This window comes from Sphingobacterium puteale (genome assembly GCF_003627955.1).
GTDB lineage: Bacteria > Bacteroidota > Bacteroidia > Sphingobacteriales > Sphingobacteriaceae > Sphingobacterium > Sphingobacterium puteale.
This window is the reverse complement of sequence record NZ_RBWS01000005.1, coordinates 230,685-432,692: the sequence shown is the minus strand read 5'-3', so window position 1 is coordinate 432,692 and position 202,008 is coordinate 230,685. Positions and strand designations below refer to the sequence as shown.

General features: G+C 41.7%; 166 protein-coding genes and 1 pseudogene (1 of these 167 cut by a window edge). 115 read left to right on the top strand and 52 right to left on the bottom strand.

Going from position 1 to position 202,008, the window contains the following annotated elements; genetic code table 11:
- The 5 genes from D7322_RS07350 to D7322_RS07325 form a co-directional block, all read left to right on the top strand.
- A partial coding sequence (locus D7322_RS07350; RefSeq protein ID WP_147430323.1) for an IS3 family transposase occupies nucleotides 1–231 on the top strand: 231 nt, incomplete at its 5' end.
- Nucleotides 232–296: 65 nt separating this feature from the next.
- Nucleotides 297–689 (top strand): hypothetical protein, encoded by a 393-nt coding sequence (locus tag D7322_RS07345; RefSeq protein ID WP_121122748.1) that lies wholly within the window; start codon nucleotides 297–299, stop codon nucleotides 687–689.
- 212 nt (nucleotides 690–901) lie between these two features.
- On the top strand, nucleotides 902–1,348 hold the full coding sequence (locus tag D7322_RS07340) for a nuclear transport factor 2 family protein (RefSeq protein WP_121122746.1): 447 nt from the start codon (nucleotides 902–904) through the stop codon (nucleotides 1,346–1,348).
- Nucleotides 1,349–1,523: 175 nt separating this feature from the next.
- On the top strand, nucleotides 1,524–2,597 hold the full coding sequence (locus D7322_RS07335) for a S41 family peptidase (RefSeq protein ID WP_121122744.1): 1,074 nt from the start codon (nucleotides 1,524–1,526) through the stop codon (nucleotides 2,595–2,597).
- Nucleotides 2,598–2,986: 389 nt separating this feature from the next.
- Nucleotides 2,987–3,433, top strand: a complete 447-nt coding sequence (locus D7322_RS07325) for a nuclear transport factor 2 family protein (RefSeq protein ID WP_121122740.1) — start codon at nucleotides 2,987–2,989, stop codon at nucleotides 3,431–3,433.
- Between the two features lie 134 nt (nucleotides 3,434–3,567).
- On the opposite strand, the gene D7322_RS07320 is transcribed toward D7322_RS07325, so the two are convergent.
- Together D7322_RS07320 and D7322_RS07315 are read right to left on the bottom strand one after the other, a co-directional pair.
- Complete coding sequence (locus D7322_RS07320) at nucleotides 3,568–4,023, bottom strand: macro domain-containing protein (protein ID WP_121122738.1); 456 nt, start codon at nucleotides 4,021–4,023, stop codon at nucleotides 3,568–3,570.
- Between the two features lie 51 nt (nucleotides 4,024–4,074).
- Nucleotides 4,075–5,337: a hypothetical protein gene (locus D7322_RS07315; protein WP_121122736.1), complete on the bottom strand. Its 1,263-nt coding sequence runs from the start codon at nucleotides 5,335–5,337 to the stop codon at nucleotides 4,075–4,077.
- 236 nt (nucleotides 5,338–5,573) lie between these two features.
- Here D7322_RS07315 and D7322_RS07310 point away from each other — a divergent pair, with 236 nt between their 5' ends.
- On the top strand, nucleotides 5,574–6,020 hold the full coding sequence (locus D7322_RS07310) for a nuclear transport factor 2 family protein (protein WP_121122734.1): 447 nt from the start codon (nucleotides 5,574–5,576) through the stop codon (nucleotides 6,018–6,020).
- Nucleotides 6,021–6,165: 145 nt separating this feature from the next.
- Here the strand turns inward: D7322_RS07310 and D7322_RS07305 are convergent, their stop codons facing one another.
- From D7322_RS07305 to D7322_RS07290, 4 genes are read right to left on the bottom strand one after another with little or no spacing between them, the layout of a single operon-like run.
- Entirely contained in the window at nucleotides 6,166–7,842 is a 1,677-nt protein-coding gene (locus tag D7322_RS07305; protein ID WP_121122732.1) for a hypothetical protein, read from the bottom strand.
- A gap of 9 nt (nucleotides 7,843–7,851) precedes the next feature.
- Entirely contained in the window at nucleotides 7,852–9,558 is a 1,707-nt protein-coding gene (locus D7322_RS07300) for an IPT/TIG domain-containing protein (protein WP_121122730.1), read from the bottom strand.
- A gap of 10 nt (nucleotides 9,559–9,568) precedes the next feature.
- Nucleotides 9,569–11,311 (bottom strand): hypothetical protein, encoded by a 1,743-nt coding sequence (locus tag D7322_RS07295; protein WP_121122728.1) that lies wholly within the window; start codon nucleotides 11,309–11,311, stop codon nucleotides 9,569–9,571.
- Nucleotides 11,312–11,322: 11 nt separating this feature from the next.
- Entirely contained in the window at nucleotides 11,323–13,035 is a 1,713-nt protein-coding gene (locus D7322_RS07290) for a hypothetical protein (RefSeq protein ID WP_121122726.1), read from the bottom strand.
- A 192-nt stretch (nucleotides 13,036–13,227) separates the two neighbouring features.
- Here D7322_RS07290 and D7322_RS07285 point away from each other — a divergent pair, with 192 nt between their 5' ends.
- Both D7322_RS07285 and D7322_RS07280 read left to right on the top strand, forming a co-directional pair.
- Entirely contained in the window at nucleotides 13,228–13,671 is a 444-nt protein-coding gene (locus D7322_RS07285; RefSeq protein ID WP_121122724.1) for a nuclear transport factor 2 family protein, read from the top strand.
- A 468-nt stretch (nucleotides 13,672–14,139) separates the two neighbouring features.
- Complete coding sequence (locus D7322_RS07280) at nucleotides 14,140–14,526, top strand: nuclear transport factor 2 family protein (RefSeq protein ID WP_121122722.1); 387 nt, start codon at nucleotides 14,140–14,142, stop codon at nucleotides 14,524–14,526.
- Nucleotides 14,527–14,845: 319 nt separating this feature from the next.
- On the opposite strand, the gene D7322_RS07275 is transcribed toward D7322_RS07280, so the two are convergent.
- The 3 genes and pseudogenes from D7322_RS07275 to D7322_RS29235 all read right to left on the bottom strand — a co-directional run bounded on the left by D7322_RS07275 (nucleotide 14,846) and on the right by D7322_RS29235 (nucleotide 17,805).
- Nucleotides 14,846–15,298, bottom strand: a complete 453-nt coding sequence (locus D7322_RS07275; RefSeq protein ID WP_121122720.1) for a hypothetical protein — start codon at nucleotides 15,296–15,298, stop codon at nucleotides 14,846–14,848.
- A 183-nt stretch (nucleotides 15,299–15,481) separates the two neighbouring features.
- The gene (locus D7322_RS07270; RefSeq protein ID WP_183078631.1) at nucleotides 15,482–16,786 is read right to left on the bottom strand and encodes a TlpA family protein disulfide reductase; all 1,305 of its coding nucleotides are present in this window, start codon (nucleotides 16,784–16,786) and stop codon (nucleotides 15,482–15,484) included.
- Between the two features lie 675 nt (nucleotides 16,787–17,461).
- Nucleotides 17,462–17,805 (bottom strand): annotated as a pseudogene (locus tag D7322_RS29235) (integrase core domain-containing protein).
- Between the two features lie 178 nt (nucleotides 17,806–17,983).
- Between D7322_RS29235 and D7322_RS07250 the strand changes: the two are divergent.
- Nucleotides 17,984–18,421, top strand: coding sequence for a nuclear transport factor 2 family protein (locus D7322_RS07250; protein WP_121122711.1), 438 nt, complete (start codon nucleotides 17,984–17,986; stop codon nucleotides 18,419–18,421).
- A gap of 92 nt (nucleotides 18,422–18,513) precedes the next feature.
- On the opposite strand, the gene D7322_RS07245 is transcribed toward D7322_RS07250, so the two are convergent.
- The gene (locus D7322_RS07245) at nucleotides 18,514–19,500 is read right to left on the bottom strand and encodes a thioredoxin domain-containing protein (RefSeq protein ID WP_121122709.1); all 987 of its coding nucleotides are present in this window, start codon (nucleotides 19,498–19,500) and stop codon (nucleotides 18,514–18,516) included.
- A gap of 424 nt (nucleotides 19,501–19,924) precedes the next feature.
- Here D7322_RS07245 and D7322_RS07240 point away from each other — a divergent pair, with 424 nt between their 5' ends.
- From D7322_RS07240 to D7322_RS07190, 9 genes are all read left to right on the top strand, one after another.
- The gene (locus D7322_RS07240; RefSeq protein WP_147430322.1) at nucleotides 19,925–20,413 is read left to right on the top strand and encodes a hypothetical protein; all 489 of its coding nucleotides are present in this window, start codon (nucleotides 19,925–19,927) and stop codon (nucleotides 20,411–20,413) included.
- The gene (locus D7322_RS07235; protein ID WP_121122705.1) at nucleotides 20,414–21,712 is read left to right on the top strand and encodes a hypothetical protein; all 1,299 of its coding nucleotides are present in this window, start codon (nucleotides 20,414–20,416) and stop codon (nucleotides 21,710–21,712) included.
- Between the two features lie 2 nt (nucleotides 21,713–21,714).
- Nucleotides 21,715–22,953, top strand: a complete 1,239-nt coding sequence (locus D7322_RS07230; protein ID WP_121122703.1) for a hypothetical protein — start codon at nucleotides 21,715–21,717, stop codon at nucleotides 22,951–22,953.
- Between the two features lie 812 nt (nucleotides 22,954–23,765).
- Entirely contained in the window at nucleotides 23,766–24,770 is a 1,005-nt protein-coding gene (locus D7322_RS07220; RefSeq protein ID WP_108635546.1) for a hypothetical protein, read from the top strand.
- Nucleotides 24,771–25,283: 513 nt separating this feature from the next.
- Nucleotides 25,284–25,559 (top strand): hypothetical protein, encoded by a 276-nt coding sequence (locus D7322_RS07215; RefSeq protein ID WP_147430320.1) that lies wholly within the window; start codon nucleotides 25,284–25,286, stop codon nucleotides 25,557–25,559.
- Nucleotides 25,560–25,886: 327 nt separating this feature from the next.
- Nucleotides 25,887–26,639: a carboxypeptidase-like regulatory domain-containing protein gene (locus D7322_RS07210; RefSeq protein WP_181390625.1), complete on the top strand. Its 753-nt coding sequence runs from the start codon at nucleotides 25,887–25,889 to the stop codon at nucleotides 26,637–26,639.
- A gap of 436 nt (nucleotides 26,640–27,075) precedes the next feature.
- On the top strand, nucleotides 27,076–27,522 hold the full coding sequence (locus tag D7322_RS07200) for a nuclear transport factor 2 family protein (protein ID WP_147430318.1): 447 nt from the start codon (nucleotides 27,076–27,078) through the stop codon (nucleotides 27,520–27,522).
- Nucleotides 27,523–28,022: 500 nt separating this feature from the next.
- Nucleotides 28,023–28,640, top strand: a complete 618-nt coding sequence (locus tag D7322_RS07195) for a hypothetical protein (protein ID WP_121122697.1) — start codon at nucleotides 28,023–28,025, stop codon at nucleotides 28,638–28,640.
- Nucleotides 28,641–29,072: 432 nt separating this feature from the next.
- Nucleotides 29,073–29,519: a nuclear transport factor 2 family protein gene (locus D7322_RS07190; protein WP_121122695.1), complete on the top strand. Its 447-nt coding sequence runs from the start codon at nucleotides 29,073–29,075 to the stop codon at nucleotides 29,517–29,519.
- Between the two features lie 288 nt (nucleotides 29,520–29,807).
- Here D7322_RS07190 and D7322_RS07185 read toward each other — a convergent pair whose 3' ends face one another.
- The 3 genes from D7322_RS07185 to D7322_RS07175 all read right to left on the bottom strand — a co-directional run bounded on the left by D7322_RS07185 (nucleotide 29,808) and on the right by D7322_RS07175 (nucleotide 31,844).
- Nucleotides 29,808–30,185 carry a cyclic-phosphate processing receiver domain-containing protein gene (locus D7322_RS07185; protein ID WP_220700029.1) on the bottom strand — a complete coding sequence of 126 codons (378 nt, stop codon included), beginning with the start codon at nucleotides 30,183–30,185 and terminating at the stop codon, nucleotides 29,808–29,810.
- Between the two features lie 180 nt (nucleotides 30,186–30,365).
- Nucleotides 30,366–30,932: a metallophosphoesterase family protein gene (locus D7322_RS07180; RefSeq protein ID WP_121122693.1), complete on the bottom strand. Its 567-nt coding sequence runs from the start codon at nucleotides 30,930–30,932 to the stop codon at nucleotides 30,366–30,368.
- A gap of 12 nt (nucleotides 30,933–30,944) precedes the next feature.
- Nucleotides 30,945–31,844 carry a helix-turn-helix transcriptional regulator gene (locus tag D7322_RS07175; RefSeq protein ID WP_121122691.1) on the bottom strand — a complete coding sequence of 300 codons (900 nt, stop codon included), beginning with the start codon at nucleotides 31,842–31,844 and terminating at the stop codon, nucleotides 30,945–30,947.
- Nucleotides 31,845–31,986: 142 nt separating this feature from the next.
- Here D7322_RS07175 and D7322_RS07170 point away from each other — a divergent pair, with 142 nt between their 5' ends.
- The 20 genes from D7322_RS07170 to D7322_RS07075 all read left to right on the top strand — a co-directional run bounded on the left by D7322_RS07170 (nucleotide 31,987) and on the right by D7322_RS07075 (nucleotide 58,804).
- Entirely contained in the window at nucleotides 31,987–32,349 is a 363-nt protein-coding gene (locus tag D7322_RS07170) for a hypothetical protein (protein WP_121122689.1), read from the top strand.
- The gene (locus D7322_RS07165; protein WP_121122687.1) at nucleotides 32,339–32,992 is read left to right on the top strand and encodes a hypothetical protein; all 654 of its coding nucleotides are present in this window, start codon (nucleotides 32,339–32,341) and stop codon (nucleotides 32,990–32,992) included. Before D7322_RS07170 ends, D7322_RS07165 begins: the two co-directional genes overlap by 11 nt.
- Nucleotides 32,993–33,131: 139 nt before the next feature.
- Nucleotides 33,132–33,353 (top strand): DUF6140 family protein, encoded by a 222-nt coding sequence (locus D7322_RS07160; protein ID WP_108635557.1) that lies wholly within the window; start codon nucleotides 33,132–33,134, stop codon nucleotides 33,351–33,353.
- A 160-nt stretch (nucleotides 33,354–33,513) separates the two neighbouring features.
- Nucleotides 33,514–35,346 (top strand): DUF262 domain-containing protein, encoded by a 1,833-nt coding sequence (locus D7322_RS07155; protein WP_121122685.1) that lies wholly within the window; start codon nucleotides 33,514–33,516, stop codon nucleotides 35,344–35,346.
- Nucleotides 35,339–37,720, top strand: a complete 2,382-nt coding sequence (locus D7322_RS07150; RefSeq protein ID WP_121122683.1) for a GmrSD restriction endonuclease domain-containing protein — start codon at nucleotides 35,339–35,341, stop codon at nucleotides 37,718–37,720. Before D7322_RS07155 ends, D7322_RS07150 begins: the two co-directional genes overlap by 8 nt.
- A 259-nt stretch (nucleotides 37,721–37,979) precedes the next feature.
- Nucleotides 37,980–38,573, top strand: a complete 594-nt coding sequence (locus tag D7322_RS07145) for a vWA domain-containing protein (RefSeq protein WP_121122681.1) — start codon at nucleotides 37,980–37,982, stop codon at nucleotides 38,571–38,573.
- A gap of 186 nt (nucleotides 38,574–38,759) precedes the next feature.
- Nucleotides 38,760–41,267 (top strand): N-6 DNA methylase, encoded by a 2,508-nt coding sequence (locus tag D7322_RS07140; RefSeq protein ID WP_121122679.1) that lies wholly within the window; start codon nucleotides 38,760–38,762, stop codon nucleotides 41,265–41,267.
- A gap of 21 nt (nucleotides 41,268–41,288) precedes the next feature.
- Nucleotides 41,289–42,407: a hypothetical protein gene (locus D7322_RS07135; protein ID WP_121122677.1), complete on the top strand. Its 1,119-nt coding sequence runs from the start codon at nucleotides 41,289–41,291 to the stop codon at nucleotides 42,405–42,407.
- A gap of 201 nt (nucleotides 42,408–42,608) precedes the next feature.
- Nucleotides 42,609–43,772, top strand: coding sequence for a toxin-antitoxin system YwqK family antitoxin (locus D7322_RS07130; RefSeq protein ID WP_121122675.1), 1,164 nt, complete (start codon nucleotides 42,609–42,611; stop codon nucleotides 43,770–43,772).
- 285 nt (nucleotides 43,773–44,057) lie between these two features.
- Nucleotides 44,058–44,915 carry a TauD/TfdA dioxygenase family protein gene (locus tag D7322_RS07125; RefSeq protein ID WP_121122673.1) on the top strand — a complete coding sequence of 286 codons (858 nt, stop codon included), beginning with the start codon at nucleotides 44,058–44,060 and terminating at the stop codon, nucleotides 44,913–44,915.
- An 82-nt stretch (nucleotides 44,916–44,997) separates the two neighbouring features.
- Nucleotides 44,998–46,488 (top strand): Gfo/Idh/MocA family oxidoreductase, encoded by a 1,491-nt coding sequence (locus D7322_RS07120; RefSeq protein WP_121122671.1) that lies wholly within the window; start codon nucleotides 44,998–45,000, stop codon nucleotides 46,486–46,488.
- 24 nt (nucleotides 46,489–46,512) lie between these two features.
- Entirely contained in the window at nucleotides 46,513–47,700 is a 1,188-nt protein-coding gene (locus D7322_RS07115; protein ID WP_121122669.1) for a glycosyltransferase family protein, read from the top strand.
- Entirely contained in the window at nucleotides 47,697–48,428 is a 732-nt protein-coding gene (locus D7322_RS07110) for a polysaccharide deacetylase family protein (RefSeq protein ID WP_121122667.1), read from the top strand. Before D7322_RS07115 ends, D7322_RS07110 begins: the two co-directional genes overlap by 4 nt.
- On the top strand, nucleotides 48,400–49,155 hold the full coding sequence (locus tag D7322_RS07105) for a radical SAM/SPASM domain-containing protein (RefSeq protein WP_121122665.1): 756 nt from the start codon (nucleotides 48,400–48,402) through the stop codon (nucleotides 49,153–49,155). The genes D7322_RS07110 and D7322_RS07105 overlap by 29 nt, the downstream gene beginning before the upstream one ends.
- Nucleotides 49,156–49,181: 26 nt before the next feature.
- Nucleotides 49,182–50,078 carry a class I SAM-dependent methyltransferase gene (locus tag D7322_RS07100; protein ID WP_121122663.1) on the top strand — a complete coding sequence of 299 codons (897 nt, stop codon included), beginning with the start codon at nucleotides 49,182–49,184 and terminating at the stop codon, nucleotides 50,076–50,078.
- Nucleotides 50,079–50,091: 13 nt separating this feature from the next.
- Nucleotides 50,092–51,099, top strand: coding sequence for a helix-turn-helix transcriptional regulator (locus D7322_RS07095; RefSeq protein ID WP_121122661.1), 1,008 nt, complete (start codon nucleotides 50,092–50,094; stop codon nucleotides 51,097–51,099).
- A gap of 12 nt (nucleotides 51,100–51,111) precedes the next feature.
- Nucleotides 51,112–51,543: a hypothetical protein gene (locus D7322_RS07090; protein ID WP_147430313.1), complete on the top strand. Its 432-nt coding sequence runs from the start codon at nucleotides 51,112–51,114 to the stop codon at nucleotides 51,541–51,543.
- A 97-nt stretch (nucleotides 51,544–51,640) separates the two neighbouring features.
- Nucleotides 51,641–55,525 (top strand): sacsin N-terminal ATP-binding-like domain-containing protein, encoded by a 3,885-nt coding sequence (locus tag D7322_RS07085; RefSeq protein ID WP_121122657.1) that lies wholly within the window; start codon nucleotides 51,641–51,643, stop codon nucleotides 55,523–55,525.
- Nucleotides 55,526–55,566: 41 nt separating this feature from the next.
- Nucleotides 55,567–57,846: an ATP-binding cassette domain-containing protein gene (locus tag D7322_RS07080; protein WP_121122655.1), complete on the top strand. Its 2,280-nt coding sequence runs from the start codon at nucleotides 55,567–55,569 to the stop codon at nucleotides 57,844–57,846.
- Between the two features lie 178 nt (nucleotides 57,847–58,024).
- Nucleotides 58,025–58,804 (top strand): HNH endonuclease family protein, encoded by a 780-nt coding sequence (locus D7322_RS07075; protein ID WP_183078630.1) that lies wholly within the window; start codon nucleotides 58,025–58,027, stop codon nucleotides 58,802–58,804.
- Nucleotides 58,805–58,905: 101 nt separating this feature from the next.
- Here the strand turns inward: D7322_RS07075 and D7322_RS07070 are convergent, their stop codons facing one another.
- From D7322_RS07070 to D7322_RS07040, 7 genes are all read right to left on the bottom strand, one after another.
- Nucleotides 58,906–60,414: an Eco57I restriction-modification methylase domain-containing protein gene (locus D7322_RS07070; protein ID WP_121122651.1), complete on the bottom strand. Its 1,509-nt coding sequence runs from the start codon at nucleotides 60,412–60,414 to the stop codon at nucleotides 58,906–58,908.
- On the bottom strand, nucleotides 60,414–61,328 hold the full coding sequence (locus tag D7322_RS07065) for a hypothetical protein (protein ID WP_121122649.1): 915 nt from the start codon (nucleotides 61,326–61,328) through the stop codon (nucleotides 60,414–60,416). The genes D7322_RS07070 and D7322_RS07065 overlap by 1 nt, the downstream gene beginning before the upstream one ends.
- 365 nt (nucleotides 61,329–61,693) lie before the next feature.
- Entirely contained in the window at nucleotides 61,694–63,442 is a 1,749-nt protein-coding gene (locus tag D7322_RS07060; protein ID WP_121122647.1) for a UvrD-helicase domain-containing protein, read from the bottom strand.
- 4 nt (nucleotides 63,443–63,446) lie between these two features.
- The gene (locus D7322_RS07055) at nucleotides 63,447–65,576 is read right to left on the bottom strand and encodes an ATP-dependent nuclease (protein ID WP_121122645.1); all 2,130 of its coding nucleotides are present in this window, start codon (nucleotides 65,574–65,576) and stop codon (nucleotides 63,447–63,449) included.
- Between the two features lie 81 nt (nucleotides 65,577–65,657).
- Nucleotides 65,658–66,032, bottom strand: coding sequence for a hypothetical protein (locus D7322_RS07050; protein WP_121122643.1), 375 nt, complete (start codon nucleotides 66,030–66,032; stop codon nucleotides 65,658–65,660).
- A gap of 17 nt (nucleotides 66,033–66,049) precedes the next feature.
- Nucleotides 66,050–66,505 carry a helix-turn-helix domain-containing protein gene (locus tag D7322_RS07045; protein WP_121122641.1) on the bottom strand — a complete coding sequence of 152 codons (456 nt, stop codon included), beginning with the start codon at nucleotides 66,503–66,505 and terminating at the stop codon, nucleotides 66,050–66,052.
- A gap of 3 nt (nucleotides 66,506–66,508) precedes the next feature.
- Nucleotides 66,509–66,754 carry a helix-turn-helix domain-containing protein gene (locus tag D7322_RS07040; RefSeq protein WP_121122639.1) on the bottom strand — a complete coding sequence of 82 codons (246 nt, stop codon included), beginning with the start codon at nucleotides 66,752–66,754 and terminating at the stop codon, nucleotides 66,509–66,511.
- Between the two features lie 931 nt (nucleotides 66,755–67,685).
- Between D7322_RS07040 and D7322_RS07035 the strand changes: the two genes are divergently transcribed.
- The 4 genes from D7322_RS07035 to D7322_RS07020 are packed head-to-tail and all read left to right on the top strand — an operon-like array spanning nucleotide 67,686 to nucleotide 74,059.
- On the top strand, nucleotides 67,686–68,069 hold the full coding sequence (locus D7322_RS07035) for a hypothetical protein (RefSeq protein WP_147430312.1): 384 nt from the start codon (nucleotides 67,686–67,688) through the stop codon (nucleotides 68,067–68,069).
- 10 nt (nucleotides 68,070–68,079) lie between these two features.
- Nucleotides 68,080–69,453: a TlpA family protein disulfide reductase gene (locus tag D7322_RS07030; protein WP_121122635.1), complete on the top strand. Its 1,374-nt coding sequence runs from the start codon at nucleotides 68,080–68,082 to the stop codon at nucleotides 69,451–69,453.
- Nucleotides 69,454–69,455: 2 nt separating this feature from the next.
- Nucleotides 69,456–72,674: a SusC/RagA family TonB-linked outer membrane protein gene (locus D7322_RS07025; RefSeq protein ID WP_121122632.1), complete on the top strand. Its 3,219-nt coding sequence runs from the start codon at nucleotides 69,456–69,458 to the stop codon at nucleotides 72,672–72,674.
- Nucleotides 72,671–74,059 (top strand): RagB/SusD family nutrient uptake outer membrane protein, encoded by a 1,389-nt coding sequence (locus D7322_RS07020; protein WP_183078629.1) that lies wholly within the window; start codon nucleotides 72,671–72,673, stop codon nucleotides 74,057–74,059. Before D7322_RS07025 ends, D7322_RS07020 begins: the two co-directional genes overlap by 4 nt.
- A 58-nt stretch (nucleotides 74,060–74,117) precedes the next feature.
- Here D7322_RS07020 and D7322_RS07015 read toward each other — a convergent pair whose 3' ends face one another.
- Complete coding sequence (locus tag D7322_RS07015) at nucleotides 74,118–74,498, bottom strand: hypothetical protein (protein ID WP_121122628.1); 381 nt, start codon at nucleotides 74,496–74,498, stop codon at nucleotides 74,118–74,120.
- 108 nt (nucleotides 74,499–74,606) lie between these two features.
- Nucleotides 74,607–75,230 carry a cyclic nucleotide-binding domain-containing protein gene (locus D7322_RS07010; RefSeq protein ID WP_121122626.1) on the bottom strand — a complete coding sequence of 208 codons (624 nt, stop codon included), beginning with the start codon at nucleotides 75,228–75,230 and terminating at the stop codon, nucleotides 74,607–74,609.
- 515 nt (nucleotides 75,231–75,745) lie between these two features.
- Between D7322_RS07010 and D7322_RS07005 the strand changes: the two genes are divergently transcribed.
- From D7322_RS07005 to D7322_RS06960, 10 genes are all read left to right on the top strand, one after another.
- Nucleotides 75,746–76,654 (top strand): hypothetical protein, encoded by a 909-nt coding sequence (locus tag D7322_RS07005; RefSeq protein WP_121122624.1) that lies wholly within the window; start codon nucleotides 75,746–75,748, stop codon nucleotides 76,652–76,654.
- 94 nt (nucleotides 76,655–76,748) lie between these two features.
- Entirely contained in the window at nucleotides 76,749–77,558 is an 810-nt protein-coding gene (locus D7322_RS07000; RefSeq protein ID WP_121122622.1) for a sensor histidine kinase, read from the top strand.
- A complete protein-coding gene (locus tag D7322_RS28295) occupies nucleotides 77,482–77,805 on the top strand; it encodes a LytS family sensor histidine kinase (protein ID WP_147430311.1) in 324 nt (107 codons plus the stop codon). Before D7322_RS07000 ends, D7322_RS28295 begins: the two co-directional genes overlap by 77 nt.
- A gap of 31 nt (nucleotides 77,806–77,836) precedes the next feature.
- Nucleotides 77,837–78,589 carry a LytR/AlgR family response regulator transcription factor gene (locus D7322_RS06990; protein WP_183078628.1) on the top strand — a complete coding sequence of 251 codons (753 nt, stop codon included), beginning with the start codon at nucleotides 77,837–77,839 and terminating at the stop codon, nucleotides 78,587–78,589.
- A gap of 32 nt (nucleotides 78,590–78,621) precedes the next feature.
- Nucleotides 78,622–78,930, top strand: a complete 309-nt coding sequence (locus tag D7322_RS06985) for a helix-turn-helix domain-containing protein (RefSeq protein ID WP_121122616.1) — start codon at nucleotides 78,622–78,624, stop codon at nucleotides 78,928–78,930.
- Between the two features lie 595 nt (nucleotides 78,931–79,525).
- Nucleotides 79,526–80,170 (top strand): DUF6266 family protein, encoded by a 645-nt coding sequence (locus tag D7322_RS06980; protein ID WP_147430310.1) that lies wholly within the window; start codon nucleotides 79,526–79,528, stop codon nucleotides 80,168–80,170.
- A gap of 103 nt (nucleotides 80,171–80,273) precedes the next feature.
- A complete protein-coding gene (locus D7322_RS06975; protein WP_121122612.1) occupies nucleotides 80,274–80,813 on the top strand; it encodes a DUF6266 family protein in 540 nt (179 codons plus the stop codon).
- Nucleotides 80,814–80,851: 38 nt separating this feature from the next.
- Entirely contained in the window at nucleotides 80,852–81,238 is a 387-nt protein-coding gene (locus D7322_RS06970) for a hypothetical protein (RefSeq protein WP_121122610.1), read from the top strand.
- Entirely contained in the window at nucleotides 81,157–81,762 is a 606-nt protein-coding gene (locus D7322_RS06965; RefSeq protein ID WP_121122608.1) for a CHAP domain-containing protein, read from the top strand. The genes D7322_RS06970 and D7322_RS06965 overlap by 82 nt, the downstream gene beginning before the upstream one ends.
- A 72-nt stretch (nucleotides 81,763–81,834) precedes the next feature.
- A complete protein-coding gene (locus D7322_RS06960; RefSeq protein WP_121122606.1) occupies nucleotides 81,835–82,275 on the top strand; it encodes a hypothetical protein in 441 nt (146 codons plus the stop codon).
- 144 nt (nucleotides 82,276–82,419) lie between these two features.
- Here D7322_RS06960 and D7322_RS06955 read toward each other — a convergent pair whose 3' ends face one another.
- Complete coding sequence (locus D7322_RS06955; protein WP_121122604.1) at nucleotides 82,420–82,770, bottom strand: DUF3024 domain-containing protein; 351 nt, start codon at nucleotides 82,768–82,770, stop codon at nucleotides 82,420–82,422.
- A gap of 198 nt (nucleotides 82,771–82,968) precedes the next feature.
- Here D7322_RS06955 and D7322_RS06950 point away from each other — a divergent pair, with 198 nt between their 5' ends.
- The 8 genes from D7322_RS06950 to D7322_RS06915 all read left to right on the top strand — a co-directional run bounded on the left by D7322_RS06950 (nucleotide 82,969) and on the right by D7322_RS06915 (nucleotide 89,090).
- Nucleotides 82,969–83,523: a TetR/AcrR family transcriptional regulator gene (locus D7322_RS06950; protein ID WP_183078627.1), complete on the top strand. Its 555-nt coding sequence runs from the start codon at nucleotides 82,969–82,971 to the stop codon at nucleotides 83,521–83,523.
- Between the two features lie 70 nt (nucleotides 83,524–83,593).
- Nucleotides 83,594–84,349 (top strand): SDR family oxidoreductase, encoded by a 756-nt coding sequence (locus D7322_RS06945; RefSeq protein WP_121122600.1) that lies wholly within the window; start codon nucleotides 83,594–83,596, stop codon nucleotides 84,347–84,349.
- Between the two features lie 92 nt (nucleotides 84,350–84,441).
- Complete coding sequence (locus tag D7322_RS06940; RefSeq protein ID WP_121122599.1) at nucleotides 84,442–84,792, top strand: DoxX family protein; 351 nt, start codon at nucleotides 84,442–84,444, stop codon at nucleotides 84,790–84,792.
- Nucleotides 84,793–84,794: 2 nt separating this feature from the next.
- A complete protein-coding gene (locus tag D7322_RS06935) occupies nucleotides 84,795–85,226 on the top strand; it encodes a nuclear transport factor 2-like protein (protein ID WP_245971276.1) in 432 nt (143 codons plus the stop codon).
- Nucleotides 85,227–85,245: 19 nt separating this feature from the next.
- Nucleotides 85,246–86,619 carry an aldehyde dehydrogenase family protein gene (locus D7322_RS06930; RefSeq protein WP_121122597.1) on the top strand — a complete coding sequence of 458 codons (1,374 nt, stop codon included), beginning with the start codon at nucleotides 85,246–85,248 and terminating at the stop codon, nucleotides 86,617–86,619.
- A 35-nt stretch (nucleotides 86,620–86,654) separates the two neighbouring features.
- Nucleotides 86,655–87,314 (top strand): potassium channel family protein, encoded by a 660-nt coding sequence (locus D7322_RS06925; protein ID WP_121122787.1) that lies wholly within the window; start codon nucleotides 86,655–86,657, stop codon nucleotides 87,312–87,314.
- 7 nt (nucleotides 87,315–87,321) lie between these two features.
- Nucleotides 87,322–88,338 carry a bestrophin family protein gene (locus D7322_RS06920; protein ID WP_121122595.1) on the top strand — a complete coding sequence of 339 codons (1,017 nt, stop codon included), beginning with the start codon at nucleotides 87,322–87,324 and terminating at the stop codon, nucleotides 88,336–88,338.
- Between the two features lie 14 nt (nucleotides 88,339–88,352).
- On the top strand, nucleotides 88,353–89,090 hold the full coding sequence (locus D7322_RS06915) for a hypothetical protein (protein ID WP_121122592.1): 738 nt from the start codon (nucleotides 88,353–88,355) through the stop codon (nucleotides 89,088–89,090).
- 45 nt (nucleotides 89,091–89,135) lie between these two features.
- Here the strand turns inward: D7322_RS06915 and D7322_RS06910 are convergent, their stop codons facing one another.
- Complete coding sequence (locus D7322_RS06910) at nucleotides 89,136–90,299, bottom strand: PepSY-associated TM helix domain-containing protein (protein ID WP_121122590.1); 1,164 nt, start codon at nucleotides 90,297–90,299, stop codon at nucleotides 89,136–89,138.
- Nucleotides 90,300–90,301: 2 nt separating this feature from the next.
- Nucleotides 90,302–92,770, bottom strand: a complete 2,469-nt coding sequence (locus tag D7322_RS06905) for a TonB-dependent receptor (RefSeq protein WP_121122588.1) — start codon at nucleotides 92,768–92,770, stop codon at nucleotides 90,302–90,304.
- Nucleotides 92,771–92,868: 98 nt separating this feature from the next.
- On the opposite strand from D7322_RS06905, the gene D7322_RS06900 reads away from it, so the two are divergent.
- Nucleotides 92,869–93,930: a helix-turn-helix transcriptional regulator gene (locus D7322_RS06900; protein ID WP_121122586.1), complete on the top strand. Its 1,062-nt coding sequence runs from the start codon at nucleotides 92,869–92,871 to the stop codon at nucleotides 93,928–93,930.
- On the opposite strand, the gene D7322_RS29230 is transcribed toward D7322_RS06900, so the two are convergent.
- Entirely contained in the window at nucleotides 93,843–94,034 is a 192-nt protein-coding gene (locus D7322_RS29230; protein ID WP_121122583.1) for a DUF3024 domain-containing protein, read from the bottom strand. The genes D7322_RS06900 and D7322_RS29230 overlap by 88 nt on opposite strands.
- Nucleotides 94,035–94,175: 141 nt before the next feature.
- Between D7322_RS29230 and D7322_RS06890 the strand changes: the two genes are divergently transcribed.
- From D7322_RS06890 to D7322_RS06865, 6 genes are all read left to right on the top strand, one after another.
- Nucleotides 94,176–95,039, top strand: a complete 864-nt coding sequence (locus tag D7322_RS06890) for an AraC family transcriptional regulator (protein WP_121122581.1) — start codon at nucleotides 94,176–94,178, stop codon at nucleotides 95,037–95,039.
- Nucleotides 95,040–95,434: 395 nt separating this feature from the next.
- Nucleotides 95,435–98,593 (top strand): SusC/RagA family TonB-linked outer membrane protein, encoded by a 3,159-nt coding sequence (locus tag D7322_RS06885; RefSeq protein WP_183078626.1) that lies wholly within the window; start codon nucleotides 95,435–95,437, stop codon nucleotides 98,591–98,593.
- 45 nt (nucleotides 98,594–98,638) lie between these two features.
- Complete coding sequence (locus D7322_RS06880) at nucleotides 98,639–100,114, top strand: RagB/SusD family nutrient uptake outer membrane protein (RefSeq protein ID WP_121122577.1); 1,476 nt, start codon at nucleotides 98,639–98,641, stop codon at nucleotides 100,112–100,114.
- A 19-nt stretch (nucleotides 100,115–100,133) separates the two neighbouring features.
- Nucleotides 100,134–101,276 carry a DUF4859 domain-containing protein gene (locus tag D7322_RS06875; RefSeq protein WP_121122575.1) on the top strand — a complete coding sequence of 381 codons (1,143 nt, stop codon included), beginning with the start codon at nucleotides 100,134–100,136 and terminating at the stop codon, nucleotides 101,274–101,276.
- Nucleotides 101,277–101,356: 80 nt separating this feature from the next.
- A complete protein-coding gene (locus tag D7322_RS06870; RefSeq protein ID WP_121122573.1) occupies nucleotides 101,357–102,325 on the top strand; it encodes a hypothetical protein in 969 nt (322 codons plus the stop codon).
- A gap of 22 nt (nucleotides 102,326–102,347) precedes the next feature.
- On the top strand, nucleotides 102,348–104,207 hold the full coding sequence (locus D7322_RS06865) for a DUF4859 domain-containing protein (RefSeq protein ID WP_245971275.1): 1,860 nt from the start codon (nucleotides 102,348–102,350) through the stop codon (nucleotides 104,205–104,207).
- Nucleotides 104,208–104,299: 92 nt separating this feature from the next.
- Here D7322_RS06865 and D7322_RS06860 read toward each other — a convergent pair whose 3' ends face one another.
- Nucleotides 104,300–104,620, bottom strand: a complete 321-nt coding sequence (locus tag D7322_RS06860) for an alpha-L-fucosidase (protein WP_121122569.1) — start codon at nucleotides 104,618–104,620, stop codon at nucleotides 104,300–104,302.
- 18 nt (nucleotides 104,621–104,638) lie between these two features.
- Nucleotides 104,639–104,815 (bottom strand): hypothetical protein, encoded by a 177-nt coding sequence (locus tag D7322_RS28405; RefSeq protein ID WP_183078625.1) that lies wholly within the window; start codon nucleotides 104,813–104,815, stop codon nucleotides 104,639–104,641.
- 172 nt (nucleotides 104,816–104,987) lie between these two features.
- Here D7322_RS28405 and D7322_RS06855 point away from each other — a divergent pair, with 172 nt between their 5' ends.
- From D7322_RS06855 to D7322_RS06845, 3 genes are read left to right on the top strand one after another with little or no spacing between them, the layout of a single operon-like run.
- A complete protein-coding gene (locus D7322_RS06855; protein WP_121122567.1) occupies nucleotides 104,988–107,213 on the top strand; it encodes a TonB-dependent receptor domain-containing protein in 2,226 nt (741 codons plus the stop codon).
- Nucleotides 107,214–107,217: 4 nt separating this feature from the next.
- Complete coding sequence (locus D7322_RS06850; protein ID WP_183078624.1) at nucleotides 107,218–108,288, top strand: sensor histidine kinase; 1,071 nt, start codon at nucleotides 107,218–107,220, stop codon at nucleotides 108,286–108,288.
- Nucleotides 108,289–108,293: 5 nt separating this feature from the next.
- Nucleotides 108,294–109,007, top strand: a complete 714-nt coding sequence (locus D7322_RS06845) for a LytR/AlgR family response regulator transcription factor (protein ID WP_220700028.1) — start codon at nucleotides 108,294–108,296, stop codon at nucleotides 109,005–109,007.
- A gap of 186 nt (nucleotides 109,008–109,193) precedes the next feature.
- On the opposite strand, the gene D7322_RS06840 is transcribed toward D7322_RS06845, so the two are convergent.
- Both D7322_RS06840 and D7322_RS06835 read right to left on the bottom strand, forming a co-directional pair.
- Nucleotides 109,194–109,931: a hypothetical protein gene (locus D7322_RS06840; RefSeq protein ID WP_147430309.1), complete on the bottom strand. Its 738-nt coding sequence runs from the start codon at nucleotides 109,929–109,931 to the stop codon at nucleotides 109,194–109,196.
- Nucleotides 109,932–110,015: 84 nt separating this feature from the next.
- Nucleotides 110,016–111,050 carry a leucine-rich repeat domain-containing protein gene (locus D7322_RS06835; protein ID WP_121122562.1) on the bottom strand — a complete coding sequence of 345 codons (1,035 nt, stop codon included), beginning with the start codon at nucleotides 111,048–111,050 and terminating at the stop codon, nucleotides 110,016–110,018.
- 390 nt (nucleotides 111,051–111,440) lie between these two features.
- On the opposite strand from D7322_RS06835, the gene D7322_RS06830 reads away from it, so the two are divergent.
- From D7322_RS06830 to D7322_RS06810, 5 genes are all read left to right on the top strand, one after another.
- Nucleotides 111,441–111,977: a hypothetical protein gene (locus D7322_RS06830; RefSeq protein WP_121122560.1), complete on the top strand. Its 537-nt coding sequence runs from the start codon at nucleotides 111,441–111,443 to the stop codon at nucleotides 111,975–111,977.
- Between the two features lie 221 nt (nucleotides 111,978–112,198).
- Nucleotides 112,199–112,621, top strand: a complete 423-nt coding sequence (locus D7322_RS06825; protein WP_121122558.1) for a hypothetical protein — start codon at nucleotides 112,199–112,201, stop codon at nucleotides 112,619–112,621.
- A 107-nt stretch (nucleotides 112,622–112,728) separates the two neighbouring features.
- Nucleotides 112,729–113,808 carry an efflux RND transporter periplasmic adaptor subunit gene (locus D7322_RS06820; RefSeq protein ID WP_121122783.1) on the top strand — a complete coding sequence of 360 codons (1,080 nt, stop codon included), beginning with the start codon at nucleotides 112,729–112,731 and terminating at the stop codon, nucleotides 113,806–113,808.
- A gap of 15 nt (nucleotides 113,809–113,823) precedes the next feature.
- A complete protein-coding gene (locus D7322_RS06815; RefSeq protein ID WP_121122556.1) occupies nucleotides 113,824–116,985 on the top strand; it encodes an efflux RND transporter permease subunit in 3,162 nt (1,053 codons plus the stop codon).
- A complete protein-coding gene (locus D7322_RS06810) occupies nucleotides 116,978–118,417 on the top strand; it encodes a TolC family protein (protein WP_121122554.1) in 1,440 nt (479 codons plus the stop codon). Before D7322_RS06815 ends, D7322_RS06810 begins: the two co-directional genes overlap by 8 nt.
- Before the next feature lie 64 nt (nucleotides 118,418–118,481).
- Here D7322_RS06810 and D7322_RS06805 read toward each other — a convergent pair whose 3' ends face one another.
- Nucleotides 118,482–118,946, bottom strand: coding sequence for a PepSY-like domain-containing protein (locus D7322_RS06805; protein WP_147430308.1), 465 nt, complete (start codon nucleotides 118,944–118,946; stop codon nucleotides 118,482–118,484).
- 217 nt (nucleotides 118,947–119,163) lie between these two features.
- On the opposite strand from D7322_RS06805, the gene D7322_RS06800 reads away from it, so the two are divergent.
- From D7322_RS06800 to D7322_RS06770, 7 genes are all read left to right on the top strand, one after another.
- The gene (locus tag D7322_RS06800) at nucleotides 119,164–119,556 is read left to right on the top strand and encodes a DoxX family protein (RefSeq protein WP_121122550.1); all 393 of its coding nucleotides are present in this window, start codon (nucleotides 119,164–119,166) and stop codon (nucleotides 119,554–119,556) included.
- Nucleotides 119,557–119,569: 13 nt separating this feature from the next.
- Entirely contained in the window at nucleotides 119,570–120,067 is a 498-nt protein-coding gene (locus tag D7322_RS06795; protein WP_121122548.1) for a DinB family protein, read from the top strand.
- A gap of 233 nt (nucleotides 120,068–120,300) precedes the next feature.
- Nucleotides 120,301–120,981, top strand: coding sequence for a response regulator transcription factor (locus D7322_RS06790; protein ID WP_121122546.1), 681 nt, complete (start codon nucleotides 120,301–120,303; stop codon nucleotides 120,979–120,981).
- Between the two features lie 2 nt (nucleotides 120,982–120,983).
- The gene (locus tag D7322_RS06785) at nucleotides 120,984–122,330 is read left to right on the top strand and encodes a sensor histidine kinase (protein WP_121122544.1); all 1,347 of its coding nucleotides are present in this window, start codon (nucleotides 120,984–120,986) and stop codon (nucleotides 122,328–122,330) included.
- 90 nt (nucleotides 122,331–122,420) lie between these two features.
- The gene (locus tag D7322_RS06780; RefSeq protein WP_147430307.1) at nucleotides 122,421–123,695 is read left to right on the top strand and encodes a TolC family protein; all 1,275 of its coding nucleotides are present in this window, start codon (nucleotides 122,421–122,423) and stop codon (nucleotides 123,693–123,695) included.
- Nucleotides 123,692–124,798 carry an efflux RND transporter periplasmic adaptor subunit gene (locus D7322_RS06775; RefSeq protein ID WP_121122540.1) on the top strand — a complete coding sequence of 369 codons (1,107 nt, stop codon included), beginning with the start codon at nucleotides 123,692–123,694 and terminating at the stop codon, nucleotides 124,796–124,798. The genes D7322_RS06780 and D7322_RS06775 overlap by 4 nt, the downstream gene beginning before the upstream one ends.
- 1 nt (nucleotide 124,799) lies before the next feature.
- Nucleotides 124,800–127,895: an efflux RND transporter permease subunit gene (locus D7322_RS06770; protein ID WP_121122538.1), complete on the top strand. Its 3,096-nt coding sequence runs from the start codon at nucleotides 124,800–124,802 to the stop codon at nucleotides 127,893–127,895.
- A gap of 142 nt (nucleotides 127,896–128,037) precedes the next feature.
- Here D7322_RS06770 and D7322_RS06765 read toward each other — a convergent pair whose 3' ends face one another.
- The 5 genes from D7322_RS06765 to D7322_RS06745 form a co-directional block, all read right to left on the bottom strand.
- A complete protein-coding gene (locus tag D7322_RS06765) occupies nucleotides 128,038–129,030 on the bottom strand; it encodes an ABC transporter permease (RefSeq protein WP_121122536.1) in 993 nt (330 codons plus the stop codon).
- Complete coding sequence (locus D7322_RS06760) at nucleotides 128,993–129,988, bottom strand: ABC transporter ATP-binding protein (RefSeq protein ID WP_121122534.1); 996 nt, start codon at nucleotides 129,986–129,988, stop codon at nucleotides 128,993–128,995. Before D7322_RS06760 ends, D7322_RS06765 begins: the two co-directional genes overlap by 38 nt.
- A gap of 24 nt (nucleotides 129,989–130,012) precedes the next feature.
- Nucleotides 130,013–130,867: a COG1470 family protein gene (locus tag D7322_RS06755; protein WP_121122532.1), complete on the bottom strand. Its 855-nt coding sequence runs from the start codon at nucleotides 130,865–130,867 to the stop codon at nucleotides 130,013–130,015.
- A gap of 211 nt (nucleotides 130,868–131,078) precedes the next feature.
- On the bottom strand, nucleotides 131,079–131,369 hold the full coding sequence (locus D7322_RS06750; protein WP_121122530.1) for a hypothetical protein: 291 nt from the start codon (nucleotides 131,367–131,369) through the stop codon (nucleotides 131,079–131,081).
- Nucleotides 131,370–131,444: 75 nt separating this feature from the next.
- Nucleotides 131,445–131,891, bottom strand: coding sequence for an Hsp20/alpha crystallin family protein (locus D7322_RS06745; RefSeq protein WP_121122528.1), 447 nt, complete (start codon nucleotides 131,889–131,891; stop codon nucleotides 131,445–131,447).
- Nucleotides 131,892–132,319: 428 nt separating this feature from the next.
- Here D7322_RS06745 and D7322_RS06740 point away from each other — a divergent pair, with 428 nt between their 5' ends.
- From D7322_RS06740 to D7322_RS06730, 3 genes are all read left to right on the top strand, one after another.
- A complete protein-coding gene (locus D7322_RS06740) occupies nucleotides 132,320–132,916 on the top strand; it encodes a hypothetical protein (protein WP_121122526.1) in 597 nt (198 codons plus the stop codon).
- 410 nt (nucleotides 132,917–133,326) lie between these two features.
- On the top strand, nucleotides 133,327–134,334 hold the full coding sequence (locus tag D7322_RS06735; RefSeq protein ID WP_121122524.1) for a hypothetical protein: 1,008 nt from the start codon (nucleotides 133,327–133,329) through the stop codon (nucleotides 134,332–134,334).
- Nucleotides 134,335–134,428: 94 nt separating this feature from the next.
- A complete protein-coding gene (locus tag D7322_RS06730) occupies nucleotides 134,429–134,743 on the top strand; it encodes a hypothetical protein (protein WP_147430306.1) in 315 nt (104 codons plus the stop codon).
- 92 nt (nucleotides 134,744–134,835) lie between these two features.
- On the opposite strand, the gene cobA is transcribed toward D7322_RS06730, so the two are convergent.
- A complete protein-coding gene (gene cobA, locus D7322_RS06725) occupies nucleotides 134,836–135,597 on the bottom strand; it encodes a uroporphyrinogen-III C-methyltransferase (protein WP_121122520.1) in 762 nt (253 codons plus the stop codon).
- Nucleotides 135,598–135,797: 200 nt separating this feature from the next.
- Between cobA and nirB the strand changes: the two genes are divergently transcribed.
- From nirB to D7322_RS06705, 4 genes are read left to right on the top strand one after another with little or no spacing between them, the layout of a single operon-like run.
- Nucleotides 135,798–138,314 (top strand): nitrite reductase large subunit NirB, encoded by a 2,517-nt coding sequence (nirB, locus tag D7322_RS06720; RefSeq protein ID WP_121122518.1) that lies wholly within the window; start codon nucleotides 135,798–135,800, stop codon nucleotides 138,312–138,314.
- 34 nt (nucleotides 138,315–138,348) lie between these two features.
- Entirely contained in the window at nucleotides 138,349–138,696 is a 348-nt protein-coding gene (nirD, locus tag D7322_RS06715; protein WP_245971274.1) for a nitrite reductase small subunit NirD, read from the top strand.
- Nucleotides 138,697–138,742: 46 nt separating this feature from the next.
- Nucleotides 138,743–139,555, top strand: a complete 813-nt coding sequence (locus D7322_RS06710) for a formate/nitrite transporter family protein (RefSeq protein ID WP_121122516.1) — start codon at nucleotides 138,743–138,745, stop codon at nucleotides 139,553–139,555.
- 14 nt (nucleotides 139,556–139,569) lie between these two features.
- Nucleotides 139,570–139,962 carry a hypothetical protein gene (locus tag D7322_RS06705; RefSeq protein ID WP_245971273.1) on the top strand — a complete coding sequence of 131 codons (393 nt, stop codon included), beginning with the start codon at nucleotides 139,570–139,572 and terminating at the stop codon, nucleotides 139,960–139,962.
- Between the two features lie 71 nt (nucleotides 139,963–140,033).
- On the opposite strand, the gene D7322_RS06700 is transcribed toward D7322_RS06705, so the two are convergent.
- Nucleotides 140,034–140,732 carry a Crp/Fnr family transcriptional regulator gene (locus D7322_RS06700; protein ID WP_121122514.1) on the bottom strand — a complete coding sequence of 233 codons (699 nt, stop codon included), beginning with the start codon at nucleotides 140,730–140,732 and terminating at the stop codon, nucleotides 140,034–140,036.
- 274 nt (nucleotides 140,733–141,006) lie between these two features.
- On the opposite strand from D7322_RS06700, the gene D7322_RS06695 reads away from it, so the two are divergent.
- The 14 genes from D7322_RS06695 to D7322_RS06630 all read left to right on the top strand — a co-directional run bounded on the left by D7322_RS06695 (nucleotide 141,007) and on the right by D7322_RS06630 (nucleotide 166,890).
- The gene (locus tag D7322_RS06695; protein ID WP_147430305.1) at nucleotides 141,007–141,498 is read left to right on the top strand and encodes a hypothetical protein; all 492 of its coding nucleotides are present in this window, start codon (nucleotides 141,007–141,009) and stop codon (nucleotides 141,496–141,498) included.
- Nucleotides 141,499–141,566: 68 nt separating this feature from the next.
- The gene (locus D7322_RS06690; protein WP_121122510.1) at nucleotides 141,567–142,088 is read left to right on the top strand and encodes a hypothetical protein; all 522 of its coding nucleotides are present in this window, start codon (nucleotides 141,567–141,569) and stop codon (nucleotides 142,086–142,088) included.
- A 263-nt stretch (nucleotides 142,089–142,351) separates the two neighbouring features.
- Complete coding sequence (locus D7322_RS06685) at nucleotides 142,352–143,971, top strand: DUF6377 domain-containing protein (protein ID WP_121122777.1); 1,620 nt, start codon at nucleotides 142,352–142,354, stop codon at nucleotides 143,969–143,971.
- Between the two features lie 225 nt (nucleotides 143,972–144,196).
- The gene (locus D7322_RS06680) at nucleotides 144,197–145,606 is read left to right on the top strand and encodes an SGNH/GDSL hydrolase family protein (RefSeq protein WP_121122508.1); all 1,410 of its coding nucleotides are present in this window, start codon (nucleotides 144,197–144,199) and stop codon (nucleotides 145,604–145,606) included.
- A 4-nt stretch (nucleotides 145,607–145,610) separates the two neighbouring features.
- Entirely contained in the window at nucleotides 145,611–148,184 is a 2,574-nt protein-coding gene (locus D7322_RS06675) for a glycoside hydrolase family 38 N-terminal domain-containing protein (RefSeq protein ID WP_121122506.1), read from the top strand.
- 23 nt (nucleotides 148,185–148,207) lie between these two features.
- Nucleotides 148,208–150,547, top strand: a complete 2,340-nt coding sequence (locus tag D7322_RS06670) for a GH92 family glycosyl hydrolase (protein ID WP_121122504.1) — start codon at nucleotides 148,208–148,210, stop codon at nucleotides 150,545–150,547.
- Entirely contained in the window at nucleotides 150,544–153,237 is a 2,694-nt protein-coding gene (locus D7322_RS06665; protein WP_121122502.1) for a glycoside hydrolase family 2 protein, read from the top strand. Before D7322_RS06670 ends, D7322_RS06665 begins: the two co-directional genes overlap by 4 nt.
- A 27-nt stretch (nucleotides 153,238–153,264) precedes the next feature.
- Nucleotides 153,265–155,541 (top strand): GH92 family glycosyl hydrolase, encoded by a 2,277-nt coding sequence (locus D7322_RS06660; RefSeq protein WP_121122501.1) that lies wholly within the window; start codon nucleotides 153,265–153,267, stop codon nucleotides 155,539–155,541.
- Between the two features lie 86 nt (nucleotides 155,542–155,627).
- Nucleotides 155,628–157,355: a RagB/SusD family nutrient uptake outer membrane protein gene (locus tag D7322_RS06655; RefSeq protein WP_121122499.1), complete on the top strand. Its 1,728-nt coding sequence runs from the start codon at nucleotides 155,628–155,630 to the stop codon at nucleotides 157,353–157,355.
- Nucleotides 157,356–157,370: 15 nt separating this feature from the next.
- The gene (locus D7322_RS06650; protein WP_121122497.1) at nucleotides 157,371–157,823 is read left to right on the top strand and encodes a DUF5004 domain-containing protein; all 453 of its coding nucleotides are present in this window, start codon (nucleotides 157,371–157,373) and stop codon (nucleotides 157,821–157,823) included.
- On the top strand, nucleotides 157,820–158,809 hold the full coding sequence (locus tag D7322_RS06645) for a DUF4961 domain-containing protein (protein ID WP_121122495.1): 990 nt from the start codon (nucleotides 157,820–157,822) through the stop codon (nucleotides 158,807–158,809). The genes D7322_RS06650 and D7322_RS06645 overlap by 4 nt, the downstream gene beginning before the upstream one ends.
- Before the next feature lie 26 nt (nucleotides 158,810–158,835).
- Nucleotides 158,836–161,943, top strand: a complete 3,108-nt coding sequence (locus D7322_RS06640; RefSeq protein ID WP_121122493.1) for a SusC/RagA family TonB-linked outer membrane protein — start codon at nucleotides 158,836–158,838, stop codon at nucleotides 161,941–161,943.
- A gap of 16 nt (nucleotides 161,944–161,959) precedes the next feature.
- Nucleotides 161,960–163,774, top strand: a complete 1,815-nt coding sequence (locus D7322_RS06635) for a RagB/SusD family nutrient uptake outer membrane protein (protein ID WP_245971272.1) — start codon at nucleotides 161,960–161,962, stop codon at nucleotides 163,772–163,774.
- 71 nt (nucleotides 163,775–163,845) lie between these two features.
- Complete coding sequence (locus D7322_RS06630; RefSeq protein WP_121122491.1) at nucleotides 163,846–166,890, top strand: SusC/RagA family TonB-linked outer membrane protein; 3,045 nt, start codon at nucleotides 163,846–163,848, stop codon at nucleotides 166,888–166,890.
- Between the two features lie 138 nt (nucleotides 166,891–167,028).
- Here the strand turns inward: D7322_RS06630 and D7322_RS06625 are convergent, their stop codons facing one another.
- A complete protein-coding gene (locus D7322_RS06625; RefSeq protein ID WP_121122489.1) occupies nucleotides 167,029–169,626 on the bottom strand; it encodes a family 78 glycoside hydrolase catalytic domain in 2,598 nt (865 codons plus the stop codon).
- Between the two features lie 336 nt (nucleotides 169,627–169,962).
- On the opposite strand from D7322_RS06625, the gene D7322_RS06620 reads away from it, so the two are divergent.
- Nucleotides 169,963–170,487 carry a hypothetical protein gene (locus tag D7322_RS06620; RefSeq protein WP_147430304.1) on the top strand — a complete coding sequence of 175 codons (525 nt, stop codon included), beginning with the start codon at nucleotides 169,963–169,965 and terminating at the stop codon, nucleotides 170,485–170,487.
- A 137-nt stretch (nucleotides 170,488–170,624) separates the two neighbouring features.
- Here D7322_RS06620 and D7322_RS06615 read toward each other — a convergent pair whose 3' ends face one another.
- Nucleotides 170,625–171,539: a helix-turn-helix domain-containing protein gene (locus D7322_RS06615; RefSeq protein ID WP_121122485.1), complete on the bottom strand. Its 915-nt coding sequence runs from the start codon at nucleotides 171,537–171,539 to the stop codon at nucleotides 170,625–170,627.
- A 70-nt stretch (nucleotides 171,540–171,609) separates the two neighbouring features.
- Entirely contained in the window at nucleotides 171,610–172,461 is an 852-nt protein-coding gene (locus tag D7322_RS06610; protein ID WP_121122483.1) for an SDR family NAD(P)-dependent oxidoreductase, read from the bottom strand.
- A gap of 226 nt (nucleotides 172,462–172,687) precedes the next feature.
- Here D7322_RS06610 and D7322_RS06605 point away from each other — a divergent pair, with 226 nt between their 5' ends.
- The 4 genes from D7322_RS06605 (at nucleotide 172,688) to D7322_RS06590 (ending at nucleotide 175,459) form a co-directional block, all read left to right on the top strand.
- Complete coding sequence (locus D7322_RS06605; RefSeq protein WP_121122481.1) at nucleotides 172,688–173,239, top strand: antibiotic biosynthesis monooxygenase; 552 nt, start codon at nucleotides 172,688–172,690, stop codon at nucleotides 173,237–173,239.
- A 193-nt stretch (nucleotides 173,240–173,432) separates the two neighbouring features.
- A complete protein-coding gene (locus D7322_RS06600; protein ID WP_121122479.1) occupies nucleotides 173,433–173,888 on the top strand; it encodes a redoxin domain-containing protein in 456 nt (151 codons plus the stop codon).
- Between the two features lie 6 nt (nucleotides 173,889–173,894).
- Nucleotides 173,895–174,404: a DsbA family protein gene (locus tag D7322_RS06595; protein WP_121122477.1), complete on the top strand. Its 510-nt coding sequence runs from the start codon at nucleotides 173,895–173,897 to the stop codon at nucleotides 174,402–174,404.
- A gap of 233 nt (nucleotides 174,405–174,637) precedes the next feature.
- Nucleotides 174,638–175,459, top strand: a complete 822-nt coding sequence (locus D7322_RS06590) for an alpha/beta fold hydrolase (RefSeq protein WP_121122475.1) — start codon at nucleotides 174,638–174,640, stop codon at nucleotides 175,457–175,459.
- 72 nt (nucleotides 175,460–175,531) lie between these two features.
- Here D7322_RS06590 and D7322_RS06585 read toward each other — a convergent pair whose 3' ends face one another.
- The 10 genes from D7322_RS06585 to D7322_RS06540 all read right to left on the bottom strand — a co-directional run bounded on the left by D7322_RS06585 (nucleotide 175,532) and on the right by D7322_RS06540 (nucleotide 187,187).
- Nucleotides 175,532–177,127, bottom strand: coding sequence for a sigma-54 interaction domain-containing protein (locus D7322_RS06585; protein WP_121122473.1), 1,596 nt, complete (start codon nucleotides 177,125–177,127; stop codon nucleotides 175,532–175,534).
- 38 nt (nucleotides 177,128–177,165) lie between these two features.
- Nucleotides 177,166–178,542 (bottom strand): sigma-54-dependent transcriptional regulator, encoded by a 1,377-nt coding sequence (locus tag D7322_RS06580; protein WP_121122774.1) that lies wholly within the window; start codon nucleotides 178,540–178,542, stop codon nucleotides 177,166–177,168.
- A 10-nt stretch (nucleotides 178,543–178,552) separates the two neighbouring features.
- On the bottom strand, nucleotides 178,553–180,778 hold the full coding sequence (locus D7322_RS06575) for a tetratricopeptide repeat-containing sensor histidine kinase (RefSeq protein ID WP_121122471.1): 2,226 nt from the start codon (nucleotides 180,776–180,778) through the stop codon (nucleotides 178,553–178,555).
- Between the two features lie 77 nt (nucleotides 180,779–180,855).
- Nucleotides 180,856–181,521, bottom strand: coding sequence for a YoaK family protein (locus D7322_RS06570; protein ID WP_121122469.1), 666 nt, complete (start codon nucleotides 181,519–181,521; stop codon nucleotides 180,856–180,858).
- Nucleotides 181,522–181,525: 4 nt separating this feature from the next.
- A complete protein-coding gene (locus D7322_RS06565) occupies nucleotides 181,526–181,999 on the bottom strand; it encodes a Dps family protein (protein WP_121122467.1) in 474 nt (157 codons plus the stop codon).
- A gap of 4 nt (nucleotides 182,000–182,003) precedes the next feature.
- Nucleotides 182,004–182,447 (bottom strand): DoxX family protein, encoded by a 444-nt coding sequence (locus D7322_RS06560; RefSeq protein ID WP_121122772.1) that lies wholly within the window; start codon nucleotides 182,445–182,447, stop codon nucleotides 182,004–182,006.
- Between the two features lie 11 nt (nucleotides 182,448–182,458).
- Nucleotides 182,459–184,342, bottom strand: a complete 1,884-nt coding sequence (locus D7322_RS06555; protein WP_121122465.1) for an amidohydrolase — start codon at nucleotides 184,340–184,342, stop codon at nucleotides 182,459–182,461.
- A gap of 11 nt (nucleotides 184,343–184,353) precedes the next feature.
- Nucleotides 184,354–185,115 carry a M17 family peptidase N-terminal domain-containing protein gene (locus tag D7322_RS06550; protein ID WP_121122462.1) on the bottom strand — a complete coding sequence of 254 codons (762 nt, stop codon included), beginning with the start codon at nucleotides 185,113–185,115 and terminating at the stop codon, nucleotides 184,354–184,356.
- 4 nt (nucleotides 185,116–185,119) lie between these two features.
- A complete protein-coding gene (locus D7322_RS06545) occupies nucleotides 185,120–186,514 on the bottom strand; it encodes an alginate export family protein (RefSeq protein WP_245971271.1) in 1,395 nt (464 codons plus the stop codon).
- Between the two features lie 37 nt (nucleotides 186,515–186,551).
- Entirely contained in the window at nucleotides 186,552–187,187 is a 636-nt protein-coding gene (locus D7322_RS06540) for a hydrolase (protein WP_121122458.1), read from the bottom strand.
- 559 nt (nucleotides 187,188–187,746) lie between these two features.
- Here D7322_RS06540 and D7322_RS06535 point away from each other — a divergent pair.
- The 4 genes from D7322_RS06535 (at nucleotide 187,747) to D7322_RS06520 (ending at nucleotide 197,772) form a co-directional block, all read left to right on the top strand.
- A complete protein-coding gene (locus tag D7322_RS06535; RefSeq protein ID WP_121122456.1) occupies nucleotides 187,747–190,983 on the top strand; it encodes a SusC/RagA family TonB-linked outer membrane protein in 3,237 nt (1,078 codons plus the stop codon).
- An 11-nt stretch (nucleotides 190,984–190,994) separates the two neighbouring features.
- Nucleotides 190,995–192,758: a RagB/SusD family nutrient uptake outer membrane protein gene (locus D7322_RS06530; RefSeq protein WP_121122454.1), complete on the top strand. Its 1,764-nt coding sequence runs from the start codon at nucleotides 190,995–190,997 to the stop codon at nucleotides 192,756–192,758.
- A 243-nt stretch (nucleotides 192,759–193,001) separates the two neighbouring features.
- Nucleotides 193,002–196,115, top strand: coding sequence for a SusC/RagA family TonB-linked outer membrane protein (locus D7322_RS06525; protein WP_121122452.1), 3,114 nt, complete (start codon nucleotides 193,002–193,004; stop codon nucleotides 196,113–196,115).
- A gap of 46 nt (nucleotides 196,116–196,161) precedes the next feature.
- Nucleotides 196,162–197,772 (top strand): RagB/SusD family nutrient uptake outer membrane protein, encoded by a 1,611-nt coding sequence (locus D7322_RS06520; RefSeq protein ID WP_183078623.1) that lies wholly within the window; start codon nucleotides 196,162–196,164, stop codon nucleotides 197,770–197,772.
- A 90-nt stretch (nucleotides 197,773–197,862) separates the two neighbouring features.
- Here the strand turns inward: D7322_RS06520 and D7322_RS06515 are convergent, their stop codons facing one another.
- Nucleotides 197,863–199,272, bottom strand: a complete 1,410-nt coding sequence (locus D7322_RS06515; RefSeq protein WP_121122448.1) for an alpha-L-fucosidase — start codon at nucleotides 199,270–199,272, stop codon at nucleotides 197,863–197,865.
- A 130-nt stretch (nucleotides 199,273–199,402) separates the two neighbouring features.
- Here D7322_RS06515 and D7322_RS06510 point away from each other — a divergent pair, with 130 nt between their 5' ends.
- The 3 genes in view from D7322_RS06510 to D7322_RS06500 are tightly spaced (each overlapping or abutting the next) and all read left to right on the top strand, a layout consistent with a single transcriptional unit that may run on beyond the window.
- On the top strand, nucleotides 199,403–200,821 hold the full coding sequence (locus D7322_RS06510; RefSeq protein WP_121122446.1) for a sensor histidine kinase: 1,419 nt from the start codon (nucleotides 199,403–199,405) through the stop codon (nucleotides 200,819–200,821).
- Nucleotides 200,790–201,506 carry a response regulator transcription factor gene (locus D7322_RS06505; RefSeq protein ID WP_121122444.1) on the top strand — a complete coding sequence of 239 codons (717 nt, stop codon included), beginning with the start codon at nucleotides 200,790–200,792 and terminating at the stop codon, nucleotides 201,504–201,506. The genes D7322_RS06510 and D7322_RS06505 overlap by 32 nt, the downstream gene beginning before the upstream one ends.
- Nucleotides 201,493–202,008 carry the 5' portion of a Crp/Fnr family transcriptional regulator gene (locus D7322_RS06500; RefSeq protein WP_245971270.1) on the top strand. It continues 99 nt past the right edge of the window, so only the first 516 of its 615 coding nucleotides appear in the window; it begins with the start codon at nucleotides 201,493–201,495; the stop codon falls past the right edge of the window. Before D7322_RS06505 ends, D7322_RS06500 begins: the two co-directional genes overlap by 14 nt.

Sequence of the window (202,008 nt, the reverse complement as noted above, 5' to 3'; positions counted from 1 at the left end):
ATGAGTAGAAAAGGTAATTGCTGGGATAATGCAGTAGCAGAAAGCTTCTTCAAAACGCTAAAATCCGAGCAGATTTACGGTAATAAGTTGATTACCAGGGATCAGATGAAAGCAGAACTATTCGAATACATAGAAATCTGGTATAATCGAGAACGTCGTCACTCCACATTGGGAAATCTTACAATTGAGCAATTTAATAACAAAGAGCAAAAAATTAAAAAAGCTGCTTAACTAGCACTGCCGATTTTATTTGCAAGTCCAACTCAGAGAATATGTTTATTCTAAAAAAGCTATAAATGGAAGAGGCTAATCTAAAAGCGAGGATAAAAAGGAATATGTTAGATATCCTGTCCGGAAAATCGTTTAGAGACGAAACTAGTGAAATCATTAAACATCTAAATAAAAGCGATGCAAATGCATTCGTTGGCATTCAAAGAGAAGATGGGATCTATACAATTATTGGTGCCGAAAAAATTTATTATATGACGCCTTTAATGACTAAAGGTGATATGCCAATCGGTGAATTTCTAAGTGTTTTAACAAAAAATGCAATGACGCTCGGCAAAACTTCAACCTATGAGTTTGTCAAAATTAGTGAAAACAATACTGTTTGGGTTATGAATGCCGAAACGATGAATGCTTTATGGAATACGATGCTTTTGCTGGATTGCGTGAGTAAATCATGTTGAAATCTCCTGCTTCCAGTTTTGCAGATCCTATAATTTTATCAAGTGAATAGATGACAGCAGTTGGATGTCCCGCCTTTTCACCTCCCCATTCCCGCCATTCACCGAGTTTTCCTGATCGTTGGTCTAAAGCCCATAGGCTAGGGACCTATTGTGTTGTAGTTTTGAATCAACAAATAAGAAATAAAAAACTAACAATATAAAATAAAGACATTATGAAAGCATTAGTAAAAACATTCGCAGCAGCAGCCTTAATCGCAGTATCCACTTTCGCTATGGCCGCTGAAGGACCAGGTTCCAAATCAGCAAAAACAAACGTTAACTTTTCTACAGCAGACTTTGCCTTGGAGCACTATGTTGCGGTAACGACACAGGGTGAATCAGTAGGAGTAGAGCAATTGTTCGCCGAAGATTTCAACCAAAAGATCCAATCTTCCAAGGCACAAAATCACAGCCGTAGTGCCGTAGTTAAATTATTGAAAAAGCAAAAAGGAGAGAAGCTCAACTGTGTAGTAAGCACCGATATTCTTGAAGAATCAGCTGACTATATGATAGCCAGAGTAACCTTGAAATTTGAGAGCTTCACCAAGACTGACCTGGTTACCTTAGTACATGAAGGGGACAGCTGGAAAGTATCCAATTCAATCAATTCGTATAAATAGTATCTAACTAACTAGTGATCTGCCAAGCCCGGTACAAGGCAGATCACTAGTGAATCATATGTTTATTTTAAGGCCACGTCGTGAGATGTGGTTTTTTTAGTATATTATTTCTGCAAACGTTAAATAGAATTGCCGTTCTTTTTTTTATTTTTGATATATTATTAATCTTTAATTTATGAACAAACTCTTTTTTTTTATAGCTTGTTTTTTCATTTTAAATATTTGCCATGCTCAAAATATTGAGGTAATCAAATTAGCAAATCAATTTATCGATACGTTGGAAGCCCATTCTTTTATGCGGAGCAAGATTGACTTTGACCGATTACGTACAGAGACCAATAGAAAGGTTAAGAATTTAAATAAGACAGATTCATTATTGTCAACGTTTAAAGAAATAGTTTCCGGATTAAAGGACCATCATTCCAGTGTCGCTCGTGTTAAAGATACAACTGATAATTTGGCATTCATTAAAATGATCGCAAGTACGACGTATGAGAAAGAAGGAATGTCTCCGCTCAATTTTCAACATCGTCTAATTGAAGATAAATATGCATATATCAATGTACCTGGTGTACTTTTGGAGCATAGACGCTACATTGATACTTTACAAAAACAGTTGTTTGAACTAGATGGAAGGCATCCGAAAGCCTGGATTATTGATTTAACTGAAAATGATGGGGGCGCTTTTGTACCAATGGTTACTCCCTTTCATAGCTTAATTGATACGACTCAAACTTTTTCTTATTTTGATGGAACCTTAGATAAAGATGGCAAGGAGGTTTTAATAGATAAATTTCAGATTCCCCAAAATGGTTTATATATTGACGATAGCATTGAAGCTAAATATTGTAAATTCGATACCGTCCAAGCCCAACCGCTTAAATATAATCAGATACCCATTATTGTTCTGGTCTCTAATATCACTGCAAGTTCGGGCGAAATTGCAGCGAGCCACTTCTTAGGACAAAAGAACGTCACTTTAATCGGGGCAAAGACGAATGGTTTAACTTCGAGCAATGAACTTTATTATGTGGATAAGGGTTATTCCGTTAATTTAATGACAGCGTTGTTGCATGATCGGAAAGGGAAGTCTTATCATGTTGGAGAAGGTATAAGTCCAGATATCATCGTTGATTTTGATTATCCGGAAAACATCAGAACTTTTAAAGAACGCTATCGATTTACGCTGGAAAAAAAATCAGTATTTATCAATAAAGCGATTGAGTTTTTGAGAGCAAAGGGGATTTAACTTCGAATAATGAAATTGCAGTTGATAAAGTAAAAGACAGATGGACGAAAAGAAACTATTTGATTTGTTTTTTTCAAAACAAATTAGTGTGGGCAATTTATCGAAGCGTATTTTACGGGTATATCATCTTCTTATGAATATATCTTGGTCAAGATTACTAAAAGAAGGTAAAAGATATTTTGTGAATACAATTGCTGTATGCATTGCCGTATTTTTTGTTGCTATTTTATATATCTATTAGTAAGTTCCATTAACCTCCCCATTCCCGCCATTCACCGAGTTTTCCTGATCGTTGGTCTAAAGCCCATGGGCTAGCGGCGTATTGTGTTGTAGTTTTGAGTCAACAAATAAGAACAGATAAAAAACTAACACAGTAAAATAAAGACATTATGAAAGCATTAGTAAAAACATTCGCAGCAGCAGCCTTAATCGCAGTATCAACATTCGCTATGGCCGCTGAAGGACCAGGTTCAAAAGCAGCAAAAGCAAACGTTAACCTTTCTACAGCAGACTTTGCCGTTGACCATTATGTTGCGGTAACAACCGAAGGCGAGTCGGCAGGAGTAGAACAATTGTTTGCTGAAGACTTCAGCCAAAAAATCCAAGCTTTCAATGCACAATCTCATAGCCGTGAAGCAGTGGTTAAATCCCTGAAAAAACAAAAAGGTGAAAAGCTAAATTGCACAGTAACTACTGACATCATTGAAGAGTCAGCAGATTATATGGTGGCTAAAGTGACTATGAGATTCGAAAATTTCACCAAGAACGACCTCGTGACTTTGGTGCGTGAAGGTAATATGTGGAAAGTATCCAAATCAATCAATTCGTATAAGTAGTATCTCATCACTGGTGGTTTGCCAGTCATAGAAAGGCAAACCACTAGTGAATCATATGTTTATTACATTTAAGGCCACGTCGTGAGATGTGGCTTTTTCTGTTTGTCTACTTGCGAACAATTGTCAATTGTTTTTTAAATATCTCTATAATTTTCTACAACAATAAGATCAATATCTTCATAATCTTTGGCAACGCTGTTAATGATAACCTTTACATCATCCCAAACTAAACCACCCAAACCAGCACCTATTTTTGGTAGCGCGATTTTGTCAATTCTATTTTGGTGCGCATATAAAAGCATCTTTTGAAAGGACTCTTCAATAGCATCGAGTTCTGCTTTGGTTTTCCAGCTTTTTTGGGTGCCAAGATTGAAAACAGTACCTTCACCATAGTTATAAGCGAAAACGTCACCTAGGTTGAAACCACCACTTTTACAAAGATTTTTATATTCCAGATACATTTGTCCATATTTTTCCTTGAATTGTAAGGCGATTCCTTTCCCCATTGCTCCGGCACAATTACAGCCATGGGCATAATTTTTTACAACAGATAAATTGAATATATTTCCGAATTCCAGATAGGTAACCATTTTTTTTAGTTTTTATTCCGTTATATAAGTCATTTTTAAGATATTGTCTTTTTACCATTTCAAGGGTTGAGATTCCTCTTTCCAGATCAGCAGTCTGAATTCCTCGTAATGGTTTCCGTCACCGATCGTGTGTTTATCGCGGTGTCCTTTACCCAACAAAAGTTTATGGATCATACCACTACAAGAGGCTACCCATAAAGTAAGACCATCATCTGATACAGTGATTCCACTTATTGTCGAACCTAAAAAGTGTTGCCAGCGTTTTTTTCCGTTTTTATCAAAGGCTTTAATATAACCATAAGCATCCCCGAGAATATAATAGTCGTCAATTGCTACGCCAACATATACCCGCATGTTGTCATCGATCACGTTGTATTGATCGCTTTCGGTGTATGGTTCAATATTCGCTCCCTTTAGTTTATCAGCATCTATACCGATTGTTATACCATTATAGAAATGGCACGAATTGGTGATCAGTTGGCCATCATCATGAGAAAAAAGACAGAAATGGGGATAAGAAGACTGCGGGCCAATATTTCCTAAAGTATTTCCCTCCGCATCCATAATAGCGTGGTCATAACATTGGTCACCTGCAACAATAAATGTGTTGTCATTAGACAATGTTGCATTTTCCATATCTATATTGGGAGACCAATCCTCATCATTACTTTCATTAAGAGGATGGATAAGTTTTTCTGCATCTTTGTCAACTAGATAGATTCCTTCAGAAGTGACGAGGAGAATTTTTCTACCATCGTTAAATGGGATAAGCTCGGTGATACCAAATTTAGCGGTTTCGTTCAGCATGAATTCGGCAATCAATGTGCCTTCCCAGCCGTTATAAGTAGAGATTTTCCCTGGTACCGCTATCGCAAAGATATTATTGCGTTTGGATTTGCCAATTGCAGTGATATTATCTTCTAGTTCCAGTATTATATCATTGTCCAGTATATAGGCCTGTCTTTTCTGATATGATGTGCCGGTCAGGAAAACAATCTTTTGGTTGTCAATGAAATGAAGCATTTCTATACTTTGCCCTTGTTTTTCCAAAAAGGGTATGAATGGTTCGTGAGCAGGTGGAAAGCTTTCCCGGAATAAGTCAGTTTTTTGCTCTCGATTTGCAGTTCTAAGGAGATTAAGGATTTCATTCGCTAGATGGTTTCTATTGTCCTGAGGTTCTTCTCCTTTCCAGTTTTCCCAACCATTTTTTTCTCCAAATTCCACCATTTTATTTATTGCAGTGGCATATTGCTCGCCCTTAGAATTCCACTCTTCCTGAATATTGGGCTTATTTTTTTTAAAAAAATTAAACATGCTTATTATTTAAAATGTCGTATAGAAGTCCAGTCATCCACTTCACACTTGGATTTTTCGGAGAATGAATATGGGCAAAATTATTCTGAAATGCAACTCGTTTTACCTCCCCATTCCCGCCATTCACCGAGTTTTCCTGATCGTTAGTCTAAAGTCCACAGGCTAGGGGCCTATTGTGTTGTAGTTTTGAGTCAACAAATAAGAACTAAAAACTAACAATATAAAATAAAGACATTATGAAATCACTAGTAAAAACATTCGCAGCAGCAACCTTAATCGCAGTATCCACTTTCGCTATGGCAGCTGAAGGACCAGGCTTCAAATCAGCAAAAGCAAACATTAACCTTTCTACAGCAGACTTGGCACTGGATCACTACGTTGCGGTCACTACCGAAGGCGAATCAGCTGGAGTAGAGCAATTGTTCGCTGAAGATTTCAACCAAAAGATCCAATCTTCCAATGCACAATCTCATAGCCGTGATGCAGTGGTCAAAGCCTTAAAAAAGCAAAAAGGCGAGAAATTGAACTGCACAGTAACTACAAACATTATCGAAGAGTCAGTAGATTATATGATTGCCAAAGTAATTTTGAAATTTGAAGATTTTACCAAGACTGACTTAGTTACGTTGGAGCGTGTGGGGAATGAATGGAAAGTCTCCAAATCAATCAATTCGTATAAATAGTTCCTTATCACTGGTGGTTTGCCAGAAGCAGGAGACAAACCACTAGTGAGTCATATGTTTAATTAAGGCCATGTCGTGAGACGTGGCTTTTTTACATCAGGCCCTTTTTCCTAAGGTTACACTGCATCGTAGTTTTTAAGCGGGTTTATATAATTTCAAAATATTCGCTTGATTCGAAAACTTGGTTGTCAATCAATATTTTTATTTTTGTCTTTCCCTTTTTGTTGACCGTAGGAACCATAAATTCCATTTCTCCAAGTTTGACAGATATTGGGCTAACCTCCATTTCTCCGATCCCGATTCTGTAATAATTTGTATTTGCACCCCGTACTTTTAATTTGACAATATCTCCCGGAGCGCCTTTGGTCGGATAGAAGCTATCTATGCTTAACCCATTTACCTTGATGACTTTACGATCAGCCTCAAAAAAATTGCCACCATACTTTGCATAGCCTATTTTTATATTGTTATCCCCTTTTAAAAGGGTAAAAGGACATGGGAATACAAGTTCGCCATTCTTAGGAAAGCCAAAATATACCTCGAAGTCACCCAATTTGATAACATATTCTTGATTGGGGAGGAAATTCCCTTTTATACGTATCGGGTCTTCATAATAACCCGTCCCAGCGTCTACAGCAGTAATACGAAGGTTTTGAACGATCAATTGGTCATTGATTTTAAGATCGCCGTATACGTTGCTATTGATGGCTATAGGATATTTTCCTTCCGGAATGTCCCCAATATGTACCGGAATGTCCTTTTCAAAATCAATCATAGCAAGATCTCCCTCATACTTCCCTATTGCTAATTTATACTTGCTATTGACAAGATATTTGAAAAAATCGAGTCCTTCAAGTGCTGTATGTCCAAAAGGGTGCACTATTTTATACTTTAGTGCTGCGGTTTTCATATCGGGAACCTCGAGATTCCATGTTTCTTTGAGGTAAATTGTATCCTGCCCCCAGATGTAGCCTAATTTATAGGAATGTCCATTAAGTGGGAGGTAAGGGGCATAATAATTATCTTCATAGCGCAGTACTTTGTCACCTAAAATAATTTTGAAGTCGTGATATAAGTGATCAGATAGCCCAATAGCCTTCAGCTTGATTGGGTCTGTATAATAATGTGTGCCTGGATCTGGCGGTAATAACCGGGCTGCAATTTTATAACTCAATAGATATTGTCGAACATCCTGATAATTTATTTTTTTTGATAACACCACACGAACGTTGGCCCCATGGTATAAATTTTTATTTGGCATCGTAAAAGTTAGCGATTCTTTGTCTTTGTCCAGTGTAAAAGGGATTTCACTATTCTCGCCGTAGTAATTTCCGACAGAGAGTTTAAACAAATCATCTACCTGTTTAAATCGGCCCTTGATCGTGATGATATCACCGGGACTAGCATATTGTATTTTGGAGTTGTCTACCCAAATATCATTTACCGTAAAAAATACAGGTCTTCCTTCATATGTATTTTGATCAGTCTTTACATAAAAAATATATTGATAAATTTCACCAAGTTTGAAAGTCGATTGGAGGTCATAACTTACTATACCCACTTTTGCTTGTTTTCCTAAAGAGATCGTTCTGAAGGTTGTTTCTTCCCTTAATGCAATCTTAAAGCCATAGTCAAGTATCTGTTCATCGTTTAGATAATGGATTTCACCATATAAAATGGCATGATTGTTTTTGAGATCCCCAGCCTCTAAAGTACCTACTGTTATTGGTGTTTTATCAATTACCTGTTCATCCTTTTTGCATGAACCAAAAACGAAAAATAAAAGAATTATGTAAGTGAATTTGATAATGTGCTGCTTCATGGTCTTTGATTATCGGATTTCTAACAATGTTTTTGCTTCAATTTTTCCATAGGTAGTATCCATCCATACCTTATACTTACCCGGCTTTATTCCTTGAGGAATGTTGATTATTCGTTCATTTTCATTTAAAGTATATGCATATACCTCTTGCCCCCCAATGTAAAATTTAAACTCATTGGACAAGCCTTTACCTTCCAAAATGATTGCGTATTCGCTTGTGATTGTATGTGGGCTGAAATCCGAAATAATAGGCATTTTTATTTCGATGGTTTTCTCTTCGGGGGCATAATACTTTTTGCTATCATAGTATCCATGGTAATAGGTCTTGATTTTATACTGGCCTGGTCTTAGCTGCGGTATTTTGAAGCTCACGAGATTATTTTTCAATTCACTGTTATATACAGCATTTCCGCCGGAAAATTCTAGGTTGTAACCTACTGTATTGTAAAAGTTTCCTGTTAGTTGGGCCGTATCTCCCGAAAAAAATATATTTTGATTGATAGCATCCCAATGTAATTTCTTCACTTCAACTTTCTTTTTGCTGGTGACAGTGGATAATCCGCTTGTCAGTGTAATAGGATATTTTCCGTCTTGGAGATTATCCGGAATAGTCAAATAGGTGCTGTTGCCGCCATTGCCGATATATCCTGTTGCCGCCGAATTGCCCACAAGTATTTTGGAGAATTCATCACCAAAATATTTATAAAAATCAATTCCTTCAGCCTTGATCATGTAGCCTGGATGGGTTGGTGTCATTGCTAATGTAATATTATCTGCTGAAGGTTGTTCGAGTAGGATTTCTTTATCAAAATAAATGCTATCGCGGCCATTGGCATATCCTAGTCGGAAAGTCCCTGTTTTGAGGTTTGCTATTTGTTTGAATAGTAGTTGATTTACAAAGGGAATGCGTTGATCATTGACCAGAAGGAACAGGTTCTGCGCATAATCTTGAGGCAATCCAATACCATTGATCTGGATAACCTCATTAAAAGCAAAACTGTATTTACTCGGCTCGCTGATTTTAGCGACTATTTGTGTTTCGATTAGCTGTTTTGAACTTACATTTTCAACTCCGTTAAGCGGTTTTTGAAGCGTAATCGCCAATTTGTTTCCATGGTAATATCCGGTTTTTGGCAGGGTTACGGCTAAAGTTGTTTTGTTATCTTTTAGCGTAAAAGCTAATCTTTGGTCATCATTTCTGCCGACAGTTAAGTAATAATTTTCCTTAAATTGCTTAAAATTTCCTTTCAACAATAACGTCTCACCAAGATAGGCCAATACAAGCTTGTTGTCTGTGACTTTAATATTGTCCACGTTGAAATGGACAGGTTGACTTTTGTAAAAACCTTTGGCCGTCTTGACATAGAATACATATTGATAGATTAAATCCAGATCAAAAGGTTCTTTTAGGGTCAAAGTAAAGTCCACTGACTTGCCGTTGACCAATTTTTGTTTGCCAGCGGAGATCTCCTGTAAGATAGTACTTCCACCATATTTAGTCTCGGATAAAATGAAGCCTACGTCTAAAATTTCTTCCTTATTTGTAGATTCTATTTCGCCATGCATGGTGACTTGGGAATCTTTCACTTCCGAAGGTGCCATAGCAACTACCGTCATTGGCGTGTTAATAACGACGACTTCCTCTGTTTTCTTACAGGCCGATAGCGCTGCAATGATGGAAACGCCAATTTGTATGTGTCGAATGGTTCTTTTCATAATAACTTTTCTATTGAACTTCGAAATAGTCTGGTGATAACAGAATTGTATTTCCCCAGGCCGCGGCTGAAATCCGCACTTTTCCTTTTGTCTGAAAAGCAGGAATGGTAATCGTGACCTCGTCTACATTTTTTATGAGCGGGTATACTTGCGTATCGCCAACCCGGATCATATGCGCCAGGCCGATTCCCTTTCCTTTGAGCTGTACAACCGTTCCTGGTAGCCCGGTTTTTGGCGATAAACTGTCGAAAGTCATACCTAAGCTTTTAAATGGCAATGCTTTCGGATGCATATACAGGCGCCATCCGGTTTCCGTAAATTCGTTGTACACAATATGGAGTGACTCACTTTCTTGAAAGAATGTCTGGACCTGGAATGTTAATTTACCGTCCCCGCTACATACCACCGGCATTTTAAAGAAATCATCCCCATAAATCGTGTACTCAAATCCTTTGATGAAATTTCCAGTGAGCGTTAGGTAGTCGCCCACATAGCCCTCGCTTTTATCAATAGACGTCCAGTCAAACTTTTTGATCTGTATCGTCTTTGTACTTTCGATATTAAAAAATCCGTTGTCCAGACGTAATTTATATTGCCCTTCCGGAATATTCTTGATCGGTATCGAAATGGTTTCCGTTGGATAATCCCCATTTACCTCCATCTCATTAACCTGATATTTGCCAAAAAAATATTTTGTTTGGTACATATCAAAGAATGAATAGAATGAAAAACCATTGACAATAGCGTGCGTATTGGGGTGCGCTACTGCATTGACAAAATATATATCTGCAGCATTGGGGGACCGGATGATATAATCAGCCGAAAATAATACGTTGTCTCTGCCATTTTTATAGCCAATTTTAAAGCTTTTTCCCACTAGCCCTTTCAGGTCTTTGATAGCAATTTCCCGTGTATAAGGAATAGTAATGTTTCCTATGATTATCTGAAAAGACTTGTCATTATCCCCAGAGTATGGTAAACAGGAACCATAGAATCGTATCAGGTCAGTAAAACCATAGGTCAGTATGGTAGGCGGAACGAGTTTACCTAGTAAACTGATTTGAACCAATTGTCTGTTGAAAGAACCATTTGCTGAATTTTTCTGTAAGTCTATTCTCAGCTTTTTACCATGTTGAGAGCCTTCAACATCCGGGATCTTAAAGGTTAGGCTCTTACCGTCTGGTGCAATTTGATAATCAATTTGTTGGGTTTTATCTAATCTACCATACAATTTGTAGCTACCATCCAGCATTGAAAAACGACCTTTGAGATGCACTACTTCACCTGGCATTCCCAAGATCTCCGAGGGTGATTCTACCTGCATACCGTCCATCTGAAATGAATTCAATGAGCCTTTGAAGAAGCCATTTTTAGTCTTGACATAAAAAGCGTAGGAATAGACTATATTCATGTCAAAATTTTCTTCAGGTTTATAGATGAAAACAACATCTTTATCTGCCATTTTCTTACCTACCGGAATTTCCAACTCAGGCCTGGCATATCCGCTGTTCTCTTTGATACTCAATATAAAACCATATTCTATAATATTGGGAAGCATAGCCATTTCAGCCACCGTTCCATGCAGGACGATAGACGATTCCGTCATTTTTTCAAAGCTTCCGGTGACTGCACTTATTTGGGTGTTCGTGGGAGGCTCCGTCTTATTTTCTTTCTTGCAGGCCGTCAAGATGCAGCATAATATTGCTATTAACTGCACAAATTTTATTGTCCCCGCTTTAGCGTACATTTTCATAAATTTTTTGGTTATAATAATTCAAATGCCTCTTTGCATTCAATCCAATCCGTTTTGTATTGTGCACTGATGCGCACCTTTCCTTTGAAGAAGACATCCCTGGGTATAAATACTTGCGGTTGGTCTATTGTTCCACCCACTGAGATCAAGCGGACACCACCCATAAAAATCGCGCAGTAGCCTAGCCCTTTTCCCTTTAATGTGATAACATCACCAGGCTTAGCCGATTTTGGATATAAATCATCAAAGATAGGAGCGAGGACTTCAACTTGATGTTCGGTGGGGAATACATGCTGTTTGCCATGATCGTCATTGTACATCACCGTAATTTTTACTTTTCCAGGTTTAATGTTGGGGATATCGAGCGTAGCGCTACCATTGGAAACCTGCAAGCTCTCATCTCCCTGGTCCCCTAATCTGGCATAGTAGTGATCTCCCGCAATGAAATTACCCGGAATTTTTATCTGTGCACCATAATATCCTTTTGATGAGCTTGCTCCGGTTATTTTTAGGGACTTTACGACAATTTTTTCTTTACTTTCAAATCTGGCGAAAGGTCCCTCCATAATAAATGGATAGTTTCCATCCGGAAGATCACTGATCGTTATTTTATCATCGCCGTTCCACGTTGGATAGTAACTGGCAGTTTTACCGCCCACACTCATCGTAGGCATAAAACTATAGTTATACGGAATAATACCTGTGACAGGAATCGATCGCCCTGGATGAACAAAAGATCGACGGATAACCAAATCTGTAGATTTTGGGGTATTGAGGGTAATCTTTTTGTCGAAAATAACGGTATCCCGTCCATTATAGTACCCGATTCTGTAGGCCATTTTGGGCTGATCATAGATCATGTCACTCAGTAATAACTCTTGATAATAAGGGAACAGCTTATCACCAATTATGACATAAAATGACGAAGCCCGATCTGGGGGGAGCCCAACTCCCGACAGGCGCAGGTAATCATTGTAATTATAATTATATTGCGTGGGTGGGGTGAGTGTTCCCAATATGCTAACCGATGCTAGACCGATATCGCTATTTAAATTTGTTACGCCTTGGATTGGACTTAGATAGAAACTGAGATTTACGCCATGACGATACCCACCTGGTACCGTAAATGTTATTTTCTTCTTTGTGGCGTCGATGTTATAATCTATTTCTATTGGGCTGTTGTAATCACAACGAAGCTTATAGTTTTCCTTTTTTACATCTTTGAAGTCACCGCTTACTGTGATTGTCTCCCCAGCGGTAGCCAATAGGCCGGTTTGATAGTCTATAAAAACATTTGATAGCTGAAACTTGACGGTTTCTCCATAATAGGTACTTTTGTCCGTTTCGATATAAAATCTATATTCTCCCCGACCAGTTTCGAGGACTTCCGCTGGCGGTTCAATTTTCTTCAGTACTTTACCAATCTGAATGGTAGTTCCCAATGAATATTTTTTTTCTACATCAGAGGTTCCAAAACCAGATTTCAATACGAACCCATGATCCTTTATTTTTTCACTATTGAGATACAATACACGGCCCGCAAACACGATACTCTTCCTGTTGGCAGCATCAACGCCTATAGTTTCTAATTTTAGGGGCTGATTTTCTACTGGAGTGGGTTGTTCGCTCTTTTTGCAACTATAGCAAATCATTAAAATTAAAAAATAGAGAACAAGTGTTTTCCCTTGGGATTTATTCACCTTTCTAGGAGGAGTACTTTTCATTTTTTTTATTTGGCTAAATAAGTAGTCAAAGATATAATTATTTTTTTACCTACAGTATCTTACCTTCCCATTTCCACCATTCACCGAGTTTTCCTGTTCGTTAGTCTAAAGCTGGTAGGCTAGGAGGGTATTGTGTTGTAGTTTTGAGTCAACAAATAAGAACTAAAAACTAACAATCTAAATAAAGACATTATGAAAACGCTAGTAAAAACATTCGCCGCAGCAGTTTTAATTGCAGTATCCACTTTCGCTATGGCCGCAGAGGGACCAGGTTCAAAATCAGCAAAAGCAAATGTTAACCTTTCAACTGCAGACTTCGCCCTTGAGCATTATGTTGCGGTAACAACAGAAGGAGAGTCAGCAGGTGTGGAGCAGTTATTCGCAGAAGATTTTAATCAAAAGATCCAAGCTTCCGATGCACAGTCTAACAGTCGTAGTGAAGTGGTTAAATCCTTGAAAAAACAAAAAGGCGAAAAGCTAAACTGTGTAGTAAGCACGGATATCATCGAGGAATCGGCAGACTATATGGTCGCTAAAGTGACTTTGAAATTTGAGGGCTTCAGCAAGACCGACCTGGTTACCTTTGTACATGAAGGTGACCACTGGAAAGTATCAAGCTCAGTTAACACTTATTAAGTATTTTTTCAAAGTTAGCGGTCAGCCCAATTAGCGCAGGCTGACCGCTAGTGAATCATATGTTTATTTAAGGCCACCTCGTGAGATGTGGCTTTTATTTTTTCGTATTATTGTGAGTTGATAGGTATGCCTACGGAAAAGAGTGTATATAAATAATTGAGATGAAAAAAAATAAAATGCTATGGATTATTATAAAGTATTGTTTGTTTTTATTTTCCCTTTATACTCTTGTAAATCTTTTTACAGGTAAAATTGAGTTTTCTGAAATTCCATCATATGTACTAAGCCTTATAATACGACTTTTTGTTTGCATTTTTATTGCCTTTATTATCCATTTTATTCTCGTTAAACTATTTCGATTTAAATAGATTTTGAGTTGAGTAATATGGCACAATACGATATTAAATGGCTAAATATACCCGCTAGAATAATGGCTTTTGGAAGAAGGTTAGATGATCCACTTTCGCTATGGCAGCTGAAGGACCAGGCTTCAAATCAGCAAAAGCAAACATTAACCTTTCTACAGCAGAATTGGCACTGGATCACTACGTTGCGGTCACTACCGAAGGCGAATCAGCTGGAGTAGAGCAATTGTTCGCTGAAGATTTCAACCAAAAGATCCAATCTTCCAATGCACAATCTCATAGCCGTGATGCAGTGGTTAAATCTCTGAAAAAACAAAAAGGTGAACGTTTGAACTGTGCAGTAAGCACCGATATCATAGAAGAGTCTGCCGATTATATGGTGGCTAAAGTAACATTGAAATTTGAAAACTTCACAAAGGCTGATCTGGTTACCTTAGAGCGCGAAGGCAATAAATGGAAAGTCTCCAAATCAATCAATTCGTATAAATAGTTCCTTATCACTGGTGGTTTGCCGGAAGCAGGAGACAAACCACTAGTGAGTCATATGTTTAATTAAGGCCATGTCGTGAGACGTGGCTTTGTTACGTCAAAAGGGCCTGATTCTCATCAGACCCTTTCTCTTAGCGTTTATCTGTACAGTAATTTTTATGTTTCCTATCGTTTCCTCTTTTTTGTTTCGTTATCCAATGTTTTAAAGACAATTGGATTTTCACTGTACGACGCCAATTTTTATGTTGGTCCTTTCTTTTGAAAGGTAGCTAATAGCCATTTGGTATAGTGAGAACAGCCGCTGATTTAAAATAGTTTTATTACTCCTCCAATTCTTTATACATTGCTGATGAATCTGACTTTAATTTTTTTCTCCGCAATGCCAGTACATAGCCGATTAAGCCTAAAACATTCGCGATAATTGCTGCTAAAATGATCACAAAAATCCACCCAATTATTCCAAGCTTATAAATATCTTTCTCAAATCCGCCAACGTTAGCCTCAAGTAAAAGCGATAATATAAACCCTATAGTTGCATCATAGAGCGCTAATTTGGTGACTGATGACAACGTTGTTTTTAGATTCTGTTTGCGTGCAATTAAATATGACATACCAATATATACAGTTACTGATGGAATTGAGAACCATCCATAGTCAATATTGAGCCATCGCGAGAGCAATGAACCTATTACATCTAATAATGTGACAATAAATATCCCTTGTTCTAAAATTTTTTTATGAGATTTTTCTATTTGTATTTCGGGGCTTTCCATTAAGATTAATAATTAGTAAAGCAAAGATAACAAATTTCGATGTGTCGTATATATTCACTTTTTCAAATCAAAAGTTGTAATGAATTTGTTCTAATTTATTGGATTGGCAGGCGAACAGTGCAACTGAAAATAGGATATATAGTTATATTTCTGATCATTATATGTGTTTTAAACAAAATGTGTTTACTCTGATAAATTTTTTAATATTTCATAAATAGTGGATGAGCTTGGGCTTGGCGCATTACTGTTAATAATTTCGCCGTCCTTACCAATGATTAAGTACCTGGGAATACCCTGGATATTGAACTTAGCTGCTATTAAATTATATTGGTCCTTTGACAGCAAGATATGCTTCCCTTTCAATCCTAATCTATCTATTGTTGATTTCCATGTACCTTCCTGTGTATTAACAGCCAAAAATAAAAAGGTTATATTTTTAGCATCCAATTTTACCTGGAGTTCTTTCGAAAAAGGCATTTCATTTAAACAGGGTTCACACCAAGGGGCCCATAGGTCTATGTATATAATATTTCCCTTATACTTTTGAATAATATCGTTGAAACTTGTTTCGGACTCAATCTGCTCAATATCGCCTTTCTCTTTTGGGACGGTCGCTTTATTGGTCTCCATAAGGTTTTTAAGTATATTTCTTAAAAGTGGTGTTTTCACTCTTTGATCAGAATATATTTTATTAAAATCTTCTGGCATCGTGCGGAATAGATCCGTAAAAAATTTAGTATACAAATAATCTTTGATTAACCCCGGTGTTGTACTTTCGAAAAGTTCAGAATATATTTTGAATAAGCCCTGGATTCCATTCTGTTCGTAAGCTTGCATAGCATTTTCAGTCCATGATTCTGATTGGGAACGAAGAAGAAAATTTGCATATTCTTCCAGGTACATCGTGAAATAGAGAGAAAATATCTGTGGGTTTTTGTGGTTAAATGTATTGATACTATTGATATACTCTTCTGGGATATTAAATGTTTTCAAATTTATATTATTTTTGGTGGGATGGTACCAAGTATAATACAAAAGATCATGAGATGATTCATATGATATGTAATTATATGCCCATTCATTAAAAGTCTGATTATAAGTGTTGTTTTTGATGAAACTTTCAAGAAACTCGCGATATTTACCCTCTCGATACTTAATATAGTCTAAGTAATCTTTGGGTTCTTTCTGGACAAGATTTTTGTAGTAATTATCATACTGAAATTCTTTTGCTGGGAGCTGATTGAAGAATTTTATAACCAATTCATTTGTTTCCTTTTGAAATGGTGAAATTACTTTTACAAAGTATTCATTGTTATCCCTTATTTTCTTTTTGTCAGTCAAAATTCCACCGGCAATTTCTATTTCAAATTGTTTTTCAGGTATACATAACAATGTCGCTATTTCACCGTACTCTACGGTAAAGTTTTGGGTATAGCTAATAGGTAATTTGAAATGAAATTTACCTTTAGAGTCAATTGGGACAGTCACTTTTCCAATTTCATTAAAAAAGCCAGGAAAGTTAAAGGTAATTGTGCGTTGTTCGTTATCGTAATTTTTAATTGTACCCGAGAAATTAGTTTCGTTTATATTTTTTTTAAATCCATAAGAAGTTTGGCAAAAAAAAAGTAGAATTAATAAAAATACCGATTTACTATTTAATATATTAAGAAGCATAAGGTTAAATAACTGGTTTCTTTTCAATTTTTATTATAGATTTGAGATACTCACTGGAAAGTTCCGGTATCTCTTTACTAGGTAAAAATACATTATTTAATTCGAATTTATTGTCTAGTGTGAAAAAGTAAGGGAAGTGATATGTTTCGATAGGTATATTAAGTGCGCCTTCGTCAATAACATAGATATTCTCATTAATTTTATATTCATCCAAAAAGATTCTCAAAGAGCGTGTATCCTGATAACTGGCTAACATGAAAACAGGAGAATTATATTTTTTCAGTAATTTTAGCTGTTCAATAATACATTGTTTACATGAAAACTCAGAAAACCTAATTTTGTCGCACTATTCTTCAAAAGATCTTTCAATATAATTTTATCTCCGGTGATTGTTTCCAATTGAATATTTTGATTTATGGGTTTCCCTGTGTTCTGTACCTGAATTGTAAGTACCCCATTTTCCGACGGCTGGGATTGGACTTTTCTAATTTACGTTACTAATTGATTTATTTGTTGTTGGTGTCTAATATTTTTTGATAATTCTGTTGGTGTAAGATTCCCAAGACCTTCATGGGGTCTTTTGTTATTATATTCATCCATCCATGCCTGGGTATGTTCTCTTACTTCTGACAAGTTGAAAAATAAATAAGCATCCAAATTTCTTTGCGATAACTTCGGTTGAACCGTTCGATGTAACCGTTCTGCATAGGCTTACCGGGCTGGATAAATTGAATAGCGATGCCTTGGTCCTTACACCAGAGCTCAAAATGATGACTGGTGAATTCAGGACCATTATCTACGCGTAGACAGAGCGGTTTGCCCCGCCAGTCTATGATTTGTTCAAATATTCATTTGTTAAGCTGTAAAGCACAAACTTCACCTCCCCATTTCCGCCATTCACCGAGTTTTCCTGATCGTTGGTCTAAAGCCCATAGGCTATGGGCGTATTGTGTTGTAGTTTTGAATCAACAAATAAGAACAAAACAACTAACACAATAAAATAAAGACATTATGAAAGCATTAGTAAAAACATTCGCAGCAGCAGCCTTGATCGCAGTATCTACATTCACTATGGCCGCTGAAGGATCAGGTTCCAAATCAGTAAAAGCAAACGTTAACCTTTCCACAGCAGACTTCGCACTAGACCATTATGTTGCGATAACAACCGAAGGCGAGTCAGCAGGAGTAGAGCAATTATTTGCTAAAGATTTTAGTCAGAAGGCAAATGCAACTACCAATAGCCGTTATGAGATTATCAAATTCTTTAAAAAGCAAAAAGGCGAGAAGCTGAACTGTGCTGTAAGTACCGATATTATCGAAGAGTCTGCAGATTATATGATTGCCAAAGTAACTTTAAAATTTGAAAACTTTACCAAGACCGATCTTGTGACGTTGGTCCGCGAAGGTAATGACTGGAAGGTGTCGAAATCAATCAATTCCTATAAATAACATTCAATAACTAGTGGTCAGCTAGGTCATTCCAAAAGCTGACCACTAGTGAATCATATATTTATTTAAGGCCACGTCGTAAGATGTGGCTTTTACTCTAAAAATTTATCAAGTGTGTTTTTAGTAATATTCTCACTTAATGATTTCAGAATTTTACCTGTTTCATCTAGCATAACGAAATATGGCGTTTTTTTTGAATGTGTATAATAAGCTTGGATATTTCGGTTTTTGGCGCCTCGATTGTCAGCGTTTTTTACAAAATTTGAATCTTGTTGCAGTTCCTTTGTGGTCAGTTTACTTCGGTCGTCAATAAGGATGGCTTTAAAAACAAATTTACTGCGGATATAATTTATCATTTTATCATCACTTAGATACATTAGTTCAGCCTCCAGCCTCCTGCTTGTGATATCGGTCCAACCGGAAAAATAGAGAATGACCCTCTTATTTTGTTCTTTAGCTTTCTGTATCACCTCCGAAAGAGTGCTGTCCTGGTTATCATCCCAAAGTATTTTTTTATGTTGTTTTGGAGGAGCCATTAGCTTTTGCTGGTTTTTAAAAATGGCCCAAGCTTGGTAATAAGTTATCTCGCCGATTTTATTTTCCTTCATAAACCTATAAAAGGCATCCAGTTCCCCTTTGTCGATTGCTGATTTGTCCGTTTCAAAAATATCAAGAAATAATAAACTGTCCTTTGACCATTCTTTCAGATTAACCGGACGTGATCTTAATGCCTTGTTGGCAATATGGAATTTCAATAAGGTAGGGTATTCAGGTGACACTTTGAACTCTTTTATTTTATTGAATACCTCGCTATAAGTAATCAGCTTGTTTGGGTCTTGCATTGAAGGAGTTATCAATGTATTAAATACTCCGGGCAAAGATGTTGCAATTTCTAGTGCGACAGAGTCGAGTCCGCATGCTGTGAGCTTGGAGAAATCTTTGATTAAGCTGTCTAATTCAGCCGGAGAATAACTTTGATTCCCAAATTTTTTCTTTAATAGTGACGCACATTTAATCTGAGCTGTACCATAATTGAACGATAAGAAGCTGATTATGATCAAAAGGAATAATTTTAACATGGCTTAATTTATGGTTTAGTCTCCGTTTTTAATAGCATTTATTATCTCAAACAGATTTACCTCTTAATGAATATACACCTATTATTGCTTAATTCATAATCTGATTCAAGCTATATTTTCATAATTCATTGGAGGACACGATTGTTTGGTGAAAACAAAGACTGCTAGGGGCTGCTATAATTTTTGTCGGAAAATAAAGCTTTTCGGCCTAGACAGTATTAATCTGCTTACAAAGTTTAATGGCAACACCAGTCATCGCAATCTGTTATCTGTTTTTGTTTAATTAATTAAATTTTCCTATCTTAAAATTATAAACAGTTCGGTCAGATCATTGACTGATCATTAAGCTATATTTTTTGATTATAAACTGATGATATCTTGCAGCAGCGCTGTAGGAATCATTAGCTATTTAACCGTTATCCATATGAACCTAGAGTCAACAGATCAACATTCCGTGTTACAGGTATTTCTCAGTGATACACCAGAGGCTCCAAAACCAAATGCTAAATTTAATTTATCAGATCAGGGCACCATTGTGCATTTTCAAGAACATATTTTTGGCGATTCTACCGTCAAATGTCATTACCTCTATGGCAAAAATATTACCGGTTGCTTCTCCGGCTGTTTTATCGTAAATGAAAAAGAAATCTACACTATTCCCGCACAGCCCATTGTTACTTTTCATATCCAAGTGTCTGGTAGCTGCGTTGCTAGATTTGCCAATGAGCAGGAGCAGAGCCCTTTTGCTGAGAGGCAATGTCGTCTATTTTGGCAGAATGGTCACATCATGGCCTATGAGCCAGCAGAGACAGAGTCGGATTATTTAGACTTTTATATCCGGCCCAGCCATTTGCGGGATATGGCAGACCGTTACCCGATATTGAGGAAATTTGCAATGGATGTTGCTACATAAATGCAAAGTTCGCTGGATTTTTTTGTTGGGAATGTTGATGGACAATTATTGAACTCCATTGATGATCTCTTGTTTGAAGTTAAGAACTATCAGGTAAGTGACCAGCGTTTTACCCATCTGTGCGAATGTCTCCTGCTCCAATGCCTGGATATTCCCGTTAGCGTACAACCTCCACCCGCAGATGCAATCAAACGGACTTTTGATAGCGCTTTCGCTCATTTGGAAGATGATGTATTTTCAGAGGAACAAAAAAATTGCTTAAGGATCATTGCGCGCTGTTACAATAGAAATCAGCTGATAGAAAATTTTTACGAGGCCAAACGAGAATATCTACGTCTCAAGCAGAGCCGTGCCAAGAGTAAAGCACTTGAGAAGGAAGTCAGAGCATGTTATCATCGGGTTATGGGCGAATCGGCGGATCGGCTGGCCGAGGCCTACTTTTGGATGGCAGAGCAGCTGGATGAGCAGATGAAAAGATTTAGCCTGGCCGAAGGTGAGAAACAAACCGTGGCCGAGGCGATTATTACGGTCTGCGATCAATCCTTTGAGCTGTGTACGCCCGGTGCAGCTCAGCTCGAGTTTTATACCAGTTATACCAATCAGCCCTATGCCGGAGATCTGGGACTGGAGGAATTTGGCCGGATACTGAATATGGTCGTCCCCAATCTGGATCTACCCCTGGACAAACTGGACGAAAGTAAAGAGGGAGGGGCGATCATGGACCAATACCTACAAGACCATCTCGGGTTTACACCCTTATCGCATTTTACAGAAAAGGGCGAAAGGGACAAACCTCCAAAAGTGGTTGAGCTTTATCATACGCTTATGCAGCGTATGACCGATGAGCTTACGATTACCGATACCGGTGATATCCAAAAGAGCGATCTAATCCGCATTCTGGATCATGCTTATCAGCAGAACGATGTGAATATGCTGTTGATGTTTGAGATCGACCACCTCACAGATCAGGAGGATTACGTTAAAAGTCAAAAGTTTAATAAAATATGTGTATGGCTGATGATGCTGGATGAAGCCAACGAAAACTGGTATGATGAGTCCTACAGCGGCAGGCAGGATGAGCTATTCGGCTATTTAACGCATGTTTATATGCGTTCAGGCAATAATATAAATGCTGTGGAGCATAAAGTCAGGAAAACCAAGGACATCTATGACAGGATGGTGCCGGCACTTCTGGAGGTTGGCTATGCCATGGAATCTGATAGCAAGAACATGTTTATGCTGTTGGCAGAATCATTGATTGTCGCCGCTCAAGATCCTTTTGAGGAGGGGGAGATGTAAATATGAAAAGAAAAAAGAAAACCAAAGCTCCAGTCAATTCCAGTAAAGAGACACGAGAAAGATATCAGGCCTCTACAAAGTCGATGAAGCTACTTTTCGAAAAAATGGTCGGTCCGGGTTATTTTGAGATGCTTCCCCCAAAGCTATTGGCACAGTTTTTTGAAAAACGCTATCCGGCGCTAAAGATTATCGTTGATGAAGACGTTATTGCGGACGCTCAGACTAGGGACGGTTACCGGGCAAGTATAACCAGCTTTATAAAAAAATACACGTTGACCCTACCAACGGGCGAAGAGATCTCCATTCCAACTTTTTTCACGGATTTGGCGCTAATTGTTCATTTTGTGCAGTTCGTTTCTAACCACTGTATTAAAGAACATGTCAAGATGAGGGCTGCTTTTGCGCCCTACTTCACCTCCGGAGACTGGCTGTTACAGACGAAGAACCATATTTTCAATGTCTTGAGTTTTACGAATGAGCAGTTTTACGATCCCGTTAAAGGTACCTTGCAGTTTGATGTATCCGACCTGGCACTGACTAAGCCCGGCGGGAGAAATCAGATCCGTTTGCGGCGGCTGAAAAACAAATTAGATAAGCAGGAGATCGATGGTATCACTCGACCAATTGTGGCCATCGGCGACGCCTCGGTTTTCGTAGGCGACTGGACGCAATGGATACAGTTCGATCCGGCGCGGTTCGGTATCACCCATATTTCCGATACAGAAGCCAAACCACTCTATATACAGCACCATGCACTCAATCGTTTTGAGGAGCGCAGCTATAGTCCCAAAGGCTACGTACAGGTTTATCTTGCTAAGACTTTTATTCACGGTAAACCGGAGGTAATTGTCTATCGTGGACAGGTACTCATCGCCTGTTATTGTGCCAGGCACAAGATCGGCTATTTTCTGGTGAGCTATCACGGTGATAAATGGGTGATACGTACCTTTCTTTTTCTGACGAATGAAGGTACTCCCGAAGGCACAAAGCTCAAAGAGCTCGTGGGCTTGGAAAAAGAAGACGCAAAATATCTAATGATAGACCGTGTCACTGCATTTTTGGATTATGATATTGAGCATGATCAACGACTCCGTACGCTGTTTGAAACTGCCGGCTGCGGTTCCCTTTTCGGGTATATCAAGCTTTTTGTACGACCGGAAGACAATGTGAAAAACAGTGCATCCATCGCTAATTATCTTTTTGGTAAAGCAGATGATTTCGACGAGTTTATACAGATTTGATAAGAAGAAAGCTATATTTCTAAAAAAAATCTCAGGAATTTGATTTTGAGCGAGGAAAAGATCCTACAATCTGAAATTTACTGTATTTTCAATTAGAAAAGGAATGTTTAGTTAAGGAAAATCAAAACAGCTTAAAGAATTAGTGTCAGCTCATGAAGATTTGGTCGATCTCAATATTGCATTTGATGCATTGCCATTTTTGACAATGCATCAATATTTAAAAAAGCTGGTATTTTACCTGAAATACAAGGCGTATTTGATAAATTTATTGAGATTAGTCCGCTATATACAAATAACTTTCAATAAAGAGAGATATCTGATATTAAAAGATCATGTATTCCGTTATAAGCCCTATCAGAAAACAAAAAAGCGGGGATAATGTTATCCACGCTTCCGGAGTATATGCTTGCCTATTCCCCTGACATCTTTTCTTTCTTAACATTTTGCCCCGTGAGGCATCAGTTCTATGATCTTTTTGAACGGTAATAACTCCGCCGGCCACTCGTCGGTGACCTAAATCCTGGGCTCGTTGAATAAACGACTAACAATAGATTTATTACTTCTGATTGCGTCGAAACCAATGTTGGAGTTGAAGACCTGCGTACAGGACCTTTAAAAACCAATATATAATTTTCAAAAAGCCTAAAATTGAAATAGACATTTGATGCAAAGATAGTTTTTTATTGTATTAAAATAAAAACTTTGTTTGATTATTAACACATTGGTAGATAATATTCCTATTCGAAAAATACCCTAAATGGGGTATTGAATAGCGATGTAAAAATGGTTTTATTTGATTAAAAATATTGGCCATGAAAACATTGAAAATAATCATATTACTGTTAGCTTACGTATTTAATACGACAATAACAAATGGACAGTCGGCAATGACCACTGCGAAGGAGAGTTTGAAAACTTGGTACTCATTGTTGAAGAGCGGAAATGTCCAAACAATTGACGGGAAATATAATTTACAACGGTATTCGATTTCATTGGACAGCGTCGCCACTCTGACAGGGAAGAATGCTGATTTTGAAACAGCCAAATCTGTTTTTAAAATTCAAGGGAAAATAAAATATAAACTTAATCAGGGTTATTATGAATTTTCAGGAGATGGAATAGAAGCGGTAACTAGTGAGCAATCTGGAAAAACGACAAAGTCAACTATTCTCTTCCGAATTGGTAATTTCACGAAGGTTAAAGCCGACAGCCTAGTGTTTTTATTCGATAAAATCACGAAAGATTTGAAACTGGCTGACGCGGAAGCTAAAGAGATGGAGGCTCAAAAAGAACGTAATGAAATTAAAAGCAAAGCCGACAAAAAAGTATTTTATGATAAAGTCAAAGCGGTTGATATCAACAGATACTTTTTTAATTTAACATTGCCGAACACCAAGGATAAAAGTTTTGCAACGTATACATTTTATGAAAACCCACTGATGGTTGGAGATGCCTATTACTCAGGTTTTAAGTTTACACCTACAATTGATGGATATCTCTATTGGTATTTCCATACCTTTGAAAAGGGAGAAGACAGTTTTTATCTGCTAGATAGTGATAGAAATGTTGACGATATAGACGTTTCCTACTTTAATAAAATGGCTCTTTTCAAAGATGAGGATAATAAATCATCGTGGGTGATTCAAAAATCTGCAGAGAAGTTAAAAAAAGGTAAAACCTATGTGCTTTGGTTCAAAGCAAAGTCCAAGATACCACCACATAAGAAGAAGATATTTGCTGCGATTGAAGCTTCCAATAGTGCTATGCTAAGTGAATATTTCAACGCTCAATTTGATGAAATTGTAGGTGATTTTTAATAGATCTAAAGTATAAAAAAGACAATTTCAAAATATCCTAAATGAGGTATTTTCCAAGGTTTGTAAGATTAGGGAAGTGCCTTTCCAATAAATTAGATATCCAGGTATTCTTCCTGTGTAAAAGCTAGCCTTAAATGAAAATTTTGATTTTATCAATTACGAAAATTTGTTATTCGGGGATGAGTTTAAATAACTTTTGTTGGGGTTGTGTTCGTACCTCCTTCGGAAAGCCTTCTGGGCGGAACAAGTATGGATCTATTGTTGCACAGTCTCTGGACAGTTTTTCCCTGTTCAAAGACTGGTCAGGGTCTGTATGTCGCCTGTACATCATTTGTTGATGATTCGAACGTGGTACGAATCTGATACGAACCAGGCTCACCTCCCCATTCCCACCATTCACCGAGTTTTCCTGTCCGTTAGTCTAAAGTCGATAGGCTAGGAGCGTATTGTGTTGTAGTTTTGAGTCAACAAATAAGAACAGATAAAAAACTAACACAATAAAATAAAGACATTATGAAAACTCTAGTAAAAACATTCGCAGCAGCAGCCTTAATCGCAGTATCCACTTTCGCTATGGCAGCTGAAGGACCAGGCTTCAAATCAGCAAAAGCAAACATTAACTTTTCTACCGCAGATTTCGCCCTTGAACACTATGTTGCGGTCACAACCGAAGGAGAATCGGCAGGCGTAGAGCAGCTGTTTGCTGAAGATTTCAGCCAGAAGGCTAATGAAGCTGCCAATGGACGTAGCGCGGTTGTTAAATTCTTTAAAAAACAAAAAGGAGAGTAGCTGGACTGTAAAGTGACCACCGATATCATCGAAGAGTCGGCCGACTACATGGTCGCTAAAGTGACTATGAGGTTCGAAAATTTCACCAAGACCGACCTCGTGACTTTGGTGCGCGAAGGCGACAGCTGGGAAGTGTCCAAGTCGATCCATTCCTATAAATAACTGAGCCTTTAGTCAAATATATAAATGTTGTAGAGCCACATCGCGAGATGTGGCTTTTTATTTGGATAGCCGGTGGTTATTATCAAAGCAGCATGCGTTAAAAACAGTTAATCACCTTGCTAAATGTTTAGTTTTATAATATTTTTATTTTAAAACTAATTGAAAGTGAGTAGACTAAGGTTGTTGTTGCTATTGCTCTTTATCGCAAATTTATCTTCTGCACAAGATCTGAAAGGCACGATTAAAGATAGGCATTCGGGTGATATTCTTATAGGTGTTTCGATCAAATTAGCTTCGCGCAATATCTATTCCGATGCCTATGGCAAATTTATATTGTCAGACATTAAGCTTGGAGATACAATCACCTTTTCTTCAATCGGATATCGCGAGGAAAAATATATAGTTGGTAATAGCAACCTTGATAATTTGGTTATATATATGGAGCGAACAACAATTTTGTTGGATGAAGTCAAGATCAATCCTTTAAGAAATTATAAGGCTGATTCCTTAAAGTTTCGGGAAGAATTTGCCAAGACCTTCAATTATAGCAAGCCCAAATTTAAAGACATTTTCATCACCAAAAGCTATTCTTCAAATGTCCCGAGACACCCTAATCAAGCTAGCAATAGTACGGCCTCGCTGATTAGTGTTGATGTGCTTTCTGTAATTTCTATGTTAGGAAAAAAACGTAATCCCCAATCCAAGCTACAACAGAAATTAATAAAGGAAGAAGAAGAGCAATATCTTGATAACACCTTTTCAAAGCGTATGGTTCAAAATTTGACGGGCCTTAAAGGTGACTCCCTACAAACTTTCATGCAGTTGTACCGTCCGAATATTGACACAGTAAAATACATGTCCGACTATGATATTATCCTGTACATCAAAAAGAGTTATCAAGAATATATCAAGCCTTAAGTAGCCTTATCGTCTGAACTACTCTTTTTTTGTTTTGATAATGTCATGACTACTATTGCTATTTGGGATATGAGCATAATTGAAAGCCCACGAGTAAAAGAATCAGCGCCTCCATTTATACAGCGAAAAAATATCCATGATACCTCAAAAACCATTAGGCAGCACATTAGTTTTCTAAAGATTGATTCCATGATTTTTCGAATTGGCAACTTTTTCCTACAAATCTCTCTTATACCAATTTAAGCAAATAAATACTGTATTGCAAAATTTAAAAAAGAGAACTTTGCCATGAGTGGTCCATTAACCTCCCCATTCCCGTCATTCACCGAGTTTTCCTGATCGTTGATCTAAAGCCCATAGGCTAGGGGCCTATTGTGTTGTAGTTTTGAATCAACAAATAAGAACAAAAAAACTAACACAACAAAATAAAGACATTATGAAAACACTAGTAAAAACATTCGCAGCAGCAGCATTAATCGCAGTATCAACATTCGCTATGGCCGCTAACGGACCAGGATCAAAAGCAGCAAAAGCAAGCGTAAACCTTACTACAGCAGATTTCGCACTGGACCATTATGTAGCGGTCACTACTGAGGGCGAATCGGCGGGAGTAGAGCAGTTATTCGCCGAAGATTTCAACCAAAAGATCCAAGCTTTCAATGCACAAAACCATAGCCGTGAAGAAGTCATCAAATCCTTAAAAAAACAAAAAGGTGAGAAACTAAACTGTACAGTAAGCACAGACATCATAGAAGAATCAGCAGACTACATGGTGGCTAAGGTGACTCTAAAATTTGAGAACTTCACCAAGACAGATGTGGTTACCTTAGCGCGCGAGGGCAATGACTGGAAAGTGTCCAAATCAATCAACTCATATAAATAAGAGCCATCTCAAATAAATATATAAATGTTGTAAAGCCACATCGAGAGATGTGGCTTTTTTACGTCAAAAGGGCCTGATTCTCATCAGACCCTTTCTCTTAGCGTTTATCTGTACAGTAATTTTTATGTTTCTTATCGTTTCCTCTTTTTTGTTTCGTCATCCAATGTTTTTAAAGACAATTGGATTTTCACTGCACTACGCCAATTTTTATGTTGATCCTTTCTCTAGAAAGGTAACTAATAGCCGTTTTATATAGTAAGAACAATAGTCAATTTGAAATAGTTTTATTGGAGTAAATTATTTTTGATAACTTGAATTGGCTTATTAAATGGACAATGACTTATATCATCAAAAACTTTTGGTACTACTTTCGGCATGTCCTGCTTTGAAGGTAAATTTGCCGTCGAACTGCATATTTTCCGGTGAGCAATGAGACGATCATTAATAGTCATTGTAAATATCGTTATAACAAGGGTAACTAATTTAAGTACTGGAAAATTATGGTAAATAAAAGTGTGATCAAAAAGCTTTCAGACAACGAACTCGAAAAGTATATAAAACCAGGTAGTAGGTCAGTAGCGGATGCTGTTCAATATGCTTATGAGATTCTTAAAGATAGGGGGCGAGATTTTGCTCCAGCTGAATCAGAGCAGATCGAAGCGCTGATTAATCAGAAGCGAGAAGCAGAGTTTGCGGAGGAGAATTCTTGGGATGAGGGAGCTACAACTGATGAAGATGCTATCAAACTATATAAAAATAGCGCGATATTATTTTTTTGCCTGTTTTTTGGAGTTATTTTCGGCGCTGTGCTCCAAGCTTTAAATTTCCTAAGAATAAAAGATATCAAGGGGGCTGTTGTCTCTTTGTTATTTGCAATAGGCTACACTCTGTTACAGATTTATATTATCGATTATATAGGTGGAAACTATATGGACATCACTGATAGTAGTTTTTATATCAGGCTGTTTTTTTCAGGTATTGGAGTAGTCGGCTTATCTCTTATTCGCGGGCTTATGTTTCCGAAAGATCTTAAATATAGAAGCAGGTCTACAGTAGTCCCGGTCGTGGTATCATTTTTAATATTGGCTACTATTTTTATAATGTACACAACAGGCTGATCTTAGTGAAAAGTAAACATGCAAATGAAATCAATTCCATACGATAAGAACGGAATGATTGGAGGCTTCCTGACAAACTGATGGCTTTCAATCCCGCCCTACTTAGAAATATAAAGGGCATGATAAATGACCAAAATATTATGGCGACAATAAATTGATAATCTGTATTTTGGTTCGCTTGAAGTGCCAAAATAAATCTTGGTACACAAATTATGATAATTAGAAATAAACCAAACTTCCAGTTGAAATTGAGAAAACTTTTCCCAAAGCTTCTTAAAATAAAATTGCATTCTTTCACCTCCCCATTCCCACCATTCACCGAGTTTTCCTGTCCGTTAGTCTAAAGTCGATAGGCTAGGAGCGTATTGTGTTGTAGTTTTGAATCAACAAATAAGAACAGATAAAAAACTAACACAATAAAATAAAGACATTATGAAAGCATTAGTAAAAACATTCGCAGCAGCAGCTTTAATCGCAGTATCCACTTTCGCTATGGCCGCTGAAGGACTAGGTTCCAAATCAGCAAAAGCAAACGTTAACCTTTCTACAGCAGACTTTGCCCTTGACCATTATGTTGCGGTCACAACTGCAGGTGAATCAACAGGAGTAGAGCAACTATTTGCAGAAGATTTCAATCAAAACGTTCAAGCTTCCAATACAAAGACCAACAGCCGTGGTGAAGTCGTTAAATACTTGAAAAAGCAAAAAGGCGAAAAGCTGAACTGTACAGTAACTACCGATATCATCGAGGAGTCAGCAGACTATATGGTGGCTAAAGTGACCTTGAAATTTGAGAGCTTTACCAAGACTGACTTGGTTACGTTGGAGCGTGTGGGGAATGAATGGAAAGTCTCCAAATCAATCAATTCGTATAAATAAGAGCCATCCCTTACAAATATATAAGTTGTGAAGCCACGTCGAGAGATGTGGCTTTTTGTTTATTTTAAATAGGATATAGATATGTCCTTCCTCAAGGGTTCTTTATAAAATGTATGTTGGCGGGCGAACAGCATAAGGCATTCCATACAGTTTGCAAGTGTTTTTACAGACGAAGCAATTGTCTCTACACTGTGGAGAGAATTGCAAAGCGGATACGGCGCGACGTTTTCCGAGAAAAGTCTGCGAAGGATAATGCAGGTGCTATCTATTTGAGCTCTAAAAGTTTGGTTAACCTTTATCAATGCGTTTAATAAAATTGTTCCAGTAGGATAAGATGTTTGTTTTGCCTACAGGGTTTTGAGAGTGACATAATACCTGGGGCAAAACCGGATGTTCCTGCTCAAGAATAAAATCCGCGATATACTTCACAGCATCATAACCCGACTCTGCTTCTGTGTTGTCAAGATTTACTCCCAGGTCATGATCAAAAGAGATAATTGAGGGAATCCCGTTCTGGGATATATAAGCCACAAAATCCTGATAACTACGAATAACGGTCCAATCGGTTAGAAGATATTGGTCTATTTCTTCCTTCGATATATAGTAAGTCAGATCCGATGGTATTCTTATATCATCCAAAAATACACCTTTCGTATTATGCCCCATTGATTTCCGTAATTTCCTATTTAAATATAACTTATTTGAAGCGTTATTTCGAATGATAGCTTTCTAAAACTATGTTCGTTTATTTGTTTCACCCGTGTCTTGGATATACCCCTAAATAGTGCAGGCCTATGAGAAAGATTAGTAAAAAAGTAATAGCAAGAGCTAAAATAGCCATGCTAATCACAGCTTTCCTTTCAACAGCTCATACAAGGACGCGTTGATAAATTGAATAGCCTTAACTTTCTTCTTACCGTAGTCCGCATGATTATGACCAAAAACATGGTACTTTGGTGATCTTTCCAATACAAACTCACGGATTTCCGTGCTGCCATAGCCATTGTCCAAGATACCCGATGGCGGATAGTGCGAAACCATAATATCAATTTGTACCTCTGATTCCATGTGGTGAAAAAAAGGGAAGCCACTTATGCCCATGAGCTGGATATCATTTATCCTTATCGAACTGTCGTTTAGCCAGTGGATTCCTTCGGGTACCAATTTTTTGCTTCGTAGCGGTTCCAGTTCAAAGGGTAGGTCATGATTTCCATGCACAAATATTTTGTGCGGTATGGGAAGTCCTGCATACCACACAAAAAAATCCGATAGCTGATCCATATCACCCGCGTCGCAGATATCGCCACAATGGATGACAATATCGATCCCCACAGCAATATCCAGCTGACGATGCATCCCATGCGTGTCCGACAACAAGAGTACGTTTTGCCCTTTTAACTTAATGATATGCATATTGACCGAAATTTAGGATTGTCGATGTAATGATTTACGATATTCCTCTTTCATCCTGTCAGCCAGACTTTGAGGAGCAATGACACTGACTTCGGCACCTACCGAAAGCAGCTCCATCACAAAATCATGCGTGATGTAGATGTTGAGCTTTACACGCAGCTCCTCCTCATTGTCAGCCAGTATTTCCTGTGTATGATGCAAAGGCAATGACCTGATATATTTGCCCTGAAAAGCAGAATAGGAGAGGATCACTTCTTCGATTTGCTGGTCTTCACGCGGAAGTATAATACCAAAACTATGCTCGAAGAGCGTTTCAGGATCTACTTTGAGAGCCCTGAATTTTCCAGCTTTCACCACTTCCAGTGCTAAGATCCTATCCAGGGGAAAGATCCTGAGACTATCCTTGTCCAGATCCTGCCCAATGACATACCAGCGGTTGCGCACTTCTTTTAGGAGGATGGGAAATAATCTTCGGTGCTCTACCTCCGTTTCATAGTACTTGCGGTAATCGAAATAGAGTACAAGGTCATTATGTATCGCCTGTACAATATCTCCCAGATATTCTGTCCCCCTTGGCTTGCGCTGTTCAAAGACGATTTTCTTTGAGCCATTATCTCCCAGACGCATCAGGTTGAATATGTCAAAAGCATCCAGTGCCCGCTCCGATTCCTCGGTGTCGTGCTGGATAAAGTATTGTTTTTTTGAACGGTCGCTTTCGATCGAGATTCTATAAAGTACCCTGATATCATCAATGTCGCGTTGAAACTGACGTTGGCTGATCGTGTGGAAGTCATCACCAATAAATGTTGATTCGTACTGTAACATCTGGTCAATCTCCGGCCAGGAAAGCGGTCTGTGACGCAATTTGTTGATAATTAACTTGTGGCGTAATATGGTGTTTCTTACTGACATAAATAAGCTTTTGACAAAGATAGATTTAGGAAGCGACAAAATACGTCGTCTTGTCCAGGGGGAGAAAAAAAATATTTTTTTCGAGATAGCGACACCCTTTGACCGCCCCTGAGCCTAAGTTTGGACCAAACAAAATTATTTTATGGAAAAAGAAACGAATCAACAGAATATCTCGTCGCGTGAGCAATGGATTTTGGCCAATAGTGGAACTGGTATTACGACCGAATTATGGAAAGCAACCCGATCATTTATCAAAGTCGCGTCTCTGGCCGTTGCAGCTTTTAGTGCAAGCTTTCACGTGATGCCCGATCATAGCTATCGGATATTCCCGAAAGAACGGCTATCCTTTGCCTATACGGTGATAGCATCATCAGATGTAGATCGTCTGATCGATCGGTACAATGAAGCCGCGGGAATGGAGCGTACGTTGATCCGTCAGGAATATATTTATCAGCGGCTGGATGAATTAGGTATTATCATTCCGAAGGAACAAGATGGAGAATAAATATCGTGAAATCTTGTCGGCTTTGGATCTGGTCAGTATAGGGTTTGAGGCTTTTAATCTATTGGTTCAAATCAAGGGTATGTACCCCCACCTTCGTGTAGGTTACATCTATTATGCAGCATTGGATTGTCTGTCTGATTGGCACGGAAACCCTATAGTTGATAATTTCACATTTATTCCATTGATGACCGATGCGGTTCCCATTTATAACGGAATAAGCTATCGCGTATGTTCTATCGATGTCAATACCATACATGCACATTTGGAGGTTTTTGCTGATCATACAGTGCTCTTTGGTACCATGCATGATCCTATTTTGGTCAAATTGCTCGATTTCTACCAATTCAGCCGAAAACGCCTGATCTTGCGTAGACCATTGAAACTGGAAGGGAGTAGTGCAAAGCCTTATATCGATAAATATTTAAGATTTTCCAAGACATGGGATCACGTCACCGTATTGGACAGCCACAAGGTGATCCGATATTTAAATCGTTTGGATAGTCTTTTGACCCTTCCCGAAGTAGGAGAAGAAATAGAGCAATTGTGGCTCAAATTGATTCTTGAGGAATTAGATCTTCCCATTTTGCCTGAGATTGTCAGCCCCAGATTGCCTGAAAGATCTTGTTTGTTCGTTAATCTCTGATAGCGACCTACTTTGGCGTTATAGCCGGATATATTTGATGAAGTTCAATAAAATCGTTACGCTATTTTATTGTACAACGAGTGAAATTGCTTTTTAACTACGCAAATATTTATTAATTTAACACAATCATATTATTCTCATGAGCCTATTTTTAATTACTGTAAAATCACGTCTGGCAGCGAATCTGACCGTCATGGAAAAAGGAATGACAGTGGAAGTATCCTGCCGCGATTCCGAATTATATGCCAACGGCTGTCCCCATGTCAAGGAAGCTTTTATGCGCAAATATGGTATCGATCTGCTGAAATTGGGTGGTCCCAATGCGATATGGAACTATTTTGATATTAAAAAGATCTCTTAACTAATCTGGAAAAGAAGGAGAACAGTTTTTGTAACAGCATATGTTTATGCCATTCATATAAAATTAAGATATTTTGCTGATCGGATCTATCCAATATAAAATATGAGGAACCCTGGCTCCACTGGATTTGCTGGGGCGATATAAGATTAAATATTTACAAATGACAAAAAAATTAGATACAGATTTATATACAATCGTAGAGATTTTAAATGCCGGTATTGATAATTTTGAAATCAAAAGTTACCAAAGAGGTTACCGGTGGGATATTGATAATATTAAAACGTTAATTGGAGATATTTTAGAATGCGGTGCCAATAGTGTCTATTGTTTGCAGCCTATTGTTGTGACTAAAATATCTGCTTCTACTTACGAAGTTATCGATGGTCAACAACGTCTTACAACTTTTAAAATATTAATGCACTGTCTGCGGAGCTATACGAGCGAACTGGATATCAAAGATTTTAATATTTCCTATGAAACACGGTCTTGTGAGATATTTTTGAAAAAACTCTATGACAATGCATTAAGACATGAATTGGAAGATTTAACACTCGAGCATGTCCTCGTTCTATGGAACCAGCTGACATTAGAAAAAGAGGAGCGGAACAGAGATAATTTTCACATCTTCCAAAGTTATTGTACTTGTCATTTCGAGCTGAAAAGGCTAGATATTGCTACAATATCTAGTATTGTTGACAAAATAAGGACACAAATAAAATTTATATGGTATGAAGTAGATTTGTTGCTATTAAATGTTACTGCCGAAAAGCTTTTTGCAAATATTAACAAAAACAAAATAAAGCTTACGGGAGCTGATTTAATAAAGGCCCTTTTTATACTGGACATAGAAAATAATGCTGATAATGTTGAGGTAAAGCATTTTAGAAAGCAAAATCTGGCAAATGAATGGGACGAGATTGAGCAATCATTGAGAAACCCTGATTTTTGGTTCTTTATTACCAATAGTCACAACCAACATTATGATGTGCGGATTGGTAAACTTTTTGATATCGTGACCGAAAACAGGTTGGAGTCGGATCTAGGAGCTTATTTTATAATGAGTAAAGATGAAGATCTGAGGCCTTGGTCTTTGATCTACGATAAGTATAGAATTGCTCAGGAGTGGTTTGAAGATACGTATTATTATCATCGTATAGGCTTTCTTGTGAATATGGATATTCATTCGTTCGAACGGATATTGGAGGAGTATACTAACGGTGAAATCACATCTAAATTAAAATTCAAAGAATGGCTGGATGGTGAGATTTCTGCCTATTTCCGATCATTCGAAATCAAGGAGCTTCTTTATTCAAAACAGAACGATAGGGGGCGCTATGGTAGGTGTACGGGGGTGTTATTACTTTATAATATTTTACTTACCGAAAAATTCTATCCTGGTCAGAAGTTTTCCTTTGGAAAGTTTGTTGAGCAAGAATGGTCACTTGAACATATCCAACCTCAGAATCCAAAAGAAAAGACTGCTGAGAATTGGCTTGAATGGCTAAAGGAAATTAAACCACTTATTGTTGATAAAATAACAGATAATGAGCAGCTAATAATAAAAGTAGATGCTGATCAATATGACTTTAGTGAGATCAATTATGATGAATTATGTCATAGTTTGAAGCCGGTCAGGCAGACGGATAAGATCCCAGCCCCTATTTTAAAACAGTTGAGTGCTTTAGAAGATACGTTTGAAGAGGAATTTCCTGTCCACGGGATTCAGAACCTCGCTTTATTAGATAAGGTAACCAATTCAAAATTGAGCAATGGGTCTTTCAAAGAAAAGCGCGCTTTAGTACTTCAAATGAATGATCCCGAAAGTGTAGACAATGAAAAAACGTATTTGCCTTTAGGGACTTTAAACGTTTTCAGCAAAACAATGATAACAGATCCTATGGGTATTCAGCTTGAATACTGGAGTGTTACAGATAGCGAATTTTATGAAAAAGATATTAAGAACACTTTAGCACCTTACTTGTCCTATGAATAACAATAATCAGCTTTCTTTTGTAAATATCATCACGAAGTTCAAAATTCAAATCCCTATTCTACAACGCGATTATGTACAGGGACGAAAAAATGATACAGTAAAAGAAATCAGGGAGAATTTTGTAGAAGATTTAATTTGTCATATTTCAACACACACCGAGAAAATATTGCCACTGGACTTTGTTTACGGTTATGCTGATGAGGAGTTTGGAAAATATGATCGAGAAGTTGCGAAGAAAAATCTTAATGCTTTACTCGCAACGATCGCTAAATATTCCAGCCCTGAAGAGTTCCAGATTTCCTATACTATTAAAGATCATGGAGATTTAAAGAAAGATCTATTTATTCCTCTAGATGGGCAACAGCGGCTTACAACCCTGTTTCTGTTACACCTTTATGTAGCGTTAAAATTCCGTCCGGAGCAAATCTCACTACTGGAAGGTAAGCTTACTTATAAAACCAGAAAATCTTCCGATGTTTTCCTTTCAAAATTGGTTGAAAATGCGAAATCTTTATCCCAAGAGCTCGCCATTGATGACGCTATTAAAGATGCAAGCTGGTTTTTAATTAGCTGGCTTAAAGATCCTACTGTCGAAGGGATGCTGGTTATGCTCCGGGAGATAGAAGATAGATTTGCTAGCCTTGAAAACAAAGATGAAAGTCTCCAATTAGCCTATCACAATTTATTTGTTTCTCCTAAAATTAAATTTGACTTTCTGGATCTGAACGAGCAGGGTATAACTGACGATATTTATTTGAAAATGAACTCAACAGGTAAGAGTTTGAGTGACTACGACAACTTTAAATCGTGGTTTGTAGGGAAAGTAGATACGTTATTGGAGAAAAATAAATGTTTGAAAGAACAATCCTGTTTTACCAATTGGAAAGATAAGTTAGATCAGGACTGGTACAATATCTTTTGGGAACAAGATCAGCTTAAGTCGGATCAATTGATGTATAGTTTTATCAGAAGCGTTTTAAGTTATGCTATTGTTTTTTCAGATGAAGAAGAAAAAGATAAAAAACTAAAATTTGATAAATTAAACTCAGACACATTTTTGTCATTAAAATTTTTTGAAGAGAACGAATTAATAACTGAAGAAAATATATCTTTTCTGTTTAATTTATTAGAAGAGCTAGCGAATGAAAGCGAATCTTTGCTTGATATATCTGACCTATGGAATAGTACATTTACCAGTGAGGGGGAGTTTCGAAAGGTTGTAATTGATATACATGTTATCGAGTCTCTTTTACACAGAACCTTTATTTATGCTGCCTTTTTGTTAATGGTCCGCAGATCATCTTTTAACAGATTGGAATTTAAAAAATGGGTAAGGATATTTCGAAATATCGTTTATAATACCCGGATTGACGATTTTCCGAGATTTATACATTCAATTAAGGCTACACATGACTTTCTATCAGGTGATCAAAGGCTTTACACTGATAATGAAAAATGGATAGATTTTTTCTCAGAAAAACAGGTAAGAGAGGAGTTTCACAAATTTCATCTGGAAAATACCGATACCGAAAATATTAAGGCATTCGAAAAAGCTGAGAATCATTTTTATCTCTATGGGCAGATCGATTTTCTTATAAACTGGTCAAGAAACGGAAACGGAGAATTTGAGCTTAATACGTTCCAACGATTCTGGGAACGATTTGAAAAATTGTTTTCTAAAGAGCATCTTGAAAACAAGATTTTGCAGCAGATTTTATTGGTATATGATGATGGTTGGATGCCAAAGAAAGGAAGTAACCGGTATTCATTTTGTAAAAGTTCCTATAATACTGCAAGAGAGAGAGAGGAAAACTGGCGTCAAGTTTTCAGTGGCGGAGACTCTGGAATTTTAAATATCTTAAATAGCTGCGAATGTGAAACTCAGGACTTAGAAGATATTATTAATACCCATATAAATAACGTAAATGACTGGCGAAGATATATTTTAGAAGATGGATCGTTGATTGATCAATGTGGTCAGCGTCTGATCAACCGGTCAGAAGATGGGAATTTTGTGCGATTACTTGATAAAACTAAATTGAGTGGTAATCATAGGGAGTTGAGAACTTGGGTGTTGTTTAAACAGCTCGAAAAGAAGTTTGGTGGCGATTTAATTAAATATTTTTCTGCTAATTCGGGCGAGCGAGATTCTCGAATTTATTTTGTGACTTCTGGCCTTTTCCTCAGGTTTGATAGGCATTCAAGTTTATTCTGTTTTGAAATTTTACAGGAGGAAAATAACCAATATAATATCGTTGATGAACTCGAAATAGAAAATGTGTATGAAATAGAAAATGTGTATTTAGATTGCATAAGAGATTTTAATTTATATACTAAAGATAAGTTACCCGTAAAAGCGGAAGAACTAATTTAATGATATGTATCATATCAGCTCCACAGGCGGATTTTTATATCCGCCTGTGGATATCTTGGTTTTGAAAAATAAATCACTCTTCCTCATAAAGTTCCCAATATAGACTTTTCTAAAATTAAAGAACAGGTTGTTCATAAGTGACAATCACCTGTGCACATCCCTCGCACAGGTGATGGATAATTTTGTCAGACAATTGCTGTTAAGGGGAGCAAAATGCTCTGCTTTTCGGCAATATTAACACATTTAAAAAGGCAAAATTATGAGTCAGACAAAAGTTCACAACCTTATTATCTTGGACGAGAGTGGTTCCATGTCCAGTATTAAATCACAGGTGATTGATGGTTTCAATCAGACGATCAGCACCATCAGAGAGGCCCAGCAGACTTTTTCTGATCAGGAGCATACGATTTCGATCATCAGTTTCAATGGCTTTGGGATCAAAATGCTGCACTTTTGTGATCCCGTTGCACAGGTCAAAGAGATCGACGCAAAACGGTATGCGCCAGCGGCATCAACACCGCTCTATGACGCTATTGGCTTTGCGGTCAGTAAACTGAAACTGGTTGCTAGCCAGGATGAAAAATTCCATGTATTGGTCACCATCTTAACCGATGGAGAGGAAAACGCATCAACAGAATATTCTGCTCCCGCGATCCGGCAGATGATCGGGGAGCTCAGTGAATCCAATTGGACTTTTACCTATATCGGTACCGACCATGATGTTTCCAAGGCGGCAGCGGATATCGCTGTAAAATATTGTATCAAATTTGAAAAAAACAACGACGGCATTGAGTCGATGTTTCAGGAAGAGCGTAAAGTGCGGAAATCTATTTATCGGAAAATATTTGGTTAAGGGACCTGTTTTCCCAGCAAATACACCCGAGTGATTCAAGGCAGAAACAGAATTTTTTAATGAAAACCGGTGTTTCAGCATAAAAAGATCAAAATAGTACAATTATTTTGATCTTTTTATTTTTTATTGTGTGTCGATTACAGCATCTTCGTATAGGAAAGGTGTCAAACAGAACCATAAAGCCATATGAAAGCAAATGAAGTGAACAAAGTCCTGAATACCATCATTGGATTCTATACCGGCAAAGGCGGTATAGATACCATGGATTATTCGCTCACGCTCTATTTATTATGTATCTTCAAACACGATGTCATCTCACGGGGGGCATCCAAGGCCGAAGTTGTAGCCAGGCTTACTGCGCGTGAATCATCCGACAGTGGTTTGTATGCCCTGTTGCCCTCTTTCCCAGTGATCGCTTCTTTTGATACCACTGAACTGGAATTTCTGCTGACCCAGTTTGAACAACTGCCTGCATCTTATTTTGAGCTTAATTTTGAAGAGCTCTTTGAGACGATTTTTCTCACAATCACTGAATCTCTTTTTTACAAGAATCGGGGCAATATCTTACACCCCAGGATGGGCGAATTGATATTATCGGCCGTCGATCTCGATAAGTATACCACCATCTATAATCCTTTTGCAGGAAATGGAGATTTGATCCCACTGATAGCGGATCATAAGAAATATTATGGCCAGGAATACAGTGAAAATCTCTGGCGTATTGCCCAGCTTCGTCTATTCGTCTACCACAAATCCACCGAATTTATCTTACGGTGTGAGAGCAGTCTCGACCATTGGCCGATGCAGGAGAAATTTGACCTCCTTTTTCTGAATTTCACGGCTCCAAGTCAGTTTGAAGGAATAGATGAACATAGTTACGACCATGATGCCGAAACTTATTTTATAGACCTTGCCACCAATTCGATCAACGATGATGGGCGGGCTGTTATCTTACTGAACAAATCGTATATCATTAATCTCCTTGCCGATCCTGACGATGAGACCTTCTCTCGCTTGATCCTGCAAAACTATATTGAAAAGGTACTGCTCTTTCCATCCGGTGTATTCAGCCATACCGGAACTGAAGTGCTGGTGCTCGTTGTCAACAAGCGTAAGGTAGATGACAGGATTGCCATCGTGGATTTTAGGGATCAGCTCAACTTCTATAAAAATAGAAGACAGCAGATTGACTGGAATAAGGTCGATGCCGAACGCTATAAAGGATCAAATCCCTTAGGACAGACTATCTGGGTCGATAACGGGGCTTTGCTGCTCAATCCGACAGCATTGCTCGGTAATCATTTTTTTATTGACAACCCCGAACTTGTATCCCTATCAGAGGTGCTGGAACCCACTGTATTACCGCTGGTGGAGGATGATTTTCCAGAATACGTGATCCGGGTATCCAATCTCACAGGCAACAATATATTCCCTTCCAAATTTGTACCCGGTGTGATTGATCGGCAACGCAACAGTTACTACATCATTCGGCGCGAGGGACTGCTACTTACCTTGCACGGCCGGCAGCTTCGGGCCAGCTACTTCAATGGCAGCTATATCGCCCTGCTTTCTCCTGTCATTTACCATTTCACCATTCAGGAGAAATCGAATTTTACCTACCGGTATCTCGTGGATGAACTGAAGCAGGATTATGTACTCAATCAGGTCAATGCCTTTTCGAGTTCATCGATCCATAAGCTCAGCCTGGAAAGCTTTCTCGCTATCCGAATCCGAAAGCCGCGTTTGGAAAAGAGTCGTAATCTTTTTAAAAACCGCAGTGAAAGTCTGTTCGATAAAGAGATGCAATTTGAGGCGAATGTAATCCATGCCGATGCAGTACCCGAAGATTTTGATGATTTCTATGTGATGGGTAATGACCCACAACCAATTAAAATGCTTTCTGATGAAGATCTTGCACTTAAAGAAAACAATGCTCTATTGCGGCACAAGATTGCGGGCCCCGTTTCCAACCTTGAGTTTTACGCGCAGACCATCAAGGATATTTTGCAACAGGGTATAAACAAAATCGTACCCGACCTGTTCCAGACCAAATCCAATGAAAAACAGATCCTCAATCTGGGAGAATTATTGGATCATCTTATGCTGGATGCCAAAAAGATCGGACGTGAGCTGCGCAACCATACCCATGAGTTTCATGTACACGAATACCATCTATATGAAGTCAATCTTGTGGAGTGGGTGCAAGATTACTTCAAAAAGGTACAAAGTTTATACCCCAATATACAGATGAATCTCCAGATCTCGGATGAGATCTTTGGAGCTGGCGTGGAAGATAAAACGACGAAACTCATTGTCAATGGCAACGACGAATTGCTGACAATCCTCTTTGATAATATCTTCAGCAATATCCGTCAGCACGCCTTTAACTGGACCGAACTCGAAAACCGGAGGATAGAACTGCAGGTCAAACTCAACGATACGGAAAATAAAGTGATGGTCTATATTTCCAATACAGGTAAACCATTTCCAACAAGCATGAGCCAGGCTGATTTCAAGCAACGTGGAGTTAAGTATGGCGATACAGGAGGTAGTGGTCTTGGTGGATATATTATTTCCACCATTATTGGCTATCTGAATGGAGACTGGTTTATCATTGATGAGTCTAGCGACGAGGGATCAAAATATACCGATCTTGTGACGACCTTTGAAATTTCTATCCCCTATATTATTTAAGCTCACTTATCGAAAGATTTTATGGAAAATGTATATCGTGTATTTTGGGTGGATGATGAATGTGAACATCTGTTTAATATTCGCCAAAAGGCTATCGATGCCAATATCGAACTTGTGGCATTTACCAATTCCGAGGCGGCTATACGTAATTTGGAACAGCATTTTATGCATTATGACGCCGTTATCCTGGATGGGATATTTTACCAGAAGATAGGCGAGCAGGGTGATGTGACCAGTCAGGTCGGGCTGATGAAAGTGGTCGAGATATTGGACAGGATCAGTGTAAAGAAAAAGTTGCCCTGGTACATTCTAACGGGGCAGGATAAGATCAAGCAGGATAATGATTTTCTCGATTCCAAAAACAAGCTGGGTGATATCTATGACAAGCTGGACGATCGACAGATTTTAGCCCTATTCGACCGGCTGAAGGAAGACGCTGCCCAGCATATTGATACCCAGCTCAAGCACCGCTATGAAGCCGCTTTCCAGATTTTCAATGGGACGCTAAGACTCGAAGACTCGGTACACCTTTTGCAGATCCTGCGATCATACCATTCCGATAAAACAGTTTTCTTTAATGAATTTAATGCAATCCGCACGATACTCGAACTGCTGGTCGACAAACTGAAAAACCTTCGGATCGTGTGCCCGAGTATACGTGAGCTCAACAAGGTGGGGCTTTTTCTCAACAAACGTCACCGGGCCTATGAATATCATTATGATATTATCCATCCGCTGATAGGAGAGCTGTTCGTACAGACACTCAGAATAACGCAAGATGGATCCCATTATAATGAAAGTCTACAGCTGCGGGTGCTCGAATATGCCAGCAATTATAAATCCAACTATCTGTCTACCTCCATCCTGAATAATCTACTCGAACTATTGAGCTATTTTGGTAAGTTCCTGTTCGAAAATCAGATTGTTGAACACAATGAACGACGGTGGACAAAGAAAAATCTTGTCGAAGGCTTTATTTCGATACTCCACGAGACAGGCCGGGCTACTTTTGTTTCCAATGAAAAGATCGAGTACCATGTCCCTTATGGTCTTGTACGTAAGTATCAGTTACAAGTCGCTGACCAAGTGAGTGTCTTGCTCGGCGATCAGGATAACAAGATCAAAGAGATCTTTAAGTAAGATTTTCCGATAAACGACATCCTACCTTGCTTACGGTGCACATCCAGTGCACTGCACCAGCATACTTTTGTTCCAGTATCAGGCTAGGGGGCCTGCTTATGTTGGTCGTGCAAGCAATAGTTTCGATTCCCGCACCTCCTTTTTTAACCGTTTATTTTTGACCGCCACTTCGGGGAACATGTGGCACAGACATATTGATGTATGAAAAGAAAAGTATTGATGTTAGCAATTGTTGTATTCTCCTCTATGATGAATCTGGTATTCGCACAGCACAAAGTAACCCTTTATTACGATGCCAATAGCAAGGGTGTGGAATCTAAAAAACAATGTACTTTCTATCGGGAAGTCAGCTTTGATGATCAAAAAAAACCGGTTGGTGAAATCCGCGACTATTGGAAAAATGGGAAACTGCAGACTATTGCCGCCGGAGCCCTGCATATTGATCGCAATGATGATTCCAAAAGCATTTGGACCGGAAAAGTGGAGCTGTTTGACAAGAAAGGCAAAAAGATCCAGGAAAGTAATTTTTCCGAATCTGGGGTAGCAGATGGAACAAGCACCATATATGATGGAAAGGAGCAGCCCCTGACTGTTGCCGAATATAAAAACGGTCGGCCCGCGCATAATTGGTACATCCGGTATGAAAAGGGAAATGCAGTAAAGACCTCGTACCTCAACCATATGCCTCTTAACGCCCTTACCGAGGAGAAGGATATTTATCCACTGGCTGAGCGTAGGGTGCTGTATGATGACGGCCGTGTGATTCAGTATTATTTCAATGATGGGATGTCTATTGCGGTACAGTTTACCGAAGAAGATCTATACGGAAAATACTATGCAAGTTATATCACCATTGAGAACGGAACGGACGAAGAGGTCATACTCAATCCCGATGATTTTACGGTGGTGAGTTTGAGAGGAGGCAAAGCCCATCAGGAAGATATTATTCCCTATGCAAAGTATATGAAAAAGGTCAAGCGCAAACAAGGCTGGAGTTCATTCTTCAATGCATTTGCCGAAAGCCAGGCCGCCAGTCAGGCCGGGTATTCAGCGGTAGCCTCCGCAGGTGCAGCGGCTGCGGTCAACAATCGGGGTGGTGCTGCAGTGGCTTATGGCGAGCAGACATCTGTTGGTTATAGCGGTTCGGCGCAGTATGCAGCCAATCAGCAGGCAAGACAAAATGTGCAGCAATATGACAATGCGCAGTACAGTATCCGTAATAGCATATCGCAGGGATATCTAAAGATCAATACCGTGATGCCACACTCCAGAGTGATCGGCTACGTCAATGTCAAGAAATCCAAGATGGATGGCATGATTCTCAATATTCCGATCGGAGATAAGATCTACCAGTTTCAATGGTAGATACCTGCCATTTGATCTGTAAAGTGAGTTAATGAATGATGTGTTTTATTTTCACAATGTGTTAAAAAAACTTGACGGTGATGCAAACTGTTTGTAAATTGTGAAAGAATCCTATTAGATTCAAAAGCTAAAAACCTGTTCGCAATAAAATTAAGCTTAACAAATTTTAATGAAAGTCATGTGTTAGATATGTTTTTCATTTATAGCTAATTAAGCTTTTAAGAATTTTTACATGAGAAGAATTGATACGTATAGCCGAAATTTTTCTTTTTTTACAAATAGTTGATGTCTAAAATAAATACAAGATATTCAGATAATGGAGTGGGGATCACGATCGAAAATTTTAATATCAAAACCGATCTGACTCCTGCCATTATTGTTGAAATACAAGCCTTACTCAATTCACATCGAGTTGTTGTTTTTAAAAATCAAGAGTTGACCAATGAACAATTGGAAGATTTTGCTTTTAGATTTGGCGCTCCATTTACTACTGATAGTAACAACCAGGTTTTGGGAAGTGAAGATAGACAAAGTTCGATTGTTGTCGTTGGAAATCGGGCACCAGAGTTCGAAAAGTCGTATCTGGGACATCAAGAAGTCTTACCACATTCTGACCATCAATGGTTAAAGTGTCCTAGTGCAGCATCAATGTTATATGCTATTGATGTAAACCTGAGCGCCGCTCATACTGTTTGGTATGATATGGTTAAAGCATACGCACTTTTGGAAAATGAAATGAAAGTTAAGATTGAAAATGTTGAAACTCTTGTTTACAATCCTTTCCATAGACCTTTTGGATCTGTAAAATCTAAATACGTTGATCGCTCAATAGATATCCCCCCAGGGAATACCTATCCACATCCATTGGTTAGAACCCATCCTTTAACAAGTGAAAAGATCTTGTATGTGAATTTTGCATATGAACTTGAATTTCGGCATATGTCCGTAGCACAGGGGACTGAGCTTTTGGAAAATCTATACCATCATTGTCAGAATATAGACTGTAGATATGAACACGTGTGGGAAAACGGAGATCTTGTGTTTTGGGATAATAGGGCAACATTGCATTATAGACCTTCTTTTGATTCTTCCACACGGAGAGTTTTAAAAAGAGTAAGTATTGCGGGAGAATATCCATTTTAATTTTTTTGAATATCCAGATTTTATACATGATATTTTTGGTCAGATATATGAATTGGCGAAGTGACAATATAACGGTAGTTGCATGTTAAGAGAACAAGATAAATCTGTAAATATTATCTTAATCGGTTGTGGTCCTCATGCGAGAAGAGTTTATATTCCCGCACTTGAGCATATAAAAAATGTTAAGATAGCATTGATTATCGATCTGAAGGATCAAGAAATTGACATCAGGGGAAGTATAAAGGTTGGCGTGGAAACCAGTTTTATGTTTATTGACCCTTTTGTGGGAAGTCTGCCTAAGAAGCTTGCATATCAGCTTTCTGAATTTATTCAGAATAATCAAATCGATGGAGTAGTGATAGCTACTGAACCTTTGGTCCATTACGCATATGCTAAGTGGGCTTTGGGAAATGGGCTTAATATATTAATGGACAAACCTATCACTACGAGACCCGATGTTGTTTCAAATGATGAAAATGCCAAAGGTATCCTTGAGGACTACGAAGATTTGCTTGAAGATTACCATCGGATCCAGGATATAAAAGAGACTGTTTTTATTATAAATTCACATCGTAGATTTCATAAGGGATTTCAATTTGTTCAAGAGCAAATACGAGAAGTAGCTGCTTTGACAAATTGTCCGGCAACTTTCATTCAAGCTTATCATAGTGATGGTCAGTGGAGGTTACCGAGCGAAATAGTAACGCAGAATTATCACCCTTATTGTTCAGGTTATGGAAAAGCTTCTCACAGTGGCTATCATATATTTGATACCATTTATCAGTTCTATAAGGCATCTATAAATCCAGAGAAAATAGCAGATCAGCTGGACATCTTCAGCTCCTTTGTTAGACCCAAAGGCTTTATTAAACAAATTACTCAAGAGGATTATAAACTCGTGTTTGGCCAAAAATATGATACAGTACATCGATGGACAGATGAAGAATTGTCTCCTGTTTTTGCTAGTTATGGAGAAATAGATGTTTCTTCTGTCTTGACGTTGAAAAAAGAGATGGAAACTGTAGCTAATTTTTCAATAAACCTCGTTCATAACGGTTTTGCTGGAAGAACTTGGATTACACCCGGAAAGGATCTATATAAAGGAAATGGGAGGATCAAGCATGAGAATTATATTATTCAACAAGGACCATTTCAAAGTATTCAGATTCATGCTTATCAGGCAAGTGATCAGCACGATACTCATGGCATTGAAGAAGGCCTGGGGGGGAAAAACCATTTTGACATTTATGTGTTTCGAAATCCGTTGATCTCAAATGGCCAGCAACAACCACAGGTTTATAAAGTTTCTGATCTAATCAAAGATCGGCCACAAGAGGATGCTAACATGATTACAATGGAATGGGTCAAATTTAGAGTCGTTGAGGAATTTGTAGATTATCTATCTGGTAGGAAATTAAAAAGTGAGATGATTTCTTTATTGGATGACCATCTTTTTCCGGTGCAAATTATGAGTGGTACCTACCGTTCAAATATTAGTAAATCAGTGGTATCATATGCTATTGAACCTGATAGCATACTGGATAAATATCCTCTTAAAAATTATATATTTTAATATCAACGATTCCTTTAAAAAATTATGATACTACCTGAGGATAAAAAAACGCTACTGATTCATTGTCAGTACGTTTATGGATTGGGACACTATGTTAGAATGATGGAATTAGCGAAAGGGCTTACTGGCAGCTTCAACGTATATTTTGTCAACGGTGGAGAGCCCGTTCTCAACTTCGATATTCCAGAAGAGTTAAATTTAATTCAGATTCCAGCCATATATAAACAAGAAGAAACCGGGATATTGCTGCCTGTAGATAAGCATATTTCGTTAGATGTATGCTTTGCTGCACGGCAGAACTTAATAGCAGATCTAATTGAAAAAATAAATGTGGATATCGTCATCACGGAGCATTTTCCATTTGGGTTACTGTTTGAAAGTGAAGTAAGGAAATTAATTGAATATGTTAAGCATAAAAATTACAATGCGAGGATAATCTGTAGTGTTCGAGAAATAATAGATTCGAACAAGGGGAGTAAAAGGGACGATTATATATGTGAGATTCTCAATCAACTGTACGATCTTGTTCTTGTTCATGGGGACAGACAACATATACAGTTGTCAGATTCTTTTCCTTTGATAGACCGAATTAAAGTTCCGATTATACATACTGGCTATATTGTTTCAAAAGAGATTGAATGTAAGCAATCACAACAGCCTAACACGATTTTAGCTTCTATTGCCGGTGGGCGTTTAGGTGATGAACTTTTAGAGGCATTAATAGATTGCCACCTGTCATTGTCCAAAAAATTAGATCATAAAATGATCTTGTTCTCCGGTGCATTTCAATCTGATTTTCAGAAGCAGCAAACTAAGGTGTCAGCACTACTTTCAGATAAGATCGAATTAAAAGAATTTAATAGAACAGAATATTTGTCAGAAATGGGATCTGCGAAGATGATTATTTCTTTGGGGGGCTATAATTCGATGATAGAGTCCCTTTCGATAGGAAAATCATTGCTAGTTTACAATCGGACTTTTATTGGTAATAATGTTGAACAAGATCTACGAATAGGATATTTTAAACGTAAAGGTTGTCTTGAGGTTTTGAATTTTGACGAACTTAAAAGTTCTGTACTGATCGAGAAAATTATTTCTCAGTTTAATAGACCAACTTTATCACGTTTAACAATCGATATAAACGGTGTAAGTTGTTCCGAGAAAAAGATTTTGGAACTGGTAAATAGTAAATCTAATGAGTATCTCCAATGAGTACAGGAATCAGTATTTTATTATATCATCAAATCGGTGAAGAACCAGGGAAACATACAAATCTGGATTGTTTTTGTAGCGTAGAGGAATTCAGGCTACAGATGGAATATCTTAGAGATTCAAAGAAACAGGTCGTATCACTAGCCGGAGCTATTCAACGGATGGCAAGTAATCGTGAGATTAAAAATGAGTTGGTTGTTTTGACATTTGATGACGGATGTGAGCGATTCTACGATCTTACTTTCCCCATATTGAACCAGTTTGGTTTTTTATGTACGATCTATCCTGTTGCCGGGTGTTTAGGAAAGCCTGCATCCTGGGGAAAGATCCAAAATCCGGATCTTAAAATTTTATCCAGTAAAAAGATACGGGAACTAAGCGACATGGGGGTAGAAATTGGCGCTCATACGATGAATCATTATAAATTGACCGAATTGAGAAATGAAGTAGCTTATCAAGAAATATACGAAAGTAAAGATCTGTTACAGGAAATTACTGGTCGTGAAGTGAATTCTTTTTCTTATCCACATGGAGCTTATAATCCAACGATAATAAAAATGGTCGAGGAAATGGAATTTACAAATGCAGTAAGCTGTATTGAGGGGAATGCCGAAAATTGCAGGTCAATATTTGAACTCCCCCGAAAGTATATCACCTATTTTGATGGAATAGAAGTTTTTAAAGATAAAATTAAAAATAATGGAAGTAAGGCCATATCCACTTTTTGATAAGATATCGATTGAGTGTAATTCATTTTGCAATAGGACATGTTCTTTTTGCACCCGTACAAGCGACAATAGGATAAAAGAGCGAATGCCAGAGGAGCTGGTTTATAAAGTACTGGATGAACTGGCGGATATAAATTATTCAGGTTTGATTGCCTTTCATTTTTATAATGAGGTGTTTACTGATAAGAGGATATTTTCCTTTTTTCAACGTTGTAAGGATTTGGGACTCAGTAATTATCTTGTCACTAATGGCGATTTCCTGACGAGAGATATTGTCGAAAAATTGAGCACTTACAATATTAAAGAATTTGCATTATCTGTATACGATTGGGCCTCGGAAGAAGACTTTCAGCTCAAAGTTGCGGAGTTTGAGCAGGCTCTAGGTTTGAGAAGATATCCATGGGATTTTTATGTTGTCAAAGGTGGAGGTGAAGATTTTTCCAATAGGGCTGGCTATGTAGATTTTAAGCAAGAGGAATACAGTTTTCCGATAAAGGCTGCATGTTCGAAAATTGAGAATAAATTGGATATCAGGTTCGATGGAACTGTTGTTATGTGTTGCATTGATTATTATGGTGTACATAGTATTGGCCGAATTCAAGATGAGCATATAATTGATATATGGTATGGCGAAAAACGCCAGAAGCAGATCAATGATCTAAGACAGGGCTTGCGGGAAAATTACCAACTGTGCTCTAAATGCTCGGATTATATTGTAAATATTTAGAGAAAAGATTATAGCAGGTATCTTTTATGAAATTATTTAGGGGATTAAGTACTTTACTGAAAGGAATTAAAAATGTGCCGCAATTTATTTCTTTGTTTCATGAGCAGAAGGTGACTCTGTCGCGAATTGACACCCAATTGGGAGATGTTGCGGATCTGTTGAAAGCGATGCAAAACAAATTGGCTGATACTGATTTAATTGTGGACAGAACAGAAGGGGGGATGAAAGACCCAAACTGGATTTCACCAATGGAAAAAAAGATTAGTCTTGCTATGGAAAATTATTTTCAGCAGGTAGAATGTCTACTTTCCATTTACAGAGCATTGCCCAATCTTAGGTATCTGCCTAGCACAAGAGGTTGGGCGGGATCTCCAGATTTTTTATCAAAACTTGTTGAAATAGTACTAAAAAAGAAACCACAATTTGTTTTTGAGCTGAGCAGCGGGGTTTCCTCCATTGTATTGGGAACAGGTCTACAGGCCAATCAAGTGGGCAATTTATTGTCTATTGATCACGAAGAGGTCTATGCCAATATTACAAGAGACAATATTAGATTGGATGGAATTGAGCAAAACTGTAAGGTGGAGGTTTGCCCTCTCGTCGATATAGAAGTTGAAGGCATCATTCATAAATGGTATGATTTACAAACCACACAGATAAAAGAAAGGATTGATCTTTTGGTTATAGACGGTCCTCCGGGATCAACACAGTCTTTGGCTCGATATCCTGCAGTGCCCTTGCTTTATAGTTTTTTCTCGGATTATACGGTTATACTTATGGATGACGCCAATAGAAGAGATGAACAGGTTATTGCAGAACGTTGGATAAAGTTTTTACATACAAAAAACTTTGAAGTCCAGCGAACAGATTTTCCCAATTTTGAAAAAGGGCTCGTCATGTTTGAGGTACGTAGGATAGTATAAAAAATATAAAGATATGGCCACTAATAAACACGCTTTAATACGTTACAAACTATTGGATAAGTGTTTCTCCAATAAATGGAAAAAATACTTTATTGATGATCTGATCGAATACTGTACGGCAGAACTTACGGCATATGTGGGTGCGAAAACCAAAGTATCGCGGCGTCAGCTTTTGGATGATATTACATTTATGCGCAGCGAAGGTGGATATCAGGCGCCTATACTTTCCGTCAGAGAGGGGAAACGTGTCTATTATTGCTATGATCCTCCAGAGTTTTCGATATTGAAGCAACCGCTCAATGCCAGCGAACAGGAACAAATAAAGCAAGTCTTAGAAACTCTGGGAAGGATCAGTGGCGTACCCCAGTTGGAATGGCTAAATGCTGTCCAGACCAAACTCAGCTCAGGCCTCAAGCTCGACCGGCAGCAGCGACCTGTTATCTCTTTCGAAGAAAATGAATTCCTTAGGGGATTAGAATATCTTGAACCCCTTTATCAGCATATTATTCATAGACAAATGTTGGCAATTACATACAAGGGTTTTAAACAGACTGATCCTATTGTTTATAGAATTCATCCATATTATCTCAAGCAATATAATAACCGTTGGTTTTTATTTGGATTGAATGAAGATAATGGTCAGATCCAAAACCTCGCGCTTGATCGCATCCAGGCAATTAGACCGCTTGATTTACTTTCTTACAAAAATTCTGATGTGGATTTTGACGATTATTTTTATGATATCTTGGGTGTCACCAACGCTATCGATCGTGAGGTGGAACAAGTGATTCTGAAATTTACTGAAAGTCGGCTGCCTTATGTATTATCAAAACCTATCCATGGATCGCAGCGCTATAAAGATGGATTAATTTACCTGAATCTAAAAATCAATAGAGAGCTTGAAAGCTTAGTCCTGTCATTTGGACGTGATGTTGAAGTGATTGAGCCTGCATCCTTCAGAGATTCAATTGAACAGATTGTTGGAGAATTATTTCAATGTTATTCTTTTTCAAGATCGTGATCAATGACGGATATGAATAAATACCTAGAGAAACTCGTACGGCTTCAATCTGAACACTGGGAGTTGAAGTCTACAATCCGTGAGGGAATGGATGAACTATTACAGGAAGTACATAAAATATATGATCAAAATCAGGAATGCCCCAATGAGGGAATACTATTTATAAAATCTATGAATATTATTGTGTCGAACTATCAGATGCTTTCTAAAATAGATCCCTATTTTATATGTTACGATGATCCTGAGATACTATTTGTAAAAGACGCACTTTTGGCCCTATGTAAAACATGGTTCACTTCGATCGTCGTGTTTAGCGATAGCATCAATTTTGGAGTTCCGGCACCTGAAATCGGAAATGTTTCACAGATTATGGTACAGTTTTTAAAAGATAGCAAAACTGATTTGGATTCTCTAAGTTACAGTGAACATTTGACTCGCATATAAAAGCCAGAACAATACTTCGAAAATGAAAAGAGACAACATGTTGATGTTATCAACGTGTATGTATAACAAAGCTATATTGAATACTTTTTTTTGAAAAATGATGAACGAGAAAGAATTTATTAATAACCTTACCCAGCACAATTCTGATTACAATAATCCAGAATTGGCTATCACAACTTCTAATCTTTGTGATACTATTTCTAGGGATATAAATACTGATAGTCAACGATTTATATATGAGCTGCTCCAGAATGCAGATGATTCGAGCAACGAAAGTGGATCATTGGATGTCCGCATTGACTTTATCAATGAATTTGTTGTTTTCTCCCACAGCGGAGCTGCTTTTACCACGGTCGATATTGAAAGTATATCTAGTGCAGGAGATGGTACCAAAACAGGTGACGATACAAAAACCGGTTTTAAAGGGATCGGTTTTAAGTCTGTTTTTTCGCATTCCAAATTAGTATACATCAAATCAGGAAACTACTGTTTTAAATTTGATAGAAATCACTGGAAAGAGCACTGGAATAACCATTGGGGAGATAAAGCACTATGGCAATCCGAAAGAAGAAGCAAAAACAAAGAAGAGAATATAAAGATGCCATGGCAGATTATTCCTATCTGGAGTGATCTTCCAGAACAGGTTGCTTCATTGGCTGCCTTAAGCCAATATAATGTCTCTACTGTGATCGCCTATGATAAGATTGAAGAATTGAAGTCATCGTTAAACGATTTATTTTCTGATAGCCAGATTGTTCTTTTTCTAAGAAGCCGAAAAGTAAAGATCGCGATATATTCTGATGAACCACTTGTCCTTGAAAAATCAACAGATGAGAATATCACTTCTTTGGTTCGTAATGATATCAAATTAAGTGATTGGTTGATCAAAACCGAAACCTTCCAAATAAATGAAGAAATAAAAGCTGCGATTAGTGCGGATGATAAATCACCCAAAAAACTTAGAGAAGCAAAATTTACCGAAATAGCATTTGCGGTTCAGTTGGAAGAGGGACGATTGCGGGCTGTTGATGTACACAACAGACTTATCTTTACCTATTTACCTACATCTGTCAATTATAATTTACCATTTTTAGTCAACGGAAGCTTTCTGACCGATGCAGGAAGGCAGCAGCTGCATCAAGATGTAGTCTGGAATAATTGGTTATTTAATGAAATTCCACTTCGATATTTTTCATGGGTAGCAGAATTGGCCCATAAAGACAGCGCGTATAGGCAAGATATATTAGCCATAATTCCATCTAGACTTTTCGGTAATCAATTGAGCCGTAGCTTTAATGAGGGGCTGGGCCTTGCCTTATCTACTATTGCCTTTATTCCAAATCATAATGGAGATTTACTCAAGATAGATGAATCAATCTACGATCGGTCGGCGATCACGCAGGTGATTGATGATCAGTTGCTGATTGACTTTATTAACGAAGATAGTAGCAAAGATTTTACCATTTCTTCTTTTATACCACCATTAGAGCCTATAGGTTCACTGATTAGTTTAGGCATCTATACATTCAATGTTGATCAATTACAAAGCTTTATTTCATCTTCTTTTTTTAGGGACAATTTCTCGGTGAGCGATAATTTTGGACTTATTGATTTTTTTTATGAACAACAGAGTGCCGTCGAAAATGAGTACGATAAAAAAGCATTTAATGATAAGCTAAAAAGTATTCCGTTTATTTTTGATGAAAATGAGAAATTGAAGTCTCCTAACGAGATTTATTTTCCAGCAAAAGAATATGCTGCGGAATTTGCAGGTAAAATTAGCGTGGTTCACCATACTGTTATGGCCGATATTAGTAGACGATGGAGCACACAGAGCTGGCTTATCCATCAGATAAATATCAAAGAACCATCTTCATTGGTATTTATTGAAAGAACTATCATAGAGCGGGGAGATGAATTCGTAACGACAGATAATGCAATTGCAATAGGGCGATACATATTTGAGGCTCACCGTAATGGAACTTTGAAAGATCATCATTATAGAGATTTGTATCATTTACCAGTGCTTAGCTCTTCGGGCAAACTATTACCAGCCTCGTCAGCTTATCTTTCAGACATCTACGAGCCGACTCTAAAGATCGAAAGTCTATTTGATAATGATTTTTATATTTCAGGAGACTATATTGATAAAGATATAGATAAAAGAGAATGGGGAAGTTTTTTTATCAAGATTGGTGTCAAAGAGGATGTTGGCGTTGTAGGAACAGTAATTGATTTTAGACGGAATTCGAGTTGGATAAATAGACATGATGCTGCCTTTCTGGAGAAAGTTAAAGAAACAGCAGGTAATATCTATAATAACTCAGGTAAAGGATGGACTTTTGGATCTGGCGAGTATGGTTTTTTCCCCGATAAAACTTATATCTATAGTCTTACCTTTTTGGAGCTTGCTAATTTATACCCTTTCTCTAAATTATTATTTGAAAGGGTATTCTCGGTTTTAAAACCAATAGACTTAAAACCGGATCATAGCCTAAGTGTTAGTGGATCATTTGGCTTTATTAATAAGTCTATTAATCCAGAATCGTTAGAGCGCTTTGGTTGTCCCGCAAATTATACAAAATGGCTGATCGAGAATTCTTCTGTTTTTCCAACAGTAAAACATGAATGTAAAAAAGCTTCAGAAATAATATTAAACAGTGAAGACAATAATCGTGTTGGAAAGGGCTATCTCAATGTCCTAGATTATAGCGGAATATTATCACCGGAATGGAAAGAATTTCTGAATTTTAAGGAGGTTTTAACCATTGATGATTATTTATTTGTGTTGGGCGAAATATGGAAAAAATATGTATCATCTGGGGAGGAAGTAAGTATTGACGATAAAGATCGAATCAATCTGATCTATGAAAAGATGAGTGCCGAGCTATTGCATGAGTCCGAGAAAGAGAAAATTATTCTGTGGAGCAGGGACAATAAGCTTTTGGCCAAGAATGGAACTGATTTTCTTCGGGCCGGCGATTTGGTCATGGTTACCGTTGAGGGATTTAATGCAGAAAATTTGGTCTATTCATCCAGCCAAAAACAGAATATCGTTGAGCTGATGAAGATCTTTGGTGTACAGATTATTAATGCCATTCATTCACAGATACCCTATTCTACCGAAATTTTAGCATTAAAGCGTAAAATCAAGCATATTTCGCCTTTGATCGCTTTAGTTGCAGTTGAGAAGTCCAAAAGCCATAAAGACTGGGAATTAGAATATCAGCGTATAAACAATAAGCTGTCCGAAATAAGGTTTTTTCAAACAGCCGAGATTTATTTGACCTATGGAAATGATACTGACAGGCAAAAAAGAAGCTCGTGGGCCGAGGATGATAGTTTTTATTATGTAGGCGATTGTTTTAGTCCTAGGATACTCGATGGGCTTGTAGGTCCTTTGGGTAAATTTCTAAAAGTTCATTATGCGGAGCGTATCCTAAATGTATTGCTACTGGAGTCTTTTGCTAATGGTCTGGAGTATCTCGAAGAGAAAGGATACGATACATCCATGATTCCCTTTGGGTTATCAAATACCGAAGAACTTGAAATAGGTTATGTAGGAAATAATAATAGGATTTACAATCAGTCCGATGAAGATCTAGGGAAGTTAGGTGAGCTTGCTGTATTCAATAAATTAAAGCAGATCTATTCGGCCAAGTACAGTCAACCTCTGGAGAATACTGACTTTGGTTTTAGAGTTTCGGACTCGGTCGAGGTCTACTGGAGAAATATCGATGGAGCTACTATTGCGAACCATGACTTTAAGATCGTTGAAGACGGCAAAGAGATCTATGTTGATAGCAAAGCTACACCCTATGGGAAAAACATGGAGAAATTAGCTTTATATATATCCGGTAATGAGCTCAATCTAATGGAACAGGCCGAGAAGTACCTTATCGCCCGGGTTTATCATGTGACAACTGATCCTGTTATCGAATTTGTGAAACTTGCGCTAGACAATAGCTTCAGTAGAAATTAAACTTTTAAATTCTTATTAACCATTCATAGTATTATTTAAATATGAGTTTTAAAATAATTGCAATTCGTCCGTTGGACAATTGTGCAGATCACATTCGTAAAAATCTTGCACGAGGAGAATTTTACTTTTTTGACAATACATATAGGCCTAGTATTGACCTAACAGGAATAGAAAAAAAGGAGGAGCAGTCGAGTCTTCCTTCGAATTTCTTTTCTTTACAAAGCAAAAATCCTAATACTTCTTTAGAATCTATCAATATTCATGCAGTTGTTGGTAAGAATGGTTCAGGAAAAAGCTCTTTAATAGAGCTAATGATCAGAGTGTTGAATAACTTTTTTAAAGCTCAAAAGTATATAAAGTTAACTGATCGTCTAAGGTATTCCAAAGGAGTAGCTGCAGAACTTTATTTTTCTATTGGAGAGCATGTTTATAAAATTCGTGTGGATACCTCGGAAGGAGATATCAACGATATTGGAATTAAGGGGGAGATAGCTACGATAACACCCGAGCCAGATAAAATTTCTCAGGAATTGTTCTTTACAATGTATGTTAATTACTCTCTTTATGGGTTAGATTCAGGTGATTTTTGGAAAGAGACTGTTCACGAAAATAAGGACGAGGAGACTGACGACGAATCCTGGTTAGACAAAGTTTTCCATAAGAATGATGGCTATCAGACCCAGTTGGTTATACATCCATGGCGTGATAATGGTCAAATTGATATTCGAAATGAAAAGGAGTTAATGCGACAACGTTTAATAAGCCAGATAATTTTGGATGGTTCGTTTATAGAGTTTACAGAGGGACTTAATGTTCGGTCATTTGTATTGAAGTTTAGTGAGGTAGATTTTTTGACAGAATATTTTAATAAAATATTTGATATAACGGGAAACGATGGATATATCGAAGAAAAATATCCGAAAAAATATATTCTTGAGTATTTAAATGAATTTTTAAGTGATATTAATAAAAGAAATATTGATCTTTTTGAAATAATTCAAAAGTTAATTAATGAAGGTATAGCCAAGAATTTTGCTGATGTTAGATATAACAAAGGGGAATATTTCTCTGATTATGTGTTTTTAGAAAAATTTAAATTTTTAAGTGATAGCCAAATAGAGGAGATAATTTATCTCTTTATGTGCTTTGAGGTTATTGAAGCTGAGGTGGGTAATTTAGAAGACTTCGAGGGAACTACATTTTTACGACAACTTTTCTTTTACGCTATAGTAAAATTACGTAAAACTCTGAGATACCCACGTTATGCGTTTATTAACGCGGAATCTTATTTGTTTCAAGTTTTTAAAAAAGGTCCATTAGAGATTTCCAAAAAAAATATTTCTGATATAATAAAAGATGATAGCCATATATCTATCAAATTACGACAAGCAATAGAAATATTGAAATTGGCAAAAGATACCCCTAATAGCGCCCTTATTCAATTTTATCATGATCATGCTCAGAATCGAAAGCAGAAAGTCGAGGGAATAAGTGCTCTGAGAGAACTCATCAATCAGGCCGTAAAAGAGAGGGGAATAGAACCTATATATTTTGTCCCGCCTCCGGTTTTTAATATTGATATTTTGCTTAGCAAAAAAAATAAAGAAATTAATGGAATAGAATTAGATGGTAATGATATTTCTTGGAAATCAATTAGTTCGGGAGAGTTCCAGAAAATAGGTATTATTAGTTCCTTAGTTTATCATTTGAATAATTTAGATTCTGTCAGGAGTCATAAGGGGGCACAAGAGAATTTCTATAATTACGAAAATGTTAATATTATGCTTGATGAGATAGAACTCTATTTTCATCCTGAATATCAGCGAACGTTTATTTATGACCTGTTATTGAAACTGGAGAAAACAATATTTAAGCAAATAAAAAATATCAACATCACTTTTATCACCCATTCACCCTTTATACTTTCTGATATTCCTTCGCAGAATATTTTAAAGTTGAAGGAAGGCAAAGTGGAAACAGATAATGTATTGAATTCTTTCGCTGCCAATATTCATGATCTTCTGCGAGATGATTTTTTTTTGAAAGGAGGATCCATGGGGGAGTTCGCTTCTAAGAAAATAGATGGGCTTGTCAGATATTTATACTTGAAATCCAAAATTTTAGAATTGGAGAATGATGTAGAAATAGACTTCTATTCCAAGTCAATTAAAGAGGAACTGAAAAAACTGTTAATAGAATGTAAGAGAGAAATACAGGAACTAGAATCAGATAATAACAATAAACATTCAAAACATATTATTTCACTAATCGGTGAACCTATTTTGAAAAGTAAATTGCAAGAATTATATACTAAAATATAAGAAAGATATGTTGTTTATTGAAAATTACCAAGATGCGAAAGATTATCACAATGGATTGTTAAAATGTTGGTTTAACAGTAAATTGTATACCGAGACAGAAAGGAGAAATAATCAATTTCAATGTACAATAAGGAATTGTCCTAGCTGTGTTAAAGATCGAAAGTATTATAGTAAAACTTTGCATGAGGATATTCGACGTTTAATAAAGCAAAATATAGACTGTATTTTAACGGGAGAGGTAGGACAGTTAGTTGAATTTTATGAAACCAACAGTAGCTTGCTTAACGAAAATAGCTTGGAAATCGAGAACTTTTTCGTCAACTCTGCTTATAAAAATTTTTTCCAGACCAACTGCGCCGAGGAATTCTTGAATCTGTTGAATAAAAATACTTGTATTTATTGCAATAGAAACTATACATTGGCTATAGTAAAAGGGAGGACGAGGGCTGAAATAGATCACTGGTTGCCAAAAACGCATTTTCCTATATTTGCTGTTAGTTTTTACAACCTAATTCCGAGTTGTCATTCGTGTAATCACCTAAAGGGAGCTGGTGAAGATGCTGAGTGGTGGGTAAAAAATCACAAAGAAATCGCTAACCCTTATAGTGATAAAGGAACATTTGATTTTAACTATACATTTTCTAAATCAAAAAATGAATTTGAAATAACGTTCGAAAATGTTAGTAATCCCAAGATTAGACGTATGATTAAGGAAAATAGACTTAGGGAAATTTATTCAGCTCATCGCGAATTTGAGCTGCGAGATCTTCATGAATTGAGACTAAAATATCCCGATAATTATTTAAAGGATTTGTTAGCAAAGACTTTTTCAACTTCAATTTCTGAAGAAGAAAAGTATAGATTGATATTTGGCATAGACAAGAACGAGGAGAACTTCCATAAAAGACCATTAAGTAAATTTAAAAATGATATAATAAAAAAGTTGTTGAGCTTATAGAGTCATTGTTAAGAACATCTAGTATAATAAAATATGTTGTCTGAACTCTAAACTCTAAACGAAATAAAAGGGAACGGTATTTGTCCCCTTTTATTTTTCACCTAAACTTTATAAATTTTTTCAATTATACTCTGAATTTCTAACTCGTCACTTTTGTTATAGTTTCCTGTTTCTCTAATTTCATCAATTATACCTTTTGTTTTTTCAGTTATAAATTCTAAAATTGTTTTTTTAGGAGTGATAAAGGGAATTTTTTTGATGTAATTTGCAGGATTATTTGCCGATGGGTTAATGGTTCGTATTAATTTATTGCAAGTTGGTGAATTGAAGAAAGCCAATAAATAGTAAGTCAGATTTTCATCTTTAGGAAAAACTCCAACAATACTTTGATCAAATAATTTATGTTCAATCAATGATGCAGTAATATTCGATGAACTGATCATTGGTACTCCAATTCCAAATCTGAAATAATATTTAGGATTTTGAAATCTTGCTTTTTTGTCTGCCTTATAATGTTGAATAGCTGTATTGCTCCAATTCATAAACCAACTTTCTTGCTTTAGGTATTTGATATTTCCACCTTTTACTATAGGAACGAAATGTTGATCACCTAGAATTCCGTTTAGAATGTTAGAGTTGTTTTTATAATCCCTATTTATTGTCTCGATTTTTACCAATTTATAGTTTTTGCTATTCTTTATTTCTGGACTTATGACCTGTAAAAATTCCTTATCATTACCTGAATAAAATCCTGTAACACAGTCAGCAATATCTCCGATCTTAAATTTTGATTGATTTATTAATTTTAGGATGTTATTGTTCTCTGTGACTAAAAAAGCATGATCAGGATTGTTATAGATATCCTTTTGATTAAATGAGTAAGTTTTTAAAAATTTATTATCAACATTGCTTAATTGGCTAACATCGTCAAAACCACTGATAACAGTGAAGGAATTTTTTAAACATTCCGTATTATTGTTATTCTTTTTTAAAGTAATTATAGAAAGGTTAGCATAACCAAAGTTCACTCCCGGAAAAAATGAGGAGGGAAATAAGACTAAATCCAATATTTGAGTTCGATTCAAAATATGATTTCGCAACTCTTTATGCATATGCAGATTTAAAAATGTATCCGGAATTATAAAAGATAGAACACCACCTTCTTTTAATAGTTCAATACATCTATATAAAAACAATCCGTAGCTTTCTTTTGCATACAGTGAAGGATACATTTTTTTTAGAGTAGTCCTTTTTTCATGCTCTTGCCAAGCACCGTAAGGAGGATTGGCAATGATTTTATCATAAACTCCACCGAAGCGGGATTTCAAATTTAGCTCAGAATCTAATAGCGTATCACATTCCCTGATTTTAACGTTAGGGAATTCAGAAAATTTATTATTAAGGATCTTAACTGAATCCGTATTTAGTTCACAAATATCAATTTGTGCAAATTCATTTTTGTCAAGAATAGATTCAATAAATACCCCATCGCCACCGCAAGGTTCAAATATTTTATCTAGTGGTTGCAACGATAATTGATTTATCATATACTCAACGATAGGCGTAGATTTAGTATAATACGCCTGATATTTTTTTTTCTCACTAACCATTACCAAAGCAAATATTGTAAAAGATTTTTTTCGGTCAGGTGTTGCGTTGTTTCAGCATTGAAATCATTAGCCCAATCAATGTTAGTCTCTGTCCAATTTTTTAAATTATAACCGGAATATTCTTTGATTTTTTCATAGGCTTCATTTCCACTATAAGCCTCCCAAATTCTAGAATTTTTTAACCGATTGAAATAGCTATTATTTTCTTCCGCCCTTACAAAAAGTAAACATTTATAATTATCTTCAAGATTTTGATAGATCGTGGCAACCAATAAAAGCCTATTGGTATTTCCTTTTTCATTTGAGCCAAATCCACTTTTGAAATCGACAACATACTTCTGATTATTATAACTGAAGTGTAGATCTAACTCTAATTGAATTTCGCCGGATGTTACTAAGCTCCAAACTTTATCATAATAAGTTTTAAGCTCTTGTTTTTCTATTTCTGAAATGTTTAGGTTATCAATATATATTATAATTTCATTTGCTAACTTTTTCTTTACTTCAGAAAATAGAGGTGGTATGAATAAAGATATGTCATTTATTGGATAATAAAAACATAGTTTACAAAATGGATCCCAAAGTTCTCCCACTCTTCTCGAAAAGTCCATATATTCATAAGGTCTTACTGAATTACGACTTTCAATCATCACAACAATATTGCAATAAGTTATCATCAGAATTGCTTCTAATTTATCTTGATTTGTCCATTGCTCTTTTTCTGCTTTCTGTAATAAAGTGGTAATCAGATTGTCTTTCGTCTGATTTAATGCGCGGTTGATAGCGCTTGCACGTTTACTAAATTCGGTATCAGAAAATTGAGCTTTTATTTGTGTTAAAAACTCGCTGGATCGATCTCTGAAATATGCAAGTATTTCCTCTTTATTATTCTTTATATCTTTCTCTATATTCATTTCTTGTGTATACCTTTGATATTTTAATTCTTATACTGCTATCTGTTTAATTTCCAATATCTTATTATGGCATAAGATCATAAAAGAAAACTGGATTATTATGGATATTGCGATGAAATTAAACTATTCGTTCGAGCTATAAACAATTAGCCTAGGAATGAAACAAACCACATTATGTAGCCAATATATTATATTGATTCTTCAAACTTAGTGATTTTTTTTCTCTTTCAGGGATTTCTGATTATTGATAAAGGGTATTTACCCAATATTTCAAAACTGTATTTGTTTTAAGCTCATCGGATCAAGTTTGTTGGCCATATCTCTGTATTTAAAGCGACAAGTATACGGATACATTTATGAACGTACTAATCATAGAAATAATTTAGATCTCTTAAATTAGTTGAAACGACCATTTGTTGACGATATCTTATTCTTTTTTCAGAAATTAGGTGTAAGTGCTTCTTTGAACGTGAGCAGATTACATATAGAAGTTTTCTCGAAGCATCTATTGGGTCTAGGTCAGAAGCATGAGGGATATAACCATCTAATAGTCCAAATGCAATCACGGTATGAAATTCTTCTCCTTTGATCCCATGGCAAGTATTTACTACCACTCCGGAAGAATGACTAAATAAACGTTTAAAACTCAAAATATCCTTGGCATAATCAAATTCTGGATTTTCGAGTCGTTTCTTAGAGCTTTCAAAGAAGTATTGCCAATGAAGTTCTAAAGTCGGATGATTTTCGATTTCTATGTTTAAGTGGACTAAAAACGTATTGAAGCAATCTTCAAGATATAATAATCCATCATCTTTATCTGATGAAATCGAATTAATAATTTTTAATAAGGCTTTTGGTTTTTTGTTATTGTCTTGTAGGAAGATAACGCCTAAACTTTCTAGTTCATTTATTAGCTCCACAACCCATCGTCCTCGCACAAAGTACATTTTAGGTGAAGGATCAACGAGGAATAATCGAGCTACTTTAAACCAAATATTTTCTTTATTTTTTGCTAATGGAGACAAACCAATAGCATCAAAATTTACTTTTGGTAATAATCCTTTTAATTTTCGTCCCATTGGTATAACTAACCACCATTGAGGAGCTAAAACACAAATCTCACTTTCGGGTACACCATTGTCAAGATTCTGTTGAATGATATCAGCGATATATTTACCTAAGTTATCTTTATCAATATTTTTGTTGAATGTAATCAATCCTCGCTCATGAGCATGTTCACATAACGATTCTATAATAATATCGGAACTTTGATAATGTCTATAGTATTCTATTACCCTTTGTGAGCTTCGGTAATTTCCTGACAATTCATATTCGGAGATTGCAATATGACCAAACTGGTTACTTATTTCTTGCACCGATTTTGCGACACCTCCTAAAGAACCATAAATAGCTTGGTCTTTGTCACCGACCATGAACACCAAAGTTTTGTTATTGGGGACCTTTATTATTTTTGATAGAATAGCATATTGTAATTCCTGTGTATCTTGGTATTCATCTACTGCTATTAAATGAAACATATTATTTAAAGTCTTTCCAATTTTGGGATAGTCAATTAAAACTTTGTACGAATAGTACAGAATTAAATCGAAGTCAATTAACTTCTGATCAGTTAGGGTTTTATGATATTCAGTCAATATATCATGTAATAGTATATTTGGCTCAGCGAACGAACCATCGCAGTTTCTTCTCGTAGTTAATCTCGTCCAATTGTTAAAACCATGCGTTTCCTTTAATGTAGAAATCAATTCTTCGGATTTGTATTCATCAGCAATTACAAATCCGTTTTTTATTTCATTTATATAACCTGCATATGGTCGGAGTATCCATTCCAGACAAAAAGAATGAATTGTTCCTGCCCATAAATTCTTTGGACTTACATCCATTTTTAGTAGCCTTTTTTTTATTTCCTCTGCAGCTCTATTAGTAAAGGTAAGTGCAACTATTATTTTTTTACTCTCCTTGACTTTCTCTAGTTCATATGCAACTTTATGAGCTAATACTCTAGTTTTGCCACTACCCGGACACGCAGTTAATAATATATGACCAGGTGCTAAAACAGCCTCTCTCTGAAGTGGATTTAAACCATCTAACATATCTTTACAATTTTAGTGTTTTTATAAATAGGCTCAATTGATCATTCGGAAGTTGCGTCGAATAAAAATCTATTGCTTCTTTTATACTTGGAAAGGATTCAAATTGATGGAGAATAATGTCGTAATTATTTTTATCGGACGCAATCGTTTTCCGTTTAAGTCTCTCTAGCCTATTTCTCGCTATATTATACAAGGTCTGATTGTTAATATGGGGACTTGCAAATGTAATTGCCCTCAAGATATATAAAGGGATATAAGTTAAATGATCTATATGTTCTTCCAACATCAATGCAAACCATCCTTTCTTAAAATGATTAGCTAGTCTTAAAACTTCTTTACCATAGACACTAACTGCCTCGTTCTCTATTAGTTCGATTATTCTATCTCTATCGGGCTCTCGTTGATATTGGTCGTTTACTAATTTCATCACTTCATATCGATTGCCAGCACTAACAAACTCAACTTCAAAAGTATAATTGCCGTAAAAAGTTTTTACCCAGTTGTTTCCCCTACAAAATTCTTCAAGTAACTTTTGTCTTTGAAGCCCAGATATTTGGGAGTTTCTACAATTTTCTTCTTCTTTATTGTCATCATTTGGATTTTCAGGAAGTTCTAGAATTGAGGTGTCAAGATCAGTTATGATTGCGCAGTTTTTTCTAACACGTTTATCATGAAACAAGCTAGCAATGTTTTGAAATCCTGTACTTCCTATATTTATTAGGCTTACTCCAATTTCATCAAGAGAAATGCCAAATACTTTTTTAAAAAGAACTGGTATCAATATTTGTTCAGCATCCCCTTCGACTAAGATTATCCCCTTAGCAAATAAAAGATTGGTTCTAACTGCATCTAAATATCTTTCAAGTGCTACGATTTGAGAATGCTCTAGTCCATTAGAAGGGGTAAATACTAGGGCTTTATTATTTGATCGGCTTAATATATTAACTGAGCTAATTTTACTTACTGATGAAATATGTGTTGAATGTGTAGAAATGATTACTTGCGTATTATGACTATGAAGTTTATCAAAGAGTGTTTTTTGTATATGTGTATGTATATGAGCTTCTGGTTCTTCTATTAACAGGAAATTCGCAATTTTGTTCAAGACTTTTACCTTTTCATATTCTAGTAATTTCAGAGATAGATAGATAAGGTTTGCTCCTCCTAGGCTTAATTCGCTTACACGTCCTTTGTGATCGGGTTCGTCTGATTCGCCTACCCATAGTTTTAAAGATTGTAATAAGCGTTCCATTTCCGCTGGAACCTCAGACTTAATTTCAATATTGGGGGCATAAGTATCTCCAACTGTTTGCTTAATGCTATTAGAAATGCCGTTTGAGATGTCTTTAATTTCGTCTAATTTCGTAATCTCATCGTTTAAATCGATTACTTTCTTTATGATACTATCTTTTTGGATAACATCAATACTTTTTTCTTTACCTCTTAATAGACTCAATAAAGGATTATCTTTATAAGAGCGAAGATCTGCTTCAACATCCCTTAAAGCTTTTATAAAAGTGCATGAAAGCTCATTTGGAATCGAAAATCCATATAATCGGACTCCAAAAATATCTTCTAATTCATCATCAGGATTAGGAAATATTATATTTTCAAAATCACCCACATATTTAAGATAATTTTCCTCAAGAGATAAATCAGTATTTCCTCGACCTCGATATGTTAGTTCATAGTCATTCAATGTAATAGATGTAAGGATTGCATTTAAATCTTCTTTGGTTCCCAATCTTAAAGCACATTCATATAATTCTCTTCTTTTATTTTCTCTCGGACGAAAGATCAAAGAATAACTTCCTTTTGTAAAATCATATTCATCCATCGCACCAACTTTATGCATAGCAATGGCTTGTGCCTCCTCACTTACATCCAACTCAGAGAATTCAATTTGAATTATTATCCAATGCCCCTGCCATTGTTTTAAAGATCTATTAAAATCTGTTTCATAAAATCTGATATTTCTTGGGAGATTTTCATCAATTAATAATCTTAATGCATATAGAATATTGGTTTTTCCTGATCCATTTTCGCCAATTATTGTATTGACACCCTTTTGGAAATTTAAACTGACATTTTTGAAATTTCGGAAATTTTGAATTCCTAACTTTGATATAAACATAAAATGGTCTTTGGCTCTTTTAAATTAATAATTTCATTAAGTTTGAACTAGAATCTTTAGTCGTAATTGAGATATTTTATTTTACATAATAAAAGAAGCGACTGACGAATCCTCAAAAGCATCCCACCAATAATCGCGTAATTGTTCATTGTCCGTGTCAAAATAAAGTTTTCGTTCCTCTGTTGACATTAAGGAGCCTGGTCGTATATAACTTTCTTCCGGGATGTCATCCCAAACAGCTGCCCATCGGGTTGTTTTGGAATAATAAAAAGTTCCAGTAAAATTGCTCTCGATATATCTGGAAATGGTTAAACCTAGCGTCAAGTAGAAACCATTATCTAGCTTCTTTGAAAAAAATCCCTGCGCACTAGAAATGGGTTCTTTAAAAAATATATATCCTAATTTTTTTAAAGGTGCCTTGACTTTAGCGATTAATTTTGCGTTTGTTAACTTCATCCATTAAGAGGTATGTCTTACTTCCCAAAAAACTCATCAAATAATTCTCCCTGTTTTTTACCTACAGCCTTTTCTATTAAAAGAAATTCATATGCTTCAAGCGCCGCCTTCCGGAAATATAAATCTTTCAATCTATTTTCGTCAAGTCTGGTTTTCGTTGCTATTTCCTCAGGAGAATTTTTGACTGTCTCAAATTGACTCATGAACTTTCCAAATTCGTTACGCGCTTTCGGTACATATTTATCTAGCTTGAGGTTCAAATCGGGGTAAACGACTTTGGTCGCTTTGGAACAGGAATCATCGAAAGCTTTATATATTTTGTAAAATACTTCAGCGGTTAAACGCTCCACATGACCATTTTTAAGTTTACTAATTTGACCTTTAGACAAGGCTGATTTTTCAACCAAATTTTTATCTTCCCAACCCAATTTTTGTACTCTCTCTTTGATATAGTTATCTATTCTATGATTCACAATTTATCCTTTTTGATCTTCCTCTTCTTTCAAGGCATCAAGTACAGTTAAATCCAAAGCGTCACAAAGATCTAATAATTTAGAAAATACAAAATCTTCCTTTCCATTCTCCATATCGCTAATTTTTGACCTATCCATTTTGGGTATCTTATCTGCTAGTTTTTCTTGCGTTAAATCCAATTCTAGTCTTCTTCTCTTAAGATTCTTGCCAATAGCCTTGTATATTTTCGAATGTTTATTCTTTTTCATAAAATATATTTTGTGGTTTTATTGCCACACTTAATATTTATTGTTATATTTGTATGGACGATTTAATATTCGAGGTAAATAACCTTGATGAACGACGTTTTCTCGTACCCGAACAGAGCTAAAAATTCGCCGAGAGAACCCGTGTAGATCGCTCCATGCTTTTGTGTGTTCAGAAAGTTTTAATACTTTTGATATATGCGGCATGCGAGCGGTTTCACGTGTAGCTTTGGCGATGTCATTTCGAAATCTCTTGCAGATGTAGAGGTGACAAGGGTTAGCTCCCCTGGGTTCAAAGTGTGAAACCGCTCCTTGCTTAGCTAACCTAAACAAGTAAACGGTACTCATCAGATAACGACGTTCATCATATCCAGATAAATTATGATAACGATGTTAAATAAAACTTTATTCCAGTGGTACCGAGTCCCGTCTCAATTCATTCGGTATTCCGTCAAGCAGCATTTCAAAAACTTAATCAGGGCGCCTGATTAGACACAATTATAATACACAGTGCGCAAAAAGAGAGGAGCCAATAAAAATGGCTCGGTACCGTCTATTCATAAGAATAGCCAAATTCCCCTTTGCGTGTCTGCCACCGACCCTTACATCAATATATAAATAGAGAAAAAAGGCAATGAAGATGGCTTGTACTAAATAATTGTTTCGCAGCTTAAATTTAGTCAAATTTTTCGTTGAGGACAAATTTCTATCCAATATATTGTTGTAATACAACAAAAGGGTCGGTTCTTTCTAAGTATGGATGCCCGTGACGAACCATATATATAACCGAGTAATAAAGAGTAAAACGGCATTCTGAGGTTTAGTTAATTAAATTTTTTAACAGTGTGATATTGGGCCTTTTGACCCAATAAGGTGTTTTTTTGTCCTTTTTTCCAAGGGCCTAAACCGTCACACACCCTCAAAAGCCAAAAAAATGAGAGAGCTTTTTCAAAAATTAGTCGCTATAGACATGGCGATGTACGAGATCCATCATTTGGAGTATGATCCCGTAGCATGTATTAAAGAGTTCTGGAGCTGTTACGACATGGACAGCTGTCGCAATCATATTGTCGAGCTCCTGACGATTTATCTCGATAGGGAGCGAAAGGTAAATCCTGCGATCAGTACAACTGATGTACAGCAGTTTACTATTGCTTTGTTCAGGATGCTAATGGCCTACTTTATCGTCCATTATCAACGGATCAATCTGTCGGGAATTGAAATCTCTTTTCCGAAAAGTAACAGGTTCATCGCATGTGAACTCGAAAGTAGTAAAGAAATCTACGACTTTTTTTATCAGCTTTCTCAAAATCACTAACCATTAAATTATGAATACGTTAAAATTATTGACACCAGTCAAGATATATAAAAATACCTACATCTGCCAAGCACTTGCCAGATACTCTGACAGATCATACTGTAAGAGTACTGGTCGGGTGCTGCTTACCCTTTTGTATTTAGTTTCTATGTTTAGTTTATCGGCTCAGACGCCCCGCAGGGATAGCGGGGCAGATGGGCTAAAAGAAATCGAAATGCTGACTATTGGTCAGAAGGTGCCAGAATCGTTTTGGACCTATAAATATAAGTTTTATAGCAATGGTGATACACTAATCAAAACACTGGAACATCTAAAAGGTAGCCCTATCATATTCGATTTTTGGGCGAGTTGGTGTTCGCCATGTATTAGCTCACTAAAGGAAACTAACGCCTTTATTGACAAGTTGACGGAAAAAGGCAATTTTATTGCAGTCACTTCAGACAGGAAAGCAACCGCTCTTAATACTTGGATAAAGCAAGGCCTACATTTACCAACTATCATCGAGGACAAGATATTGAAGAAGTTTTTTCCGCATGCTTCTGTGCCGCAGATAATATGGATAGATGCGGAGGGAATCGTCAGACACCAAACTTCACAAGAGCCGCTTAGTCAAACCAATCTGAATAGCTTTTTTGCGGGGCAATCATTGGACCTCAAAGCTAAGCCAGTTTTCGATAAAAACCTTCCTGTTCTACCAGGTATTCAAGCTGACAAAAATGTATTACAGTGCTATCAATTGGTATTGAAAGGTTATCAGGATTATCTTCCAGTGGCTAAATTCTCGAGAAATTTGCAGGAAGGGTATTTCAGTACTAGTTTTGTCAATTTGCCGCTGATAACCATTTATAGAGATCTCGCACCTAAGTTATTTTCGGCCATTGGCGAACCGTTCTTTAGGGAGAATTTTCAAATCAAAACGGATGATTCAATTGAGCTGAATAGGCCTTATACCTTAGATCTGATCGTCCCTACAAGAGACCCGCTCAGCATGAATAAAGGTATGGTAGAATTACTGAATGCGGCTTCGGGTTACAATGCTGGCATGCAGAAAGAAACACGGCGATGTCTTGTGATGAAACGCATCGGTCAAATTCCTCAGTCAATTGCCGCTAATGGAAAACTGAATCGTTCGATTGACTGGGAGAAAAAAATCCAACTCAATAATGCGCCAATAGCCTATGCACTGGGAATCCTCAGCGACCAGCGACTAGCTGGAAAATACATTGTAAACGAAACTGGATATAAAGGAAAGATCGACCTCAATATCAGGGTGACCAATGATCTTGACAAGCTCAATGCGCAATTGGCTAAATCGGGTATGAAGCTTGAAAATGCAGTCCGCGACGTAAATGTATTTGTTGTTCAAAAAGCGAAAGGGGAATAATCATGAGATCTATAAAAATTTATGGACTATTGCTGTTGGCAATAGTTATATTCCCCTTGTTTATACAAGCCCAAGAGAAGAAGGTGAGTGGAATCATCATTGAACGTGGCTCTGGTAAGGCAATTGCTGGTGCTGCGCTTAAGTTGCGAAACGGAAAAGGTGGGACGACGACGGATACCAAGGGAAAGTTTGAGATCAATGTAAACAATCGCGCTAATAGCGTTTCATTACAGATATCTTCAATCGGATTTCGGGCGATTGATACGGTGCTGACGCTTGGTGCAGGACATCGGGTAGAAATGGTTTCGGCGGCAATCGGTATTGATGAAGTGGTGGTATCAACGGGTTATAGTGCGATTCCTAAGGAAAGGGCCACGGGTTCCTTTTCTTTTGTCGGAAAAGATCGGATCAATGAACAGATCAATTTTAATATTATGGATCGCCTGCCAGCGGTGGCATCTGGGCTGGTGGTGGATCGTAATGCAAAGAGCGGAAAGGAACAGTTCCTCGTGCGGGGCATGAGTACCATCAAAGGGGAAACCCAACCCTTGATTGTGTTGGATAATTTTCCTTTTGAAGGTGACTTGAATAGTATCAATCCGGACGATATTCAAAATATAACCATACTACGGGATGCCGCTGCTGCTTCAATCTGGGGCGCTAGGGCAGGAAATGGGGTTATTGTCATCACGACCAAAAAGGGGACGACCGATCAAAAGCTGAAAATAGATCTCAACCTGTTGACAACCGTGCAGCAAAAACCGGATCTCTTTTCGCTGGATCGTATTTCTTCGTCGGATATGATTGATGTGGAAACCATGCTTTTTGATAAAGGGTATTTTGATGCTTCCATCAATTCGGCGCAACATCCGGTGCTTTCGCCGATTGTCGAGTTGCTGATCCGTAAAAAAGCAAGTCAGGATCAAAATGAAATCGCAGGCATCGAACAGGAAATCAACCGTCTTAGAAATGTCGATGTAAGAAATGACTTCGAAAAATACCTCTATCGTGTAGGGCTCCAGCAGCAGACAACAGTGGGACTATCGCAAGGTACAGATAAGCTGATATGGAATGCCTCTGTAGGAAATGGTTTGCAGATCGATAATCTGGATAATCGGGTCAGACGGAACAATGTGCTGATGAATGCCAAGCTGCTGCTTTCGAAAGCGCTCACACTCGAAGGTGGGATGAATATTTCTTTTCAGAACATGCGGTCTGGTAGACCGGGCTTTGGCAGTGTGACAGCATACAATGGCGGACTGTTTCCTTATGCTGAACTCGCTGATGCCAACGGTAATGCCTTACCGCTGGTCAAAGATTGGCGCGGGACGTATCTACAGCAGCAAGCAGATAAAGGATTATTGGACTGGCGTTATTACCCGCTGGAAGACTATAAGCACAGTGTGCAAAAGCAACAGATGCAAAATACGATCTTGTCTACCGCCTTGACTTATAAATTGCCAAAATGGTTTGGACTCTCGCTGAGATACCAATATCAGGCGGAATCGGGCAGGACGGAAAAGCTCAGTGATATCGAAAGTTATGAGGCGCGGAATATGGTTAATTCTTATGCTGCGCTGAATACAGCTACAGGAAGAGCCGATTTTAAAATCCCTAAGGGGGGACTGTTTGATCAGTCAAACAGTATGCTCCGAAGCCACAATGTACGTGGACAGTTGGATTTTAATTGGGCAACAGGGCAGCATAAAGTATACGCGCTCTTGGGATCGGAGTTGAGAAATGTTAGTTCCAAAGGCAGTGGCAATAGGTTGTACGGTTATAACGAAGACAATTTATCGTATGCGCTGTTTGACCTCACGGTTCCTTATGTCCACTATGTTACTGGAGCTAAAAACTACGTAATGGATGGTCTCTCGATCAGCCAGAAAGAGAATCGGTTTATTTCGACATACTTAAATGCTTCTTATTTGTTTGACGAAAAATATACCGCCACTTTCAGTGCGCGTCGTGATGCATCCAACTTGTTTGGACTCAACGTCAAAGACAAGTGGAATCCATTTTGGTCGGCAGGTCTGGGCTGGACGGTGTCAAACGAGAAGTTCTGGAATAAAGATCTGATTTCCTATCTGAAATTGCGGTCAACTTATGGGAAGACAGGAAATCTCAATCCAGCCATGGTTGCGCTTACCACCATTAAGTATGCAGGGCCGAATCCTTACACGCAGACTCCATATGCGAGGTTTGACAATTACGTCAACCCCGAGCTGAAATGGGAGAGCGTGTCGACTGTCAATATCGGACTTGATTTCGCTTTGAAAAACAAACGGATATCCGGTTCACTGGAGGGCTACTTAAAAAAAGGAAGCAATCTCTATGGAATAGCACCTGTGGATTATACCAGCGGTATTGGACCCTTTGTGATGAAAAATGTAGCTGCGATGGAGAGCAAGGGCTTGGATTTAAATATGAATTCGGTGAATACCACAGGGCAGTTGCGTTGGACTTCGGATGTTAACCTGAGTTTCAATAGTGATAAGGTAACTAAGTACCATATGGAGACTAGAGCCGCAACCCTATTCATCAGCGGTATTAATCTGATTTCCGGCAAAGAGGGGGCTCCGGTCTATTCCATGTATTCGTACAAATGGATGGGACTTGATCCAAAAGATGGTGCTGCGCTAGGGCTTTTGGATGGTCAGCCTTCTCGGGAATACCGCAAATTTACAGGGACCAATGCTACAGTGGATGACCTGGTATTTCATGGGAGCATATTACCCAAAATCTTTGGATCTTTAGGCAATACCATAGCGTGGCGGGACTGGGCGCTCACCATGCGCTGGACGTTTAAGTTTGACTATTATTTCCGCAGGGAGACCATACGTTATAGTTCGCTGTTTTCAACTTGGAATGGCCACGGTGATTTTAATAAGCGCTGGCAGCAACCCGGTGATGAGCAGAAAACAGATATCCCTGCGATGTTTTATCCGGTATTGTCTGGTGCTGAAAATTTCTACCCTTATGCGGAGCCGTTTGTTGAAAGGGGGGATCAGGTGCGGTTTGAGTATTTGAACCTTGCTTACCGGATTAAGGGTGCTCCTAAGAGCTTATTCAAGGATGTGCTGCTTTCGCTCAATGTCAATAATTTGGGATTGATCTATCGGAAAAACAAAGCGGGTATCGATCCTGATTTCAGTAAATCTTCGAGCACGGGTTTTTCACCCTCAAAAATTTATTCATTTAATATCAAATGTTCGTTATGAAAAGATATATCATCAAAGCGTTGAGTAAGTTATCGCTACTTTTTACAGCCTGTTTTCTGTTGCTTTCTTGTGAAAAGTACCTTGATGTCAAACCGGATCAAATGCTTGCTGTTCCTGAAAGCTTGGATGATCTTCAGGCAATAATTGACAATTATCCTTTTCAGATTACACAAAGTGACGCACTGGAAGTGGGGGCGGGAGAATTTGTTGTCACTGACGCCAACCTTGCTTCGCTCTCGTCTGATTTTCACCGCAGGATGTATCAATGGGATCCGTACAATTTGTTTCAGGAAGGAACGATAGCTTCCGACTGGGCACGCTACTATACTACGATTTACAATTGTAACACGGCTTTGGAGGGATTAGCAAAAATTGAACGCAACAACCTGAACGCTGCGCAATATGATCAGATCAAAGGCAGAGCGCTATTTGTTCGCGCGGAAAAACTATTCCACGCGAGTTTGGTATGGTGTATGGTCTATGACCCAAAGAATGCCTCCAATACACTTGGAATGCCAATCCGTCTGGATACTGATTTCAATAAACGGTCCTCTAGAGCATCGTTGGAAGATACCTACAAACAGATTATTGCGGATGCTACATTGGCGGCACAGCTTTTGGTCGAGCAAACAAGCAGTCCTGTAGAACCTAATCGATGCATAGCAGATGCGCTATTAGCCAAAGTGTATTTGTATATGGCAGATTATGAAAATGCTTTTAAATATGCTGATGCCGCACTGGTCTTAAATAATCAATTGTTGGATTACTCCACATTGGATGCAACAAAACCCTATCCCATCCCGCAATTTAATAAAGAGGTTATTTATCACTGCTTGGCGGGCTATCCTCAAATCTTAAATACTGTTAGAGCTCAGATTGTTGATGATCTAATTGCAAGTTATGAACCGAATGATCTTCGGCTTGATCTTTTTTTTATAAAAAATGCAGATGGAACCTATGGTTTCAGGGGCCTATATACTGGGACTACATCATTATTCATGGGAATTGCTGCTGATGAACTTTACCTGATCCGAGCGGAAGCAGCCGTTCGGTTACAGAAAACTGATATTGCAATGAAAGATTTAAACGCGCTTTTGGTAACGCGTTTTAAAAAAGAAAATGGTAAAACAACATATCGAGAAATCCATGATATGAACAGTGACGAATTACTTACACGTATCTTGTTGGAAAGACGAAAGAGTTTGATTTTTAGGGGGATTCGCTGGTACGATCTAAAACGGTTAAATCGGGACGGAGCAAATATTGTATTGAAAAGAAAAGTTGAGGGAAAGGAGTTTATTTTACAACCAAACGATCTTCGTTATGCGCTGCCAATACCTAACGATATCATAGAATTGTCTGATATTGTTCAAAATCCCAGATAGAAAAATAGGCCCTTGGGATAAAGGGCCTATTCTTTGTGCTTGAAATCCAGATTTCGTACTACAGCGTCTCAGGTTTTTGTGAATCCGCATGGTCACGGACTTCATCAGCGGTGTTTGATGGGTAAGTCGCTTCAAAATACTCCATCAGTTCATCCGAATCTGCAATAGTCTGGTCAGTCACCGTGTACTGGCAAGGTAATGGCTGCAATGGATCGTTCTGGCAGCTTGGGTCTCCAGAAGGCCCTTGTTCCCATTTGCTCGCTTGGAGTATCTCACTGGAATTCGTACCTATAAAGCGCCAAACTGTTGTGGTCACTTTGGTTGTTGAAGTAGGTTTTACCTCTTCCTTTTCCGTGAAACTTTGGGCTCCATAAGCGAGTCCCAATCCTAATACTGTTAATGCGCCGGCACGTAGCCAGCTGTTTGTTTTTGTAAGCATAAGCTTAAAATTTAGTTTATAAAATGTTTATCAATGCTAGCACTCTTCGCTGGCGCTAATACAAAGTTGAATATAAACTTAGTCCGTTTTTTGCCTGTCCCATGGGTGCTATTTTTCGGGAAATTTCCCCGTTAAAAGAAAATATTGCGACGCCTGTACGGCATGCCGCGAAATACCGAGTAGATCGGCCTGCTCTATCTGGGTGGTGGCGGCCTTAATTTCGGGCAGTAGCCTGGCAAAGTGCAGGTAGCGCTCAAAAGGGGAGTGGCCTAAAGTTGCACGCCTCAATAGTGCAAGTTGTCTTTTCTTTTTGTTGCTCAATACATCAATCAATGTGTCAATAGATTTCTCATTTTCCTGAAACTGCCGGAGGATGAGGTGCGGGATTGCAATAATGATTCCCGAGCGGAGTGCTACTATATTGCCCGGATGCAAATTGTGCGTATAGAGGTGATTGGTCGTCATCAGGGCCATGTTGGGAATGGCGAGGCTCATAATCTTGCGTTTGCCTGTATCGGGATTTTCCTCAATCCGGGCCAAGAGCCCGGTAGCTACAAAATAAGTCATCTCCGAACGATGGTCAGTTGCGTTGAGCTGTTCGCCACGTTTGACAGTCCTGACGCTGAGGTTGTCCTTGACCCACTGATAATGAAAGTTTTCTATTGTATGATATTTTCCCCAAAAATCAAACAAGAGTTTTAGTCCAGCTCTGTGGCTGCGCTTATCCGTCATAATGTGTTGTTTTTAGTTTATCTGGTTTATTGTCAGTAAGATATGGTCTGTGGTAAATCTACAATCTTTAAAATCCAATAACGAAACTACCCCTATAAAGGCTTTTGCCTACTTCCAAATTCGATTTGACACCGATTTGCTTGGCAAAAAGGAGAGTGTGGACAGCAAACCGCAGATGACCCTGCTGTCCTTTCTAAAATCAGATAATAGTTGAATTTTTACCGCCGATCGATCCGCAGTCTTCAGTGCCTGAAGCCGTAAAGCTGTTGCGAGAACAGCCGATGGTTTTATTTTTTGAACGAGAAATAGCGTGAAAATTACAACAGTATTAGCGCAGTTTGGACTTTATGATCCAAAGCCGCTTACCATCAAAGACCTTATGCTGGGTGTTGATGAGCAAGAGGATATCGGGAAATGTAATATCGTTTTCCCTTAATAACCGATTTTAATAATGAACATGCTGCGCCACAAGGTTTGGCGCAGTATGTTCTCAATATTGACCTTAACATATATGTATGCAATTTACTCAGACAACTGATCTGCCGGTTTATTCGGAAGTGACCTGGCGGAATTTCGTGTTCTTTTCGGCAAATGTACAGCATCTCCTGGATGTCAGGGCACTGGCGACACAACAGAAGCTGTATCATCATGTTTGCAGTTTTGCTGCCTTACAGGCGCAGGCGGATATGGATACGTTTCTTTTTCGGGATAAGACTTTTTGGTTAGCTCCTCCTGATCGCCCTGCTTTTATACTGACTTTTCATTTTGGCCATTATCGTGCCGTTCCAATTTTTCTTGTCCGTCGGGGATATCGGCTTTGTATACCGGTTTCAAAAGATGTCAGGGCGCAACAGGAAGCCTACTATTCGGCTCACCTGGGCGCAAGCTTTAGGGAGCAGGTACTGTTTTTGGAAGCCGAAGATCCACACCTTTTTTTTAAGCTGCGCCGGCACATGGACCAGGGTTATCACGTGCTCTGCTATCTTGATGGGGGTACGGGGGCTTCAGTAACGGCCGATGCTAACAAACTAACTGAAATTCCTTTTCTCAATGGAAGCATCCGGGTACGGCAGGGGATCGTGGATATGGCCTGGCTGCTGCAAAAAGGCATCCATACACTGATTGTCGAAATGCCTGACGAGCAGAATGGATTGACCATCTGTACATTGGACTACTGCGATACGAAGTGGTACGGAGACCGAAAGTTTTTTGTCAATTATTATATCAAGTCCATCTATCAGGATTTTGAAGATGCGCTGCTGCAGCACCCGGAGGGTTGGGAAGCCTGGCTTTACCTGCACAAGACCATGGCTCCCGGTTCGCACGAAAGCCGATGGACCACAGAGCAGCGTATGGTCCTATTTAAAAATCAGGGACAACAGTTATTGCTGGACAAATACACCTACCTGAGCTATGTATTATAATGTAATAATTTTGATATATAGGGCGATGTGTTTGTTTGAACATTGAGTATTAATTAATTTTAGTGTAGCCGGTTGTAATTATCAATTTAATTTTATGCATCTTAAACTAAATTCCGAAGAGCAGCGGCATGTCTGTTTTTGGTTATGTTATCTCTTTTATTTTTTTGCGGTTAATGTGCTGGGTAACGGAAAACTATCCTTGGGCGTGGCCGCGATTACGGTATCCTATTGTGCCCTGATATTTTATGCCGTGTACCTCATATTGCACTATTTTTTTAGAAAGGGCCGTACACTGGTGGTCGTGGTCTTATTGTCTTGCTTCTATGTTCTTTCAGGTATACTGGTTTATTATGTACTGTACGGCAGCCTGGGACTACAGATGATCAACAATACCTATACGGTGAGCAGCAGTTCTTTTCGTTGGACGCGCTTTATTCAGACTTTCATTGTCATGAATAGCAATTATACGATAATGGCCATAGGCTATTATTACTATGTGGAAAAGCTCCGGGAAGCTGATCAAAAACTCGCAGCCGTCGAAAAGCAGCTCGAGGCCGAATCCAATATGAAAGATTCGCAATATACGACTCTATCTGCTCAGGTACATCCGCATATGATGGCCAATATCTTTAACCATTTGAAAAAAAAGATTACTCCAAACGATCCTGAGCTGGCGAGTCAGATAGGTGAAATCTATCAGCTGATCTTATTCTATATGGAAGCACAGGATGTGGCGGGAGCAAGCAAAATCTTATTGTCTGATGAAATTGCGGCGCTGGAGCGGTATCTGTCCATCCAGGAGCAGGTCGAAATGGATCCTTTTTATATTGCGCTGCTCAGGCAATCTGCTGCGCTTCGGAATTGCCCCCACGACCTTACAGACGCTCGCCGGCAACCTGTTTAAGCATGCCGATATCTGGGATAGGGAGCATCCGGCCAGTATCGATATTGTGGTCGGACACCGCGGCTATATGATCCATGTCAAAAATAGAAAGCGCCCGGGGCGGCAGACTATGCCGAGCCATGGTGTGGGCCTGCGGAATGTGCGTAAGCGCATGGAGTATCTGTTTGCGGAAGATTTTACCATGTCGGAAATGCAGGATGAACAGAGCTATGAATTGACCCTTCGCGTAGAAATTTTCAAAAACTAGAAATAGGAATCAAAAAAACAAACAAATGAACATGGGAAAAATATGGAGTGGCATCATCATCGATGACCAACAGGCATGTATTGATCATCTGACCGAGATGGTGAGTGAGATTAGTTATGTGGATATTGTCAGAACATTTACGGATCCACAGGAAGCAAAAATCTTTCTGCGGGCCAATAAAGTGGATTTTATGATCCTCGATGTGGAGCTGGGAAAGACGGATGCCTTTGATTTTCTAAGGACATTGCCCAGCTCAGATTTAAAAACGATCCTCTATACGGCACATCGGCAATATGAGGATCTGGGCTATGACATCCACGTCGTTGATGTGCTGCTCAAAGAGGTGTCCCGGAGTAGATTTTATGCCGCTCTGCGTCGCGTAGACGAAGCACTCGGAAAGCTGCTCCCCAATACGGGCAGGGATTCGCTCGAACATTATTCGTATTACTTTATGATCAAGGGGCCCGTGCGCTATAAGCGCACTGAAGTGAGGCTCAGGGAAGTTGTCTACGTGGAAAGTACAAATGGCCAGGTTAAATTTCATCTGATCGGCGATAGGACTTTAGTCTGCAATAGCCCCATGAAAGAGGTTCAGGAAAAGTTGCCTGTAAATTGGTTTAAACAATGCCACAAGAGCTTTATTATTAATACCAGTTTTTTCTACAGTTACGGGGCGGACGGGATACTGATGACCGAAAGGACGAAAACGAAAATCCCGGTAGGCGACAAAAAACTGTACCCGGACTTCTTTAGCTATATTAACTCCAATACCATCGGAGGCTAACCCGATGCAACCTTATAAACCATTTTAAAAATATGAGAAAACAGTGCTTTAACAATCCGGGCCGAAAGACAGATGCGCATCTGCTCCGGGCCCTGCATCTACTCTTTAATGAAATACAAAAATTGAAAAAAGCGGTACAGGACAGCCTTCCCCCCGAAGATGTTGATGTCGAACTGCGCGATACCGATTTTGTCAAGGACACGGTCGGCGTATCGGACCGTACGCTGCTGCGGTATCAGAACCTGGGCCTGATCCAGGTACATCGGCGTGATAAAGGCGGAAAAAAGTACTTTAAGCTCGACGATGTACTCCGCCTCAAACGTCACCTCAATGGCGGATAGTTTGGCTGCTGTGAAGTGTTGGCCACAGGCTTTCGCTTCGCAGCATTTATGGCCTTTCTTTGCCCCGACTATAGGCTATGGTCGCCGGTACGTCCGGTCGGCACCTATCGTTGACCTACTGTAAGCCTATCCAGATAGGCCATCGGTAGGTGATTTCCCGGTCGTGGCCCGCTCAATATCGTAATTTGGTTATAAGCAGTCTAGTCAGAAGTCTGTATAAGCTGTGGTTAAGGGCCATCACGATTCCCTAATGTCTGCTTCTTTTTGCATTTGTAGTGTTTGTTTTGCTGTTTTGTTCTGGTTTTATTTGTTGCTCTACGCTTTCAATATTACCCTGCAACGGCGCGCTCTCGTATGGTTTTTTTGCAATTAACCTCGCTAAGAAGGCGGCTCTTTTTAGCTTTTGTAGCCCCAAAAATCTGCCGCTATATGGCGGCCGCCGGACAAGATATAGGTTGGCTTCGGACAAGCGTCGGACAATCTATTTTATGTGTTATTTTTCTGTTTATTAATGTTTTATGTTTGTTCTGTCAAGCAAAAATACCGGTATAAAAATCTTGGCGATTTATTTTTTAATCCTTTAAATTTTTTAAAAATGGGAACAATAGTTAATGGAGCAAATGGAGCTTTTCGAGGTAAAGCCGGCTCAGTAATAGGTGCTAGTTGGAAGAGTATCAATTACATCAAAGGACTCTATAAAAAGAGCAATAAACCGCATACGGAGGCACAGCTGATCGTGCAGGCACGCTTCAAGACGCTGATGCGCTTTCTGCTGCCGATCAACAATTTTCTGAAGATCGGTTTTGGCCAGAAGCGGGCAGACCGTCTCACGCCGATCAATTATGCTTTTCAGTTCAATCAGGATCAGGCAATCCAGGGTGTTTATCCGGATCTGAGTCTGGATTATAGCAAAGTCAGGCTGGCCGATGGAAACTATGGTGCTGGCGGAACGGTGGTCGCCGCATTCGATGCCGATGAGATCACGGTGTCCTGGTCGCCAGAGAATAATGTCGTCTACGAAACCAAAGACGACGACCTGGTCTATGTAATCTGTTACCATCCGGCGAAGGATGAGTTTATGACCTCACCAACGGTGCCCACAAGGTCGTCTGCCGGGGTTACCTTCGGGGTGCCCGAGCACCTGCTCGGAGATGTGGTACATGTCTGGTATTTTATGTCTGACCGCACCAGGACCAAAATCAGCAGAAGCAGCTACCTAGGCGAGATTATGCTTGCCTAATTGGTAAAAAAAGCGCTAAGGGCACATTATTGTGCTCTTAGCCAATTTAAGGTCTTAAAAAACTGACCTTAAAATTTCATTTATTAACATAAAAAAAGCATAGATGAATCAAAGAAATCAAAACAAACCCATGGGGCAGCTGCTCATGCAGCACAGATTCTATCTGGCCAACCAATTTCTGTATCCCCTGGCCTCGATCATCAAAGAAGGATTTGGCCAGCGCGTCCGGCAGGCAAAAAAGAGGCTGACGGCACGCAACCTGGCGATGGCGCATGCCATCAAATATGCCATCAAGGGGGAATACCCTGATCTGTTCGTCGATCCCGCACTTATCTTGCTCTCGGATGGCCCTGTCCGGGGGATCACTGTCGGCCAAATCACACGGGATACGGCAATGCTGCAGGTAGACTTCGATGGTGGCGAGATCACATCGGTAAACCACGATGATGAGGTGCTGCTGCTGGCCTATGACCAAAAAGGGCAGGTTGCAGTCCGCAATGAAAAGCCGGTGATCCGTTCGGCATCGGCTATGGTGCTGGAGCTGCCCGATTATATGTGGGAAGTAAGACTGGACCTCTATGTACTGGTCAGGAACCGGGATGGGATCCAGTATTCCCGCAGTCAGTATCTTGGAAGTGTATGATCATTATCTAATTTTTTAACATTTAAAAGTACAACATTATGAATAGTGTAGAAATCAAAAGGGGCTGGTTCAGTCCCGATGAAAAGCTGCTGATCGAGCCTAAATATGTGCTCGCTATGGTCAGCCTGTTGCTGGCGATTGTTTTCTTATTTGTAGGAAGCACGCTGCAATTTTTAGACCCTGCAGCGGGCATATTGGATCTGGGGGCCTTTTCGCTGCTTTATTTTGGGCTGATGGCGGGGCTGGTATTTATCTGCTGCTGTACCTGGCTGCAAGAATACTTGTGGAAACCCTTCAAATATTATAGGCAGGACATTTATTATCACTTTAATCAATTGAGTTCATGGCAACAATCTATTCTCTACTTCTCGGTATTCTTTCTTTTTCTCTTTGCTTTTCTCCAGCTATTAAAAATGCTGTTTTAAGTAACCGGGCTACGCCGGGTGAATCCCGTTTTTGGGAAGCTGGGCCGATTAACGGACAGATCGGTCGCATATACCTGTCTTCAGAGAGGGAGCAGCGAAATAAACTTATTCAGATCGCTACTGCCGAGCTCGGCGTATCGGAAGAGGGGGGTGACAATCAGGGGCAAAGAGTAGGGGAATACCTTGGTTACGTTGGGCTAGGGATGGGTTATGAATGGTGTGCTGCATTTGCCAGCTGGTGTTATGGGCAAGCTGGATTTGGGGCACCGCGAAGTGCCTGGAGTCCGGCGCTTTTTCCAAAGGCCCGCCGATATGCTGCACCAGATATCCGAAAGGGGAGGTTCAAGAGTGCTGATCTATTTGCGATCTACAGCGGCGAGCTGCAGCGTATCCACCATGTGGGGCTGGTGAAGGCAGTCGATGGTGCCTTAATAATTTCCATCGAGGGCAACAGTCATGACCGCGTGGAATCCAGAAGAAGGCCCTTGTCCACAATCTATGCCATGGCCAACTGGGTTGAGTGATGGTCGATTTATTGTTGTTTCAGGCACACCATATGGTTTGTGCCTGAATTTATTTGATTAAAAATATGTGTTATGAAAGTGAAAAGAATGCTTATGGTCCTGAGTTTATCCAGCTGCCTCTTGATCGTAGCCTGTGCGGTATTCCGTGATAGAAAACAACTGGAGAAAAATTCCGAAACGAGTGCCGGTCAATATGAAAATCGGAATCTGCTTTTTCATTACAGACAGCAGGACAGCCTGTTCACCTATTGGTATCTTCAGACGGATAGCTTGTTTTCTTTTCGCCCAGACAGCGGGTTGAACGCAAAGGGAGGGAGGCTGTATGTTCACCAGTCGTGGACGTCAGCGGCAGAAGAAAATATGCGTACTGACCAGAATAGCAAAAAAGTAATTAGCACACAGAACTCCGTCCTAAAGCAGGAAAAGAAGGATGTCCGGATTGAAACCATTGCTGTGATAGTTGTATTGGGCGTGCTTGTAGTTTATTTTATTTGGAAATTATGGAGGAAATAATGCTCAAGGTATATTTCTTAGCCTCCAGGCCTAGTGTCGCAGGATAAGTATTTGTATGTTCGGCTAATGATCACAGTTGACCGATTTACATGCATATATGAGCAGCCTATACCGTCGATATAGACTGCTTTTTTGTTATGTTTTTTAGCCAAAGAAACAGCCATAACCATCATGGCTGATCTCAGTTATTAGCTCCTGCAGGTTGTCGCTTGAAGGTATTGGTTCGTAAGCTTCCCATTTACCGCTGGCCCGCCGCCAATATAGCTTCCATTGCTTGCTAGATTTTACGTATTTTATTTTCGCAAATTCGAGATGTAGTATGTTAGCTGGATTATTCCATTGCGGACGTATCTCAAACAATAAGGCAGTCTGTCCATCCCAGGTATACCCAAAATCCAATTTCTTTCTCACCTCAATATCTTGTGGCCTTTTGGATTCGACAAAGCTTCTGATCTGAACTTCCGCCATGGAGATAATGTCTTTGTTGTCTATCATTTTCTTGTTTAATCGTTTAATTCACTTTCAGTGTTAAAGATAATATTTTTACCTTGAGGTATATACTATACCCGGATATTTTTCAGTTTATAGAGCGGCAGTGGGCCTGCCCCAGTTCGGGCATATATGTCATAATATATGTTGTTATAGTTTATTCAAGATATATTTTGTTAAATTTGAGGCTATATTTATTTTATTTTGAAAAGAGAGCAGATATTAAAGGCGGGCCTTAAACTCTTCGTAACCCAAGGGTTGCATGCAGTTACCATTGCCCAGATAGCAGCCGAAGCAAACGTGGGTATCGGTACCGTATACCGAAACTTTAATAGCAAGGAAGAGATCGTACAGCAGATTTGGATACGGCAAAAGGCCAGCGAATCTGCCTATGTTTTCAAAAATTATAAGAAACAGGGCAGTCTACATGATCAGTTCAATTTTCTCTGGGAAAGGGTCATTCGGTACTTTCTTGAGCATCCGTTGGAATTCCAGTTTTCTTATCAATTTGCAGCATCACCGATCTTGACAAAAGAGATCCATGAAATAGCCATGACGGACTTTCTGAAATTTGACGAATTATATGCGCTGGGCCTGGATCAGAATTTATTCAAGCCATTAACGGCAAGACGCTTAAGGCTGTTTACGTTCAGCACGATCAACGGTTGGCTCCTGTGGGCGATGGATGAAAAGATGGACATAGATGACGCTACAATAGCCCTATTTTTACAAATGTGCTGGGATTCAATAAGCGCATAAATTTTTTTTACAAAAACTGACGGAATATTCCGTCAGTTTTTGTAAATTTAATTATACAAGAAACTAAATTATGGCACACAACGATTTAAAAGGGAAAGTAGTCCTGATTGCCGGAGGTGGAAAAAACCTTGGCGGCTTATTAAGCAGAGATTTTGCAGCAAAAGGAGCAAAGCTGGCTATTCATTTTAATAGTGAAAGCTCAAAAGCAGAAAGTGAAAAAACATTGGCTGATGTCAAAGCCCTGGGTGCTGAAGCATTTTTATTTCAGGGAGACCTGACCCAGGTAGGTAATATCACCAAATTTTTTGATGAAGCCATAAAAACTTTCGGTGGAATTGATATCGCCATCAACACCGTCGGTATGGTTTTGAAAAAGCCATTTGTCGAAACGACAGAGGCAGAATATGATACCATGTTCGGAATCAATTCAAAATCGGCTTATTTCTTCCTGCAGGAAGCTGGTAAAAAAGTAAACGATCACGGTAAAATCTGTACGATTGTGACTTCCTTGCTGGCTGCCTATACTGGATTGTATTCAACATATGCTGGAGCTAAGGCACCGGTCGAGCATTTTACAAGAGCGGCCTCGAAAGAATTCGGAAACAGAGGCATCTCCGTGACGGCAGTAGCTCCGGGGCCGATGGATACGCCTTTCTTTTACGGACAGGAGAGTGATGATGCGGTAGCCTATCACAAATCAGCTTCTGCGCTGGGCGGACTGACAGATATCAAAGATATCGCGCCTTTGGTAGAATTCTTGGTAACGGACGGTTGGTGGATCACCGGGCAAACTATTTTTGCCAACGGCGGTTATACCACAAGATAATAGTTGATTAACCAGAAATAATTGATCAGATAATGGATAATGGTAATTTTAAATAAAACCCATTATCCATTTTTACTTTTAAGCCTAAAATTATGATAATCAGACTGATTAATTCGATATTGATCCTCATCGCTGTATTTATGGGAATAAAACAGGGCTATGCCATGCTGATGGGGAAACCCGCCATGATGGACATGTTCAGTAAATGGGGATTTAACAAAACAGCACTGGCAATAAATGGTGCGGTTACGATGATTGCCGCGTTAATGATCTTGTTCCCGAAGACTTTTGTCTGGGGAAACTTTTTAATGGCAGCAGGAATTTTGCTGATCATTTGTCTGCATCTGCTGGATAAAGATCTGAAAGGGGTGCTGATCGAACTGCCGTTTTTACTACTGAACCTAGTGATTATCTACCTGCAATATCCCTTGAAAAATACATAGTCATGAGAAATATAATGACGGCGATCGCAATCTGCGCTACTGGGTTTACAGCCTGTGGACAGCAGCCCCCTTCTTCGGTTAATAAATCGATCAAAACACAACAAAAGAATAATATGGATACCAATAAACTAACAGATAGCATCGTAAAAAAGGCTTTCGACGCCTGGCAAAAAGGAGACAGTCAAGCTTTTTTGTCTTTCTTTACCGCGGATGCAAAATTGTACGATGACGGAAGTCCGAGGGACTTTCAGAAATTTGTAAAGGAAGCCTGTGGGCATGAACGCTTTACCAGTATTGATAAAGTAGAGAATAATGGAAAAGATATCTATGGAAACTTCCATACAGATAGCTGGGGCGACTTTAGGACCTACTTTAAATTTCATTTCAACACAGAGGGAAAAATCTCGCGTCTCGATATAGGACAAGCTGATTAGCCCTCCAAAACATAAGGTTATGAGCAATTATCAGTCAATTTTTGATGTACAGAAGGAATTTTTCTTTACGGATGGCACCAAAACCTATGAATGGCGCATTGATCAGCTCAACAGGCTGGAAAAAATGCTTGTCGAAAATCAGGAAGCATTTTGCCGGGCATTAAAGCAGGATTTTAATAAACCGCCTTTTGAACAGCTATTTGAAATTACCGTACCGCTGGGCAATATTAAATATTACAAAGCAAACCTCCGGAAATTAATGGAGCCGGAGCCGGTTGCCATACCGGAAGGACTTGAAAAAACTGGTAATAAGGGGATCATTTATAAAGAGCCTTTCGGAGTAACATTGGTTATTGGACCGTTTAATGCGCCTGTTCTACTGCTTTTGGATCCTGCCATTGCGGCCCTTGCAGCAGGGAATCCGGTTATTCTCAAACCCGCCAATACCACGCCTACCGTGGCTGCACTTTTTGCGGAGCTGATCCCCCGATACTTTGAACCGCAGGCGGTCAATGTGGTGACAGGAGGGCGGGAGGAAATTACGGAACTCCTGAAGCTGCCCTTTGATTTTATCTTTTTTACAGGAAGTTCATCTGTGGGAAAAGTGATCATGAGGGCTGCGGCAGAAAACCTTACTCCGGTTATCTTGGAACTGGGCGGACAGAACCCTACCGTCGTCGATGAGACTGCCAATCTTGATATTGCCGTAGACAGAATCGCATGGGGGCACAATGCAATTTCGGGACAGTGGTGTATTGCGCCGGGCTATGTATATGTCCATGAAAGTATTGCAAGCCAATTCATTGATAAATTGAAAAAGTCAACCCTAAAAATGTACGGCGAAGATCCGCAGCAAAGCCCTGATTTTGCACGAATGATCAGTGAGCATGACACGGAAAGAGTCGCTTCTTATATCATTCCCGAAAAAGTAGTTTTGGGCGGCAGATATGACATCAAAGCGAGGTACGTCGAGCCCACAATATTGTATCCAAGTACTTGGGAAGATCCGGCTTTGCAACAGGAAATCTTTGGACCGGTTTTACCTGTGATGGTCTATGCTGATTTTAAAGAAATGGTGGATATCATCAAAAGAAAACCTAAATCGCTCGCTGCTTATATCTTCAGCAAAAACCAGAAGAATATTGACCATTTCCTGAATTCGGTTTCATTTGGCGGAGGCTGTATCAACCAGACAAACCTGCACTGTTGGATCGACAGCCTTCCGTTTGGCGGAGTAGGATATTCCGGGATGGGAAAATATTACGGCAAAGCAGGCTTCGATGCATTGAGTAACACCAAAGCCATGTTGATCGGGAATCCTGATCTTGAATTGGATGTTTTTCCGCCCTATGCCAACAAGGATATTGCTAAAAACTTGAGTATCTTCGGTTAATGATGACCAGCTTTCAATTTTTATTAAAATCGCCGATGATCATTCAAAAGTTGCAGAAAAGAAAATATGAAATTCTTCTGCTCGTCCTGATGCAGCATTTATTTGTAGGAATATTTCTTACGGATCTGGATTTTTATACCCGTGTCATATGGCCGGTCAACATGCTCGTATTGGGAGTAGGGTCTATCTTGTTGTTCACCGGAAAACATAGCTGGGGAAACTGGTTCAGAAATCTGCATTTCATCATCATTTTGTTATTACCTGTTGGCATCCCATTTTTTAAGGAGCTACCCTGGTATTTTACCTTTTTGAATATCAACTATGTGGTGTTCTTTTGCTTTCTTTTTATGGAGGTGCTCCGGTTTCTGATAAAACCCGGATATATCAATACGGATATTATTTCGGCGGCCATATGCGGGTATATGTTACTGATAGAAATCTCGGTGTTCGCACTGCAATTTTTCCAGTACCGCGATCCCGCATCTTTTAAAGGAGTTGATCAGTCCTCCTCCGCACTTACATTTATGGATCTGGTCTACTTCTGTTCGATTACTTTCACCAGTATCGGATTTGGAGATATTACGCCCAATACGCATGTGACCAAATTGGTCACCGCATTTGTGGGAATAGCCGGTCAATTTTACACGGTTGTACTGGTAGGGATTCTGATCAGCAAATTTTCATCAAAAAATTAACTTATTTATGAATACAGGCTCACATTACAAACTTTACCATTTCATTCCCTGGACCAGGATGAAGATTTATAAAATGCTTATTTTGAGTGTTATTCCAACTGCACTTTTTTATTTTATGGACTGGAAATGGCTGGCTATCCCCTGGGTTCCGGTCGCATTGCTGGGGACGGCAGCGGCATTCATTTCGGGATTCAAGAATACGCAGACTTACAACCGGAGCTGGGAAGCCCGTCAGATCTATGGTGCGATCATCAACAACAGCCGCAGTTTGGGGATCTTGGTGCGGGATTTCATAAGAATGGACGATAAGGTACAGGAACAGGCGGTGCATCAGCAGATCATCTATCGTCATTTTGCCTGGCTCACGGCATTGAGGTTTCAGCTCAGGGAAACAAAAAGCTGGGAACATGTAAAAACAAAAGGCTACAATAAAGAGTTTCTCAGGTACTATGAAGTTCCTGAATGGAAAGGTAAGCTTGATGAGGAACTCATAAACTTTTTAAGCGATGATGAGCTTAAGTATGTGCTTTCCACAAAAAATAGGGCGACCCAGATCATTGCCTTACAGTCTGCGCAGTTAAGGGAATTAAATGAAGCAGGTCAAATTTCGGCTTATAATTATACCGCACTTGAAAATCAGTTCAAGGAATTGTATGATCAGCAGGGAAAATGTGAAAGAATCAAAAATTTTCCCTATCCACGCCAGTTTTCGAGTATCAATCTCTATTTCACAAATGCGCTCTGCTTTTTGCTTCCTTTGGGGTTTTTGGGGGAGTTTTCTAAAATGATCGAAAAATTTGGCGATCATATCGTCTGGCTTACCGTTCCTTTCAGCATTCTTTTGGGCTGGGTGTTTCTGGTGCTGGAACAAATCGGGGAGAGTACGGAAAATCCATTTGAGGGTAATGCCAACGATATCCCGATCACACAGATCAGCAGGAACATTGAAATTGACCTGCGTGAAATCTTGGGCGAAAAGGAGCTTCCTCCCGCGATACAGCCCGTGAATAATATCGTCATGTAAAAAATAATAAAATTATGAGTATAGAATCTGTAAGAAAATGGTATCCAAAGGCCTTAACGTCTATTGATACGGTCAATCGTTTATTGGACACGATTGAAAAATACCTGGAATTAAAACCTAAGCAGTTAATGCATGCGGACAGTATGTGCTGCGACGACGTCAATGCCATACAATATCCTCCTAGAGCCTATGAAATGCTCGGTCCATTTCACCTGGGAGGACTAGACGGTTTTCCTTTTGCCGGACTTACGGGGATGGGGGCATTTGCGCACCATGTCCCTGAAGATGGGGCTGTGATCATTTTTTATGCGCCGCACATCGGGATTACCCGGGATGGGCAGATCGGAGAGATAAGCAGAATAGGACAACGGTCCAATTCTGCCTGCTGCGGGGCAGCAAAAGGGGCCCTTGCCAAACTGGCAGCCGGACAGATCATTGAAGGAAATATCACTTCGCTGGATTTTCAGATAAATACCATTGAGCAAATTTTTCTCCACAGCAAAGAAAGAATACTGAATGCGGAAAACCAAATTTTTGAAGCGACAGAAGTCATGTATGAAGCGATAGACGAACGCATTGAAGTGTTGGTAAAAGAAACCCGATACCCGTGCAAATATGTGATTCTGGTAGGTGGTATCTTTATCAATGGAGATAAAGATATGGGATCATTCTGTCAGTATAAAAAGTTTGAATATATCGACGTTGCAACTATGGAAAGGAAAAATCTGATGGATGCCTATTATGAGGATTGAGGGACAATAATGGGTGCTGGTTGCAGCCGGATTTGATTGAAGTGGCTACGAACGCATTTTTTTCTTCTTAAATTTTCGGCCATACCAGATGCAGAAGCCTGTAACCGGTAGGGAGGCGCAGATTAAGCTTGCTACAAATGCGATCCACATGCCTGTCCTGCCGGCTATTTTTCCGACATGAATGTCGTAATTGGAATTTCTCCATTTCATGCCTAATGTTTTATCACTTTGCAGCCTCTTAAAATAGTGCTTTCCATTACGGAGGTCATAGGCATGGGTATCCGAGGCCGACCACCCGGTGTTTCCTTTATTATAGATGGTTGCATTGGCTTGGGAAACCTCATGAAGCAAATTGATAAAAACGCCCTGATGTACCGTGTGCTTTTTCACGACATCGGACCATATCAGGTCTAACGAAGCAGCGCTGGCCTCACTCATCGTATTGTTTGGAGCTTTTGGCGCTTCGATCTGCATATTGGGTCGCTTACCATCCATAAGCCAGTATATGCTCGTCTCCCACCACTTGAAGGACCAGACTAAACCAGTTGCCGCAATGACCAGAGCAACCAAGAAAGCATAAAACCCCAAAACCTGATGAAGATCATAGTTGAGACGCTTCCATTTCGTGCTGAAATTGATCTTGAGCCGTTTAACAGCTACCTTACGGTTTTTGGGCCACCACAGGAAAAGACCTGAAAGTAGCGTAATGATAAACAGCAGGACGCTGCTGCCGACGATGGTGCTCCCTACGTCGCGCCTGAGATATAAGAATTGATGGATCTGCCTTACAATCCAGAAGAAATTAGTCTCGACATCTATTTTTCCTAAAACGCGCCCGCTGTAGGGATCTACGAAAATACGGTCCCAATAGATGATTTCTTTATTCACGAATGCACCCACGATATCATTTTTGGGTCGGCGTTTAAGGGCCTCAAAAATATAGGCTTCCTGCTGACCGGTGGTAGCGGGAATGCGGATAATGTTAATGGGATGGTCGGTGACATGCTGAGCATTTGCCTTCAAGATCGAAAGGGGAAGTGTTTTCTCGCCTTTCTGTGCCGCTACCGTCACATAAGAGGGGTGAAATAGGGCAAATAGCTCCTTCTCAAAGACATAAATGGCGCCAGTAATGCTCACGATGAAAACCACCAGACCGGACAATAATCCGATCCAGCGGTGTAAAAAAAGCATTATCTTTTTGAAAGTCATACTTAAAAGGTATAGCCCAGGGTAAATAAGAAATTGCGTGGTGCACCCGGGAATAGACGGATATAATCATAACCACCTACCCAATGTGTTTTGTTGGTGATATTATTAAAATTGGCCTGCAGTTGTACCTTCCCAATGGTATAGTATAGCGCTGCGTTCAGTAAACTGTATGAGGGTACCGACTGGTATTGTTTAATGGAAAGGTTTCGCTTATCCACATAGTTGGCCCCGATGCCGATCCCCAGGCCTTTTGCTTTTCCGGAAGGAATAGAAAATCTGGTCCAGATGTTTGCCGTATTTTGAGGCGCATTGGGTTTTTGTCTGTTCAGTTCTTCATTATTTCCACCTTCGGTAATCTTGGCGTCATTGTAGGCATAAGAGGCAATAACACTCCAGTGCGGGAGAATCTGGCCCTGAATGTCAAACTCTATGCCTTTGGATCTTTCCTTTCCGATCTGTTCCATCAAATCCGCATTGTCCGCAGTGGGGGCAGGATAAAGCGTATTCTTCTGATTGATCTGATAGATGGCGGTACTCGCCTGCAATTTTCCGTCCAACCAGGCTGTTTTTAACCCAAACTCGGTCATGTCATTTTCGAGCGGATCAAATGGCCCGCCCGCGTTTGGATTTGCCAGTGCCGAAGCTGTCTGTGGGTTATAGCCTTTGACATAGGTTCCGTATAGGTTAATCTGCGGATTAATGGTATACACTGCACCGAAGCGTGGCAGTATGACATCTTGGTGTACATTCTCGGCCTGATCGGTTTTATAATTGGCGATATCCTTATAGTTCTCATACCGTAACCCCAGCAATAATTGAAGCGGGCCCAGAGTGAGCTGATCCTGCACATACAATGCATTCAGATGATAATAGGTAGGATCAACTGATGTAGTGGATGCCGGTGCAAAAAAATACTTGCTTTCGTCCTGTAACTGTTGACTTATTAGCGGGTTGCTGAGATCAAAGCTAGATACATTGGGTACTGGGTTGCCATTTTCGTCAAGTAAATAATTATTGATATTTTTAGGATCAAACTTAGCAATGCTGCCTGTATTATCTTTATTTCTGTAGCCACTCGCTGTCAGCTGTGAACCACCTACAGGGAGCACTTCCTGTGCATAGTCATAACCGGCAATGAGTTTATGCGCGAGCCTACCCGTGTTGACATTATAATTGAAGAAAGCAGTGATATTATCGACAAACCGTTTTCTGTTTCGGATGAAAACCTGTCTTGCAACCATATTTTCAATATTATTTCCTTTGCCGTCTACAGCATAGGCATTGGCCGAACGATGTTCCGACAGATCCTCCGCATAGCCTGTTTTCATATAAGATGCATTGAAACTCAATTTTTCATTGAAACGGTGATTCAACGAAGCGGTCACCATATAGGTTTGTTCGTTCAGAAAATCATTGGCCGTGCTCATGGATTGACTGATAGGCGTCGAATAGAGATCGCCGTTGGCAAAGACAGATTGTCCGCGGTCTAGTCTTGACTTCGAATCATTATAGACCATATCAAAATTGATACGCGTATTTTCTGAAGGAATAAAGGAGAATGACGGTGCTAAGACCAAGTTTTTATCGAACTGGAGATCCCTAAAACTTTGCGCATTTTCATAGCCAATGTTGAGGCGGTAGAGTAGCGTTTTGTCTGTCGTCATAGGCCCGGTAAAGTCGGCAAGGGCCCGGAGGTTGTTGAAGCTTCCCACAGAAAATTGCAGCGATTTCCGTGCCTCATCGAGCGGTTTTTTTGTGACACGATTCACAACACCCCCGGGACTTGCATTTCCGAAGAGGGCCGACGATGGGCCTTTCAATACCTCGACCCGTTCCAGGTAATTGGCCAGCGGCTGTTTCCAGAATCCTGTTGTGGTACGCATGCCATTGACCAGCTGGGTATTGGATCCTCCGTTGATCCGAAAACCACGGATCGTAATATCGTCGTAAAAGGTAAACTGATTTACACCACTGAAATTTTTAACTATTTCACCTACACGCATCAATCCTTGGTCGGCAATAAGCTCTTTGGTCGCATAAGAAACAGACTGCGGCAAGTCGCGTAATTTGGTTTCGGTCTTGCTGCCGATAAAGGACTGTGTGTTGCGATAAGACTTTTCTTTGCGCCCATAGATTTCCACGGTCTGTAAAGATTCTTCTGCACGAAACATGGGAAATGATAAGGTAATTGGATGTGCCGGATCGATCGATATTTTCTGCTTGATTGTTTTGTAACCGATTGCATTGATCCGGATATCATAAGTGCCTTTGGCCAATGTAGACAATATAAACTGGCCAAGATGGTCTGTTGCGGTATGCTGGTTGGTTTTAAGTACGGTGATCGTAGCTCCGGCTAGCGGTGAGTTGTATTCATTCAAGACTGTTCCATGGAATAGCTGTTTTTCCTGCGCATGTGTTTGAGTTAGTAGTAGACTCCATATTGTTGCGACAAGCATAGGTATTTTTCGCATATTATTTAAATTTAATCTTAATAAGGAGACAAAATTCGATGATTAAACTTATATTTGGGGGAGAAAAAATATGCAATTCGGGAATTTCATAGGTCGGCATGTACACAGATAGTTTAGAAAAAGTCTTATCCAATAATTCTTATCTGCAGGAATCATGGTCTTTGGATGAGCAGGTAGCGCGTGAGATGGCCTATGCGCCGCCCCGCTATTCGTTTGATATCCGAACATTTATGAATGAGCCTTTTCAGTTTCGGCAAAACACCTTGGAGCAATATTCTTCGCAAATGGAGATCTCCGAGATCATCATGCCTCAGGGGATTCATATGATGCATTCAGAGCTGACATCTCCCAGTGATGGTTATATCTGTATTGACAATGCGGTTCCTTACATTCATGTTTTTTTCGCCTTAAATAGCGACCGGCAGTACTACGTGGACGGTGATCTGTTGGGGAGTTGTTCACCCGGGCATGTCCAAAGTTACCTGTTTGCGGCACCTCAGATTTTAGGGTTATGGCATCGCCGCCCGGCAGAAAGTTTTTTTGAAATCAATATGCCAATCTCCTTGTTTGAGACCTATTTGCCCGTAGACAGTTCATTTCGGGTTAAGTTACGCAGACTTCTGGAAAAGTCACGAACGGGTACGCTGTTTGAAGATTCCATATTGATCAGTGATCAGCAGAAGAAAATTATAGCGGAATTGCTTAATCCGGAGCTTGATAACGAATGGAATCCCTTGTTTTGTTTTGGCAAGCTCCTGGAGCTGCTGGCGCGGACATTCGACCAGCACAGGTTTGGCAATAGGGTTGCCAGGACCGGTAATCACCTGAGCCCGGAAATGAAAAAACTTATGGCCGAAGCAAAAAATATAGTGGAGAGCAGATTAACTGATCCGCCATCTTTATCGCAATTGTCGTCCGAATTGGGAACGAATGAAAACTATTTAAAGAAATATTTTAAACAATGCTATGGAACGACCATTTATGGCCATGTTACCAAAGTTAGAATGCAAAAAGCTAAGAGGCTGCTTACACAGGGAGATCGGCCAATAAATGAAATTTCACGCTTTTTAGGTTATAACAATCCTGCACATTTCTCAGCGAGTTTCAAGAAGCATTTCGGCGTTAAACCAAAGGTCGTACAGTCTTCTTCGAAAGAATAATGCCTCACGGTAGGTTTCGCCCATCGCCAATATAGCTTCCATTGCTTGCTGGATTTTACATATTTTATTTTCGCAAATTCGATATGTAGTATGTTGGCAGTCAATTATACTAAGCCCAGCAGATTCATGTGCATATTATAACCTTATATCACCGTATTTTAACCTCTTTTGTTTAAGTATTGCAACGGCGAATTGGCTTGTGTATATTTAATGTCATATTGACATTTATTTAAATCTAAATTGTTATGAAGCCAGTTCAATTTAAAGTTCCTGCCCCTGAGGACAAATCTATCTATATTCAAGAAGATGTACTGGATAAGTTCTATCCTTATATGCATCGTCATGAGGAATATCAATTAATCTGGATCAAGGAAGGTATCGGCCAGCTACTCGTGGACGATAATGTACATGAATTTCAGCCTGGTGACATTTTTCTTTTGGGGACAAATCAAGCCCATGTATTTAGAAGTTTCATTGCAGGGGAATGCGTACGTTCTATTTCTTTATTTTTTAGCACCAAAGGAGCATTGTCTACCATGGCCAGGATGCCCGAACTCCGCAACCTGCTTGATTTTGTGCATAAATGTCAGCGGGGATTTAAGGTCCCGCAGAAACATCGAGAGCAGGTATGTTATCATATTGAAATATTGCAAAAGTCTGACTACCTGGATCAGCTCGTAAATTTCTTTTATTTGTTAAAATCACTCAGCAAAGTATTCGCTGATCTTGAGCCACTTTCTGGTGTGCAATTGTCCAATAGGGAAATAAATAAGCCCTTCCGTATTGAAAAACTATGTAAATTTTTGGAAGAGCACTTTAAAGAGGATATCAGTTTGGATGAAATCGCTGAAAAGGCAAATCTTACGCCGCACGCTTTTTGCCGCTATTTTAAAAACTGTACAGGAAAAACATTCATCGCCTACCTAAATGAACTGCGCATCCGCGAAGCATGTAAATTATTGGGTTTGGGTAGGCACGATTCGATCTCTTTAATAGCCTATGATTCGGGCTTTAATAGCATCACCAATTTTAACCGAGTTTTTAGGAGTATATTGGGCATATCGCCTAAAATATACGTCCGTAACTACAGGAATTATCTATACGATTAACGGCCTTTTTAACCATTCAGACGGTAGCCTATTTGATTCCATCTATTAGAAGTTCACTCATTTTTCTGAGCGCTTGCCGCTCTCATCCGATTCCGTCTAACGATTGCAGGTAAATATTCCTGTTATGGTTAGACGGAATAGTTTTATGCCCTATTTTGTAACCCTATACTAGCCCGGAAGCTGCTTTCCATTTGTTAAAATATTAGAACGAGTGGGTAAGATCTGACCGAAAACCGCTGTTTCGAAGTACTATTTTTGTTACAGAAAGAAGAACTAATCAATTTTTTAACATGCTGTAGCAGCCTTTCATTCGAAAGGAACCGCATTTATCCGACGGGATAGATCTGTCCTTGACAGTATGCTAAACTGAACACCTGCTTAACGAAATTATGACTATGTATGAAAATCTTCAAAAAAAATGCTTAACGGGTATTTTTATGCTGCTGCTGTTGATAGGTCAACAGCTCTATGCGCAACAACAGAGAACGGTCACGGGGATCGTTAAAGACGAAAAAGGAACACCTTTGTCTGACCTGAGTGTTTTGGAGAAAGGCGTTAACAATGCGACCAAAACGAGTGCTGATGGGAAATTTACCTTAAAGCTCAAATCTGCAAATCCAACCTTGATTTTTAGTTCCGTCGGTTATGGGCGACAGGAGAAACAGCTACGGGATAGCGAAAATACGCTGCAAATAACGATGAAAGCAGATGGGACAGGGCTCGATGAGGTAGTCGTCATGGGCTACCAGGATGTGCAGCGGCGCAAAACAACGGGTGCTATCGCTACCGTAAAAGGGAAGGATTTTGAAAATACGCCTTACGCTACCTTCGACGCTATGTTGCAGGGACGTGTGGCCGGTCTGACGGTGCTGAGTACTTCGGGCGAACCGGGTACCAATAACATTGTCAATATACGTGGAACGAGCAACCTGGGCTTAGCTGACAATCAGCTGCAGGCTCCCTTGTATGTGATCGACAATATTATTTACGATGTGAGCGACATACAGGCGGCTTACGGGAATGCGAGTCCTTTGCAGGCCATTAACCCCAACGACATCGAATCGGTCGATATCCTGAAAGATGCCTCGGCATCGGCTATCTATGGTGCCCGTGCTGCAAATGGGGTCATCATCATCAAAACCAAACGTCCGGCAGTGGGGAAACCCGAAATACGGATCTCGGCTTACAACGGGGTTTCCAGCCGTCCGGCCATGAAACCGATCACTGTGGGAGCTGCAGAACGTAGGCTGAAAATGAACTTGCTCTATCAGGGTGGATCGTATGACTGGTTTAATAACGGATCCATCAGCCCCATGTTGACAGATAGTTTAAATCCGGCCTTTAACAACAATACCGATTGGCAGGGCCTTTTTCTGCAGTCGGCCAATATCAATAATGTCAATGTGAGTATCGGTGCCACCATGGAGAAATTTTTATACCGTTTCTCGGCACAGCGTTACTATGAGGAGGGCGTGATGATGGGCTTTGAAAATGAAAATCTGACGCCGCGTCTGATGTTGCAGGCCAATCCAACCGACAATTTCCAATTTGAGACCAACTTGTTTGCCGGTTTTACAAAAGCAAAACATGGTTCGGGGGACGACTCGAAATATCCATTTAGTACCTGGGGGTTCCCTTCTTCTTTCTATCAGATTACAGACGTAGACCAACAGATCTATACGGGGCGTTACGATGGTTTGATGGACCGCGATAACTCCTTCAGCCTGAATGGAAACTTCGCTGGGACACTCAAGAAATTTCTGATCAATGGCCTGACCCTGCGCTCGCAGTTTTCGTTCAATGTCAACAACAATACGCGTGATCTTTTTCGTCCCAAACTGCTGACAGGCAATAGAAACTTTGCTCGGAATTGGGTAAACCAGAATAAGCGTTGGGAATGGGAAACCTATTTTAACTACATCAAGAGCATTCGCGATACCCATAATATTAGTGCCGTGTTGGGGACGGGTATTGAACGCAATACCTCCAATAACAGTACGATGACCGGCTATAACGATAATGGAAATTATGTGAAAACCGTAACCGGGATCCCTTCCGGGCCGGATCTCTATGCGACAACTTCCATCAGTGAGCGCTCGCGGGTATCGGTGTTCGGTCGTTTTGGATATGACTATAAGGACAAATACCTGCTTTCTGCAAGTTACCGGATGGATGCTTCGTCGCGTTACAGCAAGGACAACCGCTGGGGTATTTTTCCGTCCATCTCCGCTGGCTGGGTACTTTCGGAGGAGCCTTTTTTTGAAGGAGTCAAAAACGCGATATCGTTTTTCAAAATCAGGGGTAGTTATGGCGTTACCGGACGTGATCCGGGCTCTTACTACGCGCGCTATACAGGACTGACTTTTGACGCATCCTATGCAGGGTCGGTGCTGGAAAATGGTATTAGTGGTTCGGTGCTCTCCTATAATGGCAAGCCTACCGTAGCCCCTGAATATTCGTCAGCGGCAACCTCACCGACAATCAAATGGGAGCGCTCGCCGCAGTTTAATGCCGGTTTTGATATGAACCTCTTGCACGATCGGGTTACCGTGACTGCCGATTTTTATGTGCGCGACTCCAAACAGCTGGTATACAATCTGACCATGCCAGCGACCTCAGGATACAGCACAGTTTCCAATAATTTTATCAGCGTGAGAAACAGTGGGGTAGAAATGACGCTTATTTCCCGTAATATGGCTCCTTCGTCAGCATTCCAGTGGACCACCAATTTCAATATTGCTTACAATAAAAACTATGTTACCAGCCTTCCTGGCGGTGGGCAGGAAATACAGGTGGGAGAAGTATGGATGCAACGTGCACTGAACGTAGGCCAGCCTATTTTTCCATTTAAAGTGTGGGATGTGGATGGGGTATATGCAACCAATGCAGATGTACCTGTAGATCCTTTGACAGGAAAAAGACTCACGCATTTTAGGGGGAATTTATATCAGGCTGGCGATCCGCGCCGCCGGGATGTGAATGGGGATTACACCATCGACCACAACGACAAAATTGATATGGGAAATCCAAATCCTGACCTTGTAGGCGGATTTATCAACCAGTTTTCTTATAAGAATTTTAGCTTGTCCACACTGGTGAGCTTCGTATTTGGACGCTCATTATGGAACGGTTATATGTCGGACAAATTGCAGGATGCGGGTTCATCTAATCTGTATTCGACCTGGGGTACCAATTCGGCCATTGCTGGCGATTTTAACCCCAGCGACTTCTGGATGAAAGATGGGGATCAGACCAAATACCCATCGCTGTTTCATAATACGGTGGACAATTGGCACATCGCCAACAGCACGTTTGTGGAAAACGCCAGTTTCGTACGCCTCAAAAATATTCAGCTGAGTTACACATTCCCACAGGCCATGATAAAGAAGCTTAAATTGAAAATGCTCCGCGTGTATGGGGTGGTGGATAATGTGGCTGTCAAGTCATGGTCGTCGGTGCCAGACCCTGAAGCGGTGGAAGCCAACGGTTATTCAACGGGTAACGGATATCCGATCCCTAAGAAATGGACTATAGGCCTGGATGTTACCTTTTAATCATGTCAGTTCCATCGCATAACGGTGGCTTAAAATTATTTCGAGATGAAAAGAAAAATATTGTTTTTAATGCTGAGTGCTTTTATGTATCTCGCTTCGGGCTGCTCCAAGTTTCTGGACATTGAGCCTGTCAGTTCGGCAACGGATGAGAACTTCTGGAAAACGCAGGAAGATGCCAATAGCGCAACCAATGCGATGTATGCACTGCTGCGCAAGGCCCTTAACCAGGCCAACGGAATGGCTTTCTACACCTATGGTGATTTGCTGTCGGACGAAATTTCTTCTTCGACGGACGCGGATATAAATACAATTGTCAATATGCAGCTCAACACGGCTGTAGCAGCTTCGGAAACTTGGCGACCCGCTTATCAGCTGCGGCGGTATGACATCTTTTACCAGGTCATAGACCAGGCCAACCGGGTGATCCAAAAGCTGCCTAAGATGGACGAAGGAGCTTTTAATGACGTGTCGGTGCGGGATTATTACATTGGCGAAGCATACTTTGTGCGCGCATTTGCTTACTTCTATATGGCACGGGTATGGGGCACTGTTCCCATTATAACCGAATCTGTAGCACCGATCGATGCGGTCAATCTGCCTGCCAGCAAAGAGAGCGATGTGCTGGATCAGAGTCAGGCAGATTTAACCAAAGCGTTGACGTTATTGAAATGGAGCAATATCGACCAAAATGATTTTGCATTGCGCGCAAATACTGGAGCTGCGCTTGCCCTTCAGGCGCACTTGAGTGCCTGGAGAGGCGAATACGCCGAATGCATAGCGGCGGCTAAATCGGTACTGGAAAGCGGCGAATATTCTTTTGTGGGAAGGGACAGCCTCAACTACCGCAGTATCTATCAGGGAAAATCCAATGAAGGTATCTTTGAGATCGCTCAGAGTGGTGAAAACGAAGGGACCAATAGGGGGATAGGGTACTATTCACTGGCGGGACCTTATTTTCGGATTTTCACCGATCCGATGTTAAGAATCAGTCAGGATTACATTAAAACGCTCTTTAAAGACAATAACGACAAACGCTTTAAAAGTGTGTTTGATATAACTTATAGCGGTAACTATGCACTATGTACAAAATATGCAAATGTAAAGTTCTCGAGTGATGCGTCAAATGCCAACGCGATATTTAAAAATAACATCATCATCTTTCGGTATTCCGATATTAAGCTGCTGATGGCAGAGGGACTGGCCGCAACAGGCAAAAACAGTGCTGCTGAAACCATCTTAAATGAAATCCGGACGCAGGCGGGATTGCTTGCCTACGCAAACGAAGAACCGCTTATTGAGGCCATCTTTAGTGAACGAGCGCGCGAACTGTTTTTGGAAGGCCATCGCTATTACGACCTGGTGCGGTTGTATAAACACTTTAACGTCTATAAATTTCCGGAAAGCAAAATGAACCAGGCGCAGTTTAACGCGAAGAAATACCTTTGGCCATTTGACCCATCGTTGTTGTCAGCCAATCCTGCGCTTAATCAGACACCATACTGGGGCACTGTCAATATGTAAACCACTAAACTTGAAAAAAATGAAAACCTTATATCGATTTGCGTTGCTGCTGGCTTTTGGACTGACCGTGATCGGTTGTAAGAAAGCAGCTTATCTGACGGACGACGGTCTCCATACAGCCGAAGTCAATCTGTCTACTTACGACTACCTGGCCGCTCATCCCGCGGGGATGTTTGATACCTTGCTGCTGGTGATTGACCATTTTAAACTCAAAGATGAAATCAACAAGGCGAAAACCTTTTGGGCACCGTCGGATTATTCGGTCAACCGCTATTATAAACAAAAAGAAGACTCGGTGAAGTATGTGGATGAAAATGCGCAGTATTCTTTTGACCAATTTCTGAACGAAATTCCTGTAGATTCCGTCAGGGCATACATCTATAACGATGCCCCTTACGATTTGGAGACGGCCAGCACAGCGTATACGACAATCAAGAATGCGGCCAATGTGGGCGGATTTGTCTACCATAGGCAAAAGCAACCCAAACCACTTTGGTCTTCTGGGGCACTCTATTATTTGTATTACGTCAAAATACGGGGCGAAGCGGATCAAACCAGCCCGGATGGTACCGTCACTTATAAAGAAGATGATCAGCCTGATATGCGTATATTCTGTCAGACGACGGGGATAAAAACAGCGTCCGGCACGACACTGAATGTATTGGCCAATACACATACATTTATCGGCGATTTTGTACCGCGCCTCCTGACGGGGCCTAAAATCGTGGAGACTGGCTCTACGCTGACCTTTACCTACGACCTGAGCATTAAATACGATGCAGCGGGATATACAGGCACGACCGTAGACATAATGCTTCCGCGTTTAGCCCGCTTTTATGGCGTGGAGAGCGGTGCAATACCTGCGCTGGTAGGTAAGGATATCACGTACTACGCGGTACAGCCCGATGGCAGCTTAAATGCAAACAGTACTGCCAACGCTCCCGGGCACTGGTTCGATACCAAAGGACAAACCTGTTCATGGGGCACCGATGCACGCATTGTATCGGAGCTGGCAACCTCAACGATGACTTTCAATATTTTGCAATATCCAGGGCAAACAACGGTGGGTAGTACCTACACTGTCCGACAATCGCTCGTGTACAAGTCCAAAACAAAGGGTGATTTGAATGCTGTTTTTGTATTCAATGTTAAGATCAAATAAATTATGAAACTAGCTGGATTGATTCCGCTGCAAAACTGAATCAACCGGATAGCTTCATCACAAATGAAAAAATAAAACAGATGAAAAAACGAAGTTTTATAATCGGCTTAGCAGGTTTATCCCTAGGACTATTGGATTCCTGCAAGAGTGACCAAATAGGTTATTTAAGTGAAAATTTACGCTATAATGTGGAGAACCTGCAAGTCAACCAGGGGGCAGTAGTGTACACGGATGCCATTGTTGCCAATGGAAGCACAACCCCGTTGACCGTCAATCTGGTTGCGGTACGGAACAAGGAAACCGGCGAGCTCTCAACAGAATTTTCAAAAGAACATGAGATCTCCACCTACCTTGCTGAGATCACCTGGCGGGATACCACCCTGGATCTGTTGAAGGCCAAAATCGGCAAGGCGAAATATCCGCCGATGATGCTCAATGCGACCGGTGGCCGCGTGGGTTTTACACAGGCGACGCAATTTGTGACCCCGGGGCAGTACACCATCGATGTGGAGGTGAGCAATATCGCCGGACAGAAAACGTTTAAGAACATCCTCGATTTTAATGTTATCGGTGCCAAGAAGGAAGATATTTTATTTAAGTCGTGCACGAGTTCGGACTACGGTGCCGAATCCAATTTTCTACCCTATACAGACTATGAGATCGTTGTAGAACATCAGGCGGAAGGAGAAAACAAAATTGTATATCAATGGGAAGATAAAAACGGCAAGCCATTCAATCCCAAAAAAGGCGAGGTCATCAAGCGTGGCGACCGGCCGACATTCAAAAATTGGTCGCCCTATTATCCAGAGGAAGTCACCGATACGGGCTTGGTGTATCGCTATCCAGATGTTTCGGGACTGGTGTATCCTATCATGAACGGTACTTATGTTGGCACAGAATTTTGGTCGGGGGATCCCATTTCTTATTACCGTATTGTAGGTACGGCGACTACGCTGGGACGTAATCTTAACCCGGTATCGACCATCAAATTCTACCGAAGTGGTACCTATACCGTTCGCTTCCGTTTTTTGACCGTCACACATAGTTGATCTCTACCTATTAAAAGCGCAAATGATGAAAAGTATAGTATTGCATAAAGTCCTGCTGACACTGGTTTCAGCACTTGTATTTCTTTCGCAGGGATGCAGCAAAAAAGAAGTACCCCTTCCCGTCGAGGAAGAGGTCACCACGCCGCCCGTTACAGTGGGGACAGATTCTTTGCAAATTTACAAGCCCAAGGAATTTGAAGGGATGGATTATAACGATAAAGGGAGCAAATGGTCCTATTCGCGCAGCCGTCAGTCGGAGCATTTTATCGTGTTCTGGGGGGCGAGTTATGGGAAGAACGATCCCAATTCGGAAACTGTACCCGAAGAATACCGGGTCGATATTGATGATCTTTTGGCCAAGGCCGAACAGTTCTACGCATTGAACATCGGCACGCTGAAGTTTGCAGAACGCAAAGTAAACCGATCCAATCTGGATAAATACAAAATGATGATTTTTGTGCACTACACGACAGAATGGATGGCTTATGGTGGCGGTTACGACGATACGATCGGGGCACTATGGATTAATCCAGCGACCTGTAAGCCTGTGGGGGCTGTGATTGCTCATGAGATCGGGCATAGTTTTCAATATCAGGTGTTTGCTGATCTGAAAGGGGGGCATGGGTTTCGTTACGGCTACGGCGGAACGAGCGGCAACGGGTTCTGGGAGCAGACCGCGCAATGGCAGGCCTACCAAGCGTATCCCGCACAGGCATTTTCGGGCTCCGATTTTCCCGTCTATACCGAAAATTATCATCGCCATATTCATCACGAGAAATATCGTTATGCCAGCTATTTCATCCATTGGTATTGGACCAGCAAACATGGGATCGATATGATTGGCCGCATCTGGCGGGAGGCTTTAAAACCTGAAGATCCGGTGCAGGCCTATATGCGTATAACGGGTATCGATGTGAAACAATTCAACAATGAAATCTATGATGCGGCGACCCGCTTTGTGACCTGGGACCTGAACAGCATCCGGGACTATGGAAAGAATTATATCGGTAAGCTGACGACCAAATTTACGCGGCAATCCAACGGTAGTCTTCGCGTTGCCTATGATCGTTGTCCGGGCACTACGGGTTATAATGTGATTCCGCTGGACCTGCCGGCTGCGGGAACCAAGGTTTCGGTGGCTTTTAAGGGGCTGCCAAACGCTGCTGGATTTAATCCGGTGGATGCCAGCCGTGCCGGATGGCGATATGGCTATGTGGCTTTATTGAAAGATGGCACGCGGGTATACGGTGATAGGACAGAAGGTACGGAGAATACAGTAGCGTTTACCGTTCCGGCCAATTGCAGCAACCTCTGGTTTGTTGTCACAGGTGCCCCATCTGTTTACCAGCCACATGCCTGGGATGATGACGATAGCAATGACGAGCAGTGGCCTTACGAAATTAAAATTCAGGGTACCACGGCGACAGGATACAATGAGGTGAGCAGTCAGCCGAAGGATATCGCGTTGAATTATGACCTGAGCTTCCCGGCAGATGCCACAGGGTATTCGGGTGCGCAGATAAGCGTCAATGCAGCTCAGCTAGGGGAGGCCTTGGCCATATCTTCGGCAGACCTGGCGGGTTTGATGAGCAGCGGAAAAATTAAGTTCTATGCCGTGGAGCCGAATGGAAGTTTAAATCCCACCATTACGGCCACAGGTTACGGACATTGGTTTACTCCTACCGGGGCTGTGACCAACTGGGGGGCCAATGCGGGCTTATTTTCAGAATTTAACGCCAGTACGATTACGTTCTCCATCGGTCAATATCCAGGGGCATTGACCACTGGAAAGCAATACACCATCAAGCAGGCACTGGTGTATACGTACGAAGGAACGAAAACCGTGCAGGCGACGTTCACATTTAATGTGAATGTGAAATAAGAGTTAGTGGGAACCGCTAGATTAGGTGATGGTTCATATATTTATGTTTAGTTTAAGCCACGTCGGGAGATGTGGCTTTTTGTTTACCCTCTTCATTTCGATAGCGTGCGTGGAGGGGCATCATGAGCCAGCTGCACCCAGTGGTCAGCATCAAAGGCCGTCGGGTTAAACTGGTCGGCAATCTTTGCGTAGGTTTTGACCGGGATCCGCTCATAGAGCATAAAATGCTCGCCGCCTTTGGTGGGATGCCCATTCCAGTCTCCCGCCGTCTGGGAATAGAGCCCCCAATGGAGAAAGAGACCAAATTTGCCTTCGGTAAATGAGGGGGCGGGCTGGCCTGATAGGTTCAATCCCGCCACAGCAAATAGCAGCAGCAGGATTGTTTTTATGTTATTAAGAATTAATTTATTCATTGTAGCGCTCGGCCTTCTCTAACGGTTTTGTATTTTCATGGAGGAAACCTTATCGTTGAAAGTTGACAGGTAGGAAGACGACGAGGTGACGACGAGGCTATCGCCGGTAAAATTATTGCCGTTGTATAACGTGACTTTAACATTGGCGCCCACTTTAATGGAAGATATGCTGTTGTCGGTCACACCTTTTGCCAATAAGTCCGATGTGGTATATTTGTTTATGATTGTATTTAATTATAAAGGTTATAAAAGTATAATACCATAGGGAAAAGCGACCACTCATCCCGCAGAAATTACCGTTCAAATAAATTATTTAGGCAAACGCTGCTAAGCAAATACATTCGTAGTCAATTAAAGCACACGAATAATGACTAGAAAATTCAGTTATATGCAGTTTGCCATTATGCTATTTGCTTCAGGCGCAGCTCATGGAGAGACAGGCTATTTTTTACAGGATACAACGACCAATAAGAATATAAAGCTGAGTGAGGTCGAAGTGTCACGACGATTCAATCCGATTAAAATTGTTCCTGGCAAGCTGAGTTATCAGGTGAATAAAAATACAATGAGTGCGTCGGGCAGTGTTTTGGAACTACTGCGGAAAATGCCGGGAGTTACTATTTTACCAAACGGTAAGATAAGTTTGAACGGACAAGCGGGTGTACAGCTGCTGATTGACGGCAAGACAAATTTTATTGATGGTGAAAATCTAATTAATTTTTTGAGTTCCATGCCAGCCTCATCCCTTGATATTGTCGAACTTATTACACAGCCAGATGCTGGAATGGATGCCAACGGTGAAGCCCGGTTTATCAATCTAAAACGGGGTAACCGTACTTCAAATGGCCTAAATGTTTTTCTTTCGACCAATGCCGAACAAGGTAAATATAACAGGAACTACCATAATATAACTGTCGCGGCCAACCTGCGTAAATTGGATATTTCAAATACCTACGCTTATGCAAATGGAAGTGATTTGGTGGATGTCAATTCAACCCGGTATCTCAGTAATACTATCCATACGGCCAATAAAATGCTAAGCTTGGATATGGATGCGATTAGAAAGAAAAAATATAGCAATCATTATTATAACGGCACGCTCGATTATAGGCCAAATGATAAAATTAAAATGGGCACCTATCTGCTTCTCTCCGATCAGGAAAGAACGAAAGAGGAAACTGTTGGTTCTGCTTTTTTTTACAGCCGGTCGCAGGCGGATTCTATCATTGCTACAAGCAATGGTTTACGACATAACTTTAAAAATTTTAGTACCGGAGCTCACTTTACCGTACAGCTTGTTGGTGGATCAAAATGGGAAAATTATCTTGACCTGCAACAGGTTAAACAAGCTGAAACGCAACATCAGCTGTTGGATAAATTTATAGGGGACGGAGCACCGGTATCCCTGCCACAGGAACTCAGAGGCAAGAGTGGAGGTAAGGTAAATATCACGACGATACAGTCGAAATACATGCTGGACATCCGGCCGGATATCGCGGCTTCCGTTGGTGGAAAATTTACGCAGGTTGACATGCGTACAAGCTCATTGTTTCAACAATCGGATAACAGCGATTGGCAGGAACGTCCCGATCTGACAAATGCTTTCGATCATGAAGAACGTCTAAAGGCGCTTTTTATGCAAGTGGGATACAGCCCTTCAGCGTTGTTTCGGATGGATCTGGGGCTGCGTTATGAGGCTGCGGCTTTTCATAGTGGAACAGCAAATGGTCTGGGTACAGATCTTACTATTGTAAGATCATACAAAAATTTTTTTCCGAACCTGACAATGACCTATGCATTGGATAATAAACAAAAGCTTTCGATCAATTATCACAGGAGGGTCAACCGGCCTAATTTTAAAGACCTGAGCCCTTTTGTTGAAGTCAACGATCCTTATTTATATGAAAAAGGAAACCCTGCGTTGAAGCCCGAATTTGTCCATAAAATGGAGCTTACTTGGTTATTTAAAAATTCCTATTCCTTCCGCATGTTCTACAGCCTACGACAAGATGCGATCAGCAAGAGCTACAACCTGGACGGGAACAAGCGGACCGTAGTAATGCCTATCAACCTGGAGCACGCATCTAGTATTGGATTGCGGATCAATGCGACCAGTATTTCCCCTATGCGAAATTGGAACATACAGGCAAATGGCAATCTCATCTATAGGTATTTTGAATGGGTGACGGCAAATGATGTCTATCATAACAGGCAACTGACTCCTGCTCTGCAATTGCAAAATAATATAAAACTGCCTTTTAAAATAAAGCTGGATGTCAACTGTTTTGTGAATGGGTCCACTGCAGAAGGACAGGCTAGCATTGCATCATTGTGGTCCGTCAATTCCGGTTTGCGCAAAACCTTCTTGCAAGATAAATTTACTTTGTATATTTATGCCAATGACCTTTTCAGGACCAACCGACCTAAAATAACTTTTAGTAGCGATTTCATGGAAGGGAAGTACCGAGAGTCATACGATAGTAGAGCGGTGGGGATCAATCTTTCTTACAGGCTACATCGCGGAAAGAAAAGTAATCTTAAGAATGCTCCTGCCAATGACCGCTTGGAGGAAAATAACAGGATCAATTATTGATGTCATGATAGCCAGCATTTCAAAATTAAGAGAAAATCCCATACATTATCTAGGCCCGGCACTTTGGGGAATCGCTTCGTTCAATATTTTACGTGTCGTGACCGATTTAACCAAGAAAGATGAATTTTGGTCAGGGGGGATTAAGATCCATTCCGTAGGACTTCTTATCTCTGTGATTTTTTGTTATGTGATGACAATGTTGTGGCGGCGGAGACTTGACAAGATCTTTGTTGCTATGCCTACCATTACGCCAAATGTACCACTGGAGTATATGATTGCTATTGTGCAAATCGCTCTGATATTTAATCCGGCGGTATTTGTCACCGAACATTTCGGCTGGATCTACATGGGCGATGGGTATATAGATTATATGCTGGTTAATGCGATTTATATTCCATTGTTTCTACTTTACTACATGTTGTTGCGGAACGAGTATATACATAAGAATATGGCGAACAATCGTATCTATGTCGAAAAGATCAAAGCGGATAAATTGAATACCGAATTGCAATTGCTGAAAAGCCAATATCATCCACATTTTCTCTTTAATGCCCTTAACACAGTATATTTTCAGATTGATGAGTCGAATACGTTGGCAAAAAAAAGTGTCGAACAGCTTTCGGAACTATTGCGCTACCAGATTTACAATGTGGATGAAAAGGTATCCATGGACCAGGAACTTGCATTTTTAAAATCTTATATAGCCTTTCAGCAGCAGCGGTTGACCGAAAGATTGACAGTACATACAGATATTGATGAGGATTGGACAGGGGTAACAATTTTTCCCTTACTTTTTCAGCCACTGCTCGAAAATGCATTTAAATATGTGCGGGGGCAGTACGCGATAGCTATCCACCTCAAACGCCAAGGAACTAAAATATGCTTTAGCATTTCAAACAGTTTATCCGATGCAGCTTCCGTAAAGCCGGCAATTTCGCTGGCTGAAATAGCTGAGTCCGGGGCAGGACTTTCCAATCTGAAAAAGAGGTTGGCATTGCTATATCCGCAGCGCCATACCCTGAATACACAGGTTGATGGAGGGAATTTTTTGGCGGAATTAATAATATGTATTTAATCGATATGATGGAGATCAAATGTGCTATAGTTGATGATGAGCCTTTCGCGCGTAAGGGAATTGCATCCTATATAGAGAAAATAGACTTTTTGAAACTTGTTGTTGAGTGCGAGGACGCTATCGAATTGAGTCAGTACCTTCGTTCGCATCCCATTGATCTTATTTTTCTTGATATCGAAATGCCTGAAATTTCGGGCCTGGATTATATTGCAAGCCTGAACAACCCGCCTAAGGTTATCGTTGTGTCTGCCTACGAAAAGTATGCACTGCGTGGATATGAGTTGGAGATTATCGATTATCTGTTGAAGCCAGTTCCCTTTGAACGGTTCTTTAAGGCGGCCAACCGGGCCTTCGATGTGCTCAGCTTAGCTGGTTTGCCGACTGGCATGCCGACAAATTTTCAAGAGGGGCATATCTTTCTTAAAGTGGATAAACGATTGAAGAAAATTTTTCTTCAAGATATCCTATTCGTTCAGAGTATGGGTAACTATGTGATTGTGCAGACTATGCATTCTCGTGAAATTACCTATTGCACGCTCCAACAGATGATGACCTCGTTGCCTACACATACTTTTATATCGTGCCACCGATCTTATCTGGTCAACAAGAATAGAATAGCGATCATAGAGGGAAATCAATTGCACATCGCGGATTATAAAATTCCGATAGCCCGAAATCTAAAGGAAGAAGTCCTGGCCTCGATCTTAAATCGTAGTTGATTGGCTGAGGTTATAATTTACTTTTTCTTTTTTCTGCGCAGAAGAAGCGATAGTGATTTAATATGTATTAAGCAAATGACATAACAGGAGCTCTTGGAGCATTGTATCAATATAGGAAAATATGCTAGGTTTTTGAATTGGTAGAAAATTAGACTTAGATAGTCGTGTTGGGATCAACCGGAGGCATCAATATTTTCTTCGCTGATTTTCCTTTATGCGCTCAAGTACATATGCATAGCTATAAGGCAGCGAAATAATAATGGCCAATGCTACGATGATTTTTAGAAGCATGAGGATAATCTGAAGGGGGAGAGCGCCCCAAAAGCTAAAATAGTCCAAAGGAATAAATAGTCTGGAATCATTTGCTCTGTTGATCAGTATTTTATAATTTTTAGCGTTGATGTACTCCTTTATCTGCTTGTCCAGTGCTAAATTATGGCCTTCGATGTCGCCGTCTGTATTCCATAAGTTATTGGAGTAACGATCTACTGCCTCCGAAGCGTAAACTTGCCGCTCTTTGTCCCCGACCCTGTACGTGTAGGTAATGGATGCGGTAGACGAAGCTGCGGACTGCTTTGTCGTCGGCGTCCAGCGGATTTTATAATCAATAATTCTGCCTTCTGCTTCCGTCCAGCTGGGATGAAAAAAAAGAAAGCTCCGGTATTGAAACCACGGTAAGCAGGAATAGATAGCTGATCCGGTCAAATAGATCATAAACGAAAAAATAGCGAACTTCTTACTGAAGAGTTTACGGTTAAAAAATAGCATAAACAGCAGCGGGGATAGGACTATCGTAAAGATAAGAACAGGTGGCGGGCTGACGCACAGGAATACTATATATAGCACTGGCATCAGAAATTTGTACGTAATTTTGTCGTACAATTTCCTTGTCTCTTTTAGATAATTTTCGTTTGAGTTATTCATCACTATTGATCATTATATTAGATTATTGGCCGTTTGACTTGCGACCAGACTGCCCAAAGAGGCCGTTGAAAGATCCGCTAAGTCTTAGTCATTCATACCGTCGTAATACACATCGATTTTGCTCAGGATCTGCTGAAGCTGTTCGTACTGTTTTTTTGTAAATCCTGTTTCGTATAGGAAGAACAGTCCTCGCCATTGTATTTTTTTGATGGACGCCAGGAATGGCTCCCATTGTAAGGGATTATTGGTAAAGGGCACATAGACCAGCCTGGGATTTGAAGCCAGTACTTCGGGAAACGACTTAAATTGATTATTGGAAAAACTTGCGTGTTCCAATTTTTTTAGTGTCGCGATAGATCTGGGCAATGAGGAAAGTCCTGCATTTTGTATACCCAGCTCTTTTAGTTCAGGCAGTTGCTGAAACAGGTCAGGTAGTTTCCCCAGTTTCGTTTCACTTTTGTAATTGCCCGACATATATAACATGGAAAGTTGGCTCAGGCTAAAGATTTCTGCTGGAAAGGCAGTAAATAGGTGGTCGTTCAGTCCAAGTTCTTTCAAGTTTTTGAGCTGCGTGAATGATGGCGGCAGTTCGGTAAGAGGGTTGTCACAGGTGAAAGCTGTTAATGCGGTAAGATTGGAAATGCTTGCCGGCAGTGATGTTAGCTTGTTTTGTCGTAGTGCCAGTGTTTTTAGGTGATGATGAGCTGTCTTGATTTCAGGAAAAACAGCTAACTCGAAATTGTCAATCCCTAGTGTTTCCAGTTGCGTAGCGCGTTCAATGATTTTCTGCAAAATGCCGCTGTCGATAGACTTGCCGCTAACCGCCGATCGAAATGACAGCTCTTTCAGCTTCGATAAGTCTGTCGTTGTCAGTTCTTCGATATTCTTGAAACGCATTTCTTTTCCTTCGACGGTTGTGGCAAGGATAGGAACGGGGCTGGTTGTGGGCATCGGCACGGGGAGAGCATCTTCGGCCGAACCGTTGGTAATCTGGACCGGTTCAACCACGGGGATGAGCTCCACCTTCTTTGGCGGCGGTATTTGCTTTTTCTTCTTTTTTTGCGCAGAAGCAGTAATAGTAAGCAATGATAGACTAAAAACGATAATATATTTTTTCATGTTTGATCGGCGTTGTATACATGCAAATGTGCATATTAAGATCAAATATTTTTTTACCGGTTTATATTTGGCCTGCCTGATTTACAATTCGTCGATTTTGAAGCCATAGTCGACTTTGATCGCGGAAATTTACCCCCCGGCATTTCTATTATCAATGCTCATCTCCTTGCACCTTTGGATCAATAGGTCATTGACCTTTGCTCAACCATTGATCTATTGATGTCTAGATCCACAGCGTCAGCTGATAGGCTGATTTTTTTGGCATTGGTTGTTAAATATCTTGATTTTCATTATTTTCATTTGGAGTTCGGTATTTGCTTATTTTAAGTATAAAGCTTATTCATAATTTAAGCAATATTTTTAGAGTAATGGAATAATTTAAATACATGTATGGAATTGGATACGCTCTATATTAGCATTCAAATTGAAAAAGAAAGATTAAACGCTTTTTTCGCAGCGAGGCCAATGCAGGCAGCTATTGATAAGAATTGGTTGCAATGGTGGGAAAGCCGCCAGATGTATAATAAATCTGACTTGGAAACCATCCCGACCTATTCCAGACAGTGTATCCGTGATGTCTTGGATGATTTGCTCAATACGGCATCTTACGGAGCTATGGAGCAGTATGATGACACCGATCAGCGCTGGACTTTTGCAGCACTCCATTTCAGCGAAAACTATCACGAAATACTGCCGATGCTGGCTCTTTTTAAACAACTGGGCAGCTATACCCAGACCGGTTTTGCATTGATCTTTGACTGGATGTGGGGTGGTGATACCGTGATGGCTTACATCGATTTTAAGGGAGGCGAAGCATCGCTTGAGCCTGTGATAGCGTCTTATGAGATCGAACTCAAACGTTTTGAAGAAGCGGATAGCTACTTACAGGTTCTTTCAGAAACCCTTTATGGAAATGGGCAGGATTGATGTGTATTTCCAAGGGCGTTTCGATCGTTATGTGGGAGCATAAATACAAGCGGACTTTTGTTTACTGTTTTTGAATCAGTGCGTTAGCCTGTTTAAATATCATTATTTTAATTTTAAAGGGTTAATTTTAAATACTTTGTAACAATAACCTGTAATCTTTAAAACTTCTATATTCAAATTCCTTGCATCCTTTTTAAAGTTTAATTACATTTGCTTTAACGATGCAAGGAAGATTCCGTCAATATCTATTCAGCGTTCTGTGTGCAATGCTTGTCAGTTTGGGCTGGTATTATGCATCAGCGTCAAATGAGCCTGCATCAGCCAACCGCCATGCAGTCGAGTACTACAACAGACAGGTAAAAACTGAGGCACAGGATGTTGAAGTCATCCGTAAAGGTGAACACCAACGCCACGAAAAACTCAGGGCTTATGTTGCCGAGAAGGATGGTGAAAACGATGAGACGGGCAGCGATACTGACGCTTCGAATGTATTCGCACTTTCCAAAAATGATTTTGGAAATCTGAACGCCTACATCCACCCCGAGTTTCACAATACCCGCACAGCGATATCGCTTGCCAATACACAGCATCTTACTCCACTAAAAAACGCCCTTTATATCCATTACAGTGTCTTCAGGCTGTGATTTTTAATTAATTTTTTTAAAAGAATATCAAAATGGCTTTCATATATTTTGGAAGCTGGTCACACTATTGTTCAAATTTTTCAAAAATTATTAAAAAATATACGATCATGAAAAGCTTCATGTATATCAGCCTGTGTTTTATTGTGCTATCAACGAGCTGTCAGTCTGAAAAAAAGGAAAAGAAGGAAACCGCAGTTTTCAACGTGACAACACCGCTGGTGAAAGACACCATTGTCAATAAAGAGTATGTTGCCCAGATCCGTTCGATCAACCATATTGAACTGCGTGCGCAGGAAAAGGGCTACATCCAGTCCATATTTGTGGATGAAGGACAGTTTGTACAAAAAGGACAGCCGCTCTTTAAAATTATGCCCAACCTCTATGAGTCCGATGTCAACCGCGCAAAAGCAGAGGTCAAATATGCTGAAATCGAATATCAAAATACCAAAAATCTCTCTGAAAAAGATATCGTTGCACCCCAGGAAACTGAGATGGCCAAAGCAAAATATGAGAAAGCCAAGGCCGAACTGGCGTCGATGAACACCCACCTCAAATTTACGGATATCGCCGCCCCATTCTCGGGTATCGTCGGTAAACTACATGTGCGCAAGGGGAGCCTGGTGGACGAGGGGGAATTGATCACCGAACTCTCCGACAATAGCAAAATGTGGGTATACTTCAATGTGCCGGAAGTGGAATACCTCAATCAGATGGAAGCCAGGAAGGACAACAGTCCCATGCATGTCCGCCTGAACATGGCCAACGGCAAGGAATTTGGTCAGGAAGGTATTGTTGAAACGATCGAATCGGACTTCAACAATGAAACGGGAAATATTGCTTATCGGGCCACGTTCCCAAATCCAAAGGGTTTATTGCGCTTTGGGGAGACGGGAAATATCGTCATTACCTCTCCTTATGTGAATGCGATGATGATCCCCCAGAAAGCTACATTTGAGGAGCTTGAAAAGAAATATGTATATGTCATCACAAAAGATAATAAAGTAAAAGCAAGAGAAATAAAGGTTGCTGCCGAACTGCCTCATATCTATGTTGTCTCTTCGGGCCTGAACAAGGATGAAAAGATTCTGCTGAACGGTCTTCGCATGGTACAGGAAAATCAGACCATTGAAGCAAGGTACCAGACCCCGGAGAAAGTCATGTCAAACCTGGATTTATATGCAGAGTAATTAAAACGCAGCATTATGTTTAAAAAAGTAATTCATCGACCGGTATTTGCTATTGTCATATCGGTTGTCATTCTATTTATCGGGGGACTGGCGATCAAGCAGCTTCCCACCGAACAATTTCCGAAGATCGCACCGACCACGGTAGCGGTTTCCATTGCCTATCCCGGCGCCAGTGCGGATGTGTTGGTCAAATCTTCGCTGATTACCTTAGAAAATGCCATCAATGGGGTGCAGGGCATGCGTTACATCGCTACAGACGCAACCAGTGCCGGCGAGGCCACCGTCAACGTGATCTTTGATCCGGGAACGGATCCCAACGATGCGGTGGTGCTGGTCAAAACCAGGGTGGATCAGGTGATGCCCCTCCTGCCTGAACTGGTGCAAAAGGAGGGGGTGATCGTCAATCCGATCCAGCCCAGTATGTTGATGTATGTCAACCTGTACAGCAGCAGCAAGAGTATGGACGAAAAGTTTCTGTACAACTACGCCACGGTTAATATCATTCCCGAAATCAACCGGATCCATGGAATCGCCAAATCTCAGATCTTGGGTAGCCGGCGTTATGCCATGCGGATCTGGTTAAATCCCGACCGTATGCGGGCCTACAACTTATCGGTGGATGAGGTGATGAAAGCGATCGGGGAACAAAGTATCATCGGCCGGCCGGGCCGGCTGGGACAGAGCTCGGGTATCGCTGCCCAGTCTCTGGAGTATGTATTGACGTATAAAGGACAGTACAATCAACCCGAAGAGTACGAAAATATTATAGTTCGCGCGAATTCGGAAGGGGAGAATATCAAACTCAAAGATGTCGGTAAAGTCGAACTGGGCAGTGAATTTTTTGATATCTACTCCAATCTGGACGGACATCCTTCGGCTTCCATTGTGCTCAAACAGAATTATGGGAGCAATGCCAATGATGTCATCAAAGATGTCAAAGCGAAGCTGGCAGAGATGAAGGGCAATTTCCCTCCGGGCATAGACTATAAGATCAGCTATGATGTATCGCAGTTTTTGGATGCCTCGATCGAACAGGTAATGCATACCCTGCGCGATGCCTTTATCCTGGTAGCCATTGTGGTGTTTATTTTTCTTGGTGACTGGCGCTCTACCCTGATCCCGATCATTGCGGTGCCAGTGTCGTTAATAGGTACATTCTTTGTCATCCAGTGGTTCGGCATGTCGATCAATTTGGTCACCCTGTTTGCACTCGTTCTGGCGATCGGAATTGTGGTGGACAATGCCATTGTCGTGATCGAAGCCGTGCACGCCAAGATGGAGGAGAGCACGATCTCACCTTACAGTGCCGTCAAGGAAGTGATGGCCGAAATTGCAGGTGCGATCATCGCCATCACGGCGGTCATGGTGGCGGTATTTATTCCGATTTCTTTTATGACAGGCCCCGTGGGGACGTTCTACCGTCAGTTTTCAATTACCATGGCGAGTTCCATTGTGATATCGGCCGTGGTGGCACTGACACTCACGCCGGTGCTCGCAGCGATGCTGCTGAAAAATAACCATGGAAAGCCCAAAAAATCCAATCTATTTACCAAATCGCTCGATGCCTTTAACCGCACTTTCGATAGGTTAACGGGGTCTTATGCTTCCTTTCTCCGGAAAATCGCCAGCCGTAGGGTCATCACCTGGGGGATTTTAATCGCCTTCTGTGTGGGAACTTTCCTGATCAATAAAACGCTTCCGGGAGGTTTTATTCCGAGTGAGGATCAGGGAACGATCTATGCCATTATCCAGACGCCACCTGGATCGACACTCGAACAGACCAATAAACTTTCCAGAGAGCTCCAGAAGATCTGTCAGGGTGTGGATGGGGTCGAGTCTGTCTCTTCCCTCGCTGGTTATGAGATCATGACGGAAGGCCGTGGTTCGAATGCCGGGACCTGTCTGATCAACCTGAAGACCTGGAGTGAGCGCGAGCATGGTGTGAAAGAGATCATGGAGGAGCTTGAAGAAAAGTCAAAAAACCTCGGGGCAACCGTAGAGTTTTTCGAACCGCCGGCAGTGCCCGGTTTCGGTTCTTCGGGAGGTTTCTCCATGCGCTTACTCGATTTGAATAGAACTACAGACTACCAGGATTTCGATAAGGTCAACAAAGCTTTTATTGCTGAACTGAAAAAACGCAAGGAGCTGACCGGTGTCTTCACCTTCTTTGCTGCCAATTACCCGCAATATGAATTGGTGTTCGACAATAATGCCGCCATGCAAAAAGGGGTCTCCATCGGTAAAGCCATGGACAACCTCAATATCCTGATCGGCAGTACCTACGAACAGGGCTTTATCCGCTTTGGCCAATTTTTCAAAGTGTATGTGCAGTCATCACCCGAATTTAGAAGGCTGCCTTCGGATATCTTGAACCTGTATGTCAAAAATGACCATGATCAGATGGTGCCTTATTCGGCCTTCATGACCTTGAAAAAAACACAGGGGCCCAATGAGATCACGCGTTACAATATGTACAACTCTGCTGCGATCCGCGGGCTCCCGGCTAATGGCTACACAACGGCCGATGCCATTCAGGCGATCAACGAAACTGCCCTTGCTACCTTGCCGCATGGCTATAAAGTGGCCTGGGAGGGATTGTCCTATGACGAGGCACAGCGTGGAAATGAAGCGATTTACGTCTTCCTGGTCGTATTGGTCTTTGTCTACCTGGTATTAGCCGCGCAATACGAGAGTTTTATCATTCCCTTTGCGGTATTGTTGTCACTGCCGGTCGGGGTGTTTGGTTCATTTTTCCTATTGAAAGCCATGGGCCTGGAGAACGACATCTATGCACAGGTCGGTTTGATCATGATCATCGGTTTATTGGGTAAAAATGCCGTACTGATCGTCGAATTCGCCGTCAAGCGCCGCCAGGCTGGGGATTCGATCCTAGAAGCGGCCATCGAGGGCTCACGGGCACGGTTCAGACCGATTCTGATGACTTCCTTTGCCTTTATTGCCGGACTCGTACCGCTGGTCTTTGCAAGTGGTGCCGGAGCCATTGGAAACCATACCATCGGTGCTTCTGCATTGGGCGGTATGCTTGTCGGAACAATCTTTGGCGTGATCGTCATTCCGGGACTCTACTACATATTTGCAAAATTGGCCGACGGAAGAAAGATGATCCAATCCGAAGACGATTCACCTTTAAGCGAAGACATGATACATTATGAATAAGAATAGAATATATCAATATACGGGTTTCGCACTTTTCTTGCTTAGTTTTGCGGCCTGCAAACCCTTGGAAATACAACAACGTGCCGAAAACAGAACGGTACCGGAACAATATGGGGGAGCACACGGCGACTCCTTAAATACGGGAAAAATTAAATGGAACAGTTATTTCAATGATCCCCATTTACAGGGGCTAATCGGTCTGGCACTGGCCAACAATCAGGAGCTCCATATTATGCTCCAGGAAATCGAGATGGCCAAAAATGAAGTCAGTGCCAAAAAGGGGGAATATTTACCTTCGGTAGGCGTCAAGGTAGGTGCCGGTGTGGACAAAGTGAGCCGATACACCAATATCGGCGCGATGGAGAAGAATACGGAAATCGAACCGGGAAGGGAAATGCCTGAGCCGCTGTTTGATTTTGGCGTCGGTGTACAGGCCAAGTGGGAAACGGATATCTGGGGCAAACTGCATAATGCGACCAAAGCACAGCTGCAGCGCTATTTTGCCAGCGTCGAAGGGAAGAACTTTATGGTGACGCACCTGATCTCCGAAATTGCGGATGCGTATTATGAGCTCCTGGCCCTGGATAATGAGCTGCTGGTCATCAATGAGAATGTGAAGATCCAAAATGATGCCCTCACGGTAGTCAATGACCTGAAAAAGAATGCCCGGTCCAATAAGCTCGCAGTCAAAAGATTCGAGGCGCAGATCCTGAAAACACAGGGCATGCAATATGATATCAAACAGCAAATAACCGAAACAGAAAACAGGATCAATTACCTGGTTGGACGTTTTCCGCAGCCGGTGGAAAGGGATCACGAAGCTTTTGACAAGCTTGTTCCACAAACTGTCTACACGGGTATCCCTGCTGATCTGCTGGAAAATAGACCGGATATCAAGCAGGCGGAATATGAACTGGCGGCTTCCAAACTGGATATCAAATCGGCGAAAGCACGTTTTTATCCTTCCTTGGATATTGCTGCCGGTGTGGGCTTGCAGGCTTTTGATCCGACCTATCTCATTAAGCCGGAGTCTTTTCTGACATCGCTCGTCGGCGAACTGACTGCTCCCCTGATCAACAAGAGGGCGATCAAAGCGGCGTATTACAATGCCAGCGCAAGACAGGTGCAGGCGGTATATCATTATGAGCAAACTATACTGGGGGCTTATATCGAAGTGGCCAACCAGCTTTCCAAAATTAAAAACCTGGAGAATGGGCTGGCAATCAAGACCCGGGAGGTGGATGCGCTCAAAGAATCCATAGACATCTCCAATGATCTGTTTAAATATGCGCGGGCGGATTACATGGAGGTGTTGCTGACGCAACGCGATGCCTTGGAATCCAAATTTGAACTGGTGGAAAAGAAAGCCAGTCAGCTCAAAGCCAGTGTCGCGATATATAGATCTCTTGGCGGCGGCTGGGATCGTCAATAATATAATTTTTGTTTTTTACTTGTTAGGGACTTATCGTATGGTAAGTCCCTTTTTTGTCTGACATTTAATCATCGAGACCAATGAAAGCTCCCTCGGTGGTAAATTTTAAATCCAGGTCATTGGACAAGTCGATTTGGTAACCATAGGGTTCTTTGTCAATCCCTTCGATAAATAGGGGAGCAGGGTATTGCTTGGTGACATAGTCCAATATGGGTGCAGGAATTAATGCATCGGGTAGTTTTTGATTATTCCCGTCGATATCGGTCCAGTTGCCATCTTTGTCCAGGTCGATCTCGATGCCGCTGGTCAACCTCACCTCATACAGGGTACCATCAGTATCAGGTAGGTTTTTGCGGGTGACGCTGGCGACAGCATTGCTTCCAAAATAGGATTCAAGAATTGCTTTGCCTGCCTGCGGCAATTCGGCATAGCTAGTCGCTGTCTCAATCGGATCATCCTTGTCACATGCCGTAAATGTCAATGCGCTGCCTGTCATCAGGACAGCGGCTAACCAGGTTAATTTCTTCATGTTTGCTATTTTACTAAGTTCTATTACATCTGTTGTTGACTTCTTTTTTGTCGTCCAGGCTGTCTTAAGCTTGGAAACAGAAAACGCCACAGGGTAAAGTTTCAGATAGATTCTGGAAACATTTGGGAAAGAAGGGAATTGTCGGGGTTGTTTTTCGAAACGTGGGTAACTGGTGCAAACTATTTTTGCCCTGTACTGTCTTCTATTAAAAAAGATTATGGAAAAATCTTATCTTCAAACGGTCGCCCGCTATGGCTTAGGTGCTTTTTTAATCGTGGCAGGAATCGGGCACCTCACTTTTGCCCGAAAGGAATTTCAGGCGCAGGTGCCGGATTGGGTACCGATCTCTAAAGACGATACGGTGGTTTATTCCGGTTTTGCTGAAATTGCCCTGGGCAGTGCCCTGATTTTGGCAAAGGGCAAACAGCGCTCAAAGGTCGGTAAAATTGCGGCTGCTTTTTTTGTTGCCGTGTTTCCTGGAAATATCGCTCAGTATCAAAACCAGCGTGATGGTTTTGGATTAGATACCGACACAAAGCGGCTCGCCCGTTTGTTTTTTCAACCGGTATTGATCGCTTGGGCATTAAAAAGTACATGTAAAAGAAAATAGGATACTGAAACTGATGGAAAATTTAGAAATATGGATGCGTGGACCAATCGCCGGGATTCCGGATCTCTTGCAGCCGGTGGCACATGCATTAATGCAAGCGGGGGAGGATACGGCAAAATATACCCGGCAGCTATCGCCTGAGCAGCTTTGGGCGCGTCCCTGTGGAAATGCCAGTGTCGGATTTCACCTGCTGCATATCCGCGGTGTGATCGACCGCATGTTTACTTATGCGGCAGGGCAATCGCTTTCCGCAGAACAGTTTGATTATCTCCGACAGGAAAGCATCGTGGATATGGAGCTGGATGTGGTTGCTTTGGTCCAAAACTTACGGCTGCAGATCGAAAAGGCCTTACAAATCTTAGCTTCTGTTGATCCCGGCACGTTGACCGAGGAGCGTTTTCTGGGGCGCAAGCGCATTCCAACAACGTTGATCGGCCTGCTGTTTCATGCTGCCGAACATGCACAACGCCATGTCGGACAATTGCTGGTCACCGCGCGCTGTCTGAAATAAGAGCTTCGCGAGCAGACTTGGAATGCCCCGATTTGTGTGGGTTGTTAGCCCTGTATAGGCATCAGCAATACCTGTCATGCGTGGTGACAGATGCCCGTGATGTAAATCAATGCGTTAATATGGGGTAATAGAAGGCCCTGAACTGTCTAAGGATTAATTTGTAAATTCGTATACTTGTAAGATTCCGGCGGGAATTCGTAGCAATATACCCCCGTGTCAAATAAACTGAGTATATGCAGATACTATTGGTTGAAGACGATCGTCGTATAAGTAGCTTTGTGATTAAAGGGCTCGAGGAACTTGGGCACCAGGTCATTTTGGCAGAATCAGCTGAAGCTGCACGGGAATGGACCAATGTGGAGTCTCTAGATATCGTGGTGCTGGATATTATGTTGCCCGGCATTGATGGGATCCAGTTTACGAAGATGCTGCGCTACCGCAAAAACCATATTCCAATTTTAATTATCAGTGCGCTGGGCGAAATAGATGATAAGGTGGAAGCTCTGGATAGCGGTGCCGATGATTATCTCGTCAAACCTTTTTCGTTTAAGGAGCTGGTGAGCCGCATCAAAGCTTTGGTCCGTAGGGAAAACTATAAAATGACGGCAAATGAAGGCAGCATCGCAATTCGGGATCTGAAAGTGGATCTGGACCGATACGAAGTCCATAAGGGGGACCAACCGGTCGATCTCTCGCCAAAAGAATTTAAGCTGTTTAAATTTCTGATCGAAAACCGCAATAAGACCCTTTCGCGTACGGCGATACTGCAGGCCGTCTGGGGGATCGATTTTGATAATAACACAAATGTCGTGGACGTGTATGTTTCTTATCTGCGTGGTAAAATTGATGATGGAGCTGATATATCCCTGATCAAAACGGTCAAAGGGGTAGGGTATATGCTCAAAACGGATTGACCATGAATTTAAAGACAAGACTTACACTTTTTACTTCGTTGGTCTTCACGATCATTTTTGGGCTTGCAACGGTGGTTATCTACTGGATTTTTTACAACTCATCCGAACGACATCTGATCAGCTCGCTTGAGAAAAATGCCAAGATAGCGGGAATCTATTACCTGGAGGCGGATGAACAGAGTCCGCTAAAGCACCAGGAATCTAAAAACCAATATGAGAGCCTGGTCAAACGGGCCATGGTGGCTGTCTATAATGCGGATGGTCAAGTGAATTATGGGGGTATGCGAAATGACAGTCAAATCGATCAACATCTGCTGACCCGGCTAAAATCGGAGAAAACAATTTATTTTAAAACAGACGATAGCTTTTATTTTGGCTTGTATTATCCCGATAACCAAGGTGATTTTTTTGTCTTTGTGAAGGAGTCAAATGCGGATTTCGACCATCAGTTAAACCGCCTGTTATTTACGCTTATTATGGTGTTTCTTGTGGCATTGATCAGTATTGTCTTGCTATCGGTCTGGCTGAGCAAATATGCCTATCTCCCCATTCGCAAGGTGATTGCGGAAATTCGCGATAAGGATTTAAATACGATCCAGGAGCCCCTGACGGTCATCAGGACGAAGGATGAATTACAGGATCTGATCGAAAGTTACAATGCACTCCTGCGTCGGATCAGTGAAAATATGATTATCCGAAAGAATTTTGTGAGCTATGTCTCCCATGAGTTTCGTACACCTTTGGCCGGTATTCTGGGATCCATGGAGGTTTTTGGAACAAAAGCACGCAGTCAGCAAGAGTATCAGGAGCTGGCGGCGACCATTACCGAACATGTGAATTTTCTGAATCACCTGATCGGCAATTTTCTATTGCTGACAGAAGACCAGGCGCTGAAACGTTCCATGGAGGTCTTTCGCATAGACGAAGTAGTGTGGGAACTGGTGCCTAAGTTTGCCCGAACATTTACCGTACCCTTGAAAGTAGATCTACAGGTGGACGACCCGCAGTATTTTAATTTCCGTGGCAATCGGATGCTCATTACCCTGTCGATCTCCAACTTGGTTGAAAATGCGCTCAAATATGCGGATGGAAAGGAAGTACTGGTACAACTGCTGGCTCTCAATGGACGCTTATCCCTGCAGATCGTAGATCATGGAATTGGTATCCCCGCGGCCGAGCTCGAGGCCGTGAAGCAGACCTTTTACCGTGGATCGAATGTCGGCAATGTAAAGGGGAGTGGCATAGGGCTCTCTTTCGCACAGATTGTCTTTAAAGACCAGGGGGTAGCCTTTGATATTTATTCAGATGATAGGGGAACGAGGGTATCGCTGCTCTTTCCAAAATTCTAATCTTTCTCTAATCTTTTCTAACCAAACTTTAATTTAGGCTAAAGTTGTCTGTAATCCCTCACGCTTAGTTTTGTGGAAATACAAAATAAAGTGAGAAAAATAGGTATAGTATTCATTATTCTTCTTGGGCTGAACAGCAAACTATGTGCACAGGAAGTGGCTGAAAACCGCTTGCAAAAATCGGAGATAGAAGAGGTATTCCTAGTGCATAACTTAAGCTTGATGGCACAGCGTTTTCAGCTAAAGCAGGCTGAGGCTGCGGTATTGCAGGCGAAATTATGGCCCAACCCCAATATTTCAGTCAGTGAGGTCAATCTCTGGAAAAACTCTTCCAGCGAATCCCTGCCTGCTCTGATCGGAAACTATGGGCGACACCAACAGGTGCAGATCGAACTGGAGCAGACGATTGAACTGGCCGGCAAAAGAAAAAAGCGAGTACAGCTGCAGCTTCTGGAGAAGCAGAATGCGCAACTTCAGTTTGAGGAATTGCTGCGAAATCTGAAATATGACCTCCGAAGCCAATGCCTGGACTTACAGGTGCTCCAGGAGAAAGAACGGCTGTACGCCAATCAGGTCGATATCTTCCATAAGCTGGCACAATCGTACCAAAACCAATGGAAAGCAGGCAATGTCAGCGAAATGGACTACCTCAGGATCCAGAGCGAGACGATCGCCTTTGGTAATAAATTGAATGAAATCCAGCAGGAGAAAATTGCAAAAATGAACGATGTTGCACGCTATCTCGGGGCGAAAGGCAAGGTGCTTTCCATTGCGGACACATTAGGTAGTCCTGCTTTTATTGCAAACAGACGAGACGAATGGAAAATCATGGCGCTGGATAATCGCAGCGATTATAAAATCATCCACAATGAATTTAAGAAAGGCCAGGCCCAGCTGGACATAGAGAAAGCAGAACGGGTGCCGGATCTGAAGGTCTCCCTGAATTATGACCGGGGTGGTAACATTATGCGCGATTTTGTGGGGGTGGGCGTGGCCATGGATCTGCCGTTGTTTAATAGAAACCAGGGAAACATCAGGGTCGCCACGTTGGAACTGGAAAAGAACAAGGTTGAAATCGAGCAGTTCCGCATCGATATTGAGCGGGAGATCGATTTTCTTTCATCGCGTCTCAGCAATCTGGAAGCGAGTTTGAAATCTACAGACAATGGATTTGACGGTCAGCTGGATGTGGCCCTGGAACGCTATGTCCGCAATTTTCAGGAACGCAGGCTGACCATTGTTGAATTTATAGACTTTATCAATAATTATATGGAAAATAAAGAATCACTATTGGAGCGAAGGGCTAAATACTTACAGTACAGGGAGGAACTAACCTATTTAGTTGGAAAGGATATCGTTCAATGAAAGCTAATTTTTTATTGCTGTTGATGCTTTTGTCTATTTGTCTACTTCCGGGCTGTCAGTCAACACAAAAGGAGGAGCAACAGGCTGTTGGCACTACAGGTTTTTGCCTAAATGAGGATTTCAAACGCCATATTAAAATTGATTCGATCCAAAAGCGGGATGTGTCCGAACAGATTGCCCTCAACGGTGCAATCCAATACAACCAGGATGAACTCGCAGCCTTAAAGAGTCCAATCCAGGGCATGGTACAGGCTGTCGCTGTCAATATGGGCGACTATGTCGAAAAGGGGCAGCTGCTGGTAACGCTCAAGGGGACTTCGGTCAATGATCTGAGCAAGGAACTCCGTGAGCTGGAAAACAGTAAGCGCCTGGCGGAAAGCAAAGTGAATAGTATGCGCAGCATGCTCCAGGATGGGATGGCCTCACAGCGGGAGCTGGAAGAGCTGGAAAGTGAACTGAAAGCAGTGCAGATTGGGATCCAATATGTGAAAGCCAATATGAAACTGTTGAACGGTTCATCGGAAGATGGTGTTTTTTATATCCGCGCACCCAAAGCGGGTTATATCGTCGATAAAAAGGTGAGCCCGGGAATGACGGTGGGTGACGATACGGACTTAGTGTCCATCAGCAACCTGAATGAGGTCTGGGTAACGGTAAATATTTATGCAAATAACTTGCCCTACGTCAAAAATGGGGCGCATGTAAAGATCACGACCCTGGCTTATAAAGGCGAATATTTTGAAGGCTATATTGACCAGGTGGCCAACTTTTTTGATCCCGAAGAGCGTGTGGTCAAAGCGCGGGTCAAGCTGCTCAACAAGGATTTAAGACTAAAACCGGGTATGAGCGTGGATGTTTTGGTCGAGAAAGGGACCGCAGGGCAGAAGCAACCCTTGCTGGCAATACCTAAAGATGCGGTTATCTTGCATAACAACCAGAATTATGTGGTGATCTATAAAAGCGACTGTGACCTGTCCGTAAAAGCTGTCGATATCATTTCGGAAAATGAAAGTTACGCCTTTGTCGAAACAGGATTGGAGGCGGGAGACCGCGTGCTGACCGAAAATGAACTGATTGTATTTGACGAATTGATGAATAGATAGGATGAAGAAAGTTGTACAAAATATCGTTTCATTTTCACTGAAACATTCACTGGTGGTGCTGTTTTTTACGCTGGCCTTATTGTTCGGCGGAATTTATGCGTACCTGCATACACCGATTGAAGCTTTCCCGGATGTGACCAATACACGCGTTCGGATCATCACGCAATGGCCGGGGCGCAGTGCCGAAGAAATTGAGAAATTCGTTACGCTGCCCGTCACCAAGGAGATGAATACCATCCCGAAAAAGACGGATGTTCGGTCCATCTCGCTTTTTGGGCTGTCTGTCGTGACGGTGCAATTTGAGGATGCTGTGGAAGACTTCTACGCACAGCAGTATGCGGGTAATAAGATGCGCTCCATTGATCTGCCGGAAGGGGCCGAAAGCTCCATCGAACCACCTTCGGGGGCCACAGGGGAAATCTTCCGCTATGTGATCAAGAGCAACCTTCCGATCAAGGAGGTCTCTGCGATTCAGGACTGGGTGATCGAACGGGAACTCGTCGGGGTGCCGGGGGTAGCGGATGTCGTGAGCTTTGGTGGTGAGGAAAAGATTTATGAAATAAAGATCAATCCAACGGAACTGGCCAACTACAACCTTTCACCATTGGATGTGTATGAAGCGGTATCGCGCTCCAATATCAATGTGGGGGGAGATGTGATACAAAAAGGTAACCAGGCTTATGTCGTGCGTGGTGTGGGACTGCTGGATAAAATAGATGATATTGGCAATATTTTGATCAAAGTGGTGGGCAACACGCCCATTTTGGTCAAGCATGTGGCTGAAATAGAATTGGGTGCCAAGCCGCGGCTGGGGCAGGTGGGGCTCAATGAGGACGATGATCTGGTACAGGGCATCGTCATTATGCTCCGGGGTGAAAACCCATCGGCGGTAGTAACGCGGCTGAAAGAAAAAATTGAGGAATTGAACGGCCGTATCTTGCCGGAAAATGTCAAGATTGAACCGGTCATCGACCGCACAAAATTGGTGAACAACACCGTGCATACCGTGTCAAAAAACCTGATTGAGGGGGTTATCCTGGTGTCAGTCATCGTCTTTATCTTTTTGAACAACTGGAAAACGACTTTTATTGTCGCCTCAGTGATTCCATTGGCCTTTCTGTTTGCGATTATCTTATTGAAAATTCAAGGGCTGCCGGCGAATCTGATTTCCATGGGGGCACTGGACTTTGGGTTGCTGCTCGAAGGGACGCTGGTCATCGTGGAGACGGTTTTTGTCTCCCTGGAAAAGGAGGCGCACCGGCTTGGCACGGCCCGCTTCAACAAGGTATCCAAACTGGGGATCATTAAAAAAAGCGCGGGTTCGGTGGCGGGGTATATCTTTTTTGCCTTACTGATACTGATTGTCGCACTGACACCGATTTTCTCTTTTCAAAAGGTGGAAGGAAAGATGTTTTCACCTTTGGCTTTTACCCTTGGCTATGCCCTGCTGGGCTCCCTGGTCCTGAGTCTGACCTATGTGCCTGCAATGTGTAAGTATCTGCTGAAGACGAATATCAAAGAGGATGAAAATAAAATAACCAGGGTCAGCCGAAAGGTAATTTTTAGTGGGTTCAAAAAGGCTTTTGATCATCCGAAATGGACCTTGGCACTTTTTGGACTGGTGCTGGTTGTTTGTATGGTGCGCTTTAGCCATTACGGTTCGGAATTCCTGCCCAAGCTCAACGAAGGTGCCATTTATGTCCGTGCGACCTTGCCTAATAGTGTCAACCTGGAGGAATCGGTCAAGTTGACAAAAACAATGAAAACCAAATTGATTAAGCAGTTTGATGAGATTGATTTTATTATGACGCAGACGGGCCGGCCCAATGACGGAACGGATCCGACCGGATTTTTTAATATCGAATTTAACATTGAACTGAAACCCGAAGGGGAGTGGAAGCGGAAGATACCCAAGGAAAAATTGATCGCTCAGATGCGGGATAGCCTACAGACCTTTCCGGGGATTAATTTTGGGTTCAGCCAGCCGATTCAGGATAATGTGGAGGAATACGTGGCCGGTGTGAAAAGCCCGCTGGTAATCAAGATTTTTGGTGAAAATCTGCAGGATCTGGAAAATAAAGCAAATAGCTTTGCCCAATCGCTTAAGAAGGTGGATGGCGTCACGGATGTGAATGTGTTCAAAAATATAGGCTTACCAGAACTACGGATTCAGCTGCACGATTCGAAGATGGCAAAATATGGTGTGTCCACCAAGGATGTGCAGTCGGTCATTGAGATGACGATCGGGGGGCAGTCCGTGACGCACTTTTACGATAATGAGCGCATCTTTGATGTGCGCCTGCGCTTTCAGAAACAGTATCGGGACAGCCCCGAAAAGATCGGAAACATCATTATCCCGACGATGAACGACCAGAAGGTACCGCTGCGGGAAATCGCAACCATCGACTATCACACTGGACCGGCATTTATCTATCGCGACGGAAATTCCCGTTACATCGGTGTCGGATTTAATATTGAAGGCAGGGATCTGGGCAGTACCATCGCAGATGCGAAAAAACAGGTCGCGGCTGACGTTAAGTTGCCCAAGTCATACAAGGTTGTCTGGGCCGGTGAGTTTGAAAGCAAGGAAAGGGCCACCAAACAGCTGATGAACGTGGTACCGGTTTCCCTGTTATTGATCTTGCTCTTGCTCTACGCCAATTTTGGCAATCTTAAAGATACGCTGATCTCCTCCCTGACGCTTGCCTTTGCATTTATCGGCGGGTTTGTTTCCCTGTGGATGACGGGGACGACATTCGGGATCTCGGCGGGTATCGGTTTTATTATTCTATTTGGCGTGGCAACGATCGATGGAATTGTCTTAATAGGCGTCATGAAGGAAAACCTGCTGCACAAGATGGGCTTGAAACCTGCTATTTATGAAGCGGTAAAAAGCCGGATCAGACCGATCTTAATGATTGCACTCATGGGGGCAATGGGTTTATTGCCTGCAGCACTGTCCAATGGCATGGGATCTGAAATCCAGAAACCCTTGGCCATTATGATTGTCGGTGGATTGATTATCTGTATGATCCTTTCCTTTTCCATTCTGCCCATCGTATTCTACTTGGCTTACAAAAAGGAAAATAAAGATTAAGTACCCATTTTTTATTCATTATATACTTGACAAAGGTTGCCTGTCCTATCGGACAGTGCAGCCTTTGTTATTTTTTTAGAGCAGGATCCCCGCCTGGTTGGCTTAGGCAAGTTATGCAATCAATCGGATCCCGTAGCGCTATTTAGCTCCGTATTTCTCTTCGCATAAAAATATAATAGGACCAGGCAAAACAGATCATCATGGCGGCTGTGAGTCCGCTTACCTGCGGCCAGACCATCAAGAAACTTTCCCGGAACGAGAGCGGTGAAGGAATGGCGCCCACCATCTGTTCCATGGCAATAGGACCAAGGCTGCGTACCGAAGGCATCAGCAGGGTCGTCGTGGCATCGGTATAAAGCTGGCTTGGTGATAGCCGAAGAAGATTTAGGATCAGTTCATTGTAAGCTAGGTACTCCTGTTCTGAGATATAATTCGGATTCGGCAAGAAAGGTCGGATCGCCAGATTGACCAGGATCGGAAAAAATACGGTGAAAAATAACCAGATCCCGATTGCCGTAAGCGCCGAAGTGGCCGGCTGACGAAAGCGTATCGACAACAGGATGGCCAGGCTCAGCCAGAAGGCTACATACAGTACACTAATTAAAGTAAATCCGAGGATACGAAGCAGTTCCTGTGGCTCGATCCTTACGCCGGTGCCGAGCAGACCACCACCGATCATCAGTAGTACGAGTGCAATAAATAAAGTGCCTACAACAATCAGCGGGGCCAAAAACTTGGCAAACAGCAGATTGTCGCGGTAGATGGGCTGGGCCATCAGACGAGTGAGCGTACCATTGTTGTACTCCGCATTGATGGCATCAAAACCGAGTGCGATGCCCAGCAAAGGGGCCAGGAAATTCAGAAATACATGGAAAGGAGGAATCGAGTTGTCCGTTGTGGTCAGCAGCTTGAGGTACAGAAACGACTGGTCTGGATCACGCATATTGCTGACAGCGTCTTTTAGGCCCATGCTCGAAACGTATAAGGAGGCCCCAAAAGTGAGCACGATAAGCAGGATCAATATGTTAAAACGCCAGCTGCGGATATGTGCGGCGATTTCTTTGCTGACCAATACCTGCATCGCGGCCGCGGGGTGGCTATTGATATCTTTTGAAGAAACCGTTGGATTTTTCATGTGCAGTTTTTGTTGTTATGCTATTCTCAAAATATGTGTTATAGATATCGTCGAGCTTATAATCGTTACGGCTCACAGCGACGACATTTGCTCCGCTATTTACAAGCAGGCGCACAGCAGCAGCAGTGACATCGGCATCGGTTTGCAGCTCTATCGAATAGCCGGTTACGGTAAGCTTGCGGAATCCGGGCAGGGTTTTTAACGCTTCTTCAAAGCGTGCCATATCGCCCGGGGCTTCCAGCGTGATCGCTGTGGTGACACCTTCCTGCTGCTGCAGGTTGTGGGCCAGGTGCTCGATCGATCCTTCGACCAGCAGCTTTCCGCCGACAAAGATGCCCACGCGGTCGCACACCCGTTGTACCTGGTGCAGATGGTGTGAAGAGAGCAGTACCGTGAGATTATGCTCTTTGCTGAGCCGCTTGATAAGTTCCAGAAATTCGTCGACACCTTTGGGGTCGATACCGAGGGTAGGCTCGTCCAAAATGGCAACTTCAGGTGTTTTGATCAGCACTTCGGCCAAGCCTAGGCGCTGTTTCATCCCACGGGAAAAGGCACCTGTTTTTTTATGCATCTCCTGTTCGAGACCCACGACATGCAGCATATCTTTGGCGCAGGCCTGTGCATAGGATTTTGTAAGCCCGTTTAACTCGGCAATAAAACAGAGGTTTTCCAATGCGGTCATCTCGGGATAGAAGCCCACGTTGTCTGGTAGATAGCCCACTTTGCGTTTGACAGCTATCGGATTGCGGGTGGCATTATGGCCACAGACATAGGCCGTACCAGCCGTGGGTTCGGTCAGGCCAAGCATCATCAGAATGCTGGTCGTCTTGCCGGCACCATTGGGTCCGAGTAGGCCAAAGATTTCTCCGGGATAAATCTGCAGGTCCAACTTGTCTACGGCGATTACTTTGCCATAGCTTTTGGTCAGACCCGTCAGTTGAATGATAGGATCCTTCATAATGATAATCTTTATGTGTCCCCCTTATCTACGTCCGTATTTGCGGATGAGGTAATACACCAAACCAATGGCCAATACGATGACCAGCATGCCAATCCAACCCGATAACAGGGAGGTCTTGACGATCATGCGGAACGAAATGTCAGCATTGCTGTTGGACGATTTGATCTCGAATTTGGCCGCATAGTCACCGGCGATAGTCTTGTCGGGAACCTTTAGGTTGACTTTAACGTCTACGGATTTGCCTGCTTCCAGCTGTTTGATCGTGGTGGGGTTAAAGGTGGCTTCCCATCTACTGGGTAGCTGTGAACTGAGGTCCAATGTGTTTAGGGGGAGTGTGCCCGTGTTTTTGACTTTAAGCAGAATTTCCTTGCTGCTGCCGGATACGACCTCGTCGCTGAGTCTTCCACTTGGTGTGGTCAGCTCAAGTGCATAAGAGCCCTTGACGACTGCTTCCAGATCGAGTTGTAGGGTATCTTGTGAAGATATAGCTCTTACCGGAATTTTATATTTATCGGGCTTAGCAGTGATGGGGCAACTGATTTCAATGCTGATTTCCTGTACTTTATTGGGCTGCATCTGTAGGGAAGTCACTTGTGACCCTTCTACGCGGTAGCTAATCTGCCATCCGTCGGGTAGCTGTGCATTCAAGTTGTAGTTGACTAATTGAGCAGATCCATTGGTCAGGGTCGTCGTATAACGAAAAGGTTCATTGCTAGGGGCCTCAATATTGATCAACCTCGCTTCAAAACTGGATTTGAGCGGTTTTGCGGTTTGCCCCGATAGATAAAGGCTGTTTGCCAGCACAATAAGTGCGATAAAAAATGGCCTGAAAGAAAAATGTCGGTCTGTGTTTGTAATTAGTAATTTTGTTAACATGATCCAATAACTAAAATTTATATTTAAATAGAATATTAGCTTTTAAAAAATGTCGGTTTGCGGTATCAGGTACCTTTTTTGAAAAAACCGCTCCCAAATTAAAAATCAATTTGATAAAAATCAAGGGTGAAAGAAAAAACAATTGTAAAAAAAGTGTGCTTAAATGAACTTTAAGCCGATAATTTGTCCTGAATGCCAGAACGGACTGCCGTCAGTCGAAATTTACTGACCGGAAGGTCTTCTTGATGATGATCTTGGTGTTTTCTGCCAATTCATCCAGTGTACAGTGTATTGATCGTAATTGTGTCTTCGAAACCTCAGTGTCGTTCAGTAGAAGATTGATACGCAATCGTCGGATGTCCGAGGCTTGATGGTCACCAAGTAATTCATCAAATAATTCATGAATAATCTTTTCGCAGCTGTTCTGGTCAAAACTGGCGATAGTGATGTAACGTCCGTGGCAGTACATCTGTAATTCAATATAATAATTCGATGTTTTCATAATCTTTGTATTAAAGACTAAAAAATAGGTTAGCCTCCACTGGAGGCTAACCAAGTTAAAGTTGCTATTTGGATCTTAAGATATCTCGATAAGCCGCGGTTCTTTTCGTTTGGCCTCTTCTTTTTTTGGTATGGTTAACCGCAGCATGCCATTTTCATAACGCGCCTGAATGTTATCTTGATCGACGACATCTTTTTGAAGTTCAAAGCTACGTTGGAAAGATTGGTAGCTAAACTCACGGCGTGTATAGTTGTCTGTTTGCTCCTCATTCTTTTCTTCCTTAGCAGAAGAAATCGTCAACAGGTTGCCGTCAAGCGTTACCTTGAAATCGTCCTTTGCCATGCCGGGCGCTGCAACCTCGACCTCAAAGGTATCTCCGTTTTCCTTGATGTTGACCGCAGGAACGGTGGTACTTGTTGATGAGTAATTTTTGTTGTCCCAATTTAAAAGCTCACGGTTAAAATTATCAAACATGGGCGAAAAAAGTGAAAAGTTGTTCCAGTTTCTTTTTGCAAGTTTCATAGTAACCTCCTTTTAATGAAGTTTAACAATAATTTAAATTTGCCAGCCGGCCGACTGTATTAAATAGTCCACAAAAAAAATACCGAGCTTAAAAAACTGAAATTTTTGCACCAAAACTGTCAAATTTTACATGATAAATTGACAGAAAAAATAGCGCTTTTTAAAAAAATGGCTCGTTGAAGTTTTTTTAAACTATTTCCAATTGGATCTTGTCCTTATGATAATCCATTTGATGGATAACTTAGTTATAAAGGTCAGGATTCTTGTATGTTCCTGGCCTTTTCTTTTTTTGTGGGAAACTTTCGGCTCCGGCCGATTGTTTATAAGATAGAATAATCGGGACGATGGATCGTACATGCTGCCGGACTTGACACGGTTGGATGGGTGTTTGTCGATTAGGGAGTAGGTGTTAAATTAAAAATTGATATATGAAACGGGAACAAATTGAAGCGTGGATTGGCGAGGGATATAACATCCTGGAACATAATAAACCCAAAATCGTTGAGGGGGATGTCTGGGAATATCTAAATAAATGTGATGGACAGGGCACCGATGTGTATGCTCTGTCGGAGCTGGCACACTGGTCGGATCGGGAATTGTCGGAATTGGAACTGCGTAAATATGCGAAGGAGTACGGACAATTGGGGGAGAGGCAATTCCTGCGCAACGAAGCCATCCGCACGAAACATTTTGATAAGTATGTTGCATTCCTCAAGCTATTTTATCCCAATAGTGTCGAAAAGGAACTTGAGGAAGCTAAATTTTTGGCCGAAAGGGTACAGCAGCTGACCAAAGCAGAGATGGAACAATGGGTTGTATCCAACAATATCAATGTCCTATTGTCCGATTTAAACTGTCTGGATGAATCGGCTATCCTAACGGGAATGGTTGTCCCCTCCGAAGAACTGATAAGTTATACCGACGGGGGATTGCAGGATACCATGGACTGTCACGTGACACCCATGGAATTTTTTAGCCACACACAGCACACTGCTTATTGGATAGATCCAAAAATAAAAGCCTAGCATGAATGCCGGGCTTTTGCCTGTAAAGTGACTCTCGAATTATCTTTTCAGCTTAATCGATGACATGGGGTTGTACGGCCTTATATCAAATGTATTATATTTGCTAATAAATATAAAGTTATGTCCAACTCCGGGTTGAGCTTGATCGCTATTTGCCTACATGTTGTCGTTGCCATATTGTTGATGAATTACATGGGGCAGCTGAGCCGGCTTATGGCGTCTTTCTGCTGATCTGGCTTGTCCTCCTGTATTTTGCGCTGACTTTTACCTTTAAGGTTTAGAGATAAGGAGTCAGCTATATTTTGCAGAATTCCGCGAATCATAACTGATCCAATGCGAATATTAAAATAGATCCGCCTTCTACGATGTTGTTTCTATCTTTAGGGTCAAATAGATCATAAAAAACAAAAATGAACAGAAAAATACTGAGGTTGCTGAGTCTGCTGATGTTGATATGCAGTATGGGGAATAGCCTATTTGCACAGAAATTCTATCCAAGAAATTTCATTCATCTGTATACCGATGAAGGGGTTCAAGCAGATAAAATTGTTCGGTTAAACGAAAACTATCTGCTACCAACAGGATTCCAGCGGGTAAATGATAGCCTCTATATACATCCGCAGACCAAGGAAAGATTGTCGTTGTCCACCAGACAGCAGGACAATAAGAATGAACTGTTGCTGACTTATAATACGGCCGCCGATCTTCGCGTTTTTAGAGCGCGCTTGCTTGATTATGAGCCTAAGCTCGAGCAGATCGATGCGAACACCTATCAAGCTACGTTTAACAATCCTGTGGTTAGGTATATGATCGCCAGCGATACCGCCATTGACAGTAAGCGGCTTCATACTATAAAATTCCTGCTGATCTATGACAAAGGACAAAAATTTCCTTTTTCTTCAGATAATTACACGTTTCCTGCTACGGAGACTTATCCGCTTCAGCATACAACCTGGTATTTTCAAGCCAAATACGAAAGATCACCATCAAATTCGGAGGACAATGAGATGAGAATTGTATTCGGAAAAGAAAAGACCGCCTATAAGATTGATTTTGTGGATGATATCAATTTTAAGCTAACGTATACGGATCCGAAGAAGAAGACACATGTGTATCAGGGTCAATATCAAAACTATAAATCGGATATCTCCTTTTTTAACCGTCAGGACGGATGGTCGGACAAGGATAAAACGGGTAGGGCACTTGCAATGCCCGGCGAACAGTATATGGGTAAGGAATCATTTTATGAAGATCCGAAAAAGTTTGCGGAGGCCGCAGGAACGGCCAGATATTTTCGGTTTATCTTTTCAAATAACTACCAATCCATTTATCATCCTGATTTAGATCTGATGGAATTGAGTAAACGGGAAGCTAAGGAGCAGGAAGACATTTTAAGTATGCCTAGGCGGGAGAGGTAAATGAAAATATCGTGAAGGATTTTGTCGATACTGCTGACGGGTCAAAGAAGAGAAAGTAAAAACGAAAATCGAAGGCGAACAAATTGTGATCGATGTGATGGAGCAGAAGGCTGTTAATACGACCTGTCTGGGTTCAAAAACGTACGATGATTTTTATTATAAGACTACCTTGGATTTCAAAGATTCGAAAATAAGGTTCGCACCGAATTACAAATATTTTGAGTCGCCAGGCGGAGGTGAATATCCGTTGAACGGTACCAATCATTTCATGTCAAAAAAAGCGCTATATGGTAGCAATGGCAAAGTGGCCCGAAAAAGCTTGCAGGAAGGATTAGATGCATTCATTACTAAATATATGGGTAATTTCTCCAAACATATCAATGACAGCAAGTCCAATAACAATTGGTAGAAAAATACCACATAATATGATAGAAGAGCCTCCGGATGGGGCTTTTTTTATTCTGGTACCAATTGTGCACTGTTTGATTACATATCTTTGAGTTATACAATATGACGTTGTTCCATAGCGATTGAAACAGCATGATGTAAATTGACGACCTCACCGATGACAATAATGGCCGGGTGCCCGAGGCCATTCTCCCGACTAGCTCGCACAAGATCTTTTGCTTTACATAAAACCTGCTTTTGTTGTGGCAGACTCGCGTGCTGTATAATGGCCGCGGGTGTATCTCCCTTGCCATAGAGCACATAAGTACGTGCAATCTCATCAAGTTTACGCATCCCCATATAAATCACCACGGTCGATTTGCTTTGGACAGCTAGTGGAAGGTCGGCCGATAGGCTGCCATCTTTTTTCATACCGGTCAATGCCCATACACCTTCGCTTACACCACGATGCGTGAGCGGGATGCTATTGAGACCCGCACCTTGCATGCTGCTAATTCCCGGAATATAGGTAACATTTATATTTTGGTCTCTCACGGTGAGCCATTCTTCAAAACCACGTCCAAAAAGATAGGGGTCGCCGCCTTTCAAGCGCACCACATGGTCAAAATTTTGACAATAGTAAAGAATAAGGTCATTTATTTCTTCTTGTGGTACGTATTTGCCATATGGATGCTTGCCAACATAACGTTTTATACAGTTTTTGTCCGCTATATTGAGGATTTTCTCGTTGATTAAGTTGTCATATAGGATAACTTTCGCATTTTGTATCGCTTTATAAGCTTTAATGGTGAGTAATTCTGGGTCTCCTGGACCAGATCCAACAATAAATAGTGATTTTTCGGTTGATTTTTTCATGGTTTGTCTGAATTTGCTGTGTTTATATATGTAAATGTATTAAAAATTATGATTAATATCACTAAATATTCAATTTTTATAAGTTTTTTAATGAAAAAATATGATAAAAATCATCTTTTTGTTGATTTTTTGATTTTTTATTTCATAAATTAGTGCTGTGAAATCATATAATTGATTTTTTTAACAAAAAAACAGATGCTATGGAAAGAAAAAATATTGTAATTATTGGAAATGGTATGGTTGGGAATAAGATTTGTGAAAAATTAAAACAAAAATCTCCCGATCTACAAATAACGGTGTTTGCAGAAGAGCCAATTCGTGCCTATGATCGCGTACATCTGACAGATTACTTTAAAATTTCATCGATTGATGAGCTTTTTCTTTCAAAAAACGATTGGTACGCTGAGAATAATATTAAAATTCATTTAAATGATCCCGTTGTTGATGTAGATTTAAGTAAAAAAGAGATTTGTTCATTAAAGGGGCAAGTTACTCATTATGACTACCTCATCTTTGCAACAGGCTCCGCAGCTTTTGTTCCGCCCATCCCCGGTGTAGAAAAGCAAGGTGTGTTTCTTTATCGCACCATCGAAGATCTTGAATTGATCAAAGCTTATGCCGCAACAGCGAGAAGAGGAGCAGTTATGGGGGGCGGACTTTTGGGTTTAGAGGCCGCAAAAGCGCTTGTTGATCTGGGGATCAAAGAGACGTCAGTGATTGAATTTGCACCGCGATTGATGCCCAGGCAGATCGATGCGAGTGCGAGTGCCCTGCTGGAAGCTAAGTTGGCTGAATTGGGGTTAAGCTGCCTATTACAAAAATCGACAAGCCAGCTACTCGGAGATGAACACCTTACCGGTATTGCTTTTAACGATGGTACGGTGCTCGAAACAGATATGCTGGTGATTTCTGCTGGTATCCGTCCGCGGGATGAGCTTGCAAAAAAAATTGGATTAGCAGTCGGAGAACGTGGCGGAATACTTGTCAATGCCCAGATGCAGACCTCCGACCCTGCTGTATATGCCATCGGGGAGTGTGCGCTGGTCAATGATATGATCTATGGTCTGGTTGCTCCAGGGTATGAAATGGCCGAAATTGCTGCTTCTCATATTATAGGGGAAGAAAAATCCTTCAAAGGATTTGATATGAGTACCAAATTAAAACTGATGGGGGTGGATGTGGCCAGCTTCGGTGATCCATTTGTCAGTGAACCTTATGCCCGGACAATCCTGCTGGAGGACCGCAATAAAGGTGTCTATAAACGATTGAACGTTAGTACGGACGGTACGCGCCTGCTCGGTGGAATTCTCGTGGGCGAGGCTACCAGTTACAACATGCTCCTGCAAATGGTCAACAATAGTATGCCTTTGGCTGAGCATCCCGAACTGCTGCTGTTTGGGGAACAGCGTGAGAGCAAATCGGCTTCTTCGGGATTGGAAGCCCTACCGGATCAGGCATTGATCTGCAGTTGTGAAGGGATTACCAAAGCGCAGATCTGTGATGCGGTGATTACACATAATTGCGAAAATGCGGAGGCTGTTAAAAAATGTACCAAAGCTGGTTCGGGTTGCGGTGGCTGTGTACCTATGGTAAAAGATCTGGTCAACTACACCATGAAACAACAGGGGAAATATATTCGTAATACAATATGTGAGCATTTTGACCTGAGCCGTCAGGAGCTGTACGACCTGATCAAAATTCACGAGCTGAAAAGTTATGATCACGTGCTGGATGCATTGGGTAGGGGACATGGTTGTGAAGTGTGCAAACCCTTGGTGTCTTCGTTAATCGCCAGTCTTTGGAATGAAATGATCTTGGGCAAGGGAAATGATGTGGCGCAGGATAGTAATGACCGCTACCTGGCCAATATTCAGAAAGGAGGGACGTATTCTGTTGTTCCACGGATCCCGGGAGGTGAGATTACACCTGACAAATTGATCGTCATCGGTGAAGTAGCCAAAAAATATAATTTATATACAAAAATTACGGGAGGACAACGCATTGATCTGTTTGGTGCACACCTCAATGACCTCCCGTTTATCTGGGAAGAGCTTATTGCTGCCGGATTTGAAAGTGGACATGCCTATGGAAAGGCACTGCGTACTGTAAAAAGCTGTGTCGGCAGTACCTGGTGTCGATTTGGTCTCCACGATAGTGTTTCATTCGCGATACGTATAGAGGAGCGTTACCGGGGGTTACGGGCTCCGCATAAACTTAAGTCGGCCGTGAGCGGCTGTATTCGGGAGTGTGCCGAAGCACAAAGTAAAGATTTTGGAATTATAGCAACTGAAAAAGGCTGGAATCTCTACGTTTGTGGTAATGGAGGAAGCAAGCCACAGCATGCCTTATTGCTGGCCTCAGATATAGACAGTGAAACCTGTATCCGTTACATCGACCGTTTTTTGATGTTTTACATTCGTACTGCAGATCCGCTGACCCGTACTGCACCCTGGCTCAATAAAATGGAGGGTGGAATAGACTATTTACGGAATGTGGTGGTGGAGGATAGCCTCGGTATGGGGGAAGCTTGGGAGAGCGATATGCAGAAATTAGTGGATAGCTACCGTTGTGAATGGAAAGCTGCAGTAGAGGACCCGAATATTCGTAAGCGTTTTGTGCACTTTGTCAATGCGCCTGATCAAAAAGATGATACTGTACGTTTCGATACGATGCGTGGACAGAAGAAAGCCGCTGATTGGAACCTTAAAACTATTTAAACATATAATACAAAACCTTTTTAAAGAAAATCACATGGAAATGCAACTAGACACACAATGGCTTCAAGCCTGTAAAATAGAAGATGCTATCGAGAATGGCGGGGTTTGTCTCAAGCTAAACAATCAACAGGTCGCGCTATTTTATTTTGCACGCCGCAATGAATGGTATGCTACCCAGAATGAATGTCCGCATAAAAGGCAGATGATTTTGAGTAGGGGAATGTTGGGTTCGCTGGGGGATACGCCAAAGGTGGCTTGTCCATTTCATAAGAAAACCTTTGCACTGGATACAGGGGAATGTCTCTCCGGTGATGAATGTGCCATTAAGACTTACCCTGTTAAAGTTGAAAACGGGAACGTGTATATCGGAATGATCGCTTAGGCCTTTCGCAGCTATTTAAATGGAAAACTTTTAACGTAAATAAATTATGGATTACATTAGCCCCAAAGAAGTGGCAGGAACAATGATGAATACCGCTGTCTACAAATCATCCCTTTCCATCAGAGATCTTCTGATCCGTGGTGCACTTTCAGGTGCCTTATTGGCTATTTCGGTTACACTTGCCTTACTCGCAACTTCTCAAACAGGATTGAGCCTGGTTGGCGCATTTGTCTTTCCTGTGGGATTTGTTATCATCGTCATCCTTGGCCTGGAGCTTGTTACGGGAAGCTTCTCCTTGGTGCCCCTGGCTTGGTTTGAGGGCAAGATTAATTTTAAGGCTATGGCCAGTAATCTATTCTGGGTCTTTTTGGGAAATTTATTGGGAAGCGTCCTCTTTGCGATTTTGTTTTGGACTGCCAGTACAGAAACGGGACAGGCAAGTCAGATCGGAAGTATTGAACAGAGTCTGATTTTAATCAGTGAAAAGAAAACCCTGGGCTATGCCAGTCATGGTGCAGCGGGTTTGTTCTCCGCTTTTGTTAAAGCAATATTGTGCAACTGGATGGTTTGTATGGGCGTAGTGATGTCCATGACTTCCAAGTCTACTTTGGGTAAAATACTGGCCGCGGGGATTCCTATCTTTATATTCTTTGCTTTGGGCTATGAGCATGCTGTAGTCAATATGTTTGTGATTCCTGCCGGAATGATGTTCGGTGCAAAAGTAAGCGTCTCCGACTGGTGGCTTTACAATCAGCTTATCGTGACCGCCGGTAATATTGTTGGCGGTTTGTTGTTTACTGGAATGGCAATCTACTATACCTATCATCAAAAAGAAAAAGTGTCCACTTTGCAAAGCTAATTTTTATGTATAAAATGAAACAACTATTCGTGCTGTTCCTATCGCTGGCTATCGGCTATAGTGCTTTGGGGCAGGAAAAGGCAGTGAAGGGGAGTTTGTTCGAAGGTATTGTCGTGGCCGGATATGCCGATCATGGCGGGTATATAAACTGTACAGGACCTTCAATCAAATATACTTTTGCACCAAAGAGCAGCATTTTATTCGGCTTCATGCCGAGTTTAAAACTCAGGGAAGATAAGGTTGATGCCGGAAAACCAAAAAATTCCTTGATCACACCGACATTGGGCTTGGGCTTAACCGCGGTGTTCAGGCATATGGCCATCCAGTTGCCTGCTTTTTATAATGCAAAAACCAGTACTTCAGATGGAAAATGGAAATTGGGAATCGGCATGGGGTACAAATTTTAACGTTGACGTATAGATTGGGAAATATTTACGCCGGGGAGTACAAGATCATCCAAGTTGTTGGCTCCCCTTTTTTATACTCCTTGTTCAGAAGCTAATCTGTTTAGCTGCTGGAAATCTTTAATGAAAATTTTCTTTCCGTCCACTGTGATGGCCCCAATCGCTACGAGCTCCCCGAGCATCCGATAAAAGGTCTCATAGGTAGTCCCTACGTACGAAGCAAGGTCTTTTTTGCTCAGTGCAAGTCCAATATCTCCGTCCTCGGTCTCCCCACCAAAAATACGGTGGAGCAGCAGTAGACTCCATGCCAGCCGATTTTTGACAGAAAGTTGAGCCAGGTTAGCCATCTTTTGTTCTGAAAGATGCAATTCGTCGGCAAAAAATAACATCAAACGATAACTCAATTCCGGATTGATACGAAGCGTAGACAGAAAAAATGGTAACTCAACAAAACACACCTGGCTAACCTCAAGGGCAGTTGCCGAAACAGGATAAAAGGTCGGTTCTGAAGCAATGCCCCGATGTCCCACGATGTCACCTTTTTTTGCAAAACGTACGATAGTTTCCTTATCTCCAAGATTGCGGTGCACTTTAACAAGCCCCGATTGCACAAAGTAGATACCCCGAACAGATTCTCCCTCAATAATAAACTGTTCCCCTTTTTTTAATTTAATATTTTTTCGTTGCAGGTCAATCTGTCCAAGCCAATCGCGTAAAACATAACGGCACATAAGGCAAGAGTGGTCGCAGGTATTTGCTTTTTTTGATTTCATCAAGGTCTGATTCGTATAGGGAACTGTCTACTGTTGTCTGTTCAAAGGTATTATCTATTCCTTTAAATTCCTATTTTGTCTGCTATAAAAAAAGTATATAATGTTTTAACTTCTGAATGTGTGGAATTGGATGAAATATTACATCTCTATTTTAATAAGCACCTTATTAATGTAGTCATTTAAAATCAGAATTTATTACTTTCGTCGAAGCATGATAAAGACTAATATGTTCATAAAACCAAAGTACTGTTTAATTTTTGTTGCACTTTGTTGTATGTCAATGTTGCTTTTTTCTTGCGGTTCCAAAGAAAAACAGCGTGAAAAGGAATTACGGATTTTGTTCAGTCGAGAGTTTGTTGATGAACAGTATGGTCAAGAAAGATACTTGGGTGATTCTTATAGACATCATGCGGCTGACTTTTTTGTCGCCAAGAATGATACAGTTCCATTAGCGAAATGGAATATTCTCTTAAATAAAATGGCTAGTTTAAAGCGGTATAAACCTGAAATGAATGATGTCTTGTACAAACATAATTATTGCTCAAATCTAGAGATTGAGTTTTTTGATCATAAAAAATCCTTGTGTCAATTATGCTTGAATCCAGATAACAAAACTTTAAGACTTAATTATTTGGTGTATGAAGCTTCTCCTGAACTGATTTCTTTTTTTGCTAATTACATTTCGCTAGATTCGGCAGCTCTTGCTGCGAGTGGAAAAAGCAACTATATGAAAAAAGTAATGTTTAATGATCCGAGGGTAAAGTGAGTGCGGTCGATGAAACTTGAGGATAAGCGGGGAGCGAAGTGCTTAAAAAATAAAATGGTTATTCAGTTATGAGAAAGAAAATAGAGATAAAGATTTTACAATTTTTTACCGTTGTTTTTTGTGTGTTTTTCTACTGCTGTAGTCATCATGCTGAAAAAACAAAAGAAAGAGTCATTGATCAGCCCTGGAAGGATATGATGTTACCCAAAGAGATGTTAGATTCGCTTTGGCGTAGAGCTATTAATGTAGGTGATTTTGACGCATATCATACAATAGCTCATAGTAACATGCTCTTGACTCCAGATGAATATTATTATACGCTTCTAATGGCTAACAAGCACCAATGTCCTGAGGCATACTTGAACTTATATGATATACTTACATGGAAAGGGACAATAGACGGAGTCGAGGTTGCGGGCAGGGATAGCATCTCGCGGAATCAAGCCCTATTTTACCTGCTTAAGGCTCATGAGCTTGGTGAAAAAAGTGCCATTTACTATATACATGAAGAGTTTGGGGATAGCATCCCTCCGCCTAAATCGATTACTTATTTAAGGAGAATTCAAAAATTTTACGAGGAAAAAAAATGAAAGTGATGAGTTTCAGGATGCAATAACAGTCATGGACCATAAGTGGAACACGCCAAACCATCTGTTATTTCACCCTAAACCGTCGGGGATATTCGGTATAGAGTTCAGGTCTAAGGTCTTGGATATAATTGTTTAATATCATCAGTGTTTGTTTCATCACGTGCTACTTTTAATGCAACAATAAAGTTAACTATATAAACTTGGGTTTTCACCAATGAATTTTTGTTTATATTTGAGTGACGGTGATCAATTATAATAACCTAGTGAAAGCGAGACAACTTATTCTTCTATGCATTTTTGCGATAGCTTACAGTACAGCACTGCACGCGACCAAAGTAGATTCCTTATTGCAAGTCTTGGATAAAACTATAGATAATCGGACAGTTTATTTAGATGCCAAGATTCGTCAGATTGATTCAATCAAAGGTCGGTTGAGAAACCATTCAACAGCCAAAGATCGCTATGAGATCCAAAATCAGCTAATTTTTGAATACCAAACCTTAAACTGTGACTCTTCATTGGCTTATATAGACGGCAATATTGCGATAGCCAACCAGCTTAACGATAAGATGCTCATGACAGAAAGCCAAGTCAAATTGGCTTTTGTTCTTTCCATCTCTGGATTGTTTACCCAGGCATGGGATGTACTGAAGCAAATCGATTATAATGGACTGCCTCAGCACCTGAAGGTCCTCTACCAATGGAGCACTATCCGTTATTATGAAAATTTGATCAAATATACTGACCACGATAATTACAATAGGCAGTACGAAAGCGAAATCGCAAAATCTAGGAATAGTCTCATGGGACTGCTTGGTCCAAATTCGGATATGTACCTCAAGGAGAAATCATTTAAACTCAAAGCAGCGGGTATGTTCAAAGAGTCTAGGGATATTCAGTTGCATTTATTTAAAAAGGAAAAAATTGATACACACGGTTATGGAATGTCTGCCATGGGTCTTGCGATGATCGCTAAAGATCTGGGTGAGACACAACTGACCGAGCAATATCTGGCCATGGCCGCAATTACAGATGTCCGACTGGCGATTAAGGAAAACGAGTCCTTATTGACTTTGGCGATTTACTTGAACAAAAAAGGGGATGTAAACAGGGCTTTTACCTATATTCAGGCTGCCCTGGATGATGCCAATTACTACAATTCGCGCTTCCGCAATACCGTGATCGCTCGTACGCAGCCTATTATCGAAGCGACCTATCTTGCCAAGATCGACCAACAACGGAAAAACCTACGTCTGTACGCGATCGTAATCAGCATATTTGCGATTATTTTGATCCTCACACTCTATTTCTTATTTAAACAGATGAGGATCGTATCCCGTGCTCGAAAGAAACTCAATATGACCAATGAGCAACTGACGCTCGTCAACCATAAACTGGACGAGGCCAATCTCGTGCGTGAACGTTATATCGGCTATTACCTCAATCAGTGTGCGGTATATCTGGACAAATTAGATGATTTCAGGAAAAATGTGTACCGTAAAGTCAAAAGCCGCCAGCTCGAGGACCTGCAGCAACTTACCTCCTCCAATGCATCACTTGAAAAATATGCACAGGATCTTTATACTGATTTTGACCGTACGTTTCTAGAGGTATATCCCAAATTTGTTGATGAATTTAACAGCCTCCTCCGGCCGGATGAACAGTACCAGCTGAAAAAGGATAAACTCAATACCGAGCTCCGCATTTTTGCGCTGATTCGATTGGGAATATCTGATGTCAACCAGATCGCTATATTTCTACGTTATTCGATGCAAACCATCTATAACTATAAAAGCAAAGTAAAGAGTAAGGCGATCAATGATGCTGAACATTTCGAAGAAAAAGTACGAAAACTGGGCGCAGTATCCCCAAATCAATTCTAAATCATTTACCAAAACACTTTGCTTGCTTATTTGTAAATTATTGTTTTTTAGTGCTTTAGTTTGATTTCTGTGTTTTAATCGTTTACTAAGAGCCCTACTTGCAGCTGCAAGTAGGGCTCTTGCGTTATACATTTGTTTCCAAGGGAATGCCGATAGAACCAATACCAATTTGATAAATCTATTTTTACGTTTTAGCTATCGTCAACCTGATACAATTTTAATCTTATGGGAAATTATTCTAGAAAAATCTTTTTGGCAGGATTCATCGTTGTCGTCTCTTTGGGAACAGCTCTCCGGACTGTTGCGCAACAAATTTCACCCTTTAAGGATGGCGATCGCGTGGTCTTTTTGGGAAATAGTATTACGGATGGTGGACATTACCACGCTTATATCTGGCTGTATTACCTCACACGTTTTCCCGAAATGAATTTGAAAGTATTCAACGCTGGGATCGGTGGGGATCGGGTGGTCGATATGCTTCGAAGATTGGATGGCGATGTCTTCAGCAAGCAACCTACAGTATTGATCACGACTTTCGGTATGAACGATTCAGGTTATTTTGAATATAATGGTGACCAGCCGGAGATTTTTGCTGATACCAAGGTAAAAGAGTCGTATGATGGGTATAAAGAAATGGAAAAACGATACAAAGGGTTGGTCGATACCCGCCTGGTATTGCTTGGAAGCACTCCTTATGATGAAAATGTGGTGATCAAGGATAATAAGCCCTTTAAAAATAAAAACAAGGCTATGAAACGCATTGTTGATTTTCAGCGTGAATCGGCCAAAAGCAATGGCTGGGAATTCTATGATTTCAATCAGCCGATCAGCGCAATCAATGCGAATTTTCAGCAAAAGGATCCGTCCTTCACCATATCGGGAAGTGACCGTGTACACCCGGATAATAATGGACATATGGTCATGGCTTACTTATTCTTGAAAGCACAGGGATTTGCCGGTCAGGGGGTAGCCACAGTGGGGATTGACGCGACAAAACAACGTGTGATAGAAGCAAAGAACTGTGGGGTTGAAAATATCAAAAAGGCTGGAAATAACCTCAGTTTTGATTATCTCGCGGCGGCACTGCCTTATCCCATGGATACAGTCGCTAGAGGCTGGGGAGCTAAATATAGCCAGCACGATGCTGTTAATATCGTTCCTTTTATGGAAGAAATGAATCAGGAAATATTGCAGGTAAAGGGACTTAAAGGAAAGTACACCTTATGGATTGACGATCAGGAAATCGGTATATGGTCTGCTGCGGATCTCGACAAAGGAATCAATCTGGCGAATCAGACACGGACGCCCCAATATCAGCAGGCCTTGAAAGTGATGTTTCTCAATGAAGAACGCTGGGAGATTGAACGCCGCTTCCGTGATCTGGCCTGGGTGCAGTATAATTTTTTTCTCCCAAAAGGATTGTTGAATGCCGACAATCGAAAGGCAATCGAGGTCATGGACCAACATGTGGCCGCAGATGGTTGGTTGCGTGCAAAAAGAGATCTCTATGCCAAGGCGATGTATCCTGAAGTACGCGCGGCCTGGCAAAGCCAAATTGATGATCTGCAGCAGCGGATGAATGAAGTAAATCAACCTGTTAAACGGTCTGTGCGTCTTGTGCAGCTGAAAAAATAATGGCATGACCGGGTTGAAAAAAATAGCAGTTATTTTGGTCCTTGTGTTGGTGTCAGCAGCTGGACTAAAGGGACAACAGCAAGCTTACTTTGTCGATGGTTATCACGGCGGGGTTTACGGACACTACCCACTTTGGGTAACGACATTTATGCTCGACCACCTGGAAGGGGAGCCAAGCTGGCGAATCGGACTTGAGATCGAACCGGAGACCTGGGATACAGTCAAGGTTAAGGATCCTGCTGGCTATGCACGCATGAAGGAATGGGCGAAGGATCCACGTCTGGATTTTACAAATCCAACTTATGCGCAACCTTATCTGTATAATATCTCTGGTGAAAGTATCATTCGCCAATTTACTTATGGCATGGCCAAATATCAATCGCATTTTCCAGAAATCAACTTTACAACCTATGCTACGGAAGAGCCTTGCTTTACAAGCAGTCTACCTCAGATCCTCAGGCAATTCGGATTTCAGTATGCGGTACTTAAAACTCCAAATACCTGCTGGGGAGGCTACATCAGGGCACATGGTGGTCAATTTCTGAATTGGGAAGGACCTGATGGTACGGCAATCCTTACGGTACCCCGTTATGCAAATGAGGCTTTTGAAAAAAACTCCACCTGGCAGACTACGGCCTGGATCAATACTGTAGACTATTGGAAGAGTTGTTATGAAGCTGGAATTATGAATCCAGTCGGTATGTGCTATCAGGATGCCGGATGGAAAAATGGTCCGTGGATAGGAACGGGCGAACAGGTGAAAAATAATGTGCGTTACAGCACCTGGACGGAATATTTTCGGTCGATCCCAGCTGGACGAGCTGTGCCAACCTGGAAAATGGGGCAGGAGGACATTTTGGTCAACTTAATGTGGGGTAGCCAAGTGCTGCAACGCATTGCACAACAGGTGCGCCAAGCGGAAAACAGGATACTGCAAGCTGAAAAAATCGGAGCCATGGCTTTTATGGATCATGGCTTTGTGCCGGATGGTAAGCGCCTTGACGAAGCCTGGCGAACCTTGATGATGGCTCAGCACCATGATTCCTGGATTGTGCCTTACAATAAGTTGCATCAGGAGCAGACTTGGGCGCAGGCGATCGAGAACTGGACCAACAATACCTTGAACATTGCGGATCAATTGATCCAGCAGGCAAATGCTTCTTATGCCACTTCCACGCGGAGTACTAATTCGCAATTGGGCTATATCCGGGTTTATAATACGCTAGCCCGGCACCGAAAGGAATGGGTACAGGTGCGCTTACCTGCAGATGTGGATGATGTCACCGTGTGGACTGGAAAGCAGCAGGTACTGCCCGCTCATTGCTACCAAACGGATCTCGGTAAGGTCCTGGAATTTGAAGCAGAGGTGAATGGCTTTGGCTATGCTACGTATCAGCTTAAGCCGGCTCAACCCATTAAGCCGGGGCAATCTAAATCGGGTGAACGACGAAAAATCGTCCGCTTTGATACCGAAGGCAACTGTATTCTCGAAAATGAATTGTACAAGATTGTGCTGGACAAAAAGCAGGGTGGAACAATCAGGAGTCTGATTGCCAAATATGCAAAGCATAAGGAATTCGCTGCACAAGATGGGGGGTATCGGATGGGAGAAATTGCAGGGCATTTTTATGAAGAGGGGAAATTTTATTCTTCAAAGGATAGCCCCGTAACGTTCACTGTCGTACAGGATGATGGGTTGAAAACAACGGTTAAAATAACCGGGAATATCAATGGGCATCCTTTTGTTCAGTTACTGTCGCTAGTAGCAGGACAGCAACGCATCGATATGGATCTGTCCATCGACTGGAAAGGTAATGTTGGGATCGGTGAATACAAGCAACAACAGAAATGGACAGACAATAGACGTGCTTTTACGGACGATCGCTATAAGTTGAAAGTCATGTTTCCCTCAACTATAAAGCATGGGGGAATAGCCAAAAATGCTCCTTTTGACGTCACTGAAAGCGGCTTAGAGGATACCTTTTTTGGCCAGTGGGACCAGATTAAGAACAACGTTGTGTTGAACTGGGTAGACCTCTTTGACGAAAATAGCCAATATGGTCTCGCGGTAATGACCGACCATACAGGGTCATACGTCCATGGTAAGGAATTCCCTTTGAGTCTGACGGCACAATACTCGGGTTTGGGATTGTGGGGGATGGATTATAAGATCACTGGACCTTTACACATGCGCTATGCATTGATACCACATGAAAAGAATTGGAATATAGCGCGTATCGCAGACCGAAGCAATGCCTGGAACGAACCACTGCTGGCGTACTATTATCCCAATGTGGAATTCAGAGATCGTCAGCTGATCACACTCTCGGATGATCAGCTGGAGATATCGGCCTTGCAGCTGGACCATGGACAACTTAGCTTACGCCTCTTTAATACGAGCAATAAACAGGCCGCATCAACTGTCGCCATAAAATTTCCTGCGACTTCGCTACAGGAAGTCCTGCTGAATGGTGAGCAAAAGGGGAGTATTCCCTTTAGAAAGATGGCAGAGAATAGGAAAGCTTTCGTGGTGCAGCTGCCAAAATTCGGAATCAGAACCTTTCAGATTAATAAATAGAACCTAAAAAACGATAAATCAATATGAATAAAATATATGGACTGCTATCTTGTTTTGTTATCGCGCTAATTCTGTCTTCGACATCGTGTGCTAGTCGCCGATATCATTCTGTTTCCAGTCCAGCAGACTATGTCAATCCATTTATTGGTGCCAGTACAAGTGTGGGCGCCGCAGGCACGTATCATGGTCTGGGAAAGACTTTTCCAGGGGCAACGACTCCCTATGGCATGGTGCAGGTGAGCCCTAACACGGTTACAGGCGGTGATAACAGTCCTGGGTATAGTTATGAGCATCGCAGTATTGAAGGTTTTGCCTTCACCCAGATGAGTGGAGTGGGTTGGTATGGCGATCTCGGAAATTTTCTGGTGATGCCTACCATCGGTAAGTTGCATACCATTGCGGGTAAGGAGGATGGTACCGTGACCGGTTATCGGTCTCCCTACAACAAGTCCACTGAGATCGCCCAGGCTGGCTACTATGCGGTTGATCTCGAACGGTATAACATACGGGTGGAGGCTACCGCTGCCCCACATAGCGGTATGCTTCGTTTTACCTTTCCGCAAAGTAAGGAATCACGTATCCAGATCGACCTGGCGCGTCGTGTCGGTGGCACAGCAATACAGCAATATGTCCGAAAAGTAGATGACTATAGTATTCAGGGATGGATGCACTGTACGCCGGAGGGCGGTGGCTGGGGCGATGGCGATGGTAATGCGGATTACACGGTTTACTTTTATGCACGCTTCGATAAACCCCTAAAAAAACACGGCATCTGGTCAGCAGAAATCCCTGACGACTGGAAGCGTAAGCGTGATGATGTACAGTCCATCCCTTACCAAAGTCGGGTGGCAGAAGCGAAAGTGTGGCCCGGAAGAAACGAACTGGAAGGCAAACACCTCGGGGTATTCTCCGAATTTGAAACCAGTCAGGGCGAGCAGGTCAATCTACAGGTCGGCATTTCTTTCGTCGATATGCAGGGCGCCGAAAATAATTTTAAAAAGGAAATCGCAGGCAAGAATTTCGATCGCGTCCGTCGGGAAGCCAGAGCAATGTGGAATACTCAGCTGTCGAAAATTGCGCTTAAAGGCGGTACCGAAGACCAGAAAACGATCTTTTATACCTCATTGTACCATACCATGATTGATCCGCGCATCTTTACGGACGTAGACGGACGTTATAAGGGCGGTGACAACAGAATACACCGTAATGAGGGCTTTACCAAACGGACCATTTTTAGTGGGTGGGATGTCTTCCGGTCACAATTTCCGTTGCAGACTTTGATCAACCCCAGCTTGGTAAATGATGAGCTCAATTCATTGATCAGTCTGGCTGATGAATCTGGAAAGGGTTATTTTGAACGCTGGGAATTATTAAATGCGTATTCAGGCTGCATGATCGGCAATCCTGCGCTATCGGTATTGGCGGATGCCTATGTGAAAGGAATACGCAATTACGATGTATCCAAAGCATTAACCTACGCGATCAATACCTCCAAAAGATTTGGCAATGATTCGTTAGGCTACACTCCGGGGGCATTGAGCATTTCGAATACGCTGGAATATGCGTACACCGACTGGTGCATTGCGCAGCTGGCAAAAGGATTGAACAAGAGGGATACGGAACAAGTGTATTTGGCCAAAAGCCAAGCTTACCGAAAGATATTTGATCTGGAAAAAGGCTGGTTCAGACCACGGAAAAGTGACGGATCATGGGAGGAATGGCCCGAGAATGCACGTACTAAAGAGTGGTATGGTACGATTGAAAGTAACCCATACCAGCAGGGCTGGTTTGTGCCACATGATATTCCGGGCATGATCGAGTTGATGGGTGGGAAAGAAAAGACCTTAGCGGACCTAACGGATTTTTTCGAGAAGACGCCTGAGAATATGCTCTGGAACGATTATTATAATCATGCCAATGAGCCTGTGCATTTAGTCCCGTTTTTATTCAACCACTTGGAGGCGCCTTACCTTACCCAAAAATGGACCCGTTACATCTGCGACAACGCGTATAGTAATACCGTAGAGGGAATTGTGGGAAATGAGGATGTAGGACAGATGTCGGCCTGGTATGTGCTGGCCGCCTCGGGGATACATCCCTCTTGTCCGGGCTCAACACGCTTTGAAATAACAAGTCCCATATTCCAGGAATTGTCTTTTCAGCTGGATCCTAATTATTTCTCGGGTAAAAGGTTTCGCATTGTCGCTCACGATAATTCGGCGGATAATATATATATCCAGCGGGCAGTCCTAAACGGAAAGCCTTATGCTAAAAATTATATTGACTTTAAAGATATGGTGGCTGGGGCAACTTTGGAGCTGTATATGGGGCCTAATCCAAACAAAGACTGGGGGATCAAATGAAAAAAAGACTAGTATATATACTGCTATTCCTACATCTTGCTCTTGTTGGCTATGGTCAAGTACGCGAGATTTCGCTCAATAGTGATAATCCTTCGATTCGCTGGGAAATAAAGCCGCAATCGGATCTGCCTTATTCAGGGCAGGAAATAGCACAACCCAATTTTCGGATGAAAGACCCTGTGCGCGGTATTGTCCCGGGCGTGGTCTTCGCAGCTTATGTGGAGCAGGGATTAGTACCGGATCCCAATTTTGCGGACAACATCTACCGCGTGGATGAACGGCTATTCAACCGTTCGTTCTGGTACCGTACCTCTTTTCGCCTGCCTGTAGACTATAAAAAAGGGCAGCGTGTATGGATTCATTTTGACAATACCAACCGCTATGCCGATTTCTTCTGCAATGGGGTGAAGCTATCGGGTGTAGCAGGCGCTACAAGAGATGTCAGTGGCCATATGTTGCGCAGCAAATTTGATATCACAGATCTCGTGCGTGTGGGGCAGGAAAATGCAATTGCGGTGTTGATTACCGATGCTGACCAGAAAAAAACACGTACGGCAAAAGAACCTTTTGGCGTAACGGCAAGCCCCACGTACTTGGCTGCGGCTGGCTGGGACTGGATGCCTTATGTACCGGGACGCTTGGCCGGGATTACAGGCAATGTATCGTTACGTTTTACAGGCGATGTCAGTATGGAAGACCCTTGGATGCGGTCCGACCTGGAAAGCAACGAGTTTGCCTACCTGGACTTTTCGACCGATCTAAGAAATGCGGGTGATCAACCCAAAGAAATAACACTGGAAGGCATCATCAAGCCCGGAGATATCCGATTTTCTAAAAAAATAAGGGTTGCCCCGCACAGTATACAAAAGGTATATATCACCCGCAACGAGGTGAAGGAATTTTTGATCAAACAGCCGCTGCTATGGTGGCCAAATGGTTATGGGGAACCGAATCTGTACAGCTGTTCGCTTACCGCAAAAATTGGTGATGAGATCTCGGATCAGAAGGAGTTCCAGTTTGGGATCCGTAAATATGAGTACCATTATGTGCGCAATAAAGCGGGATGGCCAGTGCTGAATTTCTATATCAACGGAAAAAAGATCTATCTCAAAGGCGGGAATTGGGGAATGAGCGAATACTTGCTCCGCTGTCAAGGGGAAGAGTACGGTCTCAAGATTAAGTTACATAAGGATATGAACTATAATATGATCCGCTTGTGGACGGGCTCGATCACAGACGATGCTTTCTATGATTATTGCGATCGTAATGGGATGATGGTGTGGGATGATTTTTGGCTCTATGTGGCGTATAACGATGTGGCCAATGATGATGATTTTAAAGCAAATGCGCTCGATAAAGTAAAACGACTGCGAAATCATGCCAGCATCGCGATCTGGTGCGGCGCCAATGAAACGCGTCCAAAACCTGAATTGGATAATTACCTGCGTGCTATTGTGGCGTCGGAGGACCACAATGATCGGCTGTATAAGTCCAGTTCCAATCAGGATGGTCTTTCGGGAAGCGGATGGTGGGGCAACCAGCCGCCGCGGCACCATTTTGAAACTTCGGGAAGCAACCTGGCCTGGAACGATCCGCCTTACCCTTATAGCAGCGACAACGGCTATGGCCTACGTACGGAAATCGGAACGGCTACTTTTCCCAATTATGAAAGTATCGTGAAGTTTATCCCAAATGACAAGCTCTGGCCACTACCTACGGACGAACAGCTCAAATCGGAAGATGACAATGTGTGGAATAGGCATTTTTTTGGTAAGGAAGCTGCTAACGCCAGTCCTATCCAGTATAAAAATGCGGTCAATAAACAGTATGGCGAATCGACGGACCTATCTGCATTTGCTGAAAAGGCGCAATACCTTAACCTCGAGGTCATGAAGGGCATGTATGAAGCCTGGAACGACAAGCTCTGGGACGACGCAGCAGGCATGCTGATCTGGATGAGCCAATCGGCCTACCCTTCATTTGTATGGCAGACCTATGATTACTATTACGATGCGACGGGCGCTTACTGGGGGGCGAAAAAAGCCTGCGAACCGGTACATGTACAATGGAATGCATCCAACAATAGTGTCAAGGTCATCAATACAAGCTTAAAGAGCCTGGATTCAGTATGGGTTTCGGCGCAGATCTTTGACATGGATGGCCAGGAGATCAAAAAATATGGCCTGCAAACCAGCGCTACCGTACGGTCAAATGTGGCGAAGGAAGTCTTTCGGCTAAATTTTGATGGCGAACAAGGAGCTACAGCCTTGTCCGATCTACACTTCATCAAGCTTACCCTGAAGGATAGAAAGGGAGCTTTGCTGTCTGAAAATTTCTATTGGCGGAATGGCCGAAAAGAGCTGGATTATACCAGCTTAACTAGTTTGCCGAAAGCCAAGCTTGAATTTGACTATAAAAAAGAAGCGGGAACCGAAGGTATTATGCTTCGGATCGTTAACCGTGGAAAGTCAGTATCATTTGGTAATCGCTTACGCCTGGTGGATGCAGCAACTAATGAACGCATTTTGCCGCTCATGATTTCGGATAATTATTTTACCCTGATGCCGGGCGAGGAAAAGTTTGTTCGGCTTACGGAATCTCATGCAAAGCAATTAAAAAATGCAAAGCTGTTATGGAAGCAATATGGTCATGCCGAAAAAGAAACATTGAAACTAAAGAACATTTTTTAAAGATGATACAAATTTAAATAACTGATTATGAAACGAAGATTATGTATTTATCTGACTATGATTTACGCGATGCTAAATCAGGCGCAAGCGCAGCAGGCGGACCTGGTAAAGTATGTGAATACGCTCCAAGGAACGGATTCTGAATGGAGCCTGTCCTATGGAAATACTTATCCTACGGTAGGACTGCCATTTGCGGTGCATTTCTTTTCGGCACAAACGGGGAAAAATGGGGATGGCTGGAAATATCAATACAAAGCAAACAGCATACGCGGATTTCAGCAGGTTCACCAATGTAGTCCCTGGATGGGCGATTATATGGTTTTTTCGTTGATGCCAGGCCTTGGAAAGTTGGAGGTCAATGAGGAACGTCGCGCGTTATCCTTTAAACATGAAAATGAGATCGCTAAGCCGCATTATTATGCCGTGAATTTTGATAACGGCATCAAGGCGGAACTGAGTCCAGTGGAAAGAGGGGCGCATATGCGCTTTAGCTTCCCGAAAAAGGAAAAAGCGTTCTTGCTATTGGATGGCTTTTTGGGCGATAGCGAGATTAAGATAATTCCTGAAGAACGCAAGATTGTCGGGTATGTGCATAATGGGCGTTTTGTGCCCGAGCATATGAAAAATTATTTTGTGCTTACCTTCGATCAGGATTTTAAAGCTTACGGCACCTGGGAAAATGTCAAGGGCACAATCCAGGCCGGGCAGCGCTATGATGCCGGGAAAGGCAAAGGTGGATATCTGGAATTCCGCCCGGGGACTAAAGTGCAGGTCAAGATGGCTTCATCCTATATCAGTCCGCAGCAGGCAGATCTTAATTTTAAACGCGAACTGGAAGGACACAATACTTTTGAGGTAAGTAAAAGGAAAGCTTTTGATACCTGGAATGCATTGCTTAACCGCGTGCGCGTAGAAGGGGGGACGGAAGCGGAGATGGCAACATTTTATTCCTGCATGTTCAGGGCCAATTTATTTTCACGTAAGTTCTATGAAATGGATCCGGAGGGCAGTCCCTATTATTTCAGCCCTTATGATGGTAAGATTCATAAAGGGTACATGTTTACGGATAATGGTTTTTGGGATACTTTTCGTGGGCAATTCCCCTTGAGCAATCTTTTGCACCCGGTCATGCAGGGGCGTTATATGCAGTCCTTGCTGGATGCGCAAAAGCAGGCCGGATTTTTTCCGACCTGGTCCAATCCTGGGATGTCGGGCGTGATGATCGGCAACCATGCTATCTCGCTATTGGCAGATGCCTGGGTGAAAGGGATCCGATCCTTCAATGCGGACAGTGCTTTGACGGCCTATTACCATGAAGCGACCAATAAGGGGGTGTGGGGTGGATCAAATGGGCGCGAAGGGTGGAAAGCGTATTTTACCAAAGGGTATGTTCCTTATGGCGATATTCACGAAAGTACGGCAAAGACGTTGGAATATGCCTACGATGACTTTTGTGCTTATCAGCTGGCAAAGGCTACGGGCAACAAATTCTATGAAAATATCTTTGCCCGGCAGATGTATAACTACAAAAACGTATTTGATCCTCAGGTAAACTTTATGCGCGGCAGGCTAGATAATGGGCAATGGCGTGAACCCTTTGATCCTGTAGAATGGGGTGGTCCTTTTACCGAAGCGAATGCCTGGCAATATACCTGGTCGGTGATGCACGACGTGAACGGCTTGATCAACCTGATCGGTGGGGTGGATAAGTTTAATGCAAAGTTGGATACGTTCTTTACCATGGAACAGCGCGTCAACTATGGTAGCTATAAACAGGAAATCCATGAAATGCGCGAAATGTTGTTGTCAAAAATGGGACAATATGCGCATGGCAACCAGCCGACACAGCACGTCCCGTATTTGTATAATTTCAGTGGCCAACCCTGGAAAGCACAAAAATATGCCCGTATGGTGACATCGCGCCTTTATAACGCGACCGAAAAGGGGTATCCGGGTGATGAGGACCAGGGCCAGATGTCTTCCTGGTATGTCTTGAGCGCGATGGGGATCTATAGTGTCTGCCCCGGAACGGATGAATACGTATTTGGAAGTCCGGTATTCAAAAAGGTGACCATCAGTCTAGATAATGGGAAAACATTTACTATCAAGGCAGACAATAATAGTCCGCAGCATGTCTACATCCAATCAGCAGCACTCAATGGAGCAGTCTACGACAAAAATTTTATTCGATATGAAGATATACTGAAAGGAGGCGAGCTTCATTTTGTCATGGGCGATAAGCCCAACTATGAAAGAGGAGTTTCGACGGATGCAAGGCCATTTTCCCTGAGTTCGATCGATTAGATCTTTTGAAAAATTTGATACCAGCGGGCTAGGCTCGCGGGTATAATGATAGCATAACCAATTATTTTACTGTTTTACAAAAAATTATGAACAAAAGCCAATTGACATTTTGCGCACTGGCCTTCCTGGCCTTTGCGGCTTGTAGTAAACAGGGATTTTTAGATCAGACGCAATCATCAGATCTGAATGAAGAGGTCGTCTTTTCGGATAGTACCTATACCATCAACTTCCTGTCAGGCATATATGGTGATATCGGGTTTGCGACTTGGCCCAAACGCTTTGGTGGGGGTGGGCTTGATGCCAGCACAGACGAAGCGGAGGGAGCTGGACTGGGGAGCATCAATACCTTTATCCAGTTTGCTACAGGTACCGTCAACTCCAATATTATCACCAATGATGCTTGGGCGAAACCTTATACCAATATTCGCAGGGCAAATATTATGCTTAAAAACCTGCATAGGGCACGCTTTGGTACAAATATTAAGGTGCGGGTGAAGGCAGAAACACGTTTTTTAAGGGCCTATTATTACTTTATCTTGCTGGAACACTATGGTGGCGTGCCCCTGATGGGAGACAGTGTTTACACGGCCAGTGATGCGATCCCTGCCAAGCGTAATACCTTCGAGGAGTGTGTACGCTACATTGTGGCTGAATGCGATGCCGCAGCGCAGGATCTCCCCTGGGAGCATGCGGGCGAAGACTATGGACGGATCAATAAAGCAGCCTGTTACGGATTAAAATCCCGCTTACTGTTGTATGCTGCGAGTCCGTTGTTCAATGGTAGCCCTGTGACAACAGAAGGAGCATTGAAGGACGTCGTCGCCTATCCTAATGCAGATGAAACGCGCTGGCAGCGGGCCGAAGCGGCAGCAGCGGAGGTCATTGAATCTGGACATTACAGTTTGTATGTCAACAATGATCCTGAACCCGGATTTGGTTTCTATCAGCTGTTTCAACTGCGTAAAAACTCAGAATATATCCTCGCCAAAATGCAAGATTCAAACCGGGATCTTGAAGGTATCTGGAATCCGCCGACTTTTGGCGTAAGCAACCCTGGCGCTTATCCTTATCTAGAAACGGTGGATGCTTTTGGGATGCGTAATGGTTTGCCTATTAGCGATCCGAATGCTGGATACGACCCGAAAAACCCCTATAAAAACCGCGATCCCCGCTTGGCGAATACCGTAACCCGAGATCAGTCTTTGGTCTTCCACCGCGATGGATTAGCCCGGAGGCCAGTCAATATCTATATCGATAAGACCAATCCAAACAACGTGACTTCAGGGCAGGATGCCATTTACCGTGGCACGCCTACGGGGTATTATACCTATAAAATGGTCAATCGGGATGTAGCCGCGGATTGGTTCAATACCTATACGCCACGCTGTCTGCCAATCATCCGATATGCCGAAATTTTGTTGAACTATGCTGAAGCACGCAACGAATCGCTCGGGATCCCGGATCAGAAGGTCTATGCGGCGGTGGAGGCCATCCGAGAAAGGGCAGGATTGGATCCTTTTGTATTGCCGACTGGGCTAAACAAGGACGCTATGCGTGAGATTATCCGGAATGAGCGACAAAAAGAATTGGCCTTTGAAGGACATCGTTTTTTTGACGTACGCCGTTGGAAGTTGGCTGAATCATTGGAAAATAAACAGCTGCATGGAACCGAACCCGTCCGTACAGCATCGGGGACAAGTTATAATACCATCAACGTACGAAAACGTGTCTTTGACAAACGCATGTACCTCTGGCCCATTCCCCAATCTGAAGTAGCGAAGTCCTTAGACTTGATTCAAAATCCAGGTTATTAATAAAAGATTAAACAGATGAAAATATATAAGATACTTTCATGGCCCTTGATGCTGGTCCTATGTATAGGAATAAGCTCCTGTAAAGATGAGCTAGGCAATATCCGCACGGAGGAGGCGGAAAAAGATATTACTGGAAACTGGAAAGTAATACAGCTGACCCGAAATGGTGAAAACCTGAGTAAGCGTTTGAAATTGGAAGATTTTAAGATCGATTTCAATGCCGATGGTACCTATTCCATTGCTGATGATCTACCTTTTGTAGTCAGCGGCTCGGGAAAGTACCGCCTGGATGATCCACAGTATCCCTTTAGTGTTGTGCTTAGTCCAACGGAGGGTAAAGAGGAGGTGGTCCTCAAGTTCCTGTTCCCTGTAGTCAATGGCAAACGCCAGCTCAGCTTAGTGATGAGCCTGGGTTGCAGCAGCAACACCTATCAATATGATTGTGAACGTTTAAACGGAGGAATATGAAAAAGAAGATACATTATTCGACATATATCTACTGGGCAATGGGGCTATTTTTGGCCATATTCTTAGCCCAATGCGGTCTTAAAGCCATCTCAGTAGTTGTGCCGACATCTGCAAAGGCAAATCAGCGGGTGACTTTTACGATGCATTGCGGAGCTGAGCCCCGTATCCAGGGGGGAGGTAATTATAGCACCCAGCTGGTCGCGGGTATTATGGTACCCAAGGGATGGAATGCGCGTAAAAACCTGACCATGTCCTTTACCAGTCCAAAGGGAAATGGCACCATGCGGATCATTTCGGACAGTGAACTGGAACCTGTATCTGGGCTGAGCTGGCATCAGGCCGCCAAGAAAATGTTCGGTATAGGCCCCAATTTGGTGGATGATATGGAATGGATTGTTTTTAGAAGTACGCAGGCCTATTCCTTTGTCAATAACGAAGACATCGATTTTACGGTGAAGGCGGAATGTAACGTTGGCGCCGAAAATATGTTGGTGTCTTTGGGATTCTATATTGGTTCTTCGATCGAAAATCTGCGTCCGGAGGATACAGATTATAAAAAGTTTACGTTCTCAAATGCTTTCGAGGTAACCGATGGTGAGGGCGATCTGATCGATTTTATCAACCCACAGTTGGGTACGGTACAACCGGTCAAAAGTCTGGACAACGATATCATTACATTGACTTTTGATGGTGGGGTTACCAATACGGTGCTGGATCATGAGCCTGCCATCTATCTACATGTCAAGGCAATGGATGAGTCAGGAAAGCTTATTGCTGAAATCAGGAAACAGACAGCAGATACCAAACTGACGGACATTGGTGGTAAAAAATACCTTATTGATATCTGGCCACGTGGATTTTTTAAGGTCGATAAAGATGTACACATCGCCCGGCTGGAATACTTCTATACGGACATTACGGGAACCAAAAGTGTCGGTTATGGCAATACGGATGAGCCTTTTAAATATACCTTCCGCTGTGAGTGATTGCTAACCTAATAAACGAATGACAAATGTTTAACCATTATATAAAATTAAGTGTTGTCGGTGTACTGTTGGTGATTGCCGATAAACAGACCGCACAGGCCAGCTGGTATCCACGGCTCCGCGAGACAGCCTCAGGGAATGAGAAGCGGGCGATAGGGAAATTTCCGAAAATTGTGGATGAATATGGTAAGCCGATTTCAGGTGCTAAGGTCTATGACGCCGGGCGGCAGCTTGTCGGTGAGACCGATGAAAATGGAGATTTTTCCCCGTCAGGCCATGTTACGCATGAAGTCTTATGGGTGGAATATCCGGGATATTATAGAAAGAGGATAAAGGGAGGTTCCGAAAAATCGGTGTCGTTGGTGCCGGCCGTACTCCAGCGCACAGACTCCTTGCATATTGGCTATGACAAAAAGAAAAGTTCGGAGCTCCTGGGAGCCGTTTCGGTAGTCTACAACAGTCAGATCAAAGATATGCCTACACCCTTGTATTTGAATGCGCTCACAGGCCGGATGCCGGGGCTGTTTACGCAGGAAGTCAGTGGGTTTCGATCACCGAGCATGACCGCTATCACCTCAAATGATCTGGCGGGATCTCTTCCCTCGGATGCCGTGAAATATCGTTCCAGCATCGGTGACAATACGGAAATTGGCTTTAACCTAAGGGGACAAAGTCCGGTGACTATGATCGACGGTGTACAGCGGGATATCTATTCCATTGATCCTGAAAACATCGAATCGGTGACCGTGGTCAAAGATGCACTTTCCAGCATTTTATTGGGACAACGGAGTTCCAGAGGGATATTGCAGGTAACGACGAAAAAGGGACAGGCAGGACCACCAAGGATCAGCTTTACAGCACAAACAGGAATCCAACAATCGTTGAAAATGCCGCAGCCCTTGAACGCTTATCAGTATGCCTATCTCTACAACGAAGCACTTCTCAATGCAGGGCGGCAACCTGTGTATAGTTCGGACGATTTTAAAGCCTTTAGGGATGGAACCAATTCTTTGTTCTTCCCGGATGTCAACTGGTACGATGCCGTCGTAAGAGACAATAATCCGACCACCAAATATAACCTTGGTGTAAAGGGCGGAATCAAAAATGCACGGTATGCCCTTTCGCTAAGTTACCTGAACCAATATGGTCTATTTAAATCGGATGATAAGTTTGACTATGAGACCAATGTACAGAATAAACGTTATCTCATCAATAGTGCCATTGATGTGGATGTAACTGATGACTTAACAATTGGACTACAGTTTTTTGGAAAAATACAGGATGGCAGACAGCCGGGGGCAAAAACAGGAACGATCTTATCGACCTTGTATAATACACCGAACAACGCGTATCCAATTTTTAATCCAGACCAATCTTATGGTGGCTCCTCGGTCTATCGGAGCAACTTGTACCAGCTTGCGACGGGATCGGGTTATCTTTTGGATAATACGAGGGACCTGCTGGCTAATCTGGATTTTAATTACAAGCTTGACAAATTTGTTCCCGGACTGTATGCAAAGGGTAAGTTAAATGTTTCATCAACTTCGTCGAGTCTTATCGACCGGAATCGCCAACAGCCGGTGTATGACTTAAGCTATAACGAGCAAAAAGAACTCGTGTATGTACGTTATGGAACGATAGCGGATCAGCCTAATTCATTTGCGACCACGTCTACAGCAAATTTTTTCTATTTCCAGGGAGCGCTGGGGTATGATAAACAGGTGAGTGAGAAACATCGTGTCGGAGCTAAACTGTTTATGGACAGGCAAACGGCCAATTATCAGTTTGACTTACCCGCAATCTATACCAACTTTGCTGCAACGGCAAACTATGCCTATCAGGATAAATATTTTGCTGAAGTAGCCTTAAACTACTCAGGATTCAATCGTTTTATGCCCGGAAACCAATATGGTCTGTTTTATGCTTTTGGTTTGGGCTGGGACATGCTGCAGGAAGACTTTCTGAAGGAAAAAACGGATTGGCTTTCTCAGCTGAAATGGCGCGCTACCTTTGGGCGGACGGGAAATACCAACGAAGCTGCCCTGGGTTATTACAGCTGGCGAGCTTCTTATGGACAAGATGGCGCGAACGGCTATGACTTTGGCTCGGAATACGCTTACACCAATAGCTTGATCGAAAAAGGACTTGCCAACATTGAGGGAACCTGGGAAAAGGGAAATAAATTTAACATCGGTTTGGATGCCGCATTCTGGCATTCAACACTGAAATTGACAGCCGACTATTTTAGAGATACTTATTTTGACCTATTGCAACAGCGCGGGTCGACCATTGATCTGATCGGTATTGGATACCCAAATGAAAATATCGGTAAAAACCGGTATGAAGGACAGGAAATCAGTTTGACCTATCAAAATAATTTTGGTGAGTTTAACTATTTCATTACCGCCAATGCCTCACGTATGAAGACCCAAGTGCTGTATATGAACGAGGTCTTTCAGCAATACGATTGGAACCGGCGTACGGGAATGCCCGTGGGTCAGACATTTGGTTACCGGGCCAATGGGCTGATCCAGACACAGGATGAAGCCGATCATGCACCATTACTATCGGGGAATAAGGTGTATCCTGGTGATGTCAAACTAGTGGACCTGAATGGAGACGGTATCATCAACCAGTACGATCAAACGGCCATTGGCAATACAAAACCACTCGTATATTTTGGTACTACCGTAGGATTCAATGTTGCGGGGTTTGATTTCAGTGTATTGCTTCAGGGGGTATTGAACCGTAGTTACCAGCAGACGGATTATTCCTTTGGAAATACCGGCGACGGACAGGGTTTTGATTATATGCTGGGACGCTGGACACCGGAGACCGGTACTGCTGCAACTTATCCACGGTTGACGCTGGGACCCGATCCGACCAATACACAAAATATTTCGAGCTACTGGACCCGTTCGGGGGAATATCTTAGGATAAGGAACCTGGATGTCGGCTATACATTGCCCTTCAATTGGACAAAGCGGGCGAAGCTATCCTCGGTACGCATCTTTGCAAACGCGCAAAACCTGTTCACTTTTACCCCCTATGGACGTCTGGATCCTGAAATCTCATCAGGTACAGCTTATCCAGCACAGCGGATCATAAGCTTTGGTGTAAACGTGAAATTATAAACCTTAGAAATCGACAATGATGAAATATTCCTATTCAAACCACATACATGCTGAGGAGCGTGAGGTATCTTGCAGAGCGCCTGAAATTAAATCCGCGTCTGACATGGGCCGAGGCTTGCAGATGCCTTTTAAAGCACAGCTCATTCGTATAAAATATAATCGGCTTAAATGGATGTTCCTGGTTGGAGTCACACTTGGGATCTTCTCCTGTAAAAGCGACCTGGAGGAAGAGCCTATCGAGTTGCAGACACTGGATCAGGTGTTTGACCGAAGGGATTCGGCCGGCGTAAATGCAAACCGGTTTCTGACCGATTGCTACCGTTATCTGCCCAGCCTGGGCAATCGGGTTGGTGGAGATTTTCTCGACGCAGCTACGGATGATGCGGTTTCCTCCAATCCGACCAACACATCGGTACAGCAGTTGGCAACAGGTTCTTATACTTCGGATAATTATCAGGACAACCTGTGGGCATCTTGGTATCAGGGGATTCGAAAGACCAGCATTTTTATTCAAAATATTGATCGGGTACCGGTTAAAGGGAAACTGGAGAATGGTACGCCTATGCCGCGCGTATGGAAAGCCGAAGCAAAATTTATGCGTGCCTTATTTTATTTTGAATTGGTCAAGCGGTATGGCGGGGTGCCACTGATGGGCGATAAGGTATACCAGCTGAACGATGATATTGAGCTACCACGTGCGAGCTTCGAAGAATGCGTCAACTATATTGTGAAGGAATGTGATGCAATAAAAGATAGCTTACGTACTGATCCATTTAATCTGGCTTTTTATGGAAGGCCTACGAAGGCGGCAGCCATGGCGCTAAAATCCCGTGTGCTCCTGTATGCTGCCAGCCCATTGTTCAACGGTGGAAATATAGATGGGCAGAATATTCTTACGGGGTATACGGCATTTTCCGCTGGGCGATGGCAGTTGGCCGAGAACGCGGCCAAAGACTTAATGGATCTAAACCTGTTTAAACTTGAACCGCAGTTTAAAGATGTCTTTACCACACGCAACAATGAACGGATCTTTGCGAAACAAGGTGGCAACAATACCAGTTTTGAAAATAACAATGGTCCTGTGGGTTATGCCAATGGAGTGAACAATGGTCGAACTAGTCCGACCCAGGAACTTGTAGACGCCTTTGGGATGAGCAACGGTCTTAAAATTACGGACGAAAATTCAGGTTATGATCCAAACGATCCTTATGTAGGGCGCGACAGCCGCTTTTACGCAACTGTTTTTTATAATGGTGCCCCCTGGTTAAATCGGCCTGTACAAACCTTTGAGGGTGGATCCGATAAGCCAGGTGGATCCAAGCAACAGACAAAAACGGGCTATTACCTCCGCAAGTTTATGGGAAATTTTGAATCCCTTGCAAACTATAGTAATGTAAACCATGACTTTATCCTGTTCCGTTATGCTGAAATATTGCTGAATTATGCGGAAGCACGAAATGAACGTCTGGACAGACCTGATGTCAATGTCTATCGTGCTGTTGAACAAATACGACAACGGGCAGGACTGAGTCCCTATCAACTTCCCGAGGCATTGACCAAAGCAGAAATGCGGGAGCTGATCTACCTCGAAAGGAGAAAAGAACTGGCCTTTGAGGAGCATCGCTTTTACGATGTGCGTAGGTGGAAAATAGCCGAAGAGGAGTTTAATAAGGAGCTACACGCCACAGTCATTTATCAAACGGGAACCGGGGCGATCAGGCAGTCACTTCCTATTCTGAAAATGACATTTGATACGAAGATGTATTTGGCTCCCATTCCGTTTTCGGAAGTGATCAAAAATCCAAAAATGGTACAGAACCCCGGCTGGTAATTGGCTTATTAATGTTAGCCGAAGAAGGCTGCGCGAATGGCTTTAATCATGATTAAATAAAACATAAACGGATGAAAAAGAGCATATATCTGTTAACAATAATGGTTTTGACGCCATTTATACTATTGGCGCAATCCATTGTGAATGGTATTGTCAAAAATAGTTCAGGCCCCTTGGTGGGTGTATCGGTGCAGGAGAAAGGAGGGGGAGCCACACAAACAGATCAAAATGGACGATTTAAATTGGCCTTACGTGGTACTAAGGTCTTAGTATTTACGAGTGTAGGGTATAATACCCAGCAACGAGATGTAAAGCAGGGGGGGAATATCGAAGTGATTATGCAATCCAGCAGCCAGGATATTGATGAGGTGGTGGTTGTGGGGTTTGGTACGACTAAAAAGCTCACTAGCACGGGCGCTGTCAGTTCAATAAAGGGAGCAGATATCCGTCAGGTTCCAACCTCAAGTGTACAGAATGCACTGGCTGGAAGATTGCCGGGATTTGTGTCGGTACAACGTTCCGGGCAACCCGGCAAGGATGCCTCGGATTTTTATATCCGTGGTGTCAGTTCGCTAAACCCAGAAGGAAACCAGCCCTTGATTATTGTCGATGATATCGAATATACCTATGAACAATTGTCGCAGATCAACGTCAATGAGATCGAGAGTATTTCGATTTTAAAGGATGCCTCCACGACAGCAGTCTTTGGTATCAAGGGGGCAAATGGTGTATTGGTTGTCAAAACGCGGCGGGGTGAATCGGGACGACCAAAGATCAATGCGCGTGTCGAATCAGGTATGCAGAGCCCGGTCACAAAATTGAAGTTTTTGAATGCCTATGAAAGTGCGCTCTTATGGAATGAAGCGATAGCAAATACGGTGGGTGACAATTCCAATCAGCCTTTTAGTGAAGCAGATTTGGCACATTTCCGTTCGGGGGACGATCCTTATGGTCATCCCGATATCAATTGGTACGATCGGATCTTTAAGCCATCGAGCCAACAGTACAATACAAATATTGATATCACTGGCGGTGGTGAGAGTATTAAATATTTTGTGTCGGGAGGTGCTTTCTCCCAAAATGGAAACCTTTACAATTTTGAAAATGAGGGCGACAAGGTCAATAATAACTATTATTACCGTCGTTTCAACTTACGGTCGAATCTGGATGTACAGGCGACAAGGACACTCAAATTGCGTTTGGATTTCCGGGCGAATTTCAATCGCATTAATTCGCCGCGGGCGGGAAATATCGTTGGTGAGGTATTCAATTTTAATAAGATAAGACCTTGGTCAGCACCTTTTATCAATCCAAACGGTTCATTTACCTATGCCAGCGATACGCAGGAGTTGCTTCCAACCATCAATGCACGCCTGGCAGCAGCTGGTTATAGTTTGGATCGACGCAACGACATCAATATTTTATTTGGCGGGACTCAGGAACTCAACTCTTGGTTAAAAGGGCTTTCTTTTTCGACCCGTGTAGCCTATGCCAGCGTCGAGTCAAACGGCCGTGAGCAGGCCCGTGATGAAATCCCGGTCTATCGTTATGACCCAAGCTCGGGCAGTTACCAGCTGAAAGGTGGGGCACCTTATGTGCTGGGTAATTATACCCTGCGGGCGTATCAGGGGGATTATAACAGTCGGGTGAATGTGCAGGCCAACTTCAATTATGCGCGAACTTTTGGGGCTCATGCGGTGACAGCACTCTTATTGTATAATCGGGAATCCTATAAAACAAAGGGGGATAAGAAAATCAACTGGATTCCACAGAATTTTGAGGGCTACACCTTTCGGGCAGGATACAACTTTAAAGAGAGGTTCTTATTGGATGCGACGGCAGCATACAATGGTTCGGACCGTTTTCAGGCGGCACAGCGTTATGGTCTTTTTCCGGCGGTGTCAGCGGGTTATAATCTCGCTAAGGAATCGTTTTTCAAAGACGCGTTTAGTTTTGTGGAGCTCTTTAAATTGCGGGCTTCCTATGGAATCGTTGGCTCTGACAAGGTGACCGGTGATCGCTATTTGTATCAACAAGTATACAATGAAGGCGGAAATTATTCGTTTGGTGAAACCCATCAGCCTTCACTTATTATCACGGAAGGAAATCTGGGAAATAATAATGTCACTTGGGAAAAACAAAAGTCATTTGATGTAGGGCTTGATGTCAATCTATGGAAAAACAAATTTTCCATGACCTTTGACTATTTTAATAACCTGCGTTACGATCAGCTCGTGACTTCACAGTCGCTTTTTCAGCATATCGGTGTAGGGGTCTCGCCATCAAATATTGCGAAGGTACGCAATCGCGGAGTAGAATTGGAACTGAATGTAAACAACAATATCGGTGCGTTTAATTATAATATCAAAGGGGTATTGACGTATTTCAAAAACAAGATTTTGTTTCAGGATGAACCAGCGCCAGCTTATCCTTGGCTGCGGCTGACAGGGCAGCAGATCAATCAACCATTGGGCTATCTGTACGATGGCTTCTATACCGAAGAAAATATCGGTACAAGTCCAAAACCATCAGGAGGATATGAGGTGCAGCCTGGAGATCTGCGGTACAAGGACCTCAATAACGATGGTGTAATTGATGACTATGATCGAACAGTGATCGGTAAGCCTAATATTCCGAATACCAGTTTTGGGCTTACCCTGGGGGGAAGTTACAAAGGTTTTAGTTTTAATGTGCTGCTACAGGGAACTACCGGGTACAGTTTTAGCGTTCAGGGAAGTGGTATTGAGCCCTTCCAGAGTCAATTTCAACCGATCCATCAAGAACGCTGGACCGCGGAAACAGCCGCTAAAGCTAAATTTCCACGCTTAACGACCAATCCGACAACGATTAATAGCCCGTCAACCTATATGTCTGATTTCTGGCTTATTGATGCGACCTATTTACGTTTGAAGACCATTGAACTGGGCTATCAGTTGCCCAATAAATGGCTGCCATTTAAGATGAACAATGCGCGCTTATACCTGAGCGGATATAATCTGCTGACTTGGACGAATTATTCCTTATATCAGCAGGATCCTGAGGTGACCTCCAACAGTGCGGGAGATGCCTATCAGAATCAACGTGTCGTCAATTTGGGCATACAGATCGGGCTTTAACAGTAAGTGATCAGGTTTAAATAATACGCTTACAGGTTTAAAAATAATAAGCGGGGCCAAATAGTTTTGGTCCCGCTTATTATTTTGAGGCGATTTGGCGGATCCGGATTACCCGCTTATAATCTTTCGATAGTTGGATTAGTGGTGGTAATTGATTGTAACATCCTTCATCTCGAATCCTGCCGGCGCTTTTACCGTAGCAGTACTTCCGACTGGAAGGGTAATATCGAGCTTTAATTTATGCTTTTTGATGGACCAATCTACTTTAACCTCACCATAAGGAGTCTCAATTGCTGTTTTTGCCCAGGTAAGACCTTTGGGAATCTGTGGAGTGATGAGGATATGTTTATAGCCCGGCTGGTTTTCATCAACACGGATTCCACCGATAGCCTGGTAAAACCATGTTCCGATACCATTATAACAATTATGGATACGGCTACGCTCTCCGCTCCAGTATTCCCAGGTGGTGGAAGCACCATGATCAAGCATAAAGAGGTAGCCGGGATAATCCCGCTGCTTGAGCATAGTATACATAAAGTCAACCGTATTGTTGTCCGTAGCCCATTGCGTTAGAATTGGTACGCCAACGAGCCCGACAGCTATATGGTTGTTGTATTTTTCGGTACTTTCCTTTAAAAGCTGTTGTTTTACTTTTGCATAAGAAGCTTTAGGTGTAATTCCTAGTAGCATGGGGTAGCTCATGTCAAGTTGAGATCCTGTGGCATATTGGTTTGTTTCTTTATTAAAAAATACCTGATGGATCAAAGCGTCCAGTTTTTCTTTTCGTTTGGCAAAGTCCTGTGCCTCTTGCGGGAGTCGGAGAACTGTGGCTATTTTTTCCATCGTAGCCAAGCATTCGCTCACGACACAATTGCTGATTAGGTCGACCGAGCGAGCAGCTCCTGCATCTACACCAGCAGGGGCAAGCCAGTCTCCTAAAAACCAATCGCGGTACTTAGTGTCCGGCCAGCGTGTAAGGAGCCCATCTCTGCTATAGCGCTCTACATAAGAGAGCCATTGTTTCATGGCAGAATAGTGGCGTTGGATCAGCCGCGGATCTTGGTAGTTGACATACGTACGCCAGGACGCCATAATGAAAAAGCTGCACCAATAAGGCCCGCCGCCACCTGCACCAGGATTGGGTGCTACATGTGGTAGGCTGCCTCCCTCGCGCATGCTATCCGACCAGGCCTGTAGCCAGTTGACAAAGAGCGGCGAACTTGCAAACATGGTTTGTAAGGTATTGGTGGATGAATTTCCGTCGCCACCATATCCGGCCCGTTCCAAATGTGGGCAGTCGACCATATATCCACTGAAAGAAAGACAACGCATGGTGTATTGGATCATCGTGTGGATGGCATTGAGGTCCGGATCCGAACAGAGAAAAGTAGAGGTCTGGCGAAAGTTGGTATGGATTAAATGCGCTTTAACGTCTTTCTTTTTGGGACGATGTCCGAGGTTGGAAATTTTGATGTATTGGAAAGCATGGTGATTGAACTTGTTGCGAAAAGTTTCGCGATGAAGTCCCAATGCCATGTAGCTATCCCGTTGTCCCTGCTGCATAAAATTACCGGCGCTGTCCAGGGCATCACTATAATCGAAAACAACTATCTGATCGCTCTTTAAATCTTTCATATCCAGTTCGAACCATCCGTTTAGTGTTTTTCCCATATCAATCAGCCAGGTACTATCACGGAGCTGTTTGATGGAGATTGGTCGGTAGGTCGCCTGAATGCGATTGGGTTCGGTCATTTGTGGGCTGGCTTGTATATCGGGAAGTGCGATCGTGGATACGGGCGACCAGGAGCGATGGTTTAAGGCAATAGCGTCCATATCTGTTGGGTTTCGGCTGGCCTGGACACGCTCGCCGCCAAATTGCAGTGCCTGCCAAGGCCCTGTATCGGCGTATCCGGTTACTGAACCCTCCCAGGAGGAGTCGGAGACAAGCTTCGTTTGCCAGTGACCGGTGTTGCGAATGTCGAGCTGAGCCCGGACCAATGCTCCGTCGAAAGCAACGTTGAAACCTGTGGTTTTCTTGTACCAGCCCGTGCCCAGCCAAAGTACTATACTGTTTTCACCCTTACGAAGATAGCCGCTGACGTCATAGGTATTGATCAATGAACGATTGTTCAAATGGGATACAGCTGGAGAGAGTACGTCTGAGCCCACCTTTTTTCCATTGATATATACTTCATAATATCCGAGCGAATTGATATGCAAAAAAGAGAGTGCCACGGCATCCAGATGAAAGTTTTTTCGGAGCAAAGGACTGTGCACACCTTTTAATCCAATATATTCACCTTGCATAGGCTGATCTTTCAAAAGTCCAATGCCAAACCGTTGAATATCACTCCAGTCGGATTGCTCGCCTTGGTTGCTCCAAATCCTCACTCGCCAATAGCAAAGGGACCGAGACGCCAGGGGCTTGCCTGCATAAGGCACCATGACAGATGCGTCAGAGGCGATCTTATTTGATTGCCAGAAATCTGCTTGACGATTTTCAAGTAAGGTTATGCTGTCGGATGCAACCTGAATTTCGTAAAACTGCTGTCTCATTTCTCTACCGGGAGACTTTATTTTCCAACTGAAGTGGGGGCTGGTATTATCCAATGCATTTGGATTGATCAGGTTCTCACATCGTAGATCGTATAGCTTAATGTTTTTAGATTTGCTGTAACCAATAGAGGTCAATACACTAAGTAAGCATAACGACAAAAGGGCAAATGAATTGGTCATTGGAGGTCTAGTGTTTGGTTTCCATAAAGATAGTTAGCAAAGTGCGTGTTTTTCAGTAGCGTAAATGTGTTGGTAAACTTTTTAAAACTTATTATTGGTTTATGTTGTTGTTAATTAGTGTTTTATAGGCGTATTTAAATTTTGGTTTGGTAGATGTATGTATTCTTTTTATGTTGAAAATAAAAATAAATACTGGATCGCTAGGGTTAATTCTTGTTGAAAATTTTGGTTTTAAATTGTTGTCCATCAATTTTTAGCTATCTTTATTAGCGTACTAAGGTATTGGATCTTAAGATATAAGAAAACATATGTTTTGAACGCTCAACTATGTATAAAATGAAAAAGATCGAATTTATTCCACTTGTCGGAATTCATATTGAAGACTTGGGGCGAGTGCCCTTCGGCATAGACCAAGCGCAGGTACAGGAATTGCTGGGGGCTCCATCGGACGCCCTTGACGGGCAGTATTATTATGATGAGCTTGAATTGCGGTTGGATTTCAATGACCTGGGGCAACTTGAATTTATTGAAAGCATCAATGGCCCTTATCCCCAAAAGACCGAAGTCGGCATCTATGGGGTTAACCCCTTTCAGGTGGAAGCCGACGAGCTGCTCCATATATTGAGTGAAAAAAACAGTGGACCTGTCGACGATGCTGAGGCGGGGTATTGCTATGCCTTTTTGAACAGCTCAGTCGGTATTTGGCGACAGATGACCGTAGAGGATATCCAAGAGGATATTGAAGCGATAAAGGCCGAAGGGGAATACGAAGAGAATGTGGATATGCTGCTCGAAGACCTGGAGAAAGCGAAGTTTTTCTGGACAATCGGAATTGGTGTTGAAGGGTATTATGCCGATTAATGGTATCGCTAGAATAGCAAAGCCCCAAGGCTCTAACGGTCTATGGATTGGGGGAAATAGCTTAAGATCGATCGGTTTTTCCAGACCATGCGAGCAAACTCGTGGATACGGATGATCTGGATGTTTGCAAACAGTACTTATTGAAACGCCTGCCTAAATTCTACGGGGCTCTGTTGCGTGTTTTTCTTAAAGACTTTACTGAATGACTGCGGGTGCTCAAAGCCTAGCTCATATGCTATTTCGCTGATCGATAAGGCGCTGGTACTCAATCTTAGTTTGGCGTATTCGATCATTTTGTGTTGTATATGCTGCTGCGTATTTTGCTGCGTATAGATTCGAAGTAGGCTACCGAGATAGTTTGGGGAAAGATTGAGCTGCTGGGCAAGCATGCTTACTGTTGGAACCCCTTTTGTGATCAGGCTGTCGTAGCTAAAATGTGTCGATAGTATATTTTCGAAACGGGTCACCAGCTCTTGGGTGGACTTTTTTCGTGTGATAAATTGACGTTCGTAATACCGTTCTGCATAGATGAGCAACCGTTCGATCTGTTTGAGGATCAGTTCACGGCTAAATTTGTCGATGTTGGATTGATATTCCTTTTCGATATTTTGGAGAATGTCTACAATTACCGCCTCCTCCTTTTCGGAAAGAAAAAGTGCTTCGTTGACTTCATATTGGAAAAAATCGTATGTATGGATATGCTTCGCCAGTTCGCTGTTCCACAAAAAATCGGGATGTATCAAGAGAATCCAGCCACTGGGTTGGGCACGGACCTCTTGATTAATCTCTACTTTCAAGAATTGTAATGGTGATATAAAAGTCAGTACACCCGAATCAAAGTCATATTGTTGCTGTCCGTAATTGAACCTGGCATTTACATTTCGCTTTAAACCGATCGAATAAAAATGCTGTATCCAACTTAATTTGCTGTCATTAATAGGATAGTGCACTTGACTATAATCAACCAAACTGATTAAGGGATGCTCTGGTTTGGGCAGCCCGCAAAAGCTGTGGAACTCCGAAAGGGAATGAAAGCGAAATGTATTCTCCATAATTGTAAATTTAATTATTTTCTTTTTTTAATATTGCCGATTTTTTCTGACTGTGATCGATAACTTTAGGCTATTTTGCAGTTTGTTCGAAACCCGTGGATACTGTGTAGCTCTTCCATTTTTCGATCTCGGCAGTCAACATGTTAATCTTGTTTTTGGCCAGCTCAAAGGCATCTTCACCCATTAGGAAATGGATTGGCGGGTGTGCCAGGGTGCTGAGCTCGATCAATAAAGTAGCTGCTTTTTGCGGATCGTTTTTCTGATTTCCATGGATATGCTCTAAGTGTGCTGCTTCATTTTCCCTTGCAGTGACATATGCTTCGATGGGATTGGCTGCGGTTTGGATTGATCCATCGGATAAAAAATCCGTTCTAAAATAACCGGGATAAACCAGGGTCGTGTGAATACCAAAAGGCTCCATTTCAACAGCGAGCGCTTCTGTAAATCCGGATACGGCAAATTTTGTGGAACAATAGATGCCAAAACCCGGGTAATTTCCTGCAAGGCCGCCGATGGATGCGATGTTAAAAATATGCCCCGATTTCTGACGTCGCATATGCGGTGCGATATGCCGGATAGCATTGAGAGATCCAAAGACATTCACGTCAAAATTGCGTCGGGCTTCGGAGTCGCTGAGTTCTTCGACACTGCCTGTCTGCCCATACCCTGCATTGTTGACCAGGACGTCGATCCGCCCGAAATAATCAATTGCAGACAGTACTGCCCGCGATACGTCCGCATCATTGGTGATGTCGACCTCAAGGGGAAGGAAATTTTCATTTTCACCGATTTCTTGTTCCAGGGCCCGTTTTGTACGCGAGGTCGCTACAACAAGATAATCTTGTGCTAAAAGTTCCTTGACCAAATTTAAACCCAGGCCTTTGGAGGCACCGGTGACAAACCATACTTTTTGTGATTTCATGTGTTTTAGTTTAAAAATAAATTGATGCTACAAAGTTGATGATTTGGTATTTTTGGGATGTAGGCAGATCGACGGATCTTGTAGCCAAATCGTGGGTTTGATGTTTTTTTATAAAATAGTAATTTCGATAGGCAATCCCTTCGACCTGCACCGATGAAAAAAAGAAAGATACCGGGCGGAAGTATAGCCCGGTTGTATGAATGTAAACTTTTAACAAATAGTAACTATGGAAAATCAAGGCGCTTCTGTCGTTATAACACATCATATTTTAGATGACAAGCAATTAGAATACGATCAGTGGCTTGCGGAGATTGTTCCGCTGACCAAACATGCGAGAGGATTTATAGACTTACAGATCATTCGTCCTATCCCCAAATTAACATTTGTCTATACGGTAATCATCAGGTTTGATACGGTGGACAACCTAAAAATCTGGATGGAGTCTGATACGCGCAAACAAATGATTGAACGGGCAAGCCGCTTATTTCGAAAGCAGGACCGTTATCAGATCAAGTCGGGTCTCGAGTTTCTTTTTGAAACAGCAGAGCAAGCCCATCAGGTGCCGCGGCGCTGGAAACAATATCTTGTTACCTGGTCAGCAATTTACCCGCTGTCATTGATTATACCAATAATTCTACTGCCTGTTCTCCGATATTTTCATATTCCTCAAAATCATTTTTCTGATGGCTTATTGATCTCCGGATGTATCGTTTTTTTGATGGTTTATCTGGTTATGCCCAATTACACGAGAATGATCCGTAAATGGTTAAACAAGTAACCGAAACAATGATATGCAGCTGAATTGGGGCGTAGATTTGAGCGGCCAACCTGACCTGTATTGATTTGGCCGCAAAGAAAATAAAACAATTTTTCCATTACAACGCTTTGTTTTAATAGGTAGGGTCCCATGCGATAAAATAGCTAAACCGGATGGAGGCCCTGGGTAATGGTTAAATTTTAAATATCTTAATATGCTACAGAAAAATGATGTTGCGCCTGATTTTACCTTGTATGCGACTCCAGATCAGAAAATCAAATTGTCGGAATTTAAAGGCCATAATGTAATCCTTGCTTTTTATCCTGCTGACTGGAGCCCGGTATGTAGTGATCAGATGGCGCTGTACAATGAAATGCTTAAATATTTTAAGAAATATGATGCAGAGATATTAGGTATATCTGTGGACAGCAAATGGTGCCATCTTGCTTTTGCACAATCCCGAAAATTGCACTTTCCACTGTTGGCTGATTTTGAGGCAAAAGGTGAAGTCGCGAAAAAATATGGGGTGTATGATGAGGAGGAAGGAGAATGTAAACGTGCTCTTTTTGTGATCGATAAAGAGGGGGTTATTCAATGGAGCTACCTGTCGCCGACAGCGGTAAATCCGGGAGCAGATGGGATAATAGAAGCATTGGAAAATCTAAAATAGAAATTTATGTCATTAAAACCAAGAGTAAACGATAAGGATCGTATTCAGGGTAATGGTAGTGCAGATGTAACGATTGTCGAATATGGCGATTATCAATGTCCACATTGTGGCGCTGCTCATCCCATATTAAAAAAGATGATGGCCGAATTAGGTAGCCAAATCAGGTTTGTATTTCGCAATTTCCCACTGTCAGAGATGCACGAGTATGCGCGGCCGGCAGCACTTGCCGCCGAAGCGGCGGCCGAGCAGGGCAAATTCTGGGAGATGCATGATGCAATCTATGAAAACCAGTCAAGCTTGAGTACAAGGTTGTTTATGGATCTAGCCGAACGACTCGGTCTCGATGTCGACAATTTCAAAAGCGCCCTGCAAGACCAAAGCGTGGACGAAAAAGTAGAGGGTGATTTCGAAAGCGGTATGATGAGCGGGGTAAATGGTACACCCACATTTTTTGTCAACGGCGAGAAATTCGATGGCGGTGCAGAGGATCTTGTCCGGATGCTACACGAAAATTGATAATTTAATCCTTGCCCGACTTAGGATTGGGCTGATAAGGCAAAGGCTGTCGCAGGTGTCGGAAGGCTCGTGGACAACCGATCAATCCAATATGCAATTAACGATATTTCGTTGTTTTTCAATGGACGTTTGTTGTTTTAAATCGCTTGAAAACAATATGTTGTATTTTATGGTCAAGTTGTTGTACTATGCATATTGATAAATTAAACAATTAAAAAAATAAATTATTCATCATGGCAACATTCAAAGTTCAAGACGGAACTGAAATTTATTACAAAGATTGGGGAACAGGGCAGCCTATCGTTTTCCATCATGGTTGGCCTTTGTCAAGCGACGACTGGGATGCACAGCTGATGTATTTCCTCGATAAAGGCTATCGCGTAATTGCGCATGACCGTCGTGGTCATGGACGCTCTACACAGACTGACCAAGGGAATGACATGGATACTTATGCTTCTGATGTCGCACAATTGGTAGCAGCATTGGATCTGAAAGATGCGATCCATATCGGCCACTCTACCGGTGGTGGGGAGGTGATCCGCTATATAACCAATCATGGGACTTCTCGTGTTGCAAAAGCGGTATTAATTAGTGCTGTAACACCGACAATGGCTAAGAGCGAAACAAATCCCGACGGTGTACCCATGGACGTGTTTGATGAAATCCGATTGAATACAGCGACACGCAGACAACAATATTTTCAGGACTTTACGCTTGCTTTTTATGGCTATAACAGGGATGGAGCCAAGGTGCAGCAGGGGGTGATGGATAATTGGTGGCGACAAGGAATGATGGGGGGAATAAAAGCACACTACGACTGTATCAAAGCATTTTCTGAAACAGATTTTACGGAAGAACTTAAGCAAGTGGAGATTCCTGTTTTGGTCTTACACGGTGAGGATGACCAAATTGTACCGCTGGATATTACCGGTAGAAGAGCAGCACAACTGGTGAAAAATGGTACGCTGATCACTTATCCGGGATTCCCACATGGAATGCCGACAACTGAAGCAGAAACAATCAATAAAGATATCCTGGCTTTTATCACTAAATAAAATGTGCCACGGATCAAAAATAGTTTTTAAATAGTAGTGGAGGCTGTTCTTTTTTGGGAACGGCCTTTTTGTTTATTCTTGTAGGGAGATAAATTTCTTACTTATACCAAGCTTTTTCATTTTGGACTGTAATGTGGTTGCTGGAATGCCAAGAATGTTCGCAGCACCATTTGTGCCTGAAATAAGCCCATTGCAGCGTCGCAACACCCAAAGGATATATTGTTTTTCAAAGTCTGCAAGGGTCTGTGGACTGAAGTCCGGAATTTTGTTTGCTCTCACAAAAACGGGGTTTTCTGATAACATGATGTTCTTTATGGTCGGACCAGCTGTCATAAGAATTGCACGTGCTACGACATGTTCCAGTTCACGAATGTTGCCCGGCCAAGGATGTAAATCAAGACGTTGAAGCATTTTTTTTCCCATTTGCTTTGGCGGAACTGTTCCGGCATGTTTTTCAAGAAAATGCTGCACTAAGATGGGGATATCTTCTCGACGTTCACGTAAAGGAGGCAGCGTAACTGGGAATGCGCTTATACGGTAATAGAGATCTGCTCTGAAGTTGCCGGCCCGTACTTCGTCTTGCAGATCCTTGTGCGTTGCGCAAATAATGCGTACATCTACGGGAATAGTTTTATTGCCGCCAACACGCTCAACCTCTTTTTCTTGTAGTACCCGAAGCAACTTAGCTTGTAAGACGAGAGGAAGATCACCAATTTCGTCCAGAAATAACGTACCGCCATTAGCTTGTTCGAACTTACCGATCTTACGCTTTATGGCACCACTAAAACTTCCTTTTTCGTGACCAAAAAGTTCGCTTTCGATCAATGTCGGTGCAATAGCAGCACAGTTGATTTTGATCAAAGATTGCTGTGAACGGGTAGATAGGCGATGGAGGTACTGAGTGACGACTTCTTTTCCCGTTCCACTTTCTCCTTGAATCAACAGGGTCATTTCTGTGCCGGCAACTGTTTTGAGCTGTGATTTTATGATCTTTATTTGCGGGCTATTGCCGATGATTTGTGCTCTTACATCGTCTGGCGGCATAAAAGCGGCTCGCACCGAGGGGGAGGATACAATTGGCGAGGCGTGTATTTGGGATGTCGTAAGCTGTACTGACTGGGTATACATCAGTATATTGCCTATGGTAATGTTGAGTTGTGGAATAAGGCTGGTGATGCGGTTATTGAGTTGTAGATCGTTATCTGTCCGTTTTTTGTATTCCAGACTTACTATTGCCCAGCGTTGGTCATGCAATCGAAACGCCATGGATATAATAGCCTTACTTCCGGTACGTACCGCTTCAACAAGAATTGTAGGGAAGGTACTTTCGGCTTTTAAAATCTCTTTGGGGCCATGTTGAACTGGTTCGGCTGAATCAATGCAATCCTGAAAAAAGCCTGCTTTACAGCTCCACAAATCGTTGTTGATAATCTGCGTATGTCTTTTTACCTGTAAAAGTAGGCTATAACTTTTTTCCTCTTTGTCCGCAACAAATATGTACAAGTTATCTTGATAAAAAAAATCTTGCAGATCTGGTTGAAGCGCCTCAAATGCCTTATGGGTCGTTATTGTTGCCATTTTTTGACTGAGTGCTAATTGCTTAAGCTGTTCGTTCTCCCGTTTTCGTAGACGGTCGTATAGCGCTTGTAGAGCTGTTTCTGAGGTCATGTTTTGCAGTTTTAAAGGCGGAAAATGAAATTTCGTTATTAGTAGAAGTCCGATGTAATGCCGTATTTTTTCATTTTGGTATAAAGGGTGGAGCTGCTGATCTGTAAAATCTCTGTAGCTCCGCCTGGTCCAGAAATCTTTCCATTGCAAGATTCAAGGACCCGCAAGATATGTGCCCGTTCCATTTCTTCGAGTGATCCCAATTTTTGGGATTGTTTACCCCCAATTTGGGTTTGACCTCCCATATGATCTGTAAAGACAAATGTGCTGATCATCGGATCTTTTGTCAGTAAAACAGTTCTTTCGATCAGATGTTGCATTTCCCGAATATTGCCCGGCCATGGATAGGCCTGCAGCTGTGCTAAAGCATTGGCTGTAAAACCCACAATGTTTTTGTTGAGTTTAGAAGCATATTTAGCCAAGAAATAATTTGCGAGTAATTCGATATCCTCTGCCCTTTCACGTAACGGAGGGATAGCGATCGGAAAGATATTGAGCCTATAGTAGAGGTCAAGTCTGAACCGCCCCAATGCAACTTCCTGTTCGAGGTTGCGGTTGGTGGCGGCGATGATGCGCACGTCGATCTTGATCGGTAAGTCGCCACCAACGCGGTCGATTTCTTGTTCCTGAAGTACGCGGAGCAATTTGGTTTGCGCCTCCAGCGGCAGTTCCCCAATCTCATCCAGAAAGATTGTGCCGCGATCAGCTTGCTCAAATTTGCCTATACGGCGGTTTTGAGCTCCTGTAAATGCGCCTTTTTCATGCCCGAAAAGTTCGGATTCGATCAAGGATAGGGGGATTGCCGCACAATTGACGACAATTAAAGGTTGTTGTCGGCGTAGTGAAAGCTGATGTAAGGATTGTGCAATCTTTTCTTTGCCTGTGCCACTCTCTCCTGAGAGCAATACCGAGGTATCGGTCGGAGCGACAAGTTCCACCTGTGACAGCACCTCCTTAAAAGCGGGGCTTGTACCTACAATTTCCTCTTTGGCGGATTTACTAGTTGCCACTTTTACAGGCGTCTCCCAATCCTTTTTCTCCGTCATGAACCGTTCCTTGGCAATATCTAGCATGATGAAAAGATCTTTCTCCCGGAAAGGCTTGGTCAAGAAACCATAAGGTCTGGTTCCTTTTACCGCTTCCAAAATTCCCTGGTTTGTATTTGCTGATATAAAGAGAAATGGAATTTGTACTTTGTTAAGTCGTATAGCAAGGTCGATACCTGTTTCCGTTCCTTTTAACATGATGTCCAGCAAGACCCAGTCGGGCTTTTGGGTTTCGATGATTCCTGTAGCTTGCGTGACCGAAGATGCGATACCAATAACCTGATAGCCATGTTTTTTGAGAATCATCTTGAGATCGTTAGCGACGATAAACTCGTCTTCTACGATTAAGATCTTGTTGCCTTTGTGCATAAAATTGGTCTTAAATTTCACCTTCTTTTTGAGAAAATTGGACGGTTATAAAAACGCCATGGTCCGATACAAGGTTAAATTCACCTTCGAGCTGAGAGGTCAGACCCCGCATGAGGCTCATACCAAATGAATCGTTTTCGTCCTTGTCAATATCTTCCTGCAAACCCACACCATTATCAGCAATACTGAGCATAAGATCATAGGGCGCTGCCTTGATTATTCGTTTGAAACTGATAAAAACGGTACCCTCCCGTTGATCAAAAGCATGTTTGATGGCATTATTGATCGCTTCGTTAAGAATGAGTCCAACGGGCACTGCTTGCGATACGTCGAGGCTGATCTGATCCAGCTGCATGTCAAAGCTTATCTTTTTTTCAGATTGGAAGCTATCTCTGAGGTAACCAGTAAGCTCCCGGATATACCACTTCATGTCAATCCGTGAGAGATTGTCGGTCTGATAAAGTTTTTGATGGATCAAAGACATGGCATGCATCCGATTTTGGCTATTTTGGATTGCGCTGATCGCATCTTGATTATCCAAGTAAGCGGATTGTGTATTTAACAAACTGATAATAATCTGCATATTGTTTTTAACACGATGGTGGATTTCTTTAAGGAGCCATTCTTTTTCAGCAATCAACTGTTTTAATTTTTCGTTTTGGGTATTGATTTCTTCCTGCTTAAGCGTAAGTTTTTGGTTGCTTCTTTTTTTAATTGTGTTCTGAACATAGAGAAATCCGACAAAGATAATAAGGACAATTAGACTGCCAATGAACACATTCCGTATAATTGCTTCACGTTCAAGCAGTGATTTCTGAAGCTGACCTTTTTGTTTGAGCAAAACGATATCGTGATCCTTCTTTTCGGTATCGTAGTCCAGTTGTAGTGCGGTCAGTTCTTTTACACGGTCCACACTATTGATCGAGTCGCTGATGGTTTTGAATGCTGCAAAGTTTTTAAAAGCTGATTTAAAATCTCCGCGTGCAGAGTCGGCCAGGTAATGGAGTTTACGAAATTCTGATACACGCAGCAAACTTGTTTCTTTTGTCAAGGAGCGCTCAATTTCCGCTAAATATGGGTACATTTCTTTGATCTGACCGTTTGCAAACAGGAAACTCGTAATACCGATCATCATAATGTGCTTTTCCTGTCCGGTAATGTTTCCTGTCTTGTAATAGTTTAACAGTTTTTGATAATAGGGGCGTGCTTTTTGGGTGTCCTTTGTTTTGCAGTAAAGCATGGTGTACAAATAGGCATAACGTATCGTATAGAGATCCGAAATATAGTCTTTTGTCACATTATTAAGCAGGTTCAACGCATCCGCGGTACGATTTAAACGGGATAATATAGTCGCTAGATTGAGGGTTATGGTATGGATAGCATAACGGTCATCTTTTTGCTTGGCAATTTCAAACGCTTTTTGATAATTTGCAAGTGCCTCTTTATTGGATTTCAGGTCATAATAGATTAGTCCGACAATATTATAAACGGCGGCCATATCATCTTGCGTTGTCGGTATATTTTCGTTTTCGACAATACGGCGAGCTTGAAGAGCATATTTAAGTGCTTCTTTGAGACGGAGGAGTAACCGGAGGTTGCCGGCTACGGATACCAGTTCCCTGCTGACGTTCTGATCCCCGGCCTGTTTTTTTAATGTGGCTGCGCGGTGCGCGGTATTTACTGCCCCTTTGTAATCGCCATATCCGGAAAGATAACTGGAATGTTCCATCAGAATTTTAGATTCGAGCAGCTTGTCATTGGTCTTGGTAGCCTGCAGTAATGCCTCTTTAAAGACTGCTTCTTTTTGATCAAAGGCTACGTCCTTGATGTCTCCTGCCATGGATAAGTAAATCATTGCCGCAGCTTTATTGAGGCGGTGGCTATTGGCAAAACGTAGGCTTGCTGCCTTTTGTTCTTTAGCAAGGGATGGTTTGCCCATCTCTTCCTGAATGCGCGCATCTAAAAGCATATTCATGGCGGCTTCGGTTTTGAGATTAGCTGCCAAATGCAGCTTTTGGGACCTCCTATTGAGCCATTGCGCACTGTCGAGGTCTTTTTTCAATTCACCGGGCTTTTCGAGATAACACTTTGCAGCCTCATACAAAAAATGACCTTTGCGTCCGGTGTCATGCTCAAGGGATAAACTGTCCATATACCGGTCAATTAGGCCATTGTCCTGACAAAAAGCACTGTTGATCCAAAGGATAAATACGCTTAGTAAAAAATTGATTTTCATCAAGGTGGATATTAATTGGGTGCAAACGGACGATAAGCCGACGCTTGCACCTCTATTGTTTTGAAGCTTGCTATCTGCTAATGCTCGCTATCTCTGGAAAGAAAATAACAGATTAGCATTGTTATGCCTGCAAATATAATAGAACTTAGTCCAAGTTGTTTACCGAAATAAGCACCAGCTAAACATCCAATGAAAAATCCCGAAAGTGTAATCAGCTGTTTTCCAAAACTGACATTGGTCTCAGGATTTTTGAATTTATTGGCAATCAACACACATAGGTCCAGTGAGGCCTGGGTCACATTGCCGGTCATCATGGTCGTCGGTCCATGTGTAGCTTTTGCAAATAATTTTCCGAAAGCATTTTGCATGCCCAGCGCAAACACAACAAGCATCACGAGTCCATACATGACTGTTTTGGACTCTTCGACCGGAAGCATAATTGCCAATAATCCTACAATTACGAGTAGCAGGGCTTCGACAAAAAGAACGGTGTTTTTCTTGTGCGAGCGTGAGGTGAGCCAACCGCCCGCCATGACAGCGGCGACAAAGACGGGGAAAGTGGCCAGTTTGATCCAGGCACTGATGTCTCCACCATTGATCAGCTGATAAGCAAAAACAATGAAGTTGCCCGTAACATGAGCCGAAAATATTTTGTCGGCAGCCACAAAGGTGACGGTATCACAATATCCTCCTACAAGCGTAAGAACAAGTGTGGCGATGTGCGCCTTGTTTTGATTTTCCATAATTTTACTTTAAATGTGCGCGTAACATCCAGGCCATTTTCTCATGGGTTTCCATTAATCCTGTGATGAAATCACTTGTTCCAAAATCTTTAAGCTGGGTGGCCAAATAATCGATGTTTTCGCGCAATGAAATAATAATGCTCTGGTGATCAGCAAGCAATTCACTGATGTATCCGCTGCTTTGGTTGGTCTGTCTGCTTTCTTCAGTGAGTTGGGACAGTTGTAGGAATTGTTTTAAAGTTCCTGGTGCATAATGCCCCAATGTGCGGATGCGCTCAGCGAGGCTGTCTATGATTTCATCCAGTTGGTTATACTGGGCTTCAAAAAACAAATGCTTGTTGTAAAAGTCTGGACCCTCGATGTTCCAGTGTGCATTTCGGGTTTTGGTGTATAACAGATATTCATCCGCTAATAATTTAGCGAGAAAATGGGCAGCATCAGCTAAATGAATTTCCTTTATTCCGATATGTGGTTCCATGTTGTTAACGTATATTTATTAATAGTTGATAGATAAAATGATCGATAGAGTAGGCTCCGGGGCCGGTCATTAGCAGGAATAGAAGACATAACGTATACATAAATGGAATGTCCCTGACCTGAGGCGAATCATGACGGTGAACTACGAAATAGCCAACAGCGGTGACCCCCAGGGTTGGAAGTATAGCCAGCCTTCCACATAGTCCGAGCGCAATGAAGAAAGGTACTATGGTATCGGCAAATTGGGCAACAGCAGCATTAAGCTTCTCAGGGAGATGCAGGGGATTGGGAATCTGCTCTGCCTCAGCTTCCTGGCTTTGCTTTATCTTTTTGAGGCCATGGACAGTAAGTAATTCCCAAGCGAATAGTATCCGAAAAATAAGTAGAGCGGTATTGTTGACTGCAGTACCTAAGTCGGTATAAAATAGTTTTTGAAAGATTTCCATCATTTTCTTGCGTATTAGAATGCAAAACATGAACAGCCTAAGGCCCCCCAGAATGCTGAATAATTGTTGATAGCAATATTGCTCATGCGGGCATGATTGTGGTTGTGAGCATGCACCTGGCAGCTGCCGCTACAAAGATGGATTGTATCCACAATATTGCTTTTTGTGGAAGCAGTATTGGGGTGATCATGCAAGGACGTTTTTGATACACGATAGTAGCCACCATAACTCTTTGTAGGTGACCAGTCAGGTAGAACGGGGATAGGCGGGGGTGAAAATGGACTGAAATCGCCATCAGCGTAGACAATCTTACCGGCAACAATCGTCAGTTCGGATTCAATCGATTTGATGGCTTCCTCGTCGATTGTAAAATAGTCGCTGTTGAGCACGGTCAGATCGGCCAGCATGCCCACCGCAATATCGCCTTTTTGCTGTTGTTCTTGTGAAAACCAGGCACTACCTTTGGTATAAAGCTGCAAAGCCGTCAGACGATCAAGTACACTGCTGTGATATAGTTGCCGTCCACCAACTGTTTTGCCAGCGGTGAGCCAATAAAGGGATACCCATGGGTTATAACTGCTCACACGGGTTGCATCGGAGCCACCACCGACAGGAACTCCCATTTCGAGCATTTTCTTGACTGGCGGTGTTTGTTCGGCCGCCTCGTGCCCATAACGATCGACAAAATATTCACCCTGATAAGCCATGCGGCTTTGAATGGCAATGCCACCACCCAAAGCCTTGGTGCGTTCGATATTGCGTTCATCGATGGTTTCGGCATGATCAAAGATCCAGGCTAGTCCATCAAATGGAATATCTCGGTTGACTTTCTCAAATACATCCAAAAAGCGACTGATGCTCTCGTTGTAAGTGGCATGTAATCTAAAAGGCCATCTGTTGCTCACCAATAGACGGACGACTTTCTCAAGTTCGGCTTCCATGTTTTCACTGAGGTCAGGTCTTGGTTGTAGGAAATCCTCAAAATCTGCTGCCGAAAAGACTAGCATTTCGCCGGCACCATTGTGTCGGTACATGCTGTCACCTTGATGTAATGGGACAGTATCAATCCATTGCTGAAAATCCTCATATTCATGTTTTGGTTTTTGTGTGAATAGGTTATAGGCGATGCGGACAGTAAGCTGACCCTCACGGTGTAGGTCACTGATGACTTTGTAGTCATCAGGGTAATTCTGAAAACCTCCACCAGCATCGATGACACTGGTGATCCCAAAACGGTTTAATTCCTTCATGAAGTGGCGTGTCGAATTGAGCTGCTCCGCATAAGGAAGTGTTGGACCTTTTGCTAAGGTCGAATAGAGGATCATGGCATTTGGGGACGCAATAAGTAAGCCTGTTGGATTACCCTGGTTATCACGTTCAATCGTGCTACCAGGAGGCGCTGGTGTATCTCTGGTGTAGCCGACGGCACGGAGGGCAGCAGCATTCAATAATGCCCGATCGTAGAGATGGAGGATAAATACTGGTGTTTCGGGTGCGATGGCGTTGATCTCTGCTAAGGTGGGCATACGTCTTTCGGCAAATTGAAACTCGGACCATCCGCCGACCACCCGTACCCATTGCGGATCAGGTGTTCGGTCAACCTGCTCTCGGAGCATACGCAGGGCATCGGCTAAAGAGGGAACCCCGTCCCAGCGCAACTCCAGATTATAGTTGAGACCACCACGGATCAGGTGGATATGGGAATCGTTGATCCCGGGGACTACACGTTTTCCGCCCAGATCTATAAGTTTGGTGCCGGCATCGGAAAATTGCATCACGTCTTTGTCAGGTCCGACCGCAATAAATTTGCCATCTTGAATCGCCACGGCGGTCACCTCTTGCTGTGCAGTACCAAAATGGGTTATTTTCCCGTTATGGAGAATGAGATCTGCTTTCATAGTCGTTGAGTTTAATTGTTTAAGGATGAAATCGCTTTTTTTATACCTTCACCTGCGGTTTCGAAAAATGCAGGGCCGGCCAATAAAGTGATCTTTTTTAATTTTGGCGATTGATCCATGTTTTTTGCTCCCAACCATTTCTGGGTTCTAAAAGCATCAATGCTGCCAAGTACGATATTTTCTGCAATTAATGCTGTCGGCGAGTCTACGCCGGCATCTTTGAGGTCGCTTGCGAAACTGAAATCCTCAACCCCTAGCCTAAGCGCTTCACGCATGGCAACGTGGGCAATATCTTTCATTTGTTCGGCATCGAAATCTTGACGGTTGCCCAAGCCGATCAACAACAGCTTTTTGCTTGCGAGTGCACCTCCTTGGGTTGGAGTCAGCAGAATGGTTTCGCGTGCGTGTCCCTTGAATTTGCCCGATTTACGCATTTCGGTAAGGGTACCATGCAATGCCTCATCCAAATGGACAAGACCATTTAGCGCTGTGGGCAATGCAGGCGGTGAGATAAAGATATCACCCTCGGTGTATTCAAAAATACAGGCTATTTGCAATTCGCTAATTGCTGCCGAAGGGCCTTGCACCAATCCTTCAATGGCAAGTCCATCGACGTTGCCCCATATTGTGCTTGTTCCTATTGCTGTCGTTTTGGGTATACCGGCGGCCGCTTGGGCATTGCTTTGTACAGGCACAATTGCCAGCGCAGCAAATAAAGCAACCAGTGTCCATTGCGGTGTTTTGTTTTGAAAAAGTCTATTTGCTATTTTCATATGATTAAAATTTAAGGGCTATCCTGCTATTGAAGAAAATTCCATTTTTAGGTGTCGTAATGATGTCTTCAATGAATGCACCTGTTTTAAAATACTGGATCCCTGACACAAGCGAAAGTTGTTTGTTGGCAGCCCAGGTAAGGTTGGCTAGATAGGCTGTGCCAATGTAGCGTTTTCGGGACATCGAACCGGCAAGATTAAATGATCCGCTGGGTCTATAAACGCCGTCCTGAAGCGATTGGCGCCAATTAAATACCAGGTCAACCTGTAACTTTAAGTTTGCAGGCAGATCTAATGTGGCATAGGGATGGATATCGATCAGGTTGACCGGACCGATCTGCGGACTAAACCCAAAATATCCACCCTTGGGATAGATGGGATTGAAAGTCTGTAGGTTGCCATCTCCAGCCTTTTTGTCGCCTGAGATATAGTCGTTGCGAAGATTGATCGAAGGTTTTAAATAGCTGTCTTCGAAGAGGTAGCCGATATCGACCGAGGCAGTCCATGCGGATATCTTTCCTTTGCCAAAGGATCCGAATTGATAGGCTCCCTCAAGATTGTAAATAAAACCACCGCCATATTTCCATATACGGGTACCAATGCTGTGTCTGGTTTCTTTGGCGACATCTTCTTCAAACATTGACCGATCACGGAATATTCCAATGTAGTAAAGATCGATGTTGGCTTGTCGAGGCATGATGATTTTGCCATAGGCACCCCAAAGGTTGATCTGTTTGGAAGGTTTGTTGTCAAAAACTCCCGCTTTAATGGTATCGGCCATCATCGCAAAAGTTTCGAGCTTGACCTTGCCGGAATTATAAGCAATTTTTGCACCTGTAAAATATCGCCTTGCGTTGGGGCCTTCACCTACGGAGATCAGACGGCCAGAACCGTAGTCAAGTTCCTGTCTGCCTATGCGTATGAGGAGCGAGCGATTAATTCGTTCGAGTATTGTCCAATCGATAAATAAATTCTGGACATTCAATTGGTCCTCGTCAATCTGCCTGGAGCCGTTTTTGCGTCCATGTTGCAAAGCTGATCGCAATTGTGTGAATAACCGGAAGCGCTCACCAAAATGGAGGTCTGCATGGAGGTTGTAGCGCTGCAGTAGAAAGTTGTTGTTTCCAAGCTGTAAGCGCCCCCAGTCTTCATTGTTAAAATCCACGTATTCTGCTCGCGCTTCCCCCCCAAGAGAGAGCCAAATTTTGTCGTCAGATGCAAGTGGCATATATTTGAGCCGCTCATAACCCCGACGTGCTGAATCGGCAAGGTTACGATAATCTTCCTCAAAACGCATCAATTTGTAGCTTTGAGCGAAGAGTTCTGGTAACAGGCCAAACAACAACAACAGGAGGGTCGCTCGACGGACATAAGGGGCTATGGGCTGTTGTGGATACACGGCGTCTGGATTATTAATTGTACTTGTTTGGATGATGTTAGGAATGTTTGACCATATTGTGGGCGTAATGGATACCTAATCCATAGCTACCACCATGTTTTTTCATCAAGTCTGTTACGGCAACATAAGTTTCATGACGAGCCCAGTCTCTTTGCAATTCTAAGAGGTACTGAACTGAAGTAATCGGTTTGACACCCCTATGGATCATACGTTGCATGGCACGTTCATGCGCTTCATGGCTCACGTCGCCACAGGCGTCAGCAATGACGTAGACTTCATAATTTTCAGCCAAAGCGGAAAGTGCAGGACCGACGATACAGACGCCTGTCCATAGTCCTGCAAGAACAAGTTTTTGTTTTCCGGCGCCAGTGATGGCTTGATACGCCGCTTCATCTTCCCATGTGTTCATGCTTGTCCTATCAATGTATCCGCTGCTAGCTTGCGGGTAATAGGTCTCAATTTCCGGAAAAACCGGCCCTGAAAAACTCTCTTCGGCGACAGTAGTGACGATTGTTGGGACATTAAATATTTTGGAAGCGCCACAGATAACTGCGACATTGTTTCTCAATTCTTCCATGGTAATGCTTTTGGTGGCAAAGGCCATTTGTCCTTCGAAATCGATTAATACAAGCGCATGGTTGCTTGGCGATAATAGTTCTGCTGATGGTTTCATAAATTATGTGTTTTAAATGTTGTTTTATGTTTCTTGAGAAATTCAATTTTTCTGCCCATTGTTTTAGTTGCTTATTTTATAGTGTGTTAGGTGTTTTGTCTTGGTTTTAAATTTGACGATATTTCGTTAAATGACCTTTTCTTCAGATATATCTATTTAAAATGATTTCCTAATGTTTGACTGTTATCCGTTTTTTTCAGCGGATACACTCAAAATTAAGCGGCCGTAATTTGCTGTTCATTGAACTAGTTTAAGAAAAAGGGGAAGGAGAAATTAATAACACGAAGAATAGCGATGCGCATACCTAGGCTAGCTCAATATTGGGATATCGCTCTTAGTTACCTCATTATCGGGAAATGCTAACGATAAATATTATTCTTGTAAAGGCTATTGTGATGTCTAAGCTGTTTATAAGTTAATTTTTCATTAAGTGATATGGTGCTAAACCTATTTAGTAGGGATTTGTATGATTATTAATTAAATATTTCTTAATATTAAGGTAAATTATAAACCAAACGAAAGTATCAATTTTGGTGCTGACTTCTAAACCAGGATAAAAATGCAGAAAACATTACTAATCAGTATGGCATTGGGTCTCTCATATCCCACATGGGCGAATGTAGAGCGTAATTATGTCAAATTGAATGAGAAAACGCAAGCTATTGCGATTCAGTCTACCGTAAATGGTGTGGTAAAAGACAGAAGCGGTGCAGCTATGGCCGGTGTCACCATCACCAATCTATCGAGTCAAAAAACGACATCTACTAATGCATCCGGAGCGTTTACCATCGAGGCTGTTATTGGCCAAAAACTGAAGCTGACCCTTGTAGGGTATAGCGAACAGGTGGTGACAGTAAACGCAACCCAATTACAACTTGTGATCGAGTCTAAAGATACCGAGTTAGAAGAAGTTGTCGTAGTGGGCTATGGAACCCAGAAGAAGGCAAATTTGACAGGTGCTGTGGATCAGGTAGGGTCAGAAGTGTTTGAGGGACGTGTCCTTGGCAATGCGAGCCAAATGCTCCAAGGGGTTGTTCCTAACCTGAATATCATCCCTGCCGATGGTAAACCAAATCGATCTCCCAGTTTTAATATTCGGGGAACAACCTCGATTGGGCAGGGAGGAAGCGCCCTGATTTTAATAGATGGTGTCGAGGGCGATCCCGGTTCGATCAATCCAAATGATATCGAAAGTGTGTCGGTACTCAAAGATGCGTCATCAGCAGCAATTTATGGTTCAAGAGGTACTTTTGGTGTGGTGTTGATCACAACAAAACGGGCCAAATCAGGAAAGACTTCGGTGAACTATTCTGGAAGTGGATCTTTCCAAAAACCGGTTACTATACCAAAGTTCGTAACAGATGGTTATGAATATGCTTCTCATTTCTTTGAGGCTTACAACGCCTGGAACAACTATACCTTAACACCTAGTAAACTGAATAAAACCCAGATTTTCACCAAAGAGTGGTTGGACGAATTTAAACGTCGTAAAGAACAGGGCATAACAGAAGACATTACTGTCGATAAGGATGGTAACTATGTTTATTATGGTAATGAAGATTATTATGGTACCTTAATAAAGGACAATACTTTTGTGCAGGACCATAATCTTTCGATCAGCGGAAACAACGAAAAGTTAGATTATTATATCTCGGGGCGTGCTTATGATTACAAAGGTATGTACCGTTATAATACGGACAAATATCAAAATTACAATACGCGGGCTAAGGCCGGATTGCAAGTGACAGATTGGTTGCGGATTGCTAATAATATTGATTTTAGTTATGCCAAATATTGGGATCCTTCTACTGCAGGTGAAGGCGGCAATATATGGCGGAATATCGCGGATGAAGGACACCCCTCGTCTCCAATTTTTAACCCAGATGGCTCACTAAGTTTTTCCGCTGCGTATACCGTAGGTGATTTTATATATGGCAAAAATGGAACCAGAAGTGGCAATCAGGATCTGCGGAATACAACCTCTTTTGAATCTAAGTTTTTCAATAATACGTTTCGCGTAAAGGGAGATCTCACCTTTAGAAGCCGTGATCTTAATTCGCTGCGTGTTAGGGTGCCAGTACCTTACAGTACAAAGCAAGGGGAAATCGTCAAACTGACGACAAATATGAACGATAACCTCTATCAAGTCAACGAAAACTGGCGCTATTTGTTCGGAAATATCTACGGTGAGTATGAAAGGACGATAGGAGATCATTATTTCAAAGGTTTGCTGGGTTATAACTATGAGCAACGCGCTTATAATGCGAGTTATATCACCAAAAACGGCCTGCTCAATGATAACGTGGAGAATATCAATCTTGCAGTGGGGCAAAGTACCACCGCAACCGCCAAATACAATAAATATAGAAATGTAGGGGTGTTTATGCGGGGCAACTATATTTTTAAAGACCGTTATCTATTTGAATTCAATGGACGTTATGACGGTTCTTCAAAGTTTCCGATTGATCAACAATGGGGATTTTTTCCGTCTGCATCGGTGGGGTGGCGTGTATCGGAAGAACCTTTCTTTCAATTGGACAAAAAGTTTCTGTCTGACCTGAAATTACGTGCTTCTTATGGTTCTTTGGGAAATGGTAACGTAGACCCTTATTCGTATCTTGATCTTTACGAGATCAAAGTCATGGACCGTTTATTAAATGGAGAAAAATCGACCTACACTTCGGTGCCTAAAGTTATCCCTGACAATCTGACTTGGGAAACCGCACGTACCGCAAATGTTGGAATTGATTTTTCATCGCTCAACGGAAAACTTACCTTTACCGGCGATATGTATCAGCGGAAGACATTGGATATGTATACATTGGGGATGGCATTGCCTGAAATATTTGGTGCTGAATCTCCAAAAGGGAACTATGCTGATATGACAACCAAAGGTTTTGAAGTCAGCTTGGCCTATAAAGATTATTTTGAACTCGATGGAAGTTCTTTCAACTGGTCTGTCAAAGCGACATTAGCAGATTATAAATCGAAAATAGATCGCTACGATAACAAGGAAGGGATTATTAAGGATGGATACTATTATGAAGGTCAGCAAATCGGAGATATTTGGGGCTATGTGACACAGGGATTGTTTCATAATCAGGCGGAGATCGATGGTGCGGCGAAACAAAAGTTGATCAAATCGTCCAATAACGGAACGATCTATCCGGGAGACATACGTTTTGCAGATCTCAATGGCGACGGGGTTATAGATTATGGTAACAATACCGTTTATAGCCACGGTGACCGAACAATTATCGGGAATTCCGAACCCCGTTATATTTATAGTTTTAATATTAACCTGGATTGGAAAAATGTATATTTTTCTACTTTCTTTCAGGGAGTAGGAAAGCAAAATTGGTATCCGAATAATGAATCTCTATTTTGGGGACAATATAATAGACCTTATAACAACCTACCGGAATGGCACCTGAACAACTATTGGACAGAAGATAACCCCGATGCTTATTTCCCGCGCTACGCTGGTTACAATGAGTCACTAAAAGTTACACCACAGACCCGTTTCTTACAGAATATCGGTTATCTACGGATGAAAAATATTCAGATCGGCTATAATTTTCCAAAATCTCTAATCTCTAAACTGAAAATTCAAAATCTACGTGCAGGCCTTTCTGGTGAAAATCTGCTGACATGGTCCCCTTTTTATAAACATACCAGAGACTTGGATGTCGGTAATGTGGGGAAATCAGATCCTACTGTAGAAACAGGTACACGCGATGGATTTAACTATCCGATCATGAAAAGCGTAAGTTTTAACTTATCCATTGGTTTTTAATATTTAGTATAATGAAAAAAATATTTTATTTACCGGTTTTAGTCTTGTTGTTCGCTTCCTGTGAATTGAAGGAATTACCAAAATCGGAGGCAACAGAAGAGGACATTTTCGGAAGCGAAAAGGGCCTGAAAAACTATAGCAATTCTTTTTATCGCAATATTACGTCAGGTAGCGATGCCTATAAAGGAGATGCTATGGCCGATTATGCGGCTGTCAATCGGGTGAATGATTTTATGGTCGAAGGAGCATATAGCAAAGAGGTGGAGGAATTAAAGGGACTCTGGACCTGGACAGCACTGCGTAATATCAATCAGATGATCGCCAAATGTACAAGCCCCAATTTAAGCGATAAGGTTAAGAATAATTACATTGGTTTAGCTCGTTTTTTCAGGGCTTGGTTTTATTACGAGAAAGTGGTTCGTTTTGGTGATGTGCCTTGGGTGGACCACCCTTTAACAGTTGATGAAACAGACATTTTAAAAGCACCCCGCGATTCGAGAGAAGTAGTCATGAAACATATCATGGAAGATCTTGATTTTGCTTATGAGAATATAACGGATGCGCCGGGAGACGGAACTACAGTAAATAAATGGACTGCACTGGGACTGAAAACACGGATCGCATTATTTGAAGGTACTTTTCGTAAATACCATCAACTGAATCTGCCGACAAAGCCCGAAACTTTTTTTCAATACGCTGTGGACGCTGGTAAGATCCTGATGGAAACGGGGCCTTATCGCCTTCATATTGCCGCCGATCCTAAAATTTCACAGCGTGAGCTTTTCATTAGCGAACAACCAATGAAAGACGAGGTGATGCTGGCTGTTGCATTTAGTAAAAATCAGGCCTTGATGAATGATGCGAACTGGTGGTGGACTTCGGCCACTTATGGCCCGCGGCTGAGCCTAGTACGCCCATTTATAAATACGATTTTGAACGCAGACGGATCCCCTTATACTGATCGTCCAAACTACGAAAAAGAAGAGTTTTATGATGAATGCCAAAATCGGGACCTCCGTTTAGCACAGCTGATCCGCACACCGGGCTATAAGCGCGGCGGTAAGGCTGCTCCGCCCAATTTCGCAAGTTATACCTATACGGGCTACCAACCCATTAAATATGCACTGGATGATCCCTACTATGACAATGGTGGATTCAATACAAATGCATTGCCCTTGATGCGGTATGCAGAGGTGTTGCTGAATTATGCGGAAGCGAAGCAGGAACTAGGAACATTTAACGATGGGGATTGGTCAAAGACCGTTGGTGCACTACGTGCTCGTGCCGGAATTTCCGGCGGAGCTAATGTGCTACCAGCCAAAGTGGATACCTATTTGAAAAATACATTCTTTCCGGGTATCTCTAATCCTGTTCTGCTGGAGATCCGTCGCGAAAGACAGGTGGAGTTAGCATTGGAAGGATTCCGTTTTAATGATCTGAAACGATGGAAAACTGGTGAATTGATGGCTAAATTACAGTGGACAGGTATCTATATTCCTGCTTTGGAAAAACCAATGGACCTGGATCGCGACGGTACTCCCGATGTACTGTTTTATGATGCAAGCAGACCGGAGCCAACCGTGGAAGGGGTGACCAAGGTGAAACTGGGTGGCGCTAAAAATTCCCAGACAATGACTGCAGATAACCATTTGCAATGGGGGATGACAATGAATAGAAAGTGGTACGATGATGGTAAACAATACCTGTACCCGATCCCTTCTTCGGCGCTTGTGCTGAACAATCAATTGGGACAAAATCAAGGCTGGGAAAAATAAGGGCTTAGTTTCTACAGTATACAAAAAGCACCGTCACAAATGTGGCGGTGCTTTTTGTATATATCGGATCCTTTATCTGCTTTCTCCTTAAATATTTTAGTGGATAAAAATTGAATCAACCATTAAGTTTTTATTAGGCTTTCATTAGGTTTCCATTAAGCATAGTGCCCAGCTGTGTATAGTATCTTTACGAGTACTAAAAAACCTTATACCTATTCAAGTAACTAATAAACTTTTTATGTTATGAATCATTTTTTTATTCAACCAAAGACTCAATATATGCTTCGTTGGAAAGCAAATTGTCATTGGTCAATTTTGCTATTGACTTCGGTAGCATGTTATTCGCCAGCCAGATCGGCTGAAATGAAAATTACCAAACCCATATTATTAAATCACCTCAGTCTACAGGATTCGTTGATTTTAGTGACTGGGCAAGTAACAGGAGTACAACAAGGATTAATGGGTATTTCTGGTGCTACAGTAGCTGTGAAAGAAAGTAAAGAACAAAGCCAAACTGATAGCAAAGGGATGTTCAGTATTCGTGTGCCGAAAAATGGCTCACTTGTATTTTCCTATGTGGGCCATCAAACACAGGTTATTCCGGTACAAGGTCGAAAAATGTTAAATGTAACTTTGCAGCTTTCGCAAACCAGTCTAAATGAGGTTGTCGTGGTTGGCTACGGCACACAGAAGAAAGCGAGTTTGACGAGTTCTGTTGCTACGGTTTCGAGTGAGGACCTTGAAAATCGTGCTGTTCCCTCTGTGATCAATATTCTCCAGGGCCAAGCCGGTGGTTTAAATATCCAGCAGACGGATGGCAATCCCGGCTATGGTTCAACTTCGGTGGATATTCGTGGTAATAGCACTTTGTCGAATAATCCGGTTCTTTATATTGTTGACGGTATTGCTGTGAACAATATTAATTACCTCAATCCGAATGATATCGCGTCAGTCAGTATTTTGAAAGATGCTTCGGCGACGGCTATTTATGGTGCCCGAGCTTCGGGTGGGGTACTTTTGGTAACAACTAAGAAGGGTAAAAAAAATAGTAAACCAAATGTACAATATAGTGCGATGTTTGGGGCACAACGCCCGGTGAGACTCCCTAAATTTGTTGATGCGCCGCAATTTGTAGATCTGTACAATCAGGCCCAGCTGAACGACAATCCAAATGCTCAGGTAAAATTCAACCCCGAATTAGCTGAAAAGTACAAATCTGGAGCCTTGCCTAGTACAAACTGGATTCCTTATATACTTGACAATCGGGCAATGCAAAACCAGCATAATTTAAGTGTGTCCGGTGGAAGTGAAAATGTAGATTATTTCGTTTCGGGAGGCTACCTAAACCAGGGCGGATTAATTAAAAATGTGGAGTATAAAAGATACAATACGCGGGGTAATGTAAATGTTCAGGTATCGAAAAGATTGAAAATTGGTGTTAATACAGTGCTGACCAAGGAAGATAAGCAACAGCCTGCTTATGGTATAGGCAATGCGCTACAATGGTCCTATATTGTTCCTGTAACCGAATATCCGTATACAAAAGGAGGAAATGACAGAAGTTACCGTGGGGGTGCTCAGCCTAATGATATCATGACAAAGGGCGGGGTCAGTAATGAAAATCTTAACACCATAAATACGAATTTTCTTGCTGAATTTAAAATTCTGGATAATTTGGTACTGAACGGAACATATAGTTATAACTACACCAATAGTTTTACTTCCGCATTTTTTAGCAGACATCCGCTTTATAATGATGATGAACAGATCGTGGTGTATGTGAATGATCCCAATAGTGCGAGTAAAGTAAATTATGCACAAAGCCATCCCACTGGAATAATTACATTAAATTATAATAAGATTTTTGGTGACCACGCGTTAAAAGCTTTACTGGGTTATTCTCAGGAATCCGATCGCTATGATTACAACGCCATTACACGTTATGATTTCTTAAACAATTCCCTAGATCAGATCGATGCAGGATCATCCGATCCAACCTTGACCAATGTGTCCGGAAACGCAACCTCTTATGCTGTCAGATCTTGGTTTGGCCGGGTAAACTATGATTATAAAGGACGTTACTTATTGGAGGCGAATGCCAGATATGACGGCACCTCGGTTTTTCAGAATAAAAAATATGGCTTTTTCCCATCGGTTTCTGCTGGCTGGATTATTTCAGATGAGAGCTTTTTAAAACCTATCACGAATGTTTTAAATTTCGTTAAATTCAGGGCATCTTATGGCCAGGTCGGCAACCAAAATGCAAGCGGATTATACCCTTGGGCGAATACCATTGGACAGGATCGATATATTCTGAATAAAAATAGCACCACGACTACCTATTATAATAATTCGCCTAATCCAGATTTGACCTGGGAGGTCAAAACAACTGCAAATGTTGGGTTGGATTTTACAATTCTAAATCATATTGATGTGAACGTGGACTTATTCAGAGAACGAACATCAGGAATTTTACGATCGCCCGTTGTGCCAAGTACTTATGGGATCGGAGCACCTCAGCAAAATGTCGGAAAGCTACAGAACCAGGGGTTTGAGGTAAGTATCGCCTACAAGAACCATGTCAATGATTTTCATTATCATGCTTCTGTTAATTTCTCTGATAATCGTAACAAAATCCTCGATTTAGGTGGGACCGGACCCAGTTACGGCGATAATCCGCTTATCGTGGGACAATCGCGATGGATATGGTATGGCCTGAAAGCGGAGGGACTTTTTCAATCAGTAGACGAGATAGCGAATCATGCAACCCAGACCCCAAGAAATATCCCCGGGGATATCAAATTCAGGGATGTCAATGGGGATGGCAAGATTACGCCTGATGATCGCGTGATTTTGGGACAGGCAACTCCTCAGTATCGTTATGGAATTAATTTGGGTGGATCCTACCGTGGATTTGATATCGGAATATTATTGCAAGGGGTTATGAGCAACCTTGCCCGTGTTAGCGGTGGAGCTCAAGTGCCTTTTTTTTATAATGGTGATGGAAATATTCTGGAATCGCAGTTAGATTATTGGTCACCGACTAATCCGGATGCACGTTATCCCATATTGCGTACAGATCAGTCCATTAATAACAGTCAGTTTTCGAGTTGGTGGTTATTTAATGCTTCTTATCTGCGCGTTAAAAATATTCAATTGGGCTATACCATGAATAGTAAAATCGTAAACAAGCTCGGTCTTTCCTCTTTGCGTTTTTTTGCATCGGCGGACAATCTATTCGTTTTTACAAATAAAGATTTTCCAAAAAGTTTGGATCCTGAAATCTCAAATTATGGTGATGGATCCAATTATCCACAGGTTAGAAATCTGAGTCTGGGTCTAAATCTATCGTTTTAAAAGAAGGGAAAGTTGATTTTTAGAAATATAAATAATGAGCAATCAAATGATAAAGTTAACACAATTATTAGGTGTCATGGCGCTCTGTATCATGACAGGAGCTTGTAACAAAAATATGTTGGATCATGTTCCCCTGAATCAGATCACAGATGAAACGTACTGGCAGTCTTCGGAGGATGCAGTGATGTTTGCAACTCGAATGTATACTTTTATGCCCCAGGATAATTTTGTATATTATGAGGGAATGAGCGATAACGGTATTAGCAATGATCCGACAACAAAACGTTTTGGCAATAGCACCCAAGATCCGACCATCAGTGGAAAAGAATGGAATTATTCACCCATGCGACAGGCGTTCAGTTTTTTTGAACACGTAGACCAAGTTCCGGGCATGGACGTCAATCTGAAAAAAAGATTGATTGCAGAAGTCAAATTTGTCTTAGCATACCGCTATTTTATTATGACTACGCTCTATGGGGATATTCCTTTTGTCAATAGTCTGATTAAGGATCCAAATGAAGCAGATCTACCAAAAACTGCTAAATCGGAGATTATAAAAAATGTTATTCAATGGCTGGACGAGGCCGCGGCAGATTTACCACAGTCTTATACAGGTGCAGACCTGGGGAGGGCGACCAAAGGTGCGGTAATGGCCCTTAAAATTAGGGTATGTCTTTATAATGAACAGTTTAGTCAAGCAGCAACTACTGCCAGGGAACTGATGGCGATGAAGACTTATAGCCTTTATCCGAATTATTATAATTTTTTTCAAAAGGACGGTGATTATTCGGCGGAGGATATTTGGTCTTTTGGCTATACCTTGTCCGTTAAGCAGAACAGCCTGAGAGATATTCTGGGGTCTCAGGCCTTGATGAACGGGCGCAATATTCTTGGGCCGACGGCCGAATTGGTAGATGATTATGAAAGTAAAAATGGATATTATCCTTTCACTAAGGATCCTGCTTATAAGTCAACAGACCCCTTTGGCAATAGAGATCCAAGGCTAAGGGGGACGATATTGTGTCCGGGGGACATTTTCCCTTACCCTTTTTTTTCCAATATAAATCAGTATGACCCATTTAATAATGCTGGTGACAGAATCGGTGGTGACCTTGGTTCGCGAGCAGGTTTTTCATGGGCCAAAAATGTAGACAGATATGATTATGTCCGATCCGGAACAAACAATTGGAAAGCTTTTCGCTATGCCGAGGTTTTATTGAATTTTGCTGAAGCACAAAATGAGATATCAGGACCTTCAAATGAGGTTATCGCTGTCTTAAACCAAATTCGGACGAGAGCAAATATGCCATCTGTCGTGCAGACTTTTGCGTTGAATGGCTGGGCAATGAATCAATCTGGTTTACGTACTTTTATCAGACATGAACGAAGGATAGAATTAGCAGGGGAGGGGCTTCGGTATTTTGATATACTGCGTTGGAAACTAGGAGAACAGGTTCTGCAGGGACCTATATATACAGTTCATGCTCCGGATGGCATTGCCTCTATAAGTACAGAAAATGGCCATAAAAACAAATATTTGAAAACTGTAGTTGATACACGGTATTTTAATAATCCAAAATTTTACGTCTGGCCGATACCTCAATCTGCAATTGATGCTTCTAAAGGGGTATTGGTTCAGAATCCGTTATGGAAATAAAGGTAATGGTAACAGGTGAAAATAAGAATTCCCGAGACGCTTTGCGCTCGGGAATTCTTACTGTTTTATATAACGGTGAATAGTCTATTTCTACCTTCTTTCTTGGTAAACACCGATCTCATTTACTACCGCATTATCCTTCTCGGGATGGATATTGAAGCGTAATTTTTCTCCAAGAACTTCGTCAAAACGAAAGATCTTAATTCGGCCTTGTTGCACCGGTGTGGCTGAAATGGAATGCCATTTTCCACCTTTGAGGTAAGATAAACTATAGTGTGATGGGTTGTCTTTACCTTCAGTGATAACCACGCTATTGAAAGCTTTGCTACGCTCAAAATCCAATTCATACCATACTTCTTTTTTAGCCTGTGGATTGGATACCCAGGCGCTACCAAAATTATCATCATTGGCAAAATCCATAATATTCATATCCTCACCCCAGCTGCTGTAAGAAGCGACTTGTTTGGCAATATTGTGATCGACAATTGGAGCCTGATAGCTTGGTAATGTGCTGTAATTAGGTTTGTTTTTGTATAATGTACCGAGGGTTTTTAAGGCTTCAAGTGCGTTTTGATCCATTAAACCATCACTATTGGGAGCTACATTGAGCATAAAGTTGCAATAGGCATTGTTGTAGGGTATAACGAATTTCTCCACAAGTTCCTTCACATCCTTTACCGGAGTAGTTGGAAATGATGTTTTCCAAAACCAATTTTGCTGTAGGGGCAAACAGGCCATGGCTGGCAGCTTATTATGTTCTTTGGAGATAAATTGTCCCGCACCCTGTTCATAGGATTTGATGTCGGTATAAAATAATGCATCGCCCGGATATTTAGCCGAATTGAGATCCATCAACAGGCATTTGGGTTGTAATGATTTGACTAAATAATAGATATCATCGAAAGGAATATCATCGTACGAAATGCGCGACCAAGGGGCATCCCAACCATCGATAACCAGAGCATCGATCTCGCCGTATTGTGTCAATAATTCTGTGAGCTGATCCTTAATCAACTGGATATGGGCTTTGGTGATCGTATGAGGGCGTATTCCCTGATGCATGTCCAGGATGGAATAATAAAGCATCACGCGCAGACCATTTTTACGGAAGGCATCGGTAAACTCCTTCACCACATCACGGTGTAAAGGGGTATTCATAACGTTATAGTCCGTGGTTTTGGTGTCCCAGATCGGGAAACCGCTATGATGTTTGGTGGTGAGACAGCCATAGGTCATATTGGCCGACTTAGCTGCCTTGGCCCATTGATCCACATTGAGTTTCGGTGATTTGAACAGCTCCAAAGGAGCATTGGGATCAGACCAGTCCTGTTCCATAAAGGTAGGCATACCATAGTGAATAAACATTCCAAATCCTAAGTTAACAAAATCGAGCTGGCTCTGCTCAAGAACTTTCTTTGAAAAACTGGACTGTGCGAATAGTGTATTACCCAACAAAAGGTAAAATAGGCTGTAAAGTAGTGTTTGTGAAATTTTGGACATAATTTGCTAATTTGTTATACTATAAAAGTACAGTTAATCGGGGTATCATCGGCTTAACAAAAGCTTAATGAAAGCCTAATAAAAACCTAATGGGTATCTTGAATCGGTAAATAGATGCTATTTTTAAACTATGAATAGCTTCAATAGAAATATATATCCCTGGGCATTTGGGACAAGTTTCTTGATTTTAACGGCCCTAATAGGCTTTTTGATTTTTAATACCTATCAACTTGAAGATAAAAACTATCAGATCGGACAGCTCAATCTGATCCAAAATGAATATGGTACAGCCATTATGGATGATAAGATTTTTCCCGGGGGCGATGCCGTATTTCAGGCGGAACTGGTTCCGTATCTGCAGACCTGGTTTAGGAAAGTCATGGAGCATTCCCCAGATGCGCAACAGTATGGCAAGCAACGGATGGAACAGTTTCTCGCAAGCATGCGTAAAAAACAGTCGCTGGACAGCATCTTTTATCGGATCGTCCGGCAGCAGCGGCTCGATACAACACTGGTCTATTTGTTTCATTTTGATGAGCTGGAACTCTACAATCCAACAGACAGTACCTGGAAGGTGTTTTATAAAAGTGCGAATGCCAATCATATGTCGGCCATCAGTGGCTCACTCAAACAGGGATCGCTCAACAATCGGGTGTTCCAGTTGGCCGTCAGCGACAGAGCACCGATTCCTTACCGTTTTACTTATAGTCTCTATGTGGATTATGAAAATCGCAACTGGCGGATCATACAACAAATGGCGCCTGTATTTTTACTTTCCTTGGCCTGTATAGCTCTTATTGTGCTGCTGAGCTACAGAACCTACAGAAATTGGGTCAATCAGCGTAAACTTGTCGATCTGAAAACAAGTTTCTTGAATCATATGCGGCATGAATTCAATACACCATTGACAACAATCTTGGTCAGCGCGCATAGCCTGATCGATCGGGAGACTGACCCGGACAATAAAGAGGTAGCTCAGTTGGGGCGTGTGGTCGAAAGGCAGGCAAAGCGGCTCAAGGACTATTTTGAACAAGTGATGGGATCCGTCGCTTTGCAGGAGCAGCGGGCAAAAATTGTACAGGTTCCCCTTGACTTATTTACAATGGAGATCCTACACGAACTGCAACTGCGTTACCAAGGAGAGATTGAAATAGATTATACGCCACTAGGGGAGGAGCTGCTATTGCAACTGGATGAGGGGTATTATTTTTCAATACTTGACAATCTGATCTCAAACGCCATCAAATTTAACGACCATTCCACCAAGACCATTCGATTGAGCTGGGAGAGGAAAGTTGAACAATATTGCCTCAAGATTGAAGACAATGGGCGGGGAATTGCTCCATCGGATAGGAACGCGCTATTTACCGCTTTCTATCGCGGACAGTCTTCGGGTGGGAAACCCGGGCTTGGATTAGGATTATACTATGTAAAATCTTGTTTGGATCGCCTAGGTTGGGCAATCTGTTTGGGAAATAGTTCCGGGGGCGGTACTATTTTTTATATTTACATTGACAATGGGTATTTCAATAGCAAAAAAAAGGATTGATATCCTGCTGATCGAGGACGAACCTGATCTGGGCGAGGTTTTCTCACGCTATCTCCGCTACAAGGGATTTAGCGTGGTGTGGGCTTGCACGATGAAAGCTGGATTGGAGGCTTTTGGGGAGCACGTGGCTAAATTGCTAATTATAGATGTGCAGCTCCCGGACGGAAATGGCTTTGATCTCGCTCAGGATATTGTGCAACTGAAGAAAGGACAGCCGATTTTCTTTTTGACAGCGCTGCACGAACGAACTTCACGTCTCCAAGGGCTGTCGCTAGGGGCGGTGGATTATATTGCTAAACCCTTTGATATGGATGAAATATTGCTTAAAATTCGCAATTTATTGGCGGTAGCTGCGGCTCCTGTACCGGATGCTGTGTCTGAGACCGGACTTCGGATAGGTCAGCTGTGGCTTGATATGGAACGTTATAGCTTGACGGATAGCGAAGGAAAGGCACAAAAGCTGACCATCCGCGAAGCAGAACTGCTGCGCCATCTGATCTTACATAAAAATCTGTTGGTCAACAAAAAGGATCTTCTTTTGTTATTCTGGGGGAATACAGATTTTTTTAATGGCAAAAGCCTGGAGGTTTTTATTTCGCGTATTCGTAAATTGCTGCAGGTCGATAAGATGTTACATATCGAGAGTATCTACGGTGCCGGTTATATTTTATATGAAAATAAGTAGCTTTGACAATAATAATATGATGTACGCAAATATTCTCAAAAATGTATCCAAGTGCATAATACTTACAGAAGAAGAGATAACACAGTTTACTGATTTGTTGACTACACGCAAAGTCCCCAAGAAAACCATGTTGTTGCAGGAGGGGGAGATCTGCCAGTTTGAAGGATATCTCCAGAAAGGCTGCGTTCGGATCTATTATCTTGATGAAAATGGTTTTGAGGTCACCTTGGCCTTTGCGGTCGAAGATTGGTGGATCAGTGATATCGCCTCCTTTCATTACCATATACCTTCGAGTCTGTATATGGAAACATTGGAAGAATGTGAACTCCTTATGCTGACTCCCGAGACTAAAGAAAAACTGCTGGATACTATTCCAAAGTTTGAACGCGTCTTTCGTATGCTGGTACAGCGTAGGCTTGCTGTGCTACAAAATAGGCTGATCCACACCATGGCAAAACCGGCCACTGAACGATATCTTGAGTTTATCGACTTATATCCGACA

Coding starts and splice junctions, on each gene's coding strand:
- D7322_RS07345 (WP_121122748.1), top strand. CDS start 297: ATGGAAGAGGCTAATCTAAAAGCGAGGATAAAAAGGAATATGTTAGAT.
- D7322_RS07340 (WP_121122746.1), top strand. CDS start 902: ATGAAAGCATTAGTAAAAACATTCGCAGCAGCAGCCTTAATCGCAGTA.
- D7322_RS07335 (WP_121122744.1), top strand. CDS start 1,524: ATGAACAAACTCTTTTTTTTTATAGCTTGTTTTTTCATTTTAAATATT.
- D7322_RS07325 (WP_121122740.1), top strand. CDS start 2,987: ATGAAAGCATTAGTAAAAACATTCGCAGCAGCAGCCTTAATCGCAGTA.
- D7322_RS07320 (WP_121122738.1), bottom strand. CDS start 4,023: ATGGTTACCTATCTGGAATTCGGAAATATATTCAATTTATCTGTTGTA.
- D7322_RS07315 (WP_121122736.1), bottom strand. CDS start 5,337: ATGTTTAATTTTTTTAAAAAAAATAAGCCCAATATTCAGGAAGAGTGG.
- D7322_RS07310 (WP_121122734.1), top strand. CDS start 5,574: ATGAAATCACTAGTAAAAACATTCGCAGCAGCAACCTTAATCGCAGTA.
- D7322_RS07305 (WP_121122732.1), bottom strand. CDS start 7,842: ATGAAGCAGCACATTATCAAATTCACTTACATAATTCTTTTATTTTTC.
- D7322_RS07300 (WP_121122730.1), bottom strand. CDS start 9,558: ATGAAAAGAACCATTCGACACATACAAATTGGCGTTTCCATCATTGCA.
- D7322_RS07295 (WP_121122728.1), bottom strand. CDS start 11,311: ATGAAAATGTACGCTAAAGCGGGGACAATAAAATTTGTGCAGTTAATA.
- D7322_RS07290 (WP_121122726.1), bottom strand. CDS start 13,035: ATGAAAAGTACTCCTCCTAGAAAGGTGAATAAATCCCAAGGGAAAACA.
- D7322_RS07285 (WP_121122724.1), top strand. CDS start 13,228: ATGAAAACGCTAGTAAAAACATTCGCCGCAGCAGTTTTAATTGCAGTA.
- D7322_RS07280 (WP_121122722.1), top strand. CDS start 14,140: ATGGCAGCTGAAGGACCAGGCTTCAAATCAGCAAAAGCAAACATTAAC.
- D7322_RS07275 (WP_121122720.1), bottom strand. CDS start 15,298: ATGGAAAGCCCCGAAATACAAATAGAAAAATCTCATAAAAAAATTTTA.
- D7322_RS07250 (WP_121122711.1), top strand. CDS start 17,984: ATGAAAGCATTAGTAAAAACATTCGCAGCAGCAGCCTTGATCGCAGTA.
- D7322_RS07245 (WP_121122709.1), bottom strand. CDS start 19,500: ATGTTAAAATTATTCCTTTTGATCATAATCAGCTTCTTATCGTTCAAT.
- D7322_RS07240 (WP_147430322.1), top strand. CDS start 19,925: ATGAACCTAGAGTCAACAGATCAACATTCCGTGTTACAGGTATTTCTC.
- D7322_RS07235 (WP_121122705.1), top strand. CDS start 20,414: ATGCAAAGTTCGCTGGATTTTTTTGTTGGGAATGTTGATGGACAATTA.
- D7322_RS07230 (WP_121122703.1), top strand. CDS start 21,715: ATGAAAAGAAAAAAGAAAACCAAAGCTCCAGTCAATTCCAGTAAAGAG.
- D7322_RS07220 (WP_108635546.1), top strand. CDS start 23,766: ATGAAAACATTGAAAATAATCATATTACTGTTAGCTTACGTATTTAAT.
- D7322_RS07215 (WP_147430320.1), top strand. CDS start 25,284: ATGAAAACTCTAGTAAAAACATTCGCAGCAGCAGCCTTAATCGCAGTA.
- D7322_RS07200 (WP_147430318.1), top strand. CDS start 27,076: ATGAAAACACTAGTAAAAACATTCGCAGCAGCAGCATTAATCGCAGTA.
- D7322_RS07195 (WP_121122697.1), top strand. CDS start 28,023: ATGGTAAATAAAAGTGTGATCAAAAAGCTTTCAGACAACGAACTCGAA.
- D7322_RS07190 (WP_121122695.1), top strand. CDS start 29,073: ATGAAAGCATTAGTAAAAACATTCGCAGCAGCAGCTTTAATCGCAGTA.
- D7322_RS07185 (WP_220700029.1), bottom strand. CDS start 30,185: ATGGGGCATAATACGAAAGGTGTATTTTTGGATGATATAAGAATACCA.
- D7322_RS07180 (WP_121122693.1), bottom strand. CDS start 30,932: ATGCATATCATTAAGTTAAAAGGGCAAAACGTACTCTTGTTGTCGGAC.
- D7322_RS07175 (WP_121122691.1), bottom strand. CDS start 31,844: ATGTCAGTAAGAAACACCATATTACGCCACAAGTTAATTATCAACAAA.
- D7322_RS07170 (WP_121122689.1), top strand. CDS start 31,987: ATGGAAAAAGAAACGAATCAACAGAATATCTCGTCGCGTGAGCAATGG.
- D7322_RS07165 (WP_121122687.1), top strand. CDS start 32,339: ATGGAGAATAAATATCGTGAAATCTTGTCGGCTTTGGATCTGGTCAGT.
- D7322_RS07160 (WP_108635557.1), top strand. CDS start 33,132: ATGAGCCTATTTTTAATTACTGTAAAATCACGTCTGGCAGCGAATCTG.
- D7322_RS07155 (WP_121122685.1), top strand. CDS start 33,514: ATGACAAAAAAATTAGATACAGATTTATATACAATCGTAGAGATTTTA.
- D7322_RS07150 (WP_121122683.1), top strand. CDS start 35,339: ATGAATAACAATAATCAGCTTTCTTTTGTAAATATCATCACGAAGTTC.
- D7322_RS07145 (WP_121122681.1), top strand. CDS start 37,980: ATGAGTCAGACAAAAGTTCACAACCTTATTATCTTGGACGAGAGTGGT.
- D7322_RS07140 (WP_121122679.1), top strand. CDS start 38,760: ATGAAAGCAAATGAAGTGAACAAAGTCCTGAATACCATCATTGGATTC.
- D7322_RS07135 (WP_121122677.1), top strand. CDS start 41,289: ATGGAAAATGTATATCGTGTATTTTGGGTGGATGATGAATGTGAACAT.
- D7322_RS07130 (WP_121122675.1), top strand. CDS start 42,609: ATGAAAAGAAAAGTATTGATGTTAGCAATTGTTGTATTCTCCTCTATG.
- D7322_RS07125 (WP_121122673.1), top strand. CDS start 44,058: ATGTCTAAAATAAATACAAGATATTCAGATAATGGAGTGGGGATCACG.
- D7322_RS07120 (WP_121122671.1), top strand. CDS start 44,998: ATGTTAAGAGAACAAGATAAATCTGTAAATATTATCTTAATCGGTTGT.
- D7322_RS07115 (WP_121122669.1), top strand. CDS start 46,513: ATGATACTACCTGAGGATAAAAAAACGCTACTGATTCATTGTCAGTAC.
- D7322_RS07110 (WP_121122667.1), top strand. CDS start 47,697: ATGAGTACAGGAATCAGTATTTTATTATATCATCAAATCGGTGAAGAA.
- D7322_RS07105 (WP_121122665.1), top strand. CDS start 48,400: ATGGAAGTAAGGCCATATCCACTTTTTGATAAGATATCGATTGAGTGT.
- D7322_RS07100 (WP_121122663.1), top strand. CDS start 49,182: ATGAAATTATTTAGGGGATTAAGTACTTTACTGAAAGGAATTAAAAAT.
- D7322_RS07095 (WP_121122661.1), top strand. CDS start 50,092: ATGGCCACTAATAAACACGCTTTAATACGTTACAAACTATTGGATAAG.
- D7322_RS07090 (WP_147430313.1), top strand. CDS start 51,112: ATGAATAAATACCTAGAGAAACTCGTACGGCTTCAATCTGAACACTGG.
- D7322_RS07085 (WP_121122657.1), top strand. CDS start 51,641: ATGATGAACGAGAAAGAATTTATTAATAACCTTACCCAGCACAATTCT.
- D7322_RS07080 (WP_121122655.1), top strand. CDS start 55,567: ATGAGTTTTAAAATAATTGCAATTCGTCCGTTGGACAATTGTGCAGAT.
- D7322_RS07070 (WP_121122651.1), bottom strand. CDS start 60,414: ATGGTTAGTGAGAAAAAAAAATATCAGGCGTATTATACTAAATCTACG.
- D7322_RS07065 (WP_121122649.1), bottom strand. CDS start 61,328: ATGAATATAGAGAAAGATATAAAGAATAATAAAGAGGAAATACTTGCA.
- D7322_RS07060 (WP_121122647.1), bottom strand. CDS start 63,442: ATGTTAGATGGTTTAAATCCACTTCAGAGAGAGGCTGTTTTAGCACCT.
- D7322_RS07055 (WP_121122645.1), bottom strand. CDS start 65,576: ATGTTTATATCAAAGTTAGGAATTCAAAATTTCCGAAATTTCAAAAAT.
- D7322_RS07050 (WP_121122643.1), bottom strand. CDS start 66,032: ATGAAGTTAACAAACGCAAAATTAATCGCTAAAGTCAAGGCACCTTTA.
- D7322_RS07040 (WP_121122639.1), bottom strand. CDS start 66,754: ATGAAAAAGAATAAACATTCGAAAATATACAAGGCTATTGGCAAGAAT.
- D7322_RS07035 (WP_147430312.1), top strand. CDS start 67,686: ATGAGAGAGCTTTTTCAAAAATTAGTCGCTATAGACATGGCGATGTAC.
- D7322_RS07030 (WP_121122635.1), top strand. CDS start 68,080: ATGAATACGTTAAAATTATTGACACCAGTCAAGATATATAAAAATACC.
- D7322_RS07025 (WP_121122632.1), top strand. CDS start 69,456: ATGAGATCTATAAAAATTTATGGACTATTGCTGTTGGCAATAGTTATA.
- D7322_RS07020 (WP_183078629.1), top strand. CDS start 72,671: ATGAAAAGATATATCATCAAAGCGTTGAGTAAGTTATCGCTACTTTTT.
- D7322_RS07015 (WP_121122628.1), bottom strand. CDS start 74,498: ATGCTTACAAAAACAAACAGCTGGCTACGTGCCGGCGCATTAACAGTA.
- D7322_RS07010 (WP_121122626.1), bottom strand. CDS start 75,230: ATGACGGATAAGCGCAGCCACAGAGCTGGACTAAAACTCTTGTTTGAT.
- D7322_RS07005 (WP_121122624.1), top strand. CDS start 75,746: ATGCAATTTACTCAGACAACTGATCTGCCGGTTTATTCGGAAGTGACC.
- D7322_RS07000 (WP_121122622.1), top strand. CDS start 76,749: ATGCATCTTAAACTAAATTCCGAAGAGCAGCGGCATGTCTGTTTTTGG.
- D7322_RS06990 (WP_183078628.1), top strand. CDS start 77,837: ATGGGAAAAATATGGAGTGGCATCATCATCGATGACCAACAGGCATGT.
- D7322_RS06985 (WP_121122616.1), top strand. CDS start 78,622: ATGAGAAAACAGTGCTTTAACAATCCGGGCCGAAAGACAGATGCGCAT.
- D7322_RS06980 (WP_147430310.1), top strand. CDS start 79,526: ATGGGAACAATAGTTAATGGAGCAAATGGAGCTTTTCGAGGTAAAGCC.
- D7322_RS06975 (WP_121122612.1), top strand. CDS start 80,274: ATGAATCAAAGAAATCAAAACAAACCCATGGGGCAGCTGCTCATGCAG.
- D7322_RS06970 (WP_121122610.1), top strand. CDS start 80,852: ATGAATAGTGTAGAAATCAAAAGGGGCTGGTTCAGTCCCGATGAAAAG.
- D7322_RS06965 (WP_121122608.1), top strand. CDS start 81,157: ATGGCAACAATCTATTCTCTACTTCTCGGTATTCTTTCTTTTTCTCTT.
- D7322_RS06960 (WP_121122606.1), top strand. CDS start 81,835: ATGAAAGTGAAAAGAATGCTTATGGTCCTGAGTTTATCCAGCTGCCTC.
- D7322_RS06955 (WP_121122604.1), bottom strand. CDS start 82,770: ATGATAGACAACAAAGACATTATCTCCATGGCGGAAGTTCAGATCAGA.
- D7322_RS06945 (WP_121122600.1), top strand. CDS start 83,594: ATGGCACACAACGATTTAAAAGGGAAAGTAGTCCTGATTGCCGGAGGT.
- D7322_RS06940 (WP_121122599.1), top strand. CDS start 84,442: ATGATAATCAGACTGATTAATTCGATATTGATCCTCATCGCTGTATTT.
- D7322_RS06935 (WP_245971276.1), top strand. CDS start 84,795: ATGAGAAATATAATGACGGCGATCGCAATCTGCGCTACTGGGTTTACA.
- D7322_RS06930 (WP_121122597.1), top strand. CDS start 85,246: ATGAGCAATTATCAGTCAATTTTTGATGTACAGAAGGAATTTTTCTTT.
- D7322_RS06925 (WP_121122787.1), top strand. CDS start 86,655: ATGATCATTCAAAAGTTGCAGAAAAGAAAATATGAAATTCTTCTGCTC.
- D7322_RS06920 (WP_121122595.1), top strand. CDS start 87,322: ATGAATACAGGCTCACATTACAAACTTTACCATTTCATTCCCTGGACC.
- D7322_RS06915 (WP_121122592.1), top strand. CDS start 88,353: ATGAGTATAGAATCTGTAAGAAAATGGTATCCAAAGGCCTTAACGTCT.
- D7322_RS06910 (WP_121122590.1), bottom strand. CDS start 90,299: ATGACTTTCAAAAAGATAATGCTTTTTTTACACCGCTGGATCGGATTA.
- D7322_RS06905 (WP_121122588.1), bottom strand. CDS start 92,770: ATGCGAAAAATACCTATGCTTGTCGCAACAATATGGAGTCTACTACTA.
- D7322_RS06900 (WP_121122586.1), top strand. CDS start 92,869: ATGTACACAGATAGTTTAGAAAAAGTCTTATCCAATAATTCTTATCTG.
- D7322_RS06890 (WP_121122581.1), top strand. CDS start 94,176: ATGAAGCCAGTTCAATTTAAAGTTCCTGCCCCTGAGGACAAATCTATC.
- D7322_RS06885 (WP_183078626.1), top strand. CDS start 95,435: ATGTATGAAAATCTTCAAAAAAAATGCTTAACGGGTATTTTTATGCTG.
- D7322_RS06880 (WP_121122577.1), top strand. CDS start 98,639: ATGAAAAGAAAAATATTGTTTTTAATGCTGAGTGCTTTTATGTATCTC.
- D7322_RS06875 (WP_121122575.1), top strand. CDS start 100,134: ATGAAAACCTTATATCGATTTGCGTTGCTGCTGGCTTTTGGACTGACC.
- D7322_RS06870 (WP_121122573.1), top strand. CDS start 101,357: ATGAAAAAACGAAGTTTTATAATCGGCTTAGCAGGTTTATCCCTAGGA.
- D7322_RS06865 (WP_245971275.1), top strand. CDS start 102,348: ATGATGAAAAGTATAGTATTGCATAAAGTCCTGCTGACACTGGTTTCA.
- D7322_RS06860 (WP_121122569.1), bottom strand. CDS start 104,620: ATGAATAAATTAATTCTTAATAACATAAAAACAATCCTGCTGCTGCTA.
- D7322_RS06855 (WP_121122567.1), top strand. CDS start 104,988: ATGACTAGAAAATTCAGTTATATGCAGTTTGCCATTATGCTATTTGCT.
- D7322_RS06850 (WP_183078624.1), top strand. CDS start 107,218: ATGATAGCCAGCATTTCAAAATTAAGAGAAAATCCCATACATTATCTA.
- D7322_RS06845 (WP_220700028.1), top strand. CDS start 108,294: ATGATGGAGATCAAATGTGCTATAGTTGATGATGAGCCTTTCGCGCGT.
- D7322_RS06840 (WP_147430309.1), bottom strand. CDS start 109,931: ATGAATAACTCAAACGAAAATTATCTAAAAGAGACAAGGAAATTGTAC.
- D7322_RS06835 (WP_121122562.1), bottom strand. CDS start 111,050: ATGAAAAAATATATTATCGTTTTTAGTCTATCATTGCTTACTATTACT.
- D7322_RS06830 (WP_121122560.1), top strand. CDS start 111,441: ATGGAATTGGATACGCTCTATATTAGCATTCAAATTGAAAAAGAAAGA.
- D7322_RS06825 (WP_121122558.1), top strand. CDS start 112,199: ATGCAAGGAAGATTCCGTCAATATCTATTCAGCGTTCTGTGTGCAATG.
- D7322_RS06820 (WP_121122783.1), top strand. CDS start 112,729: ATGAAAAGCTTCATGTATATCAGCCTGTGTTTTATTGTGCTATCAACG.
- D7322_RS06815 (WP_121122556.1), top strand. CDS start 113,824: ATGTTTAAAAAAGTAATTCATCGACCGGTATTTGCTATTGTCATATCG.
- D7322_RS06810 (WP_121122554.1), top strand. CDS start 116,978: ATGAATAAGAATAGAATATATCAATATACGGGTTTCGCACTTTTCTTG.
- D7322_RS06805 (WP_147430308.1), bottom strand. CDS start 118,946: ATGAAGAAATTAACCTGGTTAGCCGCTGTCCTGATGACAGGCAGCGCA.
- D7322_RS06800 (WP_121122550.1), top strand. CDS start 119,164: ATGGAAAAATCTTATCTTCAAACGGTCGCCCGCTATGGCTTAGGTGCT.
- D7322_RS06795 (WP_121122548.1), top strand. CDS start 119,570: ATGGAAAATTTAGAAATATGGATGCGTGGACCAATCGCCGGGATTCCG.
- D7322_RS06790 (WP_121122546.1), top strand. CDS start 120,301: ATGCAGATACTATTGGTTGAAGACGATCGTCGTATAAGTAGCTTTGTG.
- D7322_RS06785 (WP_121122544.1), top strand. CDS start 120,984: ATGAATTTAAAGACAAGACTTACACTTTTTACTTCGTTGGTCTTCACG.
- D7322_RS06775 (WP_121122540.1), top strand. CDS start 123,692: ATGAAAGCTAATTTTTTATTGCTGTTGATGCTTTTGTCTATTTGTCTA.
- D7322_RS06770 (WP_121122538.1), top strand. CDS start 124,800: ATGAAGAAAGTTGTACAAAATATCGTTTCATTTTCACTGAAACATTCA.
- D7322_RS06765 (WP_121122536.1), bottom strand. CDS start 129,030: ATGAAAAATCCAACGGTTTCTTCAAAAGATATCAATAGCCACCCCGCG.
- D7322_RS06760 (WP_121122534.1), bottom strand. CDS start 129,988: ATGAAGGATCCTATCATTCAACTGACGGGTCTGACCAAAAGCTATGGC.
- D7322_RS06755 (WP_121122532.1), bottom strand. CDS start 130,867: ATGTTAACAAAATTACTAATTACAAACACAGACCGACATTTTTCTTTC.
- D7322_RS06750 (WP_121122530.1), bottom strand. CDS start 131,369: ATGAAAACATCGAATTATTATATTGAATTACAGATGTACTGCCACGGA.
- D7322_RS06745 (WP_121122528.1), bottom strand. CDS start 131,891: ATGAAACTTGCAAAAAGAAACTGGAACAACTTTTCACTTTTTTCGCCC.
- D7322_RS06740 (WP_121122526.1), top strand. CDS start 132,320: ATGAAACGGGAACAAATTGAAGCGTGGATTGGCGAGGGATATAACATC.
- D7322_RS06735 (WP_121122524.1), top strand. CDS start 133,327: ATGAACAGAAAAATACTGAGGTTGCTGAGTCTGCTGATGTTGATATGC.
- cobA (WP_121122520.1), bottom strand. CDS start 135,597: ATGAAAAAATCAACCGAAAAATCACTATTTATTGTTGGATCTGGTCCA.
- nirB (WP_121122518.1), top strand. CDS start 135,798: ATGGAAAGAAAAAATATTGTAATTATTGGAAATGGTATGGTTGGGAAT.
- nirD (WP_245971274.1), top strand. CDS start 138,349: ATGGAAATGCAACTAGACACACAATGGCTTCAAGCCTGTAAAATAGAA.
- D7322_RS06710 (WP_121122516.1), top strand. CDS start 138,743: ATGGATTACATTAGCCCCAAAGAAGTGGCAGGAACAATGATGAATACC.
- D7322_RS06705 (WP_245971273.1), top strand. CDS start 139,570: ATGAAACAACTATTCGTGCTGTTCCTATCGCTGGCTATCGGCTATAGT.
- D7322_RS06700 (WP_121122514.1), bottom strand. CDS start 140,732: ATGAAATCAAAAAAAGCAAATACCTGCGACCACTCTTGCCTTATGTGC.
- D7322_RS06695 (WP_147430305.1), top strand. CDS start 141,007: ATGTCAATGTTGCTTTTTTCTTGCGGTTCCAAAGAAAAACAGCGTGAA.
- D7322_RS06690 (WP_121122510.1), top strand. CDS start 141,567: ATGAGAAAGAAAATAGAGATAAAGATTTTACAATTTTTTACCGTTGTT.
- D7322_RS06680 (WP_121122508.1), top strand. CDS start 144,197: ATGGGAAATTATTCTAGAAAAATCTTTTTGGCAGGATTCATCGTTGTC.
- D7322_RS06675 (WP_121122506.1), top strand. CDS start 145,611: ATGACCGGGTTGAAAAAAATAGCAGTTATTTTGGTCCTTGTGTTGGTG.
- D7322_RS06670 (WP_121122504.1), top strand. CDS start 148,208: ATGAATAAAATATATGGACTGCTATCTTGTTTTGTTATCGCGCTAATT.
- D7322_RS06665 (WP_121122502.1), top strand. CDS start 150,544: ATGAAAAAAAGACTAGTATATATACTGCTATTCCTACATCTTGCTCTT.
- D7322_RS06660 (WP_121122501.1), top strand. CDS start 153,265: ATGAAACGAAGATTATGTATTTATCTGACTATGATTTACGCGATGCTA.
- D7322_RS06655 (WP_121122499.1), top strand. CDS start 155,628: ATGAACAAAAGCCAATTGACATTTTGCGCACTGGCCTTCCTGGCCTTT.
- D7322_RS06650 (WP_121122497.1), top strand. CDS start 157,371: ATGAAAATATATAAGATACTTTCATGGCCCTTGATGCTGGTCCTATGT.
- D7322_RS06645 (WP_121122495.1), top strand. CDS start 157,820: ATGAAAAAGAAGATACATTATTCGACATATATCTACTGGGCAATGGGG.
- D7322_RS06640 (WP_121122493.1), top strand. CDS start 158,836: ATGTTTAACCATTATATAAAATTAAGTGTTGTCGGTGTACTGTTGGTG.
- D7322_RS06635 (WP_245971272.1), top strand. CDS start 161,960: ATGATGAAATATTCCTATTCAAACCACATACATGCTGAGGAGCGTGAG.
- D7322_RS06630 (WP_121122491.1), top strand. CDS start 163,846: ATGAAAAAGAGCATATATCTGTTAACAATAATGGTTTTGACGCCATTT.
- D7322_RS06625 (WP_121122489.1), bottom strand. CDS start 169,626: ATGACCAATTCATTTGCCCTTTTGTCGTTATGCTTACTTAGTGTATTG.
- D7322_RS06620 (WP_147430304.1), top strand. CDS start 169,963: ATGAAAAAGATCGAATTTATTCCACTTGTCGGAATTCATATTGAAGAC.
- D7322_RS06615 (WP_121122485.1), bottom strand. CDS start 171,539: ATGGAGAATACATTTCGCTTTCATTCCCTTTCGGAGTTCCACAGCTTT.
- D7322_RS06610 (WP_121122483.1), bottom strand. CDS start 172,461: ATGAAATCACAAAAAGTATGGTTTGTCACCGGTGCCTCCAAAGGCCTG.
- D7322_RS06605 (WP_121122481.1), top strand. CDS start 172,688: ATGGAAAATCAAGGCGCTTCTGTCGTTATAACACATCATATTTTAGAT.
- D7322_RS06600 (WP_121122479.1), top strand. CDS start 173,433: ATGCTACAGAAAAATGATGTTGCGCCTGATTTTACCTTGTATGCGACT.
- D7322_RS06595 (WP_121122477.1), top strand. CDS start 173,895: ATGTCATTAAAACCAAGAGTAAACGATAAGGATCGTATTCAGGGTAAT.
- D7322_RS06590 (WP_121122475.1), top strand. CDS start 174,638: ATGGCAACATTCAAAGTTCAAGACGGAACTGAAATTTATTACAAAGAT.
- D7322_RS06585 (WP_121122473.1), bottom strand. CDS start 177,127: ATGACCTCAGAAACAGCTCTACAAGCGCTATACGACCGTCTACGAAAA.
- D7322_RS06580 (WP_121122774.1), bottom strand. CDS start 178,542: ATGCACAAAGGCAACAAGATCTTAATCGTAGAAGACGAGTTTATCGTC.
- D7322_RS06575 (WP_121122471.1), bottom strand. CDS start 180,778: ATGAAAATCAATTTTTTACTAAGCGTATTTATCCTTTGGATCAACAGT.
- D7322_RS06570 (WP_121122469.1), bottom strand. CDS start 181,521: ATGGAAAATCAAAACAAGGCGCACATCGCCACACTTGTTCTTACGCTT.
- D7322_RS06565 (WP_121122467.1), bottom strand. CDS start 181,999: ATGGAACCACATATCGGAATAAAGGAAATTCATTTAGCTGATGCTGCC.
- D7322_RS06560 (WP_121122772.1), bottom strand. CDS start 182,447: ATGATGGAAATCTTTCAAAAACTATTTTATACCGACTTAGGTACTGCA.
- D7322_RS06555 (WP_121122465.1), bottom strand. CDS start 184,342: ATGAAAGCAGATCTCATTCTCCATAACGGGAAAATAACCCATTTTGGT.
- D7322_RS06550 (WP_121122462.1), bottom strand. CDS start 185,115: ATGAAAATAGCAAATAGACTTTTTCAAAACAAAACACCGCAATGGACA.
- D7322_RS06540 (WP_121122458.1), bottom strand. CDS start 187,187: ATGAAACCATCAGCAGAACTATTATCGCCAAGCAACCATGCGCTTGTA.
- D7322_RS06535 (WP_121122456.1), top strand. CDS start 187,747: ATGCAGAAAACATTACTAATCAGTATGGCATTGGGTCTCTCATATCCC.
- D7322_RS06530 (WP_121122454.1), top strand. CDS start 190,995: ATGAAAAAAATATTTTATTTACCGGTTTTAGTCTTGTTGTTCGCTTCC.
- D7322_RS06525 (WP_121122452.1), top strand. CDS start 193,002: ATGAATCATTTTTTTATTCAACCAAAGACTCAATATATGCTTCGTTGG.
- D7322_RS06520 (WP_183078623.1), top strand. CDS start 196,162: ATGATAAAGTTAACACAATTATTAGGTGTCATGGCGCTCTGTATCATG.
- D7322_RS06515 (WP_121122448.1), bottom strand. CDS start 199,272: ATGTCCAAAATTTCACAAACACTACTTTACAGCCTATTTTACCTTTTG.
- D7322_RS06510 (WP_121122446.1), top strand. CDS start 199,403: ATGAATAGCTTCAATAGAAATATATATCCCTGGGCATTTGGGACAAGT.
- D7322_RS06505 (WP_121122444.1), top strand. CDS start 200,790: ATGGGTATTTCAATAGCAAAAAAAAGGATTGATATCCTGCTGATCGAG.